Below are 230,686 nucleotides of genomic sequence, written 5' to 3'. Positions count from 1 at the left end.
CCGGGCAAGGTCGCGCTCGATCCAGGATCTAGTGGTGTCGGCGCGACCGGAATGCCACTAGATCCAGGATCGAGCACGATCTTGACGTCGGCGACCCACCTCACTCGTCGATCTTGCACTTTCGGTGGTGACATAGGGCGCGAAACGGGACAGTTCGGCAACCGAACGTGCAAGATCTGTGAGGGTTGCTGTCAAGCGGTGGCTTCGAGGATGCGCCAGATTTGGCGGGCTATGTAGCGTTTGAGGCTGCGGGTGATCTCGGCTGGGGTGTGGCCTTGGGTGGTGCGGCGGTTGACGTAGTCCTTGGTGGGTTGGTGGCAGCGTTGTCGGGCTTTGGCGATGGTGTGCAGGGCGGCGTTGAGGGTGCGGTCGCCGCCTCGGTTGAGGCGGTGGCGGACGGTGCGGCCGGAGCTGGCGGGGACGGGGCTGACGCCGGCGAGTGAGGCGAATGCGGCTTCGCTGCGGAACCGGCCGGGGTGTGACCAGGCGGTCAGGGTGATCGCGGCGGTGACGGGGCCGATGCCGGGTTGGTCGAGCAGGGTCGGGCAGAGTTTGTCGACCAGGGTGCGGATCTCGGTGAGGTTGGCTTTCAGGAGCCGGTCGAGGGTCAGGATCTGCTCGGCGAGGGCTGCTAGTTGACTGCGGCGTAGGTGGTCGCCGCTGTTGTCGTTGGTGAGGGTGGTGGCGTGCTGGACCTGCCGCAGGGTGCTCAGGCCACGTAGTTGGGTGCGTAGGTCGTCGTCGGCGGTGAGGATCACCGATTTGAACAGGTTGATGGTGGCGGTACGGGTGTCGCTGTAGTGGCGGCGGCAGACGTGCAGCAGGCGCAGGGATTCCCGGTCGCCGTCGATGCGGGGCACGGCGACGTGATCGGCGGCCAGCACGGCACGAGCGGCGTGCACGGCGTCCAGCGCGTCGGACTTGCCGCCTCGCCGGCGGCGGCCGGTCGCGGGTTTGGGTGCTTCCAGGACATCTTCACCCGCGGCACGCAGGACCCGTAGCAGGCCGACACCGTGACAGCGGGCACCGTCCAGGGCCCAGGCCCGCCGGCCCGTTCCCAGCACGCTCGTCTGCTGCCGGGCCCAGGCCAGCAGAACAGCGGCACCGTCGGCGGTGGCCGGCACGGTGATCTCGGCCAACACGGTCCCGACCGGGGTGCTGACCACAGCGGTGTGCGTATCGGTATGGGTATCCACACCGATAACCGCGTCGACACGGTCGGCCAGGCGATCTGTCAGGATGCAAGACACGGACGCTTCTCCCTTGCACGGGACGACGTTCGGACGGCGTCGGCCCGGGAGACGATCACCCGGCGGCATATCTGTGATGAGTCACGCGATACCAGTCGCGGACAGGCTTCTGATCAGGCCAGCAAGGTGGGCCGGGCCGACGCCGGTAACCCACGAGGACAAGTCGCACTCCACGGCACACCCTCTGACGGCGGCCAGATCTTGCATGAGTCACTCGTCGATCACCGACGTCGAACCCTACCGATGCCAGCCTCCCGGAACCGGCCCACCTATAGAAGCGTCGGCGCGGCGTGGGGCGGGCGCGGGTGTGGCGGGGTTAGACGTCGATGTTGAAGCGTTGCAGGACCGAGGGGGCGATCAGGCCGGCGGTGGCGAGGGCCGCGACCACGGTCAGTACGGCGCGTAGCACGACGACCTCGGCCTTGCTGCCGGTCCGCAGCGCGATGCTGTTCGGGAGACCGATCATCGTCCACATGCGGCGGCGGATCGGGATCGGCCAGAGGATCGGCACCCCGGCCTTAGTGATCATGTCGCCGAGGATGTGCACGAAGCAGCCCACCCCGACGGCCGTACCGATCAGCGGATAACCGCGCCCGCCGGGCAGGTTGGCGAAGGTGAACCAGGCGGCTCCGGCCGACGCGAGCGTCACGATCACCCAGCCCGCCCGTTCGGCCCACTCGTCGAAGAGTCCGCGCAGGGCCAGGCCGAACATGAAGAACAGGATCGTGATCACCGCCCACTTGCCGTACGCGGCGCAGAGCGCGGTCGTGCCCCAGCCGACCAGCAGCGTGAACGGAAGCGTGTGGGTGAGCGTCCGGTGTCCGTTGTTGCGACGCGGGTCCTTGCTGAGCTTCGTCGCGTAGTAGACGCCGAGTGAGATCTTCTCCATCACCTCGGCGATGAACAGCGAGAAGACCCCGAACGTACGGGCGACGGTGGCACCACCCTGGTTGCGGGTCACCTTGCCGGACAGGTCGAGGTCCGGAAAGAGCGCCCCACCCGCGCACACCGCTGTGCCCACCGCCAGCGCCAGCGGCGACTGGTGGTAGTCGGCGAACTGGTCCAGCGCCCAGGACCCGGCCAGCCATACCGCCGCGCCGGACAGCGCGTGCGACGGTCCCATCATCTTCGGCTCACCCTCCCCAGGGATCTTGAGCGCCAAAACTACGCCACTGTAGTCAGCGCCGGTGTCGCAGGGGCGTCAGTTCGATCGTCCACAGCGGACAGTGTCAGAGGGTGGGCGTGAAGCTCTGCCGGATCATCACGAAGTATGCCGCGTTGACCTGCCAGTCGAACTCCTTTGTCAACCACGAGACGGTGTAGGCGCGTGCGGCCGAGGTGTTGGCGAGCAGCCGGATGCTGTGCACCCGGTCGCCGGCGGCGTTCTCCCAACTGCACTCCCAGAGGGCCCCGCCGTCGAAGACGTCAAGCGTGGAGATGTCGACCTTGCGGTAACCGGGTAGCGCCTCGGCTTCGACGAGTCGCTTCTCCTCGGCCCTCAGGTGCGCCAGCGGATCGGTCCATGCCGGTCCCGCCTCGACGCTGAGCACGCGCGCCCCGCTGGGCTCCCGGAAACAGGTCACCGCCCCTTCGGTCCAGCGTGCCCAGCCCACCGGGGCGGCGATGCGGAAGCCGGTCGGGTCGTCGTGCCAGGTCCAGCCGTCCCGCAGCCCGTACCTTGCGTCCTTCGGTGGTGGCACCGAGGGCACCGGCGTGGCTGTCGGTGGCGGGGGCGTGGCGCATGCGAACGCGGCCGGTCGGGTGGCGGTCGCGCCGCCGCCGGAGCCGGACGGGGGCGTGCGGTCGTCCGGGCCGTCCAGCAGTGCCGCCGTGACGCCACCGGCGACGAGCAGGGCCACCGCGGTCGCCGCGCCGCCCCACGCGATGATCCGTCCGCGTCGACCCACGGCGCGGTCCGCCGGGCGGTGGACCGACCTCGCCGGGTCCGGTGCGGGATCGTTCGCGTGTGCCGGGGCGGACGGCGCGGCCCGGGTCGCGCCGCGGACCGCTGCCACCGCGGTGGACCGTGCCGACGCGGGCCGGTCGTGGTCGGCCGCCGCCGCGCGCAGCAGTGGCTCGGCCTCGGCGGCGGTCAAGCGCCGCCAGGGGTCGCGCTGCAACAGGCCGCTGATCACCGGGCGCAGGGGGCCGGCCCGGCGCATCGGATCCGGCGGCTCGGTGGCCAGCGCGCTGAGCGTGGCCATCGCGCTGGACCGGGCGTACGGGGACTGCCCCTCGACCGTCGCGTAGAGCGTCGCGCCCAGCGACCACAGGTCGGTACGCGGGTCCGACACGCCGTCGCGCGCCCGCTCCGGTGCGACGAACTGCGGAGAGCCGAGCACCAGGCCCGGGCCGGTCATCGCCCCGTCGCCACCGTCGAAGGTGGCGAGGCCGAAGTCGGTGAGCACCACCCGCCCGTCCTCGGCGACCAGCACGTTGTGCGGCTTGACGTCGCGGTGCAGGACACCTGCGGTGTGCGCGGCCCGCAGCGCGGCGAGCACCGCGAGCCCGATCTGGGCCGTGCGAGTGGGATTGAGCGGACCCTCGGCGTTGATGATCTGCTGCACCGACCGGGACGCCACGTACTCCATCACGATCCACGGGTTCTCGCCGTCGTGCACCACGTCGTACAGCCGGACGACGTTGGGGTGGTTGAGCCGCGCGGCGGTACGCGCCTCGCGGAGCGTGCGCAGCCGTAGCTCCGCGCGCTCGGCCTCGGCCAGCCAGGCCGGCGGCACGACCTCCTTCACCGCCACGTCCCGGTGCAGCATCTCGTCGCGGGCCAGCCACACCCGGCCCATCCCGCCGGTGCCGACCAGGTCGAGCAGCCGGTACCGACCCGCGATCAGCAACTGCTGCACGGTCGCTCCCCCTCGGTCACCCTGAGTTACACGATAGCCACCGTCGTCGGATTTCTCATCCGCTGAGCGGCCTCGATCCACGCCGGACGGAGGGCCGGGCAGGGCCATACGGCGCAGGTCAGCGGGGTGGTCGGAAACTCTTTCGCAGGGTTGCCCAGTCCCCGTCGGCGGTCGTCCAGTCGCGGTCTCCAGTGATCCAACCCAACATCCAGCGCGACTCACCCACAATCTGTTGTCGGGCGTGGATCGGCGGGCCGCCCTCCGGGGCGTTCCACCGACACTCCCACTCCGCGCCGCCGTCGCCGGGGGCGAGCCGGATCTCGTCGTAGCCGGGCAGCGCGCCGGCCCGGGCGGCCCCGTCGCGGGCCGCGCGCAGTCGGGTCATCGGGTCGGCCGCGCCGCCCTCGGCGACGCTCAACGCCCGGCCGGTCGCCGGGTCCTGGAAGCAGGCCACCGCGCCTTCCCGGGAGTAGTACCAGGTCGCCGGGACGGAGACGCGGAAGCCGGTGCTGTCGGTATGCCACACCCATCCCGGTGGCGGCCGGAACCGCTCGCCCGCAGCGGGTGACCCGGCCGTGACCGGTACGCCGACGACATCCGGGCGCACGCAGGGAAACGGTGGCGGGGGCACGTTGCGGCCGCCGGGCGGTGGCCGACCCGGGCCGCCGCGGTGTGGGCCGCCCCGGTCGTCGCCGTACCCCCCGTCCGGCCCTCGACCGTCGTCCACCCGCTCGTCGGTCGGGGTGGGGGACGATCCGGCCGTGTCGGTCGGGGCGTCACCGGACACGGCCAGCGCGGTGCCGACCCCGGCGGCCGCCGCCACGAGCAGTGCCGTGACGACCAGCGCGGCCCGCCGGGCCGCTGGCCGGCGGGCCGCTCGCCCCGGCGCGGTGCCGGTGGCGGCGTCCTGCGGGTACCGGACGTCCGGGTCGACGCGCGGGCGATCCTCGGGTACGTCTCCGGGCGGCTCGACGCCGGAGCCGATCGGGTCGGGCACGGGCTGCGGGGTGGCGGGGTGCGCAGCTTCCCTGGCAGTGGACGAGACGCCGGTCGGGCCGGCGGCGGCGGCGAGCAGCCGGCGGGCCTCCTCGTGGTCGATACGGTCGTGGGGGTCGCGGCGCAGCAGCCCGTCGAGCACCGGTGCGAGCGGACCGGCGTGCGGGGCCGGGTCCGGTGGGCCGGCCGCGAGCGCGCTGAGGGTGGCCATCGCGTTGCTACGGGCGTACGGGGAGCGGCCCTCCACGGCGGCGTGCAGGGTGGCGCCCAGCGACCACAGGTCGGCCGCCACCGTGGACACCCCCTCGGCGGCCCGCTCCGGGGCGACGTACTGGGGGGAGCCGAGCACCATCCCGGGGCGGGTCATCGCGCCGTCCCCACCGTCGAAGGTGGCCAGTCCGAAGTCGGTGAGCATCACCCGGCCGTCGTGGGCGACGAGCACGTTCTGCGGCTTGATGTCGCGGTGCAGCACCCCGGCGAGGTGCGCGGCCTCCAGGGCGTCGAGCAGGGCCAGGCCGATCCGGGCGGCGCGGGCCGGCTCCAGGGGGCCTTCGGCGTCGAGCACGTCCTGCAGGGTGCGCGACGGGACGTACTCCATCACGATCCACGGACTGCCCTCGACCTGGACGACGTCGTAGAGCCGGACCACGGCGGGGTGGTTGAGCCGGGCGGCGGTGCGCGCCTCGCGCAGGGTGCGCGAGCGCAACTCGGCCCGCTCGTGGTCGGCCAGCCAGTTCGGCGGTACGACCTCCTTGACCGCGACCTCGCGGTGCAGCATCTCGTCGTGGGCTCGCCAGACCCGACCCATACCCCCGCGGCCTACCAGGTCGAGCAGCCGGTACCGACCGGCGATCAGCACCTGCGCACGCTCCTTCTCAGCCGCTGTCCGGGTTTACACCCTAACCAGCGGATCGGAACGTACCTATAGGTCGTCCGACCTACCTCAGGAGGCGGCGTGGTCGGCGGCGGCGAGCAGATTGCCCTCCGGGATGGCGATCCGGTTCCGACCGCCGGCCAGCCGGGCGGCGGCCCGGCGGGCCTGGAGCGGCCCGTGTTCGCGGCGGGCGGCGGCGTAGCTGGCGGCGGTGCGGGCCGCGATGGTGGCCCATCCGTAGCGCTCGCCCACCATGGTCCGGGCCTGGCGGGCCACCCGTCGGGCGAAGACCTCGTCACCGAGCAGTCGGTCGACCGCGCCCGCGAGGGCGACCGGGTCGCTGTGTGGGAACGTCACGCCGGTGACCCCGGGTTCGACGATCTCGGCGAGGCCGCCGGTACGGGCCACCGCGAGGGGCGCCCCGGCCGCCGCGGCCTCCAGGGCCACCATGCCGAACGGCTCGTAGAGGCTGGGGACGACCGTCGCGTCGGTGGCGCCGAGGACCGCCGGCAGTTGGGTGGCGTCGAGAAAGCCGGTGAAGCGGACGGTCGAGCCGAGTGCCAGGCGGCGGGCTTCGGCCTCCAACTCGGGGCGGTACGGGCCGTCACCGGCGATCACGACGCGCAGCCCGGGGTGCCGCTCGCGCAGTCGGGGCACTGCGTGCACGAGGTGCTGGACGCCCTTCTCGTAGACCAGTCGGCCGGCGTACCCGACCAGGGGACCGTCTGCGGCGAACCGCGCGCGGGCCGACGCGACCGCGCGTGGTCGAGCCCGCCAGGCCCGGTCGTCGACGCCGTTGGGGACCACGTCGACCAGTCCGGCCGGTACGTCGAACAGCGCGCTGACCTGGTCCCGCATGTAACCCGAACAGGTGATCACCCGGGTGGAGGTGCCGCTGAGCCAGTGTTCGACGCCGTGGATGGTGCGGTTCATTTCCTCGGGCAGCCAGCCCTGGTGCCGCCCGGCCTCGGTGGCGTGCATGGTCGTGACCAGCGGCAGGTCCAGGTGCTCGGACAGGGTCACGGCGGTGTGCGCGACGAGCCAGTCGTGGGCGTGGATGACGTCGTAGGTGCCGGCCTGGGTGGCGCGCAGGGCGGTGCGGGTGAGGGTGTGGTTGAACGCCATCGTCCACGCCAGCAGCGAGCCGGTGGCCAGGGGGAACGCGACGGGGTCTTCGGGGGCGCGCAGGATGTGGACGCCGTCGGCGTACTCCTCAAGGGGTGCGCCCTCGGCGTGCCGGGTGACGACGGTGACCTCGTGGCCGGCGGCGGCCAGGGCCACGGAGAGAGCATGGACGTGGCGGCCGAGGCCGCCGACGAGCACCGGCGGGTACTCCCACGACAGCATCAGCACCCGTAGCTGGCGGGCGGGGTTGATGTCGATCACGTGGGCGTCGGGTGACATGCGGCCCCCTTTGAGTTGTCCCCGGGCGCGCGCCGACCGACACCGGAGTCGATGTCGCCGTCGCGTCTGGATCGGGGCCAATCCTGCCGGCGCCGAGATAACCAGCGGAGACACCGCCGTTGCGGTCATGTAAAGCGCTACTGGCCTTTTCGGCGCACCCGCAGCAGCTCGGCCACCGACCACGCCTGGAACGGGCAGCCGGTCGCGGAGTGCGGCGCGACACCGTCGGCCGTCTCACTTACCGATCCTAGCCCATATTCGGTCAGATGGGACTCAATACCAATCAATACGTCATCGACTGACATCTTGCCCCGGCGGGCGGCGTCCACGTACGGCCCGAGCAGCCACGGCCAGACGGTGCCCTGGTGGTAGCCGCCGTCCCGCTCGGCCGGGCCGCCCCGATGGCGACCCACGAACTCGGGCGCATCCTCCGCGAGGCTGCGCGGCCCGAGCGGGGTGAGTAGCCCGGTCGCGATCCGGCGCAGCGTCGCCTCGTCCGGCTCCAGCGGCGCGAACGGCAACGACCAGGCCAGCAACTGGTTGGGGCGCAGCGCGTCGTCGTCGTGCAGGGCGGCCCCACCCAGCGGGTACGCCGGCGCGGGCGCGTCCAGCACGTCGTGCAACCAGCCGGTCGGGGCCGGGAACCGCTCCCGGAACGAGGCGGTGGCCGACCCGTGCAGTCGCCACAACTCACCCGCGTCCTGCCCGGCCAGCTCGGTCAACTCGGCGAGTCCGGCCAGCCCGTTGATCCACAATGCGTTGACCTCGACCGGCTTGCCCGTGCGCGGGGTGACCGGCACGCCGTAGACCCGGGCGTCCATCCAGGTCAGGGCGGTACCCGGGGCACCCTGGCTGAGCAGGCCGTCGGCCGAGTCGACGGCGATCCCGTACCGGGTGCCGGCCACGTGCGCGTCGACGACCCCGCGCAACGCGGGCAGCAACTCGTCGCCGAGATCGGTGTCGCCGGTGACCGTCACATGCCGGCTCACCGCGTGCAGGAACCACAGCGTGCCGTCGACGGTGTTGTACTCCACCCGGCCGGTGTCGGCCGTGTTGGCGAGCATCCCCTCGGAGAGGGTCGCCGCGTACGCCCGCAGCAGCTCCCGCCCCTCGGTGGCCCGGCCCGTGCCGAGGAACAACCCCTCGTACGAGATCATCGTGTCCCGCGACCAGGCCCCGAACCAGGGATATCCGGCCACCACGTCGACCGGTGCCTGCCGGGTACGGACCACGAACGCGTCGGCGGCCAGCGCCAACGTCGCGTCCACCGCGTCGGCCGGCTTCGCCGTCGCCACCACCTGCCGGTTGCGGCGGCGGGCCGTCGCCACGATCTCGACGGCCGGCGGCGGCTCCTCGTCGAGCGGCGCGGCCCAGGCCCGCACCGACACCGTGTCACCGGGGCGTTCCAGCTCGCCGGCGAAGCGGCCCGCGTACCAGAGGTCCTCGTCCGGGTGCAGCCCCCGATTGGCCTCCTCGCGGTGGTGCACGCCCAGCCACCACTGCCCCTCCGGCGCCCAGCCGGGGCCGGCGAGCCGGTACGCGCCCTCGACCACCGCGCCGTCGGCGACCGTCTCGACCTGCGGCGTCGGCCCGTCGGCCCGCCGCTCGCCGTGCGCGTCGCGCCAGGTGCAGGCGGCGGACAGCTCCAGCCGGACCGGACCACCGGCGACCAGCCGGTGCACCACGGCCACGCAGGAGCGGCCGGGCAGCATCGCCAGCTCCCGTTCGATCACCACCGCGCCGATCCGCCACCGCCAGCGGGGGAGCCCGTCGACCAGCTCGAAGCGCTCCAGCAGCTCGAATCCGCGCGGGTCGACGTCACCGGAGGACCACTCGTGCGCGCCGAGGCGTACCCGGGCCCCGGACGGCAGGGTGACGGCCGGGTCGAGGCTGACCAGTCCCACCTGGCGGGAGGCGGGAGTGTCGCCCGGCACCACGAGCAGACCGTGGTAGCGGCGGGTCCGCAACCCGCCGACCGTGCCCATCGCGTACCCACCGAGGCCGTCGGGCACCAGCCACTCCCGGCTGGAGGCGCTGGTCAGGTCGCCGCAGACCTGCGGACCGAAAACAATGTCGATCAACTTTCCTCCACCGCCGTCGAGGTGTAACACGCCACGGCGAGAATGGCCGCTGTGGTGAAGTACCGCGGCGGCGTCGAAGATGTGCACGTGATCACTGACGGATCGTCCTCCGACGCCTCGCCACCCGACGCTGAGCGGCTTCGGCTCGCCCAGGCCGACTCGGGGGAGCAGGACTGGCGTGCATGGGGTCCCTATCTGTCCGAACGGGCGTGGGGGACGGTGCGGGAGGACTACAGCGAGCACGGTACGGCGTGGGACTACTTCCCACACGACCATGCGCGGTCCAGAGCCTACCGGTGGAACGAGGACGGCATGGCCGGCGTCTGCGACGACCGACAGACGTTCGCCTTCGCCCTGGCGCTGTGGAACGGCAAGGACCCGATCCTCAAGGAGCGGATGTTCGGCCTGGGCGGCGACGGCGGCAACCACGGGGAGGACGCCAAGGAGTACTGGTGGTACCTCGACAGCACCCCGACGCACTCCTGGATGCGCTGGCGCTACCACTACCCGCAGGCCGCCTTCCCGTACGACGAACTCGTCGCGGTGAACGCGCTGCGCGGCCGGGACGACACCGAGTACGAGTTGGTGGACACCGGCATCTTCGACGACGACCGGTACTGGGCGGTGACCGTCGACTACGCCAAGGCGTCCCCGACCGACCTCTGCATGGTGATCACCGTGGCCAACCGGGGCGATGCGGCGGCAACCCTGCACGTGCTGCCCACCCTCTGGTTCCGCAACACCTGGGCCTGGGGGTTGCCCGGCGGCGACCGGATTCCCCGGCTGACCGGTGAGGGCACCCGACTGGTCGGCGAGCACCGGGTGCTCGGCCAACTGCTGCTCGAGGGGGACGGCGGCCCGGTGCCGCTGCTCTGCGACAACGACACCAACGCCGAGCGGCTGTGGGGCCTGCCGGGCCGCTCGCCGTACCCGAAGGACGGCATCAACGACCACGTCGTCAACGGCGCGCCCACGGTCAACCCGGCCCGCGAGGGCACCAAGGGCGCGCTGCACTACGTGCTCGACGTGCCGGCCGGTGGGCAACGCCAGATCCGGCTGCGGTTGACGCGTACCGCGTCGCCCCCGGCCGCCGGCCCGCCGCCGCCCGCGGACCTGCGCGACGGCTTCGAGGCGGTGGTGTGGGCCCGGCGGGCCGAGGCCAACCGCTTCTTCGCCGACGTGATCCCGCAAGCCGCCACCGCCGACGAGGCGTTGGTGGCCCGACAGGCCATCGCCGGGCTGATGTGGGGCAAGCAGTTCTACCACTTCGACGTCAAACGCTGGCTGGACGGCGACCCCGGCTCGACACCGCCGGCCGGACGTCGGCACGGGCGTAACAGCGCCTGGTGGCACATGACCAGCTTCGACGTGATCTCCATGCCCGACCCCTGGGAGTACCCCTGGTACGCGGCCTGGGACCTGGCCTTCCACTGCGTGAGCATCGCCCGGGTCGACCCGGGCTTCGCCAAGGAGCAGATCCTGCTCCTGCTGCGCGAGTGGTACCTGCACCCCAACGGGCAGATCCCGGCGTACGAGTGGGCGTTCGGCGACGTGAACCCGCCGGTGCACGCCTGGGCGGCGCTCAAGGTGTTCGAGATCGACGGCGGCAAGGACTTCGAGTTTCTGGGCCGGGTGATGCACAAGCTGCTGCTCAACTTCACCTGGTGGGTCAACCGCAAGGACACCGGCGGCAACAACGTCTTCGAGGGCGGCTTCCTCGGGCTGGACAATGTCGGGCCGTTCGACCGCTCGGCGGCGCTGCCGGTGGCCGGCGTGCTGGAGCAGTCCGACGGCACCGGCTGGATGGCCATGTACGCGCTCAACCTGCTCGACATGGCCATCGTGCTGGCCGAGCACGACCGGACCTGGGTGGACACGGCCACCAAGTTCTTCGAGCACTTCCTCTACATCGCCGCCGCCGCGTACGAGCAGGGGCTGTGGGACGACGAGGACGCGTTCTTCTACGACGTGCTGCGGCTCGCCGACGGCACGAAGGTGCCGCTGAAGGTCCGTTCGGTGGTCGGGCTGCTGCCACTGGCCGCCACCACCCGCCTCACCGCGAAGACCCTGCACCACCTGCCGGAGTTGGGCGCGCGGCTGCGCTGGTTCCTCACCAACCGCCCCGAGTACGCCGAGGTCATCGGCACCCGACGGATCGGCCCGGACGGCCGCCAGCAGCGGCTGCTGTCCATGGTCGGCCAGGAGCAGGTGGTCCGGCTGCTCGCCCGGATGCTCGATCCCGACGAGTTCCTCTCCGACTTCGGCCTCCGTACGCTGTCCCGCGCGCACCTGGACAAGCCGTTCTCGGTCAACCTCGGCGGGCAGGAGTTCTCCGTGGGCTACGAGCCGGCCGAGTCGACGAGCGGCCTGTTCGGCGGCAACTCGAACTGGCGCGGGCCGATCTGGATGCCGACGAACTTCCTGCTGATCAGCGCGTTGCGCGACTACGCCGCGTTCTTCGGGGACTACCTCCAGGTGGAGTATCCGACGCGCTCGGGGGTGAAGCTCTCGCTCGACGAGATCGCCGACGACCTGTCGAGGAGACTGATCTCGCTCTTCACCCAGGACGACTGGGGCCGCCGGCCGATCTACGGCGCGGCGCGTCTGTTCCAGACGCACCCCGACTGGCGGGACCTGGTCGCCTTCCCCGAGTACTTCCACGGCGACAATGGCGCCGGCCTGGGCGCCTGGCACCAGACCGGCTGGACGGCCCTGGTCGCCGACCTGATCCTCACCCTGCGCCGCTGACCCGCCCCGTCCACGCCCCTCCCGTCCGCGCCCCTCCCGTCCGCGCCCCTCCCGCAAGATCCGCACAGTTTCGGGGATGTTGCTGGCTCACCGCCCCCGGAAGCAGCAGCATCGCCGAAGTTGCGCGGATCTTGCCGGCGGGTTGGCCGCAGCCGTGGTCAGGCCGAGACCAGGCCGTGCTTGATCAGGCTGTCGGCGGTGTCGGTGATGGTCGTCCGCACGTCGCGCGGGCGCCAGCCCAGGACGTTGCGCGCCTTCTCGTTGCTGATCACCGGGACCTGTCCGCCCAGGGCGGCGGCGTCGCGCAGGGCCGGCTCGGTCTTCGCGGCCTCCCGGACCTCCTCGTCGCTCAGTTCCCGGGCCGGCACCTGGTCGGCGAGGCTGGGCAGGTGCCGCGCCAGCATCGTCGCCAGCTCGAAGAAGCTGATCGACGGGCCGCCGACGCCGATGAACCGCTCGCCGGCCGCATCCGGGTGCAGCATCGCGCGCAGGTGCAGGTCGACCACGTCCCGGACGTCGACCACCCCGAAGTACATCCGGGGTACGACCGGCATCGCACCGGTGAGGAACGCCCGCACCAGCCCGGTCGACGCGGACAGTCGCGTCCCGAGCAGCGGCCCGAAGATGCCGGTCGGGTTGATCACGCTCAGTTCGATGCCGCCGTTGGCGCGTACGTCGTCCCAGGCGGCACGCTCGGCGAGCGTCTTCGACCGGTGGTACGCGGGGAGGTCGTCGTCCACGTTCGTCCAGTCCGCCTCGGTGTACCGGCCGTCCGGCTTCACGGTGTAGCCCACCGCCGCGTACGACGAGGTCAGTACCACCCGGCTGACGCCGGCCCGGCGGGCGGCCCGCAGGACCCGCAGCGCGCCGTCGCGGGCGGGGCGGATCACCTCGTCGTCGTCCTTGGGCGGGGTGAACGGGAACGGCGAGGCGTGGTGCAGCACGTACCGCGCCCCGTCGACGGCCTCGGCCCAGCCGTCGTCCGCGGAGAGGGCGGCGGTGCGGAACTCGACGCGCCCGTCCGGGTCCGTGCCGCCCTGTCGGATCCGGTCGAGCACCTCGTCGCGCTGGGCCGGCTCACGGATGGTGATCCGTACCCGGTAGCCCTCGTCGAGCAGCCGCACGACGGAGTAGCCGCCGAGGTGTCCCGTCGCGCCGGTGACCAGCACCAGGGCGTCGTCGGAAGCCGAAAGCCGAATGTGGTGTGACATCTTTTGTCCCATCGTTGCTCAGAATTCCTCAAGGGCCCGTTCGACCTGCTTGACCGCCGCCGCCTCGGCGGCCCGGTCGTTCCGGTAACGGGCGTCCCACATGTCTGCCTTGCCGCGCATGTACGCCTGGCGCACCCGTAGGCGATCGATCTCGGCGGTCAGCCGGTCGGCGTGCCGGGCGAAGAGGTCGCGCTGTTCGGCGGCGGCCGTCCGGTCGCCCTCGGCGAGCAGCGCCAGGTAGCGGCGCATCTCGGCGACGCTCATCCCGGACGACCGTAGGCAGGCCAGCGCGTCGACGCGTTCGGCGAGCGCACTGTCGTAGCGGCGGTGACCGCTGCTGTCGTCGCGGGGCACCGCGCCGAGCAGACCCACCTTCTCGTAGTAGCGGAGCGTCGGCTCGCTGAAGCCCGACCGCTGGGCCATCTCCTGGATGCTGAGCGGCGCTTCGGGGGCCGCCTTCGTCGCTGCCATGGGTGAAGCGTCCCCAACTTCAAGCGCTTCAAGTCAAACGATGTGACGCACGACCCGTCGGGCTACTCGTAGCCGACGTGGATCACCAACTGGCCGTCGCGGGGTTCCGCCACCACGTAGACGGACCCGGGGTCGAGCAGCCTCGGCGGCAGGTCCTGCTGCTCGGCGAGGCCCATCGTCTCGGCCAACTGCTGTGGTGACTGGCCGGCCGCAGGTGCCACGGTGACCTGCCAGGAGCACCCGCCGGAGCCACACGTCTGACTCTCGTCGACGACGGTCGCCCCGGCGGGCACGTCCGGGATCCGCCACTTCGGCGGCAACGATCCCTCGTCGCCGAACGCCCACAGCGACAGGAACCACAGGCCCCAACCGCAAGCCAGCAGGCCCACGACGCCGAGCCCGGCCAGGAGAAGGCGTCGAGGCGATGTCATCGGGCCAGGCTAGCGAGGCGTTGCGGAGATCCCGTGGAGGTCAGCCGGTGAAGGGCTCGGGGCCGAGTCGGCCCCAAGCCACGAAGGCGGCCAGGGCGAGGTACACCGCGACGAACCGCGCCGCCCGGTAGCGCAGGGTCCTGACGAAGCCGTCGCTGGCGTCCCCGGTCCACCCGCCGCCGCGGTGCGGGGCCAGCTTCTTGCGGCCGGTGAAGGACGACGCCGGTCAGAACGGCGGCATCGAGGCCTCGCGGGGCCGGTGACGGGATCGTCGGGTGTCCACGGCGGCGACGCCGAGCAGCACCAGCGCGGCGGCCCCACCGGCGGGGAGCGGCGGCAGGGGGAGGGTCACCGGTATCAGCAGGGCGAGGGCCAGCAGGCCGACCGGCCGGGACCGGGAGACCCGGTCGAACACCTGGTACTCCAGGGCCGCGCGACCGGCGAGGAAGAGTGCCGGGCCGCCGAGGATGGCGATCAGCCAGGCCGCCGGGAGGTGGCCGAACGGCTCGGTGATGTAGAGCTCCATCCCCACGCCGGTCAGCACGATTCCCGCGATCATCGCCAGGTGCGCGAACGCCATCTGGGTGGCGAGCCGGGCGGCGTCACCGGAGGTGCCGATGGCGGTGTCCAGCGTGCCGCCGGCCAGGTGGAAATAGATCCGCCACAGCAGGACCGTCGTCGCCAGCGCGAGCACGAAGGCGGCCGTCTGCGCGGTGTGGAAGCTGCCGCCGCTGAAGGCCAACCCGATCACGAAGATGGCCTCGCCGAGCGCGATGAGCAGGAACTGCTGGTACCGCTCGGCCAGGTGCTCGGCCGCGATCCCCCGCACGCCGAGCCGCTGCGCGCCGAGTCGGGGGGTCGGCCACCCGAGGTACGACCCGGTGTAGTCCAGCCCGACGGCGACCGCCCAGAGCCAACCGCGGACGTCGCCGTCGTTCACCAGTCCACCGACGAGCCAGAACGGCGCGCTCAGGCCGAGCCAGAACATGATGCGGATGGTCTGCTGCGGGTCCGGCCGGCCGTGAGCGGCGATGTGGAAGTACACCACCCGTCCGATCTGGAGGGTCACCAGCGTGATGGCGAAGAGGGAGGCCCGCGCGCCGAATCCGTCGGGCACGGCGACCGCCATGGTCATCGCGCCCGCCATCGTGATGACGATGACCGCCTGCACGATCATCGCCTCCGGGTCGAGCCAACTGGTCGACCAGACCGTCAACGTCCAGACCGCCCAGAGTGCCAGGAACAGCACCAGCGCCTGACCGAGGCCGGCGAACACGCCCCGCTCGCCCTCGGTGAAGTCGTGGATCAGCCGCAGCGAGATCCGGGTGAGGGCGAAGACGAAGACGAGATCGAGGAACAGCTCCAGGAAGGTGGCCCGTTCACGGGTGCCCGCCTCGCGCACCAGCCCGCCACCGGGGATCTCCCTCACCCGCCGACCGCCTCGGTGGGCGGACGCCGTCGAACGACCACGTGCCCTCCCGTCGCGGTGACCCCATCGGCGCTAACGACCGACAAGCGGGAACGGCAGCGCCCTGGTCGATTAGTCACCATTCCGTCAGCAGGCGGATGCGGACAGTGCGGGTCGTTACGCTCGGTCGGTGTCCGTACCTGCCGAGGTCATCGAGCACGAGCGACGCCTGCACATCGTCGCCGCCGCCCGCGAGCTGGCCGAAGCCGAGGGCTGGGTCGGCCTGAGCGTCCGTCGGGTCGCCGAACGGGCCGACATGGACCTCGGCGACCTGTACCGGCACTTCGCCGACCAGGAGGCGGTGCTGGCCGCGGTCGCGGTGCACGGCTTCGCCGATCTGGCCGCCGCGCTGACCGCCGCGCACGCCGACAACCCGTGCCCCGAACGGGCCTGGGCGGTGATGGCTTCCGCGTACCTCGACTTCGCGTACGCCAATCCGGCTGTCTACGACGCGATGCTCGCGCTGACCCCGGACCTCGCGCTCGGCGCGGCCGGGGTGCCGGCGGCGCCGCGAGCCGTTTTCGCCGCGCTACGGGCGGCGCTGCTCCCGCTGGCACAGGGCCGTGACCCGGACACGCTCGCGGAGGTGGGTTGGAGCCTGCTGCACGGCGTCGTCATGCTCACCCGCGGTGGTCGTCTGCGCCCGGAGGCGCAGGAGGAGCGGGAAGCGATGATCACGGAGAGGCTGCTGTGGTGGCCCTGCCCGACGAGCGAGAACCCGGTGGGTGCGGGGCAGGCGATGCCCTAGAGTCGCGTCCGCCCGATCATGATCGTGAGGAGGGGTCGGTATGACCGTCGACCAGGAAGCCCGCCGACGGGCACAGGTGCTGATCTTCGACGCGGACGACACGTTGTGGGAGAACAACGTCGTCTTCGAGCGGGTGATCGACGACTTCCTGGCCTGGATCGACCACCCCACGATGGACCGGACGGAGATCCGGGCGATCCTCGACGACATCGAGCGGGCCAACGCGGTGGCGCACGGGTACGGCAGCAAGGTGTTCCTGCGCAGCCTGGGCGACTGCCTGGCGCGGCTGCGCGACCGGCCGGCCACCGAGGCCGAGCGCCGGGAGATCGACCGGCTCGCCCTGGCGCTGGTGGAGCACCGGGTGGAGCTGATGCCCGGTGTGGCCGAGGCCCTCGACGAGTTGGCGCAGCGGCACAAGCTGCTGCTGCTGACCAAGGGCGACCGGGAGGAGCAGCAGCGCAAGCTGGACGCGTGCGGCCTGCTGCACCACTTCGGAGCCGCGCACATCGTCGCCGAGAAGGACGTCGACACGTACCGGTGGCTGGTCGGTGAGCACGGGTTCGAGCCGGCCCGGGCGTGGATGATCGGCAACTCCCCGAAGTCCGACATCCTGCCGGCGCGGGCGGCCGGACTGAACGCGGTGTTCATCCCGAACGAGAACACCTGGGTGTTGGAGGACGACGAGCTGGACCCGACCGACGCCGGAGTACTGCGGCTGGCCGCCTTCCGGGACCTGCTGGACCACTTCTGACCGTCGAATCCGAACAGCGTCGGCGATCATGGTCGCGTTACGCGCCGGTGCCGCTTTTTGCCCTTGAGATCAGTCACGTCGCCGCTGGCCCGACAGCGCTTGTCCGGCTCGGCGCGATCCGCCTAGCCTGAGCCGGCGTTCGCGGCCTTTCGGGGTGTGCCGCGGACGCACCGGCGTCCGACAGGTGGGCACCGTGGAGCTGAGTGCAGGGCGGCCGGGCCTCCCCACCGAGCCGCGAGGCGTCGTGCCGCGCCCGCGCGCGCGGTGACATGCCGGAGCTGTCCGCTCCCCCGCCGGACGGCCGGGGGTCAGGACCGGGTAGTTGCGGACCCGGTCCTGACCCGGCCAGATCGTCAGGCGCGGTGCCGACCGTCGCCCGCGTGGTGGCCGTCCGACTCTCCCGCGCTGCCGCGGACGATCGAGATCGCCACCCGGCAGAACTCGTCCATGTCCGGGTTGAAGCCGGCCGCGATGTCGGGGTGCAACCCGGAGCGGGTCTCGTCCAACAGCCGCTGGCAGACCTGCTCGACCGGCTCGCCCGCGTAGTTGGCGCGAATCCGGTCGGTGGCTGCCTGGAGAGCCGAGGTCAGCTGGTCCTCCAACGGGCCGCGCAGCTTCTGCTGCACGGGATCGAGCCCGCGTGGGTCGAGCGTGACATGTGGCTCCGACATCGGTGCTCCCTTCGTCGGCGTCCGCGATACCCCACCGCGGCCGTCGGTCAAACGCCGGTCGGCACGGCGGCGACCCGCACCTGGTAGGAGAATTCCTCCGCCGGCTCCTCGTGGTACGACAACCGGCGGATCTGCCGGTCGTCGTCGTAGAGGGCGACGTCCACCAGGACGCCGAGATGTGCCAGGCCGATGGTGGACACCCGCTTCTTGTCCTGGAGCACCGCGCAGACGCCGCCGAGCAGGGTGCTGGCGTCGGACGTACGGTGCCCGGGCGGGCACCGCAGCACCACGTCCACCTCGATCGGCCCGGGCAACGGCGTCCAGCCGGTGCGCTGGGCCGCGCCCAGGGCGGCCTGGAGCAGGGTGCGGACCCTCGTCGCCTGCCGGTGCCCGGCGGCGAAGATGGACAACGCTTCGGTCTTGACCGGTGGCAGGCCGCTCACCTCGAACGTCAGGGCGAGAGCGCGGGTGTCCTGCACGGCGGCACCTCCCTCGTTGGGGACGATCCTGCCGAACCGGTGCAGTGGCGGAAGGGCGTTCCCGCGATAACCAACCGATCGGGCAGGCTGGGTCGGCCGGAGGCGTTTCGACGGCGACGGCGAACGCGCTGGCTGCGGCGCTGGGAAAGACGCTAGTGCACCGCGCCCGCCCTCGGTAGTCGGTCGTTCACCCGGTGGTCGGCGGCGCGAAGGCGCAGAACTCGTTGCCCTCCGGGTCGGCCAGCACCCACCAGCGCGCCCTGTCGACCGGCTCGCGCAGCAGCGTCGCCCCCGCTGCCAGCAGCGCGGTCGGCTCCGGGGCCGTCATCTCGACGTCCCAGTGCATCCGGTTCTTGACGGTCTTGGGCTCGTCGACCCCGTCGAACACCCACGCCTGCCAGGGGAAACCGGCGGCGCCGTGCAGCGACGAGGTGTTCGGACCGGACCCGGTCGTGCCGCCCAGCAGGCCGGCCCACCAGGCCGCCTGCGCCGCCGGGTCGAGGGCGGCCACCACCAACTCGACCGGGCCCGGTCGGGCCTCGTCAACGGCCGGGAGCACGCAGAACTGGTTGCCCTCCGGGTCGGCCAGCACCCACCGCCGGACGTCGCCGCCCGGCTCGCGCACCGACTGCGCGCCGGCCGCCAGCAGCGCCGCCGGGTCCGCGTCGCAAAGGCGCAGATCCAGGTGTACGCGGCTGAGCCCGACCCGGGGCTCGGGAACCCGGTTCACCCAGATCGACTCGGCTGGTGAGCGGGCGTTGCGGGGATCGACCCGGGTGTCGCCGTCACCGGCGTCGGCCACGTCGGCGTCGAGCACCCGCGCCCAGAAGCCGCCCAGCGCGAGCGGATCGGCGGCATCGAGGCAGAGCTCCTTGAAACGTGCGATCACCGCCCCAGCATGCCCGGTCTCGGTGTGCCCGTGGGTCCACGACCCGCGCGACGGAGTCGGTGCCGCACGAAGCCTCGTCGATCAAGGAGTTGTGGTGGGTGACAAAACTACTCACGCAACCCAAGCCGGGCACCATAACTCCATGATCGACCGGGGCCTGCGAGATCGACCTGTCCGTCCGTCCGTCCGTCCGTCCGTCCGTCCGTCCGGCCGGCCGGGCGGGGTGGGGGTGGGGGTGGGGGTGGGGGTGGTTAGCGCTGCTTGGCGTACTCGATGAACGCCTTCCACGCCGTCGGGGTGACGTGCAGGGTGCCGCCGTCGCGGTCCTTGGTGTCGCGCACCAGCACGACGTGCGGCAGGTTGTCGGCGACCTCGACGCAGGAGCCGCCGTTGCCGCCGGACCGGGTCGACTTGCGCCACCGTGGGGTCAGGGTGTCCATGACTTCGCCACTTCCTTGATCAGCTCGATTGACGGCCGGCGGGGGAGCGCCTCGTTGCGGACGATCTCCCACGTCTTCGCCAGCTTAGCGACGTCGGTCGACGCGTCGACGAACTGCGCGATGAGCTGGTTGTCGGCATGTGCCACCCGCTCGCCGTCGGGCATCTCGGCGATGATGAACTGTCCGGCCAACCCCAGGTACATGCCAGCGTCCACCGGGACGACGTGCACCTGGATGTGCTCCTGGGCCGCCAGCTCCACCAGGTGCTCGCACTGCTCGGCCATGAGTCCCGGCTGGTCGAGCACCGGGCGGCGCAGCACCGCCTCGTCCAGGACGGCGATGAGCTGCGGCGGGTGCGGTCGGTGCAGGATCGCCTGCCGTTCCAGCCGGGACGCGACGATCCGGTCGACGTCCTCGGCGTCGAACCGGCCGCCGGCCAGCGTGGCGCGGGCGTACCGCTCGGTCTGCAACAGGCCCGGCACGTACGCCAACTCGAACCAGCGCAGCGTGGTCGCCTCCCGCTCGAACTCGATCCACTCGCGCAGCCACGCCGGCTCGGCGTCGAGCCGACCCAACCGCTCCAGCATCCGCTGGAAGCGTTCTCCGGTCCGGTGGTGGTTGTCGACGGCCCGCATGTACTCCTTCGTTGGCGGTCGCCCGCCCGTCTCGACGGAGCTGACGTGCGAGCCCGAGTAGCCGATGCCCCGGCCGAAGTCGTCCTGGCTGAGCCCGGTCTCCGCCCGCAGCAGGCGCAGTTCCTCCAGCACGTAGTCGGTCACTGTCCCCATCGACTCCCCAATCTCTGCCCGACCTGAGGCGGCGTGTCCTTCGTGGCTGCTCGACCGGATCGCTGAGCTGCACGGATGCCGCGAGCACGTATCGACCGTAGTCGGGACTTCGCAGACTGTCACCAGTGGCGGGTCCGCTGGTGGCTGCAATGGCGGTGGCGGGCTCTGCCCCGGGGTCGCTCCCGTCGCCCCCTTGCGGGAGCGGCCCCCCTTTTCGAATCCCGAGGAGGACGATGTGCCGAGCCCGACAGACCATCACGACGACGCACGGAGGCGGTGGTGGTGATCCGTCCGCCCGTTCCGCACGTCGCCATGCGTCCGCTGTGGCGGTGCCGCAACTGTGGCCGGGAGTGGCCCTGCCAGCCGGCCAAGCTCGCCCTGCTGACGGAGTACCGGACCAACCGAACCGGGTTGCTGATCTACCTCGGCACCCTGATGAACGAGGCGACCCATCAGCTCACCCAGCTTCACCCGGACCACCCGCCCGCCCGGATGACCGAGCGCTTCCTCTCCTGGGCGCGGGCGCGAGGCTGAGCGCCTGTCCCACCTCACCGGGCTGAGAGGGGGTGGGGGTGGGCATGCCGTGTTGCCGGCAGGTTTCGGGGCGTGGCGGGTGGGGCAGTGTAGCCGCACGGAGTATCCGAGCGGGGCATTTTCGCAGCTCCTGGGCTCGGAGACCGCTCACCGTGCGCCGGGGCACGGATGCCCTCCCCGGTCTGTTGCGCAAGAGAGGGGGAGGCGATGACGGACCCCGCAACGGCCCGACAACGGCGTCACCCGGCGTTCCGGGTTGGCGCGACGGCTGCCGCGCTGGCGCTGGCCGCGCCGCTCGCCGCGTGCGGCGCCGACGACGACGGCGGCACACCGACGCTCAACCTGTACTACCCGCCCGAGCAGAACCTCCAGAAGGTCGTCGACGACTGCAACAACCAGGCCCAGGGGCAGTACAAGATCGTCTACCGGGTGTTGCCCCGGCAGGCCGACGACCAGCGGGTGCAGATGGTGCGGCGGCTCGCCGCCGAGGACACCGGCATGGACATCCTCGGCCTGGACGTCACCTGGACCCAGGAGTTCGCCAGCGCCGACTGGATCCGCGAGTGGACCGGCCAGGACAAGGCCGAGGTCGAGCAGGGCACCCTCGCCGGGCCGCTGGAGACCGCACGGTACGAGGACAAGCTCTTCGCCGCGCCGAAGAACACCAACGTGCAGCTGCTCTGGTACCGCAAGGACCTGGTGCCGCAGCCGCCGACCACCTGGGATCAGATGATCACCACGGCCCGACAGCTCAAGGACCAGGGCAAGCCGTACCAGGTGCTCACCATGGGCGCGCAGTACGAGGGCCTGGTCGTTCTCTACAACACCCTGGCCGAGAGCGCGGGTGGGAAGGTCCTCTCCGACGACGGCAAGAAGGCCGTCATGGACGACGGTACGGTCCGGGCGCTGGAACAGTTGCAGCGGTTCGCCACGTCGGGCGTGACCTCACCGTCGTTCAGCAACGCCACCGAGGACCCGGTCCGGTTGGAGTTCCAGTCCGGGTCGGGCGCGTTCCAGGTGAACTGGCCGTTCGTCTATCCGGCCCTCCAGGAGGCCAACCCGGAGCTGGCCAAGCAGGTCGGCTGGGCCCGCGTGCCGGGCGTCGACGAGGGCACCCCCAGCAAGGTCACCATCGGCGGGGTGAACCTGGCCGTCAGCTCGTACTCGAAGCACCCGGAGCTGTCGTTCGAGGCCGCGCGGTGCCTGCGCAGCGCGGAGCACCAGAAGTTCTCCGCGATCAACGACGGCGTGCCACCGACCATCGAGGCCGTCTTCGACGAGCCGGAGATGACCGAGGCGTACCCGATGAAGGACACCATCCTGGAAGAGCTGAAGGACCCGGCGACCCGCCCGCTGACCCCGGCCTACCAGAGCATCTCCACCGTCATGTCGGCGATCCTGTCCCCGCCCGCCAGCATCCGCCCGCAGCAGACCGCCGACGAGCTGCGCGGTGCCATCGCCGACGCCCTGGAGTCGAAGGGGGTGCTGCCATGAGCGTCAACGCCACACCGGCCGGCGCGGACACCGTCGCCGAGGAGACCGCCCGGCCGACCGTGCCCACCCAGCGCGGCGGCGGACGCCGAAAGGCGCCGCTGAGCGAGAACAAGAAGGCCGAACGCCGGCTCGGCTGGCTGCTCTGCGCGCCCGCCGCGCTGGTCATGGTCCTGGTGACCGCGTACCCGATCATCTACTCGGTCTGGCTGTCGTTGCAGCGCTACGACCTGCGCTTTCCCGACCAGCGCGAGTTCGTCGGGCTGGAGAACTACGTCACCGTGCTCAGCAACGAGTTCTGGTGGACGGCGTTCGGGGTGACCGCGTTGATCACGGTGGTCACCGTGGCCGTCGAGCTGGTGCTCGGCATGGGGCTGGCGCTGGTCATGCACCGTACGCTGGTCGGGCGGGGCATCGTCCGGACCTCCGCGCTGATCCCGTACGGGATCGTCACGGTCGTCGCCGCCTTCTCCTGGCGGTACGCCTGGACGCCCGGCACCGGCTACCTGGCCGACCTGTTCAGCGACGGCGCTCCGCTCACCGAGCGGGCCAGCTCGCTGGCGATCATCATGCTGGCCGAGATCTGGAAGACCACGCCGTTCATGGCGCTGCTGCTGATGGCCGGGCTGGCCCTGGTGCCGGACGACCTGCTCAAGGCCGCCTCCACCGACGGCGCGACGGCCTGGCAGAAGTTCACCAAGGTGATGCTGCCGGTGATGAAGCCGGCGATCCTGGTCGCGCTGCTGTTCCGCACGCTTGACGCGTTCCGGGTGTTCGACAACATCTTCGTGTTGACCGCCGGGGGCAACGAGACCTCGTCGGTGTCGATGCTCGCCTACAACAACCTGCTGCGGGGTCTCAACCTCGGCATCGGCTCGACGATGTCGGTGCTGATCTTCATCACGGTGGCGATCATCGCCTTCGTCTTCGTGAAGCTGTTCGGCACCGCTGCCCCCGGTAGCGACGATGGGGAGAGGCGCTGACATGGCTGCGGAAACCACCACCCGGGCGAAGCTGCGGTGGGGCCTGCTGGACGTCCTCGTGGTCGTCTTCGCGCTGGTCCCGGTGCTGTGGATCGCCTCGCTGTCGTTCAAGACGCCGGCCACCCTCACCGACGGGAAGTTCATCCCCCGCGAGTGGACGCTGGACAACTACCGGACGATCTTCGACACCGACCAGTTCGTCCGAGCACTCATCAACTCCATCGGCATCGCGCTCATCGCCACGCTGATCGCGGTGGTCCTCGGTGCGATGGCCGCGTACGCCATCAGCCGGCTGGACTTCCCCGGTAAGCGGCTGCTGGTCGGCATCTCCCTGCTGATCGCGATGTTCCCGCAGGTGTCCCTGGTGTCGCCGCTGTTCGAGATCGAACGGCAGCTCGGGATCTTCGACACCTGGCCCGGGCTGATCCTGCCGTACATCACCTTCGCGTTGCCGCTGGCGATCTACACGCTGTCGGCGTTCTTCAAGCAGATCCCGTGGGACCTGGAGAAGGCGGCGAAGATGGACGGCGCCACGCAGGCCCAGGCGTTCCGGCGGGTGATCGCCCCGTTGGCCGCGCCCGGCCTGTTCACCACGGCGATCCTGGTCTTCATCTTCTGCTGGAACGACTTCCTGTTCGCCATCTCGCTGACCTCCACCGAGCGGTCCCGCACGGTGCCGGCGGCCCTGTCGTTCTTCACCGGCGCGTCACAGTTCGAGGACCCCACCGGGGCGATCTGCGCCGCCGCTGTGGTGATCACCGTACCGATCATCCTGTTCGTCCTCTTCTTCCAGCGCCGCATCGTCTCCGGCCTGACCTCCGGCGCAGTCAAGGGATAGGTGGGTAGTCATGGCTGACATCGTGCTCGACAAGGTGAGCAAGAGTTTCCCGGACGGGACCGTCGCCGTGCAGGACGTCGACCTGGAGATCGCCGACGGCGAGTTCGTGATCCTGGTCGGCCCCTCGGGCTGCGGAAAGTCCACCACCCTCAACATGATCGCCGGCCTGGAGGACATCAGCTCCGGCGAACTGCGCATCGGCGGCCAGCGGGTCAACGACAAGGCCCCCCGGGACCGGGACATCGCCATGGTGTTCCAGTCGTACGCGCTGTATCCGAACATGACCGTACGGGAGAACATGGCGTTCCCGCTGCGGCTGGCGAAGCTGGACAAGGAGACGATCAACGCCAAGGTCGACGAGGCCGCCAAGGTGCTGGAGCTGACCGCGCTGTTGGACCGCAAACCCGCGAACCTCTCGGGTGGTCAGCGGCAGCGGGTGGCGATGGGTCGGGCGATCGTCCGCCAGCCCAAGGCGTTCCTCATGGACGAGCCGCTGTCCAACCTCGACGCGAAGCTGCGGGTGCAGATGCGCACGGTGGTGTCCCGGTTGCAGAAGCAGCTCGGCACCACCACCGTCTACGTCACGCACGACCAGACCGAGGCGATGACCCTCGGCGACCGGGTGGTGATCATGCGGGGTGGCGCGGTGCAGCAGGTCGGCCCGCCGCAGGAGCTGTACGACCACCCCCGCAACCTCTTCGTGGCCGGTTTCATCGGTTCGCCGTCGATGAACTTCCTGCACGCCGCCGTGCAGGAGGGCAGCCTCCGTACCGCCCTGGGCGACGTGCCGCTCGGCGACCGGTTGCGCCGGGAGTTGGAGGGCGCCGACGCGCCCCGCGAGCTGATCCTCGGTATCCGCCCCGAGCACTTCGAGGACGCCGAGCTGGTCGACGAGGAGACCCGCCGTCGAGGGCTGGAGTTCGAGGCCCCGGTGGAGATCGTCGAGTCGATGGGCTCGGACAAGTACGTCTACTTCACCGTGGAGGGTGAGCGGGCCAGCGCCGCCGAGCTGGAGGAGTTGGCCGCGGACGCGGGTGCGGGCGACTTCGCCGGCACGGGCGGCAACCTGGTGACCCGGCTGTCCGCCGAGTCCGGCGCAACGGAGGGCGGTTCCCGTCGGGTCTGGGCCAACCTGGAAAAGATCCACCTCTTCGACCCGAACACGGGCCGCAACCTGACCCTGCCCGAGACCCCCTGACCCCACCCCGCGCCCCCGCCCTCGCCCCCGTCCCCGTCCCCGCTCCCGCCCCTGCCCCCGCCCCCGCTCCCCGCCCCGTCGATCTTGCACTTTGTGTCGTCGACATGGAGGAGAAGGTCCTTTATGTCGCAGCAGAAAGTGCAAGATCGACGGGGGCGGGGAGCGGGCGGAGGGGGAGCGGGGAGCGGGGAGCGGGGAGCGGGGAGGGGAGAGAGGGCGGGAGGGGAGCGGGGTGCGGGGTGGGGGGCGGCGTGGCAGGGTGGGTTGGTGATGGATCGGGGACTTGTCGCGCTGGCCACCGCGCACGGGGTGTCCACCTGGTACGAGGACTGGCGGCACCGCCGCGTCGAGGTCGCCGAGGAAACCGTCGTGGGCGTGCTCGGCCTGCTCGGCGTGGACGCCACCAGTCCCGCCGCGATCGCCGACGCGCTCGCTGCCGTCCGCGCGGTGGACCGGACCGCGCTGCCGCCGACCGTGGTGCTCACCGAGGGCAGGACCCGGGTGCTGCCCGGTCCCGCGGTGGTGTCCCTGGAGGACGGCGGTCGCCGGACGGTCGACGGCGAGCTGCCCGGCGACCTGCCGCTGGGCTGGCACCGGCTGGCCTGCGACGGGCGGGACGTGACCCTCGTCGTGGTGCCCCGGCGGCTGCCCGTGCCGCCCCGCACCTGGGGCTGGATGCTCCAGCTCTACGCCCTCACTTCCGAGCGCTCCTGGGGCATGGGTGACCTCGGCGACCTGGCCGACTTCACCGGCTGGGCAGGTACGACCGGCGCCGGGCTCGTGCTGCTCAACCCGCTGCACGCGGTCGGGCCGGCGCACCCGGTCGCCACCTCGCCGTACTCGCCGGCCAGCCGACGCTTCGTCAATCCGCTCTACCTGCGCGTCAGCGACACCGCCGCGTACGCGGCGGCGGACCCGGCCACCCGGGCGGTGGTGGACGCGCTGCGCCCCGACCGCGGGGATCTGATCGACTACGACGAGGTGTGGACCGCCAAACGGCACGCGTTGGAGCTGCTGCACCCGTACGCCCCGGCGGTGGACCTCGACGCGGACCCGGCACTGACCAGCTTCGCCACCTGGTGCGCGCTGGCCGAGCGGCACGGCAACGACTGGCGGGCCTGGCCGGCGGAGCTGCACCACCCGGACGCCCCGGCGGTCGCCGAGCAGCGTCGCCACCTCGCCGACCGGGTGGCGTTCCACGCCTGGCTGCAACACCTGTGCGACGAGCAACTCGACGCGGTGACGGCGGCGGCCCGGTCGACCGGCATGCCCGTCGGCGTGGTGCACGACCTGGCCGTCGGCATCGACCCGGGCGGCGCGGACGGCTGGCAGCTCGCCGACGTCCTGGCCCAGGGGGTACGGGTCGGTGCGCCGCCGGACGACTTCAACCAGCTCGGCCAGGACTGGGGCCTCGCCGCGTGGCGACCGGACCGGCTCGCCGAGACCGGGTACGCGGCGTACCGGGACATGTTGCGGCGGACCCTGCGGCACGCGGGCGGCCTGCGGGTCGACCACGTCGCCGGGCTCTGGCGACTGTGGTGGGTACCGCCGGGCGCCGGTGCCGCCGAGGGCACCTACGTGCGGTACGACGCCGAGGCGATGCTCGGCATCCTGGCGCTGGAGGCGCACCGGGCCGGCGCGGTGGTCGTCGGCGAGGACCTGGGCACGGTCCAGCCCGCGGTGACGCGTGGGCTGCGCGGGCGCAACATGCTCGGCTCGACGGTGCTGTGGTTCGCCCGGGACGACGACGGCGCGTTCACCCCGCCGGCCCGCTGGCCCCGCAACGCCCTCGCCACGATCAGCACCCACGACCTGCCGACCGCCCCCGGCTTCCTGACCGGCGAGCACGTGCGGGTACGCGACGAGTTGAAGCTGCTCGGCACCGACGTCGCCGTCGAGCGTGCCCGGGCCGCCGCCGACCGGGAGCGGCTGCTGGCCATGCTGCGCGCCGAGTCGTTGCTGCCCGAGCCGCCCGACGCCGACGCGCAGGCCGGCGGTGAGCCGGACGACGGGGACGTGGTCACGGCGATGCACGCCGCGCTCGCGGCCAGCCCGTCCCGCCTGTTCGGCGTGTCCCTCTACGACGTGCTGGGGGAGGTGCGCCAACCCAACATGCCGGGCACGGTCGACGAGTACCCGAACTGGCGGCTGCCGTTGCCGGCCAGCGTGGCGCAGATCCGCGCCGACCCCGGCGTGACCCGGATCGTCGACCTGCTCACCACCGCCCGTCCCCGGCGGGCCACCGCCGCACCCGGCGGTACGACGGCCGACGCCGCCACGGCGGGCGAGCGGGCCACCCCCGACCGGGCCTGACCGGAGTCAGGCCGGCCAGTCGAACCGTGGTGGCAGCCCGAGGAAGTCGGCGTACCGGGTCAGCGCCCGCTCGACGTCGGCCCGCTCGCCCGTGGTCATCGGCGTCAGCGGCCGTACCGTCAGGGTGACGGCCTGCCGGCCGACCTTGCGCTTCCACACGCCCACCACCCGACCGGCGCGGACCACGGTGGCCTGGAAGATGCCGTTGTTGCCCGGCACCACGGCCGCCCGATGCGCGGGGTCGAGCATCAGGGTGCGGTCCCGGTAGCCGAGGAGGTACTCGTCGAAGCCCGGCAGCGCCAGCATCCCGGCCGCCGGGGTGGGCGCGGCGTCGACGAGCGTGCTGTCCACGTACATCGGCTCGCCGTCGACGCGTACCGTGCTCAGCTGGTCGGCGGCGGCGGTCAGGCCGCGCCGCGCGTCGGTCAGGGTGAGGCCGCTCCACCCGGCGAACTCGCGGTCGGTGACCGGCCCGTGGCCCCGGACGTAGCGGTGGGCGAGCAGCGCCAACGCCTCGTCCCGCTCCGGACGGCGTTGCTCCGGCGCCCACTCGTCGAGCAGGGCGAACGTCTGCTCGGTGCCGACGGTGGGCGCCACGCAGGTCACCCCGCGCACGCTCGCGTACCAGAGCAGGTGGTAGCCGCGCTGGCCGTCGGTGCCGAGCCCCGCCGCGCGCAGGGCGGCGAGGCACTGCCCCCGGGTGAGCCGGCCGCCGCCGGCCAACGCCGCGCCCAGCACGTCCACCGCCCGGTCGGCGTCGGCCTCGCTGAGGCCCAGCTGCGCCCGGCGGTTCGCCACGCCGGCCAGCGAGCGGACGCCGGTCAGCTCCAGCATCCACCGCACGTCGTCAGGGGGTACGAGGTGCACGGTGCCCCGCATCGGCCAGGTGCGCAGCGCTTCGCGGCGTTCCAGCGCCGCCTGCACGTCGGCCATCGTGCGCCCCGGCAGCCGGGCGCCCAGCGACCACAGCCCGCTCGCCAGATCCTGTGCCTGCATCGCCCCGAACCACTCGACCACCTCGGCGACGGTGCCCGGCCCGACGGGCGGGCGCAGCAGCAGGCTGGTCATCCGCAGTGCCAGCGCGTCGGCCGCGCCGAGGTCGGCAGTCATCGCACCCCTTCCGGTCGCCCCGGCGCAGCCTAGGCGAGACCACCGACACGCACGGTTAACCGGTACGGCGGTGGGAATGCGGCCGGCCGGAAGTACGCGCGCCGCGCGTACGGAAGGGAGTCCCATGACTGCCGCAAGCCAACCGGCCCGTGGTTCCGGCGTACCGGCCGATTCTCGGGCCCATCGGGCGTCCACCGGCGCCAAGACCAGCGCGGCCGCCACCTTCGCCCTGGTCTTCGGTGTGGCCGGCCTGTTCAGCGTGTTGACGGCCATCCTCGCCTGGGTCGGGCTGGTGCTCGGCATCATCGGCATCATCCTCGGCATCGTCGGGCTGAAGATGGCCCGTCGGCCGGGCGTGACCGGCCGGGGCGTGTCCATCGGCGGCCTGGTGCTGAGCATCCTGGCGGTCCTGATCGGCCTGGGCCTCGCCGCGGGCATCACCACGTTCGTCAACAACAAGGGCGCGGTGGACCGCCTACAGAACCAGGTCGACGACCTGCGGGACAAGCTCGACTGACATCGGTCCGGGCAGGTGGGGGGCCAGGGCGTGCCGCTGGCCCCCCAGTAGGGTGGGCGGCGTGCTCCGCCAGGTCACCGCGATCCGCTACGTCACCCCGCTGCGGGAGGGTGGCTCACTGCCGGGCGTCGTCGAGGCCGACGACCTCGGCACGTACGTCGCGAAGTTCACCGGCGCCGGGCAGGGGCCCAAGGCGCTCGTCGCCGAGGTGATCTGCGGCGAGCTGGCCCGCCGACTGGACCTGCGGGTGCCGCCACTGGTGGTGCTCGACATCGACCCGGTGATCGGGCGGGCCGAGCCCGACCAGGAGGTGCAGGAGCTGCTGCGCAACAGCGGCGGCGCCAACCTGGGGATGGACTTCCTGCCCGGGGCGCTCGGCTTCGACCCGGTGGCGCACCCCGTCGATCCGCTGCTGGCCTCGCGGGTGCTCTGGTTCGACGCGTACGTGGAGAACGTCGACCGGAGCTGGCGCAACCCCAACCTGCTCGTCTGGCACCGCGAGCTGTGGCTGATCGACCACGGCGCCGCGCTGTACTTCCACCACAACTGGCCGCGCGCCGACGCCGCCGTGCACCGCGCGTTCCGGGCCGAGGACCACGTGCTCGCGCCGTACGCCGACCGGGTCGCCGAGGCCAACAACGAGCTGGCCGCCCGCATCACCCCGGACCTCCTGCGGGAGGTGTTGGCGCTGGTGCCGGCCGAGTGGTTGACCGCCGCCGACTTCGACTCGGCCGACCAGGCACGGGAGGCGTACGTGTCGCACCTGTCGCGGCGGGTCGCCCGCCCGGCGGACTGGCTACCGGCGGGGGGCGCGGCGTGAGGCATCCCTTCGAGTACGCCGTCATCCGGCTGGTGCCCCGCGTCGAGCGCGGCGAGCAGATCAACGTGGGGGTGCTGCTCTACTGCCAGCAGCGTGACTTCCTGGCCGCGCGGACGCACCTGGACGCCGACCGGGTGCGCGCCCTGGCCCCCGACCTCGATCTGCCGGCGGTGGCGGCGGTGCTGGAGTCGCTGGACCGGACCTGCTCCGGGGACGGGCCGGCCACCCGGATGAAGCTCGGCGAGCGCTTTCACTGGCTGGCCGCGCCGCGTAGCACGATGATCCAGGCCGGTCCGGTGCACACCGGCCTCACCGCCGACCCGGCGGCCGAGCTGGACCGGCTGATGACGATGTTGGTCCGCTGAGCGGGCGGGAAGCCTTCGCCGACGGCGGACCCCTGATCGCGCTACGCCAGCGCCGTTGCCGGCGGAGCGCGATCCCCCGTTCAGGCGCCGGTGCCAGGGGGGCGGCGGGATCGCGCGCCGGCACCGGATGGCATCAGGATCGCGGTCGGCGCGGGCGGCCGGATCGGAACGTCCGGGAACTTGCGGAAAACTTGAGCCCGGACGACCGGAACAGGGCGATCCGTCGTTTGTCTCCGCACCGCAGGGGTAGTCGCGGGAGCTGACCCGAGACGAGAAGGGGACAACTCTGATGGCTGCCCAGACGAAGGTGGCGGTGATCTACTACAGCGCCACCGGCATCACCTACCAGATGGCGCAGGCCGCGTGTGAGGCCGCCGGGGAGGCCGGCGCGGACGTGCGCCTGCGCAAGGTACGGGAGCTCGCGCCGGACGAGGCGATCCGTTCGAACTCCGGTTGGCAGGCGCACCACCTGGAGACCCAGGACGTTCCCGAGGCGATGATCGACGACCTGGCCTGGGCCGACGTGACGATCTTCGGCTCGCCCACCCGGTACGGCATGATCGCCGCGCAGTTGAAGCAGTTCATCGACACCACCGGCCCGCTGTGGGCGCAGGGCGCGCTGGCCAACAAGGTCTACGCGGCCTTCACCTCCACGGCGACGTCGCACGGTGGACAGGAGACCACGCTGACGTCGCTCTTCAACGTCTTCTACCACTGGGGTGGCGTGGTGGTTCCTCCCGGCTACACCGACTCCAGTCAGTTCATCGCCGGCAACCCGTACGGCCCCTCGCACACCAGCAACAACGGCGAGATCGCCCCGGACGCGGTGGCGCTGGGCGCGTGCGCCCTCACCGCGCGCCGGGCGGTGCTGATCGGTACGGCGCTCAAGCAGGGCCTGGGCGGCTGACGGTTCGCGGGCGACCGGTGGCGCGCACGGGGGCTCTCGGCCCGCTCGCGCCACCGGTCGCACCAGCCCTACCCCGCGACGACGGTAACCATGCCGTCAGCCTCGGCCGACCGGGCGTGACGCCGGCAGCAGGTCGGTCAACACCTCGGTCAGCACGGTCATCCCGTCCGGGCTGAGCACGGACTCCGGGTGGAACTGCACCCCGGCGAAGCCCTGTCCGCGCAGGGCGTGCACGGACCCGTCACGGACGTCCCGGGCCAGCTCCACTGTGCCGTACGCGGTGTCCAGCCGGTCCACCTCGGCGCGGGCCGTGAACGAGGAGTAGAAGCCGACCCGGCGGGACCCGCCGAACAGCGTCACCTCCCGTTGCAGCCCCTGGTAGGGCGCGTCCCGGCGGTGCAGGGGCAGCCCCAGCAGCCCGGCCAGCACCTGGTGCCCCAGGCAGACCGCGAGGGTGGGACGACCGGACGCCAGCAACTCGCCGAGCAGGTCCCGCAGCGCCGCCATCTTCGGGTCGTCCGGGCTGCCCGGGTCACCCGGGCCGGGCCCGGCCACCACCAGGTCGTACCCGTCGACCGGGCCGCCGACGTGCCACGGGCGCACCGTGACGGCGAGACCCAACGCGCCCAGTTGGTGCGCCAACATGCCGGTGAAGGTGTCCTCCGCGTCCACGATCAGGGCCCGCAGGCCGGCCAGCCCGGGCAGTCCGGGCGCGTCGGGCGACCGCTGGTCCAGCCAGAACCGGGCCAGCGGCGTGTTACGCGCCGCCAGCGCGTCGCGTACCTCCGGGTCGTCGGCCAGCCGCACGACCGGCCCGCGCTCGCCGGTGGACGCCGCCGGGCCGAGGCCCAGCGCGGCCAGCACCCCGGCAGCCTTGGCGTGGGTCTCGGCGACCTCGCCGGCCGCCGTCGAGTGCCGGACCAGAGTGGCGCCGACCGGCACCCGCAGCCGACCGGACGGGGAGATCTCGGCGGTCCGGATCAGGATCGGCGCGTCAAGCGTCTGGCGGCCGGCGTCGTCGTGGCCGAGCAGCGCCAGCACGCCCGCGTAGTAGCCCCGGCCGCGGCGCTCGTGGCGGGCGATCACCCGGCAGGCGTTCTCCATCGGACTGCCCGTCACGGTGGGCGCGAACATCGTCTCCCGCAGCACCTCCCGCACGTCCCGGGTGCCCCGGCCGGCGAGCAGGTACTCGGTGTGCGCCAGGTGCGACATCTCCTTGAGGTAGGGGCCGATGACCTGGCCGCCGTGCTCGGCGACGGTCGCCATCATCTTCAGCTCCTCGTCGAGCACCATGTACAGCTCCTCGATCTCCTTCGGATCGGCGAGGAACCGCAGCAGCGCCGCCCGGTCCGGGGTGTCGCCGGTGGGCCGGAAGGTGCCGCTGATCGGGTTCATCATGACGAGCCCGTCGTCGACGCTCACGTGCCGTTCCGGGCTGGCCCCGACCATGGTGCGGGTGCCGGTGTGCACCACAAACGTCCAGTAGGCGCCGCGTTCGGCGACCAACAGCCGACGCAGCGCGGCCAGCGCGGCCACCAGCGGCGCACCCAGCACGGTGGCGTGCAGGGTGCGGTGGATGACGAAGTTGGCGCCCTCGCCGCGACCGATCTCGTCGGTGAGTACCTGCTGCACGATCCGCGCGTACTCGTCGTCGCTGACGTCGAAGGCGGCGTCGCGGGTACGGACCGGCTCGTCGGGCAGCACGGCCAGCGCGTCGGCCAGCGGGATCCGCCCGTGTTCGCGGACCTGGAGACACTCCAGCGGGGCGTCGTCGTCGACGCACGCGAAACCGCGCTCGGCGATCTGCCGGTACGGCACCAGGGCCAACGTCCGCGCCCCGGACTCGCCCGGGGACAGCGGGATGTCCGCCAACCGGTCGACGGTGGCTACCGGGCCGGTGAACAGTTCCAGGTCGTCGGCGCCCTCGCGGCGCAGCAGCGCGAAGGGGCCGGGGTCGTCGCCCCGGGAGATGGCGGCGAGCAGGTCGGTCAGGGGAGTCAGGCTGGTCATCGTGGTCTCCGTGGGCGCCGGGCGCCGCCAGCGGGGGCGGCCATCCGGGCCGGAGATCCGGCGGCCGCCTCGGTGGCGGCCGCGTGGATGGAGCTACGCGCGGGGGGTGGCCGCCGGGTCGGCGGGCCACCAGGAGGTTGGGTGCGCGAGCATGCGCATCACCTTACGCGGTCGGGCGCTGACTCGGGACCCCTTCGGGCGTACGGGTGTGCCGGGCCGGACCCTCGTCCCGGCGCGGGCGGCACCGGGTAACTTGACCGGCGATGAACATTCTCGCGCTCGACCTGGGCACCTCCTCCGTACGCGGTCTGGTGCTGGACGGGGAAACCCGGCCGCTGCCCGGCGCACTGGCCCGGCGGAAGGTCAAACTCGCCATCGGGGACGACGGCACCGGCACCCTGTCCGGCCCCGACTACCTCGCCTCGCTCGTCGAGTGTCTGGACGAGCTGGCCGAGGCGGGGCACCTGCACGACGTGGGCATGGTGGCGACGTCCGCGCAGTGGCACTCGGTGCTTCCGCTCGACCGTGACGGCACCCCGCTGGGCCCGGTCGTCACCTGGCTGGACACCCGGCCCGCGCCGGTCGGCGACACCTCCGGACCGTCCGACCCGGCCGGCTTCCACCACCGCACGGGCTGCTGGTGGCACCGCTCCTACTGGCCGGTCCGCCTGCCCTGGCTGCGGGACCAGTCGGGCACGCCGATCAGCCGGTTCGTCGGCCTCCCCGAATACGTGCTGGGCGAACTGCTCCAGACGGCGCCCATGTCGATCTCGCAGGCCTCCGGCACGGGTCTGCTCGACCTCTCCACCCTGCGCTGGGACGAGGAGGCGCTGACGTTGGCCGGCGCGCGGCCCCGCGACCTCCCGCCGCTCGGCGAGTTGGACTGGCACGGCCGGCTCCGCCCCGACCGGGCCCGCCGCTGGCCACAGCTGGCCGAGGCCCGGTGGGCGCCGCCGGTGGGCGACGGCGCGGCGTCCAACGTCGGCTCGGGCTGCGCCGACCCGAGCCGGGCCGCGGTCACGGTGGGCACCTCCGCGGCGGTACGCCTGATGCAGCGCGTCCCGGCCGGAGAGCCGCTGCCGCGGCTGCCCGAACGTCTGTGGCGCTACCGGGTCGACCATGACCACGTGGTGACCGGCGCGGCGTACTCCAGCGGTGGCAACCTGTTCGCCTGGGCGGACCGGGAACTGCGGCTGCCCCAGGGTGACGAGCTGGACGCGGCGCTGGCGCTGGTGCCGGTGGGCGGTGGCCGGCCGGCCGATCCCCGCTTCGGCGGTGACCGGGCGCCCGGGTTGGCCCCGGCGGGCACCGGCGAGCTGCGCGGTCTGAGCTTCAGCACCACGGCGGTGGACATCCTGGCCGGACTGATGCAGGGGTTGTGTGGGCTGGTCGCCGAGGACCTCGCGGTGCTGGAGTCCACAGTCGACAAGCCGGTCGGCGTGGTGCTGGGTGGCGGCGCGGTGGCCGCGTCGGTGTGGTGGCGGCAGGCGTTCGCCGCCGCGCTCGCGCCACGGCCGGTGTCACACCAACGCAACCCGGAGATCGGCGCGACCGGCGCGGCTCTGGTGGCGCTGGGTCACCTTGGTGAGGCGGCGGCTCTCGCCGACATCGGCCGGACGGACGAACTGGTCTCACCGACCACGACAGGACGTTCCCACCCGCAGTATCCTTCCTGAACTTTCGCCCTGCCCGGACCGTTGACAGTGCCACCGAGCCTGGTTGGATGGACTCCGCTCCCCGGGTCGCGGTGGACGCGGCAGGACGGAGGAGGCAGGGTGGCGGCAGGTCCCGACCCGTCGAACGGTGCGGTGTCGAACCACCGTCGGCGTCGCTTCGACGTCCGGGTCGTTCCGCATCGACGCCGCTCGCCGTTCCGGCTCCGGGACTGGCGGATGAGCACCAAGCTGGCCACCGTGCTGCTGGTGCCGTCGATGGCGTTCCTGGTGCTGGCGGGTGTGCAGACCAGCGCGCTGGTCGGCCGGACGGCCACGTTGAACGACTTCTCCCGGCAGGTCGGCATCGGTCGGCAGATCACCGCCGTGGTCGACCAGCTCCAGCAGGAGCGGGACCGGTCGGCGGGCGAGCTGGGCGAGCTACGTCGCGGCGGCGACCGGGAGGCGGCGGCCACCGCCCTGCGGCCGTTGCAGTCGGCCACCGAGCGCGCCGTCGAGGACCTGCGCCGGGCGGCCGAGCCGCTGGCCGACGCCGACGCCTCCTGGCGGGTCGCGTTCGCCGAGGTGCTCGAGGCGTACGACCAGGTGGTCGACATCCGACCGGCCATCCCGCCCGCGGTGCTCAGCAACGACACCATCCTGAGCAACTACCACCGGGCGGTCGACGCGCTGCTGGACCTGCTCGCCGAGCCGACGCCGGGCCAGGATCGGCCGGGGCTGAGCGACGCGGTGCTGCGCTACGTCCAGATCGCCCGGGTGAAGGAGTTGTCCTCCCGGGTCCGGGCCCAGCTCTACGCCGCCGGCCGGGCCGGCCGGTACGGCACCGAGGACCGGGTGATCCTCTCCGACCTGCGCGCCCAGCAGCTCACCGCGCTCGGCGCCTTCCGGGTGTCCGCGACCAGCGACCAGATCCGCCGGTACGACGAGACCTCGGTGAACCCCGGTTTCCAGGTCGCCACCCGTCTGGAGGAGCGCAGCCTGCCGGTCGGTGACGCGGCGCCGGAGGTGCTGCCCTCCGAGCAGTGGTGGTCGGCGAGCCAGCAGCGCCAGGAGCTGCTGCGGCAGGTCGAGGCGAGCGTGCTCGACGACGCGGTGCGGCAGGCCGACGACGCGAGCAGCGGCCAGCTCCGGACCACCCTGCTGGTGGTCGGCGGCGTCGTGGCGGTGCTGCTGGTCGCCCTGCTGATCTCGCTGCTGGTCGGGCGGTCGGTCGCCCGGTCGATGCGGTTGCTGCGCAGCCAGGCGCTGCGGATCGCCCAGGTGGAGCTGCCCGATGCCCTCGACCGGCTGCGCACCGTCACCGGTGGTGTGCCGACCATCGACGTGTCCCCGGCGGTCGTCCGTTCGCTCGACGAGATCGGTGAGCTGGCTGAGGCGTTCGTCGCGGTGCACCGCAGTGCCGTGACGGTCGCCGTCGAGCAGGCGTTGATGCGCCGCAACGTCAACGCGATGTTCGTCAACCTCGCGCGCCGCAGCCAGGTGCTGGTGGAGCGGCAACTGGAGCTGCTCGACGACCTGGAGCGCGAGGAGAGCGACCCGGACCAGCTGGAGAACCTCTTCAAGCTCGATCACCTGGCCGCCCGCATGCGCCGTAACGACGAGAGCCTGCTGGTGCTGGCGGGCACGGACTCCACCCGCCGGTGGAACCGTCCGGTGGGCCTGGGCACCGTGCTACTGGCCGCCGCCGCCGAGATCGAGCAGTACCAGCGCGTTCGGCTGGAGCCGATGGGCGTCGTGAACGTGGTCGGGCACGCGGTCGGCGAGCTGGTGCACCTGCTGGCCGAGCTGTTGGAGAACGCCACCGCCTTCTCCCGGCCGGACACCTTCGTCGTGGTGACCGCCCGGGTCGAGGCGTCCACCGCGCTCATCGAGATCATCGACGACGGTCTGGGCATGAGCCCGTCCGCGCTGGCCGAGGCGAACGCGGTGCTGGCCAGTCCGCCGGCCGCCGACGTCGCGGCGGTCGAGCGGATGGGCCTGTTCGTGGTCAGCCACCTGGCGAGCCGCCTCGGGGTGCGGGTGCAGCTCGAAGGGCGCCAGAGCGGCCTCGTCGCGCGGCTCGTGCTCCCGGCCACCCTGCTGGCGCCCGGCGCGGCCGTCGAGTTGGATCCGCCCGCGCCTGCCCGGATGCTGGCGTCGAACGCGGCCCGGGGTGCCGCGGCGCAGCGTGGGGCGGGGGCGCCCCCGTCCGCGGGCGTCCGCGGGCCGGCGACGCCGCTGGACCTGCCGGTGGCCGGTCGTCCGCCGGCCGCCGCCGTGCCCCGCCAGACCCGACCCGTGCCGGTACGCGCCGAGGACGTGTTGGCGCCGGCCGCCGCTCCCGCGGCCGACGGCGGCGGCTGGTGGTCCCGGCAGGGGCCGACCGGGCCGGCGGCCCCGGTCCAGCCCGTGCCGCCCGCGACTCCGGTGACGGCCGGCACGAACGAGCGGGGCCTTCCGGTACGCGTACCGATGGCGCAGCTCTCCGCGGTCACCCGCCCCGCCCAGCCGGAGTCGTCGCCGCCGCGCGCCGACCTCGACCCGGACGCGGTCGGCGGCATGCTTTCCCGGCTCTACAGCGGGGTACGGCGTGCCGAGGCCGAGGACACCACCGAGATACCGGTGCCCCCCTCGTGGGGGCACGACGAAGGAGGACGACGACAGTGACGACGTTGAGCCAGGAGGCACGTGACCTGAGCTGGCTGGTGAGCGCGTTCGCCGAGCGGGTGCCGGGCGTGGCGCACGCGGTGGTGGTCTCCTCCGACGGGCTGCTGGTGGCGATCTCCGACCACCTGCCCCGCGACCACGCGGACAAGCTCGCCGCGGTGACGTCCGGGCTGATGAGCATCACGGCGGGCGCGGCGCAGATGTTCGACGGCGACATCGTCAAGCAGACGGTGGTCGAGATGGGCCGGGGCTACTTCCTGGTGATGCAGGTGCGCGACGGATCGATCCTGGCCACGCTCGCGGCCGGGGACGCCGACATCGGCGTGGTGGGCTACGAGATGGCGCGGTTGGCGAAGCAGGCGGGGGAGATGCTCACCCCGGCGCTGCGAGCGGAGTTGCAGCAGGCGCTGCCCCGCTGAGTCTTCCGGCCGTGACCCGGACGGTCACCGACTCACCCGAGCCGAGCCGTCCGGGCCCGGCCGTCCGGGCGAGGAGTTCAGAAGCCACCCTCGGCGATGACGGAGCGGTACCAGTGGGCGCTGCGCTTGAGCACGCGCCGTTGGGTCACGTAGTCCACGTAGACCAGGCCCCAACGCTGCTCGTATCCCTCGTCCCATTCGAAGTTGTCGAGCATCGACCAGACATGGAAGCTCTCCAGCGGCACCCCGTCGGCGATGGCGCGGTGCGCGGCGGCCAGGTGGTCGCGCAGGAAGGTGATCCGGCCACTGTCGTCGACGGTGTCGTCGGCGGCCAGGCTGTCGGGGGTGGGCAGACCGTTCTCGGTCACGGTGAGCGGGATCGGGCCGTAGTCGCGGGTGACCCGGGTCAGGACGTCGTACATCCCGTCGGGGTAGATCTGCTGCCAGCCGGCCTCGGAGGTGGGCCAGCGGTGTTCGGTGCTGCCGTCGGCGGCGACGTAGATGGGCGTGTAGTACTGCACGGCCAGCAGGTCGACCGGCGACGAGATCACCGCCAGGTCGCCGTCGCGGATGCCCCGGACCATCCGGCTCTGCGGGCCGAGGTCGGCCAGGACGTCCTGCGGGTAGCTGCCCTTGAGTACGGAGTCGAGGTAGAGGCGGTTCTCGTAGCCGTCGTAGAGGTGCGCGGCGGCGGCGGCCTCGGCGGAGTCGTCGGTGGGGTAGCAGGGGTGCAGGTTGAGCGCGGGGCCGATCCGGCTGGTGCTGTCCGCGGCGCGTAGCGCGCGTACCGCGAGGCCGTGCGCGAGTTGCAGGTGGTGGGCGACGAGGTAGGCGGCGGCCGGGTCCTGCCGGCCGGGCGCGTGGTGGCCGGTGAGGTAGCCGTTCTGCACGACGGTCTTGGGCTCGTTGATGGTGAGCCAGACCGGCACCAGGTCACCGAGGGCGGTGAAGACGGCGTCGGCGTAGTCGGCGAAGCGGTGGGCGGTGTCCCGGGACTCCCAACCACCGGCGTCCTGCAACGCCTGCGGCAGGTCCCAGTGGAACAGGGTCGCCATCGGGGCGATGCCGCGCTCGTGCAGACCATCGAGGAGACGACGGTAGAAGTCGAGCCCGCGCTGGTTGGGCGCGCCGCTGCCGTCGGGCTGGATGCGGGGCCAGGAGATGGAGAAGCGGTAGCTGCGCAGACCCAGGTCACGCATCAGGTCGAGGTCTTCGGCATACCGGTGGTAGTGGTCGATGGCCACGTCACCGGTGTCGCCGTTGCGGGTGCGCCCGGGGATCCGGCTGAACGTGTCCCAGACCGACTCACCACGGCCGTCCTCCTTGGCGGCGCCCTCGATCTGGTAGGCGGAGGTGGCCGCGCCCCAACCGAAGTCGCGGGGGAAGCGCAGCGGGCCGGCGGGCCCGGTAGGTATCGACATGGATTCTCCTCGTGGATACGGGGCCACCGCCCAGATTCGGGAGCGCTCCCAGGATAGGCCAGAAGCGCTCGACCCGGTGAGCCGGCCGTCACGGCGGCCGACGATGGCGGGTCGAGGCGGGTGAGGGCCCCGGACAGCGAACGAGGCCGACCGGGCGGCGCTTCGCGCCTGTCCCGTCGGCCTCTTTTCCCATCGTGTACGGGGGTTTAGTGTGGGGACGGGGGAGGGCAACCCCCGTCCCCACCGTAACTGCACACACACGGGCGGAATTGGGTCCTGCCGTGCGTGTCGCGCGGGAGCCGGGCCACGCGAGTGGCTCTGGTTCCACCTCCCTCCCTGTGGCGGGATGATGGCTGACGGCGGCGTCCGGGCTGGCCCGCCGTCGGCCTTCGGATGGTTCCCCGGGCCCGCCACGAGGACGGTCCCGGCGATCTTCCAGTTGGAACCTTTGTCGATGGAAGCGCTCCCATCGACCGATGTTGCGACTGTAACGCCCGTCACGCCTTTGTGAAAGACCCAAAACGAGATCGAAACAAGTGGGTGAACCAGCTCGCTCTGCGCTTGTTGTGGGAGCGCTTCCATGGCACACTGTCGATTCAGCGCGACAGGAGCCAGATCGCGTGGGCGCGGGACCGCCGAGGGCAGCCGGAGCACCACCTCCGGTCACGGCACCCGAGCGCAGCCGGCGGGACCTCCTCCCGCGCGGGCCGCATCGCCGCACCCCGGCCGGGCCCGGGGCTACCACCTTCCCGGGCGCCTCGAATCCCCCGCGTACCACCACCTGCGGGCAGGCGCCTCGCCGGGAACCACCCGGCCTGGTCCGAGGAGACACCGCGCACATGAGACATCTGGCACGACGCCGTCGAGTGGCGATCCTCGCCGCCGCCGCGCTCGCCGTCGGCGGGGTGACCCTGCCCGCTGGCGCCGCACAGGCCGCACCGGCCTGCGACGTGGTCTACGCGACCAACGACTGGAACACCGGCTTCACGGCCAACGTGACCATCAAGAACCTGGGCGACCCGATCAGCAGCTGGTCGCTCAAGTGGACCTTCCCGAACAGCGGCCAGCGGGTCGTGCAGGGCTGGTCGGCCCGGTACAGCCAGTCCGGCACCTCGGTCACCGCGACCAACGAGTCGTACAACGGCAACCTCGGCACCGGCGCCTCCACCACCATCGGCTTCAACGGCGCCCACACCGGCAGCAACCCGAAGCCCACCTCGTTCACCCTGAACGGCACCCCCTGCAACGGCACCCCGGCCAACCAGCCGCCGTCCGTCTCGCTCAGCCTGCCCTCCGGGCCGTTCACCGCGCCCGCCGACGTGCCGCTGACCGCGAGCGCCAGCGACCCGGACGGGACGATCAGCAAGGTCGAGTTCTACCGCAACGGCCTGCTCATCAACACCGACACCACCGCGCCGTACTCCTACACGCAGGAGGATCTGCCGGCCGGCAGCTACACGGTGCAGGCCAAGGCGTACGACAACGCCAACGGCATCGGGGTCGACGAGAAGTCGTTCACCGTCGGCGCCGCCAGCGGCCCGACGCTGGTCGCCACGCCGTCCGCGGTGAGCGTGAACGAGGGTGGCACGTCCACCTTCAACCTCAAGCTCAGCGCCGCGCCGACGACGAGCGTGCCGGTCACCCTCACCCCCACGGGTGACAGCGACATCACGGTCTCGCCGAGCACGGTCACGCTGACCCCCACCAACTGGAACACCGGGGTCACCGTCACGGTCGCCGCGGCCGAGGACGCCGACACCGTCGGCGGTAGCGCCACCATCACCGCCGCCGCCACCGGTCTCGCCTCGCTGGCGGTCACCGCCACCGAGATCGACAACGACACCCCCGGCGGCGACAACGCCTACATCAAGAAGTTCCTCGACCAGTACGGCAAGATCAAGAACTCGGGTTACTTCAGCCCCGAGGGCGTGCCGTACCACTCGGTGGAGACGCTGATCGTCGAGGCGCCCGACCACGGCCACGAGACCACCTCGGAGGCGTTCAGCTTCTGGATCTGGCTGGAGGCCCAGTACGGCCGCGTCACCCAGAACTGGGCGCCGTTCAACAACGCCTGGACGGTGATGGAGAAGTACATCATCCCGTCGCACGCCGACCAGCCCACCGCCGCGTCGGCCGGCACCCCGCAGTACGCCGCGGAGTACAACCTGCCCAGCCAGTACCCATCGGCCCTGAACCCGAACGTCTCGGTCGGGCAGGACCCGCTGCGCTCGGAGCTGCAGTCCACCTACGGCACCGGCGACATCTACGGCATGCACTGGCTGATGGACGTCGACAACACGTACGGCTTCGGCCGCTGCGGCGACGGCACCACCAAGCCGGCGTACATCAACACCTTCCAGCGCGGCACCCAGGAGTCGGTGTGGGAGACCATCCCGCAGCCGTCCTGTGACACCTTCAAGCACGGCGGTCAGTACGGCTACCTCGACCTGTTCGTCAAGGACACCGGCGCTCCCGCCAAGCAGTGGAAGTACACCAACGCGCCCGACGCCGACGCCCGTGCGGTGCAGGCCGCCTACTGGGCGCTGACCTGGGCCAAGGCGCAGGGTAAGCAGGCCGACGTCGCGGCCACCGTGGCCAAGGCCGCCAAGATGGGCGACTACCTGCGGTACGCGATGTTCGACAAGTACTTCAAGAAGATCGGCAACTGCGTCGGGGCCAGCACCTGCCCCGCCGGCAGCGGCCGGGACTCGGCGCACTACCTGCTGTCCTGGTACTACGCCTGGGGCGGCGCGTACGACACCAGCCAGAACTGGTCCTGGCGGATCGGCTCCAGCCACAACCACTTCGGTTACCAGAACCCGTTCGCGGCCTGGGCGCTGACCAACACCCCGGAGCTGGCACCGAAGTCGGCGACCGCCGCCAGTGACTGGACCAAGAGCTTCGACCGGCAGCTGGAGTTCTACACCTGGCTCCAGTCGTCCGAGGGCGGCATCGCCGGTGGCGCGACCAACAGCTGGGACGGTAGCTACGCCCAGCCGCCGTCGGGCACCAGCACCTTCTACGGCATGTTCTACGACGTCGACCCGGTCTACAACGACCCGCCGTCGAACCAGTGGTTCGGCATGCAGGCGTGGTCGATGCAGCGGATCGCCGAGCTGTACCTGCAGACCGGCAACACGAAGGCCAAGGCGCTGCTGGACAAGTGGGTGCCGTGGGCCATCGCCAACACCACGCTCGGCACCAACTGGTCGATCCCGTCGGACATGAAGTGGACCGGCCAGCCGACCACCTGGAACCCGAGCAACCCGCAGCCCAACACCAACCTGCACGTCGAGGTGATCAGCAAGGGCCAGGACGTCGGCGTCGCCGCCTCCTACGCCCGGATCCTGATCGCGTACGCGGCGAAGTCGGGCAACGCGGCGGCGAAGACCACCGCCAAGGGTCTGCTGGACGCGCTGGACGCGGCCAGTGACGCGAAGGGTGTCTCCACCACCGAGACGCGGGGCGACTACAAGCGCTTCGACGACGTCTACGACGCCTCCACCGGTCAGGGCCTCTACGTCCCGCCGGGCTGGACCGGGAAGATGCCCAACGGCGACGCCATCGCCGCCGGGAAGAGCTTCCTGGACATCCGGTCGTTCTACAAGAACGACCCGGACTGGCCCAAGGTGCAGGCGTACCTGAACGGTGGCCCGGAGCCCACGTTCAACTACCACCGCTTCTGGGCGCAGGCCGATGTGGCCATGGCGTACGCCGACTACGGGACGTTGTTCCCGAACGGCTGAGAGCGACCCGGGGTGGGTGGAGTGCCCCGCCCACCCCGGGGTTCGGCCGGGTCCGGGGGAACGACGGGACCCGGCCGGCGGACGGCCTGACACCCACGGTCAGGCCGGGGTGGGCCGGTCATCTGGTCAACGCAGCGGGTCGACCGGCCCACCCCACCGCCCGGACTGAAGACTGCCGCGAAAAAGCCCAGAAATTCCGGCTGTCACGGGATCACACCAAGGACGTTGACGGAGTAACGTACGTCACCGGAGAGGCCGCTCCCCCCGTGGCGGCCTCTCCACTTTTTTATGCCCCGGATCGCGGCGCGGCGACCGGATGACGCAACCCCGGGTGCTCCGGTGGCAACGACCGGCGCAACACGACCCAGCTCGTCCACTCAGGTAGAGCGGGACGAACACCGCCACCTCAAAACCCCCGCCACCACCTGACCGCCGACAGCCGGTGGGCCACCGACCGACCGGCCCGGTCCGGCCGATACGGTGTGCGGATGCGCGCGACGGCACGGGGTTGGACCGCGGTCTGGTTGGTCGTACTGGCCCTCGTCCAGGCGGCCGCCCTCTTCGCCGTGTGGCGGGTTGCCCTGCACACCGAGACCGGTCAGTGGGTCGACACGGTCGCCCTCACCGGTAACGAGATCGGTCACGACCGCATCGACGGACCGGTGGACCGGATCCTGAACGCGATGTCGGTGGTGTCGCTGCTCGCCGCCACCGCGATGATCGGCTTCATCGCGCTCATCCGGGGGCGGATCGCCCTGGCCGTCACCGCGACGCTGCTCATCGCCGGGGCGAACGTCTCCACCCAACTGCTCAAGTACGGGCTGAGCCGGCCCGACTTCGGCGTCGACCCGGAGCGGGCCGCGGTCGGCAACAGCCTCCCCAGTGGGCACACCGCCGTGGCCGCGTCGGTGGCGGTCGCGCTGATGCTCGTCCTGCCCCGGAAGGTGCGGGCCGTCGGCGCCTTCGTCGGTGCGCTCTACGCCGCCGTCGCCGGGGTGGCCACGCTCTCCGCCGGGTGGCACCGGCCCAGTGACGCCGTCGCCGCCTATCTGGTGGTGGGTGTCTGGGCGGCGCTGGCCGGGCTGCTCCTGCTGATCACCCAACGGGAGCAGGCCCAGGTCGAGCCCGGCGACGCGCACCGGGTAGCCGCCGCCGTGCTCGGTGTCGCCGGGGTGCTCGCCCTGATCGCCGCCGGGCTGGCGCTCACCTGGCTGGTGGATCTGCGCGGGACCGGCCCGGAGGAGCTGACCCGCCGACCCCTGTTCGTCGCGTACGCGGGCAGCGCCGCCGGCATCGCCGGGACGATGGCGGTGGTCATGGCGCTGGCGCTGACCGTCGTGCACCGGCTGGTACCCCGGGTCAAGGGCTGACCCGGCGGGCGTCCGCTGATCAGGCGCCCTGGCGGGGTGCGGGCACGTGCGGGGCGACACCCCGCAGGTGGGTGAGCACCACCGGGTCGATCCGCCCCGGCACCAGGCGCTCCTCCAGGTTCTCCAGCCCCGCCCAGGAGATCAGCGCCGCCTCCGGCCCGGCGTCGCCCACCGGGTGACCGAGCGCGGTGAGCAGCGCCGCCACCTCGTCGGCGACCGCCCCGCTCAGGTCGAGCAGAGTCGCCGGGTCCGGCCGACTGAACAGCATGGTGTGTACGGCCAGCAGCCGACCGAGCTCGGCGACCGGGTCCGGATGGTCGTCCACCCGCAGGTCGACCACCACGTCGCTGGTGCCGCCGTACCCACCGCCGCGCTCGACCACCAGCAGGCCGGCGCTCTGCCGGCCGCGCCGGTCCCCGCCGGCCTCGTCACCGGCGCGCAGCGCGGCGACCAGCCGCTCGGCGAACGGCAGCGCCGTGGCGCCCTGCCACGCCTCGCCCATCGCGTCGACCACCTCGGGGCCGGCGAGGATGTTGCCCTGCGCGGCCCAGCCGTCGCCGACGCGTCCGCCCGCCCAGGGGTGGCAGGCCGGCCCGGTCCAGCTCGCGCCCGGCCCGCCGACGCCCACCACGCCGAGCTGTCGGTGCTGCCGCTCGGGGTCGGCGGCGACCAGGCCGGCCACCACGTCGGCGGCGGTCACCCCGGTGCGTAACAGCGCGAGCCCCTGCGGGCGGTAGGCGAGGTTGACGTGCGCCTGGGTGGCCAGCGCGCCGACCTCGGCCGCGGCGGCCGGCACCAACGCTCCGGCGGCGAGGAACTTGCTCGCCACGACGACGCCGTGGCGGCGGCCGTCGGCGGAGCGGGCGACGAGGGAGAAGGTCACCCGCCGAGACTAGCCGGGCCGACGGCGTACACCGAGGTCTCAGAAGGGCGTCGCGGCGGCCTCCGGCGGCGCGCCGCGCGCCCGGCGGGCGTCCGCGACCGCGACGCCGCCGAGCACGATCGTCCCGGCGGCGGTGGCGACCACCCCCGGCAGGAACAGCAGCGGTACGGCGGCCGCCGCCAGCACTCCGACGGCGATCCACCGGGACGGCGAGACCCGCCCGAACACCTCGTACTCGAAGCGGGCCCGACCGGTCAGGAACAGCGCGGGTCCGCCGAGCACCATGACCACCCACGGCGCCGGGGCGTGGCCCAGCGGATGCTCGATCACCAGCTCGTAGCCGATCGCCGTCGCGGCCAGCCCGATCACCATGATCAGGTGGGTGTCGGCCGCCGAGCGACCGATGTTGGCGGGGTGGCGGGCCGTCTGCACCGCCTCGGCCAGGATCTGCCCGGCGCGTTGCACGTAGATCCGCCACAGCATGATCGACGTGGCCACCGCGAGCGCGAACGCCCACATGTGCCCCGACCCGTACGGGCCCTTGCTGTACGCGAAACCGGCCACCAGGATCGTCTCGCCGAGCGCCACGAGGAAGAACTGCTGGTACCGCTCCGCCAGGTGCTCCCCGACGATCTCCCACTTCGAGACCGTGGAGCGGCCCAGCCCCGGCACCGGCCAGCCGCACCGGGCGGCCACGTACTCGGCGGCCAGCGCCACCGACCAGAGCACCACCTGCGCGTTGGTGGACACCAGCGCCCCGCTGATCCACAGCACGCCCGTGACGGCGAACACCACCGCCATGCGCACCTTCAGCCGACGGTACGGGTGCGCCCCCAACGCGATCGACAGGATCACCGGCCGGGTCACCTGCGCGATCACGTACGCCGTGGCGAACATGAGCGACGTCGCCGAGAACGCCCGGGGGATCGCCACCCCCATGACCATGCTGCTCACGAGCGCCGTCAACACGACGACCTGCAACGGCGCGCGGTACGGGTCGTAACGGCTGGTCGTCCACGCGGTGCCCTGCCAGACCGACCAGAGCGCCAGCAGCAACAGCAGTGTCTTGCCACTGCCGGTGATCGCCGCCGCGGCGTGGTCGCGGGCCGGCTCCCGGCTCAGATCCTCGAACGCCCGCGCGGATATCCGGGTGAGCGCGAAGACGTACACGAGGTCGAAGAAGAGTTCCAGGAACGTCGCCCGACCGGGCGCGGCCGCCGCCGGGACCGGCTCCAGGTGTCCTGCCGCCCTGGAACCCATGGTCAGCGGCCTGCGCCGGTGCTCCGGTCCACCTCGCAGTCGTAACACCTGCGCCTGCCGGAGCGCGGCGAACCGGCGATTAGGCCCACTAAGGGGATCTTGCTCAGGGACGCCGTCACCAGGCACGATCGATCGGTGACGAATCGATGGGGCATGACGGTGCCGTTGGGCGGGGTCCCACTGGCCGAGCACCAGGCGGTCTACGCGACCCTCGAACAATCCGGGTTCACCGACGTGTGGTCGTCCGAGGTGGCCGGGACCGACGCGTTCACCCCGCTGGCCCTCGCCGCGGCGTGGCAGCCGCAGCTCCGGCTGGGCACCGCGATCACCCCGGTCTTCACCCGCGGCCCCGGGCTGCTCGCGATGAGCGCGGCGGCGCTCGCCGAGGCGGCGCCGGGCCGATTCGCCCTCGGCATCGGCGCGTCCTCGCCCGTGCTGGTGCGGGACTGGAACGCGGCACGCTTCGACGAGCCGTTCCGGCGCACCCGGGACGTGCTGCGTTTCCTGCGGGCCGCCCTGCGCGGTGAGACGGTGGACGAGGTCTACGACACCTTCACCGTGCGCCGGTTCACCCTCGAACGCCCGCCCACGGCCCCACCGCCGATCCTGCTCGCCGCGCTGCGCCCGGGGATGCTCCGGCTGGCCGGCGCCGAGGCCGACGGGGTCATCCTCAACTGGCTCGCCGCCGACGACGTCCCGCGAACCCTCGCCGAGCTGGGCGAGCGCCGGGCCGGCTTCGAGGTCGCCGCCCGGATCTTCGTCTGCCCGACCGAGGACGCCACGTACGCCCGTACCCTCGGCCGACGGCTCATCACCAGCTACCTGACCGTCCCGGCGTACGCCGAGTTCCACCGCTGGCTCGGCCGCGATGGAACGCTCGCGCCCATGTGGGAGGCGTGGGCGGCCGGTGACCGTCGCGCGGCCAGCGCGGCCGTACCCGACGAGGTGGTCGACGCCCTGGTGCTGCACGGCTCACCCGAGCGGTGCCGGGCCCAGGCCCGCCGCTACGCCGAGGCCGGCGTCGACGTGCCGGTCCTCGCGCTGCTGCCCACCCCGGAGGTGACCGCCGGTGGCGTGGCCGCGCTGACGACCCTCATCGCCCAACTCGGCGTCGAGCCGCAGGGAGCGTCCGCGTGAACCTGACCGACCGGATCGTGGTCGTCACCGGCGGGGCCGGTGGCATCGGGGCGGCCCTGTCGCGCCGCTTCGCCGCCGAGGGGGCCGCCGCCGTGGTCGTCGCCGACCTGGACGCCGAGGCCGCCCGCGCGGTGGCCGAGGGCATCGGCCCGGTGGCGCACGCCGCCGCCGTCGACGTCACCGACGAGGCCCAGGTACGGGCGCTCGTCGACGACACCGAACGACGGTTCGGCCGCATCGACCTGTTCTGCGCCAACGCCGGGGTCACCACCGGCGGGGGAGTGGAGGTCGACGACGCGGGCTGGGACCGGGCGTGGCGGGTCAACGTGCTCGCCCACGTCTACTCGGCCCGCGCCGTGCTGCCCGGCATGCTCGCCCGTGGTGGCGGCCACCTGCTGCACACCTGCTCCGCGGCGGGGGTGCTGACCGCGGTGGGCGACGCCGCCTACACCGCCACAAAACACGCCTCGGTGGGCTTCGCCGAGTGGCTGGCCATCACCTACCGGGACCGGGGCATCCGGGTCAGCGCCCTCTGCCCGCAGGGGGTGGACACCCCGATGCTCGCCGACGGGATCGCCCAGGGGCACCTCGGCGCCCGGGTGATCACCGCCTCCGGTGCGGTGCTCACCCCGGACCAGGTCGCCGACGCGGCGATCGCCGGGCTCGCCGAGGAACGGTTCCTGATCCTGCCGCACCCGGAGGTCGCCGACTACGCCCGCCGTCGCGCCGAGGACCCGGACGGCTGGCAGGCCGGCATGCGCAAACTCATCCGCCGCCTGACCAGCTGACCGGGCTCGGCCTGACCGTGTCGGTCAGGCCGGCAGTCGCCGAGTTGACCAAGGGGTTTGCGTCAGAAAGATCCCCAGCGCTGATGCAAAGCTCTTGATCACCGACGCCGACCTCGCCGTACTGGCGGCCCGGCCGGCACCGGGCCTGCCGGATCACCGGCGGGCGCGGCGCAGGGGGGCGGGGTGTACGGACCAGAGCAGACGCCGCCACCAGGGACGGGCCGCCCGCAGCGTCGCCACGTAGTCGGTGGCCACCTCGGCGGCGCGGACCGCCTGGTCGGCCGTCGCGGTACCGGGGGCGAAGCCCACCTGGTTGAGCAGCGTCGCCAACTCGTCCACGGCCGGGTCGGTCGTCACCTCCGGAGGCGAACCCTCCGTGCGCCGGGCGTCCGCGAGGGCTTGGCGGGCGCGTCCGGCCACCTCGGTGGCGGCCAGGTCGTCGCCGACCGGCCGACCGGCCAGCCGCAACGCGTCCGTCACCTCCCGCCAGGCACCGGCGATGCGCTGGCCGGGGTCGCCCCCCGCCAGCCGTTTTCGGGTGAGGGAGCGGCGCATCGCCAGCAGGGTGAGCAGCAGCGCCCCCACCACCAGCAGCAGCGACCCGCTGCCGCCCGCGACCAGCACCGGCGTGGACACCCCACCACTCGCGGGCGGCCCGTCACCAGCGGCCACCGGCTCCGGCGACGCGGTCGGCTCCGCGGTGGGCGCGGGCACCTCCGACGGCGGCGGATCCTCGGGCGTGGGGCGGAAATCCTCCTCCACCGGCCGCGGTTCGTTCTCCGGCTGAGGCAGCGGGTTGAACGCCACCCACCCCAGCCCGTCGAACAGCACCTCCGGCCAGGCGTACGCGTCACCCGCCCGCACCGGCCCCTGACCGCCGGAGGAGAAACCGACCACCACCCGCGTCGGCAGACCGGAGAGCCGGCCGAGCACCGCGAACGCCGCCGCGAACTGCTCCGACGTGCCCCGCTGCCCGCCGCCGTTGCGCGGTCCGAAGAGGAAGAAGGCCAGGTTCGGGTACGCGTGCCCGCTCGGCGCGTCCGCCACCACCCGGTAGTGCTCGGCCAGGAACTGCTCGATCGCCGCCGCCCGCGCGTACGGGGCGCCGTTCTCCTCGGCGAGCTGGGTCGCCAGCCGGCGCAGCGGATCCGGCACACCGTCGGCGACCCGCAGCACCCGGGCCACCTCCTCGCCGGCCGGCACGTTCGCGGTGGCCAGCAGGTTGTTGTCCGGGCGCTCCCGGACCGACGTCACCTCGTACCGCAGCCCCGGCGTCAACCCCTCCGGCCGGATCAACGTCCCCGTCGCCGGGTCGTACGCCACCCGCGCGCCGCTGACCTCACGGGGCGTCGCCACGGCCGGGAGCAGCCGCCCGGTCAGCTCCGCCACGGTGATCTGCTGCCGGACGGTCTGCACCGTGCTGTCCCGGGCCGGGGCGGTGGCCGGCAGGATCCGCCCCGCGTTGCGGTACGTCGCGCCGACCCGCCAGGTGATCCCGTCGTAGTCACTGAGCACCGCCAGCCGGATCCGCATGCCGGCCGACTTCGGATCCTCCGCGTCGCCGGCCGGAGCGGTGGTGCCCGACGTGCTCACGTCGAGGAGCTTCTGCTCCGGGTGCAGCGCCCACCCCGAGATCCGGATCAGCGGGTTCTCGTCGAGCGTCTCGACCTGCGGCGGCTCCACGTACCGGCGCGGGTCGACCGGTCGCCCGTCGACCTGACCGGCGACCACCGGGCCGAGCAGCGCGACCAGCCCGATCACTAGGACGACACCGAGCGTCGCCGACACCGCCAGCCGGAGCCGCACCGCCGCCCGCACCCCGGGCGCGAGACCGGCCGCCGGGTCACCGCCGACCGGCGACGCACCGGTCGGCGCGGCCAGCCCCACCGCCGCGACCGCGACGAACGCCACCGTCACCCCGATCGCCGGCTCGGCGTTCGGGCCGACCACGTAGAGGGCCGCCGCGTAGAGGCCCGCCGCCGGCAGGTAGCCGAGCAACACCCGGCCCGTGCGCAACGCCACCTCCGCCCCGGCCAGACCGGCCAGCCAGGCCGCCACCACCGGCACCAGCACCGTGTCCGGAGTGGGCTCCACCGGGATCATCGCGGTGAGCAGGCGGGGAATGCCGTTGCGCGCCGCGTCCGCGCTCACCTCCAGCAGGCTGCCCGGCAGGTCGGCGCGGGCGGCGGCCAGGCGCAGCGACCACAGCGTCCACCCGGCCAGCGCCGCCATCGACACCGGCGCCACCAGCCACGACGGCAACCGCCGCGCGGCCACACTGACCAGCACCGAACCCACCGCCGCGCCGATCACCAGCCAGGTCAGCAGGTCGCCCGCGTACACCCGGCCGAGGACCACCCCGGCGAGCGCGACGAGCGCGATCAGCGTCAGTGGCACGACGGCCGCCCGCAGCACGCGTACCACCCGCCCCGCCCCGCTCGGGCCGCCCGCCGTCGCCTCCGGCGCCTCGCGCTGCGGCGCGATGCCCGTCACCACCGGCGTACCCCGTCCCACTCGGCGGCGAACTGCGCGCCGTCCGCCGCGTCGACCACCACCAGGCCGGCCGTGCCCGCCGGCGTCGGCTCCGCCGCGCCGAACACCCCGACCACCACCGACGGGTACGCGCCGCGCAGCGCACCGACGTGCCCCAAGCCGTCCCGCCCACCGGGGCCGGTCAGGAAGATCAGCGTGTCGCCGAGCCGCTCCTGGCGCAGCCGGGTGGTGACGGCGCGCAGGGCGTCGTCGGAGTCGGACAGGTCGGCGGCGGCGAGCCGGTCCAGCGGCCCCACCCCGGCCGGCCCGTCCTCGCTCGGTTCCGGGCCGACCAGCAGCAACAGCACCGGCAGGTCCGCGCGGTGCGCGGCGGCGACGACCGACGCCGCCGCCTCGCACGCGGACTCGAACGACTCCGCCACCCCGCCCGTGCGGTGCGGATGCGCGGCCGCCCGATTGTCCAGCAGGACGACCAGACTGGGCAGGCTGGTGTCCACGTTCTCCCGCACCATCAGTTCGCCGACCCGGGCGCTCGTACGCCAGTGCACCCGCCGCAACTCGTCGCCGACCACGTACTCCCGCAGCGAGTCGAACGTGATCGACCCGTGCGGCACCCCGTCGATCCGGCCGTCGAGGCTGCGCCCCGCGCCCGTCGGTACGGCCGACAGCGGATGGATGCGAGGGTGCACCCAGACCGGTGCCGTCTCCCCGTACGGTCGGGCGAGCGCCACCAGACCCAGCGGGTCCCGCCGGGTCACCCGCAGCGGACCGACCGCCACCACCCCACGGCGGTCGGTCGGCACGTCGTAGCGGACCTCGGTGTCCCGACCGGGACGCAGGCGCAGCAGCGGCACCGGCACCGCGCGGCTCCCGCACCGGTCCTCGGCCAGCAGGTTCGCCGAGCGTAGCCGGCCGGCGTTGCGCACCGTCAGCGTCATGCTCGCCGGCTCGCCCCGCGACACCCGGTCCGGATCGGCGCGACGCGCGACCACCAGCCGGGGCCGCCAGGCCGCCGTCAACGCCGCGTAGCCGACGGCCGCGCCGGCCGCCGCGCCCAGCAACGTCAACTCGGGGTACGCGAACCGGAAACCGGCCCCCAGCAACACGACGGCGGCGACGAGCAGCCCGACCCCTCGGGCGGTGATCCCCACGACGCTGCTGCCGGTCAGCCCTGCACCGGGGCCGGTTGCCCCGACGGCAGCGGCACCGGCACCGAGGCGACGGCCTGGCGCAGCACCTCCGCGGCGGTCATCCCGCGCACCTGCGCGTCCGGGGTGAGCAGCAGCCGGTGCGCGAACACCGGCTCGGCGAGCGCCTTGAGGTCCTCCGGCATGATCCAGCCCCGCCCGTCGATGAGCGCGTACGCACACGCCGCCCGGGTCAACGCGATCACACCCCGCGGGCTGACCCCGACGCGTACCTGCGGATGGGTACGGGTCGCGGCGGCCAGCCGGACCGCGTACGCGTACAGCGGCTCGGCGATGTGCACCCGGCGCGCCATCCGGACCATCTCCCCGACGGTCGCCGTGTCGGTGATCGGGGCGAGCGCCTCGGGGGAGCGGACCGTCGCGCCGCGCAGCACCTCCACCTCGACCGCCTCGTCCGGGTAGCCGACCGACAGCTTCACGAGGAACCGGTCGAGCTGCGCCTCGGGCAGCCGGTAGGTGCCGTCCATCTCCACCGGGTTCTGCGTCGCCACCACCAGGAACGGCGCCGGCACCGGGTGCCGGACCCCGTCCACGGTGACGGTGTGCTCCTCCATCACCTCCAGCAGCGCCGACTGCGTCTTCGGCGACGCCCGGTTGATCTCGTCGGCGATCACGATGTTGGCGAACACCGGCCCCGGGTGGAACTCGAACTCCCGGCTCGCCTGGTTGAAGATCGTCACGCCGGACACGTCCGACGGGAGCAGGTCGGGCGTGAACTGGATGCGCCGCCACTGACCCTGCACCGTCGCGGCGATGGCCCGTGCCAGGGTCGTCTTACCGACCCCCGGCACGTCCTCCAACAGCACGTGCCCCTGGGCGAAGAGCGCCGTCAGCGCCAGCCGGACCACCTGCGGCTTGCCGAGCACCACCGCGTTGACGTTCTCGGCCAGCCGGGCGGCCAGGGCGGCGAAGCCCTGCACCTCCGGCTGGGTGAGCGGCTCGTGGGTGTTCACGGTCGGTGGTGCTCCTTGCCTGGTGGTTCAGCAGGTGGGCAGGACGTTGATGTTGTCGCCGCCTTCCAGGTTGAGCCAGGCCCAGGGAATGTAGTTCTTCCCGTCGAACTCGACCTGCACCCACCAGGTGCTGCGCTTCTGGTCGTTGTAGATCCAGGAGTCGACGTCCTCGCCGGCCTTTTTGCAGTACGCCTGTAGCCGGCGGCCGGGCTTGGCCCAGCCCACCTGCTTGTCGTTGTCCTGCCGGGGGACCGAGAAGACCTCGTTACCGTTGCGGCGACTGGCGACCTCCTTGTCGCAGTACGTCCGCTGGTCGCCGTCCGGACCGTTGTTGCACGTCGCGATCCCGTACAGCGCCTGGGTGGTCTGCGCCCGCTTGGCGGTGCTACTGCCGGCGGCGTTGGTCGCCGTCACCGTGAACGTGTACGCCGTACCCGGCGTCAGACCCGACATCGTGATGCTGGAACACGCCCCGGCCTTCGTCGGCTCACCCGACGTGCTCAGCGAGCAGGTGGCCCTGCCACCGCCGGCGTCCACGGTGAACGTGACGGTCGCTCCCGTCGCCGTCGCCGACGAGCCGGTCACCGTGATCCGGGGCGCCGCGACCGTACGGGCCGTGGCGGTCGCCTCCGGACCCGGCCCAGCCTCGTTGACCGCCTTCACCTTCACCGTGACGTTCTGGCCGTTGCCCAGACCGGTGACGGTGGTGCGGGTCTCGGTCACCTCGCTGGTCTTGCCACCGACGTCCACCTGGTACTTCGTCACCGGCCGACCGTTCGCCTCGGCCGGCGACCACTGCACCGTCACCGCGCCCGGCTGGTCGGCGACCGTGCCGGCCTGCAGATCCAGCGGACGACCCGGCGCCGCGAACGGCACCACCGTGTTGCTGACCGGCGAGGCCGCCGAACCGGCACCCTTGTCGTTGACCGCCACGACGGTGAACGCGTACTGGGTGCCGTACTCCAGCTCACCGGCCGGCACCACCAGCTCGGTCTTGGTCGACTCGCCGGCCGGCGCGTTCGTACCCGCCGACGTGGCCGTCACCGCGTACTTGGCGATCTTGTTGCCCTGGGCGTTCGCGGCCGGCCACTTCACCACCACCGTGCCGTCCGGCCGCTCCTGCGCCGTGATGCTGGCCGGCGGATCGGGCACCGCGGCGGTCGGGGTGACCGGGTTGCTGCTGCGCGGCGGGCCGTCACCCTTGGCGTTCACGGCGTGCACCGCGAACCGGTACGTCTCGCCGTTGGTCAACCCCTTGACCTCGACCGCGCGCTGGTTGGCGCCCACCTCCAGGCGCTGACCGGCGCCCTGCACGACGTACTTGATGATCTCGGCGCCATTCGCGGCGGCCGGCCGCCAACTCACCCGGGCCTGGGCGTTGCCGGCGGCGGCCGTGACGCTGCGCGGCGCGCTCGGCTTGTTCACCCGGGGCTTCTTCGGCGGAGGCGGCGGCGGGGGTGCCGGCGGCGGGTCACCGCCCAACACGTCGTTGGCGTACTTGTCGACCTCGCGCACCTGGTGCTTGTCGTCCACCACCCGGGCGGTCGCCGAGTCGGGCGAGTTGATGAAGAGGTGGTTCTCGCGGACCTCCATCTCCAACGGTCCGGTCGCCTTGCCCTTGATCGTGTCGACCAACTGGCCACCGACATCGAAGGAGTAGATGGTGCCGGTGGCCTCGTCGGCGCAGTAGAACCGATCGGCCCACGCCACCGCCGGGCTCAGCCGGTCGCCGCTGCCCGGCACCGTGAACGTCCGCTCCTCGCCGACGTCACCCACCACCAGCACCCGCCGCTCGGCCGGCACCGTCACCGGCACCCGCGGCCCGGAGGTGCGCGCCGGCAACGCCGCAGGGCCGGGCAGCGTCAACGGAGTCGGCCGCACCTCGCCGCGCTGTACCCGCAGCAGCCGGCCGGCCGTCCGGTCCAGCACCGCCACCCCGTCGTCCAGAGTGGAGACCACCAGATCGTGGCTCGGGTCGGCGACGTCGTACGTCTCGACCCGCTCCGGACTGAGCCCCCCGCCGGCCGGTGCCGCCGAGGCCGGCGCCGACGGCAGCTTCGCGGCGGTGACCGCCGAGACCGTGCCCTCGCTGGGCACCCCGATCCAGAGGCGGCCCGCACCGTCGAACGCGCCACCGGTGATGCCCGGCGGATAGCGCACCGGTTCACCCACCGGACTCAACGAGCGGGGGTCGAGCTGCCGCACGATGCCCTGCACGGCGTCGACGACGAACGCCGCGTCCTCGTGCAGGGCGACGCTCACACCCAGGCCGGGCGTGGTCGGCGTGGTCGCCGTGAGCTGCAACGTGGCCAGATCCAGTGAACTGATCTGCCCGGTCTGCAGGTCCCGCAGGATCAGCAGCCGGTCGGTCTGGGCCACCTGCATCGGGTGCCGACGGGCGCCGGGTACCTCGGTGCGGGTGTCCACCCGGGCCGTCACCCCGTTGACCCGGGCCAGCTCGCTGCGCACCCCGCTCCACAGCCAGGAACTCGCGTCGTAGTTGGCCACCGCGTTGTCCGCCGCGCCCAGCCCCAGGACGGTCAGTCCCATGGCGGCCAACAGCGCGGTGACCGTGCCCACCGTCACGAGCCCGCCTCGCAGTCGGGACCGGGAACGGGGGGCGTCGGTCCGCTCGGCGTCGTCGATGCTGGCCACAGCCGGCTGCCTTCCCTGAGTCGTGGCAGGTGGCGTACGCCTCGCGGCGACCCCTCCCCTGAGCCGGGTGCCATCATATGGCCCGGCCGGGAACGGGGGAACCCGCACCGTCACCCCTGTGGATACCGAGCGTGCGCGGTGGACGCCCAGCTCAGCTCCACAATCGCCAATCCGACGATGACCAGGTCGACGCCGCAGCGCTCAGCTCGGCGGTGTCGACCGCTCGCGATCCGTGCACACCTGACCCGAGGTGGCGAAACTGTCGGTCGAGTAGACGGCCAGCACCGTGAAGCAGTAGTCCACCCGGGAGCTGAGTCCGTTGACCGTGTGGCTGGTCCGCCCCGGCTCCACGGTCGCCATCACGCCGAGCGCCGACCCGGCCCGCCCACCCGCGACCATGAACGGCACCGTGCCACCGGACGGATCCGTCCAGCTCAGAGTGATCGTCACCGCGTCGTCGCGCAGCTTCAGGTCGCCGGGAGGGGGACCGGTCGTCGCCGGAGCCACCGTCACCGACGTCCCGGACGGCGGCGGCGCGTCCTCACGGCTCAACACCACCGCACCCAGGCCCGCGACCGCCACCAGGGCAACCCCGGCGGCCACCGCCGCGCCGATCACCGTCGCCCGGTTGCGGCCCGTCGAGCCGGTCCCGTCGGGGTACGGCGGCGCGTACGCCTCCTGCGGGTAGTACTGCCCCGGGTACACCTCGTGGCTGACCGGGACCTGCTGCGCCGGGTACTGCTGGCCCGAGGGATGCTGCTGCGCGGCGGACGGGTAGGTGGGCGGACCGTAGGGCGCGCCCAGGCCCGGGATCAGGTCGTCCACTGGAGTCGAGGCCGAGCCGCCAGGCCCGCCGGTGCCGGGTACGGGGCCGCCGTGCCCACCCGGGACGTGGACCGGTCCGTGCTGTCCATCCCGGACGGGGGCCGGTCCGACGGGTCCACCCGGAACCGGGGCGGCGGTCGTCGGTGCCGGACCGTGGTTCGGCACCCAGGTGGACGTGGCCGCTTCTCTGGCGTCGGGCCCGCCCGGCGCCGTCGCCGGCCCGACGGCCGGGAACACCTCCGTCGACGCGGACGCGAAACCTGACGCTTCGCCGGGGCCGGTCGGGAGGCCTTCGGGGCCTCCGCTGCCCGGTCGGGGCCGCTCGGGCACGCTCGGCTGACTGCCCGCTGTGCCGTCCGAACCCGGCCCGACCCCGGCGGCCGGTGCCGGCTGGACGTCCGTCGATGCAGGGGCGTCAGCTCCGGACGTGGGTAGCGGTTGCGGCGGCGCGCTGCTGCTCCAGGGCGGGGCGGTCAGTCCCCACGGCGGTGCGCTCACCGGAGGGGCCGACACCGGCTGGCCGAGGCCCGGTGGCGCGGAAACGGGGTAGTGCTGGCGGGGTGGTGCGGAGACAGGCTGGCCGTGGCCGGGTGGTGCCGACACGGGGAGACCGGGCGGCCCGGACACCGGGAACGCCTGGGCCGGGGGACCGGAGATGGGCTGGTCGTACCCGGGCGGAGCGGACACCGGACGGCCGGGTGGCGTGGCTGGTCCGGAGGCCGGTGCCGACGGCAAGCGCGGTCCGGAAACCGGCACCGGAGGTGCGGCGGGCGTCGCGCCGGGCGGCTGGTGCGTAGCCGTACCCGCCGGGCTGTTCGTCGTCGGGATCGCTCCGGGCGCCGCCGGACCTGCGGCCGTGGCGGCTGCGCCGCTCGACCCTGCCGCCGCGAGCCGAGCCGCCTCCTCCGCCAGCAGGGGCTCGATCTGCCGTACCTGAATCGTGGGGTGATCCCACCGCGCCGCCGGCGGGGGGCTGGTCTGCGGACTGGCGGAGGTCGGCGCGGTGGGCCGCTGCGCGGTGGCCGGCGGTCCGGCCGTGGGCGGTGTCTGCGGCCCACCGGAGGCCGGGCGGACCGGCGCGTCGCTCGTGCGCTGGCGCGGCGGCGCGGGCTGTTGCGGCAGGTGTGGCGTGGGCGGGGCAGCCGCCACAGGTGGGGGGCCGGCCGCTGGCCGCGGCGCGACCGTCTGCCGCTCGACCCGCTGGCGGGGCGGCATCGGCGGTGCGGTCGGTGCCGGGGGAACGGCCGAGGCGGGCCGCGTCGGACCGGCCGGGGTCGGGGAAGGCTGGGGCGCCCAGGGCGACGCGGGCGTCGACGGATCGCCCGCAGCCGGGCGCATCGCGGCCAGGGTCGCCAGGGACAGCGTCGGGCCGGAGAGCGCCGACCGGGCCGCGGCGTCGGTCGAGGTGCCGGTGACGGAGGTCGGCGGCCCCACGTACGACTGCTCCGCAGCGGGGCTGGCCTCGCCGAGGTAGTCACGGGCGGCGCGTACGACCGGGTGGTTCTCTCCGAGCACCGCGGGCCCGGCGCTGGCGACCCGGGTGTAGTTACGGCGGGCCTCGTGCCTGTTACCCAACTCCTCGGCGACCTCCGCCAGCTCGAAGGCGAGCGCGAGCATCGTCGGCTCGGCATGGTCCCAGCGTCGCTCGCCCGCCGCGAAGGCCTCCTCGAGCACCCGGCGGGCGGCGAGCGGGTCGTCGGCCTCGCGGTGCAGGCGGGCCAACAGGTGAGCGGTGTGCAACGTCTCGGGATGGTCCTCGCCGTACGGCGGACGGGCGGACCCGACGGCGTCCGCGAGCAACGTCCGGGCGGCGTCGTGGTCGCCCGCCGCGCGCAGCGCGAGGGCCCGTTGCTGTACGGCGGCCAGGGGAGAGGGATGGGACACAGGGCAATGCTGCCGTCACCGCGCCGTCGACGCTACCCGGCCCTCCGCTGGAGCCGATTCCGGTGACCCTGGGTGGTGGCGTGAGCAGCGGCGGGAGGGCGATGTGCATGATCCACCGACGCCGTGTACAGTAACTCCCCGTGCGGCCCGCTGGGCCGGCCTTCGGATGCAAGATCATCTGGGTCGGCGAGGTAGGTTGAACGAGCAAGTCCGGGTGGCGGAATGGCAGACGCGCTAGCTTGAGGTGCTAGTGCCCGTATAGGGCGTGGGGGTTCAAGTCCCCCCTCGGACACGTTAACCCCCACGGGTAGGCTTCACGGTCGATGAAGCGCTCCGGTGGGGGTTACTGCTGTTCGGCGCTGGCGCGGGACAGCAGGTATTGTATGCGTCTGCACCCGGGCGGGGATCGCGGTGATGGTTAGTGTTCCGCCGATTGCGCAGGTTATGTCGATGTCGTGTTCGAGTAGCGCGTCTGTGACGGCGTGGGGGTCGGTGGCCGGGATGTCGAGCCATTCGGCGAGTTGATTGATCGCTTTGGCTTCGTGGATGTACACGTTGCGCGGCCGCTGTGCGCCGTCTGCGGCGGGGGTGCGGTGGCCGTGGCGGCAGCGGTAGGCGGCGTGCTTGTTGACCCAGTGTGCGTCGAGGATCCGGCCGCATTGATGGCAGCGGATCAGTCCGGTGAGTAGGTAGCGCCCGCTCGACCCATCGGCCGGTGCGGGTAGTGCGTTGGCCTGTTGGGCGGTCACGAAGTCGTGTTCGCTGACCAGCGGTGGATGCGCGATATCCCGGGAGATCACCCACTGTTGCATTAGGTTCCAGCGGCGTACCTCGGATTGACCGAGAAGATCATCGGCGGCGTCGAGTGGGCCGCGGTCGGTGTGCTGCCGGTTCCAGACTTGGCGGCCGGTGTAGCGAGGGTTGGCCAGGATCGACGCGACCGTGCGCAGCGTCCATCCTGCGCCGCTGCGGTGCGGGTTACGGCCGGGGTCGACGCTGGACGGGCACGGCACCTGCCGCTCGTTGAGATCACGGGCGATGCCTGCGATGCTGCGCCCGGCGAGGCGTTGAGTGAACATCCACCGCACATGCGGCGCCGTGTGCGGGTCGGGTTCCAGTCGATGGACCATGCGTCCCCACTTGGCGTGTGCCCGGTTCGGATGCGGCCCTGCCTCGGCCAGCCGGTACCCGTACGGCGGCCGGCCGCCGAGATGACGGCCTTGCTCGATGACCTGGGCGCGCATGGCCGCCTTGGCCCGAAACCGCGAGCGCTGGATCTCACGTTTGGAGTGCACACCGAGCAGGGCCAGCAGCGACAGGTGGAACTCGTTGCTGACGTCGACCGGGCCGTTGAGCTCGGGCAGCCACAGCTGCACGCCGTAGAGGTTGAACAGCGGCGCGAGGTCGCGAAATTGGTTGCCGTAGAAGGCTCGCTCGAACTCTCCCACTACCACCGCGTCGAACCCGCGGGCAGGGTCGGCGAGCGCTGCCAGCAATCGTGCGGCTTGCGGGCGACGTGGCCAGGGCACCTGGCGGGAATGGCCCACGTCGAAGAACTCGGCCACGATCACGCCCTGGCCGTCGATCACGTCCTCGGCGAAGTCGCGTTGCCACCGCGCCGACGACAGCCGGTCCTGGAACTCCCGGGTCGACATCCGGCCGTAGAACGCGAACCGGATGCCCGGTGGCTTCGGTGTTGTCGGGTGCCGCGTCCGCAGGCGGCCTCGCCGGCTCGGCTGCTGTAGCCACCAGCCGAGCAGGTCGGGGCCGTCACGTTCCGCCGCGTGCTGCATCAGGACCTCCCACACGAGAGCCAGAGACAAACCCCAATATGGATACTTAACGATGCTGTGGTTCACTGGACTCGGCCACGCACCGCAGCTGTTGGCGCAGAGAAAGGCATCGAGGTTCGAGGCGCGTGCTCGCCCTGCGGCCCGTCGCCCGTCGGCACCAATTGGGCAAATGAGCGGTTGCCGGTGCGAGTGTCCGGCAAGTGCTATGCATGCCCAGGGTGGGACATCGATCATGTAGTCGCCGTCATGCGGGTGCATGCCGTATCAGTGCTGGTACGGCATGCGGTGGTGGTGCTTTTGGCGGAACTCGGTCAGGCCTCCTGTGATCTCGAGGCGGGTGAGCGGCTGGCATTCGCAGGATGCATGGACCGCCGCCAGTTTTTGGATCGGGTTCCCAGCCTGAGTGTCCCAACGCCCAGCCGTCCCAGGCCGCATCGGTGTGGCAGACCTGCCGAGGGTCCGCCTGTCGCGATGCGGTTGTGTCGATGGAGACCGTCCGCCGGACATCATGGCCGGTCTGCCGGAGCAGGCGTACGCCGCCGGGGAGGTCACTTCCGAGGGGGAGGACGACGACCATCTCCCGCACGATCTGATCGATGCGGTCGCCGTCGACTCCGACCCACGGGTACGGCGGCTGCGGGAGCTGCTGCGCGAGCGCGGCTGGTCCGGTTGGAACCGGATGCAGCGGCTGGCCGAGCCACCCGACTGACCGGTCCCGCTCAGCGGACACGTTGAGCCGGGTGATGCGTGGAGCCCCTAGGATAGATGTCGGTGTTGGTTCGCCGTGGCCTCATTGGTCGTGGCGCCGTAAGAGGGAACCTGGTGCGAAACCGGGACTGCCCCGCAGCGGTGAGTGGGAACGACCGCCGTCATCAAGCACTGGACCGGAAGGTCTGGGAAGCGACGGCCAGTAGGCGACCGAAGAGGTCTTGCCCGCGAGTCCGAAGACCTGCCAGCGCCGCGCGCGCCAGCCGGTGTGCGCCGCCGATGGTCTCTCGGGACGGCCGGGGCGGAAGCCGGTACGTTGCCGTACCCCTTCCTTCCCTGTCGTGGCGCGAGTCCTCGGCCTCTTCGAGGGAAGGACCCCATGAACACCGCATTCGGTCAGAGCACTGTGCTCGGCTATCCGCGCATCGGCCGCAACCGCGAGTTGAAGAAGGCCGTCGAGGCCTACTGGGCGGGACACATCGACGCGGAAGAGTTGGAGACCACCGCTGCCGCGCTGCGGCGCGAGGTCTGGCAGGCGCTGCGCGACGCAGGCTTGGACGCCATCCCGTCGAACACCTTCTCCTACTACGACCACATGCTCGACACCGCCGTGGCCGTCGGCGCCATTCCGCGACGCTTCGCGCGTCTCGGTCTGTCCGAGCTGAACACGTACTTCGCGATGGCCCGTGGTGTCGACGCCGAGCCGGCACTGGAGCTGACGAAGTGGTTCGACACGAACTACCACTATCTGGTGCCGGAGGTGGACGGCGACACCGTCTTCGCGGCGAACCCCGCGAAGGCGTTGCGCGAGTACCGCGAAGCCCGTGACCTCGGCGTCGAGAGCCGCCCGGTGCTCGTCGGACCGGCCACGTTCCTGCTGCTGTCCAAGGCCAGCGACGGGGGTGGTCAACCGTTCGACCGGTTGCCGGACCTCGTCGACGTGTACGCCGACCTCCTGCGGACGCTCGCCGACGCCGGGGTGCGGTGGGTGCAGCTGGACGAGCCCGCCTACGTGGGCGAGCGCAGCGAGGCGGAGATCGCCGCGCTCCGTGACGCGTACCGCCGGTTGTGCGCCGTCGAGCAGCGGCCGACAATCTTTGTCGCCACCTACTTCGGGACGCTCGGTGACGCGCTCCCCGCTCTGTTGGACACGCCGATCGAGGCGATCGGTGTGGACCTGGTCGCCGGGCCCGGCAACCTGCGGCAGCTCGCCAGCGCGGGCCCATTGCGCGGCAAGACGATCGTCGCCGGGCTCGTCGACGGCCGCAACGTTTGGCGCACGGATCTGCGTGCGGCGATCACCGCCGGCGCGGTGGTGACGGGGCTCGCCGATCATGTCGCGGTGTCGACGTCGTGTTCGCTGCTGCACGTGCCGGTGGACCTGTCCGCCGAGACCGCGCTCGACCCGGACGTGCGCCAGCGGCTGGCGTTCGCGCGGCAGAAGGTCGACGAGGTCGTCCTGCTGGGACGGGCTCTACGCAACGGCACCACATCTCTGCCCGCACCGCTTCCGGCGTCGCCCGCTTCCTGGTACGACGCCACCGTACGGGGCAGGCTTGCCGCGCTGCGGGCCGCTGACCGGCAGCGTGGTGCCTACCCGCAGCGCGCCGCGGCTCAGCAGGCCCGGCTGCACCTGCCGGCGCTGCCGACCACGACGATCGGTTCGTTCCCGCAGACCGACGAGCTGCGTCGGGCCCGGGCCGCGTACCGGGCCGGCCAGCTTGACGAGGTCGACTACACCCGGCGGATGCGCCTTGAGGTCGGACGGGTCATCCGACTTCAGGAACGGCTGGGCCTCGACGTGCTGGTGCACGGCGAGCCGGAACGCAACGACATGGTCCAGTACTTCGGCGAGCAGTTGAGCGGGTTCGCCGCGACCGAGTACGGCTGGGTGCAGTCCTACGGTTCCCGCTGCGTCCGCCCGCCGATCATCTACGGCGACGTGGCCCGCAAGGCGCCTATGACGGTCGAGTGGACGACCTACGCGCAGTCCCTGACCGACCGGCCGGTCAAGGGGATGCTCACCGGTCCGGTGACGATTCTGGCGTGGTCGTTCGTTCGCGCCGACCAGCCTTCGGCTGATACCGCCGACCAGGTGGCGCTGGCCCTGCGCGACGAGTGCCGTGATCTCGAGGCGGCCGGTATTCGGGTGATCCAGGTCGACGAGCCGGCGCTGCGTGAGACGCTGCCGCTGCGCCGGGCCGACCAGAAGGCATACCTGGAGTGGGCGGTCGGCGCGTTCCGCCTGGCGACCTCCGGTGTCGCCGACGACACCCAGGTCCACACCCATTTGTGTTACTCGGAGTTCGGTGAGGTCATCACCGCCATCGACGCTCTCGACGCCGACGTCACCAGCATCGAGGCGTCCCGTTCGAAGATGGAGGTCCTCGACGACCTCGCCGCGATCGGATACCACCGCGGAGTCGGCCCCGGCGTCTGGGACATCCACTCACCGCGGGTGCCCTCGCACGAAGAGGTCGTGCAGGCGCTGCGTCGGGCAGCGGCGGTGGTTCCCGTCGAGCGGCTGTGGGTGAACCCCGACTGCGGTCTCAAGACCCGCGCCTACCCAGAAGTCAAGGCATCCCTGCAACATCTGGTCGCCGCTGCCGTCGAGCTTCGCGGCCACTGAGTACCACGCCGGGCGGGACGAGCGTCAGTCCCGCCCGGCAGCCACGGGAGTAAACCCAGGTGAGCGCGGGCCGCCGCACCGGCCACCGCCGGCGTGCCGCTGTGGTTCTGGCCGTTCAACACTGGCTCGGAGAGTTTCGGAGCGCCGGCCTCGGCAGCGGAGGTTCCTTAACGATCCATTAGACTGGCTGGTGGCGTTGGTTCGCCCGGTCACGACCGACCGGGCGTCGTAAGAGGGAACCCGGTGGAAATCCGGGACTGCCCCGCAGCGGTGAGTGGGAGCGACCGCCGTCATCAGCACTGGGCCCATCAGCCTGGGAAGCGACGGCCAGTAGGGGACCGGCGTAGCCGGTCGCGTCCGCGAGTCCGAAGACCTGCCCGCGCTGCGTACACAACAGTGTGCGCTGCCGTCGGCCTCGCGGGTGGGCTGAGCGGGTGACGTGCCGTCCGTCGGCGCGTGCTCCTCAGCGTGTATCCGCGTTCCGGCGGTGTGGTTTCCCGAGGGACGGATCACCGCTGTGCACGACACCACCGCGATCGCCGGCCGAGCGCCGTCGGCGTCGCATTTGACCCTGTCGCAGATCATGGACCAACATCACACCAACCTGATGGGTACGGTGCACGGCGGCCGGATCCTCAACCTGATCGACTCGGTCGCCGGGGTGGTCGCCGCCCGGCACTCCGACGGGCCGGCCGTCACCGCCGCCATCGACGAGACCGCGTTCCTGCGGGCGGTGCGGGTCGGCGACGTCGTACACGTCGACGCGCGCATCACCTGGGCGGGCCGCAGCTCGATGGAGGTGGCCGTGAAGGTGACCGCGGACCGCTGGGACCGCGCCGTGCCGCCCACGGACGTGGCCACGGCCCATCTGGTCATGGTCGCCATCGACGACGACGGGCAGCCACGTGCGGTGCCGCCGCTGCTGCCGGAAACGGACGGGGACCGGCGTCGGTACCGTGAGGCGGAGATCCGCCGGGAACACCGGTTGGCGCTGCGGCGGGCGTTGCTCGACGGCGCCGTAGAGGTCTAAGACCTGCTCGGACTGTCCGTCGCGGCGCTGGCCGGTCACCTGGCAGCGATCGTCGTCCTCACCGCCCGCCAGGTTCGGCGATGATGCTCGTGCTGGCCAACGCCTCCTGTTATGGCATCCGCGTCGGGGTGGTGGTCGCGTTCGGCGTCGTCCGCCGGGAAGGCCGTCGCCCGTCGTGCGGGAGTGGACGCCATTCGGTCGTGCCTGGTAGGCAGACGGGTGTGCGCATTGTCTCCCTGCTGCCGGCGGCCACGGACATCGTGGCCATGCTCGGACTGACCGGGCATCTGGTCGGTCGTACCCATGAGTGCGACTGGCCGCCGGGGGAACTGACCGATATTCCGGCGGTGACCGCGACGTCGCTGCCGGGGGCGTTGACGAGCCGGGAGATCTCGGCGGCGATCGCTGGCGACGCGCACCGGGGGTCGTCGTTGTACCAGCTCGACGTCGCCGTGTTGGAGGATCTGAAGCCGGATCTGATCCTGACCCAGGATCTGTGCGACGTGTGTGCGGTCTCCTACGAGCGGGTCAACGACGCCGTCCGACTGATGGACTTTGACACGAGGGTGGTGTCCCTGGAGGCGAGGACCATCGCCGGGATCCTCGACACGGTCGATGCCGTGGCCGCGCTGACCGGCACCGACGAACGGGCGGCGAAGATCCGCGCCGACAGCGAGCGTCGCCTCGCCGCGTTGCCCGGGCCGGCGGCCGGCGCGCCGAGGGTGTTGTTCGTCGAGTGGCTCGACCCGCTTATGCCCGGCGGGCACTGGGTGCCGGAGCAGATCAGCTACGCCGGCGGGCAGTCACTGCTGCTCGGACCGGGCGCGCACAGCACACCGCACCGATGGTCGGTCGTCGCGGACCTGGCCCCCGACGTGGTGGTGTTCGGGCCGTGCGGGTTCACACCGAAGCAGACGCTTGACGAGTTGTCCGTGGCGACCGCGCAACCCGGGTGGGCTGACCTGCCCGCGGTGCGCGACGGGCAGGTGTGGGTGGTCGACGGACCCGCCTACTTCAACCGCCCGGGCCCGAGGGTCGTCGACGGCGCGGAGATCCTCGCCGCCGTCCTTGCCGGCCGCTCCGACTCCCGCACCCAGCACGTGCCCACCTGATGCGTCGGGGTGGTGCCGCGCGGCCCGGTAGCACAGGGCTGCGGTGCCGGCACCACCCCAGCGCCAGTTACGGCGGGGAGATCGACGGAGCCTGTCCGGAGCCGAAGCGCCACCCCTCGACAGTGCCCTGCGCGGGGTTGTAGCTGCTCGCGCCGAGCGTGCTGTAGGACCAGGTACCGCCGGGCACGGCGTGCCAATACGACCAGTACGCGCTGGCCGGGGGAGTATTGACACATGGCTCGGAGGCGGGCATGGGGTAGCCGTTGATACGGCAGACGAAGGCAAGGCCCCATCGTTGAGTGCCCGTCACGGTGAAGCCCCCGCCCTGCAACGCGGCCAGGCCGGTCGGCGGGTCCCCGAGTCGGCAGCCGGTCTGCACACCGAGGCCGAACGCGGTGAGGTCGACCACCACCGTGACGCCCGCGCCCGCCGCGCACGCCGCAGCGTGCGCGGCGCGCGGCATCGGGTCGACGACGACCAGGCCAGCGCTGACGACGACAGCCGCGAACAGCAGCGCCAACCGTCGCCGAATCACCGCCCGCTGCGCGGTCACCACGGCGTACACGCCAGGACGGGCGCGGCGGGCTGGGCGCCGCTGGTGGACAGGGTCGCGTACCCGGCGCCTGCGAGACCGGGGACGGCCTGCGCGGTGGCCCGCACCGCGGTGGTCGCGTCGAATCCGCCTGAGGTGTAGGCGATGGCGCCGCGATCGGCCGACGGCCCGGTGCACGCCACCTGAAGGCCGATCAGGAACTGGCGGGCGCGCAGCCACGGTAGAGGTCGCCCGGCGACAGAGAGGGCCTGGGCGGCGAGCCCGGTGCTGTTCGCATTCGGCACGCCGTTGGCGGAGAACGAGCCGTCAACGCCTTGCACGGAGACGAGCCACTGCGCCGCCGAGGCCGCGACGATCGGCCGGTCCGCCGCGAGCAGAGCCTGGACCGCGAGCGCCGTTGCGTCGACGTCACTGACACACGTGGCCTGCCCGAACAGCAGGGGAAAACCGCCGTCGGCGCACCGGCTCGCGGCCAGGAACGTCACCGCAGCCGGTGGTGCGCCGCCGGCGCGGTCCAACGTCAGCACCGCGAACGACTGGGTTAACGTGTTGCTGTAGTCGCCGAAAGCGGAACGGTCGGAGTATCGACCGGACGGGGTCAGTAGGCCGCCGAGGCGGGTGAGCAGGTCGACTCCGCCGAACGCGGCCGGGTCGAGGCCGCGGACCTGGACGCCGAGGGCGAGTTTCGCGGTCGCTCCCGCGTACGCCTCGGTGCCGTCGCCGATGTAGCCGGTGAGCACGGCGGGTTGGGCGAGCCACGACAGGGCATCGGCCGCAGTCGTGTCGGCCTGCTTGGTAGCGGCGAAGGCGAACACCGCGTCGAGGGTGAGGCCCTGGTCGGGGTAGGCGACGCCGTCGAAGACGACCTCGAAGCGTTCGCCGTCGACGGACTGGCGGGCGAGCCAGCCGGCGGCGGCATCGACCCTGTTGAGGGTGGGCGGCGATGCTGACGCGGTCGACGGTGTCACCGTCAGCGTCAGTGTGAAGGCGGCGAGCGCGGCGGTCGCGAGGACGCGCGCGCGGTGCCAAAGGAAACGGTTGACCATGAAACGGCGCCTTTCCGGGCTCCGATGGTCCGAGACGACCCGAATCCCCTCGGGCGGCTCCGACCCGTGGGCCACGACGGGTGGGGGACAGTCCTTACGTGCACGGACGGGTACTCGGGCTCGCGGCGTCACCACATGGTTCGCCGCCTACCGTTGCGGGCCAGCGCCGGATTTCGACCGGACTTCCCCCATCAACGCACAGGCATGAAGTTGTGGCGCACAGTCTCACCAGCCATGGTGGTCACCGTCAATGTCGATGATCCGACCGCGCTCGAATCCGACCGGGCGTCCAGCTGTGCACCGTTGCCAGAACGGTTCATCGTCGGCACGATGGCACTGGTGATGTCGATGAACCGGATCCTGCTCACCGTCCCGGTCCTTGGCACGTCGCACCGCTCGGGACCGGTATGAGCACAATCCGGCTCGTCGACGGCAGGGCTGTGCTCGCCGCCAGCGCCGAGTTGACGGCTATCTACGCGGCGGTGTTCTGCGTGCCGCCCTGGAACGAACCGCTCGAGCGGGCCGAAGGACTCGCGGATCGACTCGCGGATTGGACCGAGAAGCCCGGGTTCGTTGGGGCGTTCGCTTACACCGGCGCCAGCGTGCGCGGGTTCGCGTTGGGTTACACCACCCCGAGCCCGTTCCCCAGCGACCGCTCGTACGGTCAGGTGAGTGCGATTCTGGGACCGGAGGCCGTCACCGCGCTGTCCGGCCGTCTGGAGGTCGGCGAACTCGCTGTTCACCCGGGTGCGCGGCGCGCTGGGCTCGGTCGGCGGCTGCTCGACGCTCTGGTCGGTGACCGCCCGGCGTGGTTGCTCACGGTGCCGACGATCCCCGGTACGACGGCGTTCTACGACGCCGCCGGGTGGCAGCGGTGGGGAACCGGCCACGGCATCACGATCTACGCGAACGTGCCCCTCGCGCCGGCCGGCTGACGTTGGTCGCGCGGGCCGTGCAGCAGCGCTCCCCGCAGGACGGCGGATGGGTCGGGGCCGAGGTCGAGCCGGTCTGGAGAGACGTCGGCGCGGACGAGGAGGTCTCCGACGGCGGCGATCATCGCGCCGTTGTCGGTGCAGAGCCGTGGTGACGGCACCCGTAGGCGGATGCCGGCGGCGGCGCAGCGTTCTTCGGCGAGGGCGCGTACCCGGCTGTTGGCGGCGACTCCGCCGACGAGGAGCAGGGTGTCGGCCTGGTGGTCGCGGCAGGCGGCGAGGGCTTTGCGGGTGAGGGTGTCGGCGACGGCCTCCTGGAAGGAGGCGGCGACGTCGGCGACGGGTAGTGGTCTGTCCTGGTGTTGTTCGACCCAGCGGGCGACGGCGGTCTTGAGCCCAGAGAACGAGAACCGGTAGGGGGCGTCGTGCGGGGCGGTCATCGGGCGGGGAAAGGCGATCGCGTTCGGGTCGCCGTCGCAGGCGACGCGGTCGATGACGGGCCCGCCGGGGTAGGGCAGGCCGAGCAGGCGGGCGACCTTGTCGAACGCTTCACCGGCGGCGTCGTCGACGGTGTCGCCGAGGTGCACGACCGGGTCGCGGGCGAGGTCGCCGATCAGCAGCAGGCTGGTGTGCCCGCCGGAGACGATCAGGGCGACGCAGCGGGCCGGTAGTGGCCCGTGTTCGAGGATGTCGACGGCGGCGTGGCCGGCGAGGTGGTGAACGCCGTAGAGGGGGACGCCGAGGCTCAGCGCGTACGCCTTGCCGGCGGCGAGGCCGACCTGGACGGCGGTGGCGAGCCTGGGGCCGGCGGTGGCGGCGACCGCGTCGATGTCGGCGAAGCCGATCCCGGCCTGGGCCAGTGCGTGTTCGACCATGGGGGTGATGGCGTGCAGGTGCGCGCGGGCGGCGATCTCGGGGACGACCCCGCCGAAGCGGGCGTGTTCGTCCATGCTCGTGGCGAGCGCGTCACCGAGCAGGACACCGTCGGCGACGATCCCGACGCCGGTCTCGTCGCAGGACGTCTCGATGCCCAGGACGACCGTCATGCGTCAAGGTCCTGCTGGACGCCGGCTCCGACGCCAGGGTGCTCGGCGCTGGCCGCGAGGAGCTGTTTGCGTAGTTTGACGGGAAGCCGGTCGACGTAGGCGAGGCCGTCGAGGTGGTCGACCTCGTGCTGGAAACACCGGGCGAGGGTACCGGTGCCCTCCAGGCGGATCGGCTGATTGTGCAGGTCGACGCCGGTGACGGAGGCGGTGGCTGACCGGGCCAGGTCGGCGCGCTGGCCCGGGACGGACAGGCAGCCCTCGGAGTCGATCACCAGATCCCGCTGCTCAGGCAGGTGCAGCACCGGGTTGATCACGTGGGCGATGGTGTGGGTGTTGGTGGCGTCGGGGCAGTCGACGACGAAGATCCGGGCGTCGACGCCGATCTGGTTGGCCGCCAGGCCGACCCCGTGAGCGGCGTACATGCTGGCGAACATGTCGTCGACCAGCGCGGCGAGCGCGTCGTCGAACACGGTCACCGGGGCGCACCGGCGGTGCAGGATCGGGGTGCCGTAACGGGTGATCGGCCTCGGGGTGCCGACAAGCCTCTCCATAGCTGCCCATATTATGCAATTGCAAAATGTTGGCAGTAGGGGAGTGGTCTGGTGCGGACGGCGGAGATCAAGCGGCGGTACCTCGCGCACTTCGAGGCGAACGGCCACGCCGTGGTGCCGTCCGCTCCGCTGCCCGCCATCAGCGATCCGAACCTGTTGTTCGTCAACGCCGGCATGGTGCAGTTCGTGCCCTACTTCCTGGGCCAGCAGACCCCGCCTTACCAGCGGGCGGTCAGCGTGCAGAAGTGCATCCGCACCCCGGACATCGACGAGGTCGGCAAGACCAGCCGGCACGGCACGTTCTTCCAGATGAACGGCAACTTCTCCTTCGGCGACTACTTCAAGGCGGGTGCTATCCCGCTGGCCTGGGAGTTGTCCACCAAGCCGATCGCCGAGGGCGGTTACGGGCTGGATCCGGAGCGGATCTGGCCGACGATCTACCTCGATGACGACGAGGCGTTCGAGATCTGGCGGTCGGTGGGCGTGCCCGCGGAGCGGATCGTGCGTCGGGGCAAGGCGGACAACTTCTGGTCCATGGGCATCCCCGGACCGTGCGGTCCGTCGTCGGAGCTGTTCTACGACCGGGGCCCGGAGTACGGCGCTGAGGGTGGTCCGGCGGTCGACGAGGACCGCTACATGGAGTACTGGAACCTCGTGTTCATGCAGTTCGAGCGGGGTCCGGGCACCAACAAGGAGGACTACCCGATCCTGGGTGACCTGCCGGCGAAGAACATCGACACCGGCATGGGCCTGGAGCGGATGGCGTCGATCCTGCAGGGCGTCGACAACCTGTACGAGATCGACGAGGTGCGGCCCATCCTGGCCCGGGCGGCCGAGTTGACCGGCAAGCGGTACGGGGCGCACTCCGGGCACGTGGCCAGCGAGTCGCACCCGGACGACGTGCGGCTGCGGGTGGTCGCGGATCACGTGCGGACCGCGCTGATGCTGATCGGCGACGGCGTGACGCCGAGCAACGAGGGCCGTGGGTACGTGCTGCGGCGGATCATGCGTCGGGCGATCCGGTCGATCCGGCTGCTGGGCTGGCAGGACCGGGCGCTGCCCGAGCTGCTGCCGGTGGCGCGGGACTGCATGGCGCCCTCGTACCCGGAGCTGGCGACCGACTTCGACCGGATCGCGCAGTACGCGTACGCGGAGGAGGAGGCGTTCCTGTCGACGCTGCGTGCCGGGACGACGATCCTGGACACGGCGATCGCCGAGACCCGCTCGGCGGGCGGCACGGCGCTGTCCGGGGCGAAGGCGTTCCAGCTGCACGACACGTACGGCTTCCCGATCGACCTGACCCTGGAGATCGCGGCCGAGCAGGGCCTGAAGGTCGACGACGAGGGTTTCCGCCGGCTGATGGCCGATCAGCGGACCCGGGCCAAGGCGGACGCGCAGGCGCGCAAGACGGGGCACACCGACGTGTCGGCGTACCGGTCGGTGCTCGACGCGCACGGACCGACGGACTGGCAGGCGTACCAGACCCTCGACACCGACTCCACGGTCCTCGGGCTCCTCGACAGCGACGGTGTCGCGATCCCCGTTGCCGAGCCCGACGAGATCGTCGGGGTGGTCCTCGACACGACCCCGTTCTACGCCGAGTCCGGCGGGCAGCACGCCGATGCCGGCACCCTCACCGGCGACAGCGTCCGCGCCGACGTGCTTGACGTGCAACGACCGATCAAGGGCCTCGTCGTCCACCAGGTCCGCATCACCGACGGTGCCCTCGCCGTCGGCGACCGGATCCACGCGGCGGTCGACCCGCAGTGGCGACTCGGTGCCCGCCAGGCCCACTCCGGCACGCACGTCGTGCATGCCGCCCTGCGGCACGTTCTCGGCCCGAGCGCGTTGCAGTCCGGCTCGTTCAACCGCCCCGGCTACCTGCGGCTCGACTTCTCCGCGCCGACCGGCCTCTCGCCGGCCACCCGTAGCGAGGTGGAGGACGTGGCCAACCTGGCCATCCGCGATGATCTGCCGGTCCACGCCCGATACATGACCCTGCCCGAGGCCCGGCAGATCGGCGCGCTCGCCCTGTTCGGCGAGACCTACGACGACACCGTCCGCGTCGTCGACATCGGCGGCGAGTGGTCCCGGGAACTCTGCGGCGGCACCCACGTCGACCGGTCGGCGCAGATCGGCGCGCTCGCTATCACCTCCGAATCTTCCGTCGGCGCCGGACAGCGCCGCGTAGAGGCCGTCACCGGCATCGAGGCATTCCGCTATCTGACCCGCGAGCGGGACCTGGTCACCAACCTCGCCGACCAACTCCGCGCGCCACGGGAAGAGTTGCTTGACCGGATAACTGCGCTGGTCAGTCGGGCCAAGGCCGCCGAACGCAGGGCTGAGCAACTGCAACTCCAGCTCACCCGGGAACAGGCTCGCACCCTGGCCGGGCGCGCCGAGGACATTGCCGGGATCGCATACGCGAGCAGCACCGACCCTGCGGGCGCGGACTTCCGTCAACTCGCCGAGCTGATCCGGCGAGAGCTACCGCAGCAGCGTCCCGGCGTCGTGGTGGTCGCCGCCACGTCGAACGGCACGATGCGACTCGTCATCGCGGTCAACGACGCGGCGGCCGAGCGCGGCACGTCTGCCGTGCACCTCGTCAAGACGGTGCTCGGTGGACGTGGCGGCGGCAACGCCGGCCTCGCCCAGGGTGGGCAGTCAGGCGGACGCCCGCACCAGGTCGTGGATCTGGTGCGGGAACTGCTGCGCTCAGCCAACTGAACCGTGGACCCGGGACGGCTTCTCTCCGCAGCACGAGTCGCATCGTCCATAGACCACCACCACGCCGCCGGGGAGCCCTGCCGGGTCGGTGCTGAAACCTGCCGCGCCCGCTGCCCGTACCGCGCTGAGGACCGCTTCGGCTGGCAGGTGGCACACGCGGTCGCAGAGCGTGCAGACCGCGTGGGGATGCGGGTGGTCGGCAAACCCGTACGTCATCGCTCCGCCGACCGGCACCGAGTGCAACTCACCCAGATCGGTCAGGTGGATCAGCACGCGGTGCACCGTCGTCAGGTCGATTCGTACACCGTTGGCCCGGACCCGGTCATGGACCTGCGCGGCGCTCAGGTGCGGATGCTCGGGCGGGGCGTCCACGAGCACGCTCAGCACTGCCTGTCGCGCCGGCGTACGACGCAGGCCTCGCTCGCGCAGGCGGCCCAAGGCCGCCACCACACGATCCGACGCTTCTGTGATCAATCACGTCCCCCGACGACAACCGGACCCTTGTTGCAAGATAATGGCAACAGCCACACTAAGGCAGCATTGAGAGGACGTACTCCATGGCCGTGTACAACCTGCCCGACCTGCCCTACGACTACGGCGCGCTTGAGCCCGCGATGTCCGGCGAGATCCTGGAGTTGCATCACGACAAGCACCACGCGGCGTACGTCAAGGGCGCCAACGACGGGCTGGACCGGCTCGCCGAGGCCCGCGACAAGGGCGACTACGGAACGATCGTCGGGTTGGAGAAGACGTTCGCGTTCAACCTGTCCGGGCACGTGTTGCACTCGATCTTCTGGAACAACCTGTCCCCGGACGGCGGGGACCGCCCCGACGGTGAGTTGGCGGCGGCGATCGACGAGCACTTCGGCTCCTTCGACGGGTTCGCCGGTCAACTGTCGGCGGCGACCAAGGGTGTGCAGGGTTCGGGTTGGGGTGTCCTGGCGTGGGAGCCGCTGAGTCAGCGGTTGATCGTGGAGCAGGTCTACGACCACCACGGCAACGTCGGGCAGGGCTCGACTCCGATCCTGGTGTTCGACGCCTGGGAGCACGCGTACTACCTGCAGTACCGCAACGTTCGTCCGGACTACGTGGACCGGTTGTGGAACCTGGTGAACTGGACCGACGTGACCTCGCGTTTCGACGCTGCCCGCGCTACTGCCCCGAAGATCTGACCCGGCGTGAGTGGGTACACCCCCGAGGCGGCCGAGATCGTGCAGCGCGCCGCCGGGGTCATCGCCGCCAAGCATCGCGGTGACCTCGCCGGCGCGGAGGCGTTGATGTCGGCGTTCGGCTCCGAGCAGGCCCGTACCCTCGGCTTCTATCTGTTGGCGGACCTGGCGTTGGGCCTGGTCAGGGCGCAGAGCGGCCAGTCCATGGACGACCTGGTCCGGGAACTGTCGCTTCTCCTGGCCGACACCGCGCAGTCACCACCGGCCTGAGCGTCTGTTGGGTGCCCGCCGCGGCGGGCACCCAACAGACCGCGCCCGCACCGTCAGTCGAGGGGAGCGCCTGGTGCGCAAGAAAGTCGATCACCGGGTCATGATGATCGACGGCCATCAGGTGGCCGTGCTCGCCTTGGCCGACTTCGAGCGGCTCGACGCCGCCCGTCGGCAGCTCGGCGCCAGCGAAGCGCAGGCGCATCAACTTCGTCAGCAATTGCATGAGGCTCGACGCCGCGTCGCTCGCCTGGAGGGTCGTCCCGTCCCGGTGCCGTCCGCCGCCGCGGTGGCGGATGACTCAGGTCATTGCCGGTGCCGTACCCACCAGGTCGACGATCCGGTCGGCCCAGCGGTCCAGCAGGGTCTGGTCGTGGCTGATGACCAGGACGCCGGCGTGCTGGGTTCGCTGGTAGTCGCGGATGACGCTGGCGACGTGCGCCTGGGTTGAGGCGTCGAGCATCGCCGTGGCCTCGTCGCAGAGCAGGTAGTCCGGCCGGTGGACGAGGGCCCGGGCGAGGCAGGCGCGTTGTAGTTGCCCGTCGGAGACCGCGTGTGGCCGTCGGCTGCGTAGGTCGGCGGTGAGGCCGACGAGGTCGGCGAGTTCGGCCACCCGCTCCTGGACCGTCGACTCGGGTGTCCGTACGGCGCGTAGCGGTTCGGCGATCAGGTCGTCCAGGCTCAGTCGAGGGTCGGCGGCGGCGCGTGGGCTTTGGAACAGGACGGCGACGCGGGTCCGTAGGCCGACCGGCACGGCGTACCGCACTGCGTGCACGGGCATGCCGTCGATGCTGACCCGGCCGTGGTCCGGTCGGTGCAGGAGGGCCAGGACCCGCACCAGTGTCGACTTGCCACATCCGGACGGGCCGCGGAGCCCCACCGTCTCGCTGCGGGCGACCCGCAGGGTGATGCTGTCGAGCACGACCTGACGGCCGTATCCGACGGTGACCTCGTCGGCGAGCAGGTGCTGCTCCCTGGTCATGTGACTGCTCCGGGACGGATCGGGTGGTGACAGGCGACCGTGCCGTCACCGGCGATCGGCGTGAGCGGTGGCTGGCGCGCGCAGGAGTCGGTGCGGCGCGGGCAGCGCGGCGCGAACGCGCAGCCCGGAGGCAGCGCGGTGAGCATCGGCGGGTCGCCCGGCACCGGCCGGAAGGCGCGGTCCGGCAGAGCGTCGAGCAGCGCCGCTGCGTACGGATGAGTTGGCGCGGCGAAGAGATGATCTGCGTCCCGGTGTTCCACGATGCGGCTGGCGTACATGACGGCGACGGTGTCGGCGACTCGCTGCGCGGCGGCCAGGTCGTGCGTGATGAGGACGACGGCCGAGCCGGTGTCGCAGCGTCGGCGCAGCAGGTCGAGGGTGTGGTCCACCAGCGGCCGGTCGAGGCCGGTGGTGGGCTCGTCGGCGATGAGCAGCGCCGGGTCCGGTGCCAGTGCGAGCGCGGTGACCAGGCGCTGGGCCATGCCGCCGGAGAGTTCGTGCGGGTAGTGGTCCAGGTCGGCCGGGTCGAGTCCGACGTCGAGGGCGAGGCGCTCAGCATCGTCCCGATCCCGGCCGTGCGCTCTGAGCGTCTCGATGAGCAGGCGCCGTCCGGTGCGGACCGGGTTCAGTGCGGTGGCCGGGCTCTGCGGGACCAGCCCGACCCGTCGACCGCGTACTCTGCGGGCCAGGTGATGCTGACCGCAGGTGATCAGGTCGACCGGGTCACTGCCCGGGTGGTGCAGGACGGCGTGGCCGGTGGTCGTGGCGTTGCCCGGTAGCAGGCCGAGCAGGGCGTGGGCCAGAACGGACTTGCCGCAGCCGGACTCGCCGACGACGGCCAGCAGTTCACCGGCCCGTACGGTCAGGCTGAGGTCGGTAACGGCGCGTACGGTCGTGTCGCGCAGACGGAACTCGACGCCGAGGCCGTCCACGGCGAGCAGCAGGCGGTTTTCGGCGATGCCCGAAGTCGCGGGAGCGGGTGCGGAGCCGGTGCTGGTCACAGGTTGAGCTCCGCTCGGACGCGGGGATCGAGGCGATCGCGCCAGTGTGCGGCGAGGACCGCAATGGCGAGGGTGACGACGACGATGACCGCGCCCGGTGCCAGGCTGGCCCACCAGGCGCCGGTCAGCAGCGATCCCTGACCGTCGTTGATCATGTTGCCCAGCGAGGCGAGGTGCGGCGGCAGTCCGAGACCGAGAAACGACAGTGCCGTCTCGTGCCACACGGCGTGCGGGATCATCAGGGTGGTGGCCAGCGCCAGGCGGGGCAGGACGTGCGGCAGCAGGTGCCGCACGAAGACCCGTCCCCGGCCGGCGCCGCCGTTGATGGCGGCGTCGACGAACGGTCGGGTCCGCAGGCTCAGCAGCTCGGATCGGACGATGCGGGCGGTGGAGAGCCAGTGGGTGAGCCCGACGGAGGCGATCACCGCGCCGAGGCTGGGGCGCAGCATGGCGACGATGAAGATGCCCAGCAGCAGGTGCGGCATCGCGGCGATGGTGTCCACGATCCGCATCAGGATCCGGTCCGCGCGCCCACCGAGCGTGCCGGCGATCCCGCCGACCACACCGCCGAGGAGGGTGGCGACGAGCGCGGCGACCGTGCCGACGAGCAGTGACACCCGAAGGCCGTATACCGCCCGGTGCGCCACGTCCCGGCCGAGGTCGTCGGTGCCGGCGAGGTGTGTCCAGGACGGCGCGAGCCGGGTCTGGTCCAACGCGACGGCGCTCTGGTCGAGTGGCCAGACGAGCGGCGCGAGAAGCGAGCCGGCAACCGCGGCGAGCAGGACGACGGCGGCCAGGACCGCACCGACCTGGCTGGTGCGAAGTTTCGGCCGTCGGCGGACCGACGCGAGGGGACGAGGTCGGGTGATGAGGTCAACCATCGAGTCGTACCCGCGGGTCGGCGGCGGCGTAGGCGAGGTCGGTGGCGAGGTTCGCGGCCAGCACCACCGCGGTGGTGACCAACGTGATCGCCGCGAGCAGCGGGAAGTCGCTGCCCAGCGCGGCGGCGACCGTGACGGCTCCGAGGCCCGGCAGCGAGAAGACCGTCTCGACCAGCACCGCTCCGCCGACCAGTTCCGGTAGGTGCGTGCCGACCAGGGTGAGGAACGGCAGCAGCGCGGTGCGCAGCGCATGTCCGAACAGGACGGTCCGCCCCGGCAATCCCCGGGCCCGTGCGGCGAGCACGTGGTCGTCACGCAAGCTGTCGGCGACCGCGTCCCGGACGAACAACACGAACCAGGGCGCCTGGGACACCGCCAGCACCCCCACCGGGAGGATGAGGTGGCGCGCCACGTCGGACCAGGACGTGCTGGTCGCGGTCACGTCGGTGAGCCCGCCGGCGGGTAGCCACCCCAGCGCCAACGCGAACAGGGCGATCGCGGCCAGGCCCAGCCAGAACACCGGCATCGACTCCACCGCGTAGGCGGCGGCCCGCAACGCGCGGTCGAAGAGCCCACCCCTGCGGTACGCGGCCAGCGCGCCCAGCAGCAGGCTGGTGACCAGTACGACGCCGAGTGCCATCCCGATCAGCAGCAGCGTCCAGCCGGCCCGGGCGGCGAGCACTGCGGCCACCGGTTCGTGGCGGCTCGTCGACCAGCCGAGGTCCCCTTGGACGAGGTTGCTGATCCAGCGCAGGTACTGCACCGGTAGCGGGTCGTCGACCCCCCAGTTGGCGCGGATCTGCGCCAGGTTCTCCTCGGTGGCGGTGAAAGCCGCCGCGCCCGCGTACTGCTTTGCCGGGTCCACGGGCGAGGCGGCGCCGAGGGCGAACATCCCGATGCTGGTCGCCGCGAGCACCGGGACGGCGACCAGCAGCCGGCGTCGCACCACCGCACCTACCCCGGCCAGTCGACCGGAGCGGGTCACGAACGCGTCCAGGTGTTGATGTTCCACCAGAGGCTGTTCGCCACTCCGTGCTCGTGCGCCTCGACGCGCGGGGCGACGCCCTGGACCGATGCCTTCAGCACGTAGGTGTGCCGCAGGTAGGTGAGGAACAGCCACGGCACGTCCGCCACGAGCTGCTTCTGGAACTGCGCGTACGCGGCCTTGCGGCGGGCCGGATCGATCTGGTCGCGGCCCTCCTGCAGCGAGCGGTCCGTCACCTCGGAGCGGTACGAGCCGGGGTTGAAGTAGCCCTGCCCCGCGAACCGGGAGCCGAACAGCTTGTACGAGACGAAGTCCGGGTCGTACGGCGTGCCGTAGCCCATCAGCAGGGCATCGGACTTCATCCGCGGGTCAATGGCGTCCCACGTCAGACCGGCCGGGGTCACCTCGATGCCGATCTTCTTCGCGTCGGCCGTCACCGCCAGCGCCAGGTCCTTGCGCAGGGTGTCGCTCGCCGGGTACATGAGCGTGAATCGGGCCGACCGGCCGTCCTTGACCCGTACCCCATCCGCGCCGGGCTTCCAGCCAGCCGCGTCGAGCAGCGCCCCGGCCGCCGTCGGGTCGGCGGTGGGAGCGCCGACGGTCGAGGGCTCGGCGAACTCGGAGGTCGGGGGGACCGGCCCGAACGCCGGCTCGCCCGCGCCGTTGAGAATGCCGGCGACCATCGCGGACCGGTCCACGGCGAGGTTGAGCGCCCGGCGGACCGCCGTATCAGCGAGGACAGGGTTGCCCATTGGCAGCATCACGCCGCGGTAGTCGGCGGTCGGCACCCGCTGCACCGCGTACGCGCTGTCTCTGTCGAAGCCGGAGGCGAGCTTCGGTGGCAGTTCGGCGGCGTCGAACTCGCCGGCTCGCATCCGCTGGGCGCGGACGTTGTCGTCGGCGACGAACGCCACCACGACCCGGTCGTTCGCCGGCCGGCCGCCGAAGTAGCGCTCGTTGGCGGTGAGCACGAGGCGGTCGCCCGGCGTCCAGGACTCGACCTTGTACGGTCCGGTCCCGATCGGCTTGCGGTTGAAGCCGGTGGTGTTGATGTCCTGCCCGCTGAGCAGCTTGGCGGGCACGATGCCGAGGGTGAGTCGCTGCAGGAACGGCGCGTACGGGTAGCGCAGCGTGAACACCACGGTCGTGGCGTCGGGTGTGGACACCGACTCCACCATGTCCAGGTCGGAGCGCAGTGTGGAGTCCACCTTCGGATCCAGCACCGCCTGGTACGTAAAGACGACATCCGACGCGGTCAGCGCGCTGCCGTCGTGGAACTGCACACCGTCGCGCAGTTTGGCGGTCACGGTGCGTCCGTCGGGCGACACCGTCGGCAGGGCCGAGGCCAGGCCGGCGACGAGGCGGTTGTCGCTGTCGCGGGCGACGAGCCCGTCGAAGATCAACGCGGCGCCGTCGACGCCGTAGTTGAGCACCGGGTTCAGTGCGTCGGGCTCGTCGGAGGTGGCCACGACCAGGGTCGCGCCACCGGCTGAGCTGTCCGGGTTGGTCGGGGCCGAGCAGCCGGCGAGGACGAGCATTCCGGCCGCTGCGGTCGACGCCACGAGACGTCGGAAGGCCGGTCGGATCCGGGTCACTACACGCTCCTGTGGTGTGGGGAACGGGTGCGGGCGTGCGGGTGCAGCCGCCGCGGTTATTGATCACGTTGGCACAGTTGCCACACCATGGCAATTGCCAATCGAGTGCATCATGGTTCCGGGAGTGGCCGCCGAACCCATCACCGGGCGCGTGTCGCCGCCCGGGCATCCCGACGGACCGATGAGTTGATCAACGGACTGTTCATGTCCTCGTCTCGTGCCCCACACCGGCCCGGACGTGCGCGTTTCCCGAGGTTGAGCAGGGTTGCCGCGAATGTGTCATCGCAATCCTGGAGCACCACGTGTCCCTGCACGCACGTCGGCGACGACGAAACGCGGCGACGGTAACTCCGCTGGCGGCCCTCTGCACCACCGCGGCCGTCCTGGTCCTACCGTCCCCGGCGGCGGCGCACCCCTTCGGTGACCCGCAGACCGTGTCCATCGCCCCCGACGAGCAGCGGAACGACGTCGTGCGGGTGCGGTGGCGTGTCGGCGGACCCGACGACCTCACCCTGCTCGGAGTCTCGCTCGGGTTGCTACCGGCCGACCGCGTCCTGCTCGACGGCGCTGTCGACTACCGGGCGACCGACCCGGCCGTGATCGCGTCGTCCGAGCAGTTCCCCGCGTACCTGCTCAAGCAGATCACCGTGGCCGACGGGGCGCGCCCCTGCCTCGGCAGTGTCGCGCCGCTGAGGGCACTGGCGCGGATCGGTGCGACGATCGACTACACCTGCCCGGGGCCGGTTGGTTCGGTCACCGTCGCGGTGCGGATGCTGACCGACCTCAACCCCGCCTACCGGGCCATGGCCACCGGCCCCGGGGGGCAACGCGCGGTGTACGGCTCGGGCGAGGAAACCCACGACTGGAGCCTCACCAGCCGCGCGCCGGCCGCCGGCAGCACCAGCCGTGGCCGCAGCGCGGCCGTCCAACTCGCCGGCGTCATCGCCGCGGTGCTGCTGGTCGCGGTCGGGGTCCCGTTGGTGGTGCGGCGGGTGCGGCGACGCAGGGTCCTGGCATGACCGCGAGCGCAGCTTTGTCCGCGTCCCTTACAGACCAGATGCAGGACCTCATCCATTCACCGGGCGTACCCCCGATCGCGTTCGTGCTCGCGTTCGCCGCCGGTGCGGGTCACGCCGTGGCCCCGGGGCACGGTAAGAGCCTGGCCGCCGCCTACCTCGCCGGCTCGCGCGGCCGGATCCGGGACGCCGCCTGGCTGGGCGGGTCGGTGGCCGTCATGCACACGCTCTCCGTGCTGGTGATCGGCGTGGCGTGGACGTTCCTGTCCCTGTCCGAGGTGATCCGGATGCAGGAACTCACGAGCTGGCTGCAACTCGGCGCGGGTGTGATCGTCCTGGCCACCGGTCTGTGGATGGTGCGCCGACACCTGCACAACGCTGGCCACAATCACTCACACAGCCACAGCCACAGCCACAGCCACGAGCATGGGAAGCGTCCCGGGCTGGTCCTGCTCGGCATCTCCGGCGGGCTGACCCCGTCTCCTGCCGCGTTCCTCGTGCTGGCGACCGGGCTGTTCATCGGTCGCGCTGGCTTCGCCCTGCTGCTGGTCCTGACCTTCGGCCTCGGCATGGCCGTCGTGCTCTTCGGCGTCGGGGTCCTCGCGGTCGCCGGAAGCTCACTCATCAACCGGGGCGCACAGTCCCGCGCCGTCCTCGGTCTGGCCGCGCGGGTGGCGCCTGTGCTCGCCGCCAGTGGCATCACGCTCTTCGGCGCGGGCCTCGTCACGGTCGCCGCGATCCACCTCGTCACCCTCACCTGAAGCGGCAGCGGGCGGATCAGCCGTCGGATGGTCAGCGGCTGCTCGGCCGCCGCTGACCATCCGATTATCCGGCTGTCAGACGCCGTAGCGCAGGTAGATGGTGTCGCCGACGGTCACGGTCGTGCCGCGGGTCGCGCTGGCCGGGGTGCCGCCGTCGCGGGTGACCTTCCAGGTGGAGGAGCCGCTGTTGGCCAGGCCGTTGATCGAGCTGATGGTGCCGGTGCCGCTGGTGGGGTTCAGGGCCGTGACGCAGCCACTCGGGGTGGCCGCGCCGACGGCCGCGTCCAGGACGGCACCGAGGGTGGTGGTGGCGGCGCTCGGGGTCAGCGCGACCGCGCACGGCTTGATGCTGCCGCTGCCGTTGTCGATGATCACGGCGAGCTTGGTGGCGGTGCCAGCGGTGAATCCGCTCGCCGCGACCCAGGTGGGCGCGCCGACGGTGACCGGGGTCGGGGGAGCGGCGGTGTAGCCCGCGCCGGCGAGGGCGCGCACCGCGTCGATGGAGGCGTACGCCGACGGGGTGGTGTTGGTGGGCAGGTACTTGAATCCGCCGCCGGTCAACTGCTGCGCGCGCAGGAAGTCGATCGGGGTCTTGCCGGCGGTGGTGGTGAAGTCGGTGCCCTGGCTGGGGATGCCGCAGGCGTTGAGCCCGGAGACGGCCCAGGCGTTGGAGTCGGTGTTGACGCCGAACATCGAGCTGAACGCGCCCGAGGCGTTGACGAGCTTGCCCTTCAGGAAGTTCTTCGCCTGCAGCACGTCGGTGTCGGTGTTGGGGACCCCGGCGGCGCAGAGCGCGGCCATCGCCGCGCCGGTCATGTCGATGTCACTGGTCGCGGCGAGTTGGGTGGGGTCGCCCTCGGCCTGGGTGAACGTCCAACCGCCGTCGTTGTGCTGGTTGTTGCGGATCCGGGTGATCGAAAGGTCGAGCAGTGCCTGCGGCACGCGGGCGGCGCCGGCCTGGGTCTTCGCGCCGGCCAGGGCGAGAGTGCCGAAGACGGTGCCATTGAAGTTCGCCGGCGGGCCGTAGTAGCCGGCCGAGCCGGTCTGCCAGTAGGCGATGGTGTCGGCAATCAGGTTACGGGTGGGGGAGACCCGGGCGGGATCGATGCCGGCGGCGTAGGCGTTCAGGACCCCACGCTCGTAGTCGGTGACCACCGGCGTGCTGCTCGGCCAGGACGAGGCCGAGAGCTGGTTGCGGTAGACGGTGCGGGCGTTCTTGGTCGTGTCGCCGGAGGGGTAGACGTCCACCGCCGCGACGCCGGCGGGCGCGAACGCGCTGAACGCCCACTCGTTCGACAACCCGCCGCTGGCGTAGCTCCCGTCGGCAGCCTGCAGGGTCCGCAGGTAGGCGACGCCGTTGGTCTTGGCGGTGGCGATCTGCGCGGCGGTCGAGGTCGCGGCGGCCGGTGCGGCGCCTCCCGCGACCGCCAGGACCGTGGCGATCAGCGCGGCGGCGGGAACGGCCGCGAGGCGTCTGCGGCGGCTGCCGGGTGAAAAGCGCGAGGACATCGGGTCTCCTTGGGGGTACGGGGCACGGCTGCCTCGACCCGGAGCCCGGCGCGCGCCGGCGGGAGCGGGGCGGGCCGGCCGCAGGACGCGTGGGACGGATACCGCAGGTGCTGCGTCACCACGTAGGTAGTCGGGCTCGGGACGGGCGAACCGTCCTCACCGTTGCGCGTCAGCCCCGGATTCCCACCGGGTTCCCCCACGCGATGACGCGGTCACCGTATGGGAGGAGACCGCTACCGCGCGCTGTTAGGTACATGACACGTCCTCGCGTTGACGCGGTGGTGGCGGTTGTGGTCCGATGGCCGCGATCCAGCAGTCAGGGGAAGCCGGTCAAAGTCCGGCGCTGGCCCGCAGCCGTAGGTCCCGATATCGGGACGAGTCGGATTACCTGGCTGGATAGTGCACCGCAGCGCCGTCGAGGTACACGGCGCGGAGCCAGGTTTCCGGGGTTTGTCCTCGGGGTCCGCGTCCGCGCCTGCGCCGCTAGCCCCCGAGAGAGTCGCCATGTCCCCACTGGTCAGTCGAACGTCGCGTGTTCCCGCAGCGTGGTTGGCGGCCGTCGCCGCAGCGGTGCTCGGCGCGGTGGCGCTGGTGGTGCCGACCCGCGCCGCGCTCGCCGACCCGCTGGAGTCCTGCACCCCAACGCAGGGCGCGATCGTCGCTGTCGACTTCGGCGCATGGGGTGGGCCGCTGCTGCGGGGCTGCGACGCCACCCCGACCACCGGACTGGACCTGCTGCACGAGGCGGGCTTCACCACCGCCGGCACCGCCCACGACGGCCCCGGCTTCATCTGCCGGATTGGGTCTCCCGCCTTCGACGCCGGTGCCGAGCACCCGACGCCGGCTGACGAGGCGTGCGAGTTGACGCCGCCGGCCACTGCCTACTGGTCCTACTGGATTGCCCCGGCCGGGCAGGACCACTGGACCTACAGTCCACTCGGCGCGATGTCCCAGCGGCCGGGCCCGGGTGAGGTCGAGGCGTGGGTCTTCGGCGGCACCGACATCGGCGGCAGCACCGGGGTGCCCACCTTCACCCCCGCGTCGGTACGCGCGAGCGGCCCGACTCCGACCGCCACTGCGACTCCGACGGCGACCCCGACCTCGACGCCCGTGCCGACGCGACCGACGGAAGCGCAGGTCAAGGCGGTGGCGAGTTACCTGGTGGGGCAGCTCGTCGACGGCGACCACGTGGACAACGGTTTCGTCAACTACTACCGGACCATCGCTGTCGCCACCGCCCTGGCCGGGACCGGTGGGCAGGACCAAACCCTCACCAAGGTCGTCGACTACCTGCGGGCGCACGTCGATGCCGCGATCTTCCCGAACGGCGACACCGCCGTGCCGAACACCGCTAACGTCGCCAACCTCGCCCTGCTGGCCACGATCACCGGAGGCGACCCGCGCGCGTTCGGCGGCCGGGACCTGATCGCCACGCTCACCGACCGGGTGTGCACCGCGACCGACATCGACGCCGGATGCGCCGCCGCCGGTGACTTCGCCGGATCGACCGGACCGATGACCCACGCAACAGCGCTGCTCGCGCTCAAGCGCGCCGGCATCACCCCGCCCACCGCGACCGTCGCCCGGCTGACCGAGCAGCAGTGCGCGAGCGGCGCCTTCGGTGGCCTGTGGCTCGCCCCGGGCGAGTTCTGCGACCCGGACATCGCCGCCACGACCCTGGCTGTCCTCGCGCTGCACGCCCTCGGCGGACAGGACGAGGCGCTGGGCTCGGCCAAGACGTTCCTGACCGGGGCGCAGGAAACCGACGGCGGTTACCAGCCCTACACCGGCGCCGGGTTGACCGACACCTACTCGACCGGACACGCCGCGCAGGCCCTCGCCGTGCTGGGCATCACCGATCGGGCCGCCGCCGCCACCGGTTTCCTGGTCGGCCGGATCGCCACCGGCGGCGGGCTCAGCCCCGACCCGAGCAACCCGGACGCCGACCTGGCCGCCACCGCCGCGGCGGCGCTCGCGCTCGCCGGCACGAACCTCGCCGCGCTGACCCACCGCCTGGGCGGGCCACCACCGGCCGGGCCCCGGCCGGATCTGGCCAAGGGAGTGTCCTACCTCGTCGCGCCGGCCAACCTGATCGACGGCCAGTACTACGAGTCGTTTCCCGGCTTCCCCGACTTCGGGTTGAGCATCGACGGCGCGTACGCCCTGGCCGCCACCGGCGGGGACGACGCGAAGCTGCGGGCGATCGTCGAGTTCCTTCGCGGCGGCGGCGCGGTCGGCGACAACGGCTTCACCGTCGACATGTGGTTGGGCGTCGGCACCGACTACGCCGTCGGCGGCGCGATCGGCAAGGTCGCGTTGCTGGCCCAGGTCACCGGCTACGACCCACGGACCTTCGGCGGACACGACCTGATCGCCGCGCTGGGTGACGTCACCTGCACCAAGGTCGACGCATCGACCGGCTGCGCCGGAGCAGGCAACTACCGGTACGCCACCTCGGTCTTCGGGCAGTCGCTCGGCATCATCGCGCAACTACGCGCGGGACAGGGCGAAGCCGCCGCCAAGCCGGTCGAGTTCCTCAAGGGATTGCAACGCGCCGACGGGTCGTTCCCCAGCCTCATCCCAGCGGCGGACACCGACCGGGACGTCGACAGCACCGCGATGGCCGCGATGGCCCTGGCCGCGCTCGCCGACGACCCGGCGGCGGCCACCGCCGTCGACAAGGCGCTCGCCTGGATCGCCTCGACGCAAAAGGAGCACGGCGGGTTCCCCGGCGCGGCCGGCGACTCCACCAACTCCACCGCGCTCGCCATCCAGGGCCTCACCCTGCGCGACACCACCTACGCGGGTCAGATCGGCAAGGCGCTGGCGTTCCTGGCGGCCCAGCAGAACGACGACGGCGGGTTCACCGTCGCGGCCGGTGGCCAGGCGGGATCGGACGTCCGCGCCTCCACCCAGGTCGTCGGTGGCGCCACCGGCATCTCATTCGCCGCCCTGGCGCGGGACGTGCACGACACGCCGGGTCCGGACCCGTCCGGCTCACCCACACCCACGCCGAGCGCCAGCCAGCCGTCCTCGCCGACGGCGACACCCGTGGCGACCCCGTCGGCGACGGGCCCCGGCGGGCACTCGTGGGGCAACCTGCCCCGCACCGGCGTGTCCATCGTGACCATCGCCCTGCTGGCGCTGGTGCTCGTGGTCGGTGGCGTCCTGCTGCTGGTCGCCGCCCGTCGCCGCGCGGTGTCCGACAACGGCGGTGAATCGTGACCACCCGCCGGTGGTTCCGGTCGATCGCGGCCCTGACGATCGTCGCCGCGCCGGTGGTGGCACCCACGCCGGCGCTGGCCGCGCCCCTGCCAATCGGGCAGTGCACCACCTCGTCCGGGGCAATCCTCGCTGTCGACTTCAGCCGCTGGGGCGGGCCGCTGCTGCGGTCCTGCGGCACCACCCCGACCACCGGCTACCAACTACTCAACCAAGGTGGCTGGCGCACCACCGGGACGCAGCACGACGGCCCGGCGTTCATCTGCCGCATCGGCTACGCGGGTCACCAGGGCGGAACGCAGTACCCCACCCCGGCCGACGAGAAGTGCGCGCTCACCCCACCGGCCAGCGCGTACTGGTCGTACTGGCACGCCGACCCGGGACAGAACAGCTGGGTCTACAGCCAGCTCGGCGCGATGAGCTACAAGCCCAAGCCGGGCAGCGTCGACCTGTGGATCTTCGGGGCGACCGACATCGGGGGAACCCAGGGGCGGCCCACGGTCAGCCCGGACAGCGTCCGCGCCCGCAACAGCACGCCGATCGGCGCCGCCACCACCGCGCCGCCCGCAGGTGCGCCCACCCCGGCCCAGCCCGGCGGCGGGAACCCACCAGCCGCCGGCAACCCGCCGGCACCGGGTGACCCCGGCATCGGCCCACCCCCGCCCGGCCCACCACCGACCGGAGCGCCGGCGTCGGTGCCGATGGGCGGTACGCCGACGCCTCCGGCCAGCCCGACGACATCCCCCACGGCGGGAGCGCCGTCCGGGCCGCCGGACGCCACCCCCGACGGGCCGCGCATCCTCGACGCGGCACCCACCGCGACGGCCGCCCGCAAGGACACCGGCTCGGCGCTGCCAGCGCTGATCACCGTCGGCCTGTTGACCGTCCTCGCCCTGGTCGGCGGTGTCGTCGGCTGGCGGCGACGCCGCACCTGAACCGATGCCCCCGACCCGCCCCGACCTCCTGCACCGCCTCGCGGTAGCCCGGCTGCCCCGCCCCCTGCACCCGGTGGCCTGGTGGCTGTGGGCGCTCGCGCTGGCGACCGCCGCGAGCCGCACCAGCAACCCGCTGCTGCTGCTGCTCATCTTCGCGGTGCTCGGGTTCGTCGTCAGCGTCCGCCGCACCGACGCCCCCTGGGCGCGGGCGTTCCGCTACTACCTCTACCTCGCACTGCTCATCATCGCGATCCGGGTGGTGTTCCGGACGGTCTTCGCCTCCGGCATCACCCCCGAGGACCACATCCTGTTCCGGCTGCCGCACCTGCCCACCCCCGACTGGTACGCGGGCATCCAGATCGGCGGCCCGGTCTCCCTGGAGGCAACCCTCTCCGCCACCGTCGACGGGCTCCGATTGGCGTGCCTGCTGTGCTGCATCGGCGCCGCCAACAGCCTCGCCAACCCCAAACGCGCCCTGCGGGTCCTCCCCGGTGCGCTGTACGAGCTGGGTGTCGCCGTCACCGTCTCGCTGAGCGTCGCACCCCAACTGGTGGAGAGCGTCCAACGGGTCGCGCGTGCCCGCCGGTTACGCGCCGGACGGGCCAGGGGCCTCGGCGCCGTGCGGGCCATCCTGATGCCGGTCCTGCACGACGCCCTGGACCGGTCACTGCGGCTGGCCGCCGCCATGGACGCCCGCGGCTACGGCCGGGTCGGCACCGCCACACCCGCCTCGCGACGGCTCACCGGCGTCCTCATGCTCACCGGCATGGCAGGCCTGTGCGTCGGCGCGTACGGACTGCTCGACCCGGGGGTGCCCCGCCCGGTCGGGCTCGGTGGCCTCGCTGGCGGCGTGCTGCTCTGCGTGGCCGGGCTCGCCCTCGGCGGGCGTCGGGTGTCGCGCAGCCGGTACCGGCCCGACCCGTGGCAGTGGCCGGAGTGGACGGTCGCCGGCTGCGGGGTCGTCACTGCCGTCGTGCTCGGCGCCGGCACCGGCTACGACCCCGCCGCGCTCAACCCGAGCCTCTATCCGCTGCACTGGCCCAGCCTGCCCGCCCTACCGGCCGCCGCGATCCTCGTCGCCGCCCTCGCGGCAATCGCCGCACCGACACCACCGCGCCCGCACCGACCGGAGCCCGCCGCCGAACGACGTGCCGCCGACACCGCAGGAGCACCCTCATGATCCGCTTCGAGCGCGTCAGCGTCACCTACGACGGCGCGTCCCGCCCCACATTGCGCGACGTTGACCTCAGCATCGACGAGGGAGAGTTGTGCCTGGTCGTCGGGCACACCGGGGCGGGAAAGTCGACACTGCTCGGGGCGATCAACGGCCTCGTACCGCACTTCACCGGCGGCACCCTGCAGGGCAGCGTCCGCGTCGCCGGCCGGGACACCGCACACCACCCGCCCCGCGAGTTCGCCGACCTGGTCGGTGTCGTCGGGCAGGACCCGGTCGCCGGGTTCGTCACCGACACCGTCGAGGAGGAACTGGCGTACGGAATGGAGCAGCTCGCCCTCGATCCGGCGGTGATGCGGACCCGGGTGGAGGAGACCCTCGACCTGCTCGGCCTGGCCGACCTGCGCCACCGTGGCCTGCACGAACTCTCCGGCGGTCAGCAGCAACGCGTGGCGATCGGCGCGGCGCTCACCGCCCACCCGCGGGTATTGGTCCTCGACGAACCGACCTCCGCGCTCGACCCGACCGGAGCGGACGACGTCCTCGCCACCATCACCCGGCTGGTTCACGACCTCGGCGTGACCGTCGTGCTGGCCGAGCACCGCCTGGAGCGGGTCCTGCCGTACGCCGACCGGCTCATCCACGTCGCCCGTGACGGCGCGGTCCGTCACGGTGATCCGGCCGCCCTCATCGGCGGCACCACAGTCGCGCCACCCGTGGTCGACCTCGGACGCCTGGCCGGCTGGTCACCGCCGCCGCTGTCGGTGCGCGACGCCCGCCGGCACGCGGCCGCGCTGCGGGACCGGTTACCCCCGACGCCGACGCGAGCACACCGACTCTCCCACGCCGACGCCCGCAGCGCGCTGACCGCGGCCGGCGTGATCGTTCGCCACGGACCGGTCGTCGCGGTCCGCGGCGTCGACCTGACACTGGTACGCGGCGAGATCACCGCGCTGATGGGCCGCAACGGCTCCGGCAAGTCGTCGCTGCTGTGGGCCCTGCAGGGTTCTGGTCGCCGGGATGGCGGCAGCATCGCCGTCCCCGAGACCCCAGACGGCACCCTCGATCCGGGACGGGTCAGCGCCAGCCACGCCCGCCGACTCGTCGGCCTCGTCCCGCAGACCGCCACCGACCTGCTCTACCTGGACACCGTCGACGCCGAACTCGACCAGGCCGACCGCGACGGCGCCGAGCCGGGCACCGCGCGGCGTCTCCTCGACGGCATCGCTGCCGGCATCGACGGCGACAGCCACCCCCGGGACCTGTCCGCCGGGCAGCAATTGGCTCTGGTGCTGGCCATCCAGCTCGCCGTGACGCCGGGTGTGCTGCTGCTCGACGAACCCACCCGAGGGCTGGACTACCAGGCGAAGGCCGCGCTGACGCGTACCCTCGACGGCTTCGCCGCGCAGGGCCGCGCCGTCGTGGTGGCCACCCACGACGTCGAGTTCGCCACCGCCACCGCCGACCGGGTCGTGGTCATGGCCGACGGTGAGGTCGTCGCCGACGGTCCCGTCCCGACCGTGCTCACCGCGTCGCCCACATTCGCCCCGCAGGTCGCGAAGATCCTCGCGCCGCTGCCCTACCTGACGGTCGGGCAGGTCGCCGCCGCCCTCGACGATCCGGCGGTGCCCGCATGACGACACCGAACGTCGCGGTCCGCGTGCCTCTGCGCGCCGTGCTCGCGATCACCATGGCGTCGTTCCTGGGCTTCGTCGCGTTCCTCTGGCCGTTCGTCGTCCCGCCGGGCACCTTCGGCTCCACCCAGACCCCACCGCTGATGTTCGGCGTGCTGCTGCTCCTCGTCCTCGCCGTCATCTTCGCCGAGATCGCCGACGGCAGAATCGACGCCAAGGCGCTCGCCATGCTGGGCGTGCTGTCCGCCATCAACGCGGCCCTGCGGCCACTCGGCGCCGGCACGGCGGGCATCGAGACGGTCTTCTTCATCCTCGTGCTCGCCGGCCGGGTCTTCGGGCCCGGCTTCGGCTTCGCGCTCGGCTGCACCTCGCTGTTCGCCTCCGCCCTGCTCACCGGGGGAGTGGGACCGTGGTTGCCGTACCAGATGTTCGGCTGCGCCTGGGTCGGCATGTTCGCCGGCCTGCTACCCCGGGTACGGGGACGGGCCGAGATCGCACTGCTCGCCGCCTACGCCGCCGTCAGCGGATACTTCTTCGGCTTCATGCTCAACCTGTCCTTCTGGCCGTTCTCGCTCGACCCGACCAGCTCAATCGCCTACCAGCCCGGTCTGCCGATGCTGGAACAACTCCACCGGTACCTGACCTTCTTCACCGTCACCTCGCTGGGCTGGGACACCGGACGGGCGGTCACCACCGCCGTCCTCGTCACCCTCGCCGGACCAGCCGTGCTAGGTGCGTTCCGGCGCGCGGCCCGACGGGCGCACTTCCAAGCGGCCCCGAAGTTCACGAGCGCTGTCACTGACGTGGGCGCCAACGCAACGACGAATCGACAAACGTAAGGCAGCTAGTTTCGCCCTGCAGGAAGTCTCTCCACCGGACATGGCTCGGCCCACCCGGACGGCTATGCTGAAGCCTCTTAGGCTGCGGTGTGAGGGACGGGGAGCATCTCTAACGCGAGTCCAGTTAGGGGCGACCGGCAGCGTGCCGTGCAACTCTTGTGCGCGCGCCCCCGGCCGGTGAGGGCCCGCGAGCCGCGCCCTACCCGCTCTCGCCACTCGCCTCGTGACGTCGTCCATGCTCGAAGCTATTCGACGATTTCCCAGGCCACCGCGTCGGGTCGTTGCCCTCCGCTAGTGAGGAACTGTCGTGCCGCTTGCCGGGCGGTCGCGTTGGTGACGCGGGTGCGTTCGGGCCAGGCGTCGGTAGCGGTGCCGGCGTAATCGAAGGTGAACCCAGGGCCGGGTCCGACGTCGGGCTGGTATCCCCAGGCGCTGCTGCCGTCGACGGCGACGTGGTAGACGAATGACCGTTCGGGGTGCCCGATGCAGATGTCGAGCATGACGGGAAAATCGCCGCCGCCGGGAGCGACGAGGGTGACGCAGTAGGGCATCTGTGTGATGTGGGCGTTACTGATTGTGTCCAGTGTGGCGTCGAGTTCGGCAACGGTGCTGACCGACGCGGCGCCGTCGCCGCGTCCCCAGGTGATGTCGATGCTCATCGCCGGATCCCTTCTCCTGTTCCGACGTACAGCTTATGAAGCCATGTGCGGTCGCCGTCGGTGAGGAACACCGTCAGGCGTGTTCCGTGCGGCAGGATCGTGGCGAGGATCTTTTCGCAGACCAGGGGTCTGATCGGATCGTCGCAGGGGGTGTGATTGAGCACGAGCGTGGCCTCTGATGGGCTGCCGGGACGGCGCAGCATGGCCGCGGCCTGCGCCTCGGCGTGGTCCATCACGATGGCCTGAGCCAGCGGCGGCTTGAGTCCCACCCCGGCGGCGGGAAGCCTGCCCATCCGGATCTGCCGGCTGCGCAACCGGCCGTCTGGCTCGGCAGAGAAGTCAGGATCGCGCATGATCGCCCCGTCGGCGAGGAGGAACGCCTCGGTCTTGTCCTGTGGTTCGCTGCGACGGGCCAGATTCGCGGCCGCGCGAAGGACCGCCTGCGGCGGGTCAGCAGGTGCGGGTGGTCGACGGATCCCGCCGCCACCCGCGATTAGTTTCCCAGACCGCCCAGCCCACGCACCCGCGTGAGGATCTCGTCCACCTTGCCCGCTGACTGACCGACCGCGACACCCGCTGCGCCGAGCTGCTGTGAGCTGCGGTCCACCATCGCGGCAGTGCTCTGAGCGGCGGCGCCCTGCAGCGCCGCTTGGATCAACGCTCGCGCTTGGCGAAGCTCGGAGCCGGCAGCTTGGATTAGTTCCCGAGCCCGGTCAAGATGCGCCTTGGCTTGAAGAAGCCGACTGATCAACTCTGCCGCACTCACCCGAATCACTGTGCCAGACCATCTAAGCCTATGCGTGTCTCTGATGCTGCTGCGCCAAGCGGTCGCGTCTCATCAAAAGGCAAAGGCAGGCGTCGACCGACCTGAAAGCTGGCATCGATGCTCATGGCCGGGGTTCGAAGCCCGGATCCTCTGCCGCACTCCCTCGACGACCAGCAGAAGCCAACGGACGCCTAGGGTCTGTGGATCTAACGGTGTTTCCGGCCTGACCTGCCGGGCGTTGTGCCTGGTGAGGAGGGTGCCGTGATGACCGCGACACTGAACGACCAGACCGGACGTAGGAAGCGGCCCGAGCCGTCGGCGGAGGCGAAGGCGGCCGCTGAGCTGGTTCGGGCCGCGAAGGAACAGGGGCTGTCGTTGACCGGCCCGGACGGGCTGCTCAAGCAGTTGACCAAGACGGTCCTGGAGACCGCGTTGAACGAGGAGATGACCGAGCACCTCGGCTATGAGAAACACGATCAGGTCGGTGCCGGGTCGGGCAACGTCCGTAACGGCACCAGGGCGAAGACGGTGCTGACCGACAGCACCGGTCCGGTGCAGATCGACGTGCCCCGGGACCGGGCCGGCACGTTCGAGCCGCAGATCGTCCGCAAGCGGCAGCGCCGGCTCTCCGGAGTCGACGAGGTCGTGTTGTCGTTGTATGCCAAAGGGCTCACGACTGGGGAGATCTCGGCGCATTTCGCGGAGATCTATGGCGCCTCGGTGTCCAAGGAGACGATCTCGCGGATCACCGACAAGGTGATCGAGGAGATGACCGACTGGTCGCACCGCCCGTTGGATGAGATTTACGCGGCGGTGTTCATCGACGCGATCGTGGTCAAGGTCCGCGATGGGCAGGTCGCGAACCGGCCGTTCTATGCCGCGATCGGCGTCACGCTCGACGGTGAGAAGGACATCCTCGGGTTGTGGGCCGGCACCGGTGGTGAGGGCGCGAAGTTCTGGATGAGCGTGCTGACCGACCTGCGCAACCGCGGTGTGAAGGACGTGTTCTTCCTCGTCTGCGACGGCCTCAAAGGGCTGCCTGAGGTGGTGACGAACGTGTGGCCCCGCACGATCGTGCAGACGTGCATCATCCATCTGATCCGCAACACGTTCCGGCTCACCTCCCGCAAGTACTGGGACGCGCTCAAGCACGACATCAAGCCGATCTACACCGCCGTGAACGCCCAGGCGGCCCGGGCGGCGTTCGATGACTTGGCCGAGAAGTGGGGCAGCCGGTATCCGGCGGTGATCCGGTTGTGGGACAACGCCTGGGCAGAGTTCATCCCGTTCCTCGACTACGACGTCGAAATCCGGCGGGTGATCTGCTCGACCAACGCGATCGAGTCGCTCAACGCCCGCTACCGGCGGGCCGTCAAAGCCCGCGGCCACTTCCCCAACGAGCAGGCCGCGTTGAAGTGTCTGTACCTGGTAACCCGATCCCTGGACCCCACCGGGGCAGGCCGAACCCGATGGACGATGCGCTGGAAACCCGCCCTGAACGCCTTTGCCATCACCTTCAGCGACCGCTTCCCAGCCGCTGAAACTTACTAACCAAGATCGCCGGAAACACCTTTAGCGAGACAGGCCCGACGCCTACGCCCATCCTCCTAGGATGCTGTACGGGTTGTGTGTGTGTGTCCTTCTCGTGGCGGAGGTCTGTGCAGTCGGCAGCTGTACGCCCCGGGTACCACCTGCGGGGTACCCGGGGCGTGCAGCGCTTGGTTACAGCAGGGAGGGGGTTCCCCAGGCGACGCTGCCGGGGGCGGCGGTGCCGGGGTAGAGGGTGAGGGTTCCTGCGCTTCGGCGGCGGACGAGGAGGTCGACCTTGCCGTCGTTGGTTACGTCGCCGAGGCTGCTCATGTCGAAGTCTCGGCAGGTGCCGCAGACGAGGACGCGGGGGGCCCAGGCGGGTTGGCCGCTGGTGTTGGTGTTGGGGTAGATGTACATGTCCCCTGTGGTGGATTGGCGCATGAAGAGGTCGATTTTGCCGTCGTTGTTGACGTCTTCGACGGACGCTTGGTCGTAGCCGCCGCAGGAGCCGCAGAGCAGGGTCCGGCTGCCCCAGGTGACGGAGCCGCCGGTGCCGGTGCCGGGGTAGTAGTACATGTTTCCGGTGCTGTTCTCCCGTACGAACAGGTCTCGTTTGCCGTCGCGATCGATGTCGTCGAGGTCGGCCATGCCGAAGCCGGTGCATCCGCCGCAGACCAGCATCCGTGTTCCCCAGATCGGGTCGCCGTGGGCGACGGTGTTGGGGTAGACGTACATGTCGCCGGTGGAGACCTGGCGCATGAAGAGGTCGAGGGTGCCGTCGTTGTTGGCGTCGGCTGGGTTGAACAGGTCGTAGCCGCCGCATCCGGCGCACACCACGACACCCGCGTCAAACGTCAGGACGCCGTCTAGGTTCGTGCCTCGGCGCAGGAGCACATTGCCGTTGCCCTGTTTGATCAGCATGTCGACGCGGCCGTCACCGGTGACGTCACGCAGGTTGGGCGCGAGCACTTGTTGTGCGTAGTTGCCGGGTGCGGTGGCCTCGGCCGGGTTGAGGCTGCGGTCCCAGTGCTGCACATTGCTGATCTGACCGGCGTAGTACGAGCTCGGGGCGCCGTTGTAGCGGTAGTGGCCGACCACAAAGCGCCCCGTGCTGGGCCAGGACACTGCCGCGGCGTGTTGGGCGGTGCCGGCGAGGTTGTTGTTGACGTACAGGGCCATCGTGCTGGTGGTGTGGTTGTAGGTGGCCACCAGGTGAGTCCACACGCCGAGTTGTGCGGTCGGGGCGCTGATGGCCTGGTCGTAAGACCAGCCGTCACTGTCGGAGCGTGCCATCCCGAATCGCCACGTGTTGTCGCTCTGTTCCTGCCACAGGATGAAGCGGGCGGAGCGTGCCCCTTCTTCGGAGAGGATGATCTTTCCGGCTGTGGTGGGCTTTGCCCAGACGGCGACGCTGAATGATTTGGTGGTGTCGACTAGCACGGGACTGGCGGCGCTGACCAGGCTGCCGGTGCCGCTGGTGTCTACGCTCGTGCCGGTGGCGTCGGTGTTGAGCCGCAGGTCGGGGCTGAAGAGGTCACCCTCGTGCCATTTCGCGTTGCCGGTGCCGGTGAGGGTACTGCCGCCGGAGGTGTCGGCCGCGGTGGCCGCCGTGGCCCCTGCCGTGCCGTCATTGAGTGGCCAGGTGTGCTTGGTGGTCACCAAGCCTTGGGCTTGCTGACTGGCGATGGCGGGTGTGGTGCCGAGGCCGGTGACCAGGTATGAGGTGGTCAAGCCGTTGGCGCCGACGGTCCACAGGTCCGCGGTGTTGTCGGAGTTGACGTCGGCGGCCCGCAGGCTCAGCGTCGCACCTCGGTTCCAGTTGCTTGCGAGCGTGTACGGGGTGTAGGTGAGCTGGTTGGTGTCCTGGTTATAGGCGAGGTCGGTCCACAGGTGCAGGGCGCCGGTGCTGCTGTTCCACAGGAACATCGCGGTGCCGCCGCTGAGCTGGGCGGTGGTGATGGTCCAGTTGTTCCAGTCCACGCCGCCGGTTGGGGTCAGGGTCGGCGTGCGCGACCCGCCGAAGTACATGCCGGGGGCGAAGTAGCTGGGGTAGTAGGTGAGGGAGTAGCCGTTGGTGGCGTCGCCGCTGGTGCCGATCAGGTCAGGGATGGTGGAGGCGGTGCCTCGAGAGTCGCCGGCATTGGCTAGCTGCAACGGGATATTGCCGCCGTCGTCCATCAACTGGTCGACGAAGACGGCCCGTTGGTTGTCGCTGAACTGGGCCTGGATGACGGAGCCGTCGCCGTTGCCTCGTAGGATGCTGGCGGTGCCGGCGCTGGCTCCTGCCGGGTAGTAGGCGAGGACGTCCTGGGTGCCGTTACCGAAGAACCGTCCGGAGATCGCTTGGCTGCCGTTGAATTCGGTGGGGCTTTGCGTTCCGGTGAACCCGTTTCCTCGCGCGCCGATGTCGGTTGCGGAGGTGCGGACGGCGCCGCTGTTCATGCCCGTGCCCAGCCAGAGACCGGATGGGAGGCCGTTGCGGGCGCCGACGGTGAGCAGGTCGGCAACGTTGTCGCCGGTCAGGTCGCCGTCGGCGACGGTTGCGGCGGGGTCCGCGTTGAACGTGACGGTTGCGGTTTCACCGAAGTTGCCGCCCGCCGAGAGGCTGGTCACGGCCAGGGTGTTGGTGAGGCGGGTTGGCGTGACGACGACGGTGGCGTTGCCGGCGGAGGCGGAGACGGTGACCGGGGGGAAGCCGTTGAGCTGGTAGCTGTAGCTGCTGGGGACGGTGCCGCTGGTGGGAGGTGTGACGGTGAAGCTGACCGGTTCGCCGACGGTCGAGCGCGTCTGGGGTTGGCTGATGTCCGGCGCGCCGGTGCGGGTCGGGTCGTAGGTGAAGCTGCAGGTGGCGGACCAGTCGCTGGGTGTCCGAAAGTCGGTTGCCTGCACTTTCCAGGAGAAGGTGGTGATTGCCCCGGCGGCGGCCGCTCGTAGCGTTGTCACCGGCACGATCAGCACCCCCGTGCTGCCCGACGGATACGTCAGCAGGTTCGGGTTAGACGATGCCAGTGCGGTCTGCCCGGAGTCGCTGCTCTTCCAGAGTTTGAAGCTCACGCCGAGAGTGCCGCCGTTAGGGTCGGACACTGGGGCGTAGAGGCTGACCGGGTTGTCGCCGATCATTGATCCACCGGCGCAGGCGGTGCGGGGGGAGGTGCTCAGTCCGCTCGGCTTGTTCGGTTTGTGGTTGTAGCGGATTTCGAACGTGGGGGTGGTCTCGTTGAACTCTTTCCAGCTCTGCTGGTCGCTAGCCTCGTTCTCGGCGATCATCCGCAGCGTGCGGATGGCCCGCTTGTTGGTGACGTCGGTTTTGACCTGTTCAGTGATGTCGAAGGACACGCCAGTGGGGTCGCAGCCGCTGTAGCCATAGGCGAAGCTCTGCGACGCGGCGAGCGGGCCGTTGCTCTGGTTTTCCCAGAAGTCCCAGGTGGCGTTTGACTGGGCCAATGTGGCGGCCGGGGCGTAGACATTGACGGTCTTCTTGGTGCAGTTCCACGACTTTGAGTTGACGATCTTGAACTTGGCGTCACCGATCTCCGCGCCGGAGAGCAGGTTGTAGGGAACCGCGAAGTTGATCAGCGTTTGGGAGCGCTGTTCGCCGGAGTTGCCGACCTGCATCCGGCCGTCCGGGTCGGGGGTGTTATTCCAGTAGTTGCCGTCCTGGTTCTGCCACGAGATGGTGGCCCAGTTGGACATCTTCGGGCCGTTTGAGGTCCAGTTGAAGCTGGGGTCGATGTAGACCGGGTAGACGGTGGCGGCATCGGTGAGCAGCTTGCGGTCCGGCGCGAGACCCAGCTTGCCAGGGCCGACGGATACCTTGATTTCCGAGGTGCGGGCTGCCCGGCCCGGGGTGGCGGTCGTCGACGCGGCGCCGCTGCGAGCGGCCGGGGCGGTGCCGTCGACCGCCGAGGAGTCCCACATCATCGGCGTGGGTGCGGTGATGACCGCATCACCGCGGCGATCCTTCCCGCTGATGTTGCCAGCGGCGTCAGCGCCGAGCGTGAAGCCCGTGGCCGTCGTAGTCAGATCCAGTGCGTCCAACTTCGGGTTCGCCGCGGCCGTCGCGTCCTTCACCACGAAGACGTGCGAGAAGCCACCCTGAGCGTTGACGGTTGCGGTCAGATCCACGCCCGGCAACACCTCGGGGTACGTGGCCGTCGGCCCTGCGAGCGTGGGCACGGGCAGGGCGACGGGTGCCGTCAGCGCCAGGGACCGATCGCCGCTGACCAAGCGTGCCAGTGGTCCGGTGCCTCCGTCGGACAGCGTGATCTCATTTGTGGTCGTGGTTGCGGTGATCGTGCCGTCGGCTCGTCGTACCAGGGTCGGGTCCAGTTGCTTCCAGCTGTCGCCGACGCGTTTGCGGCTGGGCATGGCGGTCTGGGTGAGCAGGAGTTGCCCGTCGGGTTGGGCGGTCAGGGTTTGCGTCGAGGTGCCCTCAGCGGTCGCCTCGACTGGCTTGCCACTTCGGGTGGCCTGGGCGAGGGCAGCGTCCACTCCGAGCGGTGCGGACGGTCCGGCGGCGGGTTTCGATGATGCCGGCACGGCAGCCGCAGCAGGCGTGGCGAGCGGGACTGCGACCGTGGCAATCGCCAGGGCCGCGACAGTTGTGACAGCGCGTAGACGCTGTCGTCTCTCAGTCATGTGTGAAGGACTCCCCGTGAGGATGTGAACGCCCAGTGGCGTCCGGTAGGCGGCCACAGTGAAGCAGCCACGCGGGCTCGCGGGGAACGCCGACGGCTGCCCTGGGCTGTCCCTTTGGTGCGCGCTCAGATCAGTTTGATCACATCAGAAGGTGATCATCGTTATCGCGCCGTGACCTATTGCCCTGGGCAACCATGAAACATTGTTCGCACCACGGGGGTGGGTGACCGATCACTCTGCGTGGACGTCGTTCCGTCTCGCAGAGGTGAGGTCCGCATGGCCGTCCACGGGGGATTCCGCCTGTTCACACGCCCCAGCCGCGTGGTCGCGGTCGTCGTGACGACAGCGCTCGCGGCTAGTCTGCTGTCTGGCTCGCCGGCGCTGGCGAAGCCGACGGACCCGGCTGTGGCGAAGCCCCCGGCGCCGTCGCCTGGCCGTGCTGTCAAGGGCGTGAAGCCAATACCGACGAAGTTCGTCACGTCAGCGGATGATGCGAAGTCGACGTACAAGCCGACACGGACGGCGTGGCCGCGAGCGGCCTCAGCGAAGATCGACCTCCCGGACGCTTCGGCGGCCGATGCGCGAGCGGCGGCACCGACAAAGACGCGCGTGGCAGGAATGCCGGTGTGGGTGCAGCGCGGGAAGGACGCCGCTGGCCAGACCAAGCCGGAAAGCCTGACGATCACAGTCGCCGACCGTAAGGCCACGGAAGCAGCCGGGGTGGATGGCGTGCTGCTCTCCGTCGACTCGGACGTCAAGGCCGGGGCAGTTCGAGTCGGTGTGGATTACGAGGGTTTCGCCGAGGCGTTCGGCGGCAACTACGGCTCACGGCTGCGGCTGGTCCAACTGCCCAACTGCGCGTTGACGACGCCCACGGTGAGCGACTGTCGCGCGGCGACCCCATTGGCCTCGACGAACGACCCGGTGGCGAAATCCGTGTCAGCCGAGGTGTCGCTGGCGGCCCCGGATTCGCGCACTCAAGCGGGCGGCACGATGGTTCTTGCCGCCGTGGCCACGGCGGGCGACGACGGTGGTGAGGGGGGAACCTACGCGGCCACCGACCTGAAGCCGTCGGGATCATGGAGCGGCGGTGGTAACACCGGCTCGTTCACCTACTCCTACCCCCTGACGCTGCCGCCGGCGGCGTCGAACTTGGTGCCAACGGTCGGGTTGTCGTATGACTCGGGCAGCGTGGACGGGCAAACGGCATCGACGAACGCGCAGGCGTCCTGGGTCGGCGACGGTTGGTCGACGCCGCGCTCGTTCGTGGAGCAGACCTTCACCTCGTGTATGGATGATCCCGGCGGCACGGCAGCACCGACCGAGACGCCCGACCGGTGTTACGACGGGCCCATGCTGACGTTGTCGTTGAACGGTTCGTCGACGGCGCTCGTGTGGGACTCGACGAAGAGGGTCTGGAAGCCGGAGTCGGATAACGGCGAGATCATCACCCACGTCGAGAATGCGAACAACGGCTCGGGGACCTACAACACCGACTACTGGCGGGTGACGCTGCGCGACGGCACCAAGTACGAGTTCGGCCGGAACCGACTGCCGGGATGGTCAGGTCAGACAGGTCAGACGGAGACGAAGTCGGTCGACTACACGCCTGTCTACTCACCACACGAGGGTGACCCCTGCTACTCCTCGTCGGTGTGCACGATGGCGTACCGGTGGAACCTGGACTACGTCACCGACACCCAGGGCAACGCCATGGCGTACTACTACAACCAAGCCACCAACTTCTACGGCCGCAACAAGGGCGCCACCGACGCGTCCTACATCCGCGACAGCAACCTGGCACGCATCGACTACGGCTTCACCGACGGTAACGCCTACGGCACGGTGCCGAACCAGGTCTTGTTCAACACCGATGATCGTTGCCTGTCCGGAACGTGCAAGCCGCTGAACGCGGCGAACAAGGCGAACTGGCCCGATGTGCCCTTCGACCTGATCTGCGCTTCGGGGACCGACTGTGACGACTGGAGCCCGTCGTTCTTCTCCACGGTGCGGCTGACCTCGATTGATACCCAGCAGTACAACACGGCTACCGGGAAGTACGAGAAGGTCGACTCGTACGCGTTGACGCATACCATGCCCGCCACCGGTGACACCACCTCACCGACGCTGTGGCTCGCCTCGATCACCCGCACCGGTCACGACATCAGCGCCGGCGGCTCCACAACGGCCATCACTCTGCCATCGGTGTCCTTCGAGAGCATCGCCCTGCCCAACAGGGTGGACGTCGCGGGTCGTTACCCGTCGTTCTACCGGCACCGGATCTTCACCATCACCACCGAAACCGGCTCAGTGATCTCCCCGTCCTTCGAACTGCCCGCGAAGTGCAGCGCACCGGTGAGCCTCGACCCGGCGACCAACACGAAATCCTGTTACCCGGTCTACTGGACACCCCAGGGATTGACGAATCCGATCAGAGATTGGTTCAACAAGTACGCCGTCACACGGGTCACCTCCAGCGACCCCACCGGCGGCTCCGCCGGTCTCTCGACCAGCTACAAGTACTCGGACGCGGCCTGGCACTACGACGAGAACGAGGTCGTCAAGGCCAAGTACCGCAGCTACGGCCAGTTCCGCGGCTACGCCAAGGTGCGAACCTTCACCGGTGACGGCGTCAACGACCGCCGTACTCAGGCCGAAACGGTCTACCACCAGGGCATGTCGAAGAACAACAACTCGATCGTGCTCAACCTGACCGACTCAGCTGGCGGTGAGCACGAAGACGTCGACGACCTCGCCGGCAGAGAACTGGAAACCACCCAGTACCTCGGCGAGAACGGCCGCGTCGACTCCTCCACCATCACCTCCTACTGGGTGTCCGCAGCAACCGCCACCCGCAGCAGAACCGGTCTGTCGGCGCTGACAGCGCAATGGATCGCACCGGCGAAGACCTACACTCGCCAAGCCATCACCAGCGGCGGCTCAACAACGTGGCGCAACACCGCAGCGGACAACAGCTACGACGCGAACACCACCAGTGCCACCTTCGGCGCACTGAAGAACACCTACACCTACACCGTCCCGCTCGACCCGGCCTACAACCAGTGCACCACCTACACATACGCCCCTGTCAACACCGGCAAGAACCTCGCCGCTCTGGTCAGCCAAACCGAAACGGTCTCAGTGGCCTGCGGCGGGTTCACCCAAGGCACCCCAGCATCGGTGCCCGGCGCCGTCAACACGTTGACCGCCCCCGGCACGGTCAGCCGCCCCGCGCAGGTCGTGAAGGCCGAGCGGACCTTCTACGACGTGACCGACTTCGCCACCGCCTTCCCTCAGACGGCACCGCCGTCCAAGGGCAACGCCACCATGACGCAGGTCGCCAAGGACTACATCTCCGGCGCCTACACCTGGCAGACCGCAGGCAGATCGGTCTACGACCCCTACGGCCGGGTCACCGACTCGTACGACGCTAACGGCAATAAGAGCACCACCGGCTACACCATGAACAGCGCCGGCCTGCTCATCAGCACGACCACCAAGAACGCCGCAGGACACGAGTCGTCAACGACGGTGAACCCACGGCGGGGCCACGTCCTAACGGCCACCGACGCGAACAAGGTCGTGACGAGCCAGCAATACGACGCCCTCGGGCGTGCCACGACGGTATGGCTGCACTCCCGCCCAACCTCCAGCTTCGCCAACTACAAGTACGCGTACACCGTCTCCAAGACGGGAGCATCCGCCACCACCACGGACACTCTGAACAACGCCAACGGCTATCAGAAATCCGTCACCATCTACGACGCGCTACTGAGGACCCGGCAAACCCAGTCCATGACCCCCAAGAGCGGCCGGATGATCACCGATACGTTCTACGACACTCACGGGTGGACCACAACGACGTTCAACGGCTGGTGGGATGACGTGACGACACCCACGGTCAGCACCCCGGTGTCGGCGCGGGAGTTGGCCAAGGCCGTCCCGAACCAAACCCTCACCACCTACGATGGCCTCGGACGGGCAGTGGTGGTCACCAACGCGAAAGACGGCGTGACCGTCTCACAGGTGACCACCGTCCACGGCGGCGATCGCACCACCGTCGTCCCGCCGACCGGAGGCGTCGTCACCACCACGGATATCGATCCCATCGGTCGCAAGAAGGAGCTCCAGGAGTACGCCGCACGTCCGACCGTGACAGCGCCGGCGGACACGTTCACTGGCACGTTCACCGTCACCGGTGGCACCGCGACGATCAGCAAGTACGGCTACGACGCCCATGGCAACCAGTCAACCTTGACGGATGCGAACAACAACCAGTGGACGTCCACGTACAACCTTCTCGGCCAGGTAGTGGCAAAGTCCGACCCGGACGGCGGCGACAGCAGCCTGAGCTACGACGCCAACGGCAACCTGGAGGAAGTCACCGACGGCCGTGGTAAGACGCTCTCTTACACCTACGACGGGATCAACCGTAAAACTGGCGAGTACGCGTCGGCGGCCGCGAACCAGTCTGCCGCCACCAAGCGGGCAGAGTGGGTGTACGACAACAGCAACAGCGTTCCGGACGTCACCAACCCGATCGGCAAGTTGACCACAACCATCGCCTACCGCAGCGGACAGACCTACACCACCCAGCAGAAGGCGTTCGACACGTTCGGCAACTCGCTCGGCACAACGGTCACCGTTCCCGACAGCGAAGGGGCGCTGGCCGGCTCATACCAGTTCGACCACTCATACACGTCAGTGCTGGGTCTGCCGTTGACCGACACCTACCCAGCGAAGGGCGGCTTGCCTTCGGAGAGGGTCGGATACGGCTATTCGGGACAGTTGGATCTGCGCACAACGATGATCGGTCTCGCGGGATACGTCTCCGCCGTCTCTTACGACGCCTACGGCAGGGTGAACCAGCAGACCTTGGGATCGGGCAGCAACTCCGCCGATGTCACGAACGTTTTTGACGACCACACGTCGCGGCTGAAGAGCCAGAGTGTCAGGCGCTCCACGACCCTCCCGAAGGAGGTCGACCAGCAGGACTACGAGTACGACCTCGTCGGCAACATCACCCGCAAGATCAGCAAGCGACTGGGCGCCACCACTCCTTCAGAAGCGCAATGCTACGGCTACGACGGGCTGGCTCGGCTCACCGAAGCCTGGACTAGCACCGATGCCTGCGCCACCATGCCGACCGATACCAACAAGACCATGGTCGGCAACACCATCGGAGCCGGCAGCGCCTACTGGACGAGTTGGCAGATCGATCTGATCGGCAACCGCACCCAACAGGTCGAGCACAACCTCGCCGCCGGTGGTACCGACACCAAGACCACCTATACGTACAACGGGACGGGTCAGAACAAGCCCCACACCCTGACCTCCACCACCATAAGTGGCGGAACCACCGGTCGCACGTCATACGCCTACGACAACGCCGGCAACACGATCAGCCGCAATGCCGCCCAGGGCAACCAGACTCTCACCTGGGACGACGCCGGCAAACTCGCCGAAATCACCGGCGGTGCCAGCGGAAACAACGCTTTCACCTACGATGCCGACGGCAACCTGCTGCTGCAGAAAGAACCTGGCAAGAACATCCTCTATCTGCCGGGACAGCAACTCACCCTCGACACCGCCACCAACGCCGTCACCGGCCACCGCTACTACGCTCTCCCAGGCGGCGGCAGCTGTATCCGCACCGGCAGCGGAACGGCCTATACATTCGCTATAAGCGACCACCAGGGCACCCCGACCCTCTACCTCGACAGCACCGCCCAGAACCCGACCTGGCGGCAGTACACCCCGTACGGCGCTCCCCGAGGCGCAACCGTCGCCACACCCGACAACCGTGGCTTTCTTAACAAACCAATGAGCCTAGCGGGACTCACCGCCGTCGGCGCCCGCTTCTACGACTCCACCCTCGGCCGCTTCATCTCCGTCGACCCACTCCAGGATGCCGCCCAGCCGCAACAGTGGAACGGCTACTCTTACGCCAACAACACCCCGGTGACGTCTAGCGATCCCAGCGGCCTGATTCCCGCTGACTGCAAGTACTTCGACTGCTACGGCTACGACGTTAAGAAGGGCTGCCCGGGCGGGTGCGGATCAACTGAGAACCTTAAATATAATGAGGCGACAGGAAGATCCAGCACGAAGGCGGGATCTGGCAAAGGTCCTTCAGCCGCCAAGGGGCGCGTAACCGTTGCAGGTATAAGTCTGCAGGAGGGCGACACGTATGATGCATTCGAGCTAGCGCAGCGCGTCGCGCAGGCACAAGAAACTGTGCCCAGACTCTCGGGCCATGCCGACTACGACGGCCTTCGCCTGCTTGAATTGGCTTGCCTCGATGCTGGAAGGCTGTGTTCGCTAGACTTCAAGGACTTTATAAGGCAAGCGCGAGTTGGCTTACTTGACGTCTATTCTGATAATTCGTCGGAATCGCTGTACGGCAAGCTCTCCGTAAGCGGCGCCGTCGCTGGCGGGGATGGTAGGTCCTCACCTGTAAGCCGCGTGCCGTTCACGATGCAAGGAACGAAGTCGGGAAGAATTGTCAGAGACCACCTCCAGCCAAAGGACCTGACAGGCGCTCAGCGTGAGCTGCGTGGAGAGGTGTTGGGACGCAGAAGCAATGGGAAACCCTACGATCACATCGACGAAGTAACGTCCGCACAAGCTGGGCTTTTTAATAGGATCAACACGATCAAGTCCCGGCTTGGCACCGTCAACCTGAATTCGACGACCAGAGCGAGCTTGCAAATTGAGCTCGGCTACGCGAGTCGCATGCTTGACTACTCCTATAAGTATATGCCGCGACGATTTCCCGTCTAACGTTGGATTGACGAATGCCGGTGGTGGGGGCGGCAATGTTTCGCCCCGGGCCGCCGGGCAAGGTGGGACGGAAAGGATCTGAGTCTGGTATGCACGATGTTTCAGATTTGTTGGATCGAGCCAAGCATGGCGCGGTTTCCCAAGTGGAGCTAGAATGGACTGCTCAGTCGCTAGCCGATCCGGCCGGCCGCATAGATAAATACACTCTGATACACATTTTGGGTCTCGCTGGTTCTGCAGCAATCTACGAAGATCTGGTCGCTGGCTTCCTGCACGCCCCCGACGATCCCATGTTGTCTCGGATGGCGCTCTTGAGCGTGTCGTCCTGGAACTTAATGGATAAGTATATGCCGGAACTGTTGGCATTCTGTCGTGGCGTCGAATGGGACGATGAGGAGGACGTCAGAGCGGTCGCGTTGACCTTGGCTGGAAATCTTCTCGCCTCGAAAGTGAACTGCGACCTTCTTGAAATTCTCATCGAGACCGCAAAACATGGGACGGAGTCGGCTTCGGCCCGGCGATTGTCCCTCGATGCTCTCGCCGTGGCGACCGGATCCCCACGTTCGACTCTTCTACCTTTGACTGTCGATGTCGATCTCGAAGGCAGTTGGGCGACCTCAGTATTGTCGAGATCTGGGCGCCTTCTGGTCCGGTCCTGTGGGAAGCGCTCAGCTTGACGGTGGGACGCCAGTGGGCCAGGCTCCGTAACTAGTTCGACGGCTCCACCGGTCGTCAGGCTTGCGGCAGTTCTCCTCGCTCGTGTCCGAATCCGCCGCTGTCGGCGCGTGATCGGCCCTGCTAGGCATTCTCGCGACGTGCACATCCTTGTGTCTGTCCAGCCCGATCCGACAGGATTAGGTGTCGTCGGTGCCGGACCGCTGAGCAGCGGGCGCGCACTCACCAGATCAGCCGCCCTGGCCTAGTCGGATGTCTCTACAAGGCTCGCTGCCACTGTCGGAACCAAATAGAGATCTGGAATGTAGCGCAGGAGCAAGTCGGCTCACGTTGTGTCGGTCATACGGGTAATGCCTCGCCTGGACAACCGACGGGTGCCGCCTGGCGACCATCAGCGATGACTGCAGCCTTTACATCTGGCAGAGCAGAGACGGACGGCCGCTCGGCGTTCTCGACATACCTCACGGGGTGGTGCGCAGCCTGTCCTGGCGAGACGCCCTCATCATCACTTACGACGACGGGACCGAATGAGTTGGGACGTTTGCGGAAGCCCGCGCAAACTTCGACCGAAGGTGGTGAAACTCGTGCGCTCAGCGCCGAAGAACGGGAGCGATACGGCCTGCCGGCAACGCCGACCGTTGGAACGCTCACCAGGACATGAGCGGCGGGGTCCAAATTGATGGCTGCACGTTCATTTCGGTCGCTCGTTAACGGAACGAGCAGGCCGAAACTTCGACCCCCATGCGTCCCAACTGCTATTCATGCTCACGCGCGGTAATGAGGGCGCGGGCTTGAGTTGAACCCCGGCCGTCCGTTATCTATGGACATGTGCACCCGATTGGTGCGCAGGAGTTACGTGTGGGGGCTCGAATCCCCCCTCGGACACATCATTACCACATATTGATCACGATCCGCGCAGGTTGACCTGCGCGGATCTTTCTGTTCTTGGTGCAGTGTTCCTGGTCGCAGACGATGGTGATCTTCCTGCTGCTCAGGAGCGTGACCAGGTCGTGTGGGGTCTGGATCCCGCTGGGGAGCCAGGGATGGTCGGCGAGTCGTTCGATGATGTGGTCTTCTCTGAGGTAGAGGATCTTGCGTCGGCGGTTGATGGGCTGTTGGGTGCTGGTGTGGCCGTGGCGGCATCGGTAGCCGGGGCTTTGGTTGATCCAGTGGGATTCCAATCTTCGGCCGCATGGCCCGCAGCGCAGTAGGCCGGTGAACAGGTAGCGGCGGGTGGTGCCGTCGTGGGCGCCCCGGTGGGAGCGGATGGCCTGGACCGCGACGAAGTCCTGCTCACTGACCAGCGCGGTGTGGGCCTGTTGCATGGAGACCACCCAATCCGCAGTCAAGTTCCGCCGGGTCGGTTCCTGCTCGGTGCGGCCGTTGTGCGCGGGTTGCCGGTTCCAGACCTGCCGGCCCGTGTACCGAGGGTTGGCGAGGATCGCCGCGACCGTTCGTAGGGTCCACCGGTCGCCACTGCGGTGTGGATTGCGGGCGGGATCGATGCCCGACGGGCACGGTATGCCGGCGTCGTTGAGGGCGCGCGCCATGCTGGCGAGACTCTGGCGCGCTGCACCTCACGTTTCGACTGGGCGCCCAGCATCATGATCAGCGCCTGATGGGCCGGGTCGTGGTAATCGACAGGCCCGTGCGTCTCGGGCAGCCACAGCTGCACGCCGTGCTGTTCGAGCACCGGCGCCAGGTGCTGCAGCTGACTGGCGGAGAACGCCGGCTCGTACTCCCCGACCACGATCGCGTAGGAAATTGGTGAGCTGCCCGCTCACCGTGGTCGGCCATTTCAGCGGCTGGGTTGCCACCCCAGCACGGGGCCGAGCCTGGTCGCCATGTCGGTGAGGATCTGCACGTAGTCCTCCGGCGCGAAGGTGAAGGGCAGGGCGAACGCAACCTCGTCGACCTCGCGGAACGCGACGTTGTCGAGCAGTCGTTCGGCGATCAGCTCCGATGGGCCGACGAGGTCGGGGGCGAACATCATCCGGGCCGGACCCTGGGGTGAGGCCGTTCGAGGCGTTCGTTGGTGGGCGTACTGCTCGTAGCGGGCCCGTTGGGTCGGGGTGGCGGTGTCGGTGGGGATGACGACGAGCCCTTGCGAGACACGAGCGCGTTCGCCGTCCGGGTGGTGGGCGCGGAACGTGCGGATGTGCGAGAGCTGGATCTCGGCGAAGTCGGTGGACTCCTCGGCCTTGACCACGCTGCTGGTGAGCAGGTTCATGCCCTGCTCGCCGGCCCAGCGAGCGGAGCCGAGGCTGCCGGCGCCGTACCACATCCGGGCGGCCAGGCCGGGGGAGTGTGGTTGCACGCGGCGGGAGAACTGCTCGAAACCCTCGAAGCCCTCGACGTCGCTGGCCGGCTCGCCGCGAACGAGGTCGAGCAGCCGTCGTACCCGCGTGTAGCTGAAGTCTTCCGCTTCGGCGGTGTCCGGGTAGAGCGCTCGGCGGACCCGGTCGTAGTGCATCGGTGGGCCGACGCTCACGCCGGGGTTGAGGCGCCCGCCGGAAAGGATGTCGACCGTGGCCAGGTCCTCGGCCAGTCGCAGTGGGTTCTCCCAGCCGAGCGGGATGACCGCAGTGCCGAGCTCGATGTGCCGGGTCCGCTGTGAGGCCGCCGCCAGGACGGCGATCGGTGAGGAGATGCCGTACTGGAGGTGACGGTGACGTACCCAGGTGCTGTCGAAGCCGAGTCGCTCACCCAACTCGATGAGCTGGAGTGTCGCCTCGTGGCCGGTGCGCGGGTCGGCCTCGTCGAACAGGCCGATGGTCAGGAAGCCGAGCTTCCGCAGTGGCGTCGACTGTCTCGACACAGGTGTTTCACTCACCGTCCGCCTCCAGGGATACCTACCCAAAGACTTGAAATCCTACCTGGCTGGTAGGAAAATCGACCCATGCTGCTGGTACGGCTGTTCACCTCCCGCCGGGTCGTCGACCTGATGCGGGTCGCCGCGCAGCTCTGTCACGTGGCCGCCCTTCCGGCCTGAGCAGGCGATCCCTGCCCGCCGGTTGTCGTCCCGCCGGCTCGCGTCCGGCACCTCCGCACCCCGTTCCGAGTGGTCGTACGCCAACGAGAGGGTCCCGCCATGACCAGTGACACCGCAGCAGCCGCCCCTACCGCCGTCGACGAGCCGGCCCGTGCGTTCGCCGAGGACTGGCAGGATTGGCATCGCCGGCACGAGGAGGCGCGGGCGGATCGCCACGGCTTCCTCGCCGTGGCCGGACTGTACTGGCTCACTCCGGAGCCGCAGCGGTTTCCCGATGTGCCCGGGGAGTGGCGCACCGGCAATGGGGGGCCGGTGGTGACCGTCACCGACGACGAGGAGATCGTCGTCGACGGCTGGCGCGTCCGGGAGAGGCATGAGTTCGGGGTGATCGCCGAGCGCGCCGGCATCACCGTGGACATCGACGGGGGCGTCCTCGAGGTGGCGCGGCGGGGTGGGCACGACATCCTTCGACCTCGGCGTCCGGACAACCCGCTGCGGGCGCGCTACCGGGGCACCGCCACCTACCCGCCCGCCGAGCGGTGGATGCTCCAGGGACGGTTCGTCCCGTTCGACCGTCCCCGGCCGACCACGGTCGGCGCTGCCGTCGAGGGGCTCCACCACGTCTACGACGCGCCGGGTCGAATCGAGTTCGACGTTGACGGGCTGCCGCTGAGCCTGACGGCGTTCAACGGTGTGGCGCCCGGCAGTCTGTCGGTGCTGTTCACCGACAGCACCTCCGGCGTCACCACCTACGGGGCCAACCGGTCGCTCGCCGTCGGGGCGCCGGACGAGCAGGGCCGCGTGATCCTGGACTTCAACCGTGCGGTCAACCTGCCGTGCGCCTACACCGACTTCGCGACGTGTCCGCTGCCGCCGACGGAGAACCGGCTGCCGGTCGCCGTCGAGGCCGGCGAGAAGATCCCGTACGAGCGGCTGGCGGCCGATCCCGCCGCCCGTTCCTGAGCGCTCCGGGCCCCCACTCCTCGGGAGGAACGCCATGACCTCGTCCACCGACGACCCGACCGACGCCGACGCCGACGCGCTGCGCGGGTTGCTGCGCCACCAGGCCAGCAGCGTCACGGTGGTCACCGCCCCCGGTGCGCCGCCCGTGGGCTTCACCGCGACGTCGTTCACGTCGGTTTCGCTGACGCCACCGATCGTCTCGTTCTGCCTGAACCTCGGCTCGTCCACGTGGCCGACGCTGGCGCGGGCCCGGCACGTGGCGGTGCACCTGCTCGCACACGGCCAGCACGAGTTGGCCCAGAGATTCGCCACGAGCGGCATCGACCGCTTCGCCGCCCCGACCCGCTGGCAGCCCGGGCCGAACGAGCTGCCGATCCTCGACGACACCCTGGCCTGGCTGGTGTGTCGCGTCGTCGACCGGGTTGTCGTCGGCGATCACGTGGTCGTGCTGGCCGAGCCGGAACTGCTCCGGCACGCCGACGTCGGCACTCCGTTGCTCTACCACCGGGGTCGCTACGCGGGCCTCGCGGACGCTCCGGACACCCCGGCCCGGTGTGCCGCCGCCTGACCGCATCGGGTTGGGGTGTTCCGGCGGCCGTCGTCAGCAGCGTGGGGTCGCCTGTCCGCACCTCGCGAGGACTTTGGGAGGTTGCATGCGGGCGATCGTCGCCCCTCGGGGTGACGGGCTGGCGGCGCTGGGGGCCGACGAGGTGGTGGTTGGCATGGAGAGCGTCGACGCCTCGGTTGACGTGGTGCTGGACACGGTGGGTGGTGCCCATCTGGTGGCCGCGTGGGGTCTGCTCGCGCCGGGCGGGTGCTGCACAGCATTGGCTGGGCCTCCGGTGATCCGGCCGTCTTTCCGGTGAACTCCACCTTCGCTCTGGGCACGTCCCGAACGCTTCGGTCCTTCGGTGATGCCACCGCCCCGGCCGCGGATCTGGCGCTGCTGGTGGACCTTGTGGCTCGGGGGGGTGTTGCGAGCGCCGATCGGCTGGCGCGGCTCGTGGCACCGGCTGGGGGACGCGATCGATGCGCTGCGGGAGCGACGGGTGCCGGGCAAGGTCCTGCTCGATCTGGACTGACGCGCCCAAGCGGTGACGTGTCCGGCGGACCGGTCCCGGCCCGGCGCGGGTCCAGGTCGATCCGACGGACACATTCCCCTTAAATCCTATAGCCTTAGTAGGTAATGCGTCAACGAATCGGCGCCCCCGCGTGCGATAGCCGACATCCATCGACCGATGTGTTGACACTCTTGCGCACGACGAGTGGACTCGGCTCATGTCCAGCGAGCTGCGGCTGACGATCCGCGGCCACATCGACTTCGGTCGGGTGTGGTCGAGTTCCTGTCTGGCCTGACCGGCACCCCGCTCACCCGGCCCGCCGCACGGCCCGCCGAGGTGGGGCTCACCGCCGAGCCGACCGCCGAGCCATCACGCACCGACACCGTGACCGACCCGCGCCCACCGCGCCGGGCCGAGTGTCGGCGTACCCGGTACCGCCTGCCTGGACAGGAGACTTTGCCATGCCCGCCAACCGTCTGCGAACCCTCGCCGTCGCCGCGCTCACCCCGCTGCTCGCCGTCGTCGCCGGCTGCTCCACCGCCGCCGCGCCGGCCGCCGAAGCCGCCGGCCAGCCCCGCTCCGGCGGCAGCCTCACCTGGGCCGTGGAGACCGAGCCCATCACCCTCAACCCACACCAGTACGCCCAGGCCAAGGCCCGGCTGCTGGTCTGGAACACCTTCGAGTCCCTGCTCACCTACGACAAGCAGGGCAAGCTGGTGCCGTGGCTGGCCACCGGCTGGCAGGTCGCCCCGGACGGGTTGTCGTACACGCTGACACTGCGCGACGGCGTCACCTTCTCCGACGGCACGCCCCTGGACGCCGCGGCCGTGAAGGCGAACATCGACAAACTGCGCGAACCCGGGTACGCCCCCGCCGTCGCTGCCGTGCAACTGCGCAACCTCAAGGCCGCCGAGGTGGTCAACCCGCGCACCGTACGGCTCACCCTCACCACCCCCGACGTGCTCATTCTCGACTTCCTCGCCTCCCCGCAGGGTGCCCAGATCTCCCCGAAGTCGCTGCGCGAGGCGAAGAACCTCAAGGCCGGCGGCGTCGACGTGGTCGGCACCGGACCGTTCGTGCTGGATCGCTACGTCGCCGGTCAGGAGCTGCACTACCGGCGCAACCCCGGCTACGACTGGGCGCCGCCCACCGCGACCCACACCGGCCCCGCCTACCTCGACGAGGTCACCTACCGCTTCCTCAAGGAGTCGGCGGTACGCGTCGGCGCACTCACGTCGAGCCAGGTACAGGTCATCGAGGGCGTGCCCGCCACCGACCAGCCGCTGGTCACCGCCAACCGGGCCCTGCGCCTGACCCGCGAGCTCAACTCCGGCTCCGCCTACTCCTACTACTTCAACACCTCCCACCCGCCCTTCGACGACCTACGGGTGCGCCAGGCGTTCCGCGAGGCCGTCGACGTGGACACGGTGCTGCGGTCGGTCTACCGGGACACCGCCACCCGCGCCTGGAGCGTGATCAGCCCGTCCAGCCCGCTCTATGACAAGCGGCTCGACGGCAGCGCGTACAGCGGCGACGCCGCCAAGGCGAACACCCTGCTCGACCAGGCCGGCTGGACCGCCCGGGACACCGACGGCTACCGGGTGAAGGCCGGCAAACGGCTCACCGTACGGCTCGTGCAGTCCGCGCCCTTCGTCCGCGACCGACGCGACGTCCTCGCCCAGGCCGTGCAGGCGGCCGTCAAGCAGAGCGCCGGCATCGACCTGAAGGTGTCCCTCGTCGACCAGGGCACCGCCACCGACGCCATCCAGCGCAACGAGTACGAGGTCTTCGACAACTCGCGGGCCGACACCGACGCCGGAGCGGCACTGAACCTGCTGCTGCACTCGAAGGGCGGCATCAACCGCACCCAGATCAACGACCCCCGGATCGACAGGCTCCTGGAGGCCGGTCAGGCCGCCGTGGACCCGACGAAGCGGGCCAGCATCTACTCCGACCTGCAACAACGGGTCGTCGTCGAGCAGGCCCTGTTGCTGCCGCTCTACGCACCGGCCGACCAGATCGCCGCCAGCACCGGCGTCGGTGGCGTCCGCTTCGAACCCACCGCCGGGGTACCCGCCAGCGCCTACGACCTGTGGATCGGGAAGTGACATGAGCCGCCCACCCGTGCGTGCGGTGGCCCGCCGGCTCGGGGCCGGCCTGGTCGTCCTCTGGGTCGCGGCCACCGCCGCCTACCTGGCGCTACTGGGCGCTCCCGGCGACACCGTGGACAACATCGTCGGCGACGGCGCGGACACCCCGCAGATCCGCGCCGAAATAATCGCCGACTGGGGCCTGGACCGGCCGGCCATCGTGCAGTACCTCGACTACCTCGGGCGGTTGGGCGGCGGCGACCTGGGCCGCTCCTACCTCCTGCAACGACCCGTCACCGAGGTGATCGGGGAACAGATCGCCCCCACCCTCACGCTCGCGGCCGCCGCCGCCGGGCTCGGGGTGCTGCTCGCCCTACTCATCGCGGTGGCCACCGCCGGGAACCGGCGACCGTGGCTGCGTCGACTCAGCTCCGGCACCGAACTGCTGCTGGTCTCCACCCCGTCGTTCCTGATCGGGCTCCTGCTGCTCAGCGTGCTGTCGTTCCGGTTCGGCCTCTTCCCGGTCTCGGGTGACCAGAGCCTCGCCGCGTTGGTGCTGCCCGCCGTCACCCTCGCGCTGCCGATCGCCGGGCTGCTCGCCCAGGTGCTGCGCGACGCCATCGACAAGGCCCTCGACGAGCCGTTCGTGCTCACGGCCCGGTCCCGAGGCGTACGGGAACGCACGGTGTTGGCACGCCACGCGTTGCGGCACGCCTTCCTGCCGGCCATCAGTCTGGCCGGCTGGATCTTCGGCATCGTCATCGGCGGCACCGTCATCGTCGAACAGATCTTCGGCCGACCCGGCCTCGGCCAGGTCACCCTCTCCGCGGTCACCACCAGGGACATGCCGGTGGTGCTGGCCGTGGTCACCCTCTCCGCCGCCGGCTACGTCGTGGTCAACACCACCGCCGACCTGGCGTACCTGCTGGTCGACCCGCGTCTGCGAAGGAGCTGACCCGATGACCGTCACCCTGGGCACCCCGCTCACCGAAGCGCCCGCCCGGATCCTCGCCGACCCGACCGAACCGGTCGTACGCCGGCGGTCCCGGCCGGGCCCCGGCCTGCTCGCCGCCGGGGCGTACCTCGTCCTGCTGGTCGTCGCCGCGGCCTGGCCGGCGGCGCTGGCCCCCGCCGACCCGCTCGCGGCCGATCCGCTCGCCGTGCTGAGCCCGCCCGGCGCCGGGCACTGGTTCGGCACCGACCACCTCGGCCGCGACGTCCTGACCCGGGTGGTACACGGCGCCGGCCACTCGCTCACCATCGGTGTGGCCGCCACCGCGATCGCGGTGACCGGTGGGGTGCTGCTCGGCCTGCTCGCCGGCCTCACGCACCGGTTCGCCGACGAGGCGCTCAGCCGTACGCTCGACGCGCTGTCGGCGTTCCCGATGCTGCTGCTGGCGCTGCTGTTCATCGCCATCGCCGGCCCCGGCACCACCAGCCTGATCGTCGCCATCGGTCTCGCCACCCTGCCGCACCACGCCCGGGTGGTCCGTGGCCAGACGCTCCTCGTCCGCCGCTGCGGCTTCGTCGAACAGGCCGTCACCTTCGGACTGTCCCGGCCCCGGCTGGTGCTGCGGCACGTGCTGCCCAACGTGGTCGGCCCGGTGCCGGTGCTCGCCGTGATCGGGCTCGGTGAGGCGATCCTGGCCGCCGCCGGGCTCAGCTTCCTCGGCATGGGACCCCAGCCGCCGTCCCCCGAGTGGGGCGCGATGCTCTCCGAGGGACGCAACTATCTCCAGGTGGCCTGGTGGATCAGCATCCTGCCGGGCCTGGCCGTCACCGCCACCGTGGTCTCGCTGACCGTCGTCGGCCGGCACTGGCAGGCCCGCTTCGACGGGCGGCGGCGCTGATGGCGCCGCTGGTCACGGTCGAGGACCTGCACGTCGACTTCGACACCCCGACCGGCCCGGTCGCGGCGGTGCGCGGAATCAGCTTCACCGTCGAGCGTGGCGAGTGCGTGGCCGTCGTCGGGGAGTCCGGCTCCGGCAAGAGCGTCACCGCCCGTACCCTGGTCGGTCTCGCCGGCCCGGGCGCGCGGGTCCGGGCCGCGCGGCTCGACCTCGTCGGCGAGGACGTGCGGACGCACCGCCCACGGGACTGGCGGCGGGTCCGTGGTCGCCTCGCGGGGCTGGTCCTCCAGGATGCGCTGGTCTCCCTCGACCCGCTGCGGACGGTGGGCGCCGAGGTCGGTGAGGTGCTCACCACCCACGGCATCGTCGGCCGCCGGGAGCGGGCCGGCCGGGTCGCCCACCTGCTCGACGAGGTCCACCTGCCGGAGCCGGAGCGCCGGGCCCGACAATATCCACACCAGCTCTCCGGCGGGCTGCGACAGCGCGCGCTGATCGCCTCGGCGATCGCCGGGGAACCGGCACTGCTCATCGCCGACGAGCCGACCACCGCGCTCGACGTCACCGTGCAGGCCCAGATCCTGCGGCTGCTCGCCGAACGGCGGGCCGCCGGGGTCAGTCTGCTGCTGATCAGCCACGACCTGGCGGTGGTCGCCCAGGTCGCCGACCGGGTGCTGGTCATGCGCGACGGTCGCATCGTCGAGGAAGGGCCCACCGACCGCCTGTTGCGGGCACCGGAACACCCGTACACCCGGCAGTTGCTGGCCGCGGTGCCGTCGGCGTCGTCGCGGGGCCGCCGCCTCGCCGCGACGCCCCCGGCCGGGGGCGGACGGCCGGCCCTGCCCGCCCGCGGCGAGGTCCGCCCGGACGACCTGGTGCTCGACGCACGCGGGCTGACCAAGACGTACGGCGACCACACCGTCGTCAGCGACGTCTCCTTCTCGGTGGGACGTGGCGAGACGCTCGGGCTGGTGGGGGAGTCGGGTTCCGGCAAGAGCACGGTGGCGCGGATCGTCGCCGGTCTGCTCGATCCGGACGCCGGCGCCGTCACCTTCGAGAGGATGCCGTGGTCCGCCGCCCGCGAACGCACCCGCCGCCCGATACGCCGCCGGCTGCAACTGATCTCGCAGGATCCGCTCAGCTCCTTCGACCCCCGCTACACGGTGGGCCAGGTGATCGGGGAGAACCTCGACGCCGACGTCGACCGGCGGGACCGCCGCGACCACGTCGTCGACCTGCTACGCCGGGTCGGCCTCGGGCCGGATCTGCTGGACCGGCACCCCCGACAGCTCTCCGGCGGGCAACGGCAGCGGGTCGCCATCGCCCGCGCGATCGCCCCCCGACCGAGTCTGATCATCTGCGACGAGCCGGTCTCCGCCCTCGACGTCTCGGTCCAGGCGCAGGTCCTCGACCTGCTGGCCGAGCTACGGGCCGCCGACGGCACCGCGCTGCTGTTCATCTCGCACGACCTGGGCGTGGTGCACCACCTCAGCGACCGGGTGCTGGTGATGCACGACGGCACGGTGGTCGAGCAGGGACCGGTCGGCGACGTCTTCACCTATCCCCGGCACGACTACACCCGATCGCTGCTCGACGCGCTGCCCACGCTCGTCGCCGCCGGCCGACCCCAGGAGGAACGCCCATGACCGAGAAGACCCTGCACCTGGCAGTCGCCCTCGACGGCCTCGGTTGGCACCCCGCCGCCTGGCGTCTGTCCCGCGCCGGCGCGTCGGCGCCGCTGACCGCCCGCTACTGGGCCGCCCTCGCCGGGGAGGCCGAACGCGCCACACTGGACCTGCTCACCTTCGAGGACAGCCTCGACCTCCAGTCGACGCGACCCGACGGGCCCGACGGTCGGGTCGACCAGCTCCGCGGACGCCTCGACGCGGTGCAGATCGCGGCCCGGTTGGCCCCGCTGACCCGGCACATCGGGCTGGTGCCGACCACCAGCACCACCCACACCGAACCGTTCCACCTCGCCACGGGGGTGGCCACGCTCGACCACCTCAGCGGCGGCCGGGCCGGCTGGCGACCCCGGGTCTCCGCCCGGCGAGCCGAGGCCGGTCACTTCGGCCGTCGGGAGATCCCCGCCCTGGATCCGACCCGGCTCGACGACCCGGAGGCCGTCCGACTCGTCGGTGACCTCTTCGCGGAGGCCGGCGACGCCGTGGAGGTGGTCCGCCGGCTGTGGGACAGCTGGCAGGACGACGCCGAGATCCGGGACGTCGCCAGCGGGCGCTTCGTCGACCGGGACCGGCTGCACTACATCGACTTCGTGGGTCGGTGGTTCTCCGTCAAGGGCCCCTCCATCGTGCCCCGGTCCCCGCAGGGCCAGCCGGTGGTGGCCGCGCTGGCCCACTCGTCGGTGCCGTACGCCTTCGCCGCCCGGCACGCCGACGTCGTCTTCGTCACCCCGACCGACGCCGCGCACGCCGCCGCGATCGTCGGCGAGGTCCGGGCCGCCGAGGCAGCCGTCGGCCGGACCGACCCGCCGCTGCGCGTGTTCGCCGACCTGGGCGTCCTGCTCGACGAGTCGCCGAACCTCGCCCGCCGGCGCGCCGCCCGCCTCGACGAGCTGCACGGCCAGGAGTTCCGCTCGGACGCGGCCACCTTCACCGGAACGGCGGACGACCTGGCGGACCTGCTCGCCACCTGGCAGCTCTCGGGTGTGGACGGTTTCCGGTTGCGACCCGCCGTGCTTCCCCACGACCTGACCCTGATCACCCGTGCGCTGGTGCCCGCGCTGCGGGGTCGGGGTCTGTTCCGCGTCGGATACCCCGGCGGGACGCTGCGGGACCTGCTCGGCCTGCCCCGACCGGCCAGCCGGTACGCCGTCGCAGCGACCGCCTGATCCCTGGAGACCGTGATGCCCAAGCAGATCATCCTGGCCGCGCACTTTCCCGGCGTGAACAACACGACGGTGTGGAGGGACCCCGACTCCGTAAGTCAGATCGACTTCTCCTCGTTCGTCCACCTGGCCCAGACCGCCGAGCGGGGCAAGTTCGACTTCTTCTTCCTTGCCGAGGGGCTGCGCCTGCGCGAGCAGCGCGGGCGCATCCACGACCTGGACGTGGTGGGCCGCCCGGACACCTTGACCCTGCTGGCCGCCCTCGCGAGCGTCACCAGCCACCTCGGGCTGGCCGGCACCCTGAACGCCACCTTCCGGGAGCCATACGAGCTGGCCCGCCAGTTGGCCAGCCTCGACCACCTCTCCGGCGGTCGGGCCGCCTGGAACGTCGTGACCACGTCCGACGCGTTCACCGGGGAGAACTTCCGCCGGGGCGGTTACCTCGACCGTTCGCTGCGCTACGAGCGGGCCGCCGAGTTCGTCCGGACGGCCCGGGAGCTGTGGGAGTCCTGGCCGGCCGAGGCGATCGTGGGGGACCGCGACGGCGGCCGGTACGTGACGGAGGCGGACCCCGGCGCGTTCGCCCACCACGGCGACCAGTTCGACATCGCCGGGCACTTCACCGTGCCGCGCAGCCCGCAGGTGCACCCAGTGATCCTCCAGGCCGGCGACTCGCCCGACGGACGCGAGTTCGCCGCGTCCAGCGCCGACGCCATCTTTTCCCGGCACGGCACGCTGGAGGACGGCCAGGAGTTCTACCGGGACGTGAAGTCCCGGCTCGCCCGATACGGCCGCCACCCCGACGACCTGAAGATCATCCCCGGTGTCACTTTCGTGCTCGGCGACACCGACGCCGAGGCGCAGGAACGCGCCCACCACATCCGCCGCCAGCAGGTCAGCCCGCAGACCGCGATCCTGCTGCTGGAACAGCTGTGGAACCGGGACCTGTCCGCGTACGACCCGGACGGCCCCCTGCCCACCGAGGACCCGGACGTCACCGCCGACGCGATCAGCCGAGGCCGGACCGGCATGTACCCGGACCCCGTCGGCACCGCCCACCGCTGGCGCGCACTGGCCGAGGAGAAGGGCCTCGGAATCCGCGATCTGATTATCGAGGTGACCGGCCGGCAGTCGTTCGTCGGGACCCCACGGCAGGTCGCCGACCAGATGGACCACTTCGTCCAGTCCGACGCCGCCGACGGGTTCATCCTGGTGCCGCACCTGACCCCGGGCGGTCTCGACCAGTTCGTCGACCAGGTCGTCCCGCTGCTACAGGAACGCGGCGTCTTCCGCACCGAGTACACCGGTGCCACCCTGCGCGACCACCTCGGTCTCGGCTCCGCCCGACCGGTCGGCCGCGTCGGTGCGGCGTGACCAAACCCGTCACGGTCTGCCGCCGCCGCTGGGACGACCCGGACGCCACGGCCCTGCGGGCCGCAATGACCACCGAACTGCGCCACCGGTACGCCGACCGTCCCGCCGACCCGATCCACCTGCCCACGGCCCAGGTGCTCACCCCGGGCTCGGTGGCGTGGACGGGCGTGGCGTACACGGCCGACGCCACGCCGGTCGGGCACGCCGCCATGCGATGGCACGGCGCCGACCTGGAGCTCAAGCGGATGTACGTGCCGCCCGCCCACCGGGGGCGCGGCATCGCCGGCAGTCTGCTCGACGCGGCCCGGGAGGCCGCCGGTCAGCTCGGCGCGGTGCGGATCGTGCTCCAGACCGGCGACCGCCAACCCGACGCGGTCCGCCGCTACGAGCAGGCGGGTTACCGGCCGATCCCGGTTTTCGCCCCCTACGACACCCTGCCCTACTCGCGCTGCTTCGCCCTGGCGGTACGCCGCCCATGACCCCCGTGCCGGAAGCGACGGTCCCCGCATGAAGTTCCTGCTGATCACCCTGATCACCCACCTGCCCGACCCGGTCACCGGTCAGCGCCGCAGCACCACCGACCGGTTTCGGGAGGTCGTCGACACGGCTGTCCTCGCCGAGGAACTCGGCTTCGACGGGTACGGCGTCGGCGAGCGGCACGAACGGCCCTTCATCTCCTCGTCGCCTCCGGTGGTGCTGAGCCACATCGCGGCCCGTACGTCCATCATCCGGCTCTTCACCGCCGTCACCACGCTCAGCCTGCTCGACCCGGTCCGCGCGTACGAGGACTACGCCACCCTCGACCACCTCTCCGGCGGCCGACTCGAACTGATCATCGGAAAGGGCAACGGCGCCGCGCAGGCCCACCTGTTCCACGTCACCGCCGAGGACCAGTGGGACCGGAACCGGGAGGGTTACGAGCTGTTCCGTCGGCTCTGGCGGAAGGACCGGGTCACCTGGTCGGGGACGTACCGGCCGTCGCTGACCGAGGCCGAGACGTGGCCGCGCCCGTTGCAGCAGCCGATCCGGGTCTGGCACGGCAGCGCCACCAGCCGCGAGTCGGTCGACCTGGCCGCCCGCTACGGCGACCCGCTCTTCTCCGCGAACGTCACCAACCCCATCGAGCCGTACGCCGAGCTCATCCGTCACTACCGGGACCGCTGGGCCCACTACGGCCACGACCCGGCCGACGCCCTGGTCGGCGCCGGGTCGGCCGGCTTCTACGTGACGCGCACCTCGCAGGAGGCGATCGAGCGGTACCGGCCGATCTTCGACGCCCGGGTCGCCGCGTTCCAGCGACTCGGCGTGCCGACGGTCTTTCCCACCATCGAGGACGCCATCGAACGCAGCTCCATCCTGGTCGGTAGCCCGCAGCAGATCATCGACAAGGTGCTGCGCTACCACGAGGAGTTCGGCCATGAGGTCATGCACCTCCAGGCCGACCACGACGGGCTGACCGACAAGCAGCACCGAGAAAGCCTGGAGCTGTTCCAGGCCGAGGTGGCGCCGGTGCTGCGGCGAGAGATCCCCAGTCGCCCCTTCGCACCGGCGCTGGCCGCCACGCCGGCGGCCTGAGAAGAGACGGGAAACCACCATGCCATCGACCCCACTGTCCGTCCTCGACCTGTCGCCGGTTCCCGCCGGCGGCACCGTCGCCGACGCCCTGCACAACACCGTCGACCTGGCCCGCCGGGTCGAGCAGTCCGGCTACCACCGTTTCTGGTTGGCCGAGCACCACCTCGCCGCGGGCGTCGCCAGCTCGGCGCCGGCGGTGCTCATCGGGCAGGTCGCCGCGGCCACCAGCGTGCTGCGCGTTGGCTCCGGCGCCGTCCAGGTCGGTCACCGCACCGCCCTGTCGGTGGTCGAGGAGTTCGGCACCCTCGCCGCGCTGTACCCCCGGCGGATCGACCTCGGGCTCGGTCGTTCCGGGCAGCGGCGCGTCGAGGCCGCCCGGGCGTTCACCGCTCCCGCGAACGTGCCGCCCGTCGAGGCCCGCGTCGTCGACGGACTGCTCATCCCGCCGCCGTTCTCCTACGCCAGCGTGCTCACCTCACCGCGCTTCGCGCTGGCAAACACGTTGCTGCACCAACCGGGCGCGCAGCCGCCGCCCTTCGCCGACCAGGTGGCCGACGTCCTGGCCCTGCTGCGCGGCGACTACACCGACGAGAACGGCCTGGACGCGCACGCTGTACCGGGGGAGGGCACCGACCTCTCGGTGTGGCTGCTGGGCAGCAGCGGCGGCGAGAGCGCCCAACTCGCCGGCGCGCTCGGCCTGCCCTTCGCCGCGAACTACCACGTCAGCCCCTCCTCGGTGCTCGACGCCGTGACCGCCTACCGGGCCGCGTTCCGGCCCTCGGCGGTACTGGCCCAGCCGTACGTTGTGGTCTCCGCGGACGTCGTCGTCGCCGACAGCGACGAGAGGGCACGCCGGCTCGCCGCACCGTACGGGCCGTGGGTGCGCAGCATCCGCAGCGGTGACGGCGCGATCCCGTTCCCACGCCCGGAGCAGGCCGCCGCGCTGCCGTGGACCGACGAGGACCGGGAACTCGTCGCCGACCGGGTGGACACCCAGTTCGTCGGATCGCCCGGCACGGTCGTCGAGCGGCTGCGCGTCCTGCGTGACGTCACCGCCGCCGACGAACTGCTGATCACCACGATCACCCACGCGCACAGCGACCGGGTCAGCTCGTACGAGCTGCTCGCCAAGGAGTGGGAGGACTGACGACGCCCGCGTCGAGATCGACGTGCCCGGTAGCGATCATCAACGGTCGAAGGGGTGCTGCTGGTCCTGCGGGCCGCGCGGGATGTCCCCGCGCAGGGTGATGCGATGCATGACCCGCCGTTCGGACCCGTAGTCGCGGTTGGCGTAGTGGGCCGTGCTGCGGTTGTCCCAGAGTGCCACGTCGCCGGGGCGCCAGCGGTGTCGCACGATGTGCTCCGGCTTGGTGAGGTGGGCGTAGAGCAGGTCCAGGATGGCCCGGCTCTCGGCGTCGGAGACCCCGACGATGTGGGAGGTGAAGCCGGGGTTCACGAAGATTCCCCGACGGCCGGTCTCGGGATGTACCCGGACCACCGGGTGCTCGACCGGGTCGAGTCGGGACACGGGCTGGCCCTCCCACACGTTGCCTCCGCGTTGGGCCAGGTAGTAGCCGAACTCGCGGGTGCCGTCGTGAACGGCGGTGAGCTGATCGACAAGTCGTCGTACGGGCTCGCTGAGCGAGTCGTACGCCAGTTGCGCGTCGGCCCAGTTGGTGTCGCCGCCGGTCGGTGGGAGGGTGACCGCGCGCAGGATCGAGCCGAGTGGCGGCCGCTTCATGAAGGTGACGTCCGTGTGCCACACGTCGGCGAAGCCATTGTCGGTGCTGTCCAGGGCGTACACCTCCGGGTGGGCTTCGTCGACGCCGCCGACCACCGGATGCGAGGCGGTCAGTTCGCCGATCCGGCGGCCCAGGCGCACCTGAGCGTCGTCGTCGAGGCGTTGGTCGCGGAGGAACAGCACCTTGCGGTCGACCAGGGCGGCGCGGAGAGCGACGATCTCCTCGTCGCTGGCGGTCGCCAGGTTCATCCCGCGCACCAGGGCGCCGAAGTGCGGCCCCAGCGGTTCGAGGTCCAGCTGCACGAGCACGGCGGTCATGTGGATGCTCCTTCGTGTCGGACGGCATGCCCGATCTCGGCGCGCAGAGCGGCGTACTCGGGCAGGCCCCGCAGGTCGTCCGGCGTGACGCCGGTGCGAGGCAAATCGATGGGCAGGTCCAGGACGATCCGGCCGGGGCGCGGGCTGAGCACCACGACCCGGCTGCCCAGGAAGACGGCCTCGTCCACGCTGTGGGTGACGAACACCGAGGTCCGACCGGCTACCGTGCTGACCGCGCGCAGGTCCTCCTGGAGGCGCTCCCGGGTGAGCGCGTCGAGCGCGGCGAACGGTTCGTCGAGCAGCAGCAGTGGGCGGTCCGCGGCGAGGGCGCGCGCGATCGCGACTCGCTGCTGCTGACCGCCGGAGATCTGCCAGGTCCGGCGCTTGGCCACGTCAGGTAGGCCGACCCGGGCGAGTAGCCGATCGACACCGTCGGTGGGCTGCCCGGCGTAGCGCAGGGCCAGCTCGATGTTGCCGCCGACGGTCTTCCACGGAAACAGGCGGGGCTGCTGGAAGACCAGGCCCGCGCCGCGCCCCGGGACCGGCGGCACCCCGGCGGTCAGGACCGTGCCGGTGGTGGGCCGCTCGAAGCCGGCGATCAGCCGCAGCAGCGTGCTCTTGCCGCAGCCGGACGCGCCGACCAGGACGAGGAACTCACCCGTCGGTACGGCCAGGTCGATCGGACCGAGGGCGATGACGTCGCCGTACGCGTGCTCGACGTCGTTGACAGCGATCGCGGCCGTCCCGCCGGGGTCAGCCGAGGACATCCGGCAGCCCCTCGGTGTAGATGGCGGCCTGGACGGTCGCCAGGTCCGGCACGGCGTCGATCTTCTGCTGGTCCTTGAGGAACTGTGCCGCGCTGACGAGGTTGTCGGCGAGCTGGCCCTTGGCTGCCGAGGTGCCGAGCCATGCGGGGCTGGCCAGGTCCGCGGGCTCGAGGAAGACACCCTGCGAGAGCTGCCGCTGCGCTTCCTCCGGGCTGAGGTTGAGCTCCACGCCTACCGATTTCGCGGCTGCGGCCGGGTCGTTGTGGATCAGGTCCAATGCCTGGGACTCAGCTTTACGCCAGGCGTCCACGGCGTCCGGGTGCGCCTTGACGAAGGCGGTGGCGACGACACCGAGGTCCAGGGTGGGCTTGCCCGCGGTGGCCAGTTCGCGACTGGTGACCAGCACCGTGCCGGTCTTCCTGAGTTCGTCGAGCGACGGCAGCCAGGAGTAGGCGGCGTCCAGGTCACCGCGGGTCCAGGCGGCCAGGATGTCCTGCGGCTCCAAGTCGACGATGGTGACGTCGGATTCCTTGACACCGGCGCGGTCCAGCGCCGCCAGCAGGCTGTAGTGGGCGGTGGAGGCGAACGGTGTCGCCACCTTCTTGCCGCGCAGACCGCTCACGTCGGTGACCCCGGAGCCCTTGCGGGCGACAAGTGCCTCGTTGTCGCCGGCGACGTCGAGCACGAAGGCGACCTGGTACGGGATGTTCAGGGGTGCGGAGAGCCCGCGGGCGACCGGGCTGGACCCGATTGCCGCGATGTCGACGCTACCGGCGACGAACGCGGTGTTGATGCTGGCGCCGGAGTCGAACTTGGTCCAGGTGATCTGGTAGTCGGGCAGGGCTTTCTCCAGCAGACCCTGGTTCTTGACGATGAGGTCGCCGCTCGGGAACGCCTGGTAGGCGATCCGGATGCTCTTGCGGTCCGGGTCGCCGCCGCCGCTGGCGGCACCGTCCCCGCAGGCGGTGGGTAGCAGTAGGGCGGCGGCGGCCAGCAGGCCCAGAATCTTGCGCATGTGCTGTTCTCCTATATCTGGCCGCGCCACGGGATCAGCCGGCCTTCGGCGGTCCGCAGCAGGGCGTCGATGAGCAGGCCTGACAGGCCGATGGCGAACAGACCGAGGACGACCACGTCGGTCTGTGAGTAGCGTTGGGCGTCGCGGATCATGCCGCCGATGCCAGGTACGCCGTTGATCGTCTCCGCGGCGACCACCGAGGAGTACGCGACCCCGACGGCGATCCGGATCCCGGTGAAGATCTCCGGTAGCGCGTGGGGCAGCACCACGTCGCGGATCACGCGTGCGCGGCTGGCGCCCAGCGCCTGCGCGGCCTCCACCAGATTGGTCGGTGCGGAGTAGACGGCTGCCGCGGTGGCGACCGCGACCGGGGGCAGCGCGGCGATGGAGAGCAGCCAGAGCTTGGGTGTCTCGTCGATGCCGAACCAGATGATGAAGAGGCTGAAGTAGGCCAGGGGCGGGAGCGCCCGGATGAAGGTGACCACCGGTTCGACGACCACCCGGATCCAGCCGACGGTTCCCATGACGACCCCGAGGAGCACTCCGCCGCCGACACCGATGACGGATCCGATCAGGATGCGGCGCAGGCTCACCCCGAGGTGCTCGAGGAGCAGGTGTCCGCTGTAACCACGGATGCCGTCGTGGGCGGTCGAGGTCTGGATGAGTTGGTGCCACACCGCACCGGGCGAGGGGATGAAGGTGGGGTTGCTGGTGGCTCGGGCGGCGATCTCCCACAGCGCGTAGAGCACGACGAGGGCGAGCAGCCGGAGCAGGATCCGCCGGCGGCGTCCGCCGTGCGGTGCCAGTGCGTCAGGGGTCACCGCTGACGCGCCGATCGAGGTTTCCGCGGCAGGCGGCGCGGGGACCGTGGTAGTCACCTACTTTTCCTATCGTGTAGATAGGAAATGAGCAAGGGGGAGATCGAGGGGTGGGAGAGCGGTCGGCGCGCGAGATTTGTGGCTGAGGGCGCGTCGCAGAGGGTGCCGGAGGTGAGGAAGCGGTGCGCGCTCATGCCAATTGGGCAATGCGGACGTCCCTTCACCCGCGCAGACCGTAGGGTCCGGGCATGGCTCAGGCGAAGATCAGGCTCGATCACTGTGTGATCGCGGTCAGCAACTGGGAACGCTCGGCGGCCTTCTATCGAGACGTCCTGGGTGCCGACGTGGTCGACCATCCCGACGGTCACGTGGCCTACCGGTTCGGCGACCAACAGCTCAACGTCCACGGTCCGGGCCTGGATGTCGGAAAGCTGGTGGCACGGCGACCCGTCGCGCCAGGCGGCAGCGACTTGTGCTTCGTTTGGCCCGGCACCTTGGAGGATGTCGTCGCTCATCTTCAGCGCCACCGGATCGACATAGAGGCAGGGCCGGTTGTCCGCAGCGGTGGAGGTGGGCGTGGAGTGAGTGTCTACTTCCGGGATCCCGACGGTTCCCTGCTGGAGCTGATCACCTACGACACATAGTCGGGACCGGGCTCCGAAGATGAGCAGACCTCACCCTGTCCCCGGCAGGTGGTGTTGCGCGCCTGGTAGACGGGTCGCCGCCGGCCACCCTTCTCGCGAGCGTGTTGGTCAGCGCCTGAGTCGGTGTGGATCCCTCCGGGATCATCGACTGATCCAGGATCGACAACTGCACGGGATGACTCCCTCGGTCGGGTCTCAGGTGTCGGCGGGCGTGACGACCGGGCGGGTCAGCCGCGCAACCACGGAGGCCAGCCGGTCGTCGAAGGCGGCGGCGTCCAGTGCGGCACCGAGTTCGGCGCGGCTGACCCGGGCGGCCGCGGCGTACCGCTCGGTGCCCAGGTCGGTGATCTGGCAGTAGACGCCGCGGCGGTCGTGCTCGCAGCTGACCCGGGCGGCGAGTTGCTTGGCGGTGAGGCGGCTGACCAGACGGCTCATCGAGGACTGGTCGAGGGCCACCGCGTCGCTGAGATCCTGGATGCGCATGCCGCGTGGGTTGCCGCGAATCAACTCGTCGAGCACCAGCATCTCGGTGAGGGTGAGGTCGAACTCCCGCACGAGGCGCTTGTCGAGTGCCTGGCCCAGGCGGCCGGTGAGCACCGTCAGTTGCCGCCACAGGTCGAGCACGTCGGGCTGCCCGCCGCGTCGTTCCGCCATCCGCCCGCCCTCCGAGTCGTCGACGTACACCTTACACGTCCATGCGCATTCAATGTATACGCATTCACTTCCTGTGGGCTCCGAGCAGAGGATGGCTGCTGGTAAGGGTTGATCGAGCTTAAAAATGTCTGCACCTACATGTATTCTGTGCGCGTCAATACCGGACCGTTCTGCCGCTCGGAGGTAACGACCATGGCCAGCGACACCAGCGCGCCCCAGCGCGCTCCCGGCGACAAGCCCGCTGACCCGGAGGCCGACCGCCTCGATCCCGCATTCCTCAAGATGGCCGGAGTCCTGCTGCTGGCTCTGCTCATGGCCCTGCTGGACGAGACCATCGTCAACGTCGGGGTGGACCGCCTCGTCACCGTCTTCGGGACCACGCTGTCGACCATCCAGTGGGTCACCGCCGGATACCTGCTCGCCGTCGCCGTCGCGACGCCGATCTCCGGCTGGGGCGTGGACCGCTTCGGCGTCCGTCAGGTCTGGACGTTCGCTGTCGTCCTGTTCACCGTCGGTTCGCTGCTGTCCGGACTGGCCTGGTCGGCCGGCAGCCTGATCGTGTTCCGCCTGCTCCAGGGGCTCGGCGGCGGAATGATCTTCCCGGTCGTGCAGGCCGCGATCGCCCGCGCCGCGGGCCCGAGCAGGGTCACCAAGGCGATGGGCCTGATCTCGATCCCCCTGACCATCGGGCCGGTGCTGGGGCCGATCCTCGGCGGCTTCTTCGTCGACGACATCAGCTGGCGCTGGATGTTCCTCATCAACCTGCCGGTCGGTGCCATCGCTCTGCTGCTCGCGCTCCGAACGCTGCCGGCCGACGCGCCGGACCGCGCGGCACCGCGGCCACGCCTCGACGTCGTCGGTCTGGCCCTGCTCTCACCCGGCTTCGCGGTGCTCATCTACGGGCTCACCACCGCGGCCCACCGCGGCGACTTCGGTGATCCGGCGGCGGTCACCGCCTTCGCCGTCGGCGTGGCGCTGCTGCTGGCGTACGTGCTGCACGCCCGCCGCGCGGCTGAGCCCCTGATCGACGTGCGGCTGTTCACTCAGCGCGGCTTCACGATGTCGGTGGTCACCATGCTGCTGGTCGGGGCGGTCGCCAACACGTTGCTCTTCCTGACGCCGCTGTACTACCAGCAGTCACGCGGATTCGGGGCCCTGCACGCGGGCCTGCTCATGGTGCCCTCGGGCATCCTCGGCGCCGCTGGCGCGATCTCCGTCGGTAAGGCCGGCGCCCGGCTCACCGCACGCGTGACCGCTCCGATCGGGATGCTGCTCGCCACGATCGCCGCGCTGGTGCTGTCCGGCGTCGGTGACCACACCTCGACGGCCGTGACCGCGATCGCATTCGGCGTCGGCGGCTTCGGCATCGGCTTCACGGTGCCCGGCCTGATGGCGTTCATGTACCTCGCGGTCCGCCCCGACGATGCTCCCCGGGCCACCAGCGCACTGTTCATCCTCAACCAGATCGGCGGCTCGTTGGGCATCGCGGTGGTCGCGGTCGCCTTGCAACAGCGGCTCAGTGGCGCCTCGGGCTTTCCCGCGGAAGCGTACGGCCGGACGTACTGGCTGGTGGCGGGCTTCGCCGTGGTGGCTGGGCTCGCCGCGTCCCTGGTACCCGGACCATGGCGGGCCCCGGAGCGCCAACGGGCGTAACGCTCGGGCCTTCCTCGACCGTGCCGCGAGCACAGCCGGCTACAACCGGCAGCGGCGGTGCATCGCCGCCCCGGCAACGGAAGGGATACCCGCATGCGTGTCATCCGTTACTACGAGCACGGTGGTCCGGAGGTGCTGACCGTCGACAAGGCACCGGAGCCGGTGCCCGGCGACGGTCAGCTCCTGGTCCAGGTCGAGGCCGTCGGGGTCAACTTCATCGAGACCCAGTTGCGCTCCGGTACGGCGCCCTTCCCGTCCCCGGTGCCTCGGGCATCTGGAGGAGGCGGCCCAGGCCCACCGACTCATCAAGGACCGCCGTCAGCTCGGCCGCGTGGTGCTCGTCCCGTGACCGCCGTCGAGCATCGGCCTCTCCTCGTGGTCGGGGCGGGACCGGCGGGCCTCAGCACGGCGATCTTCGCCGGCCGGCATGGCGTCAGTCCGCTGGTCGTGGAGCGCCGCCCCGGCACCTCCACCGCGGTCAAGGCGACCGGCCAGTACCCGCACACCATGGAGGCGTTGCGCATCGCCGGCGTGGCCGAGCGGATCCATGAGCTGAGTCGCCCGGACCGCAGCGAGTTCAGCATGGTCCTCGCGCCCGGCTGGCCGGGCCCGTCGTCCGAACGCTGGTCAGCGGCCGGGAACTGACCACGCGGCACGTGTCCCCGGAGGAGTGGTGCACGGCAGGCCAGTCCGGTGCGGAGCAAGCATCGGCCGAGCGCGCTCACGAACTCGGCGCCGAGCTGCGCTTCGGCACCAGGCTGGTCGGTCTCGCCCAGGACGCTGATGGTGTCACCGCTCACGTCGAGGAGGCGGACACCGGCAGGCGGTACCGGATCCGGGCGGGATACGTGGTGGCCGCGGATGGCTGGCGCAGCCCGGTCCGCGAGGCGCTCGGCATCCCACTGCAGGGTAGGGGAGTGGTCGGCCAGGTCCTGCGGGTGCTGTTCAAAGCGGACCTCAGCGAGCCTCTCGCGCACACCCCGGGGGCTGCTGACAGCTCCCGCTTCGCGGCGTTCCACATCGGCCGCGCCGTACTGTTCAATACCGAGATTCCGGACTGTACGGCTACTTCCGCCACCTGGCGCCCGAGCTTCCCGAAGGCTGGCACCGCTCCGCGGACGGGATCGTCCGGCAGATCACCGCGGACCTGGGGCTCGATGAGGACCTACCCCTGGACATCGTCGAGTCCGGTGAGACGTCGATCGCGTGCGGCGTCGCGGAACGGTTCCAGGTGGACCGGATACTTCTGGCCGGTGACGCCGCCCACGTGATGCCGCCGACCGGCGGGCTGGGCGGCAACACCGCGATCCTGGACGGGCTCTACCTGGGCTGGCGGCTCGCCGCCGTGCTACAGGGCTGGGCAGGCCCTCACCTCCTGCGCACCTTCGAGACCGAACGTCGACCGTACGCCCGGCTGCTGGTCGAGCAGCAGTCGGTGTACGGAGCCATCGATCTCCTGGCAATGATCGACGAACAGACGCCGTCCGGGATGCCCGTCGTTCACCACACGCCAATGCCGACGTTTCGCCGTCCTTCGGCGGGGACCGGCGACCGGCAGGAGCGGGTTCGGTCAGCCGGTGGACGCGGGCCCAAGTAACGGCCGATGGATGGCCGGACCGGATCGAACTCCGACAGGTACATGGATGTGAACACCGGCCTGCCGGGGCGAGGGCCGCACTGTCGGCGACCTGCTGTGAACTCAGGCCATCCACCCGCGCCCGTCCGCCCGTCGGGCCTGACCACTTCGAGCCGCGTCCGGATCCGTTAACTCGGCTGCCCACCCGGAAGATCGGTGTGTACAGCGGGCTTGATCGACGCACGCGCCAGGGAAATCGATGACTTCGCTGGGGCAAGCCGCCCACGGTCAGTTTGTCACATTTGCGACATGGGTGGTGATGGTGATCAATACTTAAACCCTGATATCAATTATTCAGCACCGGTGCATGGTTCGCGCAAAACCAGAGGCAAGGTCGAAACGGGGAGGACCGGAATGCCAAACAGGGTGCGCATTTTCGCCATAATTTCGGCGGTGATCACGTGTCTGGCCGTGATCGCGCCCATCAGCGCCGCGCACGCCAGTGCGCCCAACGACGTGAACTCGGCCGAAGGGCAGGGAACGCCAGGACCGACGAACGACGGCGGTAGCGTCGTTATCCAGTCCTGCTATGGCAACGCGAAGAGCTACGACGCCTACAACGATTATTTCTACTGGCCCTTGACGGGGTACGCAAAGACAACAACGGCATGCGCCGACATTAATATCAAGCCGACGGACCGTGGCATCTACGCGCAGGTCTGCTTCCGACGCACCGGCACGTGCAACGGTTACAAATGGGCGGCACGGAATAGCTGGACGGTGATTGCCACGAACGTCCTCGACGGTACGGACTACTGGCTGGACTTCAGCGGGGTGAGCAGAGGGCTGGTTGCCGCCTAGCGCTCTTCGAGCCGGGCAGCAGAGGTGGGGCATAACGCCCGCCACGTGCGGTGGGTTATTGCCAATCGCACCGTGTGCTCGTGGCCCTGGGGAGGGGCATCGAGGGCCCTGGCGGGGACTAGCGTCCCGGCCAGGGCCCTCGCGGTGTCGACCGTGGTGAGGTTGCCCTTGCCGATGGTGTGCACCAGGGATCGGTCGTCGGAGAGGAGCCGTTAGATCCACAGACCCACGTCAGGCCGCGCCGAGGCCGTTCATGAAGGTGGCTACGACGAGGTCGGCGGCTTGCGGTGGCGTCAGGGTGGGGAACTGGTGGGCTGCGGCGTCGACGAGTTGGTCGAGGACCGTTCGCGCCCAGGTCATGTCCACGTCGACGCGGAGGTATCCCTCGTCTCGTGATCGGCGGATGAAGGCGTCGACTCGGGCGCTCTGCTCCTGACGGCGGATGCTGGCGGCAGGGTCGTTCTGCATCATGCGGCGAGTGTCGAGGGGCCATTCGCGGCTGACGGGGACGATTCCCTCCACGTAGCGGTGCAGGGCGACGGGCACGGGGGCCTCGGTCAGGCGGGCCTCGTCGAGGACGTTTTCGGCGGAGTCGAGCTTGGCCTGGAAGACGGCACTGAGCAGGGCTTCGCGGTTCGCGAAGCGGCGGTGCAGGGTGGTGCGGTCCACTCCGGCGGCAGCGGCGACGGCTGACATGGAGGTGCCGGGGTCCTCGGCCAGAAGTCGAGCTCCGGCGCGGAGGACGGCATCTAGGTTACGGGCGGCATCGGCTCTCATGGTGCTGCGATCATACTCGACTGTTTCAGCTACCCGGCGAGCTTCTACGTGTGAGCTGCGAAACAGAATATTATCGCCTCATCGCTGTTGCATTTAGCGACCGTAACTCTACGGTTGTGTTGCTGCCCGCTTAGGTCGGCGAGGAATGACAAGCGAGAGGATACGTACGATGACAAGGACTTGGCTGATCACCGGTGGCTCGCAGGGCCTGGGCAAGGCACTGGTGCTCGCAGCGCTGGAGGCCGGCGACCGAGTGGTGGCGACCTCCCGCAAGCCGGAAGCGTTGGCTTCCCTGGTGGCAGAGCACCCCGAGCGTCTCGCGACCGTCGCGCTCGACGTCACCTCCCCGGCACAGGCCCGAGAGGTGGTCGCCGCGGCGGTGCAGCGGTTCGGCTCCATCGACCTGGTGGTCAACAACGCGGGCTACGCCACCAGCGGCTCGATCGAGGACTTCCCCGAGGAGGAATTCCGCGCGCAGGTCGAGGCGAACCTGTACGGCGTGGTCAATGTGACGAGGGCGGTCCTACCCGTGATGCGCGGGCAGCGCTCCGGGCACATCGTGCAGATCTCCTCGATCGGCGGTCGCGTAGGCGGCACCCCCGGCCTGGGTGCCTACCAGACGGCGAAGTTTGCTGTGGAGGGCTTCTCCGAGGTCCTCGCCAACGAAGTGGCCCCTTTAGGCATCAAGGTCACCATCGTCGAGCCGGGTGGTATCCGCACCGGCTGGGCCACCGGGGCCGCCCAACCCTCCGGTCCCATCACGCCTGACTACGAGCAGACGGTTGGCGCATGGCTGGATCGATTCGCACAGTATGCCGGGAACGAGCCCGGCGACCCGCACCGCATGGCCCGCGCCATCGTCGACACTGTGGACGCCGCGGAGCCTCCGCGCCGGCTGCTGCTCGGCAGCGACGCACTAGGGATCGCGATCAGCTCAGAGGAAGGCCGTATAGCGGAAGCCAACTCGTGGGCCAAGGTGAGCCGGTCCACGGATTACCCCACCGCCTGACCGACACCGTGGTGGCTGGGGGACGGGGCCGGTCAATGCGCGCCGCATACCTGCCCCGCTCCGCGAGCGCGCTCAGTTCGCCAAAGGGATGAACGCAATGATCAAGACCTTTTTGATAGCCGGCGCGGCGGGGGGACTGGGCGGCCGGGTCGTCGAGGCCGCCCTCGCCGCCGGCCACAACGTAGTAGCGACCGACCTCGCGCCCCACGGCGTATCTGTACCTGACGAGTACCGCGACCGGTTGCGCGTACGCATCATGGACGTCACCGATCCGGACTCCGTCCGTGCTGCGGTCGCCTGCGCGGTCGCCGAGTTCGACGCGGTCGATGTGCTCGTGAACAGCGCCGGTGCCCGAACTGTCGGCTCGATCGAGGACATGTCCGACGACGATTTCCACCGCGATGTCGACGTCAACTTCTTCGGTGCGGTCAATACGGTGCGCGCCGTCCTACCGGTGATGCGTCCGCGTCGTTCTGGCAGCATCATCAACGTCTCCACCATCGGCGGCCGGCGCAACCAGCCCGGTCTGAGCGCCTACCAGTCATCCAAGTGGGCGCTGGGCGGTTTCACCGAGATCCTGGCCCGCGAGGTAGCCCCCATCGGGATCCGCGTCACCTTGGTGGAACCTGGCGGAATCCGAACCCCGTGGGCAGTCGCCCCGATGACGGTGCCGGACATCCACCCCGAGTACGAGGAAACGGTCGGCGCCTTCGCCCGCACCTACAGCAACAACCCCGACGTGCAGCGGGGCGACCCGGCCAAGATGGCCGCCGCGATCCTGAGGCTCACCGAAGAGCCGGCACCGCCGATGCGGCTTCTGCTCGGCTCCGACGCTGCCTGGCTCGCCCCGCAGATCACGACGGCGCGAGCCGCGGAAGACGCGGCGTGGCGCGAACTCAGCGTATCCACCGACCGCGACGGACTCGGCGATTTCGCCGACACCGAGGTCGCGCGGATGGTCCGCCCGGCCAAGCCCTGATACCCACCCCACCATCCCCTTCCCTCCACCACTTTCCACCTAAGGAATGACAGACATGACTGTGCGCGACAAGCTCTACATCGGTGGTTCCTGGGTGACTCCCAGCGCACCGGAGCTGATGCTCGATATCCTGTCGCCCCACGACCAGTCGGTCATCGGCCGTGCGGCGCAGGCCGCGCCGGCCGACATCGACAGGGCGGTCGCCGCGGCGCGTGAGGCATTCGACCACGGCCCGTGGCCGCGTACCACGCCCGAAGAGCGCCAGGAGGTCGTGCGTCGCTACGATGCGCTGCGCACCGCTAGGGCCGACGACATCGCCGTGGCGATCTCGACCGAGAACGGCTCGGCGGGCTGGTTCACCAAGCTCGGTCAGCCTTTCCTGACCCGTCAGACCAACGCCTACCTCCAGGCAGCCGAGGAGTTCGGCTGGGAGGAAAGCGTCACCCCGTCCGACCCTTCGGTGGCCTTCGACACCATCGTGCGGCGCGAGGCGATCGGTGTGGTCGCCGCGGTCATCCCGTGGAACTCCCCGTTCTCCGCCGCCACCGCGAAGCTGATCCCGGCTCTGCTGGCGGGCAACACCGTCGTGCTGAAGGTCTCCCCGGAGAACTCGCTGAGCATGATGCTGCTGGCGGACCTGTGGCACGAGGCCGGCCTGCCCGAGGGCGTCCTCAGTGTTCTTCCGGCGGACCGTGAGACCAGCGAGCACCTCGTCTCGCACGCCGACGTGGACAAGATCTCCTTCACCGGTTCGACCCGCGCCGGACGGCGGATCGCGGCGATCGCCGGGGAGCAGCTGAAGCGTGTGGGTCTCGAGCTGGGCGGCAAGTCCGCCGCCCTGATCCTGGACGACGCCGACCTGGCGGCCGCGATGCAGGGCCTCAGGTTCGGTTCGCTGGGCAACAACGGTGAGGCGTGCATCCTGCAAACTCGGATCCTGGCCCCGCGCAGCCGCTACGAGGAGGTCGTGGCCGCAGTGAAGGAGATGGTCGAGTCGCTGAAGGTCGGCGACCCCTCCGCCGCCGACACCTTCATCGGCCCGATGATCCGCCGCGACCAGCAGCAGCGGGTCATTGATTACATCAACATCGGCATCGAGGAGGGCGCACGGCTGGTGACCGGCGGGCCGCAGGTCCCGGCAGGCCTGGAGAACGGCAACTATGTCACACCGACCGTATTCGCCGACGTCGACAACGGCATGCGCATCGCGCAGGAGGAGATCTTCGGCCCGGTCCTGGCCGTCATCGCCTACGACAACGACGACGATGCTGTGCGGATCGCCAACGACTCCGAGTACGGACTGTCCGGCGGCATCTGGTCCACGGACGCCGCCCGCGCCCTGGCCGTCGCCCGCCGGCTGCGCACGGGCACAGTCACGCTGAACGGCTCTCCGATCAGCTTCGACGGACCCTTCGGCGGCTACAAGGCCAGCGGCCTCGGCCGCGAGTACGGCAAGGTCGGCCTGACCGGCTACGTCGAGCATAAGTCGATCACCCGCACCCGGTAATCGCGTGTGCGAGGGCGTCGTCTGAGCGGCGTTCTCGTCTGCGCCCGGTTGGCCTCCGCAATGAGCTCAAAGCTCTTGAGTCGGATACCGTAGGCATGCGTGATATTGGCGATCATGATCTCGCTCGCCCCCCCCGTGCGCTCGGCGAGATCCTCCAACCCTGCCTTGACGGTCGCTGGTGAACCGACGATGTGGTGGTTGAAGCACTCCGTCACGTGTTGCTCCTGAGCGGGTATCCGACCGATGCGCGGTGCGGCTTCGGCTTCTTGCGGCGACATCAGATGCCCTGGCCCGCCGGGCATGCCGAGATCTCCTGCGGATTCGCGGAAGGCTTGCTGTATAAGGAAATCGGGGTTCGGATCGGCCGGGACCCGTCGGTCGTGTCGCGGGAAGTCGCTCGGCACCGCGGCCGGCCTGGTTACCGGGCGGTGACCGCCGACAGCACCGCCACGGCAGCACGCCGGCGGCCGAAGCTGTTCGCCGTCGACCGGTCACCGCGACTACGGTCGGTGGTCGTCGAGCAGGGTTGTCGTCCGCCGCTGCTGAGGAACTGTCGTGCGGCTTGCCGCGCGGTCGCGTTGGTGACGCGGGTGCGTTCGGGCCACGCGTCGGTGGGCGTGCCGGCGTAGTCGAAGGTGAGCGCGGGCCCGGGTTCGAGATCTGGCTGGTGTCCCAAGCGCTGCTGCCGTCGGCGGCGACGTGGTAGACGATCGGCCGTTCGGGGTGCCCGACGCAGATGTCGAGCATGATGGCGACCTCGCCGCCGGCGGGAGCGACGAGGGTGACGCAGTAAGGCAGCTGTGCGCTGTGGACGTGACTGATCGTGTCCAGTGTGGCGTCGAGTTCGGCGACGGTGCTGACCGACGCGGCGCCGTCGCCGCGTCCCCAGGTGGTGTCGATGCTCAAATGCCGCGCTGGGTCCAACACATCCGGTTCGTGAGACGCTGACCGCATGTCGTCCGCTGCCGTGAGCGACCTGGACGTCACCGCCGACCCTGCCCCGCGGGACGAGGCGCTGGTTCCCGGCCCTGGTGGTCGTCGGCGTGCTGGCGTTCGTGGGCGGGGCCGACGCTGCGGCACCGTTGAAGCCTTCGCTGGTCCTGCCGTCCGACGGTACCGTCGACGTCCGCTCCGACGGCCACACCGTCTTCGTGTTGGCCCCTGCGGGTGCATCGCGCCGACACCGGCGCGCTCGTGCGGACCGTCACGCTTGAGCGACCCGGAAAGGTCGACGGCTTCGACGTTGCCGCGGAGCGGGTGCTGGTGTACCAGGCCGACCAGGGGAAGCCGGTGGGCAGCGCCGTGTTCGACCTGACGACCGGCCGGCAGCTGTGGCGGCATCCGGCCGAGCCGGACGGTGTCCAGCTCCAGTGGTGCGGCGGCCTGGTGTGCCGCACCGGCGCGGACGGCGTCACGGCGCTGGACCCGGACACTGGCGGCGTGCGGTGGTGGCTGGCCGGCTGGACCGCGCTGGGTCCGCTCGGCGACGGCCGCATGCTCGCCACCCGGTCCACGCCGGGCGGCCTGGTCCTCGACGCCGCGACCGGGCGGGTCGACGCGCGCTTCGACGGCTGGTCGGTGCTCGGCAGTACCGCCGCCGGTGGCCTCCTGGTGACCGGCGCCCGGACGCCGCTGATCGGCGTGCTCGACCCCGCGACCGGAGCGGTGCACATGCTGGGCCGGGCCGCCTCCCCGCCGACGCAAAGCATCACGACCGCGACGCTCATGGCCTGTTGGAGCAGCCGGGTCTCGATCTGGACCCGGCCGCCCGAGGAGAGAGGCAACGCTGTGCGAGCAGTCCCGCTGTTCGTCGTGGCACTGGTGCTCTGTGGGTGCACTGCACCAGCCCCGCCCGCCGCCGGCCCGGCCTCGCCGGCCGGGTCGGCGCCGATGCCGTCGTCGCCGACCGCGTCGCCGCCGGTGCCGGCCTTCCAGCAGAGCCTGCCCGGCAGCGCCCGCCGCGAGTGCGTCGCGGTGCCCGGCGACGCCACGCTGGTGCGCTCGGGCGACTTCATCGCCGGGGACTTCGTGGAGTACCGCCGGCAGTGGCGTCCTGACCTGGGCCCCGACCTGGGCAAGCTGTTCTGGTTGCCGGCCCGCCCTCAGCTCAATGCCGCGCTCACCGTGACCGCGACCTTGGGCGGCCGCACCGAGATCTACAGCGCCGGCTCACTGGCGACCAACGACGCCGGGCAGGTGATGTACCCCAGCGGCATCCCGTTGCCGGTCGCCGGAACCTGGAAGCTCGTCGCGCAGGCCGGCGACGGGTGGGGGTGCTTCGAGCTGACACTGCGCTGACCGGCGTTCGGCACCCGCTGATAACACCAACGCCCGGCAGGTTCCCGACAAATGCGATTGGAAGCGGCACGACGCCCAGATCGTGGTATCGCACGGGCCGCAACGACCTTGGGGCACCGACGGCCTGAAGACGCCGACATCACCCCGCTCCTGCCGCGGTCCGCCCACTACACAATGTGCGGAGTCATAGTCCCTCACGATGAAGAGCCTGACTCGCGCCATAACATCGCAACGCCGCTATATCGACGTCAAGCTATCATGGTCTGACCCCTGCGGCGACAGCGCGAAGGTGAGTCATGGACGTAGTCAGCACCACCGAGGTCCCGGTTGAAGACGGGTTCTCCTTTTGGCGCGAGGTAAACTCGAAGCTCTGGGTGCCCTACGATTTGCGCTGCGAATCGCAGTGGGAGCCCGCATTTCGCGCCCAGGTCGGAATCAGCGAGTTCGGTCCTGTGCAGGCGACATTAATGACCACGATGCCGCACTCGGTCCACCGTACTCCCAAGCTCATTCGGCAGGCCGATCCCGAGGTGTTCAAGCTGGGTTGCCTTGTGCGCGGTGGCGGCATGATCACGCAAGACGGCCAGCGCACAGATTTCGGCGTGGGGGACCTGATACTCTATGACACCTCCCGACCCTACGTTGCCGAATTCACCCCCGATGCGCCGGTCAGTCAGCTGCTGCTCCTGCGCTTCCCGCGCTCGTTACTGCCGTTGCCCCCTCGGGAGTTGCGGCGCCTGAGCGCAGCTCGCATCCCTGGCGCCCAGGGCATCGGCGCGTTGTCTTCACAATTCCTGCTGCGCCTTGCCCGGCACATGGACGAGCTCAGTCCGTTGGACGCCGCCCGGCTGTCCACCCTCACCATTGACGTGTTGACAGCGGCACTGGCCAACGCGCTGGACGTCCAAGGCGCGGTGCCCTCCCACACCCAACGGCGAGCGTTGATGGCGCAGATCCACGCCTTCGTCCGAGAGAATCTGGGCGATCCGCGCCTGACACCGGACGCGATCGCCGCAGCGCATCACATCTCGTTGCGATACCTGCACAAGTTGTTCCACGAGGAAGGGCGCACGGTCGCCGGCTGGGTCCGCGAGCGGCGCCTGGAGCAGTGCCGACGCGACCTCGCCAACCCCCAACTGGGCGCGCGCCCGATCCACGCGATCGCCGCCCAGTGGGGGTTCACCAGCCCGGCGCACTTCAGCCAGGCGTTCCGCAGCGCCTACAGCCTTTCGCCGCGCCAGTTCCGCGAGCAGTGCGCGAGAGTGCGCGCAGACTAAAGACCTGTGCGCTCACCCGTAACGACAGACCTGGCTGTGGCCTGCACTCTTATCGCAGGAAGCCCGCTCAGTGCGGGTTGAATCTGATTCCGGCTTACGGAAGAAGGTTCACTTGAGCGTGTTTTCGCGATGGAGGGAGCGCGAGGAAGTACATCGATCACTTCATGCAGCCAGCAGCATCATCCAGGCCGCAGCGGCGGCTGACAGGAGAGCATTGTGAAAATGTGGCACAGAACGGCGTTTCGGATCTCGACAGTGACCGCGATCCTCGGCGCACTCACCCTGTCCGGGACCGTGGCACAGGCAAGTCCGGGCGTCGGCTCCCGCCTGTCCCAACCCGAAACCACCGCGGTTTCGGAGCAGGCCAGGCCCGGCAGCGAGGGCGTCACCGCGGAGGTTTGCGGCTACTACGAAGACGCGGTGACGGCCTGGTACAACCACTGCGGGAGCACCCATGTGATCATCTACGTCGACGCGACGTGGCCCCGTAACGACTGGAGCTGGTGCATCGGCCCGGGAACGTGGGACATCGGCGGCGCCAACGCCGTATCCAACGCCTGGTACTCGGGTCAAACCTGTTGAGCCGCCAGCCGAGCGCTGCGCGATTCTCCACCTGCGTTCGGCGGTCGCGGATCAGGTCGGACAGGGGAATCGCGGCAGGGTAGGACAGCAGGGTAGGACAGCAGGGTAGGACAACAGGGTAGGACAACAGCGAGGCTCCCGGTTGGGGCGTCGATCTCGGTCGACTGCTGCCTTACCGGGAGCCTCGCCCTACGTCGATATTGTCGTTCACCGGTGTGGCGGCACCGCGTCTCTGGCTGCCGACGCACCCGGGATCCCGGCCTCAGCGGTCGACCGCTGCCGTCACCGACTGCTCCAGGATGTCGAGGCCCTCGGCCAGTTCCTCATCGGTCAAGGTCAGGGGCGGCATCAGCTTCACCACCTCGTCGGCGGATCCGGACATCTCCACCAGCAGCCCACGAGCGAACGCCTCCTGGGCGACCCGTCGGGCCAGCTGCGGTTCCCGGAAGGCCAGACCCCACACCAGGCCCCGGCCGCGTGACGTCACTGCCTGCGCCCGGTGCCGACCGGCGAGTTCCGCCAGCCTCGCCTCAAGCAGGATGTCCCGTTCCGCTGTCTGCTTCTCCAGTTTGCTGTCGACCCAGAATTCCTTCAGCGCGGCCGCCGCGGTGACGAAGGCGAAGTTGTTGCCGCGGAAGGTGCCGTTGTGCTCGCCGGGTTGCCACACGTCGAGTTCGGGACGGAAGAGCGTAAGGGACATGGGCAGGCCGTACCCGCTGATGGACTTGGAGAGGCAGACGATGTCGGGAGTGATTCCGGCGTGCTCGAAGCTGAAGAACGGGCCGGTGCGACCGCAGCCCATCTGGATGTCGTCGACGATCAGCAACACCTTGCGGCGGGCGCACAGTTCGGCGAGGTCGGCGAGCCAGATCGCGCGGGCCGGGTTGACGCCGCCTTCGCCCTGCACGGTCTCCACGATGACGGCGGCCGGTAGGTCCATTCCGCTGCTGCTGTCGGCGAGCATGGTGTCGAGCAGGGTGAGCCCGGAGACCTGGTCACCGGCGAAGCCGTCGTACGGGACACGCCAGGTGTTTCCGAGTGGGATGCCGGCACCCGCGCGCAAGGTGGCGTTTCCGGTGACGGCCAGCGAGCCGAGTGACATGCCGTGGAAGGCGCCGGTGAAGGCGACGACGGTGTGGCGTCCGGTCACCTTGCGGGCGAGTTTGAGTGCCGCCTCGACGCTGTTCGTACCGGTGGGTCCGGTGAACTGCACACGGTAGTCCAGGCTGCGGGGGGCGAGTACCTGCGATGCGAATTCGGCGAGGAAGTCCTGCTTGGCGGCGGTCAGCATGTCGAGGCTGTGGGTGACCCCGTCCCGCTCCAGGTAGTCCAGCAGGGCTCGTTTGAGGATCGGATGGTTGTGGCCGTAGTTGAGGGCGCCCGCGCCGGCAAAGAAGTCGAGGTAGGCGCGGCCGTCGTCGGCGAACATTCGGCCGCCACGCCCGTGGTCGAACACGATCGGCCAGCTTCGGCAGTAACTACGGACCTCTGACTCGATAGTCGGGGCCATCATGATGTCTCCTCAAAGTTGGAGCTGCCCGTCCATGACGGTTTCGGAGTCGCGTCGATGTAGCTGCCCGCGTCCACGGCCCTGAGCTGCCGGCCCTCGGCGACGGAACGTTGTGCTGCCGCCCCGCCACACGCCACGTGGGGCGGGGCGGGGCGGCGTGCGGTACGGACGTCGGCCGTCAGACCCGGGCCATCTGCTCCCGCAGGCTTCGCGGCCGCATGTCCGACCACACCTTCCCGATGTGGTCCAGGCACTCCTGCTTCGACCCGGACGTCCCTTCGGCGGTCCAGCCGAGCGGCAGCTCCCGGTCGGCCCACCAGATCGAGTACTGCTCCTCGTCGTTGCGCACGACGCGGTAGACACCGTCGTCAGTCATGACCCCTCCGGCATGGTCGGGTGATCCGAATAGCTGAGGCCGATGGTGCCGGCCCACGTGTGCCGCCCATAGAGACGAACACGCAGACGCGTCGTGCGGCTCCGTCCCTGTTCGACTGCCCGTACCTTCCGCAGGCTCTGGGTCACGGCCGATCGCCACCTGGAAGGGGGCTCGGCATGACCGAGCGACGCCATCTGATCTCCATCGACGACCTCTCCGACGACCAACTGCGCTGGATCGTCCAGCGCGGCGCCGAGTACTCGCGTGGCTCCGCGGGAGCCGACCAGCCCCTGTCCGGGGCGGTCGTCGGCGTGCTGTTCCGCAAGACCTCCACCCGTACCCGGACCGCGTTCTCCGCCGGTGCGCTGCGTCTCGGCGCCGGCCTGATCACGTACGGCCCGAACGACCTGCAACTGGGCACCGGCGAGTCGGTGGAGGACACCGGCGCGGTGCTCTCCGGCATGCTCAACCTCCTGGTCGCCCGCACCGCCGGGCCGGAGTCCGAGCTTCGGGCGTACGCCGCGCAGAAGCGCATGTCGGTGATCAACGCGATGAGTGCCGTCGAACACCCGACTCAGGCCCTCGCCGACCTCACCACGATCGTCCGGCACTTCGGTCGGGTCGAGGGCGTACGGGTGCTGTACGTGGGGGAGGGCAACAACACCGCCTCGGCGCTGACCCTCGCGCTGTCCCGGTACCCCGGCACCGAACTGCACCTGCGTACCCCGCCCGGGTACGGCGTGGAGCAGCGATACCTCGACCAGGCGGCGGTGTCCGCCCGGCGTAGCGGCGCGCGGGTCGAACAGCGGCACGACCTGTCGGGTCTGCCACCGGTGGACGTCGTCTACACGACCCGCTGGCAGACCACGGGTTCGACGAAGGCGACGCCCGACTGGCGTTCCGAGTTCGCCCCGTTCCAGGTGGATGAGGCTCTGATGGCGGCCTGCCCGGGCGCGGTGTTCATGCACGACCTGCCGGCGCACCGGGGCGAGGAGGTGACCGGGGCGGTACTCGACGGGCCCGACAGCATCGCCTTCGCCCAGGCCGAGAACAAGTACCACAGCGCCCGGGCGGTCCTGGAGTGGTGCGGCGTCGACCGGCCGAGCGGCGGAGCGGGGTTGTGACCACGTTTCTCGACGACATCCTGACCCACGCCACCACCCGGCCCGACGCACCGGCGATCGTCACCCCGGACACCGCCCTGTGCTACGAGGATTTCGCCGCCCGGACCGACCGGCTGGCCCGGGCGCTGGTCGCCCGCGGCGTCGGACCGGAGCAGGTCTGCGCGGTCATGGTCGACCGGGGCCCGGAGGCCGTCATCGCGATGGCGGCCGTGCTTCGGGCCGGCGGGGCCTTCCTCACCCTCAACACCGAGCTGCCCGATCGGCGACTGGCGGCGATGGTCCGCACCGCCCAGGCCCGGTTCCTGGTCACCACACCGGCCCGGGCCGTGCAGCACGACCTCGCCATCGACGGCCCGACCGTGTTCGTCGACGCGCCTGACGCGCCGGCGCCCCTGCGACCGTTGTCGCCCCGATCGCTGGCCTACGTCAGTCACACCTCCGGTTCGTCCGGGCCGCCGAACGCGGTACTGCTGGAGCACCGCGGCGTCACCAACTACCTACGGTTCATCGTCGACGACTACCAACTCGGTCCGGACACCGTGGTGCTGCAACTCGCGCCGTTCGGGTACGACGCCTCGATCCGCGACACGTTCGCCCCGCTCGTCGCCGGCGGGCAGGTGGTCCTGGTGCCGCGCTCCACCCTGTTGCGCGCGGGTGAGTTCGTGGCGGCCCTTCGCAGGTGGGGGGTGAACACGATCCTGTCGGCCACCCCGACCTTCCTGACGTCGCTGCGGGGCAGCGCTCTGCCCGACCTGCGGTTGACCGTGTCCAGCGGTGAGTCGCTGCGACCGTTCCTCGTCGCCGGTGGCCGCGACCAGGTACCCGGACGAATGATCAACCAGTACGGCCCGACCGAGACCACGATGACCGCGACCCGCTTCGCCGTGCCGCCGGTCCCGGACACGACGGTCGACCTGATCGGGACACCGATCGACGGTGTGCGCGCGCATCTGCTCGACGACGAGCTGCACGCCGTGCCGGAGGGCGGTGTCGGCGAGGTGTGGATCGGTGGGTGTGGTGTCGCGCGCGGGTACAGCGGCCGGCCGGGGCTGACCGCGGACCGGTTCCTGCCGGACCCACACGGCGTGCCCGGCGCGCGCATGTACCGCACCGGTGACCTGGCGCGTCGGTTGCCCGACGGTGGCCTCGTGTATTTGGGCCGGATCGATCGGCAGATCAAGGTCCGGGGCTACCGGATCGACCCGGCCGAGATCGAGGGCGCGCTGCTGGCCCACCCCGCCGTCGCCGGCGCGGTGGTCACCGCGGGTACCGATGCCGGTGGCCGGGTCTTCCTCGTCGCGCACGTCGCCGCCGCGTCGGTGCAGGTGACGGACGCGGCGCTGCGCGCCCACCTGGCGATGACGCTGCCCCACTACATGGTCCCGCGACGGTTCGTCCGGATCGACCGCCTACCGACGACGGTCAGCGGCAAGACCGACCGCAAGGCGGTCACCGTGGACGGGCCATGAGGACGACACGTGTCGGGCCCACCCTCGCCGACGTGCGCCTGGCCGCCGACCGGATCACCGGCCTGGTGGATCGCACTCCGGTGCTGCCGTTGGATTCGCGGGTGCTGGTCAAGGCCGAGCACCGCCAGCGCGGCGGCTCCTTCAAGATCAGGGGCGCGGCGAACGCGATGCTCACCCGGTACGCCGACGAGGTGGTGGCGGGTTCCTCCGGTAACCACGGCATCGCCGTCGCCATGCTCGGCGCCACGTTGGGCATCAGGGTGACGATCGTGATGGCTGCCGGCGCCAGCGACGGCAAGGCCCGCACGATCCGGGCACTCGGCGCCAGCGTGGTCCACGTGACCGGCGGCGTGGTCGAGCGCGACCGCCGGGCCGCGGACATCGCCGCGACGACCGGGGCGGTCTTCGTGCCGTCCTCCGACGACGAGCTGGTGGTGGCCGGGGCCGGCACGGTCGGGCTCGAGGTGCTCGAACAGGTGCCGGGCGTCACGACGATCTTCGTACCGACCGGCGGTGGTGGCCTGCTGGCCGGCGTCTGCCTGGCGGCGTCGGCGCTGTCCCGGCGGGTGCGGGTCGTCGGGGTGGAGCCGATGTCCGCACGCCGCTACGCCGTTTCCGTTGCCCGGGGTGCGCCGACCGAGCTGCCACCGTCCAGGACGATCGCCGACGGCCTGCGCGGCCAACGACCCGGTGCGGTTCCCTGGCCGATCATTCGGCACCGGGTCGACGACCTGATCGGCGTGACCGACGAGGCGATCACCCACGCGCTGGGTGTCCTTGGCCGAGCCGGGGTCAGCGCGGAACCGAGCGGTGCGGCAGCGCTGGCCGGCGCGCTACGGCGCGGATCTGCCGGCCGTGCGGTGGTGATCGTTTCGGGTGGAAACGCCGCGGCCGGCGGCAGCGGTACGAAGAAGACAGAAGAACCTCCGGCAGAACTGCTGCCGGCGTCAACCGGTGGGTCTGCATGTTCTTCCCTGCGCTGTCCCGATGGTGCGGAGGAATCTCGTAGTAGGCGCATCGCGGCGGATGCAATTCGAGGAGCGGCTCTATGACCGAACAAACCCCCACCGGGTCAGGAGTGCTGGCGACCATCGGAGCGACACCGATCGTCGAGCTGGTGAAGCTCGACCCCGAGAGTCCGTTCAGGACGTTCGCGAAGTTGGAGTCGCACAATCCGGGCGGCAGTATCAAGGACCGCTCGGCGCTGGAGATGCTGCGCGAACGCATACACGACGGGCGGCTCGTACCCGGAAGATCGGTGGTGATCGAGTCCAGTTCCGGCAATCTCGGAATCGGGCTCGCGCAGGTCTGCGGGTACTACGGGATCCGCTTCATCTGCGTCGTGGACCCGCGCAGCAACAAGGACAACATCGCCATCATGCGGGCGCTGGGCGCGCAGGTCGAGGTGGTCACCGATGTCGATCCGGCCACCGGAGAGTACCTGCCCGTCCGCATCCGTCGGGTGCGTGAACTCGTCGCCACGATCGATCACGCCTACTGCCCGGACCAGTATTCGAACCCGCTCAACCCGCAGGCACACCGTACGACCGTACGAGAGATCGTGCGGGCCCTGCCGGACATCGACTACCTGTTCTGTGCCACGAGTTCCTGCGGCACGCTGCGGGGATGCGCCGAATACATCCGGGCACACCAACTGCCGGTGACCATCGTGGCGGTGGACGCGTTGGGCAGTGCGATATTCGGCCCGGCGGTGGGGTGGCGGATGATTCCCGGCCACGGCGCTTCGGTGCGTCCGAAGCTGTACCGCGGCGATCTGGCCGACATCGTCGTCCGAGTCGACGATCTCGACGCGATTGTGGCGTGCCGCCGCCTGGCCGCCCGCGAGGCGATTCTCGTCGGTGGCTCGTCGGGTGCCGTCGTGGCGGCCATGGAACAGATGCGCGACCAGATCCGACCCGGGGCCACCTGCGCTCTGGTCTTTCCCGACCGCGGTGAGCGGTACCTCGACACCATCTACGACGACGACTGGGTCATGACGTACTTCGGTGACGTGTCGCACCTGTGGACCAAGCCCGACCTGGAGGTGGCGCCATGTTGATTCTCGGAGCAGGCGAGGTCCGTTCCGTCCTCGACGGTGGCGAGCGCGATGTGGTGTCCGCGGTGGAGGCGGCGTACCGGTCGCACGCGTTGGGCCGTACCCGCGTACCGCAGTCGGTCTTCCTCCGCTTCCCCGACGGTGAGCGCGAGCGGATCATCGCGCTGCCGGCCTATCTGGGAGGTGAGACGCCGACCTGCGGGGTGAAGTGGGTGTCGTCCTTCCCCGGCAACCTCGACCGGGGGATGCAGCGGGCCTCGGCCGTGATGATCCTGAACTCGGTACACACGGGCGTGCCGGAGGCGATCCTCGAAGCGTCGGCGATCTCGGCCGGGCGTACGGCCGCGAGCGCCGCCCTGGCGGCGTCCACGCTCTCCTCGTCCAGCCCGGAATCCGCGGTGACGCTCGTCGGCTGCGGTCCGATCAACTTCGAGGTGCTGAGGTATCTGCGCACCGTGCTGCCGACGCTGGACACGGTGACCCTGTACGACCTCAGCGCCGAACGGGCGCAATCCTTCGCCGCCGACGCGCGGTCGGTCTGGCCGATGCTGAAAATCGACGTGGCCGAGAACGCGGCTGACGCCATGTCCCGCCACAAGCTGGTGTGCCTGGCTACGACGGCGAGCGCCCCGCACCTGGGTACCGAGCACTGCCGGCCGGGAACGCTGGTGCTGCATCTGTCCCTGCGTGACCTCACCACCGACTCGATCCGTTCCAGCGTGAACATCGTCGACGACGCGGACCACGTGTGCCGGGCCGCGACCTCCCTGGACCTGGCCCAACAGGAAGCCGGCCATCGCGACTTCATCGCCGCCTCGCTCGGCGAAGTCCTGGTGGCCGGTCAGCGGTACGTCAGAAGCGACGAAGCCGTGACGGTGTTCTCCCCGTTCGGACTCGGCTGCCTGGATCTGGCAGTGGCCGACCTGGTCCGCCGTACGGCGTCGGGCCGCGGCCTGGGCACCACATTTGACGATTTCCTAGCGACGAAGCAGCAGGTGCGCGCATGACTGACACCCTCGAAACCGGCAACCAGCTCCGACTGTCGTTCGAGCAGGAGCAGCTGTGGTTTCTCGACCAGGTCCGGTCCGGCACGCAGGAGTACCTGTTGCACTGGGGGTTCCGGCTGCGCGGGCCGCTGGACCGGGCGGCGCTGACCGCCGCCTTCACCGACATCGCCGGCCGGCACGACATTCTGCGCACCCGGTACTCGACGGTTGACGGACAGCCGGTGCAGATCATCGACGAGCCGGCGGCGGCCGACCTCACGGTGGTGGACCTCACCGGGCACCCGGCTGCTGAACAGGACCGACGGGTACGGGAGATCGCCGAGGCGGCGGTCACCACACCGATCGACCTGCGTGCATCGGCCCCCTGGCGGCTGACCCTCGTGCAGCTTTCCCGCACCGACGCGATCTTGATGCTGGTGGTGCACCACATCGCCTTCGACGGCCCGTCGCTGGGCATCGTCGCCCGGGAACTGGGCGTGCTCTACGCCGCCCATGCCGCCGGCGAGAAGTCGCCGCTGAAGCCGCTGGAGCTCCAGTACGCCGACTTCGCCGACTGGCAACGGAACCGATGGGACGCGAACGACGCGGCGTTCGTCCGACACCTGGACTACTGGCGTGAGCGACTGGCCGGACTGCCGTCACTGGAACTGCCCACGGACCGGCCGCGCCCCGCCGCCTGGGAGTCGGCCGGCGACGTGGTGGCGTTCGCGGTGCCGGCCCCGTTGGCGGCCCGGATCAGCTCCGTGGGACGCGCCGCCCAAGCGACCCCGTTCATGGTGTTCCTGGCCGCCTACCAGCTCCTGATCAGCCGTTACACGGACCAGCTCGACTTCGGTGTCGGGGTGTCGACCAGCGGGCGGAACCGGATCGAGCTGGAGCCGGTGATCGGCTCGCTCGCGCAGACGGTGGTGCTGCGGACCGACCTGTCCGGCGATCCCACCTTCGTCGAGTTGCTCGGCCGGGTCCGCGAGACGGCCTTGGACGCCTTCGAGCACAAGGACGTACCCCTGCAACGCCTGGCCGCCGAACTGTCGCCGGATCGCGGCCTGTCCCGCAACCCGCTCTTCCAGGTCGGGTTCGCGGTCCTGAACGGCCAGGGGGAGCCGCTGAGTCTGCCCGGCATCGAGGTCGACTGGGTGCCGACCCCCGTACGCAGTGCCACCTTCGACATGTCGCTCCAGATGACCGAGGAGCCCGACGGATCCTGGGTCGCCCGGATCACCTATCCGACCGCGCTCTTCGACCGGGCGCGGATCCAGCGGATGGCCGACAACTACGTGGCGCTGCTGGAGAACCTGGCGGCGGCACCGGAGACGCCGCTGCGCGACGTGTCGACCGTGGCGGCCGCACAACAGCGGCAGTTGCTCGGCTGGCACCCGGCACCATATGCAACGACCGACGCCCTGCTGCCGGACCTGTTCCGGGTGCAGGCCGAGGCCACGCCGGACGCGGTGGCCGTCGTCTGTGGTGACACCGAGCTGACCTACGCCGAGCTGAGGTCCAGGACGGACGACCTGGCCGGCTTCCTGCGCAGTCGCGGAGTCGGCGCGGAAACCGCCGTCGGCGTCGCCCTGCACCGCGGTACCGATCTCGTGGTCGCGCTGCTCGGCTCGCTCACCGCCGGCGCGGTCTACGTCCCGCTCGCACCCGACCTGCCCGACGAGCGACTCGAGTTCATGATCGAGAATGCGGGCGTCGAACTGGTGCTCACCGACACGGCGCTGCGACAGCGGATTTCGCGGCAGACCCCCGTGGTGGTGCTCGACGAGCAGTGGGACGACATCGCCCGCGCCACGCCACCGCCGCCGGTGGCGCTCGACGCCGCGAACGCCGCCTACGTCATGTACACGTCCGGCTCCACCGGTCGCCCCAAGGGCGTCGTGATCAGTCACGGCGGGATCCGGAACCGGGTGCTGTGGGCGGTGGACCGGCTCGGGCTCACCGCTTCCGACCGGGTACTCCAGAAGACGACCATCGGGTTCGACGCGTCGATGTGGGAGTTCCTGGCGCCGCTGGTGTCCGGCGGTTCCGTGGTGATGGCCCCGCAGGACGCGCACCGCGACACCGCCGTGCTGGTCGGCGCCCTCGCCGCGTACCGGATCACCGTGGTGCAACTCGTCCCGTCCGTGCTGCGCACCGTGGTCGAGGAGCCGGAGTTGGCCGCCTGCGACGCGCTGCGGCTGGTGTGCTCGGCCGGCGAGCCGCTGCCGACCGAACTGTGCGAGCGACTGCTCGGCGTGCGGGAGGTGGAGCTGTACAACACCTACGGACCGACCGAGTCCTCGATCGACGTGACCGCGTGGCGCTACGCGCGTGGCGAGACCGACGGTACGGTTCCGATCGGTGCCGCGCTACCCGGCGTCGACCTGTACGTGGTGGATTCCGCCGGCCGGCTCGCGCCCATCGGCGTGCCGGGTGAGTTGCGTATCGGCGGTGTCGGCCTCGCCCGCGGTTACGCCGGGCGCGGCGACCTCACCGCCGAACGCTTCACCCCGAATCCCTTCGCCACCCGGCCCGGCCAGCGGTGGTACCGCACCGGGGACCTCGCCAGGTGGCGTGACGACGGGGTCCTGGAGTTCGTCGGCCGCCTCGACGCGCAGGTCAAGGTGCGGGGGGTGCGGGTCGAACCCGGTGAGGTGGAGGCCGCGCTCCGGGCGCATCCGTCGGTCGCGGCGGCCGTGGTCACCTCCTACCGGTCCGTCACCGGTGACCTGGAACTCGCGGGCTACGTGGTGCCGACCGCCGGGACGATCGTGGCGACCGACGAGCTGTCGGGATTCCTCGGCGCCCGGCTGCCCGCCGCGATGGTTCCCGCAAGCATCGTCCCGCTCGCCGCGCTACCGTCGCTGCCCAACGGAAAGGTCGACAGGTCGGCGCTGCCGTCCCCCGGCGGCCGCCCACCCGGCGACGACCCGGATCACGTCGAGCCCGATGACGTGGCCACCGGTCACGGCGCCCCGCGAACGGAGACCGAGCGGGCCGTCGCCACCCTCATGGGCGAGCTGACCGGGGTCGAACGGGTCGGCGTCGCCGACGACTTCTTCGCGCTTGGCGGGCATTCGCTGCTGGCGATCCGGCTCGCGCACCGGTTGCGCCGCAGGTTCGGGCTGGAGCTGACGGTGGCCACCCTGTTCGAAGGACGGACCGTGGAGCGGGTCGCCGCGGCGATCGACGCGGGCACGACACCCGACAGCGAGCCGCAGATCGTGCCCGTACCCCGCGACGGCACCCTGCCGACCTCGTTCGGCCAGCAACGACTGTGGTTCCTGGACCAGCTCGAACCGGGCAGCGCGGAATACCTGGTCCCGATGGTGTACCACCTCACCGGAACGCTGGACACCGCGACGCTGCGCCGCGCGGTGGAGCAGGTCAGCGCCCGGCACGAGGTGCTGCGCACCCGCTACGTCGGGGACAGCGGTGTCCCGCTGCAACTCGTGGATCCCCCCGGTCCGGTCCCGTTCGACGTGGTGGACCTGACCGGCGCCGCGGACGCCGCGAAGCGCGCCAGGACGATCATCGAGGCGGTGAGCGCCCGGCCGTTCGACCTCACCCACGAGCGTCCGCTGCGGGTCACGGTCGTGCACACGGCGACCGACGAACACCTGGTCGCGATCACCCTGCACCACATCGCCTTCGACAACTGGTCGCTGGGCATCTTCCTGCGCGAGCTGAACGAGGCGTACGCCGCGGGGCTCGCCGGTACCCCCTGGTCGCCGCAGCCGCTCGCGGTGCAGTACGCCGACTTCGCCGCCTGGCAACGCGACCGGCAGGCCGACGGCACCATCGGCAACCAGATCGAGCACTGGCGAAACCGTCTCGCCGGGCTCGCGCCGGTCGAGCTGACCCCCGACCGGCCCCGTCAGCCTGGGCGTGACCTGCGCGGCGAGATGCTGATCGTCGACATCCCACAGACCACCGGAGCGGCGGTACGCGAGCTGGGCAACCAGTCCGGCGCAACCCTGTTCATGGTGCTGCTGGCCGCGTTCGACGTGCTGTTGAGCCGCCACACCGGCCGCACCGACATCGCGATCGGCACCCCGGTCGCCGGTCGGACGCGGCCGGAGACCGAGGACCTGGTCGGCTTCTTCGTCAACAACCTCGTGGTCCGGGCCGACCTGGGCGGGAACCCGACCTTCCTCGACCTGGTCGACCGGGTCCGCCGCAGCGCCCTGGAGGCGTTCGCCAACCAGGAGGTGCCGTTCGAACACCTCGTCGACGCCCTGCAACCGGACCGCGACCTGTCCCGCAACCCGCTGTTCCAGATCATGTTCGAGGTACAGCACACCGGTGCCGGCAACGCGGCGTCCACCCTCGCCGGGTGCGCCGCGACCGGCCTGGACAGCGGCCTGTCGGTGGCCAAGTTCGACCTCACCCTGTCCGTGATGGAGCAGCCGGACGGCCGGTTGGAATGCTGGTTCGAGTACGCCACAGCGCTGTTCGACCGCTCGACGATCGAACGCCTCGCCGGCCAGTACCTACGCCTGCTGGGCGGCGTGACCGCCGCCCCGCAGACCCGGATCAGCGAGCTGGATCTGCTGTCGGCCGACGAACGCCACACGATCGTGCACCGCTGGGCGGACCCCGACGCGGACCGGCTGGACCTGCTCGACCCGCCCGGCGAACGGCACCTCTCGGTATCGCAACTGTTCGAACAGTGGGCGGCCCGGACTCCGGAGGCGACCGCCGTGGTGTTCGGCGCCGAACGGCTCGGCTACGCCGAGCTGAACGCCCGAGCCAACGAGCTGGCGCACCAGCTCCGTGCGATGGGGGTCGGTCCGGAGGTCGTCGTCGGCTCGTGCCTCCAGCGCGGGATCGCACCGGTCGTGGTGCTGCTGGCGGTGCTCAAGGCCGGCGGGGTGTACGCGCCGTTCGACCCGGAACATCCCCCGGAGCGGCTGCGCTACATGCTCGCCGACGCCGGAGCGCACCTGGTGGTGACCACCGGCGCGTTCGCCGACCGGGTCGCCGGGCACGACCGGCCGGTGCTGGTCGTCGGCGAGGGGGACCGGGCGAGCGGCCGGCCAACGGCCGACCCGGCGTCGGTCACCGTGCCGGACAACCTCGCGTACATCATCTACACGTCCGGGTCGACCGGCCGCCCCAAGGGCGTGATGATCTCGCATCGGGCGTACGCGCACCACTGCCGGGTGGTCGCCGACCAGTACGGCATCCGCGCGGGCGAACGGGTCGTGCTGCTCTCGGCACTCACCTTCGACGTCGCGATGGACCAGATCGGCGCCACCGTGGCCGCCGGCGCCACGATCGTGGTGAGCGATCCGGTCTTCTGGACGCCCAGCGAGCTGCCGGTCAAGCTGGCGCGGTACGGCGTGACGATCATGGAGATCACGCCGGCGTACTACCGGGAGATGATGGAGTCCGGCGTGGACGGGCTCACCGCGCTGAAGACCATCAACATCAGCTCGGACGTGGTGACCGTCGACGACGCCCGACGCTGGGCGGCGACCGGCCTGCCCGGCCGGTTCCTCTGCACCTACGGGCCGACCGAGGCGACCGTCACCTGCATGTTCAACCCCGTGTCGGGCGATCTCGCCGACGAGCGTGGCACGGCCACCCTGCACATCGGCCGCGCGGCCGCCGGTACCCGGGTGTACGTGCTCGACGCGGAGCTGCGTCCGCTCCCGGTGGGGGCACCCGGCGAGCTGTACCTCGGCGGCGTGCGCCTGGCCCGTGGCTACCACGACCGGCCGGAGCTGACCGCGGAGCGGTTCGTGCCCGATCCGTTCGCCACCGCACCGGGAGCGCGCCTCTACCGCACCGGCGACCTGGTGCGGCTCCGGCCGGACGGCGCTGTCGACTTCCTCGGCCGCCTTGACACCCAGGTGAAGATTCGGGGCTTCCGGATCGAACTCGCCGAGATCGAAGCCGCGTTGGCCAGGCACCCCGCGGTGTCCGCGGCTGCCGTCGTCGCGAAGGACGTCGGACCCGGCGACAAGCGGCTCGTCGCCTACCTGGAGTGGCCGCACGACACCGGACCCGACCTCGACGAGATGCGGGCGTACCTGCGGGAGTCGCTGCCCTCGTACATGATCCCGTCGGCCTGGGTCACCGTCACGGCCCTGCCGCTGTCACCGAGCAAGAAGGTCGACCGGGCGGCGCTGCCAGATCCGAAGCCGTCCGAGGTCGACGGCGTTCGCGGGTACGTGGCGCCGCGGGACCCGGCGGAGGAGACCATCGCCGGGATCTGGTCGGACGTCCTCGGCGTCGACCGGGTCGGCGTCGATGACGACTTCTTCGGGCTCGGTGGCCACTCGTTGCTGGCCACCCGGGTCCTGGCCCGGCTGCGGGCGGCCTTCGCCGTGGAGGTCCCGCTGCGCTGCCTGTTCGAGGTGACCACCGTGGCCGAGCTGGCGGTGGTGGTGACCGACCTGATCACGGCGGAACTCGACGAGTTGACCGACGCCCAGATGAGCGAACTGCTCTCCCAGGATGGTGCCCTGTGACTGAGACAATCGATCGGATCGGCCTGCGTGCGGAGTTGCTTCGGCGCAGGCTCGGAGGTGCCGCGACCGCCGCGTCGGACGAGGGGATCAGCCGGGTCTCGCGTGAGACGCCGCCCGCGCTGTCGTTCGCGCAGCGCCGGCTGTGGATTCTCGACCAGGTCCGGCCGGGCGGTACGGAGTATCTGGCCAGCGCCGGCCTGCGCCTGCACGGGCCGCTGGAAGCCGGCGCGCTGCGGGCGGCGCTGGACGCGATCGTGGCCAGGCACGAGGTGCTGCGCACCCGCTACGTGGTCGTCGACGGTGAACCGGGCCAGGTGATCGACCCTCCGCAGCCGGCCACGCTGCACGAGGTGGACCTGCGTGGCCTCGACCCGGCCGCGCAGGACGAACGGATCGCCGGCTGGATGACCCACGACCGGGCCCCCGTCGACCTGGCGACCGGCCCGGTGCTGACCGGAACCCTCGCGCGGCTGGCCGACGAGGAGCACGCGCTGGTCGTGACCCTGCACCACATCGCCTTCGACGGCTGGTCCGAGCAGGTGCTGTGGCGTGAGCTCGACCGGTTGTACACCGCCGCGCTGACCGGCGGGCCGTCCCCGCTGGCGCCCCTACCGGTGCAGTACGCGGACTTCGCCGCGTGGCAGCGCGACGCGATGTCCGGTGCCAAGCTGGACCGTCAGCTCGACTACTGGCGGCAGGCGCTGGCCGGCGTCACCGCGGTGGAACTGCCGCTCGACCGGCCCCGCCCACAGGTCCGGGACAGCGCCTGCGACCTGGTCCCGTTCGCGGTGTCCGCGTCGGACGCCCGAGCCCTGCACGAACTCGCCCGCCAGTCCGGCGCGACGCCGTTCATGGTGCTGATGGGCGTGTACGCGGTCACCTTGGGCCGGTTCGCCCGGAGCAACGACATCACGGTCGGCACCCCGGTGGCCTGTCGCGACCGGGCCGAGGTGCAGGACCTGATCGGCTTGTTCCTCAACACGCTGGTGCTGCGCACCGACCTGTCCGGCGACCCGACCTTCCGCGAGGTGCTCCGGCGGGTCAAGGAGATGGCGCTCGGCGCCTACGCCCATCAGGAACTCCCGTTCGAACGGCTCGTGGACGAGCTGGCCCCGGTCCGGGACGCGTCCCGGACCCCGCTGTTCTCGACCATGTTCCTGTGGGCCGGCGGGGACTCCACGGCCCGCCGCGTCGGCGAACTACGCGCCGAGGAACTGCCGGTCGGCGAGAGCGACGCCAAGTTCGACCTGACCCTGGTGGTCGTCGACCAGCCCGACGGCACCCTCACCGGCTTCCTGAACTACGCCACCACGCTGTTCGACCGGGACACCGTCGAGCGGTTCGCGAGCCACTTCACCACCCTCGTCGGCAAGATCGCGGCCACGCCGGACACACCGATCAGCCAGCTGGTCGAGTCCCCACCGGCGGAGCGGGAGCAGGTGGTGCGGACGTGGAACGAGACCGAGGTGGCGTACCCGAGCGGCACCCTGCCGGAGCTGTTCGCGCGACAGGTCGCCCAGACCCCGGACGCCGTCGCCCTCCGCTTCGAGGGCGAGGATGTCTCCTACGCCGAGCTGGACCGGCGGACCGACCGACTGGCGCGGCACCTCGTCGACGCGGGCGTCGGGCCGGAGTCGATCGTCGGCGTGTGCCGCCGACGCGGTATCGAGCTGGTGGTGGCCCTGCTGGCGATCCAGAAGGCCGGCGGCGCCTACCTGCCGCTGGACCCGGACCACCCGGCCGAGCGCCGGGACTACATGTGTGCCGACGCCGGTGTCACCATCGTGCTCACCGACGGCGAACCGGCCATCACCGGCAGCGGATCGGCGCCGGCGAGCACAACCCCGGCGGGTCCGGACCACCCGGCGTACGTGATCTACACGTCCGGCTCGACCGGCCGGCCCAAGGGCGTCACGGTCACCCACCGCGCGATCGTCAACCGGCTGCGCTGGATGCAGGACGCCTACCGGCTGAACGACTCCGACCGGGTGTTGCAGAAGACCCCGTACAGCTTCGACGTCTCGGTGTGGGAGTTCTTCTGGCCGCTGATCACCGGGGCCACGCTGGTGATCGCCCGGCCCGACGGCCACCGCGACCCGCACTACCTGGCCGACCTGATCGCCACCGAGCAGGTCACCACCCTGCATTTCGTACCGTCGATGCTGCGGGTGTTCCTGGCGGAGTCGTTCGGGCCGCTGCCGTCGGTGCGCCGGATGATCTGTAGCGGCGAGGCGCTCTCCGCCGACCTGGTCGCCGCCGTCCACGAGCGGATCGGCTGCGAGCTGCACAACCTCTACGGGCCGACCGAGGCGGCCGTCGACGTCACCGCGGTGCGGTGCGTGCCCGAGACGCCGGTCACCATCGGACGGCCGATCGCCAACACGCGCACCTACATCGTCGACGAGAACCTGCGGCCGGTTCCGATCGGAGTGCCGGGTGAGCTGCTTCTGGGCGGCGTGCAGTTGGCCCGCGGATACCTCGGCCGCCCGGGGCTCACGGCACAGCGGTTCGTTCCCGACCCGTTCCAGGAGTCCGGCGGGGGAGGGCGGCTGTACCGCACCGGTGACCTGGCGAGGTACCTGCCGGACGGCCGGATCGACTACCTCGGCCGGCTCGACGACCAGGTGAAGATCCGTGGGCACCGCGTCGAACTCGGCGAGATCGAGGCGGTGGCGGCGGAGCACCCGGGAGTGTCCGCGGTCGCCGTCGCGGTGCACGACGGCCAGCTCGTCGGCTACCTCGTCGCCCGGGACACGGACGCCGGCATCGAGGTGAGCGACGTGGCGTCGTTCCTGCGTTCTCGACTGCCCGCGGCGATGATCCCGAGCCACTGGCAGCTGCTGCCCGCGCTGCCCCTGACCACCAGCGGAAAGACCGACCGGCGAGCGCTGCCGGCCCCGACACCTGGCCGCGCCTGGGCGGCCGGAGCGTACGTCGCGCCCCGCACCGAGGCCGAAGGCGTCGTCGCCGAGGCGCTCGCGGCGGCGCTGGGCATCGAACGGGTCGGTGTGCACGACCGCTTCTTCGACGTCGGGGGTGACTCGATCCGTGCCATCCGCGCGATCGGAACCCTGCGCCGGGGCGGGCTGAACCTGTCGGTGCAGGACATCTTCACGCACCAGACCGCGGCGCAGCTGGCGACGCTCGCCGACCGGCCGGCGACCGGTGCGGACGAGCCGCCGGTCGGCCCGTTCGAGCAACTCGAACCAGCCGACCGTGACCGGCTCCCCGACGGCCTGGTGGACGCCTACCCGATGGGTCAGGTGCAGGCCGGCATGGTGTACGAGATGCTGGTCAACGGCTCGCACCCGGCATACCAGAACGTCACCAGCTTCGACATCGTCGACGACGGCCCGTTCTCGCTGGCCGCGCTGCAGCAGGCCGCGCAGTGGCTGGTCGACCGGCACGAGATTCTGCGCACCACGTTCGACGTGTCCGGCTACACCCAGCCGATGCAGCTCGTCCACGCCGAGGCGCGGGTCGAGGTGGGCTTCGACGATCTGCGCGAGCTGCCGGAAGCCGAGCAGCAGGACATCCTCGAGCGGTACCGGGAGACGATGAAGCTGGCGATGCTGCCCATCGATCACGCGCCGCAACTGCGCTGGCACGTGCACCGCACCGGGGAGCGGACGTGGGTGCTGACCCACACCGAGTGCCACGCCATCCTGGACGGCTGGAGCCACCACTCCCTCATCGCCGAGCTGCGGGACACCTACCGGGCGATCCGGGACGCGGACCCCGATGCGCTGAAGCCCCCGCCCCCGGGGCGGTACGCCGACTTCGTCAGGTTGGAACGGCGATCGCTGTCGGCCGGGCCGGACGAACGGTTCTGGCGGAGCCGGGTCGGCGAGTACGAGCGGATCGCGTTGCCGGCGGACACCGCCCCGGCCGGCCACGGCGCGGTGCCGGAGCTGCGGATGCCCTGGCGGCATCTCGAACCAGGGCTGCGTGAGCTGGCCGCGCGGACGCAGACCTCGCTCAAGGCCGTGCTGCACACCGCGCACCTCGCGATGATCGGCGTCATCACCGGCCAGCGGCGGTTCTTCAGTGGTCTGGTCGTCAACGGCCGGCCCGAACTGCTGCGCGGCGACGAGGTGATGGGGATGTACCTCAACACGGTGCCGTTCGCGGTGGACCTGCGTACGCCCCGTTGGCGCGACCTCGTGCGCGCCGTGTTCGCCGAGGAGCTCGCCGTCTGGCCGCACCGGCGCTACCCGATCCCCGCGATGCAGCGCTCCTGGGGCGCCGGTACGCCGCTGATCAGCAGCATCTTCTCCTACCTCGACTTCCACGTGCTCGACGCACAGCAGGACGTGTTCGGCACGGTCGTCGACGACAGCCCCAACGAGTTCACCCTGGTCACGTTGACCTTCCCGGGCGAGCTGCGCCTGGAGTGCCGGGCCGGCTGGGCGACCCAGGAGCGGCTCACCGCCCTGGGTGAGACCTTCCTCGAACTGCTCACCGCGATGATCGCCGACGACGGCGCGAACCCGGTCGACCTCAACTCGACCCCGGCGCAGCGGTTCACCGAGCCGCAGCAGGACTGGCCCGCCCTGCCCGAGGCGTGCGTCACCGACCTGTTCGCGGCCCAGGTGCAGGCCCGGCCGGACGCCGTCGCACTCGAGTGCGGCGATTCGCGCCTGACCTACGGCGAACTCGACGCCCGGGCCAACCAGTTGGCGTTGGCGCTTCGTGAGCACGGCGTCGGCCTGGAAACGCCCGTCGCCGTCTGCCTGGACCGCGGGATCGACGCGGTGGTCGCGCTGCTCGGCATCCTCAAGGCCGGCGGCTGCTACCTGCCGCTCGACCCCAAGTATCCGGACGGCCGCATCGCGTATCTCCTCGATGATTCCGGCGCCCAGGTCCTGGTGAGCGGACCGACGCACGCCCACCGATTCGCGGCGCGTGCCGGGCTGACCACGCTGACCCTGGACTCCGACTGGTGGTCGGACGGCAGCCGGCCGACCGCCGCGCCACAGGTGACGCTGTCACCGGAGAACCTCGCCTACCTCACGTACACGTCGGGGTCCACCGGACGTCCGAAGGGCGTGCTGGTCCCGCACCGCGGCGTCGTACGGCTGGTGCACGGCCAGGACTACGCGCAGCTGGACGCCGACCAGGTCATGCTGCAAGCCGGCACGCTCGCCTTCGACGCGTCGACGTTCGAGGTCTGGGGCGCGCTGTGCAACGGGGCGCGGCTGGTCGTCGCCCCGGAAACGCCGACCGCCGACGAGCTCGACGAGCTCCTGCGCCGGCACGGGGTGACCGTGCTGTGCCTGCCCACCGGCCTCTTCAACACCATGATGGACGTCCGGCCGCAGGCATTGGCCGGGGTACGGGAAGTGGTGGTCGGCGGCGAGGTGCTGCCGCCGCAGCAGGTGCGTAGGGCGATGGAACACGGCGTGCTGGTCAGCAACGGGTACGGCCCGACCGAGAGCACCACGTTCGCCACCGTCCACCCACGGATCCCACTGCCGGCGCTCACCGACGTCATTCCGATCGGGAAGCCGATCAATCACACCTACGTGCACGTCGTCGACGAGAACCTCGACCCTGTTCCGTTCGGCGTGCCGGGTGAGCTGCTGCTGGGGGGTCCGGGCGTCGCGCGCGGATACCAGGGCCGTCCGGACCTGACCGCCGAACGCTTCGTACCGGACCCGTCCGGACACGCGCCGGGAAACCGGCTCTACCGCACCGGGGACATGGTCCGCCAGGACCCGGACGGCACGATCCACTTCATCGGGCGGCGCGACCACCAGGTGAAGATTCGTGGGCACCGCGTCGAGCTGGGCGAGGTGGAGGCCGCGATCGCCGAGCTGCCCACGGTGCGGGCCGCCGCGGCGGCGGCGTACCAGGGCGTGGACGGCGGCAAGCAACTCGTCGGGTACGTCGTGCTCGACGAGGACGGCCCGGCCGACCCGGCCCGGCTCGGTGACGTGCTGCGCAGCAGGGTGCCCGGCTTCCTGGTCCCGACGGCCTGGGTCCGCCTGGACCGGCTCCCGTTGAACAACAACGGCAAACTCGACCGGGCCGCGCTGCCCCGGCCGGCAGCGGGAACGTCGGTACGGGAGTACAGCGCGCCGCGTACGCCCACGGAAGTGGCCGTCGCCGAGGTCTGGACCGAGGTCTTCCACCTGCCCCGGGTCGGCCGTGACGACGACTTCTTCGACCTCGGCGGGCACTCGCTGCTGACGTTGCGGGTGATCGCGATGCTGCGGGACCGGCACGGCATCGAGACGACCGTTCGAACCTTCGTCGAGCACCGCACGCTCGCGGCGCTCGCCGCGTCGATCGACGGCGAGCGGCAGCCGGTCACGGCGTTGCTCTGGCTGCGCCGGACCGGCGACCAGCCGCCACTGGTGTGTGTGCACCCGGGCGGCGGCAGCGCGCACTGGTACCGGCGACTGGCCGAGCACCTCGATCCGAGTCTGCCGGTGGTCGCCTTCGAATGGCCGGGCCGCGAGCCGTCGACCGGCTCGGTGCCGTCGACCGAGGAGATGGCGACCCGCTACCTCGCCGAGTTGCGGGAGGCGATCCCGCAGGGGCCGTACCGGATCTTCAGCTGGTGCGGCGGCAGCGGGGTGAGCGCCGAGATGGCCAACCGACTGATGGCCGAAGGCGAGGAGGTCACCTTCATCCTGCTCGACCCGGGGCAGGACGCCTGGCAGAAGGAGCACCTCTGGTCGGAGTACGGGCTGATCAAGCAGTGTGTGACGAACCTGGAGCGGCTCGACGCGGCACCGCCGGACGAGGACACCTCGGTGCTCCGGCAGGAGACGCTGGCGCTGCTCGAACACATCGTGGACGACATCGTCGGCAACGACGGGATCACGCTGCCCGAGCGCGGCGCGGGAACGATGTGGCTGCCCGCCGCGCGGATGTGGGAGGAGGTGATGGAGATGGTGCTGTCCTACCGGGACCGCCCGTACGCCGGTCACCTGGATCTGATCGTCAGCGACGAGCTGGCGCTGGGCGAGCACGAGGTCGTCAGCGCCGGCCAGAGCTACCACGACTACCTCCAACGGTGGCGCGAGCGGACCGCGGGGCTGGGGGTGCACCGGGCGAAGGGTGAGCACTTCTCGGTCATGAAGGAGCACGTGGCGGACCTCGCCGCCATTCTCACGGGGCTGATCGACAAGCCGGCCGGCCGGCGGTGAAGGGTATGTCGACCGCGCCATCTCCCGCACCGGGCGTCACCCGGCGGGCCCTTGCGGCGGTGTACGCCGCCGGCGCCGGGTCCGCCGTCGGGACCCAGATGACGACGCTCGCGCTGCCGTGGCTGGTGCTGGAGAGCACCGGCTCGGCACCGCGGGCGGGTCTGGTCTTCGCCGTCTCGGTGCTGCCCATGGCGGTGCTCGGATTCGCGGGCGGCGAGGTCATCCAACGGTACGGCGCACGCCGCACCATGGTGGTCATCGACTTCGCGCAGTTCGTGGCCATCGCGTCGATACCTGCGCTGGCCGCGGTGGGTCTGCTCAGCTTTGCCCTGCTCCTGACGATCGTCGCGGTGATCGGCGTACTCGGAGTGCCCTACTTCGCCGCGCAACGCGACCTGGCCACCGAACTCGCCGGTCCGGACCCGAAGGCGCTGATGCGGGCGAACAGCGTGCTGGAAGGATGCTTCAACATCGCCGCGTTGGCCGGCCCGGCGATAGCGGGCGTGCTGATCGCGACGCTCGGCGCGGAGAAGGTGCTGTTGTTCGACGCCGTGACCTCGGCGGTGTCGGGTCTGCTGTTGTGGTGGTTCGTCCCGCGCACGCGGCGGGCGACGCCGGCTCCGCAGGAGCGGCAGACCCCGGACCATTCGGGAATCCTGGCCGGGGTACGCGCACTGCTGCGGGACGACTTCCTGCGACGGGTGATGGTCACGACCGTCAGCTTCGGCTTCCTCATGCGGGTCCTGATGCTCGCGCTGCCGCTGCTGGCGTTCGCCCGCTTCGCCGGCGATGCCAGGGTCGGTGGGCTGCTGCTCTCCGGCTTCGGCGCCGGCGCGATTGCCGGGGCGGCCGTCAGCTATCTGATCGGCAGCCGGTTGTCCCCGACGATGGTCTTCGGGCTGGCCGCCTTCCAGCTCGTCCTGCCCTGGTGGGTGCTGCTGTTCGACGTGCCGGTGCCGGTCCTGGTCGCCGCGCTCGCGGTGTCCGGTGCGGCGCTTCCGTTGTCCAACGCTCCGTTCTTCAGCATCCTGGCCACCCGGTTCGCGGCGGACATCCGGGCGAAGGTGATCCAGGCGGTCATGACCATCAGCAACATCGCCGGCCCGCTGGGCTTCCTGGCCGGCGGGGTGGCGATCGGCCGCTTCGGCGTGACGACGACCCTGCTCGTCCTCGCCACCCTGTCCACCCTCGCCGCGGTCAACCTGGTGGTGGCACTGCGGCACGTCGATCCGGTGGCGCTGACCAGCCCGCAGCCCGAGCCTGCGACGGCAGCTGCCCGGTAGCCCGCCCCTAAGGACGTGCTGTCCGGGCCGACGTCGGCCCGGACAGCACCGTGTGCCGACGCGGAGGAAGCTCCCTGGTGCCGGTATGCGCTGATGGGCGCGGTCGCAGGTTCGCGACCGCGCCCATCAGGGTGGCCGGTGGGGCGCCGGCCGGGCTCGCAGTCCGTCGGGTCGACGCCGTCCTCAGGCCAGCGTCGACGGGGTTTCCGTCTCGATCGCCGCGACGGCCAGCAGCCGACCGCTGGCGGCGTCGCGCAGTTCCAGGTCGGCGATCTCGGAGAGCGGGTCGCTGACGTTCTGCCATCTCCGGGCGGTGACGGTGAAGAGCGAGCCCAGGTCGGCGTTGCCGAAGAAGCCCACCTTCTGATCGATCACCCGCCGCTGGAGGAACTGCCGCTCGCTGCGGCCGAGCCCACGCCACAGCCGCAACAGCGCCGTGTCGAAGATCGAGAAGTACGAGGCGAAGTAGACCAGCCCGGCGCCGTTGATGTCCCGTACGGCGTCCAGTGCGTACTCGAAGGACAGCTCGCCCCCGGCGACCGCGAATCCCGGCGGCGCCGGGGTGAGGAAGCTGCCCGCACCGCGGGCGCGGCCGACGAGCGTACGCGGTGAGAACTGATTGGGGAGTCGCGGCAGGTCGGTGTTGTCGAAGCCGTCGGGGACGGTTTCGGAGAGCACCCGGTTGCTGCCCGGGTTGCCGCGTGCGATCCACCGGTTGAGCGTCTCCGCGTACATGCACTCCGGGTCCGGCGTCTCGTAGACCTCCGCCGGGTCGAGGAACGCGGTGCCGAGGCCGGAGCCGGCGGGCGCGAGCCGGTGCAACGTCAGGACCGAGCCGCCGCCGAACTGGAAGACCCTCGACGTCACCTCGAGCTCGTCACCGAAGGCCAAGCCGTGCGGATGGACGAGCTTCCCGCCCCGGACCCGGTAGTAGTAGAACGAGAGGTAGGTCGGCTGGCTTTCGGCGGTACGGGCGGCGTGCACGTTGGTGCGGCAGGTCTCGGCCACCGATTCCCACGTCCAGTCGCCGATCCGCCCGAAGATCAGAGAGCCGCCGCTGCACATCCCCGGCGCGACGATCACCCTCCGGTGAAGGGCGGTGTTCTCGGGCATCATCTCAGCGCTCCAGTCGTGAGTAGGTCCGGTGCGTCGCGGACGCGCCACTGGTGTACCGCCGCGAGGAACGCGTCGTTGTCCGCGGGCGAACCGAGCGACACCCGGACGCCCTCCCCGTCGAAGACCCGCAGCTCGATTCCGGCCCGGGCACACCACCTGCCCAGCGGGCCCGCGTTCTCGCCGAGCGCGAGCCACAGGAAGTTGGCCTGGCTGGCCGGGACCGCGAAGCCGTCGGCCAGCAGGGCAGCGCGCATCCGGGTCCGCTCGGCGATCGTCTGCCGGACCCGCGTCAGGAGCACGTCCTCACGGGCGAGGGCGGCGACCGCCGCGTGCTGAGCCGGCGCGCTCACCGCGAAGGGCAGCGTCATCTCGCGCAGCGACGCCACGACGCGTGCCGCGCCGATGAGATAGCCGACCCGCAGCGCGGCCAGGCCGTACGCCTTCGAGAACGTACGCAGGACCACCAGGTTGGGATACCGGTCGCACAACGCGAGACCTTCGGTGCCCGTCGGCTCGTCGACGTACTCGAAGTACGCCTCGTCGAGGGCGACCAGGCAGGTCGGCGGGACGCGATCGAGGAACGCGCGCAGCCGGTCCGGGCCGAGCAGCGTACCCGTGGGGTTGTTGGGGTTGCAGATGACGACCAGCCGGGTCGTGGCGGTGATGCGACCGGCCATGGCGGCGAGGTCGTGCACGTCGTCGGCGAGGGGCACCCGCTCCGAGTGGACCCCGAGATGGCCGGCGAGGATCGGGTAGTACTCGAAGGATCGCCAGGCGTACACGGCCGTCGCACCCGGCCCGGCGAGCTGGAACACCGCCTGGAGCAACGCACAGGATCCGGCGCCCACCGCCACCCGATCCGGTTCGACACCGTGCCGCCGGGCGAGCGCCACGGTCAGGTCGGCACACGCCGGGTCGGGGTAGCGGTTGACGTCCCGGCTGCTCGCCGCGACCGCGGCGACGATGTCCGGCAACGGTACGTGCGGTGACTCGTTACGCGACAGGGTCCGGGTGACGGCTTGGGACGTTCCGGCGGTCGGCTCCGCGGCCTCACGCACGACATCGCTCCGCGACCAGCTCGGCGATATCACCAACCGTCGCGAGTTCCAGCAGCTCGTAGTCGGAGACGTGGATGTCCAGCCGCTTGCTGAGCAGGTCCGACAGCTCGACCACGGCGAGGGAGTCGAGGCCGACCTCGACGCGATCGGCCGTGGCCACGACGTCCTCGGTCCGCATCTGCAGATCCTCGACCAGGATGCTCTTGAGTTGGTCAAACATGGCTCGCCGCCTGTTCGAGCTGACCCGTGGACCCGGCACGCAACGCGAGCGCCACGTCCTCGATGAGGTCCTCCTGCCCGGCCACCGCCTGTAGGCGGCCCAGTTCGAAGAAGACGTCGCGCGGGTCGACGCCCTCGCGGGCGGCGACGTCCAGCACCCGGTTCTTGAACCCGGAGAACACTCCGGCGAGACCACTCACCACGCCGATCGAGTCGATGGTGGGCGGCGCGGGCATCAGCTCCCGCTCGGCGATGTCCGCCGCGTCCAGCAGCCGGTAGAGATCGATGCCGGTGTCATAGCCCAGCCGTTCGAGCACGGGCACGAGAACTTCCAGCTGCGTGTTGCCGGCCCCCGCGCCGAACCCCCGGGCGCAGGCATCCAGGATGGTGGCGCCAGCCTCGGCGGCGGCGATGGAGTTCGCCACCGCCATACCGAGGTTGTTGTGCCCGTGGAACATCACCGGCACGCTGACGGCGGACCGGATGGCCGCGATCCGCGTGCTCACGTCCTGCGGCAGGTAGTGGCCGGAGGAATCGAGGATGCCCACACCGGTCGCACCGAACTCGACGAGCCGCGCGCACTCCTCGGCCAGGCGCTCGGGACTGGCCATATGGCTCATCAGCAGCACGCCGTGTGCGTCGACGCCCGCGTCGCGCAGCAGCCCGAGGTGCCGTTCGGCCAGGTCGCTCTCGGTGCAGTGAGTGCCGATACGGACGATGTCCACGTCGTACGAGACGGCCAGCCGGATGCTCTCGGTCGTGCCCCAGCCCGGCAGCATGAAGACGCCGAGCTTGGTGGTGGTCAACGCGTCCCGGACCACCGACAGCATCGCCTCGTCGCTGAGCAGGGCTCGGCCGGCTTGCAGGGACGAGGCGCCCAGGCCGTTGCCGTGTCCCACCTCGACGACGGGTACCCGGGCGGCGTCGGCGGCGGCGGCGTACGCCCGAAGTTGCTCCCGCCCGAGCTGGTGGCGGACGGCGTGGTGCCCGTCGCGCAGCGTCGGATCGTGGATCAGGATCGGTTGTCTCGGCGAACTTTCCGCGGCTTGCTGGCTCATGACGCGACCTCCATGGCCTCGATCGGTCGGCGTTCCACTGCACGTCGCTCGGCGACCCGGATCGCAGCCGAGTTGATGATGTCGAGGTTGCCCGCGTAGGCGGGTATCTGGTCGCCGGAGGAGGTCACCTCCACGGCGACGAACGCCTTGTCGTCGTTCACGATGCAACTCGTCACGGTGTAGCCGGTGGCGAAGGCACGGACGTCGGCGGCGGCGGACGCCACGAGCGGGTACACCGACTCGTGGGTCAGTCCCTCGCCGACCAGCGACATGGCCACCCTGAAGGTCGCCGGGGGACGCGCCGGGCTGACGTTGAGGATGGCCTTGACGTCCCCGACGCCGGTGAACTCGCGGAGCGCGTCCTGAGTGGTCTCCACGTACTCATCGAGGTTGAGCCTGGTCCCGCGGCCGACGCTGAGCGTCGCGGCGGTCGCGACCACCTCCACGTAGTCGATGCGGTGGGCTCGGGTGATCGCTCGTACGATCGGCACGGATGCCTGCCCACCGCAACTCACCATGTTCAGGTCACGGTGTGTGGCGACCTCCGCGCCGTTGACCGTGGGCACGACCATGTGCCCGATCCGGCTGGGCGTGAGGTCGATCAGCAACGTGCCGAGCGGTGCCAGCGCCTCGGCGTGCTCGGCGTGCGAACCGGCGTTGGTGGCGTCGAAGACCACGTCGAGCGGTTCGTCGAGGTCGGCAAGTGACGACAGACCCCGGCTGGCGGCCGGCAGCCCCAGCCGAGCGGCCCGCTTGAGGCCCGGGCCGTCGGCCGTCCGACCAGCGACGAGGCGAAGGTCCAGTGCAGCGGACCGCTCGACTTTCACCGCCAGGTCGACGCCGATGAGCCCGGCGCCGAGCACCCCGGCTGACAGCCGTCGTTCTGAGTTCATCGAGGAGATCACCTTCCTACCCGCGTCGGGACTACGTATTGGTGACGTGCAGAGTGACCGCGCCCAGATGATCGAATTCGGCGGTGTAGGTGTCACCGGGGCTCAACGGGACCGCGGCGTGCAGGGCGCCGGTCATGATCAACTGGCCGGCCTCCAACGTGACGCCACTTTCGCCCAGCAGGTTCGCCAGCAGCGCCACCACCGCCACCGGGTTGCCCAGGGCATCGGCGCCCCGACCGGACGCGGCCAACTCCCCGTTGCGACGAAAGGCCATTCGCACGAGCCGGTAGTCCAGCTCCGCGCTGGCCGGGATCGAGCGTCCCAGGACGGCCGCGCCGTTCGAGGCGAGGTCGGCGATCGTGTCGCCCAGCCGGATGCGCCAATCCGTGATCCGGGAGTCGACGATCTCGAGACCGGCGATGACCTCTCCGATCGCCGCGTGGGCCTGCTCGACGGTGACGCCAGGCCCGGTCAACGGCCGCGCCAGCCGAAAGACGATCTCGGCTTCCACCTTCGGCGAGATGAACTCGCCGCGAGCGAAGCACGCACCGTCCGCGCGGACGGTCGAGGCGAACACCGGGCCGTAGTCCGGGGCGTGGACCCCGAACATCTCCTGCATCGAGGCGGAGGTGAGTCCGGCCTTGTAGCCGATCACCCGGTCACCGTCGGCGATCAGCAGTTCGGTCAGCCGGCGCTGGACGGCGTATCCGCCGGCCGCGTCGAGCGTGGGGCAGGCATCGGTGAACGGAGCGATCGGCACGCGGTTGCTCCGCGCCTCGTACAGGGCCATGGCCATGCGTTCGGCATCGTCTTGCGCCAGCGTCGCCGCCCCGCCGCTCCGGCTCATCGCGTGGCCACGAAGAGGCGGCTCCCGGGCATTCCCAGCGGGGTGCTGACCACCGCGGAGAACCCGGCCTGCCGGAAGAGTTCGCACCACCGGTCCTCGGTCGGCAGCCGTACGCCCATCGAGCTCTCGTGCAGGTAGCTGAAGAGGGCGCTGAAGGCGCGCTCGCACGGCGTGTCCACGTACGGCACCGCGTCGGTGACCACCAGGCAGCCGCCGTCGGCGAGGTGCTCGCGGCAGGCCCGCAGGACGCCTGCGAAGACCTCGGGTTGCTGAGCGACATCGTGCATGACGAAGCCGGCATGGATGATGTCCGCGCCGTCGAGAGGTGCGGGGTCGTCGACGAGCGTCTCGACGGACCGGTTGACGACCGTGAGCCGGTCGTCCACCTGGGCGTGGCGACCGGCGCGTTCGGCCTCCTCGCACGCTCCGGAACTCAGGTCCAGGGCCACGCCGGTGCTGGTGGGCAGCTCGGTCAGCAGCCGGATCAGCAGCGCGCCCGCGCCGGAGCCGAGATCGACGATGTGTCGGGGCTTGCGGCTGATGATCTCCGACAGCACCCCGGGATAGAAACCGCGCGAGCCGATCCAGCGGGACGACACCGCGACCCGTCTGCCGTCGCGCTGGTGCTGGCGGCCGGCCGTGTCCGGCTCACGCAGAAACCGCTCCGCGTGATCGATGTACGGCCGGTTCGCGCTGAGCGACCAGGAGAGGTAGCCGGCCTCGTACCGCCGGTCCGCCAGCTCCGCGCAGGGCGTGAACGGCCCGGTCTCGGCGTCGCGCTCCAGCAGCCCGGCGACGGACATGGCGCGCAGGAGAAGCAGTGCACGAGCTTCGGGTACGCCGGTCGCGGTCGTTGCCTCGGCCAGCGTGAACGGCGTCCCCCGATCGAGTAGCGGCGAAAGCCCCAGATTCTCGGCGATCTCCAGAAGAGTGGCGTTCGCCGCCAGGTCTGCGGCAATGTCACTGACGTCAGAACTAATCACTGGTTCACCCACGTCCTGCTGATTCGGCGATCTTTCGGTACCGACCCTGACTTCTCTGATTCGCGTCCGGGTCTACGACGGATGTCAATGTGACACGGCGGCGCGGATCGCTCGCAGAGAAGAGTCGGCAGACATACCGGAAGGCTGCCCGCGCCGGGTCGGCCGTCGCCTCACGGGCAGGGCGACCGGCGCTGACCCGACGATGGCGAGTCGATGCTCGCTATCAGGCTGCGTCGGCGGCCGACAGCGAGCCGACAGCGACTCGACAGCGACCTGTTAGTTCGTCGCGGAACCCTCCGGCCAGGACATTCCGACGCCACGCCCCGGCGTGACGACGAAGGAGGCGTGATGGGCGAACCGATGTGGGTCAACGTCATGGCGACCGACCCCGTGCTGGAGGCGGGCGTGACGAGCGCGATGCTCGGGTGCCCGGACATCGCGGTGGTGACGACGCGGGAGAAGGCGGCGGTCACGGTCCTGGTGGTCGACCATCTGGGCCAGGACGCGCTGGATTCGGTGCGGGCCGTCCGCACCGGCGCGGACCGGCCCGAGGTGGTGCTCGTCGTACCCGAGGTGGAGCCGGCTGACGCGCTGCGAGCCATCGCGGCCGGTGCGCGCGGCCTGCTTCGGCGGCGGGAGGCGACCGCGGAGCGGCTCACCCGCACCGTGCTGGCCGCGGGTGAGGGGGACTGCACGGTCTCGCCGGACATGCTCGACCGGTTGCTCGCCGCGCCGGCGGTTCCGGCCGGCGCCCTGGCCTCGAACATCAGCGACCGGGAGCGCGCGGTGCTGCGGCTGATCGCCGAGGGCCGGGAGACCGGTGAGATCGCCAAGGAGCTGTGCTACTCGACGCGAACGGTGACCAGTGTCGTGCATGACATCACGCGACGATTCCGGCTGCGCAACCGCGCCCACGCGGTGGCCTTCGCCCTGCGGGCCGGGATGCTGTGAACGGCGAACAGGAGAAGGTCATGATGGCATTGACCGCACACGTGGTGGCCCCGAACGCGACCATCCGGGCCGAGGCGCTGGCCGCGCTGCGGCGTGCCGGCGTCACACCCGTGCCCGATTCGTACGACTCACCGGACACCGTCATCGTCACGGCGGTCGACACGGTGCACGAGGCGCTGACGGCCTGCCCGGCGCTGCCGCGGTCCACGGCGCAGCGGACGCTGCTGGTCGCCGACCGCTTCTCACCGGCGGACGTGGTACGCGTACTGCGTTCGGGGACCCTGGTGATGCTCCGCTTCGCCGACGTCACGCCGAGCCGACTGGCCGCCGCGGTGCAGGCTGCCCGGGACGGGGAGGTCCGGCTGCCGCACGAGGTGCTGGTCGGGGTGCTCGGTGGCACCGGTACGCCGAACCAGGCCGAAACGTCCCGGCCAGCCGGCCGGTCGCCGCTGACGCCCCGTCAGACGAGGGTGCTCGCGTTGATGGCCGAGGGCCAGGACAACGCGATGATCGCCCGGTCGTTGCTGTGTTCCAACCACACGGTGAAGAACGTCATCTACGACATGATGGCGCGCTTGCAGGTGCGCAACCGCGCCCACGCCGTGGCCTGTGGGGTAGCGGCCGGGTTGATCTGAGTCCGTCGTCCGTGGGCGCACACCGGCGTGCGGCCACGGACGACGTGTCACGTGCGGATCAGCGGAGGCTGCGCGGGCGAGGCGACCATGCCGTCGTCACCACTCGGCTGTCCGACGGCGGTCAGCGGCTGGCATCCGGTCACCGATGACCCGCAACAGATCGGCCGGCTCGGTCGCATAGCTCAATCCGGATCCGGGCAACTCCACCAGATCGGTGTCCCCGTACGCCGACCAGCCGGCCACCACCTCCGCCTCGATGCCCTGGTCCAGCCAGCGAATCGCGGTCAGCGGACAGCGCAGCGGCGCCGGGTGGGGCACTCGATAGGCCCGCAACGCGGCCAGTTCGGCCCGGAGCGCCCGTGCGCCGGCCGCGACGATCGACGGCAGCGGGATGGTGCCCATGGCCACCGTGGTCGCCAGCACCCGCCCGGTCAGTTCGTCGTCGGTCGGTTCGGTGTGCGCCTCGCCGGCACAGCGGCTGAGGTACTGGGGTGCGGGACAGCCCGAGATGAACACGCGCAGCGGCGCCGGCGCGCCCCGTCGGTCCAGCTCGACCGCGACCTGGTAACCGAGCAGCGCGGCACCCTCGTGGCCGAACAACGCGAACTTCTCGACCCCTCGGCGCTCCAGGTCCGCCACGAGCTCCGCGGCCCGCTCCGGCAACCCCGCGGCGGGCTGGGCCGCAGACCGCGTTCCCGGTGCGTCGCGGCCCAGGGCACCCACGACCGGCGGGCGGACAACACGCCATGGGCCGACGGTGTCGGGCCATCGGTCGAACTGGAAGTCACCGTTACCGGCGCTGGGTATACAGATCAGCGTTGCGGTGCCGACATACGGAGCGGTCCGCTGGTCCAACCATGAGGCCATGAGGAGGGTCGCCTTCGTTGACGGAGAGTAGGCAATTCTTGTTGAAGCGTCGTCCCCGGGCACCTCCACACCGCTATCGCCGATCGGGTAGGCAGCGGCCGGCGAGGAAAGCGTCGTGATGGGGAGCCGAAAACGGCGGGCCATAACTTCGTTTCCGTCGGCGGCAGCCGGCACAGGAACCGACGCAGACAAGGGGTAATGAGTTGCTGGTTTCAATGGTTTCCGGTCCGCACCTGATCGTCTCCTCGGCCACGTCGGTGGTCGCTGTCGCCGGCGACACGCCGTGGGGCTGATCAGTCTCTCCCGGGCAGGCCGACGGAGGGCCGCCGCAGCGGTGTCCCTCCGTCGGTCAGGTGCCACCTTCCTCAGGAAGCCGAAAATGGTTCGGCCATCGCCACGGCGATCTTGCGTGGCCCGGTGAACGGCTCACGGGCGTGAGCCGCAAGCATGTTGTCGACGATCAGTACGTCGTCGCGCTCCCAGTCGAAGCGGCGCTGTGCGGCTCGGTAACAGTCACGCAGGTGCGCCACGACATCGTCGGGGATTCGCCCGCCGTCGCCGTAGTACGTGTTGGTGGGCAGGTCCGCCTCGTCGAACATCTCCCGCAGCCCCTCGCAGTCCTCCTCGGGCAGGGTGGTCACGTGGAAGAACGTGAGGTGGTTGAACCAGACGGTCTCGCCGGTCACCGGGTGCTGGTGCACCGCCCGGCGACGGGCCGTCGTACGCAGGCCGTTACGCCCGACCCACTGGACCTCCACACCGCTACGCGCGCAGTAGCGCTCGACCTCCGTCCGGTCGGTGGTGTTGAACGCCTGCTGCCACGGCACCCCGAAGCCCTCGGTGAAGTTGCGGACCACCGTCCAGCCGCGCCGGGTGAATTCCTCCACCACGCTCGGATCGATCGACCGTAGGATCCGGCGGGTGTCGGCCAGCGGCGTGGCGCCCTGCGTGTCGGGCGGGGTGATGCAGTAGAAGAACAGCGTCAGCGGCCAGGTCGCCTGGTACGAGTTCTCGTTGTGCAGGAAGATCTCCTCGGTCGGCGGGTAGTCCGTCGAGGTGTAGACCTGGCCCTCGATGGTGCTACGCGGTGACGACCGCTCGGCGTAGGACAGCGGAGCACCGGACACCGCCCGGACGACCCGTTCGAAACCACTGACGCTGCCGATGTCGAAGCCGCGCAGCAGGACCGCGCCGTGGGTGTGCAGCTGCCGACGGACCGAATCCCGGATCCCGGCGATCCGACTCTCGGCCGGTACGCCACCGCTGGGCGCGGTCAGCAGGGCGGGCAGTGTCGACTCGTCGTTCGATACCGCGGGTATGAGGCGTACGGGCGTGATGTTGCTCATGGTCACCGTCGGCTCCCTTCAGCGCATCTGGTGGTCGGGTCGGGTCAGCAGGGCTGCGGGTCGCCGGCTCCGACGTTCCGGCCGGATCCCTGGTGACACACGTCGAGCCAGGCAGCGGGGTCGTCGGGGTTGTCCGGGACGCGTTCGCAGATGACGTAGCGCCGTGGTGTCATCGCCGTCGGATACGCCTTCACCGCTGCCAGGCAAGCGGCGTGGGCCTGTTCGGGGGTGCGGATGGCCGCGGTCCGCGCCAGCTGAGCGACCAACGGCAGACCGTCCACCGCCGCGAAGATCCTGGCACCGGTCGACGGCAGGCTGTCGTCGAGCAACCGTTGCACCTCGGCCACCTCGATCCAGCAGCCGTCCACGAGCAGCCAGCCGGGGCCCCGCCGCACCGGGCTGAGCGGGATCGAGTCACGGATCCCTTGGGCTCCGAGGTCAGCGGACCCGGCCGCGATCAACAGGTTCTCGACCGCCAGGAGCAGCGATTCGACCTCGTCGTCGGGGATACGGCCGGTGTCGCTGCTCCAACAGCCGAGACGCAACTGTCCGTCGGTGCCGTAGAGATCGAAGCGGATCAGCGTGGTCCCAGCGGGCATCGGCTGCCGCCGCAGCTGCGTCGCGCGTCGCGCGGCGACCAGTTCATCCGGCGTGGGTACCGGTGCCGTGGCCCGTCCTGCCGCCCGACCGGACTCGATGACAAGGTTGTTGAACAACGGCTCGCAATCGAATACGACGCCCCGCTCGTGCTCGATGCGGCGTGCGATGGCGCTCTGCCGGTCCACGTCGTAACGGCCGTGCCGGCTCGCGTCGACCACAGCGGCCCACGCCTGCCGGACCAGCCGGTCGAAGGTGGTCTCACCGATCGTGAGCGTGATCGACGCGAGCTGGGCAAGGCTGCCGACGTGCTGCCGAAGGTGCGGCTCGAACCGATTGGCCGACAGGGTGGGGAGCACGAGCTCCCGTACGCCGGTCCGGTGCGACAGCACCGCGCCGATCGCCGCCAGCACGACGCTGGCGCGACTCGTCCTGGTGCGCGCCGTCACCGCTCGCAACGCCATCCCGGCTGCGGTGGAGGTCATCTCGACGGAGACCGATCCGGTGCCGGCGGCGACCCGGGGGACCGGGTACAGGCACTGCGGCATACGGGAGAACCGGTCTCTCCAGTAGCTCAGCATCGATTCCTCGTGCCGCAGGGCCTTGGGCGAACGTTCCAGCGCGGCCAGGTCCAACGGCTGGATCGGTGGGCCGCCGGCCGGTCGTGCGTCGCGGTCACGGATCAGGTCCGCGAACTCCCGCTTGATGATCTCCATGGCCTGGTAGTCGACCGCGAGGTGCGAGCAGCCGATCACCGCGGCCCGCACCACCGCGGCGGAGCTGGTGGACGCGTCACCGGAGGACACCGCGAGGGCGACCCGGACCGGCAGTTCGCCGATCCGGTACGCCCCCGCGGCGCGCAACCGCCGGGTGAGGTCCCTGGCCAGGCTGGCGCGCTCGACGAGTTGAGGGTCAGCGGCCTCGATCGCGTAGACCTCCACGACGAGCTCGCCGGTGGCCCGCACGAACTGCTGCGGCTCGACGCCGTCCAGGTAGGTCGTACGGAGTCCTTCGTGCCGCTCGATCAGGGCCGCGAGTGCTCGGGCGACGTCGTCGACCACGGTCTCGGCCGGAACGTCGAGTTCCCCCGCGACGGCCGCGAAGAACTGCTCCGACTCACGACGCAGCCACTGCAGGATGTTGTACTGGCCGATGTTGAGGGGACCCTCGGCCGATCGCGTTCCGTGGAACCGCACGGTCACCGGTGGCCGTGGGACCAGGCTCACCGATCGCCCCCGACGCCGGGGGACGCGGGTTCCGGTTGCCTGGTGGGTCCGCGTCGTCCGGGTGCTCGGCGCGGCACTGTCGAGATGCCCTGGTGAGACCATGTGCGCCAGGCTATTGAGCGCTCCACGCCGCGCAGTAGAGAAGGACCGGCAGCGACTCGCGGTTGGGGTCGTGTGCGTTGTTCTGCCGGTTGTTCTCTGCGTGCGCCGCCCCGGGCGGGCCATCATCGACCTGCGTCCATCAGGTGTGCGCCCGCCAGGTCTGCCAGGTGGATGACGACGCACTCGATTGTGGGAGGCTCGAATGAGCGTATCGATCCGTCAGCGGATCACCGATATCGCACAGATGTCGGCCGATCGGCCCGCGGTCGTCGGCTTCGACGAGGACTTCGTCGAGCAGGTACTGACGTGGCGGGAGCTGGCCGAGCGGAGCGGCCGGCGGGCGGACGCACTGGTGGACGCCGCCGCCCGGGAGACCGCTGCGGGCGTGGTCGCGATCGAGGCGAACAACACGATCCAGTCGGTGGTCGACATCGTGGCGGTCCTCTCCGCGGAACTGCCCCTGCTGCCGCTGAACCCGGCCTCACCCGTACCCGAGCGGGAGAAGCTGCTCAACTTCGTCGGTCAGACGTACGGACGGGTCCAGCTCATCGACGCCGAGGCCGACGCCGACCCGGGACGACCGGCGCGGTCACCGGCGGCGCTGGCCAGCCGGATCGCCTACCTGCTGCCCACCGGCGGCAGTTCCGGCCGGCCGAAGATCGCGATTCGGCCCGGACCACTCGGCTACGATCCGCACCAGGTGCCGTTGCCCCTGCGCCGTCGCGCCGGCTGGCGGGCCGGTCAGCGGCAACTGATTCTCGGCCCGCTGCACCACGCGGCCCCGTTCACCACGCTGCTGGACGGGCTCCTCGACGGCAACACCACAATTCTGCCGCCGTACTTCCTGCCGGCCTGGACGGTGGAGCTGGTCGAGCGCTACGCCGTGGAATGGATCCAGCTGACCCCGGCGCACATGCGCACGATCCTGATGCTCCTTGAGCCCGACCCGGCGTCCTTCGCCAGCGTGCGTACCGTGATGCACACGGCAGCGTCGTGCGACTCGTTCACCAAGAAGCGGTGGATCGAGCTGGTCGGACCGCAACACCTGTACGAGGTGTACAGCTCGACCGAGAACATCGGCGGCACCCTGGTGCGGGGAGATGAATGGCAACAGCGGCCGGGCACGGTGGGCCGGGGATTCTTCACGAAGATCAGCATCAGGGACGACGCCGGGAACCGGCTCGGCCCGGGGCAGACCGGCAAGGTGTTCATGCGCGCCGGCCGGGTCTCCAGAGGAGACGCCTACCTGGGCAACCAGGTGCTCGAAACGACGGCAGACGGTTTCGCCAGCGTCGGCGACTTCGGATGGCTCGACGCGGACGGCTATCTGTTCCTCGCCCCCCGTCGGCACGACGTGATCAACGTGGGCGGTGAGAAGGTCTACCCCAACGAGGTCGAGGCACAGTTGCTGGAACACCCCGCGGTGCTGGACGCCGTGGTGGTGGCGGCCGAGGACCAGGTGCTCGGCTCCACGGTCGGCGCCTACGTCGTGTGCCGGCCGGGAGCCTCGGTCGGTACCGGTGAGCTGATGGCGCACTGCCGGGCTGGTCTGGTCAACTACAAGGTGCCGACGCGGGTCACGTTCGTCGATCAGGTGCCGCGCTCGGCCGCCGGGAAGCTCGAACGTTGGCGGCTGGCCGGCCAGCGGGGCTGATCGCGGTCAGATCGTCACCTCGCCGGCCGGCTCGTTCCTGTTGCTCCGCGTCGTCAGCCGGCCGGCGGCCCGGCGCAACGCGCCCAGCTCGTCGATGGAACGTGAGTGCCACGGGTTGTTCTCCTGCATCGCGAACGCGTTCGCGGCCTGCACGAAGAGATGCTCCGCGGTATCGAACTCACCCCGGCCCAGGTACACCCGGCCGAGGCCGAACAGGGCGTGTGCATGAACATTCCGCTCCTGCGTCATCCGGCAGATCTCGACTGCCTCGCTGAAGTGGATCTCGGCGGCGGTGAACTCGTTCTGCTCCAACATGGCCCCACCGAGGCCGATCAGGGCGTAGGACTGGCCGATGCGGTCGTCCTGCGCCCGGGCCAGATCCAGCGCCGACTGGAAGACAGCCTTCGCGGCGAGCGACTGTTTCGAGTCGGCGAACACCTCACCGAGCCGGTACAACGCCTGGGCCTGAAGGCGCCGGTTACCCAGCTGCTCACCCAGTGCGAGCGACTCTTTCGCCAGCACCTCGGCCCGCTCCGGGGCACCGAGATCCAGGTGGCAACGCGCGAGTCCACTCAGTACGTGGGCCTGTGCGCCCAGGTCGCCGACTGCCCGGAACTTCTCCAGCGACTGCCCGTAACGCAGCACCGCCATGTCGGGTCGCCCCTGGATCCGGTCCAGGTGCGCAAGGTTGCGCAGCGTCAACGCCACCCCTGCCTCGTCGCCCACCGCATCGAACAAGCTCATCGCATGCAGCAGGTTCTCGCCATCGTCCTCGGCGTGCTGGGCTACGCCCAGCGAGCCGAGTGACGCCAACACGGCGGCCTCGCCCCGACGGTTGCCGGCCCTCCTGGTGGCCTCCAGCGCGAGGGTGTGCGTCGTACGCCACTCGGCGAACAGGCCGCGCCTCTCGTGCATGGCGACCGATACGGTGGCCAACTCCCAGCACAGTTCGTCCAGCCCCAGCTCTGCCGCCTGGCGGATCGCCACCTCCAGCGTGATGCGCTCCTCGTCGAACCAGGCGGTGGGATCGCCGAGGAAGCGGTCGAATTCGGCAGGTGCGCCGGCCCATCGGGGTGCCGTGCCGTGCAGAACCGCGAACCGCCCGCCGTAGATCCGATGATGAGCCTCCTCGGCGAAGGCGAGCAGGGCACCGAGCGATCGGGTGACCGCCGCTATGCAGGTCTCCCGGTCGTCCTGCGACAGCCGGTGCTCGCTCGCGAACACCCGCACCAGTTCGTGGAATCGGTAGCGGGGTTGCTTGGTGAGCGCGGAGAGGTGGGCCTCCAGCAGCCGAACGTCCACGAGCTCGTCGAGGAGCGCCGTGGCCTGCCGCGAATCGCAGTCCAGCAGAGCGGCCGCGGTCCAGGCGCTGAACTCGTGTAGCTCCAATGCGCTGAGCAGCCAGAACAGAGTCTGCGCCGGCGCGGTGAGGGACTCGTACACGTCAGCGAGCAGCGAGCGGACCGCGACGTCACCGTGGGACAGTTCGTCCAGCCGGGACCGTTCGTCGCGCAGTCGGTCCAGCAGGTTGCCAACGGCCCAGTGCGGATGCGCAGCCAGTCGCACCCCGGCGATCCGCACGGCCAGAGGCAGGCCACCGCACATCTCGGTCAGTGCCGCCGCGGCCTCGGGCGCCGCGGCGACCCGCTGCTCTCCGCAGATCTGGCCGAGCAGGCTGAGGCTCTCGTCGGCCGACATCATGTCGACGTCGACGACTCGGGCACCCGGGATGCCGGCGAGCCGGCGGCGACTGGTAATCAGCACCGCCGGACCTGGCACACCGGGGAGCAGGTCGGCGATCTGGTCCTCGTTGCCCACATCGTCCAGCACGATCAACAGCCGCCGCGTCGCGAGCTGGCTCCGTAGTAGGTTGATCCGCTGGCCGGGTGCGACCGGAATCGCCGCCGGGGCGACACCGAGTCCGTGCAGGAGGTCGCTGAGTACGGCCTCGGTCGAGCGTGGCTGCGTGGTGCTCCCGTAGAGGCAGGCGTACAGGCTGCCGTTGACGAACGTGGCGCGCAACAGGTGCGCGACGTGCAGGGCCAGCGAGGTCTTTCCACAGCCCGGGGCGCCGGTGATGACCGCGATCGGCACCTGTTGGGTGTCCTCGCTGGTCAGCGTGGCGGTCAGGGTTTCGACCAGCGCCGGATGGCCGACGAAGTCCGGCAGATCCGCGGGCAACTCCTGGGGACGGTGCACGCTCGTGGCGGCCTCGGTTCGCCTGTCGTCCACTTCGCCGCCGATGCTGCTGTCCTGGCTGAGGATCGCGCGTTCCAGCTTGCGCAGGTACTGGCTCGGCTCGATGCCGAGCTCGCCCACCAGGTTCTCGCGGGCCGTACGGTACGTCGCCAGCGCTTCCGCCTGCCGTCCGGACCGATACAGCGCGAGCATCCGGAACCCCCACAGGCGTTCCCGCAGGGGGTACTCCGTGGTCAACGCGACCAGTTCCTCGACCAGTTCCCGATGACCGCCCAGGCCGAGGCGGATCTCGGCGCGGTCCTCCAGCGCCATGATCCGCCGCTCCTCCAGACGGTGGGCGACGACTTCGGCGGCCCGGCCAGGCACTCCGCCCAACGCCGGTCCGGACCAGATGTCGATCGCGCGGTCCAGGTGCGTCAGCGCCTCGTCCAGCCGACCTTTGGCTGCGGCGGACCGGCCCCGGGCGAGAGCGTCGTCGAACATGAGGTAGTCGAGCTGCTGACGGTCCACCCGGATGGAGTACCCGAGCGGGCTGGTGTCGATGATCTCCGGACTGCCGAGGGCCCGGCGCAACGCGGAGATGCAGATCTGGATCTGACCCCGCGCGCTGGCCGGCGGGGAATCGTCCCAAACTGCGCCGATCAGCTTTTCCACGGTCACGACATGGTTGGCGGCCATCAGCAAATTGGCCAGTACTATACGTTGCCGCGGGGAGGTTATCGGCACGGGGGAACCATCGACCACGGCTTCCAATGTTCCGAGAACCCGGAACTCGACTCGCACCATGTCGGCCAGCATACGGTATCACGGAACGACGATCATCAATCGTTTCTTCCGGAAGTCTTTCGGGTGCCAACCGAGCGCACTCGACCGGGGCCGCAGAGCAGGGATAACGCGAGTAACCTCAATTCGTCGGGAGGCGATTTGACCGGTTACAGATCGTCTTACTGATGACCTGACGGACGAAACACCGGTAAATTCTGAACGACAGTTCGGTCGCTCGATGTCGTGAGGATCCGGCATGTCGTGTGGTTCCGGCTTGATCGGTTTGTCCGACCCGCGCAATGAGGCGGCGCTGCTTCGGTCCCGGCGCCCACCGGAGCTGTCGCTCAGCGGCGGCTGATGGGCGCGATCTGGTTGGCGACAGGGTAACCGGGCAGGGCCGACGCCAGGGTCGCGACAGTCGGCCAGTCGAACAGGGCCCGCTCCGGCAGCTGCCGGTCCAGGGCGACACACAACCTGGCCACGGCCTGCGTCGCGAGCACCGAATGGCCGCCGAGGTCGAAGAAGTTGTCGTGTCGCCCGACCTCGTCGAGATTCAGTACCTCGGCCCACACTGCGGCGATGGCCCGCTCCGTGGTACTGCTTGGCCTGTCCTCCTCCGCGAGCGACGACTGCGCATAGCTGATCTCGTTCATCGTCCATTACCCCCTAGCCGGTGACAATATGGCGTCGAACAGCGAACAGTCGCCGGTTCGCCACCCTCGGGAGAATTGTGGTTCGCTCGGCCGGGGCGGGCAAGGATGGGCAGTGAGAAGCAACGGCAGTAAACCACTTCCGGAACTTCTGCCGATTCTTCTCTGCGGTCACCCGCGCTTTCGTGACACATTGGCGACTGTTGTCAATCCGCGCCGACGGCTCGGATTGCCGCCGTTACCAAAGGAGCGGTTGATGGTTGGCTTGGCAGAGCTCGCATCCACCCTGCTGGGGCATCCGGCCGTGCGTGATGCCCGGGCGACGACGCTCCGCCACGACGATCGGGACGTCACGATCGGCGTGGTCGAGTTTTCCCAGTACGTGAGCGGGCCGGAGCTTCGTGGCTACGTGTGGAACCGGCTCGGTGTGGGCTGTGGGTTGGACGGTGTGCTGCTCGTCGACACCATGCCGCTCGCCGGCGACACGCTCGACACCGAATACGTCCGGTCCGCCGTCACCGCCGGCACGTGCACCCTGTTCGAAGGTCCGGCCGACGGCGTCGAAGAGCGGCTCCTGTCGATCTGGGCCGACACCATGAACCTCAAGTGGATTGGCGTGCACGACGACTTTCTGGACCTCGGTGGCGACTCGATTGTTGCGGTCGAGGTCCTTGCGAAGATCGAGGACGAGTTCGGCACGGCGCTGGACGTCTACGACTTCATGAGCACCTACCACATCCGCGGCGTCGCCGGCCTTCTGAGCGAGCCTGGGGTACTGCAGCAGCAGTAGTCGAGTAGGCGAGCCGCGGCACGTTCCCGTGTGTGCGGGTATGGGTTGGCCCGCAGGTCGGCGGGAGGCGCTATTCGACGAATGCGGTATGTCGCCGAGACATATTCATGTCTCGGTCTCGATTGGCGACGAACCGCCCCTCCTCGTCGTCGAACGCCGGTTCCTCGATCCCCGGACGGCACCCCGCCGGGATGGCGTCCTGGGACGTACCCCTGGCGTGCCGAGCCCCGGTCAGGGCCGGACGATGCACATCCCACCGGGGGCCGCCCGGTCCATCTCGGCCAGGGCGTCGGGCACGTCGGCGAGCCCGATGGTGCGGGTGATCAGCTCGGTGGGGCGCAGCACGCCCGCGGTGACCAGCCGGAGCAGTTCCGGGTAGGCGTGCGCGGCCATGCCATGACTGCCCCGCAGCTCCAGCTCGTACGCGATCACCAGGTCCATCGGCAGGGTCGGGCGGCCCTGAGCGGCGGGGAGGAGGCCGACCTGCACGTGCCGCCCGCGTCGGCGCAGGCTCTCGATCGAGGCGGTGCAGGTGGTGTGGCTGCCCAGGGCGTCGAGCGACAGGTGGGCGCCGCCGCCGGTCACCTCCCGGACGGCTGCGGCCACCGCGCCGGGTCCGGTGCGGGCAGCCCCGTCCAGACACACCGCGGCCCCGAAACGGCGGGCCAGCTCGAGTGCGCCGGGGGCAACGTCGACCGCCACCACCCGCGCGCCGCACGCCGCCGCGATCATCACCGCCGACAACCCCACACCGCCGCAGCCGTGCACCGCCACCCACTCGCCTGCGGCGACCCGCCCCTGAACCACGACCGCCCGAAACGCCGTGGCGAACCGGCAGCCGAGCGCCGCCGCGGCCGGGTAGCCCACCTCGTCGGGGAGCCGGACCAGATTGACGTCGGCGTGTTGCACCGCCACGTACTCGGCGAACGAGCCCCAGTGGGTGAAGCCGGGCTGCGTCTGCCGCTCACACACCTGCTGGTCGCCGGAGAAACAGGACGGGCACTGCCCGCACGCGCAGACGAACGGCACGGTGACCCGGTCGCCGGGGCGCCAGCCCCGTACACCGCCGCCGACCGCCGTGACCACGCCGGCGAACTCGTGCCCGGGCACGTGCGGCAGGCGGACGTCCGGGTCGTGCCCCTGCCAGCCGTGCCAGTCGCTGCGGCACAACCCGGTCGCCTCGACCCGGATGACGGCACCCGCGGGCGGCGGCACCGGGTCCGGCACGTCGCGGACCTCGGGTCGAGCACCGAACTCGTCGAAGATCACGGCACGCATGCGCCGCATCCTCACACGTACCGGGCGACCGCCCGACGACCACCTCGTCGACATCGTCGAGACCGGCGGTCCGGTCCGCGACGACCGCACCCGGCGTCCGTGACGACAGTGGCCCTCGACGTCGGACAGCCGGTATCCAAGTTCTCCAATTCGGGCCGCAACCTTGTAGCATGCGACGGCCGGCAGTCGGAGCGCGGCTCTGGTACGACTCGGCGGGCGGCACCGCCGGGTCGGGCGGCCGGGGCGCCGGTCAGGCCGGGGCCGGAATGAGAGAGGAACCTGCTCGGCGTGTTCCAGGAACCGGAGCGGACCCGGACGACCGGCGGAAACCCAATTGGCGGAGCGCCAGGCGCCGACCCGCCGGAGGCGTGGGACGCGGAGCTGGCCAAGGCCGTGCGGCACGTCGCCGTGCTGCGCACCGGGTTCTACGTTGTCGTGCTGTTGGTCGCGCTCGGCGGCCAGGTGTCCGGGGCGATGGAACGGCTCGGCATGCCGTGGTACGTCGCCCTTCCCGCCGTCGGGGCGTTGGAGCTCGGCGGCGTCGTGGTGCTGGCGAACGCCGACGTACGCCGCCGACTGGGCGAACCGGCGATCCTGTCTCGCGTGCTGTCGGCCGGTATCGCCGCCGCCGCGGTCGCCTTCAACTGGCTGGCGCACAGCAACCACCTCGAAGGCGGCTTCTACGCGGGCATGTCCCTGCTCGGTTACCTGGTGTGGCTGATGAACACCGAGAACCAGCGGCGGGACCGGCTGCGCGCCAGAGGACAGCTACCACCCACGACGCCGGCCTACGAACCGGTCGGGCACTGGTTGCGACACCCGTGGCTGACACGCCGTGCCCGCTCGCTGGCCAAGGCCGACCCCAGCCTCGGACTGTACGGCTCACTCGACGCGGCCCGCGCGCACCTTCGCGCCGAGCGGCGGCAGGCGGCATTGAGCAAGGTGTTGCACCGCAAGATCAGCCGAGCGTTGGACGCCACCACCGCGGACATCGCCGTAGCGGTGTACGACCTCGACGAGATCGCCCGACGGCTGGCCGAGCAGGCGGACTACGACGGGCTCACCGCGCTGATCGCCGCCGATCTGGCACCTGCGCGCGTGCTGGCCGGTAACCTGCCGGCGCGCGGCCGCCGGCGGTGGCGTCGTACCGGTCAACCCGACCCCGGCGCACTAGCCTCGGCCGCGCGGCTGCTCGCCGACCCGCCGGCCCCGGTCCCGGACGCCGACTCCGTCGCACCAGCCTCGACCGCGCGGCTGCTCGCCGACGCGCCCGCCCCGGTCACGGACGCCGCCCACGCGGCGGCCCGGGCCTCCGGCGGCCCAGCGCGGCCTGAGTCGGCCGGGGACGCCGTCCAGCAGGCAGGCGCCGCCGAGCAGGCCGGAGACGGTGCCGAGCGACCGGGATCGGAGCGTTCTCGGGCGGCGACGCCGGACCGTGCCGACCAGCAGTTGGAGCGGTCCGAGAGCGGTGGCCAGCTCACCTCGACCTCGGATCAGTCCGACCCGCCTCGCGCCTCGGACTGGGCGGCGCTGCACGCGGAAATCGCCCCACTCCTGCCGGCAGCCGCACCGCGCCGAACGCCGCGCAACACAGCAGGCCGCTCGGCCACCAGCCGGGCGGAGGCACCGTCGACCGTGGACGCGCCGGGCTCCGTCGAGGAGCCCGGCGACGCCGTGCCGCCGGCAACGACCGGCAGGGCGACAGCCATGCCGCGAACCGCGACGGGACGGGCGCGTGTCGCCCGAGTCGCCGACCGGGCGGGCGAACCAGGGCCGATCGCGTCAGCCACGCGAGAGCTGCCCCTGGTGGTCGGGCGGGATCTGCCGGACCTGGTCGACACCGCGGCCAGCCGGACCACCCCACCCGTCGCGGCCCCCGACGCCGGGGAGGGGACCAGCGAGCATCGAGCAGCTTCGCGATCGCGGCAGCGCCCGGCGGGACGACGCGGGCCCGCGACCGAGCTCGCGGACCGTCCGGCATCGGCCGAGCACCCGGTCGGCTGAAGCCGGTCGGGCGGGGTCGCCCACCAGTTGGCCGACGACGCTGCGGTGGGCGCTCCGCCAGGATGGCCTCGGCGATCGCGGCCGGGCCCTGGTGGTCGCCGCCGAAGGCTTCGCGGTCCGGGTCGAACCGGTCAGCTGAGCGGCGTCGTCGGACCGTCGAACAGCCTCGCGGTGAGTGCGGGGCGGGCCGGCGAAGGTATCGAAGTTTATCTAATTTGTCGTTCCTCGCTGCATCTGACGGTGACCGGTCGCGCCGGACGTATCAACCGTGCCGTGCCGCGCTCCTGAACAACGTCATCGCGTCGGCCCGGTAGGCGACAACGCCGGGTCGGCGGTCCCCCGACGATGGGAGAAGCCTGTCATGGGCAACGTAGGAAGACGAGTCCGCCGCTCGGCGCTGGCCGTGCTCACTGGCACGGCGCTGGCCGCCCTGCTGGCGGTCACCACGGCCGCCGCCGCGCCGGTCGAGGCGCGGCAGGACAAGGCCGCAGCGGCCCGCACCGACGTCTACATCCGGGACGTCGCCGCCGATGTCGGCGTCCAGCCCCACTCGTTCAACCCGCTGTGGGCCAGCCCCGACATCAAGGTCTGCCCGACCGCCGTCGAGTGTGCCGTCAGCCAGAACCCGATCGTCGGCGTCACCAACTACATCTTCGTCAAGCTGCGTAACCCCGGCCCGTACGGCACCGGCACCAGCAGCGGCGTGCTGCGGGTCTACCGGACGACGCCGGGTGGTGGTGCCGTCTGGCCGACGCACTGGACCCAGATCGGCGCGATGAACGTGACCGTCTTCGCCGGCACCACGACCGTGACGATCCCGTGGAACGGGGTGCCCGGACCGGGCCACTTCTGCCTGCTGGCCAGGTGGGTGTCGGCCACCGATCCGATGACCTTCGAGGGTCCGGACATCAGCACCAACACCCGCAACAACAACAACATCGCCTGGCGCAACGTCGACTCGGTGCGGCTCGTCGCGGGCGGGACTCCGGTCGTGCGGCCGTTCGCCATCGGCAACTCGCTCCGGGTGCCGACCAAGAACGACCTGGTCTTCACGCAGCCGGGGGAGCCGATCCAGGGCGTGGGCGGCCGGGTCGTCGTCGACCTCGGGCCGACCCTGTTCGAGCGGTGGCAGGCCGGCGGCAAGGTCGGCACCGGCGTACGCGAGGTCGGCAGGAACCAACTGGAGGTCGTCGAGCCGGCGAAGGCCAGCCTCGGCAACCTGCTGCTGGAACCGGGTGAGCGGGTCGAGTTCTCACTCGCCTTCGCGGCCGCGGCCGCGTCGGACAAGGAGTTCGCGCTCGACGTGACCCAGTTCGGCCCGGACGCCAGCGGGGCGGAGCGGACCGACCTCGGTGGTGTGGAGTACCTGATCAGCGTCGGGAAGCAGTAGTCCCGGCCACCAGCGGGGGTCGTGGGCCTGGGCAGCCCGCGACCCCCGTCGCCGCGCGTTCGCCGGGACGGTTCGGGCGTCCCGGGTGCGCCGGTCCCGGGTGGACGGTGGGTCAGCGCAGCGAGACCCAGGTGGTGGCCACCGAGTAGTCGTCGGTGTGGGCGTGCAGCCGGACCGGGCCGGGCGGGGGAGCGTCCAGCGAGAAGAAGCCCACCGCGTCGACCGGTGCCTCCGCGTACGTGCCCGAGGCGGTCTGCGCGGACACCCGCCCACCCCGGGGCGGGGATAGTTGACCGACGACGCCGGCGTCGGTCACCTCGATCTCCAGCGTCACCACGGCACTGCGGAACGACAGCGTCCGCGTCGACCCGGCCGACCGGGTCAGCGCCGGGGCCGCGTCGCACGCCGAGTCGAACGTCAACTCGGCGAGCGCCACCTCCGCGTCGACGTTCCGCCAGGCGAACGCCGCCCGCGCGGCGGTCAGGAACTCCTCCGGGACCGACCCGCCCTCTCGCAGCGCCGCACCCAGTTCGGCGGTCAGGGCCGCGTCATCGGCCGGCGGCAACGGCTCCATCGCGTTCACCTCCGTTCGTCCGGGTCGCGGCCGTTCCGAGGAACGGGGCGAGCGCCGGGCAGTCCCGTAGCCGGCGCAGGCACCTGGCCTGAGTCGGCCCGATGCTGCCAATCGGCACGCTCAGCCGTCCGGCGATCTCCCGGTAGCTGGCCGGCGGGTCGGCGGTCAACAGGGCCAGGAGCTGCTGGCAGCGCGGCGGCAGCTGCGCGAAGCCCTCCCGCAGCGCCTGCCGCCGCTCCGCGCGTAGCAGTTCCTCGTCGGGGGCCGCCACGTCCGCGGTGCGGGAGAAGCCATGGTACGCATCCAGCGCGTCGTCGTGCGGGTCGAAGAGCTGGGTGCGACGGCCGAGGCGGGACAGCCGGTAGCACTCGCGCCTGGCGGTGGTCGCCAGCCAGGAGGCGAGGGCCTGCGGGTCGCGTACCCGGGTCAGCTGCTCGACGAGACGCAGCCAGACGGTCTGGTTGACGTCGGCGGCGTCGGCGCGGTTCAGGTCGTACGACTGGATCACCGAGTAGACGAGCGGGGTGTACCGGTGGACCAGCTCCGCCCACGCCGACTCGTCGCCGCCCGCCGCGGCGGTCACCAGGTCGGTCGTACTCGGGCCGGTCACGGCGACGCCGTCCGCCGGCTGCTGCGGCACTGCGCGCTCGCGGCCCGCTCGCTCATCCGACGAGCACGCCGTAGTCGGGGTGCCAGCGCGGCGCCGCGAGCAGCGCCAGCCGGGCCGCGTCGGCGCTCAGGCCGTCGGCGCTCATCAGGGCGGCGAGCCGACCGGAGACGTGCGCCGCGGCGAACGAGGTACCGTCCCAGGCGGCGAAGCCGTGGAACACCCGGGTCGGCAGGCCCGGCAGCGGCAACTGCCCCTCGACGTACGTGCTGTGGCGCTCGCCGACCGCGCAGACGTCGATCCACGGCCCGTACCCGCTGTAGGTGGCCGGCACCACGCCCCCGGCGCGCTGGCTGACCGCCGCCACCGCGACGACCTGGCCCAGCGCGGCGGGCCAGCTCGGCCGGCTGGTGCCGGCATTGCCCGCCGCCGCGACCACGGCGCTCGTCGTAGGTAGCGCGGCCACGGCGTTGGCCAGGGGCAGCGACGGCCTGTCGTCCTGGGTGAACCCGCCCAGGGACAGGTTGACCACCGACACCGTCGGCGCGAGGCGGGCCATCGCGGCGACCACCGACGCCTCGTCGCCAAGGCCGGTGGCGGTCAGCGCCTGCTCCGGGTCGACCTGGACCCCGGGCGCGGCCTGCCGCACCACCCCCGCGACGAAGGTGCCGTGCCCGCCCTGCAGGGCGAGCACGTCGGTGTGCACGTAGAGCGGGTCCTCGTCGTCGACCTCCGGCAGGTACGCCCCGCCGAGCCACTGCGGGTGGTAGCCGCCGGCCTGCCGCCACATCCCGGTGTCGCAGATCCCGACGGTCACCCCGGTGCCCTCACCCGCCCGGGCCGGGTCCGGCGGCGGCAGCGCGGCAACCGTCACGGGTGGGCTGCCCGGGTTGCCCATGATGTTGCCGCAGCCCAGCAGCACGTGGTGCGGCTGCACCTTCGGCACCGGCCGTCCCGGCCACTGTTGGGGGTCGCGCAGCTTGGTCACCAGCGCGGGAACGTCGGTCTCCCGGTCGAAGAGCAGCCGGGTGACCCCGGCGAAACCGTCGCCCACGGCCACCACCTGGCCGCGGGCACGCAGCCAGGCGGTGACCCGCTGGGCGTCGGCGTCGGCGGCGAGCAGCTGCCGTGGCCGGTAGAGGAACTCCCGGCCCGGTGTGGTGTGCCGACGCACGTTCTTGTCGGCGGCCAACGCCTCGTCGAAGGCGCGCTGGTAGGCGGCGTCGTCCGCCCCGTCGGCGCGGGCCGGGGCCGCACGGGACCCGGCGGCGAACGACGCTACGGCGGCCAGCGCGGACGCGGCCAGCAGTCGCCGTCGGGACAGTTGGCTGGCCGAGCGCGGCGCGGCGGGATGGTCAGGCGACACGGGTCCTCCATGCGGTCGGCAGAAGCGCCCGCCACTGGCCGGCGTGGCCACGTTCCCGGGTGTCGTCGATTCTTCCAAAGCATAGTCACGTGTCAATGCCGTTAATGATGGATGCAGATTCCCGACAGGCTCGCACAGACATTGACGGCTGGGCATCGGTTCGGGGACTCTGTGGAGCATGCCCGACAGCACCGGTTCCGGTGCCGGCACGGCCCAGGCGGCGCTCGACGCCGTCCAGCGCTACCCGCGCGAGGCGATCACGATCGCCCAGCGGGTGCTGGCCGCCAGGCCCGCGGCCGGGGCCGACGAGCGTTCCACCGCCGAGCGGGCCGTCGGCTTGGCCCTGCGGGAGCTCAACGACCTGCCCGGCGCGCTGCGCCACCTGCGCCGCGCGGTCCGGGCCGCCGGCACGCCCCGGACCCGAGCGTTGGCCCGGATGAGCCTGGGCTACGTGCTGGCCAACGCCGGCCACACCGCAGCGGCGCTGCGCGCGGTGACCGCCGCGCTGCCGCAGCTCGTCGGTGCCGACGCGGGGCGGGCCCGGATGCAGCGGGGCGTGGTGCTGCACTACCGAGGTCGTTACGACGAGGCGGTACGCGACTACGGCTTGGCCGTCGACATCGCCCTGCGCGAGGGTGATCTGTTGCTGGAGGCGCGGGCGCGTAACAACCGGGGGCTGCTCAACGCCCACCGGGGCGCCGTCGGCGGCAGCGACGACGACCTGTCCCGCGCGGCAGACGCCTTCCAACGGCTGGGCCTGGACCTCGCGGCGGCCGACGCCCGGTGGAACTGCGGCATCGCGGCCGGCCAGCGTGGCGACATCGCCGGGGCGCTGCGCTGCTTCGCCACCGTCGACGAGGAGTACCGGCGGCTCGCCGTACCCCGGCCGGCGCTGCTGCTGGACCGCGTCGAGCTGCTGCTGTCGGTGCCGCTGGTCGACGAGGCGGTGGTGGTCGCGACGGCGGCCGTCCGGGAATTGCGGCGTCGGGGCATGGCTTCCGACCTTGCCGAGGCGCTGCTGGCCCGGGCCCGCGCGGCGCTGCTCGCCGCGGACCTGGACACCGCGACCGAGGCCGCCGCCGCGGCCCGGGCCCGGTTCCGTCGCCAGGGCCGGCGCACCTGGGCCGTCTTCGCTCGGCACGTCGAGCTGCGCGCCGAGTACCGCCGGGGTACCCGCTCGGCGCCTCTGTTCACCGCCATGGCGCGTACCGCCGACCAGCTCGACGCCACCGGGTGGCCGGGTCCGGCGCTGACCACCCGGATCGAGGCCGGTCTGGTGGCCGCCGCGCTCGGGCGGCCAGGCCGGGCCCGGAACCTGCTGGAGATAGCCGCCCGGGCTCGCCGTCGCGGCACAGCCGACCGGCGAGCACAGGGCTGGTACGCCCTGGCCCTGTCGCGCCGGCTCGGTGGGGATGAACCCGGGGCCGCCCGGGCGCTACGCCGCGGGCTGGCCGTACTCGACCGGCACCGCATGTCGCTCGGTGCCACGGAGCTGCGTGCCCACAGCGGAGCGTACGGTCAGGAACTGGCGGCCGAGGGCCTCGACATCGCGGTCCGGGCGGACGCGCCGGCGCGGGTCCTGGCGTGGGCGGAGCGGTGGCGGGCCAACGCGCTGCGGGCCCGGCCTGCCCGGCCCCCGGCCGACCCCGAGCTGGTGGCGGCGCTCGCCGAGCTCCGACTGGTCAGCGGCCTGCTCGAAGACGAGGTGCTGGCCGGCCGCCCGGCAACCGCCCTGCGCGGTCGGCAGGCCCGGCTGGAGCAGCGCATCCGGGACCTGGCCCGGCGGGCGCCCGGTGGCGGCGCCGTGCTGGCCCCGCCCGGGGTGGGCGCGCTGGCTGCGCGGCTCGGCTCCCGGGTGCTGGTCGAGCTGGTGGCCCACGGCGACCGGATCCGGGCGGTGCTGGTCCGCGACGGTCGGGCCAGCCTGCACGACCTGGGTCCGCTCGCCGCCGCGGCGGACCTGGCCCGCCGGCACCGGTTCGCCCTGCGCCGGCTGGTCACCACCGGCGACGCGGCCGCCGCGCGGGCGGGGGCCGTTCACGCCGCGGCCGCCCTGGACCGGCTGCTGTTCGCTTCGCTGCGACGGCGGCTGGCCGACCGGGCCCTGGTGATCGTCCCGGTCGGGGCGCTGCACGCGGTGCCCTGGTCGGCGCTGCCCACCTGTGCGGGGCGTCCGGTGACCGTCGCCCCCTCGGCCACCGCCTGGCTCGGGGCGGACCGGCGGGAGCTGCCCACCGGGCCGCCGGTCCTGGCCGCCGGCCCGCGCCTGCCGGCCGGGCACACCGAGGTATGCCGGCTCGCCCAGGTCCTGCCCGGCGCGCGGCCGCTCACCGGGCCCGACGCCACCACCGCGGCGCTGACCGCCGCGCTGGACGGGGCGGGGTTGGTGCACATCGCGGCCCACGGCACGTTCCGCGCGGACAATCCGCAGTTCTCCACCCTGGAACTGGCCGACGGGCCGCTGTTCGCCTACGAGTGGGAGGCGGTCGCCCGACCGCCCGGCTGCGTGGTGCTCTCCGCCTGTGACTCCGGCCTGACCGGGCTACGCCCCGGCGACGAGGTCATGGGGTTCACCGCGGTGCTCCTGGCGCTCGGCACCCGGTGCCTGATCGCGACCGTGTTGCCCGTGCCGGCCGAGCCCACCACGGCACTGATGCTGGACCTGCACGCGCGGATGCGGGCGGGCGCCGGCCCGGCGCGAGCCCTCGCCGACGCGCAGCGGGCGTTCGGTGCGGCGGGCGACGGTCCCGCCCAGGCCACCGCTGCCGCCTTCGTCTGCTTCGGTGCTGGCTGACCGGAGCAGAAGCGGTCGCTCAGCCGACAGGCGGTCCCGAGCCGGCGCGGCGCCCGGACGGTGGTTCTACAGCCGCAGGTAGCCGTCATGTCGACGTGTGCGGAACTGTTCCGGACAGCTCAGACCCTTCCCCGCAGCACCAACCGCCGGCCAGGCTTACCGCCAGAACACCCAAGGTGCGCGGTGCTCCGGAGCACCGCGCACGCGGTCCTACCGCGACTCAGAACTTGTTCTTGGTGGCACGTTTGGCCGCACACACTGACTGACCGCGCGGCCGGATGTCATCGACGCCGGCCGGGCCGGATTGCCGCGCCTGCCAACCGCCGTCGCCGGTCCATCCGCCCTTGACGAGCCCACCGCCTGAGCATCGACCGCCGCCGAAGGGGACGGCACGCTACGGGCCGGATCAGAGCACGACCACCCCACAGTTCCTACCGCTGTTCTCGGTCTGGGAACTGCGGGGTTCCGATCGCGTTGGGCAGGCCAGCGCGAGTGATGTAGGGAGGCTTTGTGGTAAAGGAAAGTTGGGGCCGGCTCCGCCGGTTAGCGGCGACGATCGGGTTGATCGCCGCAGTTGCGACACCGGTCGTGGTGCTGCCGGCCAATCCGGCAAGCGCCGCGTCCACGGTGGTGTGTGTCGGCGATGGTGTCAGCGGTCGTCGGGTCCAACTCGTCTATGTTCGCCCGACCGGCGGAACCAACCGCTATCCCGAGATGGATCCGAAGATTCAGGATTGGGCGACGAAGATCGACGCGGCATTTCTGGAGGCCGCACAGCGCGGCGGTGGTGTGCGGCACGTCATTTTCGTCCACTCTGTTGCCTGCAACCCGATCGTCGCCTATGTCGAGGTGCCGGCCAGCGAGATCAACAACCCCGAGAAGGTGGCCGCCGCGATGAAGGCTCGCGGCTACAACCGGACTGACCGGATCTACGTCACGTTCTACCAGGGCACCCACGAGTGCGGGTTGGGCTGGAACGACGCTGGTGACAGCGACAGCCCGAGCTCGGGCAATCCCGCCAACTCGGGGCCCGGTTGGGCGATGATCGACGAGGGCTGCTGGGCCTGGAACACCGCCGGGCACGAACTGCTGCACGCGATGGGCGCGGTCCAGGCGAGCGCACCGCACGCCACCACGTTCGGGCACTGCTGGGACGACCAGGACATCCTCTGCTACGACGACGGCGGTCTGCCGTCGGGAGGCCTGAAGAACGAGTGCCCGACCCCGTTCGGCGACATCATCGACTGCAACAATGACGACTACTTCAACTACGCCCCAGCGGCCGGCACCTACCTGGCCAACCACTGGAACGTCGCCAACAGTTACTACCTCACCGGCTTCGGGCCGGGCGCCCCCACCTACACGGGGACCAAGACGGTCGCCACCGCCCGGGCCGGCGCCAATGCCTACGTGACGAAGTACCAGCTCCCGGACGGCCGGTGGACCCTGAAGGCCAAAGTGGTCACCAACACGAGCAGTCCGTTCTACTCCGCCGTCCTCGCCGTACGCACACCCTCCGGGGTGCGCTACGTCCCGCCCTCGGGGGTTCCCCGGGGAACGGCGGAATACGTGACGGTAGAGGCGAACACCTCGATCGAGGTCAAGCTGTGCGAGGGCAACGCCGCAGCCAAGGGCGGCTGCACCGCGGCCTGGTGGTGACAGTACCGCCGCCTCGGCGGCCGCAGTCGGGATCAGTCGGCTGGGCATAGGCCAGGTGGCGACGACACCAGAGAGCACGCCGAGGGCCCGGGTCGACAACGATCCGGGCCACCGGCGTGTGCCGCCCGCTCCCGCCGCACGCCAGCGTGCCGGCAGTTCGGGATCCGTCTGTATACCCTGTGCGGATGCCTTCAGCGAAGCAGCTTCTGCTGCTGCTCGGGGCCGCGCTGGTCGCCGTCGTGGGCGCGTTGTTCGGTTCCCCCTGGGCGACCGGGGCCGGCGGTGTCGTCGTGCTGGGCGCCCTCGCCGTTGACCCCGCGGTGACCGGTCCCGCCGTGCCCCGGTCGACACGTCTGCTGCTGCAGGGTGGCCTGCTCCTGCTCACCCTCGCGGGCGTCGTGGAGATGTGGGGATGGGCGGCGTCGTCATTCGGCGACGCCCCACCGAGCGCGAGCGAGCTGATCGCGCTGGTGACCGACCCGGCACGGCAGCGGACGCAGTTCCTGCGACAACTGGCCGTCGCAGCCTGCCTGATCCTGGCCTGCGCCTGCCTCGGCGTCGCTGTCGGGCGGTTGCCGCGGGATCAGCTGCGCCAGCTCGGCCGGGCCGCGCCGGCCGTGTGCGTGCTCACGCTGGTCACCCTGGTATTCGTCGCCCTCCTCCCGTCGGGACTGACGGCCCTGCTCGGCTCGTTCACCAATGTGGCCGTGGCGGTGATGCTCGTGCTCGGGGGGTATGCCTGGGTCGTGAGCCGCGCGGTCCGGCGTCATGGCACCGCCCCGATCGCCGCGATGGGTGCCACGCTGCTGGCCACGGCGGCCTGGATCGCGGTGGACGAAGCCCGGTGGAGCCGGCCGGAGCCGCGCGACAGCGACGTCTTCTACCAGACGGGCGTCAGTGTGTCCGTGGCCGTCGACACGGGGCTCGACGTCGAAACCGCCGTCGCCGTCGCGACGGTGCTGCTCGGAGCAGCACTGACCGTGCTGGCCTGCGCGCGGCTCAGCACGATCCACAGCGAGACGCGCTGAGCTGACACCCTTCAGCGTGTTCTGCCTGATCCCCGTCCCGTTGGGCGGGAATCGCTGCTGTGCGGGGGCAGGGCGCTCGTCGGGGCGGTGATCGCGAAGACTGCCATGTCGGTTTCGATGGATGAGACGTCGTGGTTACCAACGATGATCGTGTTGTTGACGTTGTCCTGCCGGCGGCAGCACTGCCGTGCGCGCCTTGACAGGAAGGCGGAACGGCAGGACAGTCGACATATTCATTGATGATTGGCTATTTATGCGAGGTGGGCCATGCGGAGGTCGATGACTGCTGTGGCCGCCATCGTTGTTGCCGTGGTCGCGATGATGACCGCGATCTCACACGCCAGTGCGGCGGACGCGTCGGCCGGCTGTCGGGTGAACTACGTGGTCACCAGCGAGTGGACCGATGGCTTCCACGCCGACATCGCCATCACCAACTTGGGCGACCCAGTCAACGGGTGGACGCTGCGGTTCACGTTCCCCGCAGCCGACCAGCGGCTCACGCAGACCTGGAGCGCCACCTGGGCCCAGGCGGGTCAGCAGGTCAGCGCGACCAATCTGGGCTGGAACGCGACCCTGGGCACCAATGGCTCCGCGAACATCGGTTTCATCGGTGCCTGGTCGGGCAGCAATCCGCTGCCGGCGTCGTTCGTGCTCAACGGCGTCGCGTGTACCGGCGGCGTCCTGCCCAGCGTGACGCCGACCCCGACGCCCACACCGCCGGTCGCTGACTACCCGGCGATCGTCACCTGGCTCAGCCCGTCCGTCGGCGCGGTGTACACCACGCCGGGCCCCGTCCCGCTGGCCGCGACCGCGACCGTGGGAGGCGGACACAGCATCACCTCGGTGTCGTTTCGGGTGGACGGCGTCACGGTGGCCCGGGGGGTGAGGACGACCGGTGATCGGTTCGAGGCGCTGTGGACACCACCGATCGGGGAGCCCGGCACCAGCACCACCTTCGTGTTGTACGTCTCGGCCAGCACCGACCAGTCGCTCTCCGGCGCAGCGCCGCCATTGCTGGTCACGGTGGTGACGCCGGCGTCCACCGGCAGCAACCACCCGCCGGCGGTGGCGCTGAGCACCCCCGGCGGGCAGACCTACTTCCTCGAACCGACGACTGTCACGCTGGTCGCCGACGTCGCTGACCCCGATCCCGGGGACCTCGTCGGCCGGGTGGAGCTTTACCTCGGCGCAACCCGGCTGGCCGTGACGCCTACCAACAGCGGACAGCGCTACCAGTTCCAGGCGGCCCTGTCGGCCGGCACGTCATCCACCTTCACCGTGCGGGTCCACGATTCCCACGGCGGCCTCGGCATCTCGAACCCGCTGACCTTCACCATCCGTTAGCGACTCGGCCCTCCGTCAAGGGATGACCGAGGTCCTTCCACTGGCCGTCGACACGTTTGCGAGTCGGCCCCTGATCGCGGCACGTCGGCCGTGCACCTCGTCAAGACGGTGCTCGGCGGACGTGGCGGCGGCAACGCCAGCCTGGCCCAGGGCGGGCAGTTAGACGGACCTGCGCACCAGGTCGTGGACCTGGTGCGGGAACTGCTGTGCTCAGCCAACTGGCCGGCATGTCTCCGCAGCACGAGTCGCCTCGTCCATGGAGCACCACCACGCCGCCGGGTAGCCCGCCGGTTCACCACGCACAACCTCATGGTGTGCCGCTCCTCGGAGCGGCGCACGCGAGGAACCACGAAACTCAGCGGTGGCTGTTCCATGCCCACGGATAAAACCACCCCGTCACCGCAGCTCAGAACGGATCTCCTGCTGAAGTACTAGGACCAGGCGGCCGAATGACTCATCGGCGGAAGGGCCGCGGACAATGGGGTTCCACCCTTCGGACGCTAGCGTGATCCCACGGCCTCGGATAGCGTCCAACGCCTCAGTCCTCACTGCCTCACGGTCGTGAATCCCGAGTGGTGTCTGAAGGAAACGCAACATGCCGCGCTTGAAAATGGCCATCACCGATTTGAATGACCACGATCTCCGTGCGCTTCTCGCGGCCAGCCCGTCCCTCGCTCAGGCCGTCGCACCACTGGTACGGGTCACGGCTGCGGAACTAATGCGGGGACGGCCCCGTGCATTGCGGTCCTTCCGATCGGAGGCAATGCGTGCCGACACCACGCGCCTGCGAGCGTGGCTTGTGCCCCTTCTGCGGGATGTCGAGGGCCGCTTCCCGAACGGTCTGCAAGAGGGTCGATTGATTTCTTCCGACGAAGGCGTGGATGCCTTGGTCGGTCACCTCCGCCAGCATGAACCATACGCGGTCGCCGTGATCTTCCTCGCCGCTGTGGCTGACGGCAGCGTGCCGGGCGGGGAGTTCCTCGATGATCGCTGGGACGAGATCGTGGCGCGCTTGACGGGCGAGGTCGTTTCCGTGCCGCATTCCAGCCTGTCCGATCCGAGCGCTCCGGATCTGGGTCCGCCTGATACCGCCTCGCCCGATCCCGTCAAGTTGCTCGACGACCTCGTGGCGGCGGTGGCCGAGATCCGGGCCGAGGGTGCCGAGGTGGCGCGAGCTCTGCGGGAGGAAGCGGACACTATTGACTCGGTTAGGCCGACAGCGGACTCGCTTGCCGACCTCACGGGCTGGTTTCAGCGCGCGGATGAGGTCATCAGGTCCATCGGTGCTCTGCTCGGGAAGGAACCGGAATCGCTGGCCGAGGCGGCAGTTGCGCTTGCGGAACGGCAGGAGGCGCTCCATGAGGCCGATGAGCGCGTCCGGCGAGCCGAGGAGGAGCGCCGCAAGCAGGACGAGGGACGACGCGTCGTTACGGAGGCTGCGGCCAAGCTGCGCGAACTCGGCCTGCACGGCCAAGCCGACGAGATTCTGGCAAAGCTCGAGGCCGAGAAGCCTCCGGTATCCCATACCCCTGGCCGGGACGACGGGCCGAACGAAGCGCCGGCCGACGTCCTACCGGAGGAAGTCGATGGGATTGCGCCGGATCGGCCGATGGATCCGGCATCCATCGAGGAGCCTTTCGCTCCAGAGCAGGCCCAGCAGGTAGGCCCCGAACAGACCGATGTCGAAGCTGTCGTTGAGGTTCCTGAGTCCGCCGAAGCCGTGGTCGAGTCCCCCGACCACCCAGTCGGGCTCGACGGCATGGGGGTCGATGTGTTGGCGTCGCCCTGGGACGAGGGTGAACCACCGCCAATCGTGAATCTGTTGCTCAAGGAGGAGTACGGGCTGGCCTGGCTGCTCACACGGGCAGCGGGCGAATCGAGGGTGCGCCGCCAGGCCCTGCATTTCTTCGCGGCCGCGATGAGCTGTGACCCGGCCGATTTGGCGGCGAAGCAGGCTGGTTTCGCCCCGGACGAGGAGGACGTCAACACCGCAAGCGTGGATGAGGCCCGAGTGCTGCTCGCGGCGTGCCTGCGCTTCGGGCTGACCACCGGTTACTCCCCGCTGGGGCTGCAGCAGTTGGTGGACAGAGCCAGCATGGAGTCCGAGCCGTCCCACGAGCTTGTGGTTACCGCGGTCCAGACGGTCCATCGTGGACAGGTGCGGCTCGCTGGCGACGACACCAGCTTTCCGCAGATGCTGGAGCAGTGGTCGGGTCTGGCCACCGCGGCAGAGCAGCTGCGGCAGTCGTTGTTACTCCGCAACATCAAGATGCACCGAGCCACCCGGATCCTGCACGACTTGGTGAAGGACGGCAACGAGCTGGGCACTGCCCTTACTCAGGTCGCGCAGCTCGCCGACGCCGGCCCGCCGACGAGTGGCAGCCCGAACGAGCGGATCAAGCAACTCCAACGGCTCGCCGCCCAGCTGCACGATCGGTCGAAGGTGCGCGGCCTGATCGACAAAGCTGATGCCCGTGTCAGTACCAAATCGCAGCTCCGCAACGAGATCGTGGCGAACGCCAGGACCCGGCTAGAGGCGTCGATCGACGAGATCCGCGATTTCATCGAGCAGGCAATGGGCCTGTACGCGGAAATCCGGCAGCCCGACCGCACGATGGATTTCCTGCAGATTGACGCGCTGCGCCGGGCCTCGAGGCAGTATCGGCAACCTGCGGCGATTCGCACGGTCGGCTCGGCGGCACTGCATCAGCTCGCCCTCTGGATCGCCTCGGAACCCGCCCCGGTCGGTGTGCACACGGTCGAATCCCTCGAACAGCACGCCGCGCGGTTCGTGTATGAAGTGGACCGGGACGAGAACGGCCGCCCCGCCGAGCAGATGACGTTGCAGCAGCTGCGGGGGGTGCTCGCCGGAAGAACCCTTGCCGAGGCGTTGCGTGGCCATCTCGGGCGGGGGAACGTAGCTCTGGCCCTACGACTGCTCGACGAAGCCAGCGGGACCGAGCAGAACGATCTGCGGCAGGCCTGCCAGCAGGCCCGGCGGGACCTGAGGCAGCGGCACAGCAAGGCCGTGGCCTCGGTGGAGTCGGCGATCGCGAAACTGCGGTCGGTGGGACGGGACGAGACCGCGCACCGACTCGAGGAGGACCTCGAAGGGCTCCGCGCAACATTCGTCGACCGTTTCGATCTGACGATGGGGCGTCTCGACGAGGTGCTCCAGGAGGCCCGGTCGAAGCTCACGGAGTACCGGGAGGAACTGCGCGAGCGCATCGGTGACGTCTCCCGGTCGCCGATCGACGCGACCCGCATCACGAACTTGCTGGACAACGGCGATGAGGTCACCGCCGAGGAATTCCTCACCCTGCTGGCTGCGGGTCAGCAGCTGCCGCAGGATGACGCCGAGCCGATCGACGACGACTTCAAGGCGTTCTTTCCCCGGGTCGTCGAGGTGGCCACGAAGGCGGCCGCGGATGTCGGCGATTCCACGGACGACGTCATCGCACAGCTTCAGCGCAAGCTGGGCGCCGGTGACCCGATGTCGGAGATCATCCGCGACGGTATCGCGTCGTGGCGTGCGCTACGCCAGCTCAAGATCGCTAATACTCAGGCTCCACACCTTCGCCGCCTGATCGGCGACGTGCTCCGTATGCTGGGCCTGGTGCCAGCCGAGGGCAGCTACCTCAACACCCTCTCCGACGCGCCGCGCACCCGGTCGGCGCTCTTTCAGGTACGTGCGAAGCTGTCCGGCCGCTCGTACGTGCCTCAGTTCGGCACGCAGGCCAACGGCCGTTACAACGTCGCGATCATGTGGGAGCGGGCGACACCCGGTCGTCTGCTGGGTCTGATCCCGGACCGGCTCCGCACCGGTCCCAACATCATCTTGTACTTCGGCATCCTACCTGCCCAGCAGCGGCTTCAGCTGCGGAACTTGAGCAGCCCGGGCCGCGACACCAGCGGTACCGTCCTGCTGGTCGACGAGGCGGTGGTTGGTTGGCTGGCCTCTCGGGAGGAGCCAGACTTCCGACTCACCCAACGGATCACGCTCCCATTCAGCTCGATCAACCCTTACACGCCCTTCGCCGGCGGTGACGTACCTGACGAGGTCTTCGTCGGACGTGACCGCGAAAGGGCAGAGGTGGAATCGCCCACCGGCTCGATGTTCGTCTACGGTGGCCGGCAGTTGGGCAAGTCGGCGCTGCTGCGCCGGGTAGAGAAACTCTTCACGGAAACCACCGGCCATGCGTCCACCGGCCGCCGAGTGGCCCTCTACCTCGACCTCAAGTCAGAAGGTATCGGCGAGTCACACGAGCCCAAGGAGCTCTGGGCCCTGCTCAACCGTCACCTCAAAGCGCTGGAGGTGCTGCCGTCCGGGATGGCTGCCAACGCCGGCCCGCAGGTCGTTGCCGATGGCATCAAACGTTGGCTGGACAAGCACGAGGCTAACCGGCTGCTCTTGCTGCTGGACGAGGCCGACTTGTTCCTGACCGCCGACTTCGCTCCGAAGGACTCCGACTCCGGGGCCCGCTTCCAGACGCTCCAGCGGTTGAAGAACCTGATGGAGTCCTCCGGCCGCCGATTCAAGCCGGTCTTTGCCGGTCTGCACCAGGTACAACGGTTTCACGACTCGGCCAATACGCCGGTGGCGCACGGCGGCACCGACATCCTCATCGGGCCGCTGCGCGCGGCCGAGGTGCGCAAACTGGTCGCGGAGCCGCTGCGGGCAATCGGGTACGAGTTCGAGCGTAACGAGCTCGTGTGGCGGGTCGCCGCCTTCACCAACTACCAGGCCAGCCTGGTGCAGATCTTCTGTGAGGCTCTGGTCAACCACCTGCGCGAACGCCCGCTGTCGTCGTCCGGCAGCCGAGTAACCATCACCAGCGAAGACATCGACGCGGTGTACACCAACCGAGACGTCCGCAACCTGATCGAGCAGCGCTTCCGTTGGACCATCAACCTGGACAACCGGTACCGGGTCATCGCCATCGTGGTCGCGCTGCTGAGCAACGAGTCGCCGGCCGCCGCCCGGTTCAGCCCAGAAGACCTGCGCGAGTACTGCGAGACGTACTGGCCGGAGGCGTTCTCCAGCGACGTGCTCACTCGGAAGGAATTCATCCGCTATCTCGACGAGATGGTCGGGCTGGGGGTGCTGCGCCGCAGCGGCGAGTCGTACAGCATGCGCTCACCGAATGTTGCCCCCATGCTGGGTACGCAAAGCGCACTCGACCAGGAGCTGCGCGAGGCATCTACGCATTTCGAGCTCCCCTACGAGTACAACCCCACGATGAGCCGCGCGGCGATGACCAACCTCGCCCGCGGGTCCGGTCCGCGGCGCTCTCCGCTTACCGACGCGGACATCGCGGACCTGATCGGTGAGCGCAACCACGACAGCGGAAGCACCTCGCGCGTCTTGCGTACGGGCACCCGGTACTCGACCGCTCTGGTGATCGGTTCGCCCGCGCTGGGTATCGACCGCGTGGTGGAGGCCCTCACGGTGAGTGCCGCATCGCGGGACCAGCTCAACTTCGAGAGGGTGACACTCGCAGACGTGCCGCGGCACCTCACCGGTAGCAGCCGAGCACGGCACCGGTTCCTCCTCGTGGAGTGTCCACCGGGACGGCGTCAACAGTTCGAGACAGAGTACGCGCGGGCGCTCAGGGCGGTCGCCGCGCTACGCACCGTCCGCGCCATCATGGTCGTGAACTCGGCCGACTACACCCTTCCGGCGGAGTATCCCGAGGCCTCGGGTGATCTGCTGCGACTGAACTTGCGTCGCTGGTCGGCCGAGGGCTTGCGAGCCTGGCATGACTTCCCTTTCGACAACCCGCAGGAGCGGCGCCGACTGCACGAGCTGACGTCCGGCTGGCCGACCCTCGTTGAGGACGCCGTCTTCCTGGTCTCGAAGGGGCGATCAACCGAGGACGTACTGGACAGCCTCACTGTCCCCTTCAGTGCTGCCCAGCGAGCTGCGACGTTTTTGTCCGATGCCGGCCTCACCGAGCACCTCGACGAGGCAATGCTGTGGGCCCAGTACTGCGCCACCATCGACCCCGTCACCCACCGGATTGCCGTGGAGCCGGTGACCCACGGCGACCTGGAGGCCATCTGGAATAAGGACGCCGACGACGTGCTCAACCGCATGCTCGACCTGGACATCGCCGAGCAGGACGCCGAAGGCAAGGGCTGGCTGCTGGACCCCATCGTGGCAGCCGCGCTGCTCAGCCGGGCCACGTAACCGATGGACGATGACATCTGGCGACTGCCCGGACCGTCGCGCATGGTCGCCGAAACCGTGCGGGAAGTGACCCGCGGCCGCCACACCGCAGTGGTCCTTCCAGCGGTCCTCGGCGATGACAGGGACTTCGTGTCCGGACTGACCAGTTCCCTGACCACCGCGCTGTGGGCGGCCAACGAGTATCCGCGACGGGTTACCACAGATGAGGAGGACGCCGATCCGTTGGCCTGGCTGGCCCAGGCCCTGGACGTCGACGAGAGCCCGCTCAGCACGTCTCGGTTGCTCGACCATGACGAGGCCGCGGGTAAGACGGCCGTCTTCGACTGCACCCCGTTGCACCCTAAGCTCCGCCACGACGTTGCCGACACCGTCACCCGTCTGGTGACCGAGTCCAGGCCCCGTCCTGCAGAGCACCGGCCCCGCCTACTCCTCGTCTGTACCCGCGACGCCCTACCGCGTCTCGGTGCCGACCACACCGACGTGACGTTCGAGGCTCTCTGGTGGTGGGGACGCCTGACGAGGTGGGACGTCGCGGCGCAGATACAGCAGACGATCGAGGCACGGTCCGAGCCCGGCGTCCTACGAGACGTACGCCTGGAGACACTGATCGAGGTCTGCCGGTGGGACATACGTCTGGCCACCGCCCTTGCTGGCGGATGGGACGGGGACCCCGACGTGCTGCCAGCACTGATCGATGACGTCGCTGCGCCGGCAGCCGCGAAGTGCCCGCCCGTTCGGCTAGCGCGCAATTCCGGGCGAAGACCCACCGGCGACCTGGTCGACTACTGGGACATCGGCGCCGTAGACCTCTGGCACGACGAGTGCGTGCCGGCCGTCCGGTCAGCCACCGACCGGGCGAAGGCGATGCGACACGCCATCTGGGCTGCCCAGGCCCGAGTCTTGCTGCCCTGGATCGAGACGCGCCGCCAAGCGGTCGCTGCAGACCTGCTCCGGGCACGCGGGAAGACGGCGGTGCACTCCGTGATCGGCGACGCGTCCGACGTACTTGAAGTGGGTCCGCTCTTCATAGCGGTGAAGGCGCTGTCCGGTCGGAACCGGCCCGGACTGCGCGATGCGGTGTACCTGCTGTGGCAGGCGCGGAACAAGCTCGCCCACCTGCAAGCCCTGACGACCAACGAGCAGCGTGATCTTGTGACCGCGTTCGCGGGCATCAACCTGGAACCCGGCAAGGGATGAGTCTGCGGCGACCACGTCGCCTGGTCGATCGCGCCCGATCGGCCGACAATGTCCCCGTCACATGCCGATATGCTGCCCGCCGCTACACACCGTCAGCCCGGGTGACCGACCGGACGGTCACTGCCGCGTGCACGCGGTGGTGAGTCGCCGACCTGGGAACGATGCCGATCAGAGAGACGATGTCGTCGAGAGTCGCTGTCACAACGGCGAGGACGGCAGCGAGCCCGCTGACGAGAATCAGCCCGGCGGAGAGCCGACCCGCACCGGGGGCACCGGCGGCCCACCCGATCAGGCCCCCTCCTGCGGCCAGGAGCAGGACCGCGTTCCGGGCGATGTGCCGAGGCGCGACCGGACTACTGCTGTCGCCGAAGCACCCACAGGCGGTGGCGGTCCTTCTCCGCAACGCCACGACCAGGGCTGCGGTGAACGAGGTCACCAGCACGACGGACAACGTGAGGCCGACCGGGGCGGTCGCGGGAAGCGCCAGCGTGAGCGCTGATGATGCCTCCGCGACGACGACCAGTGCCGACACGGGCGTCGCCGCGCCGCGCAGGGGAGGCGCCAGCGATATCACCGACTGTCGGAACGCGCGGAACGCCGCGGGGCGATGCACCTTTCCCGCGACCGAGAAAACGAACACCAGGCCGAGGAAGATCCGGCCGAAGTCAAACAGGGAATTCACCGATGTCCACTCCTTCGACGGGGTCCCACCGGGCGGTGACACGCTCTGGGGTGGCGGCGCCGGGCCGGCCCGGCGCACCGCAGGCCGTGCCGACTTCTGTGGTCGGGCGCCGGCTGGCCATTCGGCGTACGACGGTGCCCAGGATGGCGCGGGTCGGAATGAGTCCGAGATGCCGGGAGTCCAGGCTCTGCGCGAGGTTGTCACCGAGCACCAGCACGTACCCGTCCGGCACGTGTTCCCCGGGCATCCCGGGAAAGAGTGGGTCGCCGGTGACGGCGACGACGCGTTTGACGAGCCAGGGACTGGTCGACGAACCAGGCAGACCCGGTGGGCGCGGATTGCGCAGCACCACGACCTGCCCCGTTGACAGGGGGTCGCTGCCGGCACGGCGCCGGGTGAGCAACCGGTCGCCGTCACGATAGGTGGGCAGCATGCTTGGTCCGCGCACCTCGGTGACGATGAGCCGACGACGGATCCATTCGACCGCGCCGAGCAGAAGCACCAGCGGAGGTACGACCATGAGGTACTCGCTCATGTGGCCACCTCGATCCGTCCTCGCTGGTAGCCCGACGACTGGATGGCGAACAGGCGCGCGTAACAGCCGCCCAGATCGATCAGATCGTCGTGGGTACCCCACTCGACGATCCGTCCCTCGTCCAGCACGGCGAGCATGTCCGCGTCCCGGAGAGCACCCAGCCGGTGCGAGATGAGCAGGCTCGTCCTGCCGGCACGGTGTTGCTTCAGCCGGCGGTGGATGTCGTACTCGGCTTCCGGATCGAGGCTGGCGCTGGGCTCGTCCATGATCAGCAGGTCGCGGTCGCCACGCAACACCACGCGGGCCAGCGCCACCCGTTGCCACTGGCCGCCGGAGAGCGGGGCACCGTCGGCGGGCTCGTCGCCGTCCACGTCGAAGAAGCTGCGGGTCAGCAGGGTGTCGTACCCCCGGGGAAGCGCAGCCAGCGTCTCGTCGACACCAGCGCCTTGCGCGGCCTGCCGAATCGCTCGCCGGTCCGCGAGCCGGGCCGGATCGCCGAGCCCGATGTTCTCCGCGGCGGACAGGTCGTAGGCCATGTAGTCCTGGAACAGCGCGCCGATCCGCTCCCGCAGCTGCGTCGGATCCATGTCGCGCAGGTCCACCCCGTCCCAGCGGATGCTTCCGCGCTGTGGGTCGTAGAAGCGGCAGAGCAACTTCACCAGCGTGCTCTTGCCCGACCCGTTCCGACCCACGAGGCCGAGGGACTGTCCGTACGGTATGGACAGGTCGACCCCGCGCAGCACCCACGGTGAGTCCGAGCCGTACCGGAACCACACGTCCCGCAGCTCGATCCCCTTGTTCAACGTCGGGACGGGGGTGGGGCGGGCGCGGACGACAAGGTCGGGCGGCGTTCGTTCGACGTCCTGGAAGTGCTGGAACAGCAGCAGGTGCTGGTGGGTCGAAGCCACCTGGTTGACCAGCGAGGCGGTGCCGGCCTGCACGCCCGCGACGGCCGCGAGGAAGATCGCGATGTCGCCGACCCCGATGGTTCCGCCGTGCACGGTGGAGACCGCCCAGATGATCCCACCGCCGTTGATGACGGCGTAGAGCAGTCCCAGGGCCGCCTGCACCCGAAGGGCCCGGCGGTCGAGCCGGCGGCGTTCGACGTCGGCCCGTCGGCGCTCGGTCAGCATCCGGTGGCGCAGGAAGCCGCCCAGGCCGAACAGCCGCAGCTCCTTGGCCGCGTCGAGGTTGGCCATCAGATCGGCGTAGAAGAACTCGCGCCGCTCGGTCGGCCCAACTCGCCACAGCATGGCGGCCGTTCGCTTGGCCAGGGTGAGTTCGGCCAGGAGCGCGGGGATCGCGCCGGCGAGAACGACCAGGGCCATCCACGGGCTGATGGTGATCAACGTGCCGAGGAAGCCGCCGATCGTCACGACGATGCCGAGCAGTGCGATGGCGCCCTGGACGACCGCTGGCGGTGTGGTCGCGCTGGATTGGCTGGCGAGGCGTAGCCGATCCACGAACGTGGGATCTTCGAACCGGGCAAGACCGGGCAGGCGGTTGAGCGCCGAGTACAGCCGGTCGCTCGCGGCCAGGCCGGTCGCACGGCTCAACTCGGCACGCAGGTAGTTGGTGGCCTCTGGCAGGACACCCAGGACGAGCCCGAGCAGGCAGAGGCCGACGCCGAACGTGGTCAGTCCCGCCGCTCCGGTCACGATCCGGTCGAGCAACGTCTTCAGCAGCCAGGCGGAGCAGACGGGAACGACGGACGCGACGAGCGTGACCAGGCCCAGTAGGGCCAGCGGTCCGGGAGCCGCCCGCCACGCCATCGTGAGGGCTGCCCGGACTCCGCCGGGCATCCGCCACCGGCAGATCGAGGATCCACAAGTCATGCTGGCGCCACCGCCTCGCTCGCCCGCAACTTGGTGACGACCGATTCGACAGCGGTAACGACGCCGTCCTGCACGCGCATCAGCGTCGGGGTAGCCACCACCTGGAGTGCGGCGCTGACCGGTCCGCCGAGCGGCTCGAGGACCACGTGGCAGGACTCTTCCAGCCGGGCCACCAACTCGGCGTGATCCCCGCCGCCGGTCAGCACCACGGCCACCGGGTTGTCGAGCTGGCGGGCGTACGCCACGAAGTCCGGCAGCTGGCGGTGGCACGGCTCGCAGCCGGGGGCGAAGACACCGATCGTGGCGCGTGCGGACAGCGAGTCGGCGCTGAGTGGGACGCCGCGGGTGGAGGTGGCCGAGAACGAGCCGATCCGGCTCCCCAGCGGCGTAGAGATGCGCGGCTCGAGGCCGGCCAGCCTCGTCTCGTGGTCGCGCAGCCGCCGGATCAGGGCGAGCGCGAGGGTGAGGTTGAGCAGGCCGATGACTGCCGTGACGAGCACAGCGGCGGCGGTGAGGGACATGACGGCTCCAGTCGTTGGTTGGTCAGGGGTGGCCAGAGCGGGGGGCGGGTGGCCCGGTCTGCCGACCGGGCCACCCGCCGGGCGACTCAAGCGCAGACCCACCTACTGGGGCAGTTGTCGTAGTTGGCCAGGCACTGCACCTTGCAGCCGGAGGTCCCGACGCGGCAGGGACCGGCCCAGCCGGAGAAGATGCAGGCGGCGTCGGCCTGCATGCGGGGGGCGAGGCGGCTCAGCAGCGCGTCGCCGATCCAGGTGATGGCTCTCATGACTCTCCTCGAAGCCGGCGGTCCGTGACGGACCGGGGATGGAGGCTTCACCATCGACGTCCCGCATTGGACAAACCTTGCGAGAAACTTGAGCGCCCACCCCAACGGCGGCCTCCGTCTTCGGCAGCGCAGGCATGATCGACGCCGGTGCGAGCCGGTGTGGTCTGCGCGCCCGGTGGTTACGGCTGGTGCGTCAAGGGTGTGCGAGCGTCTGGTCGGCCGGCAGCCGGTGGGACAGCGCGGCAACGCCCAGCGCGAGACAGCCGCAGAGGAACGCCAGTGACATGGCGGGCTGGCCCAGCCATTCCCACAGTGGATGCCAGCGAGGGTGCGGCTCGCTCAGGTGGTGCGAGAGCATCAGCGAGGTACTCAGCAGGATCGGTGCCCACCACATCACCATCGCGAAGCCGAACAGAAATTTCGCCGATCCCTGGGCCAGCGGACCGCGCACCTCCAGACGTCGACTGGCCCAACCGAACAGGCACCAGCCACTGAGCGCGCCCAGAACGAAGGCCACGACGCCGACGGGGTAGGCGCTCCACGGGGTGGATCGGGTCAGGGCCAGGCTCATTTTCGGTGTCGTGCTGTCGTCGTTGATGGACACTTCGAGAATGTCGTCACCACGCTGCGCGTAGACGGTGATGTTGGACGGTATCGTCGCGGGGTCGCAGCGCGGGTCGTCGGGAACGCAGTCGTACGCGTTGGAGTAGACGGCTTCGGTGTCGTCCCACCCGGAGGCCCGCAGCCTCTGTAGTAGCTCGGCGAGGACTCGCGGTCGGCTGTCGGCCGGTAGTTGCTCGAAGGACGCGCCGAGGCCGGCCAGTGAGTATTCGCCGCCGTCGCCCAACAGTAGGTCCGAAGCGGAGCTCCAGCTCAGCGGACTGCCGTAGATGATGAACACCGACGGCGGGTCATCCCTGTCGATGTGGCTCACCGGCTTGTCCGGATACAACTGGTTGACCGCGACGGCAAGCTCGTCGTGGTCGAGCGGACGGGAGCCGAGCCAGGTCAGCCAGGTGCCGAAGGACGCGGTGAACAGACCGCAGGCCAACGTGAAGACCGTCGCCCAGAGGACCACCGTACGGCTCGCGGGTCGGCCGAGGCGGGCGCGCAGACCATGACGTACGAGATTGGCGGCCACCCGCGTACCTCGGTGGGTGACTGCGGTGTCGCGTACGGTCTCGAGGATTTCGGCGCCGCGCTTGCGGCGGTAGTCGCGCGGGTAGGACAGCAGTAACCAGCGGTACACGGGGTCTCCCAGGACGCGGCGAAAGTCGGGATCAGGCGGGGTTGGGCCGTAGGCGGCGCAGCCGGGATTCGGCGGCGGACGCCAGTTGGCGCAGCCGTTCCGTCTGCATCGCGAGTTCGGCACGGCCGTCGGCGCGCAGCCGGTAGTACCGGCGCAGCCGGCCGTCGACGACGTGCTCGTGGCTGAGCTCGACCATGCCCTGCGCGGCCAGTCGGTCCAGGGCAGCGTAGAGAGTTCCCGGCAGCAGGGTGACGCGACCGTCCGACAGGACGGTGACCTCTTGGATGATCCCGTAACCATGGCGCGGCTCGTCGGCCAACGCGGTCAGGATCAGGAAGGTGGCCTCGCGCATCTCAGTCACCGGGGCAACATATATTGCTGATCAATCTATCGTCAACGCTCGCCGTCCAGGACGGCACCTGCCCGCGACCAGCTGGCCGCGCTGCTGCCCATCCCGCCAGCGGCCTCGTGGAGGCAGCACGGCGGGAGCGGTGTGCGGGTGTGGTCGAACCCACGTGCAGCCGAAATCCTGACCGGCGGTCGCACCGGAGATCCATGTTCGAATGCGAACGGTCCTGACCGTGTCGGTTCGAATGCTGGCTGCCCCGATGTCGTTTCCGATACCGATGTAACCCCAACGGCATCAGTCTGGGTTCGAACGCAGGAGGGCTAGATCAAGTGATGGAACATGTCACGACACGGGAGACGCCGTCTGGCGGCCGTCTTCCAGGAGCATCGCGCAGTGTCCGGCCGTTTCGCCGGCTGCTTGTCGCCGTGGTGGCCGCGTTGACGGCGTTTGTCGGTGTTGTCGCGGTGCGGCCCGGGCCGGCTGTTGCCGCTACCAGTGGGTTCCGGGGGATGAACTGGGCGGTGCTGGGGGACAACTTCAGTACTGGTCCTTTGGTCGTGCAGGGTTTGAGTATGTCCGACAGCAACGCGACCGTGCGGGCCAAGGCCAACGCGCTGTATGACGACATGGCGTCCAGTCTGGGTGTCAACACGGTGCGGTTGCCGATCAACACGCACACGGTGGGGACGGCGTGGTGGGAGGCGTACCGCGGGGCCATCGACGCCGCCACCGCCCGCGGGTTCAAGGTGATCCTGGCCTACTGGGAGGACGGCGCCGCCTCCGGCGGCAGGATCACGAACCTGCCGGCGTGGAACGCCATGTGGTCCACGGTGACCAACACGTACGGCGCGAACCCGAACGTCTTCTTCGAGCCGATGAACGAGCCGCACGGCTACAGCTCGGCCGAGTGGCGTACCGTCGCGGCGAACTGGCTCAGCTCCCACTCCTCGGCCCCACCCTCGCGGGTGCTCATCGGTGGTACCGGCTTCAGTCAGGACCTGCGTGACATCTGCACCGACAGCCGCTTCAACGCCACCCTGCTGTCGTTTCACTACTACGCCTTCTTCTACGGCGCGATGACCTACGACGCGTTCCGCGGCCACATCCAGGCACGCCTGGGCACCTGCGCCTCCCGGGCCGTGGCCACCGAGTTCGGCGCGCCCATGAACGACGGCCGTAACTACGCCGATGCGAACAGCACCGACAACTTCGTGCGCTACATCCGCGCCATGGCCCAGGTCATGCGCGACAACCAGATGGGCGGCACCTACTGGCCCGCCCTCGGCGGCAAACCCGGCACCATCGGCTACGACTGGTACTCCATGTACGCGCTCAGCGGCAGCGGCACCGACCTCACCCTCACCCTGCGCAACACCTCCGGCGCGGACCGGCTCCGCTACGCCTGGGGCGACACCATCGGCGGCGGCGACCCCACCACACCACCCCCGACGACGGGAACCTTCTACCGCATCGACGTACGACACAGCGGCAAGGCGATGGACGTCCAGTCACCGAACACGAGCAACGGCGCCCGCGTCGGCCAGTACACCTACAACGGCAACGCCTGGCAGCAGTGGCAGTTCCAGGACGCCGGCAGCGGCTACTGGCGGATCATCAGCCGCCACAGCGCCAAGTGCCTGGACGTGACGAGCGCCTCCACCGCCGACGGCGCCGAACTCATCCAATACACCTGCGGCAACGGCACCAACCAGCAGTTCCAAATGGTCACCAACGGCGGCTACTTCCAACTCCGCGCCCGACACAGCGGCAAGTGCGTCGACGTACCCGCCGCATCCACCGCCGACGGCGTGGTCCTCAAGCAATACACCTGCAACAACGGCGCCAACCAACAGTGGTCCCGCACGCCCGTCTGACGACCGGCAGCACGGTTCCGCCGTATGGCGCATACCCCTGGTACCGAGCGCCACGCTCGCTACCAGGGGGTGCGCCATACCGCCTCGGCGGTGCCGGGCAGCCCGGCCGGCTGAAAAGCTGATCCGGGCCGCGCTGTGGAGCAGGCGCGATCAGGGTCGGCGGCCCCGCCGGGGGAGCCCTCGGCTCCTCACGCCGACGGCGGTGCGGTCGACTCGCGTACGCGCAGGGACGGGCTGATCACGATCCGGTGCGCAGGGCGCTCGGGGTCGGTGAGCCGGTCGGCGACGAGTCGCACGGCGGCGCGGCCAATGGACCGCCGGGGCGGACGGATCGCGGTCAGCGGTGGGCTGAACAGCTCGGCAACCTCGTCGTCGTACGCCACGATGGACAGGTCGCCGGGTACGGTCAGGTGCCGCTCCTCGCAGTGCTGCACCAACGCGATCGCCTCGGGGTCCGCATGCACCAGCAGCGCGGTGGTGCCGGTCGCCTCGCACTGGCGTAGGACGGCGTCGAGCGCGGTGTCGCGCTCCGGTGCGCGGGCATCAGGCACCGCGGCCGCGACCGTGGCGTTCGGATCAAGTCCGCATTCCGCCGTGGCGTCCAGCCAGCCGCGCCTCACGTGCCGGCTGGTGGGGCTGTTGGCGGCCACCACGAGACCGACCTTGCGGTGCCCGAGGGAGGTGAGGTGCCGTACCGCCATGGCCGCGCCGAGGGCGTGGTCGGTGACCACCGATTCCATCACAGCGTGATGGCTGCCCACGGTGGCCGTGCGTTCCAGAAGCACAATGGGGAAGCCGAGTTGATCAAGCCACTCGATCGTCCGTCCCGAGGTGGGCGCGTCCATCCGTGGGGCGATGATCAGGCCGTCGACGGCCATCCGTTCCACGAGCCGGGCGAGCTGAGGTCTGTCGTCCTCCGTGTCGTACGAGGAGCCGCGCAGCACCACGCGCATGTCAAGCTCGCGCGCGGCCTCCTCGGCACCGCGGGCCACATCCGGCCAGTAGTAGTCCATCGACGGCACGAGCATGCCGAGGGTGCGCCCGCCGAGCGAATCGACACCGGCATCGGATGCCTCGTCGATGCTCGCAGGGTCGTCCGGCGTGATCAGCGCAACCCCGCCGTGAACCCGGCTGACCAGGCCTTCAGCGGCGAGCTGCGCGATGTCTCGGCGGATGGTGACCGGTGCGGCGCCGAGTGCCTGGGACAGGTCGGAGATGCGCATCGCCCCGTCGCGTTGCAACGCCTCGAGCAGTTGCTGGCGACGTGCGACCTGCAGCGGCCCTCGAGCCTCCGCCGTACCGGCGGCGGAATTGTCCTTGGTCATGGGGCACCTCCGAGGAACGCTTCGTGCGGCGGAAGCTCCTGCACGGTGAGGATGAGCTCGCCGCGTGGGCCGAACGGCGGTGACGTCGATCGCGAGCCGGTGTAGCCGCGCTCCCCGTACGTCGAAGAGCATAGGGTCCTCGATCGAGCGCACCCTCGTGGCGCAACGGGTCGACGCCGGCCGCCAGCTGAGCCCGACCAAGCCGGCATCGTCGAGCGCGGTGATCTCGGCGCGATGCCCGGGTGGAGCGATGGCCGGACGGACCAGCGCGGCCCGCCGGGTCTGGTCGTCGACGCGTCGCAGCGCGACGACGACGGTGGCCCGGGTGAGCTGACATCCGGCCAGGTCAAGGCGACTGGGCCGGTAGAGCGGTCAGCAGCGGCCATGACTCCTCGCAGACAGAGCGGATCTGAGCGATCCTGACCGTATCAGATCGTTTTTCGGTGTTGGGTGAGCGGCCTCCACGAGATCCACGATGTTCCAGACGACATGACCAGTACAAACGCTTGCCACGCACGGATCTCGCCCCGGCCAGTGTGTGGCGTCAACCTGTGCGCCTTTGATCCGGTCTGCTCGACCAAGTTCAATGTGAGCATTGACTTGCTCTGTTGTGAGCGTTTTACTTCGGAAACCTCGCCGTTGCCCGCGCGTCACATGCGCTGGCGACGCACCGCTCCGACGCGCGCTTGTGGAGGCGGACCGATGCGACAGGACCGCGGATGATGGTTGGCGGAACCGGTGAAGCGGTGTCCGAGACCGACCCGGCTGCCCGTGCTGGCAAGCCCTGGAGCCGGGATGACTGGTTGGCGCTGGCTGACCGAATGCTCGCTGCCGTCCGGCCGTTCGCGTCGCCCGGCCACGCTCTGATCACCGTTCCTGGCCGGCCGGGGGGCTACGGACGGGCCGTCGACGGCCTGGAAGGGTTCGCCCGAACGTTTCTGCTGGCTGGCTTTCGTATCGCCGGTGCGGACGGCGTGGGTGTCGACGAGCTGGCCGACCGGTACGCGGCGGGAATCGCGGCCGGTACCGACCCGAGAGGTACGGACCGCTGGGTGCGGCTGGATGAGCACCCCCAGGCGAAGGTGGAGGCGGCCTCCCTCGCGCTCGTCCTCGACCTGACCCGACCGTGGATCTGGGACCGACTCTCATCCGAGGTGCGGGAGCGGGTGGTGGACTACCTGACCCCGGCGGTCGGCGACACCACCTACCCGCAGATCAACTGGGTCTGGTTCAGGCTGGTCGTGCAGACCTTCCTCCGCTCGGTGGGCGGGCCGTACTCGATGGACGAGATGGCGGAGGACCTGGCCACCCATGACGGTTTTGCCCGTGCGGACGGCTGGATGTCCGATGGGCCCGAGCGCGCCTACGACCATTACGTAGGCTGGGCGCTGCACTTCTATCCGACGCTGTGGGCCCGGATGGCCGGTGCGGAGGATCTGGCGGCGGGACGCCGCGACCGGGATCTGGCCGGCCTCGACCGGTATCTGCGCGACGCGGTCGCCCTCGTGGGCTCGGACGGGGCACCGCTGGTGCAGGGCCGAAGCCTGATCTACCGGTTTGCGGCTGCGGCGCCGTTCTGGGTCGGCGCGATCGCAGAGGTGCCGTCGGTCAGTCTTGGCCAGCTGCGCCGCGCGGCCACCGGCATCGTGCGCCACTTCGCCGACCACGGGGCATTCGATGATCGCGGTCTGCTCACCATGGGCTGGCACGGGCCGTGGCCGCGGCTGGCCCAGGCCTACTCTGGGCCCGGCTCGCCGTACTGGGCCAGTAAGGGGTTGCTCGGTATTGCCCTGCCTGCCGACCACCCCGTGTGGATGGTGCCGGAGGAGCCGCTGCCTGTCGAGGAGCGGGACGCCGTCCGGGCCGTTCGGGCGCCGGGTTGGCTGGTCTCGGCCACCCGCGCCGACGGCATCGTCCGGGTGATCAACCACGGCACCGACCACACGGTTGAGGGAAGTTCCGTCGGCGATTCACCGCTCTACGCCCGTCTCGGCTACTCCACCGCGACCAGTCCGGTGCTCGACGAGGACGGCTGGGTCAACCCCCTCGACCAGTCAGTCGCCCTCGTCGACAGAGGGGGCAGTGCCACCCATCGTGCCGGTATGCGCCTGCTGATGGTGCACGTCGACGGCGATGGCGTGGGTGTGGCTGGTTCGCGCGCCCTCGCCCACTGGGTAGATCCGGCCCCGAACCACCGCGACCACGGCGGTGGCCGTGCCGGCAAGGTCCGCCCGGCCGGGAGGCTGACCGTGTACTCGCTGGTCCACGGTCCCTGGGAACTGCGACTGGTCCGTGTCGACGGCCTCTTCGACGTCGTTGACGCCGCCGAGCTGCGCCTGCGGATCGGTGGCTGGGCCGTTGCCGGTGATCCGACGGCCGCCGTCGGCGGCGGTGCGGTCAGCGTGACCAGCGCGGCTTTGACGAGTCGACTCGAAGACGTGAGCGGCGGTGGCACCGTCGGTGCCAGACCTGTTCCCGACGGCGGGCCGTTGGCCGGCGGGCAGGTGATGGTGCCCTGGGTGGAGTACCCGGTTCAGCCCGGCGCGTGGGTCGTCGTCCTCACCGAGCTGTGCAGAGACCCGGCGGTCAGGGTCGGACCGGGCTGCCGGGTCGTGCTGGACGAGCACGCCGGCAGTCTTCATGTCGCAGCCGTCTGGCCGGACGGGACGAGCACCGTGACCCGACTGGACCTTGAACGGGCCGATATCGCAGGCAGTCCAGCGAAGAGATAGCAGTCCGGGCGGCCTACTCGCGGCCCCTGACCTGAAGGAGTAAGGGATGAAGCGCGCAATACTGGCTTGCGTCAGCGTCGCGACGGCGCTGACACTCGTCCTCGCTGGCTGCGGCGGCGAGGACGAGCCGACCGACCCCAATGGCCCGGTGACGATCACCTTGGCGGGTTGGAGTCTGGCGTCGACTCCGGAGTTCAAGACGCTCGCCGACGGCTTCAAGGCGACCCACCCGAACGTGACGGTGGAGCTCAAGGAGTACGCCGCAGGCAACGACTACGACACCCAGATGATCGCGGACCTGGCCGCCGGCACCGCCCCGGACGTCTACGTCATGAAGAACCTCAAGAACTTCTACACGTACCAGAGTGGTGGTCAGCTGCTCGACGTCTCCGACGCTGCCGCCGGTCTCGGCTCGAGCCCGGCGCTCGCCTCCTACCAGGTCGACGGCAAGGCGTACGCGGTGCCGTACCGGCAGGACTCCTGGCTGCTGTTCTACAACAAGGACCTGTTCGCGAAAGCCAAGGTGACGCCGCCGGACGGCAGCTGGACCTGGGACGACTACGTCGACGCGACGAAGCGACTGCACACCGGGCTGAAGGGGGCCGGCTCGAACGCGACCGGCGCCTACCAGCACACCTTCCAGTCGACCGTGCAGGGATTCGCGCTCGCCCAGACCCCCAACGCGGACCTGCTCTCGGGGGACTTCGGCTACCTCAAGCCGTACTACCAGCGGTCGCTGGACCTACAGGCGGCCGGGGCGCAGCCGACCTTCGGCACCGCGAAGACCAACAAGCTCACCTACCAGGCGCAGTTCGGCAAGCAGCAGTCGGCGATGCTGCTGATGGGCACCTGGTACATAGCCACGCTGCTCAACCAACGACAGAGCGGCGAGGCCGACACGTTCCAGTGGGGGCTCGCGCCCGCGCCGCAGTTCGACAAGTCCACCACCGGCACCTCCGCCACACCGGTCACGTTCGGCGACCCGACCGGGCTCGGCATCAACCCGAAGATCAAGAAGTCGAAGGTCGCTGCGGCCAAGGCTTTCCTCCAGTATGCGGCCGGCCCGGACGCCGGCAAGGCGCTGGCTGGTATCGGCAACACCCCGGCCCAGGTCACCGACGCGGTCACCGCGACGCTGTTCGGGCTGGACGGCGTACCGCAGGACGACCTGTCGAAGTTCGCCTACGCCACGCACACCATCAAGCCGGAGAACCCGGTGTCGAAGCACACCGCCGGTCTGCAGAACCTCCTCAACGAGACGCACTCGGCGATCCTCTCCGACAACAAGGGCATCGACGCGGAGCTGAGCAAGGCGCAGTCCCGCGCCAAGAACGAAGTCCTCAACCAGTGAGCTGATGGCGGGACCGGCGCGCCTGAGCCGCACGCCGGTCCCGCCACCACGCCGAACGCTCCCGGAGACTCCCTATGGCAACATTGCCGCGCACGAGACCCAGGAACCGGCGGCTGGTGTCGCGCAACACGGTCGCCGGCTGGTCGTTCATCCTGCCCAACTTCGCGGGCTTCGCCGTGCTCACCCTGCTACCCGTCGGTGTGCTGTTCTACATGGCCTTCACCAACTGGAACGTCTTCGGGGTGGCCGAGTGGACCGGCACCGCCAACTTCCGTCGAATGTGGGGCGACGCGAGCTTCTGGACCGCACTGCGCAACACCGTCTACTACACCGTCTTCCACATCCCGCTGACCCTCGCGGCGTCACTCGGGCTGGCGCTGCTGCTCAACCGCAAGCTGCGCGGCGTGCGGTTCTTCCGCACTGTCGCCTTCTTCCCCTACATCACCTCGATCGTGGCGATCGCGATCGTCTGGAACCAGCTGTTCAGCCCCGAGTACGGACCGATCAACGCTCTCCTCGGTGCCCTCGGGGTGGACGACGCGCCGGGCTGGACCACGTCGTCGACCTGGTCGATGCCGGCGGTCATCATCGTCGGCACCTGGCGGTACATGGGCTACTACATGCTGCTGTTCCTAGCCGGTCTGCAGACCATCCCGGCCCAGCTCTACGAGGCGGCCGAGACCGACGGCGCCACACCGTGGCAGCGGTTCGTGCACGTGACCCTCCCCGGGCTGCGACACACGACCTTCTTCGTCATCGTGCTGCTCACCATCGAAAGCTTCAAGGTCTTCGACCTCATCCTCGTGATGACCGGCGGCGGACCTGGCCAGTCGACACTGGTGCTCTCGCAGTACATCTACCAGAAGGGCTTCGAGGAGAACCAGTTCGGCTACGCCTCGGCGGTCTCCATCGTCCTGTTCGCCATCTGCTTCAGCATCACGGTCATCCAGTTCATGGTCAACAAGCGGAGGAACAGCTGATGACCGCGACCGATCTTTCCCTGCCCACCCCGGCCGTCGCCGCGCCCGACAACCGCAACGCGCCCGGCCGACCGGTCCGGTCCCAGGGCTGGCGGCTCCTCGGGTACGCCGCTCTGGTGGTCGCGGCGGCCGGGCTGCTACTGCCGTTCTACTGGATGGTGGTGGCGTCGTTGAAGACCAACAGCGACGTCTTCACGATTCCGATCACCTGGCTCCCCGATCCCGTGGTGTGGCGAAACTACCTCGACATCTGGCAGCGCTCCGATATGACGACGTGGTTGGGCAACACGCTGCTGCTGTCGGTGATCGTCACCCTCCTCCAGGTGGTGACCGGCAGCTTCGCCGCCTACGGCTTCGCCCGGGTCCGCTTTCCCGGCCGCAACGCGCTCTTCCTGATGTACGTCGGGACCATCGCGGTGCCCTGGCAGTCGTACATGATTCCGCAGTTCATCCTCATGTCGAAGCTGCAACTGTCGAACACTCTCTGGTCGATCGTCGCGATACAGGCGTTCGGCGCGTTCGGCGTCTTCTTGATGAAGCAGTTCTACGAGACGATCCCCGAGGAGCTGAGCGAGTCCGCGCGCGTGGACGGGCTCACCGAGTTCGGGATCTACCGACGGATCATGCTGCCGCTGTCCCGCCCCGCCCTGGCCAGTCTGGCCCTGCTGACCTTCGTGACCACCTGGAACGACTACCTCGGACCACTGATCTACCTGCGCAGCCCGGACATACGCACGATCCAGCTGGGACTGAACACGTTCATCTCCCAGTACAACGCCGAGTACGCGCTCATCATGACGGGCTCCGTGCTGTCCGTGCTGCCGGTGGCGGTCATCTTCCTGGTCGGGCAGCGGTACTTCATCGAAGGCATCGCCACCACCGGACTGAAGGGCTGACCGATGATCCCGCGTCCGCGCCACGACACCATCGCCGCCGTCTTCGACGGCGTCTACACCGCGCTGGTCACCAACATCATGCTGGTGCTCGGCTGCCTGCCGCTGGTGGCCCTCGCACTCACCACCGACGCCGCCCGGGCCTGGCCGCTGTACGCGCTGACCGCCCCGCTGTGCGCACCGAGCCTGTGCGGCGTCTTCGCGATCATGTCCAACTACTCGTCAGGTGGCACTCGTGGCCTGCTACGCACGTTCGGCGGCACCTGGCGGGCCACCGCCCGCCGGGCCATCCTCTGGGCCTTCGCAGCCACCGCAGTCCTGGTCGTCCTCGTCGTCGACGCGAGCGCGTGGTGGGGCCACCGGATGGGCGCGCTCACGCTGCCGATCCTCGCCGTGCTCACCGTACTCACGGCCGCCACCGCGCTGCTCGGCCTGGTGACCATCGCCGAGCGTCCCGCCGCGCGACTGCGCGACGTGGCCCGCGTGTGCACGTACCTGGCGATGCGCCGTTGGTATCTCACCGCCGCGTCCCTGCTGGTCCTGGCGCTGCTGGCGCAGCTCTTCGTGGCCCGTCCCGCGCTGGCGCTCGGCGTCGCGGCGGCACCGTTGCTGTACGTCGTGTGGTCCAACAGCCGGTACAGCCTGCGGGCCGCGCTCGATCCACCGGCGGCGGCGGCCCCGAGCACCTGATCTCTCCACCCTCCCGGCGATCGAGCCGGGACGCCGACGAGACACCTGCCCGGCACCGCTCCGGACACACGAGGGAGAAGAACACCCATGACGGCGACCAACGTCCGTCCCAGCCCAGACGCCGAAGCGATGGCGGCCGCGGTGACCGCCGCGATACGTACCATCGAGGCGAACATCGACACCTTCGGTACGCGGTACCCGGCGGACACCACCGTCGCCAACCGCTACCCGCTACGACCACCAACCGCCGGCCAGCCCGAAGGCGCCAACGTCGGCTGGACGACCAGTTTCTGGCCCGGCATGTTGTGGCTCGCGCACGACCTGACCGGCGACGAACGCCACCTGCGGGCGGCACTGGCACACGTCGACAGCTTCGTCGACCGCGTGCACGGTGGCATCGACCTGGATACCCACGACCTCGGTTTCCTCTACACCCTCGCCTGCGTCACGCCGGCCCGGCGCACCGACGACCGGCGGGCCCGGTCGGCTGCCCTGGCCGCCGCCGACCACCTGATGACCCGCTTCCTCGAACCGGCCGGCATCATCCAGGCCTGGGGCGACCTGGCCGACCCTCGCCAACGCGGCCGCACCATCATCGACAGCCTGATGAACACTCCGCTGCTCTACTGGGCCAGCCAGACCACCGGCGACGACCGGTACGCTGCGGCCGCCCGCCGGCACACCGCCCAGCTGCGCGAGCACATCCTGCGTCCGGACGGCAGTACCTTCCACACCTTCTACTGGGACCCGGAGACCGGCGTACCGCTGCGCGGCGAGACGGAGCAGGGCCACGGGGACGACACCTGCTGGGCCCGTGGGCAGGCATGGGGCATCTACGGCTTCACCCTGAACCACCGGTACACCGGGGACCCCACCCTGCTTGCCGCCGCCTCGACCTGCGCGGACCATCTTCTCGCACGGTTGCCGGCCGACCACGTCGCCTACTGGGACCTGGAGTTCGGCGACGGCAGCGACCAGGAGCGGGACAGTTCCGCCGCCGCGATCGCCGCCTGCGGGCTGACCGAGCTCGCCGGCAGCGTCGCCGACCCGGCGCGTGCGATCGGCTACCGCGACGCGGCCCACCGGATCCTGCGCTCCCTGGTGGACAACTACGCCAGCGACGGCCACCCAACCTCGAACGCGCTCCTCCTGCACGGCGTCTACGACAAGCCCAAGGGCGTCGGCGTCGACGAGGGAAACCTCTGGGGCGACTACTTCTACCTGGAGGCTCTCACCCGCGCCACCACCCCCGGCTGGACCAGTCCCTGGTGACCCGCACCATCCGTACGAACTCTGGAAGGCGATCATGAATCACCGGTACCACTGCGTCATCCCCGCCGCCGACGGCCACAACACGCTGCCCTTCAATCCCTGCCGACTACTGGACTTCGCCCTGCTGAAGCTGTCGGCCGGCCAGACCTGGACCGGTGGATCCGACGACCGGGAGGCCCTCGCGGTCGTTCTCGGCGGCACCGCGAACTTCACCGTCGCCGACCACCACTTCCCGCAGGTCGGCCAGCGTGCCGACGTCTTCTCCGGCAAGCCGCACTCGGTGTACATCCCGGCGGGTTCCCGCATCATCGTGGAGGCGGTCACCGACGTGGAGATCGCCCTGCCAAGCGCCCCCAGTGACCTGACCACCGCCCCGTACGTCATCGCACCGGAACAGGTCGTCGGCGGGCGCTGGGGGGCGGCGAACTTCGGGCGGACCTACCACCAGATACTCACCGAGATCAGCCAGCCGGACCTGGCCGCCCGTCGGCTCATCGTCGGCGAGACCTACACGCCGTCCGGAAACTGGAGCACCTACCCGCCGCACCGGCACCGGGTCGACGACCTGCCCGCCGAGGCGGCGCACGAGGAGATGTACTACTACCGGGTCAACCCGTCGAACGGGTTCGGCATCAGCCGGGTCTACACCGACGACGGGTACGAGGAGAACGTCACCATCCGGGATCACGTGATGCAGATGATGCCGGAGGGCTACCACACCGTGGTCAGCGCACCCGGCTACACCACGTACTTCCTGTGGTTCCTGGCCGGCACCCAGCGCACCCAGGGCGCCCGCGAGGACGCCGACCTGGCCTGGGTCGGCCAGGCCGTTCCGACCCTGCGCAACCTGGGACTCTGACGATGGTCGTGCCCACCTTCCGCCTTGATGGGCGGGTCGCTCTCGTCGCCCGCGCCAACCGGCGGCACTGGCCAGGCCGGCGCGACCGCGCTGGCCCCGGCCAGCGTGGGCGCGGCGCTCTTCCTCGCCTCTGACGCCGCGCGGTACGTGCACGGCGCCGTCCTCGCGGCGGACGGGGGCTGGCTCGCCCGTTAGGAGCAGACGCATCGTGGTAACCGGTCGGTTGTTCAGCGCACAACGGCAGGAGCTCCTGCTCGCCGAACTACGCGGACAGGGCGCGGTACGGGTTCGCGACCTCGCCCGCGAGTTCGGCGTCAGCGAGCTCACCATCCGACGCGACATCGCCGCCCTTGCCGAGCAGGGCCTCGTGGCGAAGGTCCACGGCGGCGCCACGCTGCCACCGCCCCGCAACGCCGTCCACCAGCGCCGACAGGCCTCGCTCCGTCTCGACGTCGGCATGGTCGTGCCCTCGCTCGACGTCTACTGGCTGCCTGTCGTGGCCGGCGCGCGCGCTGCCGCTGCCGCGCTCGGTGTCAGCATCCACCTGCGCGGTTCGAGCGACGACCCCGACGAGGACCGCCGCCGGACACACCGTCTCGTCGCGGCGCACCAGGTCCAAGGTCTGTTGCTGGCACCGAGCTCGGACGGCGACGACGCCGACGAGAATCTCGAATGGACCGGACACCTGCCGGTGCCGACCATCCTCGTCGAACGCCAGCCACGCCGGTGGACGCCGTCGACCCGGCATATCGAGTGGGTGCGCACCGATCACTCTCTCGGCCTCGAGATCGCCATCTACCACCTCCGGCAGCAGGGCCACCGTCGAGTCGGACTCGTCGTCGCGCAGGCCAGTCCGACGTCGGTCCACCTGCGGCACGCCTGGCGGACCGCAGCCGCCGATCCCCGGCTGTCCGGTGTCCTCGCCGTCGAGGGATCCGTCGGGGCGCCTGGAGACCGGAACCTCATCGGTGGCGTCCTGGGGATCTGCAGCCGTGCCGGCGTCACCGCTTTGATCGTGCACAGTGACCTGCACGCCGTCGCGGTCGCCAGGGTCTGCGCCGAGATGGGCATCGCCATCCCTGACGATCTCGCGATCGTCTCCTACGACGACGAGATCGCTCACCTGGCCGATCCCGCGATCACCGCGGTCCGGCTGCCGAAGAGTCACGTCGGTCGCCTTGCCGTCGAGCTGATGGTCTCTCGCCTGCTTCACGGTGTACGTCGGCCACCACACCGGGTTCTACTCGCCCCAGACCTCGTCGTCCGCGGGTCGTCGCTGTCTCCCACGCAACCGCACTTCACGAGTTGAATGGTTGACGTCTGTGGTCAGGGGGTTGGTCGTTCGGGACGGATCGCGTTGACTCGACCACGGGCCGTAGTTAGGGTTTACACCCTTCGTCCACTTCGGAGCGCGCCACCACCACGCCGCCAAGGAGGACCCATTGCGACTACGACAGCCAAGGTCACGTCCCGGACCGAGTCGGAAGAGTAGAGGTGTCGTCGCCCTGACCCTGGGTGTGCTCATGTCGGTTCCGATCGGCGCGACACCCTCGCACGCCGCCGTGCAGCGGCTCGATGGGGGTCTGGTGCACCACTTCGCGCTCGACGAGACCAGTGGAACGACATTGGTCAACTCGGGTAGCGCGGGCTCGGCGGCGAACGCCACCCTGGTGAATCCGGGGAAGGCGAGCCTGACCGGGGACGGAGTCAGGTTCAACCCCGACTCCTACCAGGGCGCCCTCGACGGCGCGTACGTGGCGCTGCCGAGCGACATCACCGCCGGCATGTCCAACCTCACCGTCGACTACGACGTGTGGATCGACCCGGCGAACGTCGGCGAGCACCAGATGTGGAGCTTCGGCCGCAAGTCCGGCTCGTGCGACGCCGACACCGGCGCCGAGGGCTCGATCTTCGCGTCGAACACCCAACGGTTCCGCGTCGCCGTGGGTCCGGCGAACCTGCAACAGAACCGGGTCCGCATGCGCGAAGGCGCGTGGACGCACGTCACCTACACCCAGTCGCTGAACGCGGACGGAACGAGCTGGACCGGCCGGCTCTACCTCGACGGCGTACCGCACGCGACGTCGACGAGCCTGACCACGCCACCGTCGGTGAGCTCTGCCGGAACCAACTGCAACTTCCTCGGTCGCTCCCAGACGTCGAGTCACTACTCGTTCCGCGGGACGATCCGGGACTTCCGGGTCTACGACCGGGCACTGAGTCTCGACGAGACGCTCACCCGGGCGCAGCGGACCGTCTCCGAGGGCGTCCGCGCCGACGCCGCCGCCATCGACCTCGGCCTGACCAGTGCGGTCGTACACGACATCGTGCTGCCCAAGGTGGGCTCCACAGCGGGTTCGGCCATCACCTGGACGAGTTCGGACCCCTCGGTCGTCGAGGTCCACACGCCGCCCGCTGTCGCCAGCGCCCGCAAGGTCGCGGTGACCGGCATGATCAAGCGGCCCGCGCAGGGCCAACCCGACGCGACAGCCACGCTGACGGCGACTGTCCGCAAGGGCGCCCAGGAGGTCACCACCCGGGAGATCCCCGTCGTGGTCAAAGCCGAGTTCGACGACGCGCAGGCGGTCGACCGCGACGCCTTCGACCTGACCCTGCCGGGCACCGATGACGTACGCGGGAACCTGGACCTTGCCACCAAGGGCGGGTTCGGCTCGACGATCACCTGGAGGTCGACCACCGCACTCGTCACGCCGACGGGCGAGGTGACCCGCCCGTCCTTCGGCCACCAGGACGTCGCCGGCACCCTGACAGCGACGATCACCAAGGGTACGGCCTCGCGGACCAGGTCGTTCCCGGTGACCATCACCGCCATGCCCCGTTCCGAGGAGTACGAGCGGTACTTCATGGGGTACTTCAAGGGCGAGGGGATCGCCGACGGCGAGCAGATCATGTTCGCCACGTCCAACGGGAACACCGCTCTGGACTGGACCGGGTTGACCGGCGGCCGGCCGTCACTCATCTCGCAGCTCGGCGACCAGGGACTTCGCGACCCGCACATCGTCCGCTCACCCGACGGCGACACGTTCTACATGATCGCCACCGACCTCAACTGGTACGACCAGGGTGGATACGCCATCAACGACACCCAGTACATCGAGGTGTTCGAGTCGCACGATCTGGTGAACTGGACCCCTCAACGGCACGTGAAGGTCGCGCCCGACAACGCGGGCAACGCCTTCGCGCCGGAGTCGCTGTGGGTCGAGGAGATCGGCGCCTACGTGGTGTTCTGGGCCCAGTCGCTCTGGAGCGACCCGGTGAACCGCACCGGCCAGGGCAACGCGCAGATGTGGTACGCCACGACGCGGGACTTCAAGACGTTCTCCGCTCCCCAGGTCTGGCAGGACCCCGCTCCGCTGTCGCGGATCGACACGACCGCGATCCGGGTCGGCGACCACTATTACCGGGTGACCAAGAACGAGGCCGGCAACCAGGGCTCGGACATCTTCTCCGAGAAGCACACCGACTTCCTGGACAGCAACCTCGACAACTGGACACTGGTCGCGCCGGCGCTGGGGCGGACGACGTGGGTCGCCAACCAGGGGTACGAGGGACCGGTCATCTTCAAGGCGAACCCCGGGGACACCTCCTGCCCCGGCCAGTTCTACCTGTGGGGCGACCGGTACACGAACGGCGGCGGATACCAGGCCGCGTGCCACGAGAACATCGAGGCCCCGACGTGGAACGCCAAGGCGATCACGATGACCAACGCGGGTGTCGTCCGTCCGCGCCACGGCACCGTGATCCCACTGACCGTCCGCGAGTGGAACGACATCCGGGGGATCCCGAACAGCGACGTCACGACCACCACCGAGGTGGCCGTCACGCCGTACCCGAGTAAGGCCCAGACGACCACGGCCACCGCGACGGTCACCGCGGCCGACGGGTTCGAGACCGGCGGCCAGGTGCGGTTCAGCCTCGGCTCGTGGTCGACGCTCGCCCACCTCGACGACGGCGCGGCCACCGTCACGCTTCCGGCAGGTCTGCCGGCGGGAGCCCGGGATCTCAAGGCCGAGTACCTCGGCTTCGGGTACCTGAAGGTATCGGCGGGTACGGCGTCGTTCGAGGTGCCCTCCGGCCCGGCCGCCGTCAAGGTCAAGGCGAAAGCCACGCCAGCGTCGGTCGTCCGCGGGGAAACGTTCAGGTTGGCCGTGACCGTCGAGCCGACGGGCGGACCGAAGCATCACGCCCCGACCCCGACCGGCGAGGTCACCGTCACCTTCGGCGGTACCGAGCAGGTCGTGCCGCTGGTGAACGCTAAGGCGGTCGTCGAACTGCGGACCGCCGATCTGCGCCCCGGGACCTACCAGGTCCACGTCGCCTACTCGGGTAACCCGACCTACCAGCCCCACGCCGGCAACTACCAGAAGTTGCGGGTGCGCTAACCGGCCCAGACTCCCCGGCAGGTGCGGGGATGCGCTACAGCAGCGGGCGGGCGAGATCTGTGATCTCGCCCGCCCGTTGTTAAGCAGTGCCTCTGGCAATCACCCGAGCCGCGATCATCGATGTCCGTCCAGCTGATGATGACACCTCACTTTTGTAGTTACGTGATCGACGATCTGTATTCATCTAGGAGGTTCAGTGGAACGAAGAAGATCCGTGTGGGGCCCGGTGTCTGGGATCCCGCGCCTGTCGCGTAGGCCCGCCGGGCGGATGCTTGCCGCCGGTCTGTCGTTGGTGTTGGCGGCGACGATGGCGGACTGGGTGGCCGCGCAGCCGGTCGCTGCGGCTCCGAAGCCGGCCGAGCGTGCTCAGGCCGAGCCGCAGGTGTTGGAGCGGCCGGATGAGGCGGCAGCGCTGGTGACGGCGCGGTTGACCAACAAGAAGGTTCGGATCACCGGGATGACGTCGGAGACGTCCGAGTTCTGGGCGTTGCCGGACGGGCGGGTGGAAGCGGAGGTCCACCTCGCCCCGGTGCGGATGCGGCGAAGCGGGGGCTGGGTTCCGGTGGATCTCGCCATGGCCGCCCAGCCGGACGGTTCGGTGGCACCGAAGGCTCATCCCGGCGACCTGCGCCTTTCTGGAGCACGGCCAGCGTCGTCCAATGGAGAACTGGCCTCGCTGGAGACCGGTAGCGGTCGGATGGCTCTTGGCTGGAGCGGTCGGCTCCCGGCACCGACCATCGAGGGCACGAAGGCCAAGTACCCCGAGGTGTTCCCTGGCGTGGACCTTGTGGTGGAGGCCACTCGGACCGGTGTCGAGACGTTCCTGGTGGTGAAGTCCCGCGAAGCGGCGGCGCACGTCGCTCAGGTGAGCATGCCCGTAACCGGTGAGGGACTGAAGTCGCTTGCCCGGGAAGCAAACGGCAACATCAAGTTCCGGGACGGCGGGGGTCGGCAGATCGCGTCATCCGCCGCACCGGAGATGTGGGACGCCCAGGTCGGCGCGGTGGGACGGCCAGCCGCGCAGAAGGTGGTCTCTGCCCAGGTCGGCTCCTTGACTGAGGTCAAGAATCGGGGCCGGCGTGCCGACTTCAGCCTGCGCCCGGACATGAAGTGGCTGACCGCTCCCGAGCGGCAGTACCCGGTGGTCATTGACCCGCAGCTCAACCCAGTGTTGACGACGTTCGACACGTATGTGAAGCAGAACGACGGCGTCGACCGGGGTGGTGCCAACGACCTGCAGGTGGGCCGGTCCTCGGACGGCCTCATCGCTCGCGCCCTGGCCCGCTGGGACACCACGGCTCTCGTAGGCAAGAAGATCAACTCCGCGACCATGTACTTCTGGAACTTCTGGTCGGGGACCTGCTCGGCACGATCGTGGGAACTGTGGTCGGTCGGGCCCGTCTCCGACGGGGTGCTCTGGAGTACCCAACCGGCGTGGAACTACCGCGAGGCTACGTCGACGGCCACCAAGGGCTTCAACGGAACGTGCGACGACGGCTGGTCATCCATCTCGGCTACGAGCTTCTTCCAACGCGCGGCGAATGTCGGCGACACGCGGGCCGATATGGGCATCCGGTCCACGTCGGAAACCGATACCACCGCCTTCAAGCAGTTCCGGTCCCGTAACGCGGCTGAGCCGGCCGAGGTGCCGTACGCGGTCGTCAACTACGACTCGTACACGACGGTCACCGCACGGGCGACGGTGCCGTCGTCACCGTGCGCGACCGGGTCCAGCACCCCCTATGTGAACACGAGGACGCCGCAGCTCCGGGCGCAGGTCACCAACCCCGGCGGGGGGCAGGTGAAGGCCGAGTTCGAGTGGCTGACCGGCGGTGGTACCCGGCTCGGTGGTGCGATCGTCGGACCGGGAGCGTCGGGCTCGTGGCTGGCCGCCTCGGTGCCGGCCGGCGTCTTCGGCGAGGGTGCAACATACTCGTGGCGGGTCCGCGGGACCGACGGCCTGGTCGACGGTCCGTGGAGCGGGTACTGCGCGATGACCGTGGACACCATCGCACCGTCGGCGGCACCTTCGGTGGCGTCGACGACGTACCCACAGGGGCAGTGGGCCGCAGCGGCCGGGACGGCGGGTGACTTCACCTTCGGCGCCTCCGGCGTGAGCGACGTCTCCGCCTACGAGTACGGCCTGAACGTCAACCCGCCCAATCAGACCGTCAACGCGGCCACCCTCGGCGGTAGCGCGACCGCCTCGATCACCCCGACCGCCGATGGGCCGCAGACACTGTACGTGCGCTCGCGTGACCGGGCGGGCAACCAGTCGGCGATCCAGGCGTACACCTTCAACGTCGGCTCCGGTGCGGTGACCTCGCCGAAGGAAGGCGACATCAGTGCGGCGAAGGTGGCCATCACTGGCGTGGGCCAGGCGGCCGCCACCGGTGTGACGTACCAGTGGCGGCGCGGCGACGCCGACGCGTGGGTGAACATCCCGGCCGGGCACGTCACCGTCGCTGCGGGCGGGGGTGCCGTGACCTGGCCGCTGCCGACCAGCGGCGGGGGCAACTTCCCCAAGCTCAACTGGAACCTCGAGGCCACCCTCGCGGCGGCCGACGCGGAGTCCATCCCCCGCAGTGGTCCGCTCCAGATGCGCGGCATCTTCACCGGTGGCACCGGAGGCACCTCCAGCACGGTCAAGATCAGTTTCGACCGGGACCAGGCATCGGCGGCGGCCGAGGAGATCGGGCCTGGCTCGGTCAACCTCATCACCGGCAACTACACGGTGTCCGACACCGACGTCTCCGTCGACTCGTTCGGCAGCGACCTCACGCTCACCCGCTCGTACAACACGCGGCGGGCGGGCGAGACGGACACGGCGAACATGTTCGGACCTGGATGGGTGTCCGGGGCTGTGGTCGAGGAGGCGGAGTCGCCCTACACGTCACTGACCGTGTACGGCTCACTGGTGCAGGTCGGTCTGCCGGAGGGTGACACGATTGGCTTCACCAAACGTAACGCCACCGTCTTCGATCCCGAGGTCGGGATGGAGTTCCTCAAGCTGACCTACAACTCCACCGGCGACTCGTACGCGATGACGGACGAGGACGGCAACTCGGTGTTGTTCACCAGGGTCCCCGGGAGTGCTGCGGGCAGTTACTTCCCGACCTCGGTGACCGTGCCGGGCAGCAACCAGACCACGACGCTGGGCTGGGAGAAGGCCACCGTCGCCGGCAAGGAGGTCGTCCGGCCGACCCGAATGCTGGCCCCGGTGCAGGATGGGGTCAACTGTACGACGCTGACCCGCGGCTGCCGGGCGTTGACGTTCACCTATGCCACGACGACGACGGCGACCGGCACTGCAGAGTCGGGGTGGGGTGACCACACCGGCCGGGTGAAGGAAATCGCCTTCACCGCCTGGGATCCGGACCTGGCCACACCCGCGATGCGTACCGTGCCGATGGCCCGGTACGCCTACGACAACGCTGGTCGGCTACGAGCGATGTGGGATCCGAGGCTCGACTGGAACGACGCCGGCACCCTGCGGCAGTTGCGGGAGACCTACGACTACAACGCCGACGGGATCCTCAGCGCCATCAAGCCGGTCGCTGAGGAGCCGTGGCAGCTCAGCTACACCACCCTGCCCGGGGATCCGGGCGCGGGTCGGCTGCACAAGGTGACCCGGTCGGCGTTGACCGCCGGCACCGCCACGCAGACCGTCGTCTACAAGGTTCCGGTCGCGGGCACCGGCGCGCCGTACGACCTGTCACCGGCGCAGACCAATCGGTGGTCCCAGGCCGAAGCGCCGACCGACGCGACGGCCGTCTTCCCGGCCAACCAGGTGCCGACCGGTGACCCGGCCGCCGGCACCCTGCCGTCGTCCTACGAGCGGGCCACGGTCACCTACCTCGACGCGAACGCGCGTCAGGTGAACACCGCGACACCGGGCGGGCACATCGGCGCCACCTGGTACGACCAGTGGGGCAACACGGTTCGAACGCTCACCGCCGGCAACCGAGCCCGGGCATTGGCGGTGAGTTCAACCGACGACGCGGCGGCGGAGAGCTTGCTCGCCCGCACCCGCTCCACGCTGAACACGTACTCCTCGGACGGCCAGCGGCTGCTGAGCACCCAGGAGCCGGAGCACGACGTCATGCTCCCTGACGGCACGACCGTACGCGGACGCAAGCACACGATGAACACGTACGACCAGGGTGCGCCGACCACCGGTGGACCCTACAACCTGATCACCAAGCAGGAGGTCGGTGTTCGCGTCTACAACGCCGGTGGCGTGGGGAGCGACCTTGACGTCCGGACCACCACTACCGGATACGACTGGGTTCTGCGCCAGCCGACGGTGGTGACGGTGGACCCAGGCGTTCTCGCCCAGACCACCCGCACGACGTACGACCCAGTCACCGGCCTGGTCACCTCCACGACCGCTCCCGCCGGCGGCACCAGCACCACCACACCGGCAACCCGCAGGACGATCTACTACCGGGCCACTTCCGGATCCGGCTATGCCGAGTGTGACTTGCGACCGGAGTGGGCGAACCTGCCCTGCCGGGTGCAGCCGGGCGGCCAAGCCGCCAGCGGGCCGGAACTGCCCGCGACGCTGACCACATACGACATACACAACAAGCCGCGGGTTGTCACGGAGAAGACCAGTGCGGGAACGCTGCGTACGACAACCACGACCTACGACAGTGCCGGCCGGGCGTACGAAACCAGCGTGGCGGCGGCGGGACTCGGCACGGCGGTGCCGATCAGTCGGAACGTCTACGAGGCGGCGACCGGGCGGCTGCTGCACGTGCAGTCGCTGGTCGGTGGCCTGACCACGGCGCAGGTCAGCAAGGGTTACGACGGCCTGGGCCGGCAGACGTCCTACACAGATGCCGATGGGACCACCTCCACCACCAGCTTCGATCTGCTCGGGCGGGTGGCGACCAGCAACGACGGCAAGGCCACCCGGACCTACACCTACGACGGTGGAGCCGAGCGGCGTGGCTTGTTGACCTCGGTCAATGACACCCAGGCCGGTACCTTCACCGGCAGCTACGACGTCGACGGGAACGTGACGTCGGAGACCTGGCCCAATGGCGTACAGGTCACCACGGAGACCGACGAGACCGGCACCCCGGTCGCGATGACCTACGCTAAGCCGGGCTGCGCGGCCGCCGACTGCACCCTCTACTCCGAGTCGTTGGTGGAGTCGGCGCACGGCCAGTGGCGGAAGCGCTCGTCCAGCCTGTCGGAGCAGAGTTACAGCTACGACCAGGCTGGCCGCCTTAGCTCGATCCAGGACACCATTGGGGGGCAGTGCACCACCCGGTCGTACGGGTTTAGCGCCTCATCGAACCGCATGTCGGCCAGCGCATACGGCCCAGGCGCCGACGGTGTGTGCCAAACGGCGACCGTAGCGTCGGCACGGACCTGGACGTACGATACGGCCGACCGGGTGAACACCGCCGGTTACGGGTACGACGCTCTCGGCCGCACGACGGCAGTGCCCGCGATCGACACTGCCACGACGTCAGGGGGGGACGTGACCATCGCGTACCACTCGACGGACCTGGTGGACACAATCACCCAGGGTGGGCGGACAACGGACTACGTCCTGGACGTGACCGGTGAGCGCATCCGTTCGTGGACTGACAACGCCACCGGTGCCCCCGTGCAGTCCCTGTACCACTACGACGGAGACGAGGACAGCCCGTCGTGGACACAGGAGACGGCCGGCCGTTTCACCCGACCGGTGTCAGGCCTGTCGGCGATGGCCGGCATCTTCGACAGTGACAGCGCCCAGGTCAACTGGCAGATCACCAACCTGCATGGAGACCTGGTCGCGGCGATCCACGGTGGCGACGAGGGTCTGTCGAGCACCAGCGAAGCCGACGAGTACGGCACGCCACGCAACCCCGGCGACATTGGAACACAGCGATACGGCTGGCTCGGCGCCAAGCAGCGAGCCGCGGACACCCCGTCAGGCATCATCCTCATGGGCGTCCGCCTCTATAACCCCGCCACCGGCCGCTTCCTCCAGACCGACCCCGTCGAGGGTGGCAGTTGCAACGATTACGACTACGCCTGCGCGGACCCAGTCAACGCCTTCGACCTCGACGGGAAGAAGTGGTGCTGGAAGTTCTGCGGCTGGGGACGCAACTCCGTGTGGCGAATGGCCTACCATGGAGGTCGGATGGCAGTTACTGCCGCCGGATTCTACGGTGGCTTCAGCGCAGCGCGAGGCGGGTTTCGTGGGCTCCGTTCCAGTTGGAAGACTTACAAGGCCATCAAAAAGAACGGTTTCAAGGCAACCTGGCGACCGTTTAAGAGAATGAGTTGGAAAGAGCGATTCAATTATGGCGTGTCGGCCGGTTCCGCTTGGATGGGGTTCCACGACTTCAAGAATGACTCGCGGGAGTTCCGGCGAGCGTGGGGCGACACCAAGCGGGCCGGTGGCGAGAAGTACTGCAGAGTCGCCCGTAAGGTGAGCCGCTGGGCGTCCCGAGGAATGTATTCGGGATGCAGGTGATTATGTATCGTGACTAACGACGAGCCGATTGGCAAGCGGAATCTTCGCCGGGCTCCGGGTCAGCATCCGGCGTTTCTGGCGGCGTACTTCATCATTGCCTTGGCATTCTTCTTCAATCACGAAAACGTGGTGCTGCGACTGCTCGCCGGCGCGATGATGGCCGGCCTCGCGGTGCAGTTCGCCGGCTTTCTCTGGCACCGGCTTCGAAGGAGGGCCAAGAGCATAGATCCGCCGACGAGCGATTGAGAAGATTGGCCGGCTGGCGGCGCGCGACGTGAAAGAAGGGGCGAGAGGGTTCGCGGTTCAGCCCTCTCGCCCCTTCGTCCGCATCGGCCGTGGTCGCGGGTGGCACGCTCGAATTCCCCGTCCGCGTGAGGTGTTGGTGATGTAGAGCACGAAACTCTGCCGTTCCGCCGAAGATCACTGATGCCTCTACGGTTCTTAGCCGAGATGGCAGCGCAGGCATTGAGGACCTGCCGGTAGAGCCCGGACCGGTATGGCGAACGCACCACCGGCCCGCTCGTAACTCCCGGCGAAGCCCAGACCACTGGCCGGTTCCTACAGACCAATCCGATCTGCGGCGGCAACGCCAACCCGTACGATTACTGCTCGGGCGATCCGGTCAACTGCTTCGACCTCGACGGTAAATGGAGCTTCTCCAAGTGGAGGAAGAAGGCTTGGCAGAGTACCAAGCGCTGGTGGCGATCGAACGGTAAGTGGGTGGTCGGCGGAGCGCTCGCCGTTGGTGGTGCGGCCGCCTGCCTCGCCTCCGCTGGCGTCGCATGTGCCATCATCGTCGGCGCTGTGGTCGGCGGCGCTGGTTACGGTTACAACTGCTACCACGACAGCGGCTATCGGTGGAGCAGGCGGTGCAGCGGTCAGGCAGCCAAGGGGGCGGCTTATGGCGCGGTGACTGGCGGCGCCGGCAAGTATCTCAAGCTCCGTTACGCGGGCCGGAACGTCAAGGCATCTCACCGCGGCCATGGACGCGGGGGGTACGGCCGGTCCGGCTCGCACCGCCAGCGTGGATGGCGCCAGTGGGCGAGCAGATGGTGGTGATCGACCACAAACTTTGCGGGAGGCATGATGAGCGGGCAGAGGCCAACCGTCGCCAGATGGGCCTTCTGGGTTCTCGGGATTGTGGCCCTGGCATTCATTACCCAGGTGGTCGCGTCGA

General features: G+C 70.4%; 173 protein-coding genes, 1 tRNA gene, 1 pseudogene and 5 riboswitches. Of the genes and pseudogenes, 99 read left to right on the top strand and 76 right to left on the bottom strand.

Features of this window, described 5'->3' with window-relative positions; translation table 11 throughout:
• Positions 1-191: 191 nt before the first annotated feature.
• From ACN269_RS09380 to ACN269_RS09355, 6 genes are all read right to left on the bottom strand, one after another.
• Complete coding sequence (locus tag ACN269_RS09380) at positions 192-1,166, bottom strand: IS110 family transposase (protein ID WP_421472077.1); 975 nt, start codon at positions 1,164-1,166, stop codon at positions 192-194.
• A gap of 400 nt (positions 1,167-1,566) precedes the next feature.
• A complete protein-coding gene (locus ACN269_RS09375) occupies positions 1,567-2,376 on the bottom strand; it encodes a metal-dependent hydrolase (RefSeq protein WP_421472076.1) in 810 nt (269 codons plus the stop codon).
• A gap of 103 nt (positions 2,377-2,479) precedes the next feature.
• Positions 2,480-4,051: a protein kinase domain-containing protein gene (locus ACN269_RS09370; RefSeq protein WP_421476240.1), complete on the bottom strand. Its 1,572-nt coding sequence runs from the start codon at positions 4,049-4,051 to the stop codon at positions 2,480-2,482.
• Between the two features lie 178 nt (positions 4,052-4,229).
• On the bottom strand, positions 4,230-5,966 hold the full coding sequence (locus tag ACN269_RS09365) for a serine/threonine-protein kinase (RefSeq protein ID WP_421472075.1): 1,737 nt from the start codon (positions 5,964-5,966) through the stop codon (positions 4,230-4,232).
• Between the two features lie 84 nt (positions 5,967-6,050).
• Positions 6,051-7,385: a glycosyltransferase family 4 protein gene (locus ACN269_RS09360; RefSeq protein WP_421472074.1), complete on the bottom strand. Its 1,335-nt coding sequence runs from the start codon at positions 7,383-7,385 to the stop codon at positions 6,051-6,053.
• Positions 7,386-7,522: 137 nt separating this feature from the next.
• Positions 7,523-9,466 (bottom strand): amylo-alpha-1,6-glucosidase, encoded by a 1,944-nt coding sequence (locus tag ACN269_RS09355; protein ID WP_421472073.1) that lies wholly within the window; start codon positions 9,464-9,466, stop codon positions 7,523-7,525.
• Positions 9,467-9,508: 42 nt separating this feature from the next.
• Here ACN269_RS09355 and ACN269_RS09350 point away from each other — a divergent pair, with 42 nt between their 5' ends.
• A complete protein-coding gene (locus ACN269_RS09350; RefSeq protein WP_421472072.1) occupies positions 9,509-12,214 on the top strand; it encodes an MGH1-like glycoside hydrolase domain-containing protein in 2,706 nt (901 codons plus the stop codon).
• Between the two features lie 158 nt (positions 12,215-12,372).
• Here ACN269_RS09350 and ACN269_RS09345 read toward each other — a convergent pair whose 3' ends face one another.
• From ACN269_RS09345 to ACN269_RS09330, 4 genes are all read right to left on the bottom strand, one after another.
• Positions 12,373-13,425, bottom strand: a complete 1,053-nt coding sequence (locus tag ACN269_RS09345) for an NAD-dependent epimerase/dehydratase family protein (RefSeq protein ID WP_421472071.1) — start codon at positions 13,423-13,425, stop codon at positions 12,373-12,375.
• A gap of 18 nt (positions 13,426-13,443) precedes the next feature.
• Entirely contained in the window at positions 13,444-13,896 is a 453-nt protein-coding gene (locus tag ACN269_RS09340; protein WP_421472070.1) for a MerR family transcriptional regulator, read from the bottom strand.
• Positions 13,897-13,958: 62 nt separating this feature from the next.
• Positions 13,959-14,327, bottom strand: coding sequence for a hypothetical protein (locus ACN269_RS09335; RefSeq protein WP_421472069.1), 369 nt, complete (start codon positions 14,325-14,327; stop codon positions 13,959-13,961).
• Positions 14,328-14,553: 226 nt separating this feature from the next.
• Positions 14,554-15,756 (bottom strand): low temperature requirement protein A, encoded by a 1,203-nt coding sequence (locus tag ACN269_RS09330; protein ID WP_421472068.1) that lies wholly within the window; start codon positions 15,754-15,756, stop codon positions 14,554-14,556.
• Between the two features lie 169 nt (positions 15,757-15,925).
• Here ACN269_RS09330 and ACN269_RS09325 point away from each other — a divergent pair, with 169 nt between their 5' ends.
• Positions 15,926-16,543 carry a TetR/AcrR family transcriptional regulator gene (locus ACN269_RS09325; RefSeq protein WP_421472067.1) on the top strand — a complete coding sequence of 206 codons (618 nt, stop codon included), beginning with the start codon at positions 15,926-15,928 and terminating at the stop codon, positions 16,541-16,543.
• 40 nt (positions 16,544-16,583) lie between these two features.
• Positions 16,584-17,294, top strand: coding sequence for an HAD family hydrolase (locus ACN269_RS09320; RefSeq protein WP_421472066.1), 711 nt, complete (start codon positions 16,584-16,586; stop codon positions 17,292-17,294).
• 353 nt (positions 17,295-17,647) lie between these two features.
• Here the strand turns inward: ACN269_RS09320 and ACN269_RS09315 are convergent, their stop codons facing one another.
• From ACN269_RS09315 to ACN269_RS09295, 5 genes are all read right to left on the bottom strand, one after another.
• Entirely contained in the window at positions 17,648-17,965 is a 318-nt protein-coding gene (locus tag ACN269_RS09315) for a hypothetical protein (RefSeq protein WP_421472065.1), read from the bottom strand.
• 47 nt (positions 17,966-18,012) lie between these two features.
• A complete protein-coding gene (locus ACN269_RS09310) occupies positions 18,013-18,444 on the bottom strand; it encodes a hypothetical protein (protein ID WP_421472064.1) in 432 nt (143 codons plus the stop codon).
• Between the two features lie 187 nt (positions 18,445-18,631).
• Positions 18,632-19,333 (bottom strand): VOC family protein, encoded by a 702-nt coding sequence (locus ACN269_RS09305; RefSeq protein WP_421472063.1) that lies wholly within the window; start codon positions 19,331-19,333, stop codon positions 18,632-18,634.
• Positions 19,334-19,584: 251 nt separating this feature from the next.
• On the bottom strand, positions 19,585-19,773 hold the full coding sequence (locus ACN269_RS09300; protein ID WP_421472062.1) for a DUF397 domain-containing protein: 189 nt from the start codon (positions 19,771-19,773) through the stop codon (positions 19,585-19,587).
• On the bottom strand, positions 19,761-20,561 hold the full coding sequence (locus ACN269_RS09295) for a helix-turn-helix domain-containing protein (RefSeq protein WP_421472061.1): 801 nt from the start codon (positions 20,559-20,561) through the stop codon (positions 19,761-19,763). The genes ACN269_RS09300 and ACN269_RS09295 overlap by 13 nt, the downstream gene beginning before the upstream one ends.
• Positions 20,562-20,840: 279 nt before the next feature.
• Here ACN269_RS09295 and ACN269_RS09290 point away from each other — a divergent pair, with 279 nt between their 5' ends.
• The 6 genes from ACN269_RS09290 to malQ all read left to right on the top strand — a co-directional run bounded on the left by ACN269_RS09290 (position 20,841) and on the right by malQ (position 27,918).
• A complete protein-coding gene (locus ACN269_RS09290; protein ID WP_421472060.1) occupies positions 20,841-21,095 on the top strand; it encodes a flavin reductase in 255 nt (84 codons plus the stop codon).
• Positions 21,096-21,302: 207 nt separating this feature from the next.
• Positions 21,303-22,589 carry an ABC transporter substrate-binding protein gene (locus tag ACN269_RS09285; protein ID WP_421472059.1) on the top strand — a complete coding sequence of 429 codons (1,287 nt, stop codon included), beginning with the start codon at positions 21,303-21,305 and terminating at the stop codon, positions 22,587-22,589.
• Positions 22,586-23,569, top strand: coding sequence for a carbohydrate ABC transporter permease (locus ACN269_RS09280; protein ID WP_421472058.1), 984 nt, complete (start codon positions 22,586-22,588; stop codon positions 23,567-23,569). Before ACN269_RS09285 ends, ACN269_RS09280 begins: the two co-directional genes overlap by 4 nt.
• A 1-nt stretch (position 23,570) precedes the next feature.
• The gene (locus ACN269_RS09275) at positions 23,571-24,407 is read left to right on the top strand and encodes a carbohydrate ABC transporter permease (RefSeq protein ID WP_421472057.1); all 837 of its coding nucleotides are present in this window, start codon (positions 23,571-23,573) and stop codon (positions 24,405-24,407) included.
• 10 nt (positions 24,408-24,417) lie between these two features.
• The gene (locus tag ACN269_RS09270; protein WP_421472056.1) at positions 24,418-25,605 is read left to right on the top strand and encodes an ABC transporter ATP-binding protein; all 1,188 of its coding nucleotides are present in this window, start codon (positions 24,418-24,420) and stop codon (positions 25,603-25,605) included.
• Between the two features lie 270 nt (positions 25,606-25,875).
• Entirely contained in the window at positions 25,876-27,918 is a 2,043-nt protein-coding gene (gene malQ / locus ACN269_RS09265) for a 4-alpha-glucanotransferase (RefSeq protein WP_421472055.1), read from the top strand.
• Positions 27,919-27,924: 6 nt separating this feature from the next.
• Here the strand turns inward: malQ and ACN269_RS09260 are convergent, their stop codons facing one another.
• Positions 27,925-29,028 carry a winged helix DNA-binding domain-containing protein gene (locus ACN269_RS09260; protein WP_421472054.1) on the bottom strand — a complete coding sequence of 368 codons (1,104 nt, stop codon included), beginning with the start codon at positions 29,026-29,028 and terminating at the stop codon, positions 27,925-27,927.
• A 124-nt stretch (positions 29,029-29,152) separates the two neighbouring features.
• Between ACN269_RS09260 and ACN269_RS09255 the strand changes: the two genes are divergently transcribed.
• The 4 genes from ACN269_RS09255 (at position 29,153) to wrbA (ending at position 31,637) form a co-directional block, all read left to right on the top strand.
• Positions 29,153-29,545 (top strand): hypothetical protein, encoded by a 393-nt coding sequence (locus tag ACN269_RS09255; protein WP_421472053.1) that lies wholly within the window; start codon positions 29,153-29,155, stop codon positions 29,543-29,545.
• Positions 29,546-29,606: 61 nt separating this feature from the next.
• A complete protein-coding gene (locus tag ACN269_RS09250) occupies positions 29,607-30,365 on the top strand; it encodes a HipA family kinase (RefSeq protein WP_421472052.1) in 759 nt (252 codons plus the stop codon).
• Positions 30,362-30,730 (top strand): DUF3037 domain-containing protein, encoded by a 369-nt coding sequence (locus ACN269_RS09245; protein ID WP_421472051.1) that lies wholly within the window; start codon positions 30,362-30,364, stop codon positions 30,728-30,730. The genes ACN269_RS09250 and ACN269_RS09245 overlap by 4 nt, the downstream gene beginning before the upstream one ends.
• A 289-nt stretch (positions 30,731-31,019) precedes the next feature.
• A complete protein-coding gene (gene wrbA, locus ACN269_RS09240; RefSeq protein ID WP_421472050.1) occupies positions 31,020-31,637 on the top strand; it encodes an NAD(P)H:quinone oxidoreductase in 618 nt (205 codons plus the stop codon).
• A 96-nt stretch (positions 31,638-31,733) separates the two neighbouring features.
• On the opposite strand, the gene ACN269_RS09235 is transcribed toward wrbA, so the two are convergent.
• Positions 31,734-33,638, bottom strand: coding sequence for an anthranilate synthase family protein (locus ACN269_RS09235; RefSeq protein ID WP_421476239.1), 1,905 nt, complete (start codon positions 33,636-33,638; stop codon positions 31,734-31,736).
• 272 nt (positions 33,639-33,910) lie between these two features.
• Between ACN269_RS09235 and ACN269_RS09230 the strand changes: the two genes are divergently transcribed.
• From ACN269_RS09230 to ACN269_RS09220, 3 genes are all read left to right on the top strand, one after another.
• On the top strand, positions 33,911-35,323 hold the full coding sequence (locus tag ACN269_RS09230) for an FGGY family carbohydrate kinase (protein WP_421472049.1): 1,413 nt from the start codon (positions 33,911-33,913) through the stop codon (positions 35,321-35,323).
• 99 nt (positions 35,324-35,422) lie between these two features.
• Complete coding sequence (locus ACN269_RS09225; protein ID WP_421472048.1) at positions 35,423-37,966, top strand: nitrate- and nitrite sensing domain-containing protein; 2,544 nt, start codon at positions 35,423-35,425, stop codon at positions 37,964-37,966.
• 5 nt (positions 37,967-37,971) lie between these two features.
• On the top strand, positions 37,972-38,385 hold the full coding sequence (locus ACN269_RS09220) for a roadblock/LC7 domain-containing protein (protein WP_197281421.1): 414 nt from the start codon (positions 37,972-37,974) through the stop codon (positions 38,383-38,385).
• Between the two features lie 77 nt (positions 38,386-38,462).
• Here the strand turns inward: ACN269_RS09220 and ACN269_RS09215 are convergent, their stop codons facing one another.
• Positions 38,463-39,806, bottom strand: coding sequence for a GH1 family beta-glucosidase (locus ACN269_RS09215; RefSeq protein WP_421472047.1), 1,344 nt, complete (start codon positions 39,804-39,806; stop codon positions 38,463-38,465).
• 839 nt (positions 39,807-40,645) lie between these two features.
• Between ACN269_RS09215 and ACN269_RS09210 the strand changes: the two genes are divergently transcribed.
• Together ACN269_RS09210 and ACN269_RS09205 are read left to right on the top strand one after the other, a co-directional pair.
• The gene (locus ACN269_RS09210; RefSeq protein ID WP_421472046.1) at positions 40,646-43,552 is read left to right on the top strand and encodes a glycoside hydrolase family 48 protein; all 2,907 of its coding nucleotides are present in this window, start codon (positions 40,646-40,648) and stop codon (positions 43,550-43,552) included.
• 482 nt (positions 43,553-44,034) lie between these two features.
• Positions 44,035-44,922, top strand: a complete 888-nt coding sequence (locus ACN269_RS09205; RefSeq protein ID WP_421472045.1) for a phosphatase PAP2 family protein — start codon at positions 44,035-44,037, stop codon at positions 44,920-44,922.
• Between the two features lie 19 nt (positions 44,923-44,941).
• On the opposite strand, the gene ACN269_RS09200 is transcribed toward ACN269_RS09205, so the two are convergent.
• Together ACN269_RS09200 and ACN269_RS09195 are read right to left on the bottom strand one after the other, a co-directional pair.
• Positions 44,942-45,805, bottom strand: coding sequence for a DUF1028 domain-containing protein (locus ACN269_RS09200; RefSeq protein WP_421472044.1), 864 nt, complete (start codon positions 45,803-45,805; stop codon positions 44,942-44,944).
• A 39-nt stretch (positions 45,806-45,844) separates the two neighbouring features.
• The gene (locus ACN269_RS09195) at positions 45,845-47,065 is read right to left on the bottom strand and encodes a low temperature requirement protein A (protein WP_421472043.1); all 1,221 of its coding nucleotides are present in this window, start codon (positions 47,063-47,065) and stop codon (positions 45,845-45,847) included.
• Positions 47,066-47,218: 153 nt separating this feature from the next.
• Between ACN269_RS09195 and ACN269_RS09190 the strand changes: the two genes are divergently transcribed.
• Together ACN269_RS09190 and ACN269_RS09185 are read left to right on the top strand one after the other, a co-directional pair.
• On the top strand, positions 47,219-48,202 hold the full coding sequence (locus tag ACN269_RS09190) for an LLM class F420-dependent oxidoreductase (RefSeq protein ID WP_421476238.1): 984 nt from the start codon (positions 47,219-47,221) through the stop codon (positions 48,200-48,202).
• Positions 48,199-48,990, top strand: coding sequence for an SDR family oxidoreductase (locus ACN269_RS09185; protein ID WP_421472042.1), 792 nt, complete (start codon positions 48,199-48,201; stop codon positions 48,988-48,990). The genes ACN269_RS09190 and ACN269_RS09185 overlap by 4 nt, the downstream gene beginning before the upstream one ends.
• A 153-nt stretch (positions 48,991-49,143) precedes the next feature.
• On the opposite strand, the gene ACN269_RS09180 is transcribed toward ACN269_RS09185, so the two are convergent.
• The 5 genes from ACN269_RS09180 to ACN269_RS09160 all read right to left on the bottom strand — a co-directional run bounded on the left by ACN269_RS09180 (position 49,144) and on the right by ACN269_RS09160 (position 59,008).
• Complete coding sequence (locus tag ACN269_RS09180; protein WP_421472041.1) at positions 49,144-51,504, bottom strand: transglutaminaseTgpA domain-containing protein; 2,361 nt, start codon at positions 51,502-51,504, stop codon at positions 49,144-49,146.
• Positions 51,480-52,634, bottom strand: coding sequence for a DUF58 domain-containing protein (locus tag ACN269_RS09175; RefSeq protein WP_421472040.1), 1,155 nt, complete (start codon positions 52,632-52,634; stop codon positions 51,480-51,482). The genes ACN269_RS09180 and ACN269_RS09175 overlap by 25 nt, the downstream gene beginning before the upstream one ends.
• Positions 52,635-52,648: 14 nt before the next feature.
• Positions 52,649-53,644 carry an AAA family ATPase gene (locus ACN269_RS09170; protein WP_421472039.1) on the bottom strand — a complete coding sequence of 332 codons (996 nt, stop codon included), beginning with the start codon at positions 53,642-53,644 and terminating at the stop codon, positions 52,649-52,651.
• 27 nt (positions 53,645-53,671) lie between these two features.
• Positions 53,672-56,299, bottom strand: coding sequence for a fibronectin type III domain-containing protein (locus ACN269_RS09165; RefSeq protein WP_421472038.1), 2,628 nt, complete (start codon positions 56,297-56,299; stop codon positions 53,672-53,674).
• Positions 56,300-56,500: 201 nt separating this feature from the next.
• Positions 56,501-59,008 carry a tetratricopeptide repeat protein gene (locus ACN269_RS09160; RefSeq protein WP_421472037.1) on the bottom strand — a complete coding sequence of 836 codons (2,508 nt, stop codon included), beginning with the start codon at positions 59,006-59,008 and terminating at the stop codon, positions 56,501-56,503.
• A gap of 208 nt (positions 59,009-59,216) precedes the next feature.
• Here ACN269_RS09160 and ACN269_RS09155 point away from each other — a divergent pair.
• Positions 59,217-59,300: transfer RNA gene (locus tag ACN269_RS09155), tRNA-Leu, on the top strand.
• A 22-nt stretch (positions 59,301-59,322) separates the two neighbouring features.
• On the opposite strand, the gene ACN269_RS09150 is transcribed toward ACN269_RS09155, so the two are convergent.
• Positions 59,323-60,801, bottom strand: a complete 1,479-nt coding sequence (locus tag ACN269_RS09150; protein WP_421472036.1) for a recombinase family protein — start codon at positions 60,799-60,801, stop codon at positions 59,323-59,325.
• A 508-nt stretch (positions 60,802-61,309) separates the two neighbouring features.
• Here ACN269_RS09150 and ACN269_RS09145 point away from each other — a divergent pair.
• From ACN269_RS09145 to ACN269_RS09130, 4 genes are all read left to right on the top strand, one after another.
• Positions 61,310-61,510 (top strand): hypothetical protein, encoded by a 201-nt coding sequence (locus ACN269_RS09145; protein ID WP_421472035.1) that lies wholly within the window; start codon positions 61,310-61,312, stop codon positions 61,508-61,510.
• A gap of 49 nt (positions 61,511-61,559) precedes the next feature.
• A riboswitch (cobalamin riboswitch) is annotated at positions 61,560-61,772 on the top strand.
• Between the two features lie 116 nt (positions 61,773-61,888).
• Positions 61,889-64,138: a 5-methyltetrahydropteroyltriglutamate--homocysteine S-methyltransferase gene (metE, locus tag ACN269_RS09140; RefSeq protein WP_421472034.1), complete on the top strand. Its 2,250-nt coding sequence runs from the start codon at positions 61,889-61,891 to the stop codon at positions 64,136-64,138.
• Between the two features lie 180 nt (positions 64,139-64,318).
• Positions 64,319-64,533: riboswitch (cobalamin riboswitch) on the top strand.
• 188 nt (positions 64,534-64,721) lie between these two features.
• A complete protein-coding gene (locus ACN269_RS09135) occupies positions 64,722-65,168 on the top strand; it encodes an acyl-CoA thioesterase (protein ID WP_421476236.1) in 447 nt (148 codons plus the stop codon).
• Between the two features lie 221 nt (positions 65,169-65,389).
• A complete protein-coding gene (locus ACN269_RS09130) occupies positions 65,390-66,280 on the top strand; it encodes an ABC transporter substrate-binding protein (RefSeq protein ID WP_421472033.1) in 891 nt (296 codons plus the stop codon).
• 67 nt (positions 66,281-66,347) lie between these two features.
• Here the strand turns inward: ACN269_RS09130 and ACN269_RS09125 are convergent, their stop codons facing one another.
• Entirely contained in the window at positions 66,348-66,845 is a 498-nt protein-coding gene (locus tag ACN269_RS09125; RefSeq protein WP_421472032.1) for a hypothetical protein, read from the bottom strand.
• Entirely contained in the window at positions 66,830-67,879 is a 1,050-nt protein-coding gene (locus ACN269_RS09120; protein WP_421472031.1) for a peptidase, read from the bottom strand. The genes ACN269_RS09125 and ACN269_RS09120 overlap by 16 nt, the downstream gene beginning before the upstream one ends.
• 88 nt (positions 67,880-67,967) lie before the next feature.
• A riboswitch (cobalamin riboswitch) is annotated at positions 67,968-68,090 on the bottom strand.
• A gap of 23 nt (positions 68,091-68,113) precedes the next feature.
• Here ACN269_RS09120 and ACN269_RS09115 point away from each other — a divergent pair.
• Positions 68,114-68,290: a hypothetical protein gene (locus tag ACN269_RS09115; protein WP_421472030.1), complete on the top strand. Its 177-nt coding sequence runs from the start codon at positions 68,114-68,116 to the stop codon at positions 68,288-68,290.
• Positions 68,287-68,814: a GNAT family N-acetyltransferase gene (locus ACN269_RS09110; protein ID WP_421472029.1), complete on the top strand. Its 528-nt coding sequence runs from the start codon at positions 68,287-68,289 to the stop codon at positions 68,812-68,814. The genes ACN269_RS09115 and ACN269_RS09110 overlap by 4 nt, the downstream gene beginning before the upstream one ends.
• Here ACN269_RS09110 and tsaD read toward each other — a convergent pair.
• Positions 68,781-69,857, bottom strand: a complete 1,077-nt coding sequence (gene tsaD, locus ACN269_RS09105) for a tRNA (adenosine(37)-N6)-threonylcarbamoyltransferase complex transferase subunit TsaD (RefSeq protein ID WP_421472028.1) — start codon at positions 69,855-69,857, stop codon at positions 68,781-68,783. The two genes, ACN269_RS09110 and tsaD, sit on opposite strands and share 34 nt — an antisense overlap.
• A complete protein-coding gene (gene def / locus ACN269_RS09100) occupies positions 69,854-70,408 on the bottom strand; it encodes a peptide deformylase (RefSeq protein ID WP_421472027.1) in 555 nt (184 codons plus the stop codon). Before def ends, tsaD begins: the two co-directional genes overlap by 4 nt.
• 51 nt (positions 70,409-70,459) lie before the next feature.
• Here def and alaS point away from each other — a divergent pair, with 51 nt between their 5' ends.
• Entirely contained in the window at positions 70,460-73,135 is a 2,676-nt protein-coding gene (gene alaS, locus ACN269_RS09095; protein WP_421472026.1) for an alanine--tRNA ligase, read from the top strand.
• Here the strand turns inward: alaS and ACN269_RS09090 are convergent.
• Positions 73,124-73,582 carry a Fur family transcriptional regulator gene (locus ACN269_RS09090; RefSeq protein ID WP_421472025.1) on the bottom strand — a complete coding sequence of 153 codons (459 nt, stop codon included), beginning with the start codon at positions 73,580-73,582 and terminating at the stop codon, positions 73,124-73,126. The genes alaS and ACN269_RS09090 overlap by 12 nt on opposite strands.
• A 110-nt stretch (positions 73,583-73,692) precedes the next feature.
• On the opposite strand from ACN269_RS09090, the gene ACN269_RS09085 reads away from it, so the two are divergent.
• Complete coding sequence (locus ACN269_RS09085) at positions 73,693-74,307, top strand: superoxide dismutase (RefSeq protein ID WP_421472024.1); 615 nt, start codon at positions 73,693-73,695, stop codon at positions 74,305-74,307.
• 6 nt (positions 74,308-74,313) lie between these two features.
• Positions 74,314-74,574, top strand: a complete 261-nt coding sequence (locus ACN269_RS09080; RefSeq protein ID WP_421472023.1) for a superoxide dismutase — start codon at positions 74,314-74,316, stop codon at positions 74,572-74,574.
• Between the two features lie 298 nt (positions 74,575-74,872).
• Here the strand turns inward: ACN269_RS09080 and ACN269_RS09075 are convergent, their stop codons facing one another.
• The 5 genes from ACN269_RS09075 to ACN269_RS09055 are packed head-to-tail and all read right to left on the bottom strand — an operon-like array spanning position 74,873 to position 80,015.
• The gene (locus ACN269_RS09075; RefSeq protein ID WP_421472022.1) at positions 74,873-75,553 is read right to left on the bottom strand and encodes an ABC transporter ATP-binding protein; all 681 of its coding nucleotides are present in this window, start codon (positions 75,551-75,553) and stop codon (positions 74,873-74,875) included.
• On the bottom strand, positions 75,550-76,554 hold the full coding sequence (locus ACN269_RS09070; protein ID WP_421472021.1) for an ABC transporter ATP-binding protein: 1,005 nt from the start codon (positions 76,552-76,554) through the stop codon (positions 75,550-75,552). The genes ACN269_RS09075 and ACN269_RS09070 overlap by 4 nt, the downstream gene beginning before the upstream one ends.
• A complete protein-coding gene (locus tag ACN269_RS09065) occupies positions 76,551-77,435 on the bottom strand; it encodes an ABC transporter permease (RefSeq protein WP_421472020.1) in 885 nt (294 codons plus the stop codon). The genes ACN269_RS09070 and ACN269_RS09065 overlap by 4 nt, the downstream gene beginning before the upstream one ends.
• Positions 77,428-78,447 carry an ABC transporter permease gene (locus tag ACN269_RS09060; RefSeq protein WP_421472019.1) on the bottom strand — a complete coding sequence of 340 codons (1,020 nt, stop codon included), beginning with the start codon at positions 78,445-78,447 and terminating at the stop codon, positions 77,428-77,430. Before ACN269_RS09060 ends, ACN269_RS09065 begins: the two co-directional genes overlap by 8 nt.
• Entirely contained in the window at positions 78,417-80,015 is a 1,599-nt protein-coding gene (locus tag ACN269_RS09055; protein ID WP_421472018.1) for an ABC transporter substrate-binding protein, read from the bottom strand. Before ACN269_RS09055 ends, ACN269_RS09060 begins: the two co-directional genes overlap by 31 nt.
• 302 nt (positions 80,016-80,317) lie before the next feature.
• On the opposite strand from ACN269_RS09055, the gene ACN269_RS09050 reads away from it, so the two are divergent.
• Together ACN269_RS09050 and ACN269_RS09045 are read left to right on the top strand one after the other, a co-directional pair.
• On the top strand, positions 80,318-81,034 hold the full coding sequence (locus ACN269_RS09050; RefSeq protein WP_421472017.1) for a hypothetical protein: 717 nt from the start codon (positions 80,318-80,320) through the stop codon (positions 81,032-81,034).
• Positions 81,031-81,792: a cobalt transporter gene (locus ACN269_RS09045; RefSeq protein ID WP_421472016.1), complete on the top strand. Its 762-nt coding sequence runs from the start codon at positions 81,031-81,033 to the stop codon at positions 81,790-81,792. The genes ACN269_RS09050 and ACN269_RS09045 overlap by 4 nt, the downstream gene beginning before the upstream one ends.
• Positions 81,793-81,867: 75 nt before the next feature.
• On the opposite strand, the gene ACN269_RS09040 is transcribed toward ACN269_RS09045, so the two are convergent.
• A complete protein-coding gene (locus ACN269_RS09040) occupies positions 81,868-83,301 on the bottom strand; it encodes a hypothetical protein (protein WP_421472015.1) in 1,434 nt (477 codons plus the stop codon).
• A 104-nt stretch (positions 83,302-83,405) separates the two neighbouring features.
• Positions 83,406-83,528, bottom strand: a riboswitch (cobalamin riboswitch).
• 67 nt (positions 83,529-83,595) lie between these two features.
• Positions 83,596-83,711, top strand: a riboswitch (cobalamin riboswitch).
• A 94-nt stretch (positions 83,712-83,805) separates the two neighbouring features.
• Here ACN269_RS09040 and ACN269_RS09035 point away from each other — a divergent pair.
• The 5 genes from ACN269_RS09035 to ACN269_RS09015 are packed head-to-tail and all read left to right on the top strand — an operon-like array spanning position 83,806 to position 91,105.
• Positions 83,806-86,526 (top strand): prenyltransferase/squalene oxidase repeat-containing protein, encoded by a 2,721-nt coding sequence (locus tag ACN269_RS09035; protein WP_421472014.1) that lies wholly within the window; start codon positions 83,806-83,808, stop codon positions 86,524-86,526.
• The gene (locus ACN269_RS09030; protein WP_421472013.1) at positions 86,523-87,458 is read left to right on the top strand and encodes a hypothetical protein; all 936 of its coding nucleotides are present in this window, start codon (positions 86,523-86,525) and stop codon (positions 87,456-87,458) included. The genes ACN269_RS09035 and ACN269_RS09030 overlap by 4 nt, the downstream gene beginning before the upstream one ends.
• Before the next feature lie 4 nt (positions 87,459-87,462).
• On the top strand, positions 87,463-88,638 hold the full coding sequence (locus ACN269_RS09025) for a CbiQ family ECF transporter T component (protein ID WP_421472012.1): 1,176 nt from the start codon (positions 87,463-87,465) through the stop codon (positions 88,636-88,638).
• Entirely contained in the window at positions 88,635-90,269 is a 1,635-nt protein-coding gene (locus tag ACN269_RS09020; protein ID WP_421472011.1) for an ABC transporter ATP-binding protein, read from the top strand. Before ACN269_RS09025 ends, ACN269_RS09020 begins: the two co-directional genes overlap by 4 nt.
• Positions 90,266-91,105 carry an ECF transporter S component gene (locus ACN269_RS09015; RefSeq protein ID WP_421472010.1) on the top strand — a complete coding sequence of 280 codons (840 nt, stop codon included), beginning with the start codon at positions 90,266-90,268 and terminating at the stop codon, positions 91,103-91,105. The genes ACN269_RS09020 and ACN269_RS09015 overlap by 4 nt, the downstream gene beginning before the upstream one ends.
• Before the next feature lie 245 nt (positions 91,106-91,350).
• On the opposite strand, the gene ACN269_RS09010 is transcribed toward ACN269_RS09015, so the two are convergent.
• The 3 genes from ACN269_RS09010 to ACN269_RS09000 all read right to left on the bottom strand — a co-directional run bounded on the left by ACN269_RS09010 (position 91,351) and on the right by ACN269_RS09000 (position 92,530).
• The gene (locus ACN269_RS09010) at positions 91,351-91,764 is read right to left on the bottom strand and encodes an Imm1 family immunity protein (protein ID WP_421472009.1); all 414 of its coding nucleotides are present in this window, start codon (positions 91,762-91,764) and stop codon (positions 91,351-91,353) included.
• On the bottom strand, positions 91,761-92,117 hold the full coding sequence (locus ACN269_RS09005) for a DddA-like double-stranded DNA deaminase toxin (RefSeq protein ID WP_421472008.1): 357 nt from the start codon (positions 92,115-92,117) through the stop codon (positions 91,761-91,763). The genes ACN269_RS09010 and ACN269_RS09005 overlap by 4 nt, the downstream gene beginning before the upstream one ends.
• A 140-nt stretch (positions 92,118-92,257) precedes the next feature.
• Complete coding sequence (locus ACN269_RS09000) at positions 92,258-92,530, bottom strand: DUF6244 family protein (protein WP_421472007.1); 273 nt, start codon at positions 92,528-92,530, stop codon at positions 92,258-92,260.
• A gap of 264 nt (positions 92,531-92,794) precedes the next feature.
• On the opposite strand from ACN269_RS09000, the gene ACN269_RS08995 reads away from it, so the two are divergent.
• Positions 92,795-94,081, top strand: coding sequence for an IS256 family transposase (locus tag ACN269_RS08995; protein WP_421470792.1), 1,287 nt, complete (start codon positions 92,795-92,797; stop codon positions 94,079-94,081).
• A 171-nt stretch (positions 94,082-94,252) separates the two neighbouring features.
• Here ACN269_RS08995 and ACN269_RS08990 read toward each other — a convergent pair whose 3' ends face one another.
• Entirely contained in the window at positions 94,253-98,551 is a 4,299-nt protein-coding gene (locus ACN269_RS08990) for a LamG-like jellyroll fold domain-containing protein (RefSeq protein ID WP_421472006.1), read from the bottom strand.
• 423 nt (positions 98,552-98,974) lie between these two features.
• Here ACN269_RS08990 and ACN269_RS08985 point away from each other — a divergent pair, with 423 nt between their 5' ends.
• Together ACN269_RS08985 and ACN269_RS08980 are read left to right on the top strand one after the other, a co-directional pair.
• Positions 98,975-105,481: a polymorphic toxin type 28 domain-containing protein gene (locus ACN269_RS08985; protein WP_421472005.1), complete on the top strand. Its 6,507-nt coding sequence runs from the start codon at positions 98,975-98,977 to the stop codon at positions 105,479-105,481.
• Between the two features lie 14 nt (positions 105,482-105,495).
• Entirely contained in the window at positions 105,496-106,158 is a 663-nt protein-coding gene (locus ACN269_RS08980) for a hypothetical protein (protein ID WP_421472004.1), read from the top strand.
• Between the two features lie 888 nt (positions 106,159-107,046).
• Here ACN269_RS08980 and ACN269_RS08975 read toward each other — a convergent pair.
• Positions 107,047-107,706: a recombinase family protein gene (locus ACN269_RS08975; protein ID WP_421472003.1), complete on the bottom strand. Its 660-nt coding sequence runs from the start codon at positions 107,704-107,706 to the stop codon at positions 107,047-107,049.
• A gap of 248 nt (positions 107,707-107,954) precedes the next feature.
• Entirely contained in the window at positions 107,955-108,989 is a 1,035-nt protein-coding gene (locus tag ACN269_RS08970; RefSeq protein ID WP_421472002.1) for an LLM class flavin-dependent oxidoreductase, read from the bottom strand.
• Positions 108,990-109,247: 258 nt separating this feature from the next.
• Here ACN269_RS08970 and ACN269_RS08965 point away from each other — a divergent pair, with 258 nt between their 5' ends.
• From ACN269_RS08965 to ACN269_RS08910, 12 genes are all read left to right on the top strand, one after another.
• Positions 109,248-110,111 carry a DUF1684 domain-containing protein gene (locus ACN269_RS08965; protein ID WP_421472001.1) on the top strand — a complete coding sequence of 288 codons (864 nt, stop codon included), beginning with the start codon at positions 109,248-109,250 and terminating at the stop codon, positions 110,109-110,111.
• A 34-nt stretch (positions 110,112-110,145) separates the two neighbouring features.
• The gene (locus tag ACN269_RS08960) at positions 110,146-110,679 is read left to right on the top strand and encodes a flavin reductase family protein (RefSeq protein WP_421472000.1); all 534 of its coding nucleotides are present in this window, start codon (positions 110,146-110,148) and stop codon (positions 110,677-110,679) included.
• 85 nt (positions 110,680-110,764) lie between these two features.
• Positions 110,765-110,977 (top strand): hypothetical protein, encoded by a 213-nt coding sequence (locus ACN269_RS08955; protein ID WP_421471999.1) that lies wholly within the window; start codon positions 110,765-110,767, stop codon positions 110,975-110,977.
• A 656-nt stretch (positions 110,978-111,633) separates the two neighbouring features.
• A complete protein-coding gene (locus ACN269_RS08950; RefSeq protein WP_421471998.1) occupies positions 111,634-113,280 on the top strand; it encodes an ABC transporter substrate-binding protein in 1,647 nt (548 codons plus the stop codon).
• 1 nt (position 113,281) lies between these two features.
• Positions 113,282-114,217, top strand: a complete 936-nt coding sequence (locus ACN269_RS08945; RefSeq protein ID WP_421471997.1) for an ABC transporter permease — start codon at positions 113,282-113,284, stop codon at positions 114,215-114,217.
• Between the two features lie 4 nt (positions 114,218-114,221).
• Complete coding sequence (locus ACN269_RS08940) at positions 114,222-115,112, top strand: ABC transporter permease (protein WP_421471996.1); 891 nt, start codon at positions 114,222-114,224, stop codon at positions 115,110-115,112.
• Positions 115,112-116,755 (top strand): dipeptide ABC transporter ATP-binding protein, encoded by a 1,644-nt coding sequence (locus ACN269_RS08935; RefSeq protein ID WP_421471995.1) that lies wholly within the window; start codon positions 115,112-115,114, stop codon positions 116,753-116,755. Before ACN269_RS08940 ends, ACN269_RS08935 begins: the two co-directional genes overlap by 1 nt.
• Complete coding sequence (locus ACN269_RS08930) at positions 116,752-117,960, top strand: LLM class flavin-dependent oxidoreductase (RefSeq protein WP_421471994.1); 1,209 nt, start codon at positions 116,752-116,754, stop codon at positions 117,958-117,960. Before ACN269_RS08935 ends, ACN269_RS08930 begins: the two co-directional genes overlap by 4 nt.
• A gap of 15 nt (positions 117,961-117,975) precedes the next feature.
• Positions 117,976-119,331 carry an NtaA/DmoA family FMN-dependent monooxygenase gene (locus ACN269_RS08925; RefSeq protein WP_421471993.1) on the top strand — a complete coding sequence of 452 codons (1,356 nt, stop codon included), beginning with the start codon at positions 117,976-117,978 and terminating at the stop codon, positions 119,329-119,331.
• Positions 119,328-119,810 carry a GNAT family N-acetyltransferase gene (locus ACN269_RS08920; protein ID WP_421471992.1) on the top strand — a complete coding sequence of 161 codons (483 nt, stop codon included), beginning with the start codon at positions 119,328-119,330 and terminating at the stop codon, positions 119,808-119,810. The genes ACN269_RS08925 and ACN269_RS08920 overlap by 4 nt, the downstream gene beginning before the upstream one ends.
• 28 nt (positions 119,811-119,838) lie before the next feature.
• Complete coding sequence (locus ACN269_RS08915) at positions 119,839-120,906, top strand: LLM class flavin-dependent oxidoreductase (RefSeq protein WP_421471991.1); 1,068 nt, start codon at positions 119,839-119,841, stop codon at positions 120,904-120,906.
• Positions 120,907-120,925: 19 nt separating this feature from the next.
• The gene (locus tag ACN269_RS08910; RefSeq protein ID WP_421471990.1) at positions 120,926-122,053 is read left to right on the top strand and encodes an LLM class flavin-dependent oxidoreductase; all 1,128 of its coding nucleotides are present in this window, start codon (positions 120,926-120,928) and stop codon (positions 122,051-122,053) included.
• 39 nt (positions 122,054-122,092) lie between these two features.
• On the opposite strand, the gene ACN269_RS08905 is transcribed toward ACN269_RS08910, so the two are convergent.
• The 4 genes from ACN269_RS08905 to ACN269_RS08890 are packed head-to-tail and all read right to left on the bottom strand — an operon-like array spanning position 122,093 to position 125,625.
• Positions 122,093-122,965, bottom strand: a complete 873-nt coding sequence (locus ACN269_RS08905; RefSeq protein WP_421471989.1) for a TauD/TfdA dioxygenase family protein — start codon at positions 122,963-122,965, stop codon at positions 122,093-122,095.
• Complete coding sequence (locus ACN269_RS08900; RefSeq protein ID WP_421471988.1) at positions 122,962-123,732, bottom strand: ABC transporter ATP-binding protein; 771 nt, start codon at positions 123,730-123,732, stop codon at positions 122,962-122,964. The genes ACN269_RS08905 and ACN269_RS08900 overlap by 4 nt, the downstream gene beginning before the upstream one ends.
• Positions 123,719-124,747 carry an ABC transporter substrate-binding protein gene (locus tag ACN269_RS08895; RefSeq protein WP_421471987.1) on the bottom strand — a complete coding sequence of 343 codons (1,029 nt, stop codon included), beginning with the start codon at positions 124,745-124,747 and terminating at the stop codon, positions 123,719-123,721. The genes ACN269_RS08900 and ACN269_RS08895 overlap by 14 nt, the downstream gene beginning before the upstream one ends.
• A gap of 11 nt (positions 124,748-124,758) precedes the next feature.
• On the bottom strand, positions 124,759-125,625 hold the full coding sequence (locus tag ACN269_RS08890) for an ABC transporter permease (protein WP_421471986.1): 867 nt from the start codon (positions 125,623-125,625) through the stop codon (positions 124,759-124,761).
• Positions 125,626-125,813: 188 nt separating this feature from the next.
• Between ACN269_RS08890 and ACN269_RS08885 the strand changes: the two genes are divergently transcribed.
• Entirely contained in the window at positions 125,814-126,209 is a 396-nt protein-coding gene (locus ACN269_RS08885) for a VOC family protein (RefSeq protein WP_421471985.1), read from the top strand.
• A gap of 195 nt (positions 126,210-126,404) precedes the next feature.
• Here ACN269_RS08885 and ACN269_RS08880 read toward each other — a convergent pair whose 3' ends face one another.
• Positions 126,405-126,893, bottom strand: a complete 489-nt coding sequence (locus ACN269_RS08880; RefSeq protein WP_421471984.1) for a MarR family winged helix-turn-helix transcriptional regulator — start codon at positions 126,891-126,893, stop codon at positions 126,405-126,407.
• Between the two features lie 162 nt (positions 126,894-127,055).
• Here ACN269_RS08880 and ACN269_RS08875 point away from each other — a divergent pair, with 162 nt between their 5' ends.
• From ACN269_RS08875 to ACN269_RS08855, 5 genes are all read left to right on the top strand, one after another.
• Positions 127,056-128,516 carry a DHA2 family efflux MFS transporter permease subunit gene (locus tag ACN269_RS08875; protein WP_421471983.1) on the top strand — a complete coding sequence of 487 codons (1,461 nt, stop codon included), beginning with the start codon at positions 127,056-127,058 and terminating at the stop codon, positions 128,514-128,516.
• A 93-nt stretch (positions 128,517-128,609) separates the two neighbouring features.
• Positions 128,610-129,161 (top strand): FAD-dependent monooxygenase, encoded by a 552-nt coding sequence (locus tag ACN269_RS08870; protein WP_421471982.1) that lies wholly within the window; start codon positions 128,610-128,612, stop codon positions 129,159-129,161.
• An 11-nt stretch (positions 129,162-129,172) separates the two neighbouring features.
• Positions 129,173-129,787: an FAD-dependent oxidoreductase gene (locus tag ACN269_RS08865; RefSeq protein ID WP_421471981.1), complete on the top strand. Its 615-nt coding sequence runs from the start codon at positions 129,173-129,175 to the stop codon at positions 129,785-129,787.
• Positions 129,688-130,113: an FAD-dependent monooxygenase gene (locus ACN269_RS08860; protein ID WP_421476234.1), complete on the top strand. Its 426-nt coding sequence runs from the start codon at positions 129,688-129,690 to the stop codon at positions 130,111-130,113. The genes ACN269_RS08865 and ACN269_RS08860 overlap by 100 nt, the downstream gene beginning before the upstream one ends.
• 288 nt (positions 130,114-130,401) lie before the next feature.
• Positions 130,402-130,953, top strand: coding sequence for a hypothetical protein (locus ACN269_RS08855; RefSeq protein ID WP_421471980.1), 552 nt, complete (start codon positions 130,402-130,404; stop codon positions 130,951-130,953).
• A 231-nt stretch (positions 130,954-131,184) separates the two neighbouring features.
• Here the strand turns inward: ACN269_RS08855 and ACN269_RS08850 are convergent, their stop codons facing one another.
• Positions 131,185-131,730 (bottom strand): TetR/AcrR family transcriptional regulator, encoded by a 546-nt coding sequence (locus ACN269_RS08850; protein ID WP_355047663.1) that lies wholly within the window; start codon positions 131,728-131,730, stop codon positions 131,185-131,187.
• Positions 131,731-131,875: 145 nt separating this feature from the next.
• On the opposite strand from ACN269_RS08850, the gene ACN269_RS08845 reads away from it, so the two are divergent.
• From ACN269_RS08845 to ACN269_RS08835, 3 genes are all read left to right on the top strand, one after another.
• Positions 131,876-132,739, top strand: a complete 864-nt coding sequence (locus ACN269_RS08845; protein WP_421471979.1) for an oxidoreductase — start codon at positions 131,876-131,878, stop codon at positions 132,737-132,739.
• Between the two features lie 112 nt (positions 132,740-132,851).
• The gene (locus tag ACN269_RS08840; RefSeq protein ID WP_421471978.1) at positions 132,852-133,718 is read left to right on the top strand and encodes an SDR family NAD(P)-dependent oxidoreductase; all 867 of its coding nucleotides are present in this window, start codon (positions 132,852-132,854) and stop codon (positions 133,716-133,718) included.
• A gap of 55 nt (positions 133,719-133,773) precedes the next feature.
• Positions 133,774-135,225 carry an aldehyde dehydrogenase gene (locus ACN269_RS08835; RefSeq protein ID WP_421471977.1) on the top strand — a complete coding sequence of 484 codons (1,452 nt, stop codon included), beginning with the start codon at positions 133,774-133,776 and terminating at the stop codon, positions 135,223-135,225.
• Here the strand turns inward: ACN269_RS08835 and ACN269_RS08830 are convergent.
• Positions 135,189-135,629, bottom strand: a complete 441-nt coding sequence (locus ACN269_RS08830; protein WP_421476694.1) for a hypothetical protein — start codon at positions 135,627-135,629, stop codon at positions 135,189-135,191. The two genes, ACN269_RS08835 and ACN269_RS08830, sit on opposite strands and share 37 nt — an antisense overlap.
• On the opposite strand from ACN269_RS08830, the pseudogene ACN269_RS08825 reads away from it, so the two are divergent.
• The 4 genes and pseudogenes from ACN269_RS08825 to ACN269_RS08810 form a co-directional block, all read left to right on the top strand.
• A pseudogene (locus tag ACN269_RS08825) lies at positions 135,558-135,746 on the top strand (IS30 family transposase); the annotation flags it as partial. The gene ACN269_RS08830 and the pseudogene ACN269_RS08825 sit on opposite strands and share 72 nt — an antisense overlap.
• A gap of 646 nt (positions 135,747-136,392) precedes the next feature.
• On the top strand, positions 136,393-137,523 hold the full coding sequence (locus ACN269_RS08820) for a hypothetical protein (protein ID WP_421471976.1): 1,131 nt from the start codon (positions 136,393-136,395) through the stop codon (positions 137,521-137,523).
• A 296-nt stretch (positions 137,524-137,819) separates the two neighbouring features.
• Complete coding sequence (locus ACN269_RS08815) at positions 137,820-138,800, top strand: helix-turn-helix domain-containing protein (RefSeq protein ID WP_421471975.1); 981 nt, start codon at positions 137,820-137,822, stop codon at positions 138,798-138,800.
• A 255-nt stretch (positions 138,801-139,055) separates the two neighbouring features.
• Positions 139,056-139,382, top strand: a complete 327-nt coding sequence (locus ACN269_RS08810; protein WP_421471974.1) for a DUF6355 family natural product biosynthesis protein — start codon at positions 139,056-139,058, stop codon at positions 139,380-139,382.
• 262 nt (positions 139,383-139,644) lie between these two features.
• On the opposite strand, the gene ectB is transcribed toward ACN269_RS08810, so the two are convergent.
• Both ectB and ACN269_RS08800 read right to left on the bottom strand, forming a co-directional pair.
• On the bottom strand, positions 139,645-140,895 hold the full coding sequence (ectB, locus tag ACN269_RS08805; protein WP_421471973.1) for a diaminobutyrate--2-oxoglutarate transaminase: 1,251 nt from the start codon (positions 140,893-140,895) through the stop codon (positions 139,645-139,647).
• A 175-nt stretch (positions 140,896-141,070) separates the two neighbouring features.
• Complete coding sequence (locus tag ACN269_RS08800) at positions 141,071-141,268, bottom strand: MbtH family protein (protein WP_421471972.1); 198 nt, start codon at positions 141,266-141,268, stop codon at positions 141,071-141,073.
• A 176-nt stretch (positions 141,269-141,444) separates the two neighbouring features.
• Between ACN269_RS08800 and ACN269_RS08795 the strand changes: the two genes are divergently transcribed.
• The 8 genes from ACN269_RS08795 to ACN269_RS08760 are packed head-to-tail and all read left to right on the top strand — an operon-like array spanning position 141,445 to position 161,825.
• Entirely contained in the window at positions 141,445-142,392 is a 948-nt protein-coding gene (locus ACN269_RS08795) for an ornithine carbamoyltransferase (RefSeq protein ID WP_421471971.1), read from the top strand.
• Positions 142,389-143,861 (top strand): amino acid adenylation domain-containing protein, encoded by a 1,473-nt coding sequence (locus tag ACN269_RS08790; RefSeq protein ID WP_421471970.1) that lies wholly within the window; start codon positions 142,389-142,391, stop codon positions 143,859-143,861. Before ACN269_RS08795 ends, ACN269_RS08790 begins: the two co-directional genes overlap by 4 nt.
• The gene (locus ACN269_RS08785; protein ID WP_421471969.1) at positions 143,858-144,913 is read left to right on the top strand and encodes a threonine ammonia-lyase; all 1,056 of its coding nucleotides are present in this window, start codon (positions 143,858-143,860) and stop codon (positions 144,911-144,913) included. The genes ACN269_RS08790 and ACN269_RS08785 overlap by 4 nt, the downstream gene beginning before the upstream one ends.
• Positions 144,910-145,920, top strand: a complete 1,011-nt coding sequence (gene sbnA, locus ACN269_RS08780; RefSeq protein ID WP_421471968.1) for a 2,3-diaminopropionate biosynthesis protein SbnA — start codon at positions 144,910-144,912, stop codon at positions 145,918-145,920. The genes ACN269_RS08785 and sbnA overlap by 4 nt, the downstream gene beginning before the upstream one ends.
• Positions 145,914-146,924, top strand: a complete 1,011-nt coding sequence (gene sbnB / locus ACN269_RS08775) for a 2,3-diaminopropionate biosynthesis protein SbnB (protein ID WP_421471967.1) — start codon at positions 145,914-145,916, stop codon at positions 146,922-146,924. Before sbnA ends, sbnB begins: the two co-directional genes overlap by 7 nt.
• On the top strand, positions 146,921-153,385 hold the full coding sequence (locus ACN269_RS08770; RefSeq protein ID WP_421471966.1) for an amino acid adenylation domain-containing protein: 6,465 nt from the start codon (positions 146,921-146,923) through the stop codon (positions 153,383-153,385). Before sbnB ends, ACN269_RS08770 begins: the two co-directional genes overlap by 4 nt.
• Positions 153,382-160,542 carry an amino acid adenylation domain-containing protein gene (locus ACN269_RS08765; protein WP_421471965.1) on the top strand — a complete coding sequence of 2,387 codons (7,161 nt, stop codon included), beginning with the start codon at positions 153,382-153,384 and terminating at the stop codon, positions 160,540-160,542. The genes ACN269_RS08770 and ACN269_RS08765 overlap by 4 nt, the downstream gene beginning before the upstream one ends.
• Before the next feature lie 5 nt (positions 160,543-160,547).
• Positions 160,548-161,825, top strand: a complete 1,278-nt coding sequence (locus ACN269_RS08760) for an MFS transporter (protein WP_421471964.1) — start codon at positions 160,548-160,550, stop codon at positions 161,823-161,825.
• 183 nt (positions 161,826-162,008) lie between these two features.
• Here ACN269_RS08760 and ACN269_RS08755 read toward each other — a convergent pair whose 3' ends face one another.
• From ACN269_RS08755 to ACN269_RS08725, 7 genes are read right to left on the bottom strand one after another with little or no spacing between them, the layout of a single operon-like run.
• The gene (locus tag ACN269_RS08755) at positions 162,009-162,941 is read right to left on the bottom strand and encodes an LnmK family bifunctional acyltransferase/decarboxylase (RefSeq protein ID WP_421471963.1); all 933 of its coding nucleotides are present in this window, start codon (positions 162,939-162,941) and stop codon (positions 162,009-162,011) included.
• The gene (locus ACN269_RS08750) at positions 162,938-163,999 is read right to left on the bottom strand and encodes a histidinol-phosphate transaminase (protein ID WP_421471962.1); all 1,062 of its coding nucleotides are present in this window, start codon (positions 163,997-163,999) and stop codon (positions 162,938-162,940) included. The genes ACN269_RS08755 and ACN269_RS08750 overlap by 4 nt, the downstream gene beginning before the upstream one ends.
• On the bottom strand, positions 163,992-164,219 hold the full coding sequence (locus ACN269_RS08745; RefSeq protein WP_421471961.1) for an acyl carrier protein: 228 nt from the start codon (positions 164,217-164,219) through the stop codon (positions 163,992-163,994). Before ACN269_RS08745 ends, ACN269_RS08750 begins: the two co-directional genes overlap by 8 nt.
• Entirely contained in the window at positions 164,212-165,276 is a 1,065-nt protein-coding gene (gene dmpG, locus ACN269_RS08740; protein ID WP_421471960.1) for a 4-hydroxy-2-oxovalerate aldolase, read from the bottom strand. Before dmpG ends, ACN269_RS08745 begins: the two co-directional genes overlap by 8 nt.
• On the bottom strand, positions 165,273-166,169 hold the full coding sequence (locus ACN269_RS08735) for an acetylating acetaldehyde dehydrogenase (RefSeq protein ID WP_421471959.1): 897 nt from the start codon (positions 166,167-166,169) through the stop codon (positions 165,273-165,275). The genes dmpG and ACN269_RS08735 overlap by 4 nt, the downstream gene beginning before the upstream one ends.
• A 31-nt stretch (positions 166,170-166,200) precedes the next feature.
• Entirely contained in the window at positions 166,201-166,965 is a 765-nt protein-coding gene (locus tag ACN269_RS08730) for a 2-keto-4-pentenoate hydratase (protein WP_421471958.1), read from the bottom strand.
• Between the two features lie 47 nt (positions 166,966-167,012).
• Positions 167,013-167,999: a class I SAM-dependent methyltransferase gene (locus tag ACN269_RS08725; protein WP_421471957.1), complete on the bottom strand. Its 987-nt coding sequence runs from the start codon at positions 167,997-167,999 to the stop codon at positions 167,013-167,015.
• 348 nt (positions 168,000-168,347) lie between these two features.
• Between ACN269_RS08725 and ACN269_RS08720 the strand changes: the two genes are divergently transcribed.
• Entirely contained in the window at positions 168,348-168,950 is a 603-nt protein-coding gene (locus ACN269_RS08720) for a response regulator transcription factor (RefSeq protein WP_421471956.1), read from the top strand.
• 20 nt (positions 168,951-168,970) lie between these two features.
• Positions 168,971-169,585, top strand: coding sequence for a helix-turn-helix transcriptional regulator (locus ACN269_RS08715; RefSeq protein WP_421471955.1), 615 nt, complete (start codon positions 168,971-168,973; stop codon positions 169,583-169,585).
• A gap of 96 nt (positions 169,586-169,681) precedes the next feature.
• On the opposite strand, the gene ACN269_RS08710 is transcribed toward ACN269_RS08715, so the two are convergent.
• The 3 genes from ACN269_RS08710 to ACN269_RS08700 form a co-directional block, all read right to left on the bottom strand.
• Entirely contained in the window at positions 169,682-170,452 is a 771-nt protein-coding gene (locus ACN269_RS08710; protein WP_421476233.1) for a thioesterase II family protein, read from the bottom strand.
• Positions 170,453-170,817: 365 nt separating this feature from the next.
• Positions 170,818-171,798 (bottom strand): TauD/TfdA family dioxygenase, encoded by a 981-nt coding sequence (locus tag ACN269_RS08705; RefSeq protein WP_421476232.1) that lies wholly within the window; start codon positions 171,796-171,798, stop codon positions 170,818-170,820.
• Between the two features lie 44 nt (positions 171,799-171,842).
• Positions 171,843-173,621 (bottom strand): condensation domain-containing protein, encoded by a 1,779-nt coding sequence (locus ACN269_RS08700; RefSeq protein ID WP_421471954.1) that lies wholly within the window; start codon positions 173,619-173,621, stop codon positions 171,843-171,845.
• 304 nt (positions 173,622-173,925) lie between these two features.
• On the opposite strand from ACN269_RS08700, the gene ACN269_RS08695 reads away from it, so the two are divergent.
• On the top strand, positions 173,926-175,377 hold the full coding sequence (locus ACN269_RS08695) for a class I adenylate-forming enzyme family protein (protein WP_421471953.1): 1,452 nt from the start codon (positions 173,926-173,928) through the stop codon (positions 175,375-175,377).
• A 6-nt stretch (positions 175,378-175,383) separates the two neighbouring features.
• Here the strand turns inward: ACN269_RS08695 and ACN269_RS08690 are convergent, their stop codons facing one another.
• A complete protein-coding gene (locus tag ACN269_RS08690) occupies positions 175,384-178,362 on the bottom strand; it encodes a BTAD domain-containing putative transcriptional regulator (protein ID WP_421471952.1) in 2,979 nt (992 codons plus the stop codon).
• Positions 178,363-178,685: 323 nt separating this feature from the next.
• Positions 178,686-178,994, bottom strand: coding sequence for a phosphopantetheine-binding protein (locus ACN269_RS08685; RefSeq protein ID WP_421471951.1), 309 nt, complete (start codon positions 178,992-178,994; stop codon positions 178,686-178,688).
• Positions 178,995-179,106: 112 nt separating this feature from the next.
• Here ACN269_RS08685 and ACN269_RS08680 point away from each other — a divergent pair, with 112 nt between their 5' ends.
• Positions 179,107-179,781 (top strand): phosphopantetheine-binding protein, encoded by a 675-nt coding sequence (locus ACN269_RS08680; RefSeq protein WP_421471950.1) that lies wholly within the window; start codon positions 179,107-179,109, stop codon positions 179,779-179,781.
• Between the two features lie 231 nt (positions 179,782-180,012).
• Here ACN269_RS08680 and ACN269_RS08675 read toward each other — a convergent pair whose 3' ends face one another.
• Positions 180,013-181,059, bottom strand: coding sequence for a zinc-dependent alcohol dehydrogenase family protein (locus tag ACN269_RS08675; protein ID WP_421471949.1), 1,047 nt, complete (start codon positions 181,057-181,059; stop codon positions 180,013-180,015).
• 288 nt (positions 181,060-181,347) lie between these two features.
• Between ACN269_RS08675 and ACN269_RS08670 the strand changes: the two genes are divergently transcribed.
• Both ACN269_RS08670 and ACN269_RS08665 read left to right on the top strand, forming a co-directional pair.
• A complete protein-coding gene (locus tag ACN269_RS08670) occupies positions 181,348-183,063 on the top strand; it encodes a hypothetical protein (RefSeq protein WP_421471948.1) in 1,716 nt (571 codons plus the stop codon).
• Between the two features lie 361 nt (positions 183,064-183,424).
• Positions 183,425-184,453 (top strand): hypothetical protein, encoded by a 1,029-nt coding sequence (locus tag ACN269_RS08665; RefSeq protein ID WP_421471947.1) that lies wholly within the window; start codon positions 183,425-183,427, stop codon positions 184,451-184,453.
• Between the two features lie 112 nt (positions 184,454-184,565).
• Here ACN269_RS08665 and ACN269_RS08660 read toward each other — a convergent pair whose 3' ends face one another.
• From ACN269_RS08660 to ACN269_RS08650, 3 genes are read right to left on the bottom strand one after another with little or no spacing between them, the layout of a single operon-like run.
• Positions 184,566-185,027, bottom strand: coding sequence for a hypothetical protein (locus ACN269_RS08660; protein ID WP_421471946.1), 462 nt, complete (start codon positions 185,025-185,027; stop codon positions 184,566-184,568).
• Entirely contained in the window at positions 185,002-185,667 is a 666-nt protein-coding gene (locus ACN269_RS08655) for an RNA polymerase sigma factor (protein ID WP_421471945.1), read from the bottom strand. Before ACN269_RS08655 ends, ACN269_RS08660 begins: the two co-directional genes overlap by 26 nt.
• 22 nt (positions 185,668-185,689) lie before the next feature.
• Entirely contained in the window at positions 185,690-187,000 is a 1,311-nt protein-coding gene (locus ACN269_RS08650; protein WP_421471944.1) for a S8 family peptidase, read from the bottom strand.
• A 178-nt stretch (positions 187,001-187,178) separates the two neighbouring features.
• On the opposite strand from ACN269_RS08650, the gene ACN269_RS08645 reads away from it, so the two are divergent.
• From ACN269_RS08645 to ACN269_RS08620, 6 genes are all read left to right on the top strand, one after another.
• On the top strand, positions 187,179-189,794 hold the full coding sequence (locus ACN269_RS08645; RefSeq protein WP_421471943.1) for a CHAT domain-containing protein: 2,616 nt from the start codon (positions 187,179-187,181) through the stop codon (positions 189,792-189,794).
• Between the two features lie 714 nt (positions 189,795-190,508).
• Positions 190,509-191,453, top strand: coding sequence for a hypothetical protein (locus ACN269_RS08640; RefSeq protein WP_421471942.1), 945 nt, complete (start codon positions 190,509-190,511; stop codon positions 191,451-191,453).
• A 185-nt stretch (positions 191,454-191,638) separates the two neighbouring features.
• Positions 191,639-192,481: a hypothetical protein gene (locus ACN269_RS08635; RefSeq protein ID WP_421471941.1), complete on the top strand. Its 843-nt coding sequence runs from the start codon at positions 191,639-191,641 to the stop codon at positions 192,479-192,481.
• Between the two features lie 279 nt (positions 192,482-192,760).
• Complete coding sequence (locus tag ACN269_RS08630; protein ID WP_421471940.1) at positions 192,761-193,825, top strand: cellulose binding domain-containing protein; 1,065 nt, start codon at positions 192,761-192,763, stop codon at positions 193,823-193,825.
• 763 nt (positions 193,826-194,588) lie between these two features.
• Entirely contained in the window at positions 194,589-200,015 is a 5,427-nt protein-coding gene (locus ACN269_RS08625) for a hypothetical protein (RefSeq protein WP_421471939.1), read from the top strand.
• 3 nt (positions 200,016-200,018) lie between these two features.
• Positions 200,019-201,212 carry a hypothetical protein gene (locus ACN269_RS08620; protein WP_421471938.1) on the top strand — a complete coding sequence of 398 codons (1,194 nt, stop codon included), beginning with the start codon at positions 200,019-200,021 and terminating at the stop codon, positions 201,210-201,212.
• 82 nt (positions 201,213-201,294) lie between these two features.
• On the opposite strand, the gene ACN269_RS08615 is transcribed toward ACN269_RS08620, so the two are convergent.
• From ACN269_RS08615 to ACN269_RS08585, 7 genes are all read right to left on the bottom strand, one after another.
• On the bottom strand, positions 201,295-201,894 hold the full coding sequence (locus ACN269_RS08615) for a MauE/DoxX family redox-associated membrane protein (RefSeq protein WP_421471937.1): 600 nt from the start codon (positions 201,892-201,894) through the stop codon (positions 201,295-201,297).
• The gene (locus ACN269_RS08610; protein ID WP_421471936.1) at positions 201,878-202,429 is read right to left on the bottom strand and encodes a S26 family signal peptidase; all 552 of its coding nucleotides are present in this window, start codon (positions 202,427-202,429) and stop codon (positions 201,878-201,880) included. Before ACN269_RS08610 ends, ACN269_RS08615 begins: the two co-directional genes overlap by 17 nt.
• Positions 202,426-204,264 carry an ABC transporter ATP-binding protein gene (locus ACN269_RS08605; RefSeq protein ID WP_421471935.1) on the bottom strand — a complete coding sequence of 613 codons (1,839 nt, stop codon included), beginning with the start codon at positions 204,262-204,264 and terminating at the stop codon, positions 202,426-202,428. The genes ACN269_RS08610 and ACN269_RS08605 overlap by 4 nt, the downstream gene beginning before the upstream one ends.
• Positions 204,261-204,785, bottom strand: a complete 525-nt coding sequence (locus tag ACN269_RS08600; protein ID WP_421471934.1) for a TlpA family protein disulfide reductase — start codon at positions 204,783-204,785, stop codon at positions 204,261-204,263. Before ACN269_RS08600 ends, ACN269_RS08605 begins: the two co-directional genes overlap by 4 nt.
• 86 nt (positions 204,786-204,871) lie before the next feature.
• On the bottom strand, positions 204,872-205,051 hold the full coding sequence (locus ACN269_RS08595; RefSeq protein ID WP_421471933.1) for a hypothetical protein: 180 nt from the start codon (positions 205,049-205,051) through the stop codon (positions 204,872-204,874).
• Between the two features lie 193 nt (positions 205,052-205,244).
• The gene (locus ACN269_RS08590; RefSeq protein ID WP_421471932.1) at positions 205,245-206,300 is read right to left on the bottom strand and encodes a hypothetical protein; all 1,056 of its coding nucleotides are present in this window, start codon (positions 206,298-206,300) and stop codon (positions 205,245-205,247) included.
• Between the two features lie 31 nt (positions 206,301-206,331).
• Positions 206,332-206,652, bottom strand: coding sequence for a PadR family transcriptional regulator (locus ACN269_RS08585; protein WP_421476230.1), 321 nt, complete (start codon positions 206,650-206,652; stop codon positions 206,332-206,334).
• A gap of 569 nt (positions 206,653-207,221) precedes the next feature.
• On the opposite strand from ACN269_RS08585, the gene ACN269_RS08580 reads away from it, so the two are divergent.
• On the top strand, positions 207,222-208,523 hold the full coding sequence (locus tag ACN269_RS08580; protein ID WP_421471931.1) for an RICIN domain-containing protein: 1,302 nt from the start codon (positions 207,222-207,224) through the stop codon (positions 208,521-208,523).
• A 188-nt stretch (positions 208,524-208,711) separates the two neighbouring features.
• Here ACN269_RS08580 and ACN269_RS08575 read toward each other — a convergent pair whose 3' ends face one another.
• The gene (locus ACN269_RS08575) at positions 208,712-209,848 is read right to left on the bottom strand and encodes a substrate-binding domain-containing protein (RefSeq protein ID WP_421471930.1); all 1,137 of its coding nucleotides are present in this window, start codon (positions 209,846-209,848) and stop codon (positions 208,712-208,714) included.
• 157 nt (positions 209,849-210,005) lie between these two features.
• Between ACN269_RS08575 and ACN269_RS08570 the strand changes: the two genes are divergently transcribed.
• The 13 genes from ACN269_RS08570 to ACN269_RS08510 all read left to right on the top strand — a co-directional run bounded on the left by ACN269_RS08570 (position 210,006) and on the right by ACN269_RS08510 (position 229,755).
• Positions 210,006-210,182 (top strand): hypothetical protein, encoded by a 177-nt coding sequence (locus tag ACN269_RS08570; RefSeq protein ID WP_421471929.1) that lies wholly within the window; start codon positions 210,006-210,008, stop codon positions 210,180-210,182.
• A 412-nt stretch (positions 210,183-210,594) separates the two neighbouring features.
• On the top strand, positions 210,595-212,580 hold the full coding sequence (locus ACN269_RS08565; RefSeq protein WP_421471928.1) for a DUF2264 domain-containing protein: 1,986 nt from the start codon (positions 210,595-210,597) through the stop codon (positions 212,578-212,580).
• 46 nt (positions 212,581-212,626) lie between these two features.
• Complete coding sequence (locus ACN269_RS08560; RefSeq protein WP_421471927.1) at positions 212,627-213,931, top strand: ABC transporter substrate-binding protein; 1,305 nt, start codon at positions 212,627-212,629, stop codon at positions 213,929-213,931.
• Positions 213,932-214,047: 116 nt separating this feature from the next.
• Positions 214,048-214,911, top strand: coding sequence for a carbohydrate ABC transporter permease (locus ACN269_RS08555; RefSeq protein WP_421471926.1), 864 nt, complete (start codon positions 214,048-214,050; stop codon positions 214,909-214,911).
• Complete coding sequence (locus ACN269_RS08550) at positions 214,911-215,807, top strand: carbohydrate ABC transporter permease (protein WP_421471925.1); 897 nt, start codon at positions 214,911-214,913, stop codon at positions 215,805-215,807. The genes ACN269_RS08555 and ACN269_RS08550 overlap by 1 nt, the downstream gene beginning before the upstream one ends.
• 3 nt (positions 215,808-215,810) lie before the next feature.
• On the top strand, positions 215,811-216,494 hold the full coding sequence (locus tag ACN269_RS08545) for a hypothetical protein (RefSeq protein WP_421471924.1): 684 nt from the start codon (positions 215,811-215,813) through the stop codon (positions 216,492-216,494).
• Between the two features lie 87 nt (positions 216,495-216,581).
• The gene (locus ACN269_RS08540) at positions 216,582-217,766 is read left to right on the top strand and encodes a glycoside hydrolase family 88 protein (protein ID WP_421471923.1); all 1,185 of its coding nucleotides are present in this window, start codon (positions 216,582-216,584) and stop codon (positions 217,764-217,766) included.
• A 34-nt stretch (positions 217,767-217,800) separates the two neighbouring features.
• A complete protein-coding gene (gene iolB, locus ACN269_RS08535) occupies positions 217,801-218,625 on the top strand; it encodes a 5-deoxy-glucuronate isomerase (protein ID WP_421471922.1) in 825 nt (274 codons plus the stop codon).
• 27 nt (positions 218,626-218,652) lie between these two features.
• Positions 218,653-218,820 (top strand): hypothetical protein, encoded by a 168-nt coding sequence (locus tag ACN269_RS08530; RefSeq protein WP_421471921.1) that lies wholly within the window; start codon positions 218,653-218,655, stop codon positions 218,818-218,820.
• Positions 218,821-218,833: 13 nt separating this feature from the next.
• Positions 218,834-219,934, top strand: coding sequence for a LacI family DNA-binding transcriptional regulator (locus tag ACN269_RS08525; RefSeq protein WP_421471920.1), 1,101 nt, complete (start codon positions 218,834-218,836; stop codon positions 219,932-219,934).
• 214 nt (positions 219,935-220,148) lie between these two features.
• Entirely contained in the window at positions 220,149-223,028 is a 2,880-nt protein-coding gene (locus ACN269_RS08520; protein ID WP_421471919.1) for an immunoglobulin-like domain-containing protein, read from the top strand.
• Positions 223,029-223,296: 268 nt separating this feature from the next.
• Positions 223,297-229,509, top strand: a complete 6,213-nt coding sequence (locus ACN269_RS08515) for an RHS repeat-associated core domain-containing protein (protein ID WP_421471918.1) — start codon at positions 223,297-223,299, stop codon at positions 229,507-229,509.
• 9 nt (positions 229,510-229,518) lie between these two features.
• Positions 229,519-229,755, top strand: a complete 237-nt coding sequence (locus ACN269_RS08510) for a hypothetical protein (protein ID WP_421471917.1) — start codon at positions 229,519-229,521, stop codon at positions 229,753-229,755.
• Positions 229,756-230,686: the final 931 nt, after the last annotated feature.

This window comes from Micromonospora sp. WMMD736, from assembly GCF_049179015.1.
In the GTDB taxonomy this organism is placed as follows: domain Bacteria; phylum Actinomycetota; class Actinomycetes; order Mycobacteriales; family Micromonosporaceae; genus Micromonospora.
This window is presented reverse-complemented; position numbering and strand designations above follow the sequence as displayed.

Coding starts and splice junctions, on each gene's coding strand:
- ACN269_RS09370 (WP_421476240.1), bottom strand. CDS start 4,051: ATGGGCCGGGTGTGGCTGGCCCGCGACGAGATGCTGCACCGGGACGTG.
- ACN269_RS08885 (WP_421471985.1), top strand. CDS start 125,814: ATGGCTCAGGCGAAGATCAGGCTCGATCACTGTGTGATCGCGGTCAGC.
- sbnB (WP_421471967.1), top strand. CDS start 145,914: ATGTTGATTCTCGGAGCAGGCGAGGTCCGTTCCGTCCTCGACGGTGGC.
- ACN269_RS08630 (WP_421471940.1), top strand. CDS start 192,761: ATGACTGCTGTGGCCGCCATCGTTGTTGCCGTGGTCGCGATGATGACC.
- ACN269_RS09320 (WP_421472066.1), top strand. CDS start 16,584: ATGACCGTCGACCAGGAAGCCCGCCGACGGGCACAGGTGCTGATCTTC.
- ACN269_RS08935 (WP_421471995.1), top strand. CDS start 115,112: ATGGCGCCGCTGGTCACGGTCGAGGACCTGCACGTCGACTTCGACACC.
- ACN269_RS09375 (WP_421472076.1), bottom strand. CDS start 2,376: ATGATGGGACCGTCGCACGCGCTGTCCGGCGCGGCGGTATGGCTGGCC.
- ACN269_RS08910 (WP_421471990.1), top strand. CDS start 120,926: ATGCCATCGACCCCACTGTCCGTCCTCGACCTGTCGCCGGTTCCCGCC.
- ACN269_RS08720 (WP_421471956.1), top strand. CDS start 168,348: ATGGGCGAACCGATGTGGGTCAACGTCATGGCGACCGACCCCGTGCTG.
- ACN269_RS08545 (WP_421471924.1), top strand. CDS start 215,811: ATGATCCCGCGTCCGCGCCACGACACCATCGCCGCCGTCTTCGACGGC.
- ACN269_RS08605 (WP_421471935.1), bottom strand. CDS start 204,264: ATGACTTGTGGATCCTCGATCTGCCGGTGGCGGATGCCCGGCGGAGTC.
- ACN269_RS08530 (WP_421471921.1), top strand. CDS start 218,653: ATGGGCGGGTCGCTCTCGTCGCCCGCGCCAACCGGCGGCACTGGCCAG.
- ACN269_RS09195 (WP_421472043.1), bottom strand. CDS start 47,065: ATGGGTTCCAGGGCGGCAGGACACCTGGAGCCGGTCCCGGCGGCGGCC.
- ACN269_RS08685 (WP_421471951.1), bottom strand. CDS start 178,994: ATGAACGAGATCAGCTATGCGCAGTCGTCGCTCGCGGAGGAGGACAGG.
- ACN269_RS08755 (WP_421471963.1), bottom strand. CDS start 162,941: ATGATGCCCGAGAACACCGCCCTTCACCGGAGGGTGATCGTCGCGCCG.
- ACN269_RS09350 (WP_421472072.1), top strand. CDS start 9,509: ATGGCCGCTGTGGTGAAGTACCGCGGCGGCGTCGAAGATGTGCACGTG.
- ACN269_RS08585 (WP_421476230.1), bottom strand. CDS start 206,652: ATGCGCGAGGCCACCTTCCTGATCCTGACCGCGTTGGCCGACGAGCCG.
- ACN269_RS09210 (WP_421472046.1), top strand. CDS start 40,646: ATGAGACATCTGGCACGACGCCGTCGAGTGGCGATCCTCGCCGCCGCC.
- ACN269_RS08855 (WP_421471980.1), top strand. CDS start 130,402: ATGGGTGGTGATGGTGATCAATACTTAAACCCTGATATCAATTATTCA.
- ACN269_RS09295 (WP_421472061.1), bottom strand. CDS start 20,561: ATGGGGACAGTGACCGACTACGTGCTGGAGGAACTGCGCCTGCTGCGG.
- ACN269_RS08985 (WP_421472005.1), top strand. CDS start 98,975: ATGGCCGTCCACGGGGGATTCCGCCTGTTCACACGCCCCAGCCGCGTG.
- ACN269_RS08580 (WP_421471931.1), top strand. CDS start 207,222: ATGTCCGACAGCAACGCGACCGTGCGGGCCAAGGCCAACGCGCTGTAT.
- ACN269_RS08955 (WP_421471999.1), top strand. CDS start 110,765: ATGCGGGCGATCGTCGCCCCTCGGGGTGACGGGCTGGCGGCGCTGGGG.
- ACN269_RS09275 (WP_421472057.1), top strand. CDS start 23,571: ATGGCTGCGGAAACCACCACCCGGGCGAAGCTGCGGTGGGGCCTGCTG.
- ACN269_RS09260 (WP_421472054.1), bottom strand. CDS start 29,028: ATGACTGCCGACCTCGGCGCGGCCGACGCGCTGGCACTGCGGATGACC.
- ACN269_RS08560 (WP_421471927.1), top strand. CDS start 212,627: ATGAAGCGCGCAATACTGGCTTGCGTCAGCGTCGCGACGGCGCTGACA.
- ACN269_RS09285 (WP_421472059.1), top strand. CDS start 21,303: ATGACGGACCCCGCAACGGCCCGACAACGGCGTCACCCGGCGTTCCGG.
- ACN269_RS08975 (WP_421472003.1), bottom strand. CDS start 107,706: ATGGCGCGCGCCCTCAACGACGCCGGCATACCGTGCCCGTCGGGCATC.
- metE (WP_421472034.1), top strand. CDS start 61,889: ATGAACACCGCATTCGGTCAGAGCACTGTGCTCGGCTATCCGCGCATC.
- ACN269_RS08635 (WP_421471941.1), top strand. CDS start 191,639: ATGCCTTCAGCGAAGCAGCTTCTGCTGCTGCTCGGGGCCGCGCTGGTC.
- ACN269_RS08850 (WP_355047663.1), bottom strand. CDS start 131,730: ATGAGAGCCGATGCCGCCCGTAACCTAGATGCCGTCCTCCGCGCCGGA.
- tsaD (WP_421472028.1), bottom strand. CDS start 69,857: ATGACGGTCGTCCTGGGCATCGAGACGTCCTGCGACGAGACCGGCGTC.
- ACN269_RS09020 (WP_421472011.1), top strand. CDS start 88,635: ATGATCCGCTTCGAGCGCGTCAGCGTCACCTACGACGGCGCGTCCCGC.
- ACN269_RS09075 (WP_421472022.1), bottom strand. CDS start 75,553: ATGACCAGGGAGCAGCACCTGCTCGCCGACGAGGTCACCGTCGGATAC.
- dmpG (WP_421471960.1), bottom strand. CDS start 165,276: ATGAGCCAGCAAGCCGCGGAAAGTTCGCCGAGACAACCGATCCTGATC.
- ACN269_RS09215 (WP_421472047.1), bottom strand. CDS start 39,806: ATGTCGATACCTACCGGGCCCGCCGGCCCGCTGCGCTTCCCCCGCGAC.
- ACN269_RS08710 (WP_421476233.1), bottom strand. CDS start 170,452: ATGGCCTCATGGTTGGACCAGCGGACCGCTCCGTATGTCGGCACCGCA.
- ACN269_RS08770 (WP_421471966.1), top strand. CDS start 146,921: ATGACTGACACCCTCGAAACCGGCAACCAGCTCCGACTGTCGTTCGAG.
- ectB (WP_421471973.1), bottom strand. CDS start 140,895: ATGATGGCCCCGACTATCGAGTCAGAGGTCCGTAGTTACTGCCGAAGC.
- ACN269_RS08745 (WP_421471961.1), bottom strand. CDS start 164,219: ATGTTTGACCAACTCAAGAGCATCCTGGTCGAGGATCTGCAGATGCGG.
- ACN269_RS08895 (WP_421471987.1), bottom strand. CDS start 124,747: ATGCGCAAGATTCTGGGCCTGCTGGCCGCCGCCGCCCTACTGCTACCC.
- ACN269_RS09255 (WP_421472053.1), top strand. CDS start 29,153: ATGACTGCCGCAAGCCAACCGGCCCGTGGTTCCGGCGTACCGGCCGAT.
- ACN269_RS09110 (WP_421472029.1), top strand. CDS start 68,287: ATGAGCACAATCCGGCTCGTCGACGGCAGGGCTGTGCTCGCCGCCAGC.
- ACN269_RS08835 (WP_421471977.1), top strand. CDS start 133,774: ATGACTGTGCGCGACAAGCTCTACATCGGTGGTTCCTGGGTGACTCCC.
- ACN269_RS08665 (WP_421471947.1), top strand. CDS start 183,425: ATGGGCAACGTAGGAAGACGAGTCCGCCGCTCGGCGCTGGCCGTGCTC.
- ACN269_RS09340 (WP_421472070.1), bottom strand. CDS start 13,896: ATGGCAGCGACGAAGGCGGCCCCCGAAGCGCCGCTCAGCATCCAGGAG.
- ACN269_RS08540 (WP_421471923.1), top strand. CDS start 216,582: ATGACGGCGACCAACGTCCGTCCCAGCCCAGACGCCGAAGCGATGGCG.
- ACN269_RS08960 (WP_421472000.1), top strand. CDS start 110,146: ATGACCTCGTCCACCGACGACCCGACCGACGCCGACGCCGACGCGCTG.
- ACN269_RS08730 (WP_421471958.1), bottom strand. CDS start 166,965: ATGGCCATGGCCCTGTACGAGGCGCGGAGCAACCGCGTGCCGATCGCT.
- ACN269_RS08795 (WP_421471971.1), top strand. CDS start 141,445: ATGACCGAGCGACGCCATCTGATCTCCATCGACGACCTCTCCGACGAC.
- ACN269_RS09270 (WP_421472056.1), top strand. CDS start 24,418: ATGGCTGACATCGTGCTCGACAAGGTGAGCAAGAGTTTCCCGGACGGG.
- ACN269_RS08940 (WP_421471996.1), top strand. CDS start 114,222: ATGACCGTCACCCTGGGCACCCCGCTCACCGAAGCGCCCGCCCGGATC.
- ACN269_RS08900 (WP_421471988.1), bottom strand. CDS start 123,732: ATGTCCTCGGCTGACCCCGGCGGGACGGCCGCGATCGCTGTCAACGAC.
- ACN269_RS08815 (WP_421471975.1), top strand. CDS start 137,820: ATGGACGTAGTCAGCACCACCGAGGTCCCGGTTGAAGACGGGTTCTCC.
- ACN269_RS08705 (WP_421476232.1), bottom strand. CDS start 171,798: ATGAGCAACATCACGCCCGTACGCCTCATACCCGCGGTATCGAACGAC.
- ACN269_RS09145 (WP_421472035.1), top strand. CDS start 61,310: ATGGCCGGTCTGCCGGAGCAGGCGTACGCCGCCGGGGAGGTCACTTCC.
- ACN269_RS08640 (WP_421471942.1), top strand. CDS start 190,509: ATGGATCCGAAGATTCAGGATTGGGCGACGAAGATCGACGCGGCATTT.
- ACN269_RS09115 (WP_421472030.1), top strand. CDS start 68,114: ATGGTGGTCACCGTCAATGTCGATGATCCGACCGCGCTCGAATCCGAC.
- def (WP_421472027.1), bottom strand. CDS start 70,408: ATGGAGAGGCTTGTCGGCACCCCGAGGCCGATCACCCGTTACGGCACC.
- ACN269_RS08625 (WP_421471939.1), top strand. CDS start 194,589: ATGCGTGCCGACACCACGCGCCTGCGAGCGTGGCTTGTGCCCCTTCTG.
- ACN269_RS08800 (WP_421471972.1), bottom strand. CDS start 141,268: ATGACTGACGACGGTGTCTACCGCGTCGTGCGCAACGACGAGGAGCAG.
- ACN269_RS08675 (WP_421471949.1), bottom strand. CDS start 181,059: ATGCGTGCCGTGATCTTCGACGAGTTCGGTGCTCGACCCGAGGTCCGC.
- ACN269_RS09025 (WP_421472012.1), top strand. CDS start 87,463: ATGCCCCCGACCCGCCCCGACCTCCTGCACCGCCTCGCGGTAGCCCGG.
- ACN269_RS08690 (WP_421471952.1), bottom strand. CDS start 178,362: ATGGTGCGAGTCGAGTTCCGGGTTCTCGGAACATTGGAAGCCGTGGTC.
- ACN269_RS08645 (WP_421471943.1), top strand. CDS start 187,179: ATGCCCGACAGCACCGGTTCCGGTGCCGGCACGGCCCAGGCGGCGCTC.
- ACN269_RS09065 (WP_421472020.1), bottom strand. CDS start 77,435: ATGGTTGACCTCATCACCCGACCTCGTCCCCTCGCGTCGGTCCGCCGA.
- ACN269_RS09315 (WP_421472065.1), bottom strand. CDS start 17,965: ATGTCGGAGCCACATGTCACGCTCGACCCACGCGGGCTCGATCCCGTG.
- ACN269_RS08945 (WP_421471997.1), top strand. CDS start 113,282: ATGAGCCGCCCACCCGTGCGTGCGGTGGCCCGCCGGCTCGGGGCCGGC.
- ACN269_RS08915 (WP_421471991.1), top strand. CDS start 119,839: ATGAAGTTCCTGCTGATCACCCTGATCACCCACCTGCCCGACCCGGTC.
- ACN269_RS09150 (WP_421472036.1), bottom strand. CDS start 60,801: ATGCAGCACGCGGCGGAACGTGACGGCCCCGACCTGCTCGGCTGGTGG.
- ACN269_RS08845 (WP_421471979.1), top strand. CDS start 131,876: ATGACAAGCGAGAGGATACGTACGATGACAAGGACTTGGCTGATCACC.
- ACN269_RS09135 (WP_421476236.1), top strand. CDS start 64,722: ATGGACCAACATCACACCAACCTGATGGGTACGGTGCACGGCGGCCGG.
- ACN269_RS08600 (WP_421471934.1), bottom strand. CDS start 204,785: ATGTCCCTCACCGCCGCCGCTGTGCTCGTCACGGCAGTCATCGGCCTG.
- ACN269_RS09360 (WP_421472074.1), bottom strand. CDS start 7,385: ATGTCACCCGACGCCCACGTGATCGACATCAACCCCGCCCGCCAGCTA.
- ACN269_RS08620 (WP_421471938.1), top strand. CDS start 200,019: ATGGACGATGACATCTGGCGACTGCCCGGACCGTCGCGCATGGTCGCC.
- ACN269_RS09010 (WP_421472009.1), bottom strand. CDS start 91,764: ATGAGCATCGACATCACCTGGGGACGCGGCGACGGCGCCGCGTCGGTC.
- ACN269_RS08950 (WP_421471998.1), top strand. CDS start 111,634: ATGCCCGCCAACCGTCTGCGAACCCTCGCCGTCGCCGCGCTCACCCCG.
- ACN269_RS08785 (WP_421471969.1), top strand. CDS start 143,858: ATGAGGACGACACGTGTCGGGCCCACCCTCGCCGACGTGCGCCTGGCC.
- ACN269_RS08695 (WP_421471953.1), top strand. CDS start 173,926: ATGAGCGTATCGATCCGTCAGCGGATCACCGATATCGCACAGATGTCG.
- ACN269_RS09005 (WP_421472008.1), bottom strand. CDS start 92,117: ATGCGCGATCCTGACTTCTCTGCCGAGCCAGACGGCCGGTTGCGCAGC.
- ACN269_RS09345 (WP_421472071.1), bottom strand. CDS start 13,425: ATGTCACACCACATTCGGCTTTCGGCTTCCGACGACGCCCTGGTGCTG.
- malQ (WP_421472055.1), top strand. CDS start 25,876: ATGGATCGGGGACTTGTCGCGCTGGCCACCGCGCACGGGGTGTCCACC.
- ACN269_RS08610 (WP_421471936.1), bottom strand. CDS start 202,429: ATGAGCGAGTACCTCATGGTCGTACCTCCGCTGGTGCTTCTGCTCGGC.
- sbnA (WP_421471968.1), top strand. CDS start 144,910: ATGACCGAACAAACCCCCACCGGGTCAGGAGTGCTGGCGACCATCGGA.
- ACN269_RS08925 (WP_421471993.1), top strand. CDS start 117,976: ATGCCCAAGCAGATCATCCTGGCCGCGCACTTTCCCGGCGTGAACAAC.
- ACN269_RS08595 (WP_421471933.1), bottom strand. CDS start 205,051: ATGAGAGCCATCACCTGGATCGGCGACGCGCTGCTGAGCCGCCTCGCC.
- wrbA (WP_421472050.1), top strand. CDS start 31,020: ATGGCTGCCCAGACGAAGGTGGCGGTGATCTACTACAGCGCCACCGGC.
- ACN269_RS08870 (WP_421471982.1), top strand. CDS start 128,610: ATGCGTGTCATCCGTTACTACGAGCACGGTGGTCCGGAGGTGCTGACC.
- ACN269_RS08735 (WP_421471959.1), bottom strand. CDS start 166,169: ATGAACTCAGAACGACGGCTGTCAGCCGGGGTGCTCGGCGCCGGGCTC.
- ACN269_RS08965 (WP_421472001.1), top strand. CDS start 109,248: ATGACCAGTGACACCGCAGCAGCCGCCCCTACCGCCGTCGACGAGCCG.
- ACN269_RS09085 (WP_421472024.1), top strand. CDS start 73,693: ATGGCCGTGTACAACCTGCCCGACCTGCCCTACGACTACGGCGCGCTT.
- ACN269_RS09190 (WP_421476238.1), top strand. CDS start 47,219: ATGACGGTGCCGTTGGGCGGGGTCCCACTGGCCGAGCACCAGGCGGTC.
- ACN269_RS08980 (WP_421472004.1), top strand. CDS start 105,496: ATGCCGGTGGTGGGGGCGGCAATGTTTCGCCCCGGGCCGCCGGGCAAG.
- ACN269_RS08760 (WP_421471964.1), top strand. CDS start 160,548: ATGTCGACCGCGCCATCTCCCGCACCGGGCGTCACCCGGCGGGCCCTT.
- ACN269_RS08515 (WP_421471918.1), top strand. CDS start 223,297: ATGCTTGCCGCCGGTCTGTCGTTGGTGTTGGCGGCGACGATGGCGGAC.
- ACN269_RS09230 (WP_421472049.1), top strand. CDS start 33,911: ATGAACATTCTCGCGCTCGACCTGGGCACCTCCTCCGTACGCGGTCTG.
- ACN269_RS08995 (WP_421470792.1), top strand. CDS start 92,795: ATGACCGCGACACTGAACGACCAGACCGGACGTAGGAAGCGGCCCGAG.
- ACN269_RS08520 (WP_421471919.1), top strand. CDS start 220,149: ATGTCGGTTCCGATCGGCGCGACACCCTCGCACGCCGCCGTGCAGCGG.
- ACN269_RS08715 (WP_421471955.1), top strand. CDS start 168,971: ATGATGGCATTGACCGCACACGTGGTGGCCCCGAACGCGACCATCCGG.
- ACN269_RS09015 (WP_421472010.1), top strand. CDS start 90,266: ATGACGACACCGAACGTCGCGGTCCGCGTGCCTCTGCGCGCCGTGCTC.
- iolB (WP_421471922.1), top strand. CDS start 217,801: ATGAATCACCGGTACCACTGCGTCATCCCCGCCGCCGACGGCCACAAC.
- ACN269_RS08930 (WP_421471994.1), top strand. CDS start 116,752: ATGACCGAGAAGACCCTGCACCTGGCAGTCGCCCTCGACGGCCTCGGT.
- ACN269_RS08575 (WP_421471930.1), bottom strand. CDS start 209,848: ATGACCAAGGACAATTCCGCCGCCGGTACGGCGGAGGCTCGAGGGCCG.
- ACN269_RS09280 (WP_421472058.1), top strand. CDS start 22,586: ATGAGCGTCAACGCCACACCGGCCGGCGCGGACACCGTCGCCGAGGAG.
- ACN269_RS08550 (WP_421471925.1), top strand. CDS start 214,911: ATGACCGCGACCGATCTTTCCCTGCCCACCCCGGCCGTCGCCGCGCCC.
- ACN269_RS08875 (WP_421471983.1), top strand. CDS start 127,056: ATGGCCAGCGACACCAGCGCGCCCCAGCGCGCTCCCGGCGACAAGCCC.
- ACN269_RS09120 (WP_421472031.1), bottom strand. CDS start 67,879: ATGGTCAACCGTTTCCTTTGGCACCGCGCGCGCGTCCTCGCGACCGCC.
- ACN269_RS09035 (WP_421472014.1), top strand. CDS start 83,806: ATGTCCCCACTGGTCAGTCGAACGTCGCGTGTTCCCGCAGCGTGGTTG.
- ACN269_RS09335 (WP_421472069.1), bottom strand. CDS start 14,327: ATGACATCGCCTCGACGCCTTCTCCTGGCCGGGCTCGGCGTCGTGGGC.
- ACN269_RS09300 (WP_421472062.1), bottom strand. CDS start 19,773: ATGGACACCCTGACCCCACGGTGGCGCAAGTCGACCCGGTCCGGCGGC.
- ACN269_RS09045 (WP_421472016.1), top strand. CDS start 81,031: ATGACCGCGAGCGCAGCTTTGTCCGCGTCCCTTACAGACCAGATGCAG.
- ACN269_RS08660 (WP_421471946.1), bottom strand. CDS start 185,027: ATGGAGCCGTTGCCGCCGGCCGATGACGCGGCCCTGACCGCCGAACTG.
- ACN269_RS09040 (WP_421472015.1), bottom strand. CDS start 83,301: ATGTCCTCGCGCTTTTCACCCGGCAGCCGCCGCAGACGCCTCGCGGCC.
- ACN269_RS08905 (WP_421471989.1), bottom strand. CDS start 122,965: ATGACCGCCGTGCTCGTGCAGCTGGACCTCGAACCGCTGGGGCCGCAC.